This window comes from Megasphaera hexanoica (assembly GCF_043520715.1).
Classification (GTDB): Bacteria; Bacillota; Negativicutes; order Veillonellales; family Megasphaeraceae; genus Megasphaera; species Megasphaera hexanoica.
The window spans coordinates 1841702-2072387 of the sequence record NZ_CP171361.1 but is presented as its reverse complement, the minus strand read 5'-3'; the positions used below and the strand labels follow the sequence as shown (position 1 = coordinate 2072387).

218 protein-coding genes, 2 tRNA genes, 1 pseudogene, 3 riboswitches and 2 other annotated features (2 of these 226 cut by a window edge) are annotated in these 230686 nt (G+C 49.8%); of the genes and pseudogenes, 189 read left to right on the top strand and 32 right to left on the bottom strand.

Features of this window, described 5'->3' with window-relative positions:
• The 19 genes and pseudogenes from ACGTIC_RS10230 to ACGTIC_RS10140 form a co-directional block, all read left to right on the top strand.
• Positions 1 to 1902: the 3' portion of a polyribonucleotide nucleotidyltransferase gene (locus ACGTIC_RS10230; RefSeq protein WP_113855730.1), read on the top strand. It extends 255 nt beyond the left edge of the window; 1902 of the gene's 2157 nt are visible here — the last part of the coding sequence; the start codon falls outside the window, past its left edge; its stop codon occupies positions 1900 to 1902.
• Positions 1902 to 2348, top strand: coding sequence for a dUTP diphosphatase (gene dut, locus ACGTIC_RS10225; protein ID WP_059075272.1), 447 nt, complete (start codon positions 1902 to 1904; stop codon positions 2346 to 2348). Before ACGTIC_RS10230 ends, dut begins: the two co-directional genes overlap by 1 nt.
• Before the next feature lie 131 nt (positions 2349 to 2479).
• Positions 2480 to 3034, top strand: a complete 555-nt coding sequence (locus tag ACGTIC_RS10220; RefSeq protein WP_113855731.1) for an NUDIX hydrolase — start codon at positions 2480 to 2482, stop codon at positions 3032 to 3034.
• Between the two features lie 81 nt (positions 3035 to 3115).
• A complete protein-coding gene (locus ACGTIC_RS10215; RefSeq protein ID WP_113855732.1) occupies positions 3116 to 4288 on the top strand; it encodes a phosphopentomutase in 1173 nt (390 codons plus the stop codon).
• Positions 4289 to 4293: 5 nt separating this feature from the next.
• The gene (locus ACGTIC_RS10210) at positions 4294 to 5598 is read left to right on the top strand and encodes a thymidine phosphorylase (protein WP_113855733.1); all 1305 of its coding nucleotides are present in this window, start codon (positions 4294 to 4296) and stop codon (positions 5596 to 5598) included.
• A gap of 75 nt (positions 5599 to 5673) precedes the next feature.
• Entirely contained in the window at positions 5674 to 7059 is a 1386-nt protein-coding gene (rlmD, locus tag ACGTIC_RS10205; protein ID WP_113855734.1) for a 23S rRNA (uracil(1939)-C(5))-methyltransferase RlmD, read from the top strand.
• Positions 7060 to 7416: 357 nt separating this feature from the next.
• Complete coding sequence (locus ACGTIC_RS10200; protein WP_113855735.1) at positions 7417 to 8112, top strand: DUF542 domain-containing protein; 696 nt, start codon at positions 7417 to 7419, stop codon at positions 8110 to 8112.
• A 337-nt stretch (positions 8113 to 8449) separates the two neighbouring features.
• A complete protein-coding gene (locus ACGTIC_RS10195; protein ID WP_353885620.1) occupies positions 8450 to 8521 on the top strand; it encodes a Fic family protein in 72 nt (23 codons plus the stop codon).
• Positions 8522 to 9342: 821 nt separating this feature from the next.
• A pseudogene (cas1f, locus tag ACGTIC_RS10190) lies at positions 9343 to 10104 on the top strand (type I-F CRISPR-associated endonuclease Cas1f); the annotation flags it as partial.
• A gap of 95 nt (positions 10105 to 10199) precedes the next feature.
• Positions 10200 to 10913 (top strand): hypothetical protein, encoded by a 714-nt coding sequence (locus ACGTIC_RS10185; RefSeq protein ID WP_162816240.1) that lies wholly within the window; start codon positions 10200 to 10202, stop codon positions 10911 to 10913.
• Positions 10914 to 11429: 516 nt separating this feature from the next.
• Complete coding sequence (gene ylxM / locus ACGTIC_RS10180; protein WP_072235719.1) at positions 11430 to 11759, top strand: YlxM family DNA-binding protein; 330 nt, start codon at positions 11430 to 11432, stop codon at positions 11757 to 11759.
• A gap of 30 nt (positions 11760 to 11789) precedes the next feature.
• A complete protein-coding gene (gene ffh / locus ACGTIC_RS10175; RefSeq protein ID WP_113855738.1) occupies positions 11790 to 13142 on the top strand; it encodes a signal recognition particle protein in 1353 nt (450 codons plus the stop codon).
• Between the two features lie 43 nt (positions 13143 to 13185).
• Complete coding sequence (gene rpsP, locus ACGTIC_RS10170) at positions 13186 to 13452, top strand: 30S ribosomal protein S16 (RefSeq protein WP_059075947.1); 267 nt, start codon at positions 13186 to 13188, stop codon at positions 13450 to 13452.
• A gap of 15 nt (positions 13453 to 13467) precedes the next feature.
• The gene (locus ACGTIC_RS10165) at positions 13468 to 13695 is read left to right on the top strand and encodes a KH domain-containing protein (protein ID WP_059075948.1); all 228 of its coding nucleotides are present in this window, start codon (positions 13468 to 13470) and stop codon (positions 13693 to 13695) included.
• Between the two features lie 8 nt (positions 13696 to 13703).
• A complete protein-coding gene (locus ACGTIC_RS10160; protein WP_059075949.1) occupies positions 13704 to 14111 on the top strand; it encodes a YlqD family protein in 408 nt (135 codons plus the stop codon).
• Positions 14112 to 14115: 4 nt separating this feature from the next.
• Positions 14116 to 14619 carry a ribosome maturation factor RimM gene (rimM, locus tag ACGTIC_RS10155; protein WP_059076027.1) on the top strand — a complete coding sequence of 168 codons (504 nt, stop codon included), beginning with the start codon at positions 14116 to 14118 and terminating at the stop codon, positions 14617 to 14619.
• Positions 14616 to 15353 (top strand): tRNA (guanosine(37)-N1)-methyltransferase TrmD, encoded by a 738-nt coding sequence (gene trmD, locus ACGTIC_RS10150; RefSeq protein WP_059075950.1) that lies wholly within the window; start codon positions 14616 to 14618, stop codon positions 15351 to 15353. The genes rimM and trmD overlap by 4 nt, the downstream gene beginning before the upstream one ends.
• Complete coding sequence (locus ACGTIC_RS10145; protein WP_113855739.1) at positions 15350 to 15922, top strand: RNA methyltransferase; 573 nt, start codon at positions 15350 to 15352, stop codon at positions 15920 to 15922. The genes trmD and ACGTIC_RS10145 overlap by 4 nt, the downstream gene beginning before the upstream one ends.
• A 15-nt stretch (positions 15923 to 15937) precedes the next feature.
• On the top strand, positions 15938 to 16672 hold the full coding sequence (locus ACGTIC_RS10140) for a YebC/PmpR family DNA-binding transcriptional regulator (protein ID WP_113855740.1): 735 nt from the start codon (positions 15938 to 15940) through the stop codon (positions 16670 to 16672).
• A gap of 132 nt (positions 16673 to 16804) precedes the next feature.
• Here the strand turns inward: ACGTIC_RS10140 and ACGTIC_RS10135 are convergent, their stop codons facing one another.
• Both ACGTIC_RS10135 and ACGTIC_RS10130 read right to left on the bottom strand, forming a co-directional pair.
• Positions 16805 to 17413, bottom strand: coding sequence for a hypothetical protein (locus ACGTIC_RS10135; RefSeq protein WP_162816241.1), 609 nt, complete (start codon positions 17411 to 17413; stop codon positions 16805 to 16807).
• Entirely contained in the window at positions 17394 to 17921 is a 528-nt protein-coding gene (locus tag ACGTIC_RS10130; protein WP_113855742.1) for a GNAT family N-acetyltransferase, read from the bottom strand. The genes ACGTIC_RS10135 and ACGTIC_RS10130 overlap by 20 nt, the downstream gene beginning before the upstream one ends.
• 185 nt (positions 17922 to 18106) lie before the next feature.
• Between ACGTIC_RS10130 and ACGTIC_RS10125 the strand changes: the two genes are divergently transcribed.
• The 4 genes from ACGTIC_RS10125 (at position 18107) to ACGTIC_RS10110 (ending at position 21395) form a co-directional block, all read left to right on the top strand.
• Positions 18107 to 18739: a GTP pyrophosphokinase family protein gene (locus ACGTIC_RS10125; protein ID WP_113855743.1), complete on the top strand. Its 633-nt coding sequence runs from the start codon at positions 18107 to 18109 to the stop codon at positions 18737 to 18739.
• Positions 18739 to 19407: a response regulator transcription factor gene (locus ACGTIC_RS10120; RefSeq protein WP_113855744.1), complete on the top strand. Its 669-nt coding sequence runs from the start codon at positions 18739 to 18741 to the stop codon at positions 19405 to 19407. The genes ACGTIC_RS10125 and ACGTIC_RS10120 overlap by 1 nt, the downstream gene beginning before the upstream one ends.
• A gap of 1 nt (position 19408) precedes the next feature.
• On the top strand, positions 19409 to 20692 hold the full coding sequence (locus ACGTIC_RS10115) for a HAMP domain-containing sensor histidine kinase (RefSeq protein ID WP_075581156.1): 1284 nt from the start codon (positions 19409 to 19411) through the stop codon (positions 20690 to 20692).
• A gap of 67 nt (positions 20693 to 20759) precedes the next feature.
• A complete protein-coding gene (locus ACGTIC_RS10110; RefSeq protein WP_113855745.1) occupies positions 20760 to 21395 on the top strand; it encodes a class II aldolase/adducin family protein in 636 nt (211 codons plus the stop codon).
• Between the two features lie 69 nt (positions 21396 to 21464).
• Here the strand turns inward: ACGTIC_RS10110 and ACGTIC_RS10105 are convergent, their stop codons facing one another.
• The 3 genes from ACGTIC_RS10105 to ACGTIC_RS10095 all read right to left on the bottom strand — a co-directional run bounded on the left by ACGTIC_RS10105 (position 21465) and on the right by ACGTIC_RS10095 (position 23578).
• Positions 21465 to 22469: an inorganic phosphate transporter gene (locus tag ACGTIC_RS10105; protein ID WP_113855746.1), complete on the bottom strand. Its 1005-nt coding sequence runs from the start codon at positions 22467 to 22469 to the stop codon at positions 21465 to 21467.
• On the bottom strand, positions 22462 to 23088 hold the full coding sequence (locus tag ACGTIC_RS10100; protein WP_059075960.1) for a DUF47 domain-containing protein: 627 nt from the start codon (positions 23086 to 23088) through the stop codon (positions 22462 to 22464). Before ACGTIC_RS10100 ends, ACGTIC_RS10105 begins: the two co-directional genes overlap by 8 nt.
• A gap of 214 nt (positions 23089 to 23302) precedes the next feature.
• Complete coding sequence (locus ACGTIC_RS10095) at positions 23303 to 23578, bottom strand: hypothetical protein (RefSeq protein ID WP_059075961.1); 276 nt, start codon at positions 23576 to 23578, stop codon at positions 23303 to 23305.
• 188 nt (positions 23579 to 23766) lie between these two features.
• Here ACGTIC_RS10095 and ACGTIC_RS10090 point away from each other — a divergent pair, with 188 nt between their 5' ends.
• From ACGTIC_RS10090 to upp, 11 genes are all read left to right on the top strand, one after another.
• The gene (locus ACGTIC_RS10090; protein ID WP_113855747.1) at positions 23767 to 24897 is read left to right on the top strand and encodes a hypothetical protein; all 1131 of its coding nucleotides are present in this window, start codon (positions 23767 to 23769) and stop codon (positions 24895 to 24897) included.
• The gene (locus ACGTIC_RS10085; protein WP_059075963.1) at positions 24887 to 25126 is read left to right on the top strand and encodes a hypothetical protein; all 240 of its coding nucleotides are present in this window, start codon (positions 24887 to 24889) and stop codon (positions 25124 to 25126) included. The genes ACGTIC_RS10090 and ACGTIC_RS10085 overlap by 11 nt, the downstream gene beginning before the upstream one ends.
• 1 nt (position 25127) lies before the next feature.
• Positions 25128 to 25673 (top strand): NUDIX domain-containing protein, encoded by a 546-nt coding sequence (locus ACGTIC_RS10080; protein WP_113855748.1) that lies wholly within the window; start codon positions 25128 to 25130, stop codon positions 25671 to 25673.
• A gap of 88 nt (positions 25674 to 25761) precedes the next feature.
• Entirely contained in the window at positions 25762 to 26322 is a 561-nt protein-coding gene (locus tag ACGTIC_RS10075) for a phosphoribosyltransferase family protein (protein ID WP_059075965.1), read from the top strand.
• Between the two features lie 101 nt (positions 26323 to 26423).
• Positions 26424 to 26636 carry a 50S ribosomal protein L31 gene (gene rpmE / locus ACGTIC_RS10070; protein WP_059075966.1) on the top strand — a complete coding sequence of 71 codons (213 nt, stop codon included), beginning with the start codon at positions 26424 to 26426 and terminating at the stop codon, positions 26634 to 26636.
• 69 nt (positions 26637 to 26705) lie between these two features.
• Positions 26706 to 27659: a DUF1385 domain-containing protein gene (locus tag ACGTIC_RS10065; RefSeq protein WP_113855749.1), complete on the top strand. Its 954-nt coding sequence runs from the start codon at positions 26706 to 26708 to the stop codon at positions 27657 to 27659.
• Positions 27660 to 27693: 34 nt separating this feature from the next.
• Positions 27694 to 28779: a peptide chain release factor 1 gene (gene prfA / locus ACGTIC_RS10060; protein WP_113855750.1), complete on the top strand. Its 1086-nt coding sequence runs from the start codon at positions 27694 to 27696 to the stop codon at positions 28777 to 28779.
• Positions 28772 to 29632: a peptide chain release factor N(5)-glutamine methyltransferase gene (gene prmC / locus ACGTIC_RS10055; RefSeq protein ID WP_113855751.1), complete on the top strand. Its 861-nt coding sequence runs from the start codon at positions 28772 to 28774 to the stop codon at positions 29630 to 29632. The genes prfA and prmC overlap by 8 nt, the downstream gene beginning before the upstream one ends.
• A 6-nt stretch (positions 29633 to 29638) precedes the next feature.
• Positions 29639 to 30694 (top strand): L-threonylcarbamoyladenylate synthase, encoded by a 1056-nt coding sequence (locus ACGTIC_RS10050; RefSeq protein ID WP_113855752.1) that lies wholly within the window; start codon positions 29639 to 29641, stop codon positions 30692 to 30694.
• 107 nt (positions 30695 to 30801) lie between these two features.
• Positions 30802 to 31239, top strand: coding sequence for a ribose 5-phosphate isomerase B (gene rpiB, locus ACGTIC_RS10045; protein WP_059075970.1), 438 nt, complete (start codon positions 30802 to 30804; stop codon positions 31237 to 31239).
• 42 nt (positions 31240 to 31281) lie between these two features.
• A complete protein-coding gene (gene upp, locus ACGTIC_RS10040; protein WP_059075971.1) occupies positions 31282 to 31905 on the top strand; it encodes a uracil phosphoribosyltransferase in 624 nt (207 codons plus the stop codon).
• An 88-nt stretch (positions 31906 to 31993) separates the two neighbouring features.
• On the opposite strand, the gene metA is transcribed toward upp, so the two are convergent.
• The gene (gene metA, locus ACGTIC_RS10035; RefSeq protein WP_113855753.1) at positions 31994 to 32926 is read right to left on the bottom strand and encodes a homoserine O-succinyltransferase; all 933 of its coding nucleotides are present in this window, start codon (positions 32924 to 32926) and stop codon (positions 31994 to 31996) included.
• A gap of 81 nt (positions 32927 to 33007) precedes the next feature.
• Positions 33008 to 33252 (bottom strand) — a binding site (T-box leader).
• Between the two features lie 193 nt (positions 33253 to 33445).
• On the opposite strand from metA, the gene rplM reads away from it, so the two are divergent.
• The 5 genes from rplM (at position 33446) to ACGTIC_RS10010 (ending at position 38958) form a co-directional block, all read left to right on the top strand.
• On the top strand, positions 33446 to 33886 hold the full coding sequence (gene rplM / locus ACGTIC_RS10030; RefSeq protein ID WP_059075973.1) for a 50S ribosomal protein L13: 441 nt from the start codon (positions 33446 to 33448) through the stop codon (positions 33884 to 33886).
• Positions 33887 to 33907: 21 nt separating this feature from the next.
• Positions 33908 to 34300 carry a 30S ribosomal protein S9 gene (rpsI, locus tag ACGTIC_RS10025; RefSeq protein WP_059075974.1) on the top strand — a complete coding sequence of 131 codons (393 nt, stop codon included), beginning with the start codon at positions 33908 to 33910 and terminating at the stop codon, positions 34298 to 34300.
• Between the two features lie 321 nt (positions 34301 to 34621).
• On the top strand, positions 34622 to 37129 hold the full coding sequence (locus ACGTIC_RS10020) for an autotransporter outer membrane beta-barrel domain-containing protein (protein WP_162816242.1): 2508 nt from the start codon (positions 34622 to 34624) through the stop codon (positions 37127 to 37129).
• A gap of 203 nt (positions 37130 to 37332) precedes the next feature.
• Positions 37333 to 37986 (top strand): TetR/AcrR family transcriptional regulator, encoded by a 654-nt coding sequence (locus ACGTIC_RS10015; protein ID WP_113855755.1) that lies wholly within the window; start codon positions 37333 to 37335, stop codon positions 37984 to 37986.
• Between the two features lie 201 nt (positions 37987 to 38187).
• Entirely contained in the window at positions 38188 to 38958 is a 771-nt protein-coding gene (locus tag ACGTIC_RS10010) for an EFR1 family ferrodoxin (RefSeq protein WP_113855756.1), read from the top strand.
• A gap of 84 nt (positions 38959 to 39042) precedes the next feature.
• Here ACGTIC_RS10010 and ACGTIC_RS10005 read toward each other — a convergent pair whose 3' ends face one another.
• Positions 39043 to 39456 (bottom strand): flavodoxin, encoded by a 414-nt coding sequence (locus ACGTIC_RS10005; RefSeq protein WP_059075978.1) that lies wholly within the window; start codon positions 39454 to 39456, stop codon positions 39043 to 39045.
• A 13-nt stretch (positions 39457 to 39469) separates the two neighbouring features.
• On the bottom strand, positions 39470 to 40027 hold the full coding sequence (locus tag ACGTIC_RS10000) for a DUF3793 family protein (RefSeq protein WP_113855757.1): 558 nt from the start codon (positions 40025 to 40027) through the stop codon (positions 39470 to 39472).
• Positions 40028 to 40580: 553 nt separating this feature from the next.
• On the opposite strand from ACGTIC_RS10000, the gene ACGTIC_RS09995 reads away from it, so the two are divergent.
• On the top strand, positions 40581 to 40790 hold the full coding sequence (locus ACGTIC_RS09995; protein ID WP_059075980.1) for a hypothetical protein: 210 nt from the start codon (positions 40581 to 40583) through the stop codon (positions 40788 to 40790).
• Positions 40791 to 40873: 83 nt separating this feature from the next.
• Positions 40874 to 41389: an HMA2 domain-containing protein gene (locus ACGTIC_RS09990; RefSeq protein WP_059075981.1), complete on the top strand. Its 516-nt coding sequence runs from the start codon at positions 40874 to 40876 to the stop codon at positions 41387 to 41389.
• Between the two features lie 113 nt (positions 41390 to 41502).
• Here the strand turns inward: ACGTIC_RS09990 and ACGTIC_RS09985 are convergent, their stop codons facing one another.
• Positions 41503 to 43605 carry a heavy metal translocating P-type ATPase gene (locus ACGTIC_RS09985; protein ID WP_113855758.1) on the bottom strand — a complete coding sequence of 701 codons (2103 nt, stop codon included), beginning with the start codon at positions 43603 to 43605 and terminating at the stop codon, positions 41503 to 41505.
• 459 nt (positions 43606 to 44064) lie between these two features.
• Here ACGTIC_RS09985 and ACGTIC_RS09980 point away from each other — a divergent pair, with 459 nt between their 5' ends.
• The 11 genes from ACGTIC_RS09980 (at position 44065) to gatB (ending at position 54458) form a co-directional block, all read left to right on the top strand.
• On the top strand, positions 44065 to 44283 hold the full coding sequence (locus ACGTIC_RS09980; protein WP_059075984.1) for a hypothetical protein: 219 nt from the start codon (positions 44065 to 44067) through the stop codon (positions 44281 to 44283).
• Positions 44284 to 44365: 82 nt separating this feature from the next.
• Positions 44366 to 44644, top strand: coding sequence for an HMA2 domain-containing protein (locus tag ACGTIC_RS09975; RefSeq protein ID WP_059076028.1), 279 nt, complete (start codon positions 44366 to 44368; stop codon positions 44642 to 44644).
• 4 nt (positions 44645 to 44648) lie between these two features.
• Entirely contained in the window at positions 44649 to 45272 is a 624-nt protein-coding gene (locus tag ACGTIC_RS09970) for an HMA2 domain-containing protein (RefSeq protein ID WP_075581143.1), read from the top strand.
• 5 nt (positions 45273 to 45277) lie between these two features.
• Entirely contained in the window at positions 45278 to 47365 is a 2088-nt protein-coding gene (locus ACGTIC_RS09965; RefSeq protein ID WP_113855759.1) for a cation-translocating P-type ATPase, read from the top strand.
• A gap of 325 nt (positions 47366 to 47690) precedes the next feature.
• Positions 47691 to 47984, top strand: a complete 294-nt coding sequence (locus ACGTIC_RS09960; protein WP_059075987.1) for a DUF2325 domain-containing protein — start codon at positions 47691 to 47693, stop codon at positions 47982 to 47984.
• Positions 47985 to 48066: 82 nt separating this feature from the next.
• Positions 48067 to 48309 carry a ferrous iron transport protein A gene (locus ACGTIC_RS09955; RefSeq protein WP_075581141.1) on the top strand — a complete coding sequence of 81 codons (243 nt, stop codon included), beginning with the start codon at positions 48067 to 48069 and terminating at the stop codon, positions 48307 to 48309.
• Positions 48310 to 48314: 5 nt separating this feature from the next.
• On the top strand, positions 48315 to 50756 hold the full coding sequence (gene feoB / locus ACGTIC_RS09950; protein ID WP_075581140.1) for a ferrous iron transport protein B: 2442 nt from the start codon (positions 48315 to 48317) through the stop codon (positions 50754 to 50756).
• Between the two features lie 144 nt (positions 50757 to 50900).
• Positions 50901 to 51080 carry a FeoB-associated Cys-rich membrane protein gene (locus ACGTIC_RS09945; protein ID WP_113855760.1) on the top strand — a complete coding sequence of 60 codons (180 nt, stop codon included), beginning with the start codon at positions 50901 to 50903 and terminating at the stop codon, positions 51078 to 51080.
• A gap of 173 nt (positions 51081 to 51253) precedes the next feature.
• Positions 51254 to 51544 carry an Asp-tRNA(Asn)/Glu-tRNA(Gln) amidotransferase subunit GatC gene (gatC, locus tag ACGTIC_RS09940; RefSeq protein ID WP_059075991.1) on the top strand — a complete coding sequence of 97 codons (291 nt, stop codon included), beginning with the start codon at positions 51254 to 51256 and terminating at the stop codon, positions 51542 to 51544.
• An 11-nt stretch (positions 51545 to 51555) separates the two neighbouring features.
• A complete protein-coding gene (gatA, locus tag ACGTIC_RS09935; RefSeq protein WP_059075992.1) occupies positions 51556 to 53019 on the top strand; it encodes an Asp-tRNA(Asn)/Glu-tRNA(Gln) amidotransferase subunit GatA in 1464 nt (487 codons plus the stop codon).
• Positions 53019 to 54458 (top strand): Asp-tRNA(Asn)/Glu-tRNA(Gln) amidotransferase subunit GatB, encoded by a 1440-nt coding sequence (gatB, locus tag ACGTIC_RS09930; protein ID WP_059075993.1) that lies wholly within the window; start codon positions 53019 to 53021, stop codon positions 54456 to 54458. The genes gatA and gatB overlap by 1 nt, the downstream gene beginning before the upstream one ends.
• 101 nt (positions 54459 to 54559) lie before the next feature.
• Here gatB and tadA read toward each other — a convergent pair whose 3' ends face one another.
• On the bottom strand, positions 54560 to 55033 hold the full coding sequence (gene tadA, locus ACGTIC_RS09925; RefSeq protein ID WP_059075994.1) for a tRNA adenosine(34) deaminase TadA: 474 nt from the start codon (positions 55031 to 55033) through the stop codon (positions 54560 to 54562).
• 83 nt (positions 55034 to 55116) lie between these two features.
• Here tadA and ACGTIC_RS09920 point away from each other — a divergent pair, with 83 nt between their 5' ends.
• A complete protein-coding gene (locus ACGTIC_RS09920) occupies positions 55117 to 55782 on the top strand; it encodes a trimeric intracellular cation channel family protein (protein ID WP_059075995.1) in 666 nt (221 codons plus the stop codon).
• A gap of 82 nt (positions 55783 to 55864) precedes the next feature.
• Positions 55865 to 57703, top strand: coding sequence for a DUF4127 family protein (locus ACGTIC_RS09915; protein WP_394542131.1), 1839 nt, complete (start codon positions 55865 to 55867; stop codon positions 57701 to 57703).
• Between the two features lie 133 nt (positions 57704 to 57836).
• Here the strand turns inward: ACGTIC_RS09915 and ACGTIC_RS09910 are convergent, their stop codons facing one another.
• Complete coding sequence (locus ACGTIC_RS09910) at positions 57837 to 58475, bottom strand: YigZ family protein (protein WP_113855762.1); 639 nt, start codon at positions 58473 to 58475, stop codon at positions 57837 to 57839.
• A 69-nt stretch (positions 58476 to 58544) separates the two neighbouring features.
• A tRNA-Val gene (locus ACGTIC_RS09905) sits at positions 58545 to 58621 on the bottom strand.
• Positions 58622 to 58814: 193 nt separating this feature from the next.
• Here ACGTIC_RS09905 and cobU point away from each other — a divergent pair.
• The 31 genes from cobU (at position 58815) to bioB (ending at position 87312) form a co-directional block, all read left to right on the top strand.
• Positions 58815 to 59393 (top strand): bifunctional adenosylcobinamide kinase/adenosylcobinamide-phosphate guanylyltransferase, encoded by a 579-nt coding sequence (cobU, locus tag ACGTIC_RS09900; RefSeq protein ID WP_113855763.1) that lies wholly within the window; start codon positions 58815 to 58817, stop codon positions 59391 to 59393.
• Entirely contained in the window at positions 59390 to 60121 is a 732-nt protein-coding gene (gene cobS, locus ACGTIC_RS09895; RefSeq protein WP_059075999.1) for an adenosylcobinamide-GDP ribazoletransferase, read from the top strand. Before cobU ends, cobS begins: the two co-directional genes overlap by 4 nt.
• A 70-nt stretch (positions 60122 to 60191) precedes the next feature.
• Positions 60192 to 60857: a histidine phosphatase family protein gene (locus ACGTIC_RS09890; RefSeq protein ID WP_257536498.1), complete on the top strand. Its 666-nt coding sequence runs from the start codon at positions 60192 to 60194 to the stop codon at positions 60855 to 60857.
• A gap of 9 nt (positions 60858 to 60866) precedes the next feature.
• Positions 60867 to 61592: a pseudouridine synthase gene (locus ACGTIC_RS09885; protein ID WP_113855764.1), complete on the top strand. Its 726-nt coding sequence runs from the start codon at positions 60867 to 60869 to the stop codon at positions 61590 to 61592.
• Between the two features lie 74 nt (positions 61593 to 61666).
• Positions 61667 to 62731, top strand: coding sequence for a Xaa-Pro peptidase family protein (locus ACGTIC_RS09880; protein WP_059076001.1), 1065 nt, complete (start codon positions 61667 to 61669; stop codon positions 62729 to 62731).
• A gap of 16 nt (positions 62732 to 62747) precedes the next feature.
• Positions 62748 to 63305 carry an elongation factor P gene (gene efp, locus ACGTIC_RS09875; RefSeq protein ID WP_059076002.1) on the top strand — a complete coding sequence of 186 codons (558 nt, stop codon included), beginning with the start codon at positions 62748 to 62750 and terminating at the stop codon, positions 63303 to 63305.
• Between the two features lie 77 nt (positions 63306 to 63382).
• The gene (locus tag ACGTIC_RS09870; protein WP_059076003.1) at positions 63383 to 63754 is read left to right on the top strand and encodes an Asp23/Gls24 family envelope stress response protein; all 372 of its coding nucleotides are present in this window, start codon (positions 63383 to 63385) and stop codon (positions 63752 to 63754) included.
• Positions 63751 to 64056 (top strand): Asp23/Gls24 family envelope stress response protein, encoded by a 306-nt coding sequence (locus ACGTIC_RS09865; RefSeq protein ID WP_075581134.1) that lies wholly within the window; start codon positions 63751 to 63753, stop codon positions 64054 to 64056. Before ACGTIC_RS09870 ends, ACGTIC_RS09865 begins: the two co-directional genes overlap by 4 nt.
• Positions 64057 to 64068: 12 nt before the next feature.
• Entirely contained in the window at positions 64069 to 64503 is a 435-nt protein-coding gene (gene nusB, locus ACGTIC_RS09860) for a transcription antitermination factor NusB (RefSeq protein ID WP_059076005.1), read from the top strand.
• Positions 64504 to 64509: 6 nt separating this feature from the next.
• Complete coding sequence (locus ACGTIC_RS09855) at positions 64510 to 65463, top strand: peptidase (RefSeq protein ID WP_113855765.1); 954 nt, start codon at positions 64510 to 64512, stop codon at positions 65461 to 65463.
• The gene (gene xseA, locus ACGTIC_RS09850; protein ID WP_113855766.1) at positions 65460 to 66686 is read left to right on the top strand and encodes an exodeoxyribonuclease VII large subunit; all 1227 of its coding nucleotides are present in this window, start codon (positions 65460 to 65462) and stop codon (positions 66684 to 66686) included. The genes ACGTIC_RS09855 and xseA overlap by 4 nt, the downstream gene beginning before the upstream one ends.
• Positions 66652 to 66903, top strand: coding sequence for an exodeoxyribonuclease VII small subunit (gene xseB, locus ACGTIC_RS09845; protein WP_059076008.1), 252 nt, complete (start codon positions 66652 to 66654; stop codon positions 66901 to 66903). Before xseA ends, xseB begins: the two co-directional genes overlap by 35 nt.
• Positions 66900 to 67784, top strand: coding sequence for a polyprenyl synthetase family protein (locus ACGTIC_RS09840; protein ID WP_059076009.1), 885 nt, complete (start codon positions 66900 to 66902; stop codon positions 67782 to 67784). The genes xseB and ACGTIC_RS09840 overlap by 4 nt, the downstream gene beginning before the upstream one ends.
• A 12-nt stretch (positions 67785 to 67796) precedes the next feature.
• Entirely contained in the window at positions 67797 to 68600 is an 804-nt protein-coding gene (locus ACGTIC_RS09835; RefSeq protein WP_113855767.1) for a TlyA family RNA methyltransferase, read from the top strand.
• An 8-nt stretch (positions 68601 to 68608) separates the two neighbouring features.
• The gene (locus ACGTIC_RS09830) at positions 68609 to 69481 is read left to right on the top strand and encodes an NAD(+)/NADH kinase (protein WP_059076011.1); all 873 of its coding nucleotides are present in this window, start codon (positions 68609 to 68611) and stop codon (positions 69479 to 69481) included.
• Positions 69474 to 70058, top strand: coding sequence for a class I SAM-dependent methyltransferase (locus ACGTIC_RS09825; protein ID WP_059076012.1), 585 nt, complete (start codon positions 69474 to 69476; stop codon positions 70056 to 70058). The genes ACGTIC_RS09830 and ACGTIC_RS09825 overlap by 8 nt, the downstream gene beginning before the upstream one ends.
• A gap of 2 nt (positions 70059 to 70060) precedes the next feature.
• Complete coding sequence (argR, locus tag ACGTIC_RS09820; protein WP_059076013.1) at positions 70061 to 70516, top strand: arginine repressor; 456 nt, start codon at positions 70061 to 70063, stop codon at positions 70514 to 70516.
• 3 nt (positions 70517 to 70519) lie between these two features.
• A complete protein-coding gene (recN, locus tag ACGTIC_RS09815) occupies positions 70520 to 72223 on the top strand; it encodes a DNA repair protein RecN (RefSeq protein ID WP_307788652.1) in 1704 nt (567 codons plus the stop codon).
• A gap of 177 nt (positions 72224 to 72400) precedes the next feature.
• Entirely contained in the window at positions 72401 to 73198 is a 798-nt protein-coding gene (dapB, locus tag ACGTIC_RS09810) for a 4-hydroxy-tetrahydrodipicolinate reductase (RefSeq protein ID WP_394522417.1), read from the top strand.
• A 36-nt stretch (positions 73199 to 73234) separates the two neighbouring features.
• Positions 73235 to 74272 (top strand): aspartate-semialdehyde dehydrogenase, encoded by a 1038-nt coding sequence (locus ACGTIC_RS09805; protein WP_113855770.1) that lies wholly within the window; start codon positions 73235 to 73237, stop codon positions 74270 to 74272.
• 25 nt (positions 74273 to 74297) lie between these two features.
• Positions 74298 to 75179 carry a 4-hydroxy-tetrahydrodipicolinate synthase gene (gene dapA / locus ACGTIC_RS09800; RefSeq protein WP_113855771.1) on the top strand — a complete coding sequence of 294 codons (882 nt, stop codon included), beginning with the start codon at positions 74298 to 74300 and terminating at the stop codon, positions 75177 to 75179.
• Between the two features lie 195 nt (positions 75180 to 75374).
• A complete protein-coding gene (locus tag ACGTIC_RS09795; protein WP_113855772.1) occupies positions 75375 to 76142 on the top strand; it encodes a glycosyltransferase family 2 protein in 768 nt (255 codons plus the stop codon).
• A complete protein-coding gene (locus ACGTIC_RS09790) occupies positions 76139 to 77071 on the top strand; it encodes a glycosyltransferase family 8 protein (protein ID WP_075581126.1) in 933 nt (310 codons plus the stop codon). The genes ACGTIC_RS09795 and ACGTIC_RS09790 overlap by 4 nt, the downstream gene beginning before the upstream one ends.
• A 14-nt stretch (positions 77072 to 77085) precedes the next feature.
• A complete protein-coding gene (locus ACGTIC_RS09785; protein ID WP_113855773.1) occupies positions 77086 to 78306 on the top strand; it encodes an O-antigen ligase in 1221 nt (406 codons plus the stop codon).
• Positions 78307 to 78476: 170 nt separating this feature from the next.
• Positions 78477 to 79541, top strand: a complete 1065-nt coding sequence (locus tag ACGTIC_RS09780; RefSeq protein ID WP_113855774.1) for a glycosyltransferase family 9 protein — start codon at positions 78477 to 78479, stop codon at positions 79539 to 79541.
• Complete coding sequence (locus ACGTIC_RS09775) at positions 79542 to 80546, top strand: glycosyltransferase family 8 protein (protein ID WP_075581124.1); 1005 nt, start codon at positions 79542 to 79544, stop codon at positions 80544 to 80546.
• Between the two features lie 86 nt (positions 80547 to 80632).
• On the top strand, positions 80633 to 81799 hold the full coding sequence (locus ACGTIC_RS09770; RefSeq protein ID WP_113855775.1) for a nucleotide sugar dehydrogenase: 1167 nt from the start codon (positions 80633 to 80635) through the stop codon (positions 81797 to 81799).
• 14 nt (positions 81800 to 81813) lie between these two features.
• Positions 81814 to 82722 carry a glycosyltransferase family 8 protein gene (locus ACGTIC_RS09765; RefSeq protein ID WP_113855776.1) on the top strand — a complete coding sequence of 303 codons (909 nt, stop codon included), beginning with the start codon at positions 81814 to 81816 and terminating at the stop codon, positions 82720 to 82722.
• 155 nt (positions 82723 to 82877) lie between these two features.
• A complete protein-coding gene (locus ACGTIC_RS09760; RefSeq protein WP_113855778.1) occupies positions 82878 to 83885 on the top strand; it encodes an NAD-dependent epimerase in 1008 nt (335 codons plus the stop codon).
• Between the two features lie 63 nt (positions 83886 to 83948).
• Complete coding sequence (locus tag ACGTIC_RS09755) at positions 83949 to 85991, top strand: LTA synthase family protein (protein ID WP_113855779.1); 2043 nt, start codon at positions 83949 to 83951, stop codon at positions 85989 to 85991.
• A gap of 307 nt (positions 85992 to 86298) precedes the next feature.
• Positions 86299 to 87312 carry a biotin synthase BioB gene (bioB, locus tag ACGTIC_RS09750; protein ID WP_113855780.1) on the top strand — a complete coding sequence of 338 codons (1014 nt, stop codon included), beginning with the start codon at positions 86299 to 86301 and terminating at the stop codon, positions 87310 to 87312.
• 91 nt (positions 87313 to 87403) lie between these two features.
• On the opposite strand, the gene ACGTIC_RS09745 is transcribed toward bioB, so the two are convergent.
• Positions 87404 to 88669 carry a DEAD/DEAH box helicase gene (locus ACGTIC_RS09745; protein WP_113855781.1) on the bottom strand — a complete coding sequence of 422 codons (1266 nt, stop codon included), beginning with the start codon at positions 88667 to 88669 and terminating at the stop codon, positions 87404 to 87406.
• A 256-nt stretch (positions 88670 to 88925) separates the two neighbouring features.
• The gene (locus tag ACGTIC_RS09740; RefSeq protein WP_113855782.1) at positions 88926 to 90119 is read right to left on the bottom strand and encodes a MalY/PatB family protein; all 1194 of its coding nucleotides are present in this window, start codon (positions 90117 to 90119) and stop codon (positions 88926 to 88928) included.
• A gap of 217 nt (positions 90120 to 90336) precedes the next feature.
• Between ACGTIC_RS09740 and ACGTIC_RS09735 the strand changes: the two genes are divergently transcribed.
• The 3 genes from ACGTIC_RS09735 (at position 90337) to ACGTIC_RS09725 (ending at position 92266) form a co-directional block, all read left to right on the top strand.
• The gene (locus ACGTIC_RS09735; protein ID WP_113855783.1) at positions 90337 to 90885 is read left to right on the top strand and encodes a helix-turn-helix domain-containing protein; all 549 of its coding nucleotides are present in this window, start codon (positions 90337 to 90339) and stop codon (positions 90883 to 90885) included.
• 94 nt (positions 90886 to 90979) lie between these two features.
• Positions 90980 to 91405 (top strand): hypothetical protein, encoded by a 426-nt coding sequence (locus ACGTIC_RS09730; protein ID WP_113855784.1) that lies wholly within the window; start codon positions 90980 to 90982, stop codon positions 91403 to 91405.
• Complete coding sequence (locus tag ACGTIC_RS09725) at positions 91406 to 92266, top strand: hypothetical protein (protein WP_113855785.1); 861 nt, start codon at positions 91406 to 91408, stop codon at positions 92264 to 92266.
• 88 nt (positions 92267 to 92354) lie between these two features.
• Here the strand turns inward: ACGTIC_RS09725 and potE are convergent, their stop codons facing one another.
• The 6 genes from potE to ACGTIC_RS09695 form a co-directional block, all read right to left on the bottom strand.
• The gene (potE, locus tag ACGTIC_RS09720) at positions 92355 to 93692 is read right to left on the bottom strand and encodes a putrescine-ornithine antiporter (RefSeq protein WP_113855786.1); all 1338 of its coding nucleotides are present in this window, start codon (positions 93690 to 93692) and stop codon (positions 92355 to 92357) included.
• Positions 93693 to 93962: 270 nt separating this feature from the next.
• Entirely contained in the window at positions 93963 to 95156 is a 1194-nt protein-coding gene (locus tag ACGTIC_RS09715) for an acetyl-CoA C-acetyltransferase (RefSeq protein ID WP_059075873.1), read from the bottom strand.
• 384 nt (positions 95157 to 95540) lie between these two features.
• The gene (locus ACGTIC_RS09710) at positions 95541 to 96959 is read right to left on the bottom strand and encodes a VWA-like domain-containing protein (RefSeq protein ID WP_257536499.1); all 1419 of its coding nucleotides are present in this window, start codon (positions 96957 to 96959) and stop codon (positions 95541 to 95543) included.
• Complete coding sequence (locus ACGTIC_RS09705) at positions 96956 to 98032, bottom strand: AAA family ATPase (protein ID WP_059075874.1); 1077 nt, start codon at positions 98030 to 98032, stop codon at positions 96956 to 96958. The genes ACGTIC_RS09710 and ACGTIC_RS09705 overlap by 4 nt, the downstream gene beginning before the upstream one ends.
• 168 nt (positions 98033 to 98200) lie before the next feature.
• Positions 98201 to 99049, bottom strand: a complete 849-nt coding sequence (locus ACGTIC_RS09700) for a DUF4116 domain-containing protein (RefSeq protein WP_236699635.1) — start codon at positions 99047 to 99049, stop codon at positions 98201 to 98203.
• 805 nt (positions 99050 to 99854) lie between these two features.
• Positions 99855 to 99929, bottom strand: a tRNA-Arg gene (locus ACGTIC_RS09695).
• A 143-nt stretch (positions 99930 to 100072) separates the two neighbouring features.
• On the opposite strand from ACGTIC_RS09695, the gene ACGTIC_RS09690 reads away from it, so the two are divergent.
• From ACGTIC_RS09690 to ribE, 17 genes are all read left to right on the top strand, one after another.
• On the top strand, positions 100073 to 101227 hold the full coding sequence (locus ACGTIC_RS09690; RefSeq protein ID WP_257536500.1) for a cysteine desulfurase family protein: 1155 nt from the start codon (positions 100073 to 100075) through the stop codon (positions 101225 to 101227).
• Positions 101224 to 102309 carry a tRNA 2-thiouridine(34) synthase MnmA gene (gene mnmA, locus ACGTIC_RS09685; protein WP_059075875.1) on the top strand — a complete coding sequence of 362 codons (1086 nt, stop codon included), beginning with the start codon at positions 101224 to 101226 and terminating at the stop codon, positions 102307 to 102309. Before ACGTIC_RS09690 ends, mnmA begins: the two co-directional genes overlap by 4 nt.
• Positions 102310 to 102328: 19 nt before the next feature.
• Complete coding sequence (gene lepA, locus ACGTIC_RS09680; protein WP_059075876.1) at positions 102329 to 104131, top strand: translation elongation factor 4; 1803 nt, start codon at positions 102329 to 102331, stop codon at positions 104129 to 104131.
• Positions 104131 to 105252, top strand: a complete 1122-nt coding sequence (gene hemW, locus ACGTIC_RS09675) for a radical SAM family heme chaperone HemW (RefSeq protein ID WP_257536501.1) — start codon at positions 104131 to 104133, stop codon at positions 105250 to 105252. The genes lepA and hemW overlap by 1 nt, the downstream gene beginning before the upstream one ends.
• A 40-nt stretch (positions 105253 to 105292) precedes the next feature.
• A complete protein-coding gene (priA, locus tag ACGTIC_RS09670; protein WP_113855788.1) occupies positions 105293 to 107653 on the top strand; it encodes a primosomal protein N' in 2361 nt (786 codons plus the stop codon).
• Between the two features lie 97 nt (positions 107654 to 107750).
• The gene (gene def, locus ACGTIC_RS09665) at positions 107751 to 108212 is read left to right on the top strand and encodes a peptide deformylase (RefSeq protein WP_059075879.1); all 462 of its coding nucleotides are present in this window, start codon (positions 107751 to 107753) and stop codon (positions 108210 to 108212) included.
• Positions 108212 to 109144 (top strand): methionyl-tRNA formyltransferase, encoded by a 933-nt coding sequence (fmt, locus tag ACGTIC_RS09660; RefSeq protein ID WP_113855789.1) that lies wholly within the window; start codon positions 108212 to 108214, stop codon positions 109142 to 109144. The genes def and fmt overlap by 1 nt, the downstream gene beginning before the upstream one ends.
• Positions 109145 to 109159: 15 nt before the next feature.
• Positions 109160 to 109957, top strand: a complete 798-nt coding sequence (locus ACGTIC_RS09655; protein ID WP_113855790.1) for a DUF116 domain-containing protein — start codon at positions 109160 to 109162, stop codon at positions 109955 to 109957.
• Positions 109905 to 111242, top strand: a complete 1338-nt coding sequence (gene rsmB / locus ACGTIC_RS09650; RefSeq protein ID WP_113855791.1) for a 16S rRNA (cytosine(967)-C(5))-methyltransferase RsmB — start codon at positions 109905 to 109907, stop codon at positions 111240 to 111242. The genes ACGTIC_RS09655 and rsmB overlap by 53 nt, the downstream gene beginning before the upstream one ends.
• The gene (gene rlmN, locus ACGTIC_RS09645) at positions 111235 to 112260 is read left to right on the top strand and encodes a 23S rRNA (adenine(2503)-C(2))-methyltransferase RlmN (RefSeq protein ID WP_113855792.1); all 1026 of its coding nucleotides are present in this window, start codon (positions 111235 to 111237) and stop codon (positions 112258 to 112260) included. The genes rsmB and rlmN overlap by 8 nt, the downstream gene beginning before the upstream one ends.
• Positions 112261 to 112341: 81 nt before the next feature.
• Entirely contained in the window at positions 112342 to 113052 is a 711-nt protein-coding gene (locus ACGTIC_RS09640; protein ID WP_113855793.1) for a Stp1/IreP family PP2C-type Ser/Thr phosphatase, read from the top strand.
• A gap of 35 nt (positions 113053 to 113087) precedes the next feature.
• Positions 113088 to 115010 carry a Stk1 family PASTA domain-containing Ser/Thr kinase gene (pknB, locus tag ACGTIC_RS09635; RefSeq protein ID WP_059075885.1) on the top strand — a complete coding sequence of 641 codons (1923 nt, stop codon included), beginning with the start codon at positions 113088 to 113090 and terminating at the stop codon, positions 115008 to 115010.
• A 24-nt stretch (positions 115011 to 115034) separates the two neighbouring features.
• On the top strand, positions 115035 to 115901 hold the full coding sequence (gene rsgA / locus ACGTIC_RS09630) for a ribosome small subunit-dependent GTPase A (RefSeq protein WP_059075886.1): 867 nt from the start codon (positions 115035 to 115037) through the stop codon (positions 115899 to 115901).
• Positions 115895 to 116539, top strand: a complete 645-nt coding sequence (gene rpe, locus ACGTIC_RS09625; RefSeq protein WP_113855794.1) for a ribulose-phosphate 3-epimerase — start codon at positions 115895 to 115897, stop codon at positions 116537 to 116539. The genes rsgA and rpe overlap by 7 nt, the downstream gene beginning before the upstream one ends.
• 69 nt (positions 116540 to 116608) lie before the next feature.
• Positions 116609 to 116742: riboswitch (FMN riboswitch) on the top strand.
• A gap of 94 nt (positions 116743 to 116836) precedes the next feature.
• Entirely contained in the window at positions 116837 to 117973 is a 1137-nt protein-coding gene (ribD, locus tag ACGTIC_RS09620) for a bifunctional diaminohydroxyphosphoribosylaminopyrimidine deaminase/5-amino-6-(5-phosphoribosylamino)uracil reductase RibD (RefSeq protein WP_059075888.1), read from the top strand.
• Positions 117954 to 118598 (top strand): riboflavin synthase, encoded by a 645-nt coding sequence (locus tag ACGTIC_RS09615; protein ID WP_113855795.1) that lies wholly within the window; start codon positions 117954 to 117956, stop codon positions 118596 to 118598. Before ribD ends, ACGTIC_RS09615 begins: the two co-directional genes overlap by 20 nt.
• 44 nt (positions 118599 to 118642) lie before the next feature.
• Positions 118643 to 119107 carry a 6,7-dimethyl-8-ribityllumazine synthase gene (gene ribE, locus ACGTIC_RS09610; RefSeq protein ID WP_059075890.1) on the top strand — a complete coding sequence of 155 codons (465 nt, stop codon included), beginning with the start codon at positions 118643 to 118645 and terminating at the stop codon, positions 119105 to 119107.
• A 76-nt stretch (positions 119108 to 119183) separates the two neighbouring features.
• On the opposite strand, the gene ACGTIC_RS09605 is transcribed toward ribE, so the two are convergent.
• Entirely contained in the window at positions 119184 to 119654 is a 471-nt protein-coding gene (locus tag ACGTIC_RS09605; RefSeq protein WP_240937093.1) for a DUF6173 family protein, read from the bottom strand.
• Positions 119655 to 119798: 144 nt separating this feature from the next.
• Here ACGTIC_RS09605 and hslO point away from each other — a divergent pair, with 144 nt between their 5' ends.
• The 15 genes from hslO (at position 119799) to ACGTIC_RS09530 (ending at position 137257) form a co-directional block, all read left to right on the top strand.
• Positions 119799 to 120680, top strand: coding sequence for an Hsp33 family molecular chaperone HslO (hslO, locus tag ACGTIC_RS09600; RefSeq protein ID WP_075581107.1), 882 nt, complete (start codon positions 119799 to 119801; stop codon positions 120678 to 120680).
• A 6-nt stretch (positions 120681 to 120686) separates the two neighbouring features.
• Complete coding sequence (mtnP, locus tag ACGTIC_RS09595) at positions 120687 to 121481, top strand: S-methyl-5'-thioadenosine phosphorylase (RefSeq protein ID WP_059075892.1); 795 nt, start codon at positions 120687 to 120689, stop codon at positions 121479 to 121481.
• Positions 121481 to 122539 (top strand): S-methyl-5-thioribose-1-phosphate isomerase, encoded by a 1059-nt coding sequence (mtnA, locus tag ACGTIC_RS09590; RefSeq protein ID WP_113855796.1) that lies wholly within the window; start codon positions 121481 to 121483, stop codon positions 122537 to 122539. Before mtnP ends, mtnA begins: the two co-directional genes overlap by 1 nt.
• A gap of 5 nt (positions 122540 to 122544) precedes the next feature.
• The gene (locus ACGTIC_RS09585; protein WP_059075935.1) at positions 122545 to 123786 is read left to right on the top strand and encodes an adenosylhomocysteinase; all 1242 of its coding nucleotides are present in this window, start codon (positions 122545 to 122547) and stop codon (positions 123784 to 123786) included.
• A gap of 16 nt (positions 123787 to 123802) precedes the next feature.
• Positions 123803 to 125092 carry an amidohydrolase gene (locus ACGTIC_RS09580; RefSeq protein WP_059075894.1) on the top strand — a complete coding sequence of 430 codons (1290 nt, stop codon included), beginning with the start codon at positions 123803 to 123805 and terminating at the stop codon, positions 125090 to 125092.
• Between the two features lie 239 nt (positions 125093 to 125331).
• On the top strand, positions 125332 to 126372 hold the full coding sequence (locus tag ACGTIC_RS09575) for a rod shape-determining protein (protein WP_059075895.1): 1041 nt from the start codon (positions 125332 to 125334) through the stop codon (positions 126370 to 126372).
• Positions 126373 to 126374: 2 nt separating this feature from the next.
• Positions 126375 to 127295, top strand: a complete 921-nt coding sequence (mreC, locus tag ACGTIC_RS09570; protein ID WP_113855797.1) for a rod shape-determining protein MreC — start codon at positions 126375 to 126377, stop codon at positions 127293 to 127295.
• Positions 127292 to 127798 carry a rod shape-determining protein MreD gene (gene mreD / locus ACGTIC_RS09565; RefSeq protein ID WP_059075897.1) on the top strand — a complete coding sequence of 169 codons (507 nt, stop codon included), beginning with the start codon at positions 127292 to 127294 and terminating at the stop codon, positions 127796 to 127798. The genes mreC and mreD overlap by 4 nt, the downstream gene beginning before the upstream one ends.
• Positions 127799 to 127826: 28 nt before the next feature.
• Entirely contained in the window at positions 127827 to 129662 is a 1836-nt protein-coding gene (gene mrdA / locus ACGTIC_RS09560; protein ID WP_059075898.1) for a penicillin-binding protein 2, read from the top strand.
• 21 nt (positions 129663 to 129683) lie between these two features.
• A complete protein-coding gene (locus tag ACGTIC_RS09555; protein ID WP_113855798.1) occupies positions 129684 to 130757 on the top strand; it encodes an AAA family ATPase in 1074 nt (357 codons plus the stop codon).
• A gap of 12 nt (positions 130758 to 130769) precedes the next feature.
• Positions 130770 to 131870 carry a rod shape-determining protein RodA gene (gene rodA / locus ACGTIC_RS09550; protein WP_059075899.1) on the top strand — a complete coding sequence of 367 codons (1101 nt, stop codon included), beginning with the start codon at positions 130770 to 130772 and terminating at the stop codon, positions 131868 to 131870.
• A 31-nt stretch (positions 131871 to 131901) separates the two neighbouring features.
• Positions 131902 to 133791, top strand: a complete 1890-nt coding sequence (locus ACGTIC_RS09545; RefSeq protein ID WP_113855799.1) for a TIGR03960 family B12-binding radical SAM protein — start codon at positions 131902 to 131904, stop codon at positions 133789 to 133791.
• A complete protein-coding gene (locus tag ACGTIC_RS09540; protein WP_113855800.1) occupies positions 133766 to 134476 on the top strand; it encodes a TIGR03936 family radical SAM-associated protein in 711 nt (236 codons plus the stop codon). Before ACGTIC_RS09545 ends, ACGTIC_RS09540 begins: the two co-directional genes overlap by 26 nt.
• A 51-nt stretch (positions 134477 to 134527) precedes the next feature.
• The gene (locus ACGTIC_RS09535) at positions 134528 to 135964 is read left to right on the top strand and encodes an Rne/Rng family ribonuclease (RefSeq protein ID WP_075581100.1); all 1437 of its coding nucleotides are present in this window, start codon (positions 134528 to 134530) and stop codon (positions 135962 to 135964) included.
• Between the two features lie 15 nt (positions 135965 to 135979).
• Positions 135980 to 137257 (top strand): hypothetical protein, encoded by a 1278-nt coding sequence (locus ACGTIC_RS09530; protein WP_113855801.1) that lies wholly within the window; start codon positions 135980 to 135982, stop codon positions 137255 to 137257.
• Between the two features lie 220 nt (positions 137258 to 137477).
• On the opposite strand, the gene ACGTIC_RS09525 is transcribed toward ACGTIC_RS09530, so the two are convergent.
• On the bottom strand, positions 137478 to 138200 hold the full coding sequence (locus ACGTIC_RS09525; protein ID WP_059075904.1) for an SIMPL domain-containing protein: 723 nt from the start codon (positions 138198 to 138200) through the stop codon (positions 137478 to 137480).
• 236 nt (positions 138201 to 138436) lie between these two features.
• Positions 138437 to 138524: riboswitch (TPP riboswitch) on the top strand.
• Positions 138525 to 138590: 66 nt separating this feature from the next.
• On the opposite strand from ACGTIC_RS09525, the gene thiC reads away from it, so the two are divergent.
• The gene (gene thiC, locus ACGTIC_RS09520) at positions 138591 to 139901 is read left to right on the top strand and encodes a phosphomethylpyrimidine synthase ThiC (RefSeq protein ID WP_059075905.1); all 1311 of its coding nucleotides are present in this window, start codon (positions 138591 to 138593) and stop codon (positions 139899 to 139901) included.
• A 186-nt stretch (positions 139902 to 140087) separates the two neighbouring features.
• On the opposite strand, the gene ACGTIC_RS09515 is transcribed toward thiC, so the two are convergent.
• Positions 140088 to 141617, bottom strand: coding sequence for a Ppx/GppA phosphatase family protein (locus tag ACGTIC_RS09515; protein ID WP_113855802.1), 1530 nt, complete (start codon positions 141615 to 141617; stop codon positions 140088 to 140090).
• A 211-nt stretch (positions 141618 to 141828) separates the two neighbouring features.
• On the opposite strand from ACGTIC_RS09515, the gene ACGTIC_RS09510 reads away from it, so the two are divergent.
• The 3 genes from ACGTIC_RS09510 (at position 141829) to ACGTIC_RS09500 (ending at position 146579) form a co-directional block, all read left to right on the top strand.
• Complete coding sequence (locus ACGTIC_RS09510) at positions 141829 to 143382, top strand: HD domain-containing protein (RefSeq protein ID WP_113855803.1); 1554 nt, start codon at positions 141829 to 141831, stop codon at positions 143380 to 143382.
• 3 nt (positions 143383 to 143385) lie between these two features.
• The gene (gene ppk1 / locus ACGTIC_RS09505) at positions 143386 to 145506 is read left to right on the top strand and encodes a polyphosphate kinase 1 (protein WP_394522426.1); all 2121 of its coding nucleotides are present in this window, start codon (positions 143386 to 143388) and stop codon (positions 145504 to 145506) included.
• 95 nt (positions 145507 to 145601) lie between these two features.
• Positions 145602 to 146579, top strand: coding sequence for a ubiquitin-like domain-containing protein (locus tag ACGTIC_RS09500; RefSeq protein WP_113855805.1), 978 nt, complete (start codon positions 145602 to 145604; stop codon positions 146577 to 146579).
• Between the two features lie 106 nt (positions 146580 to 146685).
• Here ACGTIC_RS09500 and ACGTIC_RS09495 read toward each other — a convergent pair whose 3' ends face one another.
• A complete protein-coding gene (locus tag ACGTIC_RS09495; RefSeq protein WP_075581094.1) occupies positions 146686 to 147363 on the bottom strand; it encodes a molybdenum cofactor guanylyltransferase in 678 nt (225 codons plus the stop codon).
• Between the two features lie 306 nt (positions 147364 to 147669).
• On the opposite strand from ACGTIC_RS09495, the gene rpsB reads away from it, so the two are divergent.
• The 15 genes from rpsB (at position 147670) to leuB (ending at position 161815) form a co-directional block, all read left to right on the top strand.
• Positions 147670 to 148422, top strand: a complete 753-nt coding sequence (gene rpsB / locus ACGTIC_RS09490) for a 30S ribosomal protein S2 (protein ID WP_059075911.1) — start codon at positions 147670 to 147672, stop codon at positions 148420 to 148422.
• Between the two features lie 144 nt (positions 148423 to 148566).
• On the top strand, positions 148567 to 149214 hold the full coding sequence (tsf, locus tag ACGTIC_RS09485; protein ID WP_059075912.1) for a translation elongation factor Ts: 648 nt from the start codon (positions 148567 to 148569) through the stop codon (positions 149212 to 149214).
• Between the two features lie 70 nt (positions 149215 to 149284).
• On the top strand, positions 149285 to 150007 hold the full coding sequence (pyrH, locus tag ACGTIC_RS09480) for a UMP kinase (protein ID WP_072235718.1): 723 nt from the start codon (positions 149285 to 149287) through the stop codon (positions 150005 to 150007).
• A 76-nt stretch (positions 150008 to 150083) separates the two neighbouring features.
• Positions 150084 to 150644, top strand: a complete 561-nt coding sequence (frr, locus tag ACGTIC_RS09475; RefSeq protein ID WP_059075913.1) for a ribosome recycling factor — start codon at positions 150084 to 150086, stop codon at positions 150642 to 150644.
• Positions 150641 to 150880 carry a hypothetical protein gene (locus ACGTIC_RS09470; protein WP_083237030.1) on the top strand — a complete coding sequence of 80 codons (240 nt, stop codon included), beginning with the start codon at positions 150641 to 150643 and terminating at the stop codon, positions 150878 to 150880. Before frr ends, ACGTIC_RS09470 begins: the two co-directional genes overlap by 4 nt.
• Positions 150881 to 150883: 3 nt before the next feature.
• Positions 150884 to 151666 (top strand): isoprenyl transferase, encoded by a 783-nt coding sequence (locus ACGTIC_RS09465; RefSeq protein WP_083237029.1) that lies wholly within the window; start codon positions 150884 to 150886, stop codon positions 151664 to 151666.
• Positions 151667 to 151682: 16 nt separating this feature from the next.
• A complete protein-coding gene (locus tag ACGTIC_RS09460; RefSeq protein ID WP_113855806.1) occupies positions 151683 to 152510 on the top strand; it encodes a phosphatidate cytidylyltransferase in 828 nt (275 codons plus the stop codon).
• A 44-nt stretch (positions 152511 to 152554) separates the two neighbouring features.
• The gene (rseP, locus tag ACGTIC_RS09455) at positions 152555 to 153583 is read left to right on the top strand and encodes an RIP metalloprotease RseP (protein ID WP_059075915.1); all 1029 of its coding nucleotides are present in this window, start codon (positions 152555 to 152557) and stop codon (positions 153581 to 153583) included.
• Between the two features lie 9 nt (positions 153584 to 153592).
• Positions 153593 to 154657, top strand: a complete 1065-nt coding sequence (gene ispG / locus ACGTIC_RS09450) for a flavodoxin-dependent (E)-4-hydroxy-3-methylbut-2-enyl-diphosphate synthase (protein ID WP_172793331.1) — start codon at positions 153593 to 153595, stop codon at positions 154655 to 154657.
• Between the two features lie 207 nt (positions 154658 to 154864).
• On the top strand, positions 154865 to 156238 hold the full coding sequence (locus tag ACGTIC_RS09445) for a hypothetical protein (RefSeq protein WP_113855807.1): 1374 nt from the start codon (positions 154865 to 154867) through the stop codon (positions 156236 to 156238).
• 107 nt (positions 156239 to 156345) lie between these two features.
• Positions 156346 to 156765, top strand: a complete 420-nt coding sequence (locus ACGTIC_RS09440; protein ID WP_059075917.1) for a CGGC domain-containing protein — start codon at positions 156346 to 156348, stop codon at positions 156763 to 156765.
• A 137-nt stretch (positions 156766 to 156902) separates the two neighbouring features.
• Positions 156903 to 157155, top strand: a binding site (T-box leader).
• A gap of 60 nt (positions 157156 to 157215) precedes the next feature.
• The gene (locus tag ACGTIC_RS09435) at positions 157216 to 158958 is read left to right on the top strand and encodes a 2-isopropylmalate synthase (protein WP_113855808.1); all 1743 of its coding nucleotides are present in this window, start codon (positions 157216 to 157218) and stop codon (positions 158956 to 158958) included.
• A gap of 39 nt (positions 158959 to 158997) precedes the next feature.
• On the top strand, positions 158998 to 160257 hold the full coding sequence (gene leuC, locus ACGTIC_RS09430; protein ID WP_113855809.1) for a 3-isopropylmalate dehydratase large subunit: 1260 nt from the start codon (positions 158998 to 159000) through the stop codon (positions 160255 to 160257).
• Between the two features lie 2 nt (positions 160258 to 160259).
• Positions 160260 to 160745 (top strand): 3-isopropylmalate dehydratase small subunit, encoded by a 486-nt coding sequence (locus ACGTIC_RS09425; RefSeq protein ID WP_113855810.1) that lies wholly within the window; start codon positions 160260 to 160262, stop codon positions 160743 to 160745.
• A gap of 2 nt (positions 160746 to 160747) precedes the next feature.
• Complete coding sequence (gene leuB, locus ACGTIC_RS09420) at positions 160748 to 161815, top strand: 3-isopropylmalate dehydrogenase (protein ID WP_113855811.1); 1068 nt, start codon at positions 160748 to 160750, stop codon at positions 161813 to 161815.
• Between the two features lie 120 nt (positions 161816 to 161935).
• On the opposite strand, the gene lexA is transcribed toward leuB, so the two are convergent.
• Positions 161936 to 162553, bottom strand: coding sequence for a transcriptional repressor LexA (gene lexA / locus ACGTIC_RS09415; protein WP_059075922.1), 618 nt, complete (start codon positions 162551 to 162553; stop codon positions 161936 to 161938).
• 189 nt (positions 162554 to 162742) lie between these two features.
• On the opposite strand from lexA, the gene ACGTIC_RS09410 reads away from it, so the two are divergent.
• Positions 162743 to 163084 (top strand): LysM peptidoglycan-binding domain-containing protein, encoded by a 342-nt coding sequence (locus tag ACGTIC_RS09410; protein WP_083237028.1) that lies wholly within the window; start codon positions 162743 to 162745, stop codon positions 163082 to 163084.
• Positions 163085 to 163093: 9 nt separating this feature from the next.
• Here the strand turns inward: ACGTIC_RS09410 and ACGTIC_RS09405 are convergent, their stop codons facing one another.
• Complete coding sequence (locus tag ACGTIC_RS09405) at positions 163094 to 164083, bottom strand: site-specific integrase (RefSeq protein WP_059075924.1); 990 nt, start codon at positions 164081 to 164083, stop codon at positions 163094 to 163096.
• 338 nt (positions 164084 to 164421) lie between these two features.
• On the opposite strand from ACGTIC_RS09405, the gene ACGTIC_RS09400 reads away from it, so the two are divergent.
• From ACGTIC_RS09400 to ACGTIC_RS09335, 14 genes are all read left to right on the top strand, one after another.
• Positions 164422 to 164964 carry a flavodoxin family protein gene (locus ACGTIC_RS09400; RefSeq protein WP_113855812.1) on the top strand — a complete coding sequence of 181 codons (543 nt, stop codon included), beginning with the start codon at positions 164422 to 164424 and terminating at the stop codon, positions 164962 to 164964.
• A gap of 166 nt (positions 164965 to 165130) precedes the next feature.
• Complete coding sequence (locus ACGTIC_RS09395; protein ID WP_113855813.1) at positions 165131 to 166054, top strand: Rpn family recombination-promoting nuclease/putative transposase; 924 nt, start codon at positions 165131 to 165133, stop codon at positions 166052 to 166054.
• Between the two features lie 194 nt (positions 166055 to 166248).
• Complete coding sequence (gene mltG / locus ACGTIC_RS09390; RefSeq protein ID WP_113855814.1) at positions 166249 to 167337, top strand: endolytic transglycosylase MltG; 1089 nt, start codon at positions 166249 to 166251, stop codon at positions 167335 to 167337.
• Positions 167334 to 167924: an O-methyltransferase gene (locus ACGTIC_RS09385; RefSeq protein ID WP_113855815.1), complete on the top strand. Its 591-nt coding sequence runs from the start codon at positions 167334 to 167336 to the stop codon at positions 167922 to 167924. The genes mltG and ACGTIC_RS09385 overlap by 4 nt, the downstream gene beginning before the upstream one ends.
• 11 nt (positions 167925 to 167935) lie before the next feature.
• Entirely contained in the window at positions 167936 to 169162 is a 1227-nt protein-coding gene (locus tag ACGTIC_RS09380) for a U32 family peptidase (RefSeq protein ID WP_059075941.1), read from the top strand.
• A complete protein-coding gene (locus tag ACGTIC_RS09375) occupies positions 169152 to 169394 on the top strand; it encodes a DUF4911 domain-containing protein (protein ID WP_307788659.1) in 243 nt (80 codons plus the stop codon). The genes ACGTIC_RS09380 and ACGTIC_RS09375 overlap by 11 nt, the downstream gene beginning before the upstream one ends.
• 308 nt (positions 169395 to 169702) lie before the next feature.
• Positions 169703 to 170860, top strand: coding sequence for a glucose-1-phosphate adenylyltransferase (locus tag ACGTIC_RS09370; protein WP_059075926.1), 1158 nt, complete (start codon positions 169703 to 169705; stop codon positions 170858 to 170860).
• Between the two features lie 2 nt (positions 170861 to 170862).
• A complete protein-coding gene (gene glgD / locus ACGTIC_RS09365) occupies positions 170863 to 171975 on the top strand; it encodes a glucose-1-phosphate adenylyltransferase subunit GlgD (protein WP_236699638.1) in 1113 nt (370 codons plus the stop codon).
• An 18-nt stretch (positions 171976 to 171993) separates the two neighbouring features.
• Complete coding sequence (locus ACGTIC_RS09360) at positions 171994 to 174426, top strand: glycogen/starch/alpha-glucan phosphorylase (protein ID WP_113855816.1); 2433 nt, start codon at positions 171994 to 171996, stop codon at positions 174424 to 174426.
• A 23-nt stretch (positions 174427 to 174449) separates the two neighbouring features.
• Positions 174450 to 176471, top strand: coding sequence for a 1,4-alpha-glucan branching protein GlgB (gene glgB / locus ACGTIC_RS09355; protein ID WP_113855817.1), 2022 nt, complete (start codon positions 174450 to 174452; stop codon positions 176469 to 176471).
• 61 nt (positions 176472 to 176532) lie between these two features.
• Positions 176533 to 177972, top strand: coding sequence for a glycogen synthase GlgA (gene glgA, locus ACGTIC_RS09350; protein WP_059075929.1), 1440 nt, complete (start codon positions 176533 to 176535; stop codon positions 177970 to 177972).
• Positions 177973 to 178036: 64 nt separating this feature from the next.
• Positions 178037 to 181426 (top strand): 4-alpha-glucanotransferase, encoded by a 3390-nt coding sequence (gene malQ / locus ACGTIC_RS09345; RefSeq protein ID WP_113855818.1) that lies wholly within the window; start codon positions 178037 to 178039, stop codon positions 181424 to 181426.
• A gap of 279 nt (positions 181427 to 181705) precedes the next feature.
• Positions 181706 to 182128: a hypothetical protein gene (locus ACGTIC_RS09340; protein WP_059076082.1), complete on the top strand. Its 423-nt coding sequence runs from the start codon at positions 181706 to 181708 to the stop codon at positions 182126 to 182128.
• Positions 182118 to 184163 (top strand): AAA family ATPase, encoded by a 2046-nt coding sequence (locus ACGTIC_RS09335; RefSeq protein ID WP_113855819.1) that lies wholly within the window; start codon positions 182118 to 182120, stop codon positions 184161 to 184163. The genes ACGTIC_RS09340 and ACGTIC_RS09335 overlap by 11 nt, the downstream gene beginning before the upstream one ends.
• A 455-nt stretch (positions 184164 to 184618) precedes the next feature.
• Here the strand turns inward: ACGTIC_RS09335 and ACGTIC_RS09330 are convergent, their stop codons facing one another.
• On the bottom strand, positions 184619 to 184783 hold the full coding sequence (locus ACGTIC_RS09330; protein WP_162816243.1) for a hypothetical protein: 165 nt from the start codon (positions 184781 to 184783) through the stop codon (positions 184619 to 184621).
• Between ACGTIC_RS09330 and ACGTIC_RS09325 the strand changes: the two genes are divergently transcribed.
• From ACGTIC_RS09325 to drmB, 11 genes are all read left to right on the top strand, one after another.
• Positions 184772 to 185260 carry a hypothetical protein gene (locus ACGTIC_RS09325; protein WP_113855821.1) on the top strand — a complete coding sequence of 163 codons (489 nt, stop codon included), beginning with the start codon at positions 184772 to 184774 and terminating at the stop codon, positions 185258 to 185260. The two genes, ACGTIC_RS09330 and ACGTIC_RS09325, sit on opposite strands and share 12 nt — an antisense overlap.
• Positions 185261 to 185668: 408 nt before the next feature.
• The gene (locus ACGTIC_RS09320; RefSeq protein ID WP_059076623.1) at positions 185669 to 185944 is read left to right on the top strand and encodes a hypothetical protein; all 276 of its coding nucleotides are present in this window, start codon (positions 185669 to 185671) and stop codon (positions 185942 to 185944) included.
• Positions 185916 to 186452, top strand: coding sequence for an N-acetylmuramoyl-L-alanine amidase (locus ACGTIC_RS09315; RefSeq protein ID WP_113855822.1), 537 nt, complete (start codon positions 185916 to 185918; stop codon positions 186450 to 186452). The genes ACGTIC_RS09320 and ACGTIC_RS09315 overlap by 29 nt, the downstream gene beginning before the upstream one ends.
• A 306-nt stretch (positions 186453 to 186758) precedes the next feature.
• Entirely contained in the window at positions 186759 to 186974 is a 216-nt protein-coding gene (locus ACGTIC_RS09310) for a DUF1659 domain-containing protein (protein WP_059075785.1), read from the top strand.
• A 381-nt stretch (positions 186975 to 187355) separates the two neighbouring features.
• A complete protein-coding gene (locus tag ACGTIC_RS09305) occupies positions 187356 to 187580 on the top strand; it encodes a DUF2922 domain-containing protein (RefSeq protein ID WP_059076626.1) in 225 nt (74 codons plus the stop codon).
• Between the two features lie 92 nt (positions 187581 to 187672).
• Entirely contained in the window at positions 187673 to 188293 is a 621-nt protein-coding gene (locus tag ACGTIC_RS09300; RefSeq protein ID WP_113855824.1) for a sigma-70 family RNA polymerase sigma factor, read from the top strand.
• 16 nt (positions 188294 to 188309) lie between these two features.
• Positions 188310 to 188564, top strand: coding sequence for a hypothetical protein (locus ACGTIC_RS09295; RefSeq protein ID WP_059075787.1), 255 nt, complete (start codon positions 188310 to 188312; stop codon positions 188562 to 188564).
• A gap of 344 nt (positions 188565 to 188908) precedes the next feature.
• A complete protein-coding gene (locus ACGTIC_RS09290) occupies positions 188909 to 190342 on the top strand; it encodes a Sau3AI family type II restriction endonuclease (protein WP_113855825.1) in 1434 nt (477 codons plus the stop codon).
• Positions 190343 to 190373: 31 nt separating this feature from the next.
• Entirely contained in the window at positions 190374 to 192911 is a 2538-nt protein-coding gene (locus ACGTIC_RS09285; RefSeq protein ID WP_113855826.1) for a DrmE family protein, read from the top strand.
• Positions 192904 to 196632, top strand: a complete 3729-nt coding sequence (locus tag ACGTIC_RS09280; protein ID WP_394522439.1) for a helicase-related protein — start codon at positions 192904 to 192906, stop codon at positions 196630 to 196632. The genes ACGTIC_RS09285 and ACGTIC_RS09280 overlap by 8 nt, the downstream gene beginning before the upstream one ends.
• Positions 196629 to 198557, top strand: a complete 1929-nt coding sequence (drmB, locus tag ACGTIC_RS09275; RefSeq protein WP_113855829.1) for a DUF1998 domain-containing protein — start codon at positions 196629 to 196631, stop codon at positions 198555 to 198557. The genes ACGTIC_RS09280 and drmB overlap by 4 nt, the downstream gene beginning before the upstream one ends.
• A gap of 53 nt (positions 198558 to 198610) precedes the next feature.
• Here drmB and dcm read toward each other — a convergent pair whose 3' ends face one another.
• Both dcm and ACGTIC_RS09265 read right to left on the bottom strand, forming a co-directional pair.
• Positions 198611 to 199852, bottom strand: a complete 1242-nt coding sequence (dcm, locus tag ACGTIC_RS09270; RefSeq protein ID WP_394522440.1) for a DNA (cytosine-5-)-methyltransferase — start codon at positions 199850 to 199852, stop codon at positions 198611 to 198613.
• Positions 199853 to 199957: 105 nt separating this feature from the next.
• Complete coding sequence (locus ACGTIC_RS09265; protein ID WP_113855831.1) at positions 199958 to 200389, bottom strand: very short patch repair endonuclease; 432 nt, start codon at positions 200387 to 200389, stop codon at positions 199958 to 199960.
• Positions 200390 to 200613: 224 nt separating this feature from the next.
• Here ACGTIC_RS09265 and ACGTIC_RS09260 point away from each other — a divergent pair, with 224 nt between their 5' ends.
• Both ACGTIC_RS09260 and ACGTIC_RS09255 read left to right on the top strand, forming a co-directional pair.
• On the top strand, positions 200614 to 201276 hold the full coding sequence (locus ACGTIC_RS09260) for an HNH endonuclease (RefSeq protein ID WP_162816244.1): 663 nt from the start codon (positions 200614 to 200616) through the stop codon (positions 201274 to 201276).
• A 208-nt stretch (positions 201277 to 201484) separates the two neighbouring features.
• Positions 201485 to 202450, top strand: a complete 966-nt coding sequence (locus ACGTIC_RS09255; RefSeq protein ID WP_113855833.1) for a hypothetical protein — start codon at positions 201485 to 201487, stop codon at positions 202448 to 202450.
• Between the two features lie 173 nt (positions 202451 to 202623).
• Here the strand turns inward: ACGTIC_RS09255 and ACGTIC_RS09250 are convergent, their stop codons facing one another.
• Positions 202624 to 203277, bottom strand: a complete 654-nt coding sequence (locus tag ACGTIC_RS09250; protein ID WP_113855834.1) for a Crp/Fnr family transcriptional regulator — start codon at positions 203275 to 203277, stop codon at positions 202624 to 202626.
• 104 nt (positions 203278 to 203381) lie between these two features.
• Between ACGTIC_RS09250 and ACGTIC_RS09245 the strand changes: the two genes are divergently transcribed.
• The 6 genes from ACGTIC_RS09245 to ACGTIC_RS09220 all read left to right on the top strand — a co-directional run bounded on the left by ACGTIC_RS09245 (position 203382) and on the right by ACGTIC_RS09220 (position 210414).
• Positions 203382 to 204152, top strand: a complete 771-nt coding sequence (locus ACGTIC_RS09245; protein WP_113855835.1) for a creatininase family protein — start codon at positions 203382 to 203384, stop codon at positions 204150 to 204152.
• A 22-nt stretch (positions 204153 to 204174) separates the two neighbouring features.
• A complete protein-coding gene (locus ACGTIC_RS09240) occupies positions 204175 to 204408 on the top strand; it encodes a hypothetical protein (RefSeq protein ID WP_113855836.1) in 234 nt (77 codons plus the stop codon).
• Positions 204409 to 204430: 22 nt separating this feature from the next.
• Positions 204431 to 205903, top strand: a complete 1473-nt coding sequence (locus ACGTIC_RS09235) for a sodium:solute symporter family protein (protein WP_113855837.1) — start codon at positions 204431 to 204433, stop codon at positions 205901 to 205903.
• Positions 205904 to 206064: 161 nt separating this feature from the next.
• Positions 206065 to 206676 carry a hypothetical protein gene (locus ACGTIC_RS09230; protein ID WP_162816245.1) on the top strand — a complete coding sequence of 204 codons (612 nt, stop codon included), beginning with the start codon at positions 206065 to 206067 and terminating at the stop codon, positions 206674 to 206676.
• A 3-nt stretch (positions 206677 to 206679) separates the two neighbouring features.
• Positions 206680 to 208665 (top strand): dynamin family protein, encoded by a 1986-nt coding sequence (locus ACGTIC_RS09225; RefSeq protein WP_113855839.1) that lies wholly within the window; start codon positions 206680 to 206682, stop codon positions 208663 to 208665.
• A 9-nt stretch (positions 208666 to 208674) separates the two neighbouring features.
• Positions 208675 to 210414, top strand: a complete 1740-nt coding sequence (locus ACGTIC_RS09220; protein WP_113855840.1) for a dynamin family protein — start codon at positions 208675 to 208677, stop codon at positions 210412 to 210414.
• Between the two features lie 53 nt (positions 210415 to 210467).
• Here ACGTIC_RS09220 and putP read toward each other — a convergent pair whose 3' ends face one another.
• Positions 210468 to 211973: a sodium/proline symporter PutP gene (gene putP / locus ACGTIC_RS09215; RefSeq protein WP_072235716.1), complete on the bottom strand. Its 1506-nt coding sequence runs from the start codon at positions 211971 to 211973 to the stop codon at positions 210468 to 210470.
• 224 nt (positions 211974 to 212197) lie between these two features.
• Here putP and ACGTIC_RS09210 point away from each other — a divergent pair, with 224 nt between their 5' ends.
• Positions 212198 to 214075, top strand: coding sequence for an ABC-F family ATP-binding cassette domain-containing protein (locus ACGTIC_RS09210; RefSeq protein ID WP_059075792.1), 1878 nt, complete (start codon positions 212198 to 212200; stop codon positions 214073 to 214075).
• 65 nt (positions 214076 to 214140) lie between these two features.
• On the opposite strand, the gene ACGTIC_RS09205 is transcribed toward ACGTIC_RS09210, so the two are convergent.
• Complete coding sequence (locus ACGTIC_RS09205) at positions 214141 to 215850, bottom strand: NFACT family protein (protein WP_113855841.1); 1710 nt, start codon at positions 215848 to 215850, stop codon at positions 214141 to 214143.
• A 559-nt stretch (positions 215851 to 216409) separates the two neighbouring features.
• On the opposite strand from ACGTIC_RS09205, the gene ACGTIC_RS09200 reads away from it, so the two are divergent.
• The 15 genes from ACGTIC_RS09200 to ACGTIC_RS09130 all read left to right on the top strand — a co-directional run.
• Positions 216410 to 216916 carry a type II toxin-antitoxin system antitoxin SocA domain-containing protein gene (locus tag ACGTIC_RS09200; protein ID WP_113855842.1) on the top strand — a complete coding sequence of 169 codons (507 nt, stop codon included), beginning with the start codon at positions 216410 to 216412 and terminating at the stop codon, positions 216914 to 216916.
• A gap of 22 nt (positions 216917 to 216938) precedes the next feature.
• Positions 216939 to 217334, top strand: a complete 396-nt coding sequence (locus tag ACGTIC_RS09195) for a hypothetical protein (RefSeq protein WP_162816246.1) — start codon at positions 216939 to 216941, stop codon at positions 217332 to 217334.
• Between the two features lie 1093 nt (positions 217335 to 218427).
• A complete protein-coding gene (locus ACGTIC_RS09190) occupies positions 218428 to 219882 on the top strand; it encodes a M17 family metallopeptidase (protein ID WP_113855845.1) in 1455 nt (484 codons plus the stop codon).
• Positions 219879 to 220679: a PHP domain-containing protein gene (locus ACGTIC_RS09185; RefSeq protein ID WP_075582393.1), complete on the top strand. Its 801-nt coding sequence runs from the start codon at positions 219879 to 219881 to the stop codon at positions 220677 to 220679. Before ACGTIC_RS09190 ends, ACGTIC_RS09185 begins: the two co-directional genes overlap by 4 nt.
• A gap of 56 nt (positions 220680 to 220735) precedes the next feature.
• On the top strand, positions 220736 to 221566 hold the full coding sequence (locus ACGTIC_RS09180; RefSeq protein WP_307788662.1) for an Asp23/Gls24 family envelope stress response protein: 831 nt from the start codon (positions 220736 to 220738) through the stop codon (positions 221564 to 221566).
• A gap of 34 nt (positions 221567 to 221600) precedes the next feature.
• Positions 221601 to 221778, top strand: a riboswitch (cobalamin riboswitch).
• Between the two features lie 118 nt (positions 221779 to 221896).
• Positions 221897 to 222511 (top strand): MotA/TolQ/ExbB proton channel family protein, encoded by a 615-nt coding sequence (locus ACGTIC_RS09175; protein WP_113855847.1) that lies wholly within the window; start codon positions 221897 to 221899, stop codon positions 222509 to 222511.
• A gap of 3 nt (positions 222512 to 222514) precedes the next feature.
• Positions 222515 to 222928 carry a biopolymer transporter ExbD gene (locus ACGTIC_RS09170; RefSeq protein ID WP_075582391.1) on the top strand — a complete coding sequence of 138 codons (414 nt, stop codon included), beginning with the start codon at positions 222515 to 222517 and terminating at the stop codon, positions 222926 to 222928.
• Complete coding sequence (locus tag ACGTIC_RS09165) at positions 222925 to 225234, top strand: TonB-dependent siderophore receptor (protein WP_113855848.1); 2310 nt, start codon at positions 222925 to 222927, stop codon at positions 225232 to 225234. Before ACGTIC_RS09170 ends, ACGTIC_RS09165 begins: the two co-directional genes overlap by 4 nt.
• A 12-nt stretch (positions 225235 to 225246) precedes the next feature.
• A complete protein-coding gene (locus tag ACGTIC_RS09160) occupies positions 225247 to 226215 on the top strand; it encodes an ABC transporter substrate-binding protein (protein ID WP_113855849.1) in 969 nt (322 codons plus the stop codon).
• The gene (locus ACGTIC_RS09155) at positions 226215 to 227198 is read left to right on the top strand and encodes an iron ABC transporter permease (protein ID WP_075582388.1); all 984 of its coding nucleotides are present in this window, start codon (positions 226215 to 226217) and stop codon (positions 227196 to 227198) included. Before ACGTIC_RS09160 ends, ACGTIC_RS09155 begins: the two co-directional genes overlap by 1 nt.
• Positions 227198 to 227974 carry an ABC transporter ATP-binding protein gene (locus ACGTIC_RS09150; protein WP_059075804.1) on the top strand — a complete coding sequence of 259 codons (777 nt, stop codon included), beginning with the start codon at positions 227198 to 227200 and terminating at the stop codon, positions 227972 to 227974. Before ACGTIC_RS09155 ends, ACGTIC_RS09150 begins: the two co-directional genes overlap by 1 nt.
• 78 nt (positions 227975 to 228052) lie before the next feature.
• Positions 228053 to 229189 carry a cobalt-precorrin-5B (C(1))-methyltransferase CbiD gene (gene cbiD / locus ACGTIC_RS09145; RefSeq protein ID WP_059075805.1) on the top strand — a complete coding sequence of 379 codons (1137 nt, stop codon included), beginning with the start codon at positions 228053 to 228055 and terminating at the stop codon, positions 229187 to 229189.
• Positions 229186 to 229902, top strand: coding sequence for a precorrin-2 C(20)-methyltransferase (cobI, locus tag ACGTIC_RS09140; protein WP_113855850.1), 717 nt, complete (start codon positions 229186 to 229188; stop codon positions 229900 to 229902). Before cbiD ends, cobI begins: the two co-directional genes overlap by 4 nt.
• The gene (gene cobM / locus ACGTIC_RS09135) at positions 229899 to 230654 is read left to right on the top strand and encodes a precorrin-4 C(11)-methyltransferase (RefSeq protein WP_113855851.1); all 756 of its coding nucleotides are present in this window, start codon (positions 229899 to 229901) and stop codon (positions 230652 to 230654) included. Before cobI ends, cobM begins: the two co-directional genes overlap by 4 nt.
• 23 nt (positions 230655 to 230677) lie before the next feature.
• Positions 230678 to 230686 carry the start of a cobalt-precorrin 5A hydrolase gene (locus tag ACGTIC_RS09130; RefSeq protein WP_113855852.1) on the top strand. 1047 nt of this gene lie beyond the right edge of the window, so 9 of the gene's 1056 nt are visible here — the first part of the coding sequence; the start codon lies at positions 230678 to 230680; its stop codon lies beyond the right edge, outside the window.

The window sequence follows — 230686 nt, the reverse complement described above, 5'->3', positions numbered from 1 at the left end:
TCGGCGACGCTCTTTGCCCGCCTGATCGACCGCCCGATCCGCCCGCTGTTCCCCAAGACATACCGTCATGACGTCCACGTCGTAGCCTATGACTTCTGCGTAGATCACGACAACGCACCGGAAATCGCTGCCATGATCGGCGCTTCCGTATCGCTGTGCATGTCCCATATTCCCTTTGCCGGCCCAATCGCCGGTGTCCGCGTAGGCCGCGTCGATGGCCAGTTTGTCGTCAATCCGACGGTGGCACAGAGCGAAGCCAGCGATATGGATATCGTCGTCGCCGGGACCAAAGACGCCATCCTTATGGTTGAAGGGGGCGCCAAACAGGTACCGGAAGCAGATATCCTCGATGCCATCATGTTTGCTCATGAAGAAATCAAAAAAGTCGTCGAATTCCAGCTGGGATTCCTGCCGCAGATCAGCGTGCCCAAACAGGAATTCGTCGAAAAAGAACCGCCGGCCGATATTGTAGAAGCCGTTCATGCCTATGGCGAAGCCAGCATGAAAGAAGCTATCTGCAACGCCGATAAAATTTCCCGCGAAGAAAAGATGAATGCCGTAGAAACGGACATTTATGAACATTTCGCCGATATTTATCCCGACAACCAGGACGACGTCGCCGAAATCACCCAGAAGATGATCAAGGAAATCGTCCGCCATATGATCGCCGTCGATAAAATCCGTCCCGATGGCCGCCGCGTCAATGAAGTCCGCCCGGTCAGCTGCGAAGTCGGCCTGTTCAAGCGCACCCACGGCACGGGCCTCTTTACCCGCGGCCAGACCCAGGTACTGAGCTTCTGCACCCTGGCACCGCTTTCCGAATGCCAGCACATCGATGGCGTCGGCCTGGAAACGGACCGCCGCTACATGCATCATTACAATTTCCCGAGCTTCTGCGTCGGCGAAACCAAATCGTCCCGTGGCCCCGGCCGCCGCGAAATCGGTCATGGCAAACTGGCTGAACGGGCACTGACCCAGGTCATGCCGAGTGAGGAAGAATTCCCCTATGCCATCCGTGTCGTATCAGAAGTCCTCGAATCGAACGGCTCCAGCTCCATGGGCAGTACCTGTGGCAGCACCCTGGCCCTGATGGATGCCGGCGTACCTATCAAGGCACCTGTGGCCGGCGTGGCTATGGGCCTGGTAACAAAAGGCGATGACTTTACGATCCTGACCGATATCCAGGGAATGGAAGATGCCCTCGGCGACATGGACTTCAAAGTAGCCGGTACCATGAAAGGCGTCACGGCCATCCAGATGGATATCAAGATCAAGGGACTGAGCCGGGAAATCCTCGACAAGGCCCTGAAACAGGCTCATGAAGGCCGTATCTTCATCATGGGCAAGATGCTGGAATGCATCAGCGAACCGCGCAAGGAATTGTCTCCTTATGCACCGCGCATCATCACCATGCACATCGACCCCGATAAAATCCGCGATGTCATCGGGCCGGGCGGCAAAGTAATCAAACAGATTACGGAAGAAACGGGAGCTAAAATCGACATCGATGACTCCGGCCTGGTCTATATCGCCTCTGTCGATGCCGCCGGCGGCGAAAAGGCAAAAGAATGGATTGAAAACCTGACGAAAGACGTGGAAGTAGGGGAAACCTACCTCGGCAAAGTCACGCGCATCATGAACTTCGGCGCCTTTGTGGAAATCCTGCCGGGCAAAGAAGGCCTGGTCCACATTTCCCAGCTGGCCAAAGAACGGGTAGAAAAAGTAGAAGACGTCGTCAATATCGGCGATGAAATCATGGTCAAATGCGTAGAAATCGATGACAAGGGCCGTATCAACCTGTCGCGCAAGGCACTGCTTGCCGGCGGGGACGCACCGGCACACCACAATCACGGCCTGCGCAATAACCGCGGCCGCCAGAATGACCGCAAGAAGGTGCAGTAATGAGACACCGGGGATTTGAAGTCGTTACGGCATATGAAGGAAAGGATATTCACGTGCCGCAGCGGAAAACAGCAAAAAGCGCCGGATATGACCTGGAAGCCGCAGCCGACACCGTCTTGGCTCCCCATGCCGTGACGGTCGTGCCGACGGGCCTCAAAGCGTATATGGAACTGAACGAATATCTTTCTATTTTCATCCGTTCCAGCCTGGCCTTCAAAAAGGGCCTCATGCTGGCCAACAGCACGGGAATCATTGACTGCGATTATTACAACAATCCCGATAACGAAGGCCATATCATGATTGCCTATTACAATACAAAAGACGTTCCCTATACCATAAAAAAAGGGGAACGCATTGCCCAGGGGATTTTTATGAAATACCTGACCACCGATAATGACGATGCATCAGGCATCCGCATGGGCGGTATAGGCAGTACGGGCCAATAATGACTAATCTTTGATGTCAGATATAACGAGAGGCTGTCGCAAGAAGGGTTCCGCCATCATGCGACAGCCTTTTTGGTGTAAAATTGACCAGCCACTAACCACCAGCCACTAAAAAAGAGGAGGAAATACACATGAGTATCAGTACAGAACGCATGATTGCGAGAAAAGAAATTTTACATGGCCGGGTCCTCCATGTCACTGTCGATACGGTAGAAATCGACGACGGACAGGGCGGCAAACCGAAGACGGCCACCCGGGAAGCCGTATGGCATTTTGGCGCCTGCGCGATTTTACCGGTGACCGATGATGGCAAAATCATCCTCGTCCGCCAGTACCGCTATGCTGCTGCCCAGCCCATGCTGGAAGTCCCGGCCGGCAAAATCGAACACGACGGGGAAAATCCGGCAGAATGCGCACACCGGGAACTGGAAGAAGAAACGGGCTTTTCTTCCGACGATATCCAGCCCCTGGGCTACGTGTATACGTCGCCGGGATTCTGCAACGAACGGATATACCTCTATCTGGCCAAAAACCTGAAAAAAGGCCATCAGCACCTCGATGAAGACGAATTCATGAACCTGGAATATTATACGCCGGATGAAGTGGAACAATTAATCGACAAAAATGAAATTGTCGATGCCAAGACCATCGCCAATTTCCAGAAAGCCAGAAAATATCTTTTCTGAGACACTCTCTTTTTCCGCACGTCCGGAACAACCCTATGGTATAATAAAAGGTAGAACATATTTCCCAAAGGGGTGAATCATATGAAATTTAAACGAATCATTGTCATCGTCATGGATAGTGTCGGTGCCGGCGATGCCCCCGATGCGGCAGCCTTTGGAGATGCCGGGGCCGATACGGTCGGACATATCGATGCCCGGGTGCCGCTGCGCGTACCTAATCTGCGCCGTCTCGGCTGGGGAAACATTGCCCATATTCACCGGGAACCTACGGAAGTTATCGGATCCTATGGCCTGATGGAAGAACAATCGGCCGGCAAAGACACGACCAGCGGCCACTGGGAATTTATGGGGAATATCGTGGAAACGCCCTTCCCCACATTCCCCCATGCCTTTCCCCCGGACCTGCTGCAAGCCTTTACGGAAAAGACAGGATACGGCTACATCGGTAACGAAATTGCATCGGGTACGGAAATCATCGAACGGCTGGGACCGGATCATTTCCGCACGGGCCTTCCCATCATCTACACATCGGCCGACAGCGTATTTCAGATTGCCGCCCACAACGATGTCATTCCTCTTGACGAACTGTACCGCATCTGCGAAATCACGCGGAAGGAAGTCTGCGTCGGTCCCTATGAAGTAGGGCGCATCATCGCCCGTCCCTTTATCGGGACACAGGGCCATTTCATCCGTACGGGCGACCGCCGGGATTACAGCCGTCTTCCCAAGAAAAAGATGGTCTTTTCCTATCTTTCCGAATCGGGACGCTTTGTCGCCGGCGTAGGGAAAATCGGCGATATATACGCACACATCGGCCTCACCGAATCGTACCATACGGGGGATAATCCGGCAGACATGAAAGCCCTGACGGAACAATTGCTGGCCCACCGGGACCGGGAAGGCCTGCTCATGGCCAACTTCGTCGATTTCGACAGCCAGTATGGCCATCGCCGTAACGTCGAAGGCTATGCCGCCTGCATCGAAGCCTTTGATAATATGCTCGGTCATTTCCTGCCCCTGGTCCAGCCTGATGAACTGCTCATGATCACGGCAGATCACGGCAATGACCCGACCTGGAAAGGGACAGACCATACGCGGGAACGGGTGCCCCTCGTCGTTTACAGTCCGGCCCTTACGGAAGCGGTCGATCTGGGCATCCGCAAGACCTATGCCGACCTGGGACAGACCATCATGGATAACTTCTCCCTGGGGCAGCTTCCGTCCGGTACGGGATTTCTTTCTGAACTGAGGTGACGCCTATGTGGCCTATCGACTGCATTGCCCATAAACGGGATGGCCTGGTGCTGACGGACGAAGAAATTGCCCGTTTCATCAGGGATTATACGGCAGGCCGGATCGCCGACTATCAGGCCGCTGCCTGGTGCATGGCCGTGTACCTGAAGGGCATGGATGCAACGGAAACGACAGCCCTGACAAAGGCCATGGCAGAAAGCGGCGACCCCGTCGATCTGTCCTCTATCCCGGGAATCAAAGTAGATAAACACAGTACGGGCGGCATCGCCGATACGACGACGCTCATCGTGGCGCCCCTGGTTGCTGCCGCCGGTGTACCCGTGGCCAAGATGAGCGGCCGGGGCCTGGGATTTACGGGCGGGACCATTGATAAACTCCAGTCCATTCCCGGCTTTCAGACAGAACTTTCAGAAGACGCCTTCCTCCGGCAGATGCAGGACATGGGAATGGCCGTTATCAGCCAGTCCGGTGAAATCGCCCCGGCAGACAAACTGCTCTATGCCCTGCGCGATGCGACGGCGACCGTCGAAAGCATCCCTCTCATTGCCAGTTCCATCATGAGCAAGAAGATCGCTTCCGGTGCCGACGCCATCGTCCTTGATGTCAAATACGGCGACGGGGCTTTCATGAAGACGAAAGAACGGGCCCGTCAGCTGGCACGGACTATGGTCGATATCGGCCGTCTGGCCGGCCGTCCGACGCGGGCCGTCCTGACCTCCATGGAAGCCCCCCTGGGGACGGCCATCGGCAACAGCCTGGAAGTGGATGAAGCTGTAGAAGCCCTGTCGGGAAAAGGCGGCCGCCGGCTGATGGAAGTCGTAGAAGCCATCGGCAGCCAGATGCTCATCCTGGGCGGCAAAGTGCCAGATGAAGCACAAGGCAGGGCCTGTATCCGCCGGCTGGTAGAGAACGGGGAAGGCCTGAAAAAATTCCGCCAGTTCGTCCGGGCCCAGCACGGCAGTGCGTCCTGGATCGGGAAGCAGCCCCTTACCAGGGCCCCGCAGATGTACACCGCCGTATCGGCCGAAACGGGCTATATCACGGCCGTCCATGGAAGGGCACTGGGAGAACTGGCCATGCGCATGGGCGCCGGCCGGGCCCGCAAGGAAGACGCCATCGACCCGATGGTCGGCATACGCCTGTTCAAAGAATTGTATGACCCGGTCCGGGCCGGGGAACCGTTATTCACGCTCTACGGCAATTCTCAGGCGCCAATGGAAGAACTGGCACGGCAGGCGGCAGAACAGATTACCATATCAGACGGCCCGGCTCCCGTACAGGAACCGGTCGTTTCAGAAATTATTATGTAACCAAAGCCTCTCCGGCAAGGATAGAGCATACCGTTACCTGCGGAGAGGCTTTCGTATATCCGGGAAAGGATCTATATGAAGGAAAAACATGCGATTCCCGTACAAAAAGGGAAAATCTACGAAGTCCCCGTTCTCCGGCTGGGCACCAGCGGGGAAGGTGTCGGGCGATATGAGAATTTCACCATATTCATACCCCGGGCGCTGCCGGGAGAAACCGTCCGGGCACGGATCCAGCTGATCAAAAAGAACTATGCCATAGCGGAACTGACCGGAATCGTCACGGCTTCACCGGACCGTATCAAGCCGCACTGTCCCGTCTATGATCAGTGTGGCGGCTGTCAGCTGCAGCACATGAGTTATGAAGGAGAACTAAAGGAAAAACGCCAGCAGGTAGAAGACGCCATCGTCCGTATCGGCCATCTCAGCCATGTCCCCGTACTTCCCGTACTGGGTGCGCCGTCTCCCTGGCACTACCGCAATAAAATGCAGTTTCCTGTCGCGGCAGCCGGCAGGGGAAAAGTCGCCATCGGCTGCTTTGCCGCTTCTACCCACAAAGTCATCGACGTGGCCGACTGTGCCATCCAGAAGGAAGACAACAACGCCATCATCCGTGTCGTCCGCCAATGGATGAAAGACTTCAAGATACCGGCCTACGACGAAGATGCCCGGACGGGCATTGTCCGCCACATCATGGGCCGGGTCGGCGTCCATACGGGAGAAATCATGGTCTGCCTGGTCACGGCCGGCGATATGGTGCCCCACATGAAAGACCTGGTACAGCGCCTGCGCCGTGACATCCCGGACATTACCAGCATCGTCCAGAACGTCAACACCCGTCATACCAACGTCATACTGGGACCTAAGACCCGCACCATATACGGCAGCGATACGATTCACGATTCCATCGGGACGCTGACCTTCCACATTTCAGCCCAGTCCTTTTTCCAGGTCAACAGCGAACAGGCCCAGCGGCTTTACGAACAGGCCCTGGACTTTGCCAACCTGAAGGGAAATGAAACCGTAGCCGACGTGTACTGCGGCACCGGGACGATTACCCTGTTCCTGGCCCGGAAAGCCAGACAGGTCTACGGCATCGAAATCGTCGCCCCGGCCATCCGCGACGCCGTCCGCAACGCCCGGGACAATCACGTGAAAAATGCCGAATTCATCCTCGGTGACGCCGTCTATAAACTGCCGGAACTCATCCGGGAAGGCGTCCGTCCCGGCGTCATCGTCCTCGACCCGCCCCGGGCCGGCTGCGGTGAACCGGTCCTCAAAGCCATCGCCCAGAGCAAACCCAAACGCGTCGTCTACGTCTCCTGCAACCCGGCTACCCTGGCCCGCGACCTGGCCTACCTGGACCAGCACGGCTACCAGACCGTCAAAGTACAGCCCGTGGACATGTTCCCCAGGACTCATCACGTCGAGTGCGTGGCTTTGCTGACGAGAGCTCACTCATAACTTCAAACTTAAAAGGCGCTGTCTTCATGCGACAGCGCCTTTTTCGGACTCAAATGCGGCGTTTTGTGCGCCGTTCGTCATAAATTTCAGCTGTGCATAGGATTCACGCGGGACGCCCGCCGCTGCTGTCCATTCTGATAACCGCTCTGCACCTGGCGGGCCGAAAGGCTTTGGGCGTCCCCCTGCGAAATCTCATACAGGCGATGGAAAAGGATGGAGACCGCAAAAAAAGCAGCCATATAAGAATATTTCTATGTTGCAAATACGACGGATACCCCTGCCGCTATCTGTTATACTCAAGATGTTCCAAGAAACCAATGCATGAAAATAGATTATGCGAGAAAAGGAAGCGATACTATGATTACGAAAGACATGACCTTAGCTGACGTTGTAAAAGCCCATCCGAATACGATTGGATTCCTTAATGGCTTGCATCTTGATTACTGCTGTGGCGGCCATGACCCCATTGCCATGGCTGTCCGCGAAAAGGGCCTGGACGTGGATAAATTCCTGGCCGAACTCAATCAGGTAGCTGCCAAAAAAGCGACACAGCGGGACGTCCATGACGATATCGAAGCGTTCAAGACGCTTAAAGTCACGGAGATGCTTGACGATTTGGAAGCGACGCATCACGTTACAGACCGCAGACTCATGGCTGAAACAGAAGAACTCCTCAACAAGATCCTTATCGTCCATTATCAGCATCATGGTAAAATGCTCACGCGCCTTCATCATCTCTATGCCGGCCTGAAAGCAGAACTGGAAGAACATTTTGCCAAGGAAGAACAGCTCGTGTTCCCGCTGATGCGCCAGCATCCGCATCCGGACAGCCAGACGCTGGCACTTATCCAGGATCTGGAAACGGAGCATACCGGTGCCGGCGACGTCATCAAAGAAATCCAGGAACTGACGGATAACTTCACGCCGCCAGCAGATGCTTGCCCGACCTTCCGCCACACGTATGTTGTCATGGAACAGCTCTTTGACGACATCTTCATCCATATCTTCAAGGAAAACTCCATCGCCTTCCCTGAATACGCCGAACAAGTCTAACGATAAGAAAAAAATCACCTGTTTCAAAGGTCTGATTCGGATCTTTGAGACAGGTGATTTAAAATACAAAAATAGTCGCTCAATAATTTAATGACAAATTTTGATGAGGTTTTTCCAAGTCGGGGTAAATCCCATAGTAAGCATTACACCTTTTCAGCTTCAAGGAGAAATTTTATGAAAACATTTCTTAAGTTACGATTATTATTTGTTTACGAAAGATTCGCGTCTAGAGGAAAGACAGAAAACTTCTTGACATTAACTTCAGAAATAAAAATATTGAAGGGCAACGCTTTTATTGAAGGGTAACGCTTTTGTGATGTATAAATAAAATTGTTATATTAATGCAGGGAAGATTGAAATGACGATACCTGATAAGCCGAACAGTAGAAATCAGAAATATAAAAAGTGAACATTAAAGATTGAAAAGCGGGACATTGGAGACGAAAATCGTGTATTGAAAAGAGAAAGCCGAACATTCAATATACAATTTTGATTGCAACAATAGATATGTCAGGACGATGGGACTTCGGACATATTCCCTCAGAGCGAAGCCTTGAAAAAAAGGTGGTTTTCAGACAAAAACACACATTGACCAATTCCCGCGGACGAACGCAAATCTGGCTATACACTCGACATCAAGATGAACCAATCGAGCCGTGTCGAGAACGTAGCATTGCTGACGAGGGCGCATTAATTGAATCAACAATCGAAAGAGTGAGGTATAGATTACTACTTGACTCCAGCCTTGGAGCTGGGAATTATTGAGATGACCATTCCGGAAAACCGAAAAGCCGTAACCAGAAGTACAGGAAAAAATAACTTGGTCGCTAACCAACCAAGAAAAGCGACTAAGATAACGACTAATTTATGAAAGTTTTTACCATCGCCTTTACCACTAAAGATACCGTTGACATTGCCGAGTACTTTGGCGTGGAAATGGAGAACAACGTAAATAAGAGTAACCTGCCGCACAGGCAGCTTAGAGAAACAGAAACGACATGGTCTGCTTATGCTTTAGTAAAAATATTTTCCGTCATCTTGGGATACGAATGTAATAGTTATGATGACTATATGGCCCCGCTGTGGTGTGCCTGCTATGACTATGTGGAAATACACCAGAACGTGTCCCCTGGGACAGCCACTACACACAAGCACACAGGCAGTGTGTTATTTTTATTGCACTTTTGAAAACGTGATTAACGGATTGTACACTATGATAAAGGTGATGTCATGATAAGAACAGAAATTGAAGCATCGAATTTAAAAGTCATCTTGCATTCCAAGAGAGCGAATATCTATTACTTGGAAAAGTGCCGGGTCATGCAGAAGGATGGACGCGTGCTTTATCTGACGGAAGGTAAACGCGAAAATCAATATTGGAATATACCGATTGCCAATACGACGGTGCTGCTGTTGGGAACAGGTACATCCATCACGCAGGCAGCCATACGGATGCTGTCTATGGCTGGCGTCATGGTCGGATTTTGCGGTAGTGGTGGAACACCGTTGCTCTCTGGTGTCGAAATTGAATGGCTCAGTCCTCAGAGCGAATACCGGCCAACAGAATATGTGCAGGGATGGCTTTCTTTTTGGTTTCAGGAAGACAAGCGGTTGGCAGCGGCAAAAGAATTCCAACTAAAGAGATGCCAGTTCATCGAGCAGGTCTGGCAGAAAGATCGAGACTTGCAAAGCTGGGGATTCTATGCAGATGACGATGATATTCAGTCGGCTATGCATCGTTTCCAGCGGGTCATCCGGCAAGCCGTGGATATCAAACAATTGTTGGCCGGTGAGGCAATCTTTACGAAATCGCTTTATAAATATGCGAGCGAACACGTTGATATGCCAGATTTTGTTCGCCTTCATGATGCTCCTGCGGGAGATAAGGCCAATATCTTCTTGAATCACGGCAATTACCTGGCCTATGGTCTGGCTGCGGTCACCCTCTGGATTTTAGGGATACCGCATGGCTTTGCCGTCATGCATGGAAAAGCACGGCGGTGTCCTGCCGCTGGATTCGCTCTCGTAATCGCAGCCAACTCCTCTGGGTGGTGGGAAACCGCGACAAATTCAATGAAGAAGGCCTGGTGCCGGTCAATACAACGCGAAAAAATATCCTGCATAATGAATGGAAAGGTGGTTGGCCGTATCTGTCCCTGCTCAAAGCAGTGGTAGCTGTTGCAGCCCTTTTTCATGATTGGGGAAAATCATCCGATCACTTCCAGAAAAAACTGCGGTTATCATCGTTGGAAAAAGACCCATATCGCCATGAGTGGGTCTCTTGTCAATTGTTGGCGGCTGTAGCGGATATCAGTGGTGACACACAGGATGATGATGCTTGGATGCATCTCTTCTTGGAAGGAATGTTGAAAAAGACAACCTTGAAGAACGAGATGAAGAAGCATAGTGATCAGGCAGATGCATTGCCGAAGATGCCGCCAATCATGTGTTTTTCTTTTTCAAAAGGGTTCCTGTTGGATGATGACGACTGGAATAAGGCTGTTAAAAAATGGATGGCCCGTCTGCTCCGGGAAAAAGCACAGCTGCAGCAGCTCTGTACTAATTCAAGCCTGGCTTTGCGTACGCTCCTTCTATATGCGCGGGAAGCCTTGATGCTGGCAGACCATTTCGTCTCTTCATGTGTTATCACAGCCGTCAGGTTTTGCTGCTCCGCCATGAGCAGGAAGCGTATCTCGATTATGTTCTGCGCCGTAAGCAAGAGAAGGGAGAGCGAGTCGTTTTTCAAGATAACGTTCTTCGTACTCATTTGGATAGGGGTCAAAAGCAGCGGTGTATCATAGGGCTTAGAAAAGAGAGTTTTATAATTTTTATAGTATTAATATTACAACATGAGTCGTGATATTTCCGTTGATGTATGATGTTTTTGAGCGGCAATATACCGTTCAAAGGAGGCTCGTTTCCACGGATGGCTCATGGTCTAAGGCAAAGATGGATTCTCCTTAGGAATCCTCATCAATCGATGGGGATTTTTTGCATTGATAGGTGAACACAGTACGCCTATCGGTAAAGATTTCATGTTGCATTCGTTTCTTTTTTGCTTTGGTTGCTTTGGGAGACAGGATGTACCGGTTTCATTCATGGATAGTTCTACCTTTCTGATAGGAATCCCTCCCCTTATATTTATAATGATAAAGAAGAGAGATTATATCATAAATTGGGGACATTTTCATCTGTGGTCTATTGAGACAATATCATATGTGGTTTATATTATGCTAACTGCCAAGTAAAAGTACTTGACAGTTAGCGTTGCTTACGGTATACTAGCAAAGTACGAATTCACACGGGGCGGTGAGGCGATGATTGAAGATGTTGTACGCAAGGGCAGACTTCTTGATATTTACGGGCCGCTTTTGACAGAACGGCAGCGCCGTTGCATGGAGATGTATTTTAATCTGGACCTGTCCCTCAGTGAAATCGGAGAAGAGCTTCATATTTCGCGGCAGGGGGCCTACGATATGCTCAACCGGGCGTCCCGGTCGCTGGAAGGATATGAATCGAGACTGGGCCTGCTTGCCCGTACAGATGCCATCCGGGAGAAAATCGATACGGCTGTATCGCTGTTGGAGTCTGGCACAGAGTCGGCGCAGGAACAGGCAGAACATATATTGAAAGACATTGAATTGTAATGTGCGTAAATCAGAAAGGGAGGTCCATCAATGGCATTTGAGAGTTTGTCCGAACGGTTTCAGGCTGCATTCAAAAAACTACGCGGCAAGGGAAAGCTTTCTGAAGAAGATGTCAGTGAAGCGCTAAAAGAGATGCGCCGTGCCCTCCTGGAAGCGGATGTCAATTTCGCCGTTACCAAGGACTTCATCAAGCGGGTCCGGGAAAAGGCAGTCGGCGAAGAAGTATTTGGCAGTCTGAATGCATCGCAGACGGTCATTAAGATTGTCCGTGATGAACTGGCCGAACTCCTCGGTGGCACGCAGAGCCGTATCGCCATGGCCAGTAAACCACCTACCATTATTATGCTGGTAGGGCTGCAGGGCGCCGGCAAGACGACGACGGCGGCCAAACTGGCCAGAAAGCTGCATGGCCAGGGCAAGAACCCGCTTTTGGTCGCGGCAGACGTATACCGTCCGGCGGCTATTACACAGTTACAGGTGCTGGGTCAGGATCTGGATATTCCCGTCTATACGGAAGAAGGGAGCAAAGATCCCGTTGCTATTTCCCAGCATGCCATACCATATGCCCTGAGTCATCTGAAAGATGTGGTCATCATCGATACGGCAGGGCGGCTTCATGTCAATGAAACGCTCATGGATGAACTGGTCCATATCAAGGAACAGGTCAAGCCCCATGAAATCCTGCTCGTCGTCGATGCCATGACAGGCCAGGACGCTGTGACGGCAGCATCTGCCTTCGATCAGGCGCTGGGCATTGATGGCATCATCATGACCAAGCTCGACGGTGACGCCCGTGGTGGTGCGGCCCTTTCCATCAAGGCCGTGACGGGTAAACCCATCAAGTTCATTGGCGTCAGCGAAAAGTTGGACGGCCTGGAAGAATTCCATCCCGACCGGTATGCATCGCGTATCCTCGACCTGGGCGATGTGGAAACGATCATCGAAAAGGCGCAGGCTGCTTTTGACGAAGAGTCGATGGCCAATATGAAAAAGGCCATGAAGAGCAATAGCTTTACCTTTGATGATTTCCTGGCCCAGCTGAACATGGTCAAGAAGATGGGGAACATGAGCAGTCTGGTCAGCTTGATCCCCGGGATTGGCAAATATAAGAAAGAAATTGATAAAATCGATATGGATGGCAAGGAATTCAAGCGGATTGAAGCCATCATCCAGTCTATGACAGCCCAGGAACGGGCCAGTGCCAATCCGAAACTGCTCATCAAAGACAGCCGCAAACGCCGTATTGCCAAAGGAAGCGGCACGCGGGTGCAGGATGTAAACCGCCTCATCAAGCAGTTTACGGATATGCAGAAGATGATGAAGCAGGCCAAGAAAATGCAGAAGAACAAACGACGGGGCTTCTTGCCACGTCTTCCCTTTTAGAGGCTTCTCATGAAGCGACAGTCCATATAAGGAGGTGATTTTCATGATTAAAATTCGTTTAGCTCGTTTAGGCGCAAAGAAAAAACCGATCTACCGCGTCGTTGTAGCTGATTCCCACGATGCCCGTAAAAACGGTCGTCCTGTTGCTACTCTGGGCATGTACGATCCGGCCAAAGGCGCTGACTGCCTGACTGTAGACGCAGAAGCAGCTCTGTCCTGGCTCGGCAAAGGCGCACAGCCGACTGATACCATTCGTTCTCTCTTCAAAAAAGCCGGTATCATGGCTCAGTTTGAAGCATCCAAAAAGTAAGTGAGGCTGGATACGATGGAAGAATTGATTGCTTGTATTGCCCGGTCTCTGGTAAAGAAACCGGAAGCAGTAACAGTTACAAAGATTCAAAAGAAAGGCCTCGAAGTCTATCAGCTTCATGTAGCCCCGGAAGATATGGGCAAGGTCATTGGCAAACAAGGCAAGATTGCCAAGGCCCTGCGCCTTGTCGTCAAGGCGGCTGCAGTGAAGGCTAACAAAAAAGTATCAGTGGATATCGTATAGGAGGAACCATGGATCAGATTACGTTGCGTGTACCGGTGACTGTCAAGTCCAAAGTTACACAGGCACTGAAAGACAAAATCATCAGAAATGCTGATCAGGCGTTGAGCGATATCGATCGTGAAGCTCAGAACCTGGAATTCCAGGCTAAGCGCATGATGACCGAACAGGCCAAAATCGACGCACAGGGTTTGATATCTCTTCGTGCACAAGTGGAAGAACAGAAGCAGCACATTGCCGCTGCCAAAGCGAAAGCCCAGCACGAACGCGAACAGGCGGAACAGCTCGAAATCGGCTCCGAAATCCGGCAGGGAACGCTCGAACAGACGGTCGTTGTCAAAGTCGGAGACGATCTGGGCAAACTCATGGGCACGGAAATCTTGCTCGAAGACGACAAGATCATTGCCTTCCGCCAGTAATACGATGACGGGTATGGATCTCTATACTATCGGTCAAATAGTTGCCCCGCACGGTGTGCGGGGTGATGTTCGTATTTATCCCGATACGGATTTTCCCGAACGATTCCTGCATATGAAATACGGGTACATCGACGGCAAGCGCTATGAAGTCAAGGCGGCACGGTTCCATAAACATGTCGTCCTGATGAAGTTTGCCGGTGTCGATGACCGTAATGCAGCGGAACTTCTGGTACACAAGGAATTGCAGGTGCCAAGGGAAGATCTGATGCCGCTGAAAGAAGGGCAGTACTATGTCTTTGATATCATCGGCATAGCTGTCTACAACCTGGAAGGCAGGCTGCTGGGGAAAGTGACGGACGTTCTGAAGACAGGAAGCAATGACGTTTACGTGGTAAACGATGACGCCGGCAATGAGCTTCTATTAGCTGTCATTCCTGAAGTAATACGCTCTGTGGATATCAAAGCGAAGAAGATGGTGGTAAATCCGCCAGAATGGATTGACGAATGAGAATCGATATAATTTCCTTATTTCCTGAATTTATAGAGGCTTTCTATCAGCATAGCATCATCGGCCGCGCACGGGCACAGGGACTCCTGGAGCTCGATGTGACTAATCCCAGGAGTTTTGTCTATGACCGGCACCGCATGGTGGATGACACCATTTATGGCGGTGGCTGTGGCATGCTGATGAAGGCAGGCCCGTTGTTTGCAGCCGTAGAATCGGTGCGCAGAGATGTGCCCCGGCGGCGTGTCATCCTCATGGGACCGGCCGGCTCGACCTTTAATCAGGCCAAGGCGCGTGAGCTGGCTGCTTATGACCAGCTCATTTTGTTGTGCGGTCATTATGAGGGTGTCGATTACCGGGTAGAGCAGTATCTGGCTGATGAAACGATTTCCATCGGCGATTTCGTCGTGACAGGCGGTGAAATGCCGGCTATGATCATCACCGATGCCGTAGCCCGCATGATTCCCGGTGTCCTGGGGTCAGCTGGCAGTGCTTCGGATGATTCGTTTTATCATTCCCTGCTGGAATACCCGCAATACACGAAGCCGGCCGTATTTCGCGGCCATGCCGTTCCAGAAGTGCTGCGCAATGGCAATCATGCTAAAATTGCAGCCTGGCGCCGTGAACAGTCACTGCGCCGTACGGTGGCCAAAAGACCGGATCTTCTACAGGGTTGCTCTCTTTCGGATACAGACCGCATGATACTGGAACGCATACAGAAGGAAACGGAATTATGAAATCATCACTGTATATCGGGCTCGTTCACTACCCGATTTATGATAAAAACTTCAACGTCATTGCTACGGCCATTACGAATTATGATCTCCATGATATTTCCCGGTCGGCCCGCACTTATGGCGTAAAAAAATATTTCATTATCCACCATGTCGAAGCACAACTGGACATGGTGCGTAAGATTATCGATTTCTGGCGCAGCCCTGTAGGAAAGAATTATAATTCGTATCGTACGGAAGCCCTTGACATTCTCGACATCCGTCCTTCCATCGGGGCGGCTGTCCAGGCTGTCACCGATGCAGAAGGAAAAAAGCCTTATGTTGTGACGACCGATGCCAGGACGTACGCCAATACGATTTCCTACAAGGACCTCCGACGCAAGAGAGAAGAAGAAGATACTCCTGTCCTGCTGCTCCTTGGTACGGGATATGGCATGACAAAAGAAACGATGGAACAATTTGATTTTATCCTGGAACCAATTTATGGTGCAGGGGATTACAATCATCTCTCCGTTCGTTCGGCTGCGGCGATTATTCTGGATCGTCTTGCCGGCGAGGACTGGTGGAACTAAAGAGGAGGAACTAAGATGTCCGGACATTCAAAATGGGCGAATATTAAACGTAAAAAAGGTAAAAACGATGCGATCCGTGGCAAGATTACGACAAAAATCAGCCGCGAAATCACGATTGCCGTCCGTATGGGCGGAGCAGACCCGACGGGTAATATGCGCCTGAAACTGGCTCTGCAGAAGGCAAAAGAAAACAATATTCCGAAGGATAATATCAAACGGGCTATCCAGAAGGGCGCCGGCGCAACGGAAGGCCAGAATTATGAAGAAATCACCTATGAAGGCTATGGCCCGGCTGGCGTTGCCGTTACGGTCAATGTCCTCACAGATAACCGCAACCGTGCAGCAGCCGCTGTCCGTCATGAATTCAGCAAACACGGTGGAAACCTCGGTGAAACCGGGTGTGTATCGTGGATGTTCAAAAATGAAGGTATTTTCATCGTGTCCAAGGAAAACGCGACGGAAGACCAGCTGATGGAAGTCGCTCTCGATGCCGGTGCCGATGATGTTAAGACCGGTGATGAAGAATTTGAAATCATTACCTCGCCGGAAGCCTTTGATAATGTAGAAAAGGCGCTGGCAGACAGCGGTATCGAAACAGAACATGCCCAGATCACGATGGTTCCGGATAATACCATTGCTCTCGGCGCTGAAGATGCCAAGAAACTGGAAAACCTCATCGATGCCCTCGATGAAATCGATGACGTCCAGGACGTATACCATAACGGGGAACTTCCCGACGAAGAAGAATAATAAAAAATTACAGCTTGCAGACCATATCTGCAAGCTGTTTTGCATGACAGGGGGATGCTGTGTGAAACACGGCATCCTTTATTTATCGAGGCTTATTCATACATAGCTGAAAACGCATCCTGCATCGGGAAGCTAATACGTTGTAAACGTTTGCAGACACTGGCGCATAGCCGGAAGATATGGTTCTTTCGTTTGGGCATCGGCCGTCAGTGTCAGGATATACAGGCTGTTTCCCCATAAAAGAAGGTAGCGTTCGGTGTACAGGTCGATGATCTGATCCCCCAGGTAGAACCGTTGTGTATAGGTCAGACGGGATGCCTGATGGGTGCCGATATGAGTCATACCCGTGTGGATGTCCTGGACGGTATGATCCGTTTTCAATACGCGCCGGTAGGCTTCCCAGCTTTGTTTCAGATAGGCTTTTTGCTTGCCCGGGGATATGGGCTGACTTCGCTTTTCTTCCGAAATCTGGATGCAGAGCCGGCCCTCTGGCTGTACGGCTGCCAAGTGTATTTCCGGACGGGGCGGCGTAGTCAGGGCAAAGCCAGCGGGAAGCTGCAGGGAGATGCCCAGCCCGTCATCCTTCCATTCCCGGGCAGCCGGAGAGGACGGCATGCCCTGAGTCACTGCCGGCTGATGTGCGGTGGCAGCGGCTGGCCAGACTGTCAGGACAGCGATACAAAGGCAAAGGGCCAACAGCCATGATCCGATGAGATGCACCTTAATCCAGTTTCTTTTCATAATAGCGTAACGTAACAGGCAATATTCCATTTAGCATAGCCTTTCCTGTGCTGACTAGTTCAAATCCCATATTTTCATAGAGGTGGCTTGCGGGAATATTATCAATATTCGTATCGAGGCGCATGACCGTACATCCCTGGGAACGGGCCTGGTCCAGGGCAAACTGTACCATCTGCCGTCCGATGCCGTGGCGGCTGTGACCGGGAAGGACGCAGAGCGTATGCAGTACCAGTACGTGTGCGGAATCTGCCGGATATCGCCAGGGCTGGGAAGCAAATTCGTCGTCCTGATGGTGATTGAGGAGCATACTGGCCAGGAGCGTGCCCTCTTCATCGCGCAGTACGTACAGCCAGCCTTCAGCAACTCCCCGTTCAGCTACGGCACGGGTTGGATACGTTCCCCGCAGCCAGTGTGTCCTGTCGCGATGGGAATCGAAATAATCGAACAAGGCTTCATAGCTCCGGGCTACGTCATCGATGTCACTGGCTGCGGCTTTTTTTATCGTCATAGGTCTTCATCCTTTCTGTTAGTAGATACTTTCAGCATAGGGGCTTTCCCGGCAGATGTCAAGCAGATGTGGTACAATAGAAAGAGAAAACGTTGTAACTGTGACGAAATTGTGATGGCCGGCACATGGCATTTCACGGTTCGGTCTGGTATACTAAATCATTATAGTGATAAAAGGGTGAGTACATGGGAACAGATATATACGGCATATACAGGACTTCGCTGGAACAGGTCATGGAAACACTGGTCCGGGAAATCCGGGCGTATAGTGAACGGGAAAAGGCCCGCACGGGTTCGACGATTTATGAACACTTGCTGTACCGCATAAAAACAGACAGTAGTATGCGCGGCAAATGTGACCGGAAAGGACTGCCGCAGACAGAACGCTCGGCATTATATGACATTCACGACGCTATCGGGCTGCGGATCGTCTGCCGGTTTATCGACGATATTTATACCAATATTAATTACTTACGCCAGTTGCCTCAGGTAGAGGTAGTAGAGGAGAAGGATTATGTCCGCCATGCCAAGCCCAACGGATATCGCAGCTATCATCTGATCCTGGCCGTGACGACACCGTTTACCGATGTGCTGGGACACAACCCGGGGCGCTACTTTGCGGAAATACAGCTTCGCACACTGGCGATGGATTCCTGGGCCAGCCTGGAACATGAAATGAAATATAAAAAACATATCCAGAATCCGGAAATGATCAGTCGCGAGTTGAAACGCTGTGCCGATGAACTGGCTTCGTGTGATTTATCCATGCAGACCATACGGAATCTGATTCGTGCAGATAACACAGGAGGGAAATCGTAATGAAAATCTTACTGGCAGAAGACGAAAAAGATATGTCGGCTGCACTGGTTGCCATACTGACCCATTCGGGGTATGAAGTCGATCCTGTCTATGATGGAGAGGCGGCAGTCCGCATGGCACAGAGCCATTCCTATGATTGTATGGTGTTTGACATTATGATGCCCAAACTGGACGGGGTACAGGCGCTGCAGCAGATCCGTGATGGCGGCGATGTGACGCCGGTTATTATGCTGACTGCCAAATCAGAAGTATCGGACCGTATCAACGGACTGGATGCCGGAGCGGACGATTATCTGACCAAGCCTTTTGCCATGGCTGAATTACTGGCCCGTCTGCGGGCCATGACACGGCGTTCGACGGCATTTACACCACAGAAACTGCAGACTGGTTCCGTGTCTCTGGACGTGGCGGAACAGGAATTGTGCAGTACCAATGCAGTCCGCCTTTCGGCCAAAGAAACGAAACTCATGCAGTTATTGATGATGAATGCCCATAAGGATCTGACAACTAGTGATATCCTCAGCCGCGTCTGGCCTGATGAGGACGAAGATGAAAAAATTGTCTGGATTTACATTTCCTATCTTAAAGAAAAATTAGCGGCTATCGATGCCGATATTACGATCCGGGGCGATGAAGGAGGTCCCTTCTGCCTCATGCAGGAGTCCTGATATGAGTATGATTAAAAAGATGCACCGGAAGTTTATCCTGGCCGGTACTGCCGCTGTCATCATCATCGTAGTCGGAGCACTGGCCGTCCTCAATGCTATCGTGTATATGCATGAAATAAGGGAGATCGACTGGATTATAACTTCTATTGCTGAAAATGACGGAACGCTGCCGGATGGACGGCAGATTCATCGTGATGCAGGCTGGTCAGCCGTCGATAAAGTACTGCTGGACGGTGATGACTGGATTTCCAGTACACCCGATTTTCTCTACCAGGTACGATATTTTTCTGTCTACTGGGATGCAGACCAGACTGTGTCCCGTGTCGATATCAGTCATACCGCTGCTTTTGATGCTTCTTCAGCAATTGTCTATGCTGACATGGCATCCCGCCTTTCCAGTGATAAAGGTTTCCTCAATAAAGATAAGGCCGTTTATGCCTATCTCAGGAAGGACTATCCCGATGGGTCCCGGCTGCTCATTGTACTGGACAGCACGAAAAATATCATGTCCATCAATCATATGCTGCGCTATTCCTTCTGGTTTGGTCTGATTGTCATTGTTCTGTATGTAATCATTCTGGCGGCTTTGTCCAGCCTGGCCGTCCGGCCTTTTGTCCGCAATATGGAAAACCAGAAACGGTTTATTACCAATGCCGGCCACGAATTAAAAACACCGATTGCCATCATTTCGGCCAATGCTGAGACTATTGAGATGCTCAACGGCAAGAGTCAGTGGACGGACAATATTTTAAAACAGGTCCGGCGCCAGTCACAGCTGATCAATGATTTGATCATGCTGGCAAAAAGGGGCGAACGTTCCCGGGCAGATATAACGCTGCAGGATATAGATATTTCTCATGAAATCCAGTCGGCTGTCCAATCTTTCGATGCTCTGGCCAAAGACCAGGGAAAGATGCTCGTGCCACGCATAAAAGAGGGAATCCATGTCGTGGCGGATCAGCGCTGTGTCTATGAAATCGCCAGTATCCTTCTCGATAATGCCGTTAAGTATTGCGATGAAGCAGGAACGATTACCGTGACTCTGACGACGAAGAAAATCGGCAAGGGGGCTGTACTGACCGTCTCTAATGATTTTGCCGGTGGAAAGGGCGTCGATTATACGAGGTTTTTCGAACGTTTCTATCGGGGGGATGAATCGCACAGCAGTGCCAAAGCCGGATACGGTATCGGCCTGTCTATGGCGGAAGAACTGGTACGGCTGTTGAAAGGCTCTATCAATGTTTCGTATAAGAATGGCGTCATCACCTTTACGGTGACACTTTGATTTTTTACTATCATACGGACTTTGTGATATGATTGAGATATCTTTTAGGAAAGAACAGGTGAATGGTATGGATACAAAGGATACAAAAAAACAACTATGCCGCATCGGCTGGAAGATGAAGGAAGGCGGGCTGGTCGTAGCCTGCGATGGTAATATCAGTTATCGCCGCGATGACGGCCTGATTGTCATCACGCCTTCCGGTGTGCCAAAGGGAGAACTCAGGCCGTCCGATCTGCTGCTCATCGACATGCAGGGGCATATCGTAAAAGGAAAAGGCAAGGCGTCGTCCGAAACGAGCCTTCATCTGGAAATCTATAAGGCTCGTCCTGATGTGAAAGCCATCGTCCACTGCCATCCTGTGACGGCTACGGCTGTATCAGTGGCAGGATTGGAATTTCCCAGTCAGGTCGTAACGGAAGGGCGGGATTTCCTCGGACCGGTCATAACCGTGCCTTTTGCCGAACCGGGATCAATGGATCTGGCCGTCAAGTGTGCCCAGGGATTGAAGAAAGTCAATGTCATCCTCATGGCAAGTCATGGGGCTTGTGCCGTAGGTACGAACCTCAACCAGGCATTTTATCGAATGGAAACGCTGGAATCAGTGGCTAAAATATACCGCAATGCCATGACTTTCCATGCAGCCTATCGCGTAATCCATGAAGAAGGACAGGTACATAGCCTGGCTGATGTATTTACCTTATAAGACATAAAAAAACAGGGACCGTCCCATGATATGCGTTCATGGAACAGTTCCTGTTTTTTGTTTGAGGTTTTAGACGACGGCAAAGAAGACATAACGGATGATGAGGAAGGCGAGTGCTCCCATGACGGCCGTGCAGGGGATGGTAAGGACCCAGGCAGAAACCATCTGGCGCGCTACGTTCCAGTGAACGGCTTTAACGCGCTGGGCAGCGCCCACACCCATGATAGATCCGGATACGACATGGGTCGTCGATACGGGCAGGTGAAGCAGCGTGGCCGTAAAGATAACAACTGCCGAGTTGAGATCGGCAGCAAATCCGTGGATGGGATGCATCTTGAAAATTTTGCCGCCTACCGTACGGATGATTTTCCAGCCGCCTACACTGGTTCCCAGGGCCATGGCGGCAGCGCAGAGCAGTTTGACGATAGTAGGAACTTCCAGTGTTTCGATGAATCCGCCAGAAAGCAGGGCCAGTGTAATGATCCCCATCGATTTCTGGGCATCATTGGATCCGTGGGAAAAGGCCATGAGAGCAGCGGACAGGATCTGCAGCCTGTTGGCCGTCAGGTTGACGACGGCCGGACGGTAATTATGGCAGAAGGCAAAGAGGAGATTCATAATAATATAACCGACGACGATGGCGGTTATAGGAGACAGGATAAGGGAGAGGAAAATCTTCAATATGCCCCAACCGTTGAGGGCACCGAAACCGACAGAAATGGCAACGGCGCCAATCATGCCGCCTATAAGAGCGTGAGAAGAGCTGGACGGCATGCCGACGTACCAGGTCAGGAGATTCCATATGATGGCTCCTGTCAGGCCGGACACGATAATCAGTTCATTGATCATACTGGCCGATATGACGATATCGCCGCCAATCGTTTTGGCAACGCCTGTAGAAATCATGGCACCGATAAAGTTCAGGATAGCCGTACCGATGATAGCCAGGCCGGGCCGGATTGCCCGTGTCGATACGCAGGTAGCGATGGCATTGGCTGTATCGTGGAAGCCGTTGATGAAATCAAAAATCAGGGCCAGAACGACGACGAGGATAATCATGTACGTATCAAGCATACTTCATAACCACTCCTTTGATCAGGTTACCCAGTGCTTCTACTTTATCCGCTGTTTCTTCGATGGACGCCATCGTATCTTTCCAGCGGATGACATCCAGAAGCGGCATTTCCCCGCTGAAAATACGGGACATTTCTGCCCGGTAGATATGGTCTACTTCTGTTTCCATCTTGTTGAGCTTTTCCGTATGGTAAATGAGTTCTGCCTGGTGTTTGTCGATATTCTTTAACAATTCAAAGGTGCTGGCCAGTTCATTTCCCATATCGATGAGGACTTCCGTACCACGCACGGCAGCCGGCGTCGATTGGGTAATATGGTACATATCGACGCGCATGATAAAGCCGTGGAGGTTGTCGATACAGTCTTCCAGCCGGCAGGACAGATTGTAAAAATCTTCTCTGTCGATCGGCGTGATAAATACGCGGGCCAATTGTTTGATGACATCAAAATTGACTTTGTCTGCCCCGTGTTCCAGATTGGTAATTTCTTCCATATGATCCGGCAGGAGTGACAGGTCTTTCATGACTTCGTTGGCGATGACGGCGCCGCGCCGGAATTTCTCGGCATTTTCGATGAGATAGTCAAAAAATTCTTCGTGTTTATTGCTGATGCTGAACATGTAAGGTACGCCTCCTAATATACTCTTTTCAAAGTATACGTATACTTTGTCAGTCCTGTGTAAATACTTTGTAAAAATCATGTAAATTTAAAGGAAGTATTTACTACTTATTTACTACTATTTTACCATGCTTTACCAGCTCTTGACATGTATACAAGGAGAAAAATAGAAAAAAATAACTGACAACCGGAAAAATTCCAGCTGTCAGTTATTATTAGTGAATCATAGTCGTTACGAGGAGGGCCAGATGATTGATTCCCTGGGGAACGCAGGCCGGGACATAGGTTACGATGAGTGCCGTAGAGGCCAGACCTACAACCGTCAGCCAGGCTTCGCAGTCGCTGCCCCAGATATATTCGCCAAGTTTGACGCAAGCGCCGCCGATAGCTACCAAAGCAGTAAGCATGGCTAACGTTGCCACGGGACTGCCGGGATAGAGATGGCTCAGTACAAGAAGTACGAACAGACCTATTACAATCAGATTTTTCATCAAATATTTCCCCCTCAATATTTATAATGGCTATATTATAGCTATGAGATTGGGTGCAGTCAATTACTAATGATTATTTCTTCGTATCAATACTGCAAGTATAAAATGTGTTATGTGACTAGTTCAAATCTCTATGATTTGCTATAATTAAAAACTGGGAATGAATCAGGGGAGAAGGTTGAACATCGATGAGCTGGCTGAAAAAACAATTAGGAAAAGTAAAGACCAGTTTAACCCAGAAGGCACGTCCGGATACAGATCATGTTCTGGATGACATACGGGCGTATACGGCTGAACCGGCCGATGGCCTGCCTGAATACGACCGCCTGCTGACGGTATTACGGAACAGTGCGTCTGAATTGGTAGTGTACTCCCGCTTTGAGGCTGATGCGAAATCCTTATGGAATTTGTCTTATGGAGGGTCGTTGGCTGAAGCCGATAAGATTAGCTTTATTTATACGCAGATTCCTATTATTTGTGACAGCATAGAACGTCATCTGTATATGGTACGGACAGCCCGGCAGGCGAAAGCCTCGTATTTTGAAAACCATGAGAGTACCCGGAAGAAAATAGAAAAGCGCAATCTCGCTCTGTACAGTGTCCGAAAGGCCCTTAAAGAGGCTGTGTCGTATGTCCGGGACAGGGAAAATGAATACGACCGCGACTGGGCCGGCAGGAAGTATGTGCCCCTGGATGATATGACGGAAACGGAAGATTTTTACCAGCGCCTCCTGAAGGGTATCCGTAATTTTACGACGTGGCAGCCCGTGTTTGCCAAACTGGATGACGCTGCCAGCTTTGCCCATACCTTGGCCGGATATGAAGAGTCGGCACAAAAAGCCGAATCTTTCTGGCTGGACTGGCGGGAACGATGCCGGTCTTACTTTACGGAACGGGCAGATCTGTCCCGGGAACGCCGGCAGTTCATGAAGGACGAAGAAGAGTACGAACATTCCGGCCTGTGGGGGCGCAAGCCTGTCTTTGATTTCAGCCGCCGCGGTCATCATCTGGAACAGCACCGGGAAGAGCTGGAAGACTGGGAAGACCGCCTGGAAGAGGACTGGTATGACCTGCAGAAAGACTATAAGGGCTATTGCAACCGGATACTCGATATCTGTGATGAGCTTTGTGAGTATGTCGTCGTTCTGGAAGATTGTCTGGAAGAGGAAAAGGAATCCAATATCCGCAGTGGTGAGAAACTGGAAGCCGATTATGAAACCGGCCATGAAGACATATGCCGCCTCGACGAGGAATATGAACGGGTAAAGGTCGTATTAAATACATTAGAAACGCTGGGAGGAACAGCTTATGGAGTTTGAGGAAATACCAAAACGGCGGAAAATACAGGATTTCTTTCCTGAAGAACCACCCCGCCCCAGGCGCAGGACACGGATAGAGGAAACAAAGCAGAAGCGGCATAAAGTCGATACGTATCTCGACGATGCGGATTGGCAGTCTCTGCAGCGCTATTGTGAAGAAGCGGATGAAAAACCATCGGTATTACTGCGCCGCCTGTTACGGCAATTTTTGAAAGAAGAGAAGGGATAAAATGGAACGTCTGGATATTTATGACTACCGTGGCGTGTCTACGGGAAGGACTATCGACCGCAGCCAGGAAGATACACTGTCTGACGGGGAATACTTCCTCATTGTCCACGTCTGTATTTTCGATCATGCCGGGCGTCTTCTCATCCAGCAGCGGCGGAAGCCGGGAGATCCGCTGGATGGATGTTGGGATCTGACTGTTGCTGGGCATGTACACAGTGGCGAATCGAGCCAGGCAGCGGCCATGAGGGAGGTGCGCGAGGAGATAGGACTTTCTGTTGATCTTACCGGGCAGGCACCGCTCATGCGGCTCCGGTTCCATCACGGGTTTGACGATATTTATGTCGTCATAGCCGATGTTCCCTTGTCGTCCCTGCACCTGCAGGATGCAGAAGTCCGGGCTGCCCGCTATGCTGCCTGTGACGAGGTGCTCCATATGATTCACCGGCAGCAGTTCCTGCCTTATATGGACAGCTTTATTGAAGCATTGTACGATATGCGCTGTTCCAATGGTTTCATCCGCAGCGATGCACCGTCCGATTTACAGTGAACGGGTAATCTGGCGGAATCACTCTGGCCACCAGAATGAAGAAAGGGTATAATGAAAATATAAGAACTCTAAAAATGAGGTGTGTAATATGGCAAAGAACTATTATGAATTGCACGTAGCCGGCTGTACACGGCAGCTTCCCATCATCAAATTAAATGACGACCTGGCTATTGCCGGTTTTGTTATCCTGGGAGATGTAGATATCGTATCGGCTACGGCAAGGGAACTGGTTAAAAAAATGCCTGCCGATACAGACGTCATCATGACTGCCGAAACAAAGGGAATTCCCCTGGCCCATGAAATGGCGCGTCTGAGCGGCATGAAACAATATGTCGTGGCCCGGAAATCGGTTAAAGCATATATGGATGATCCCATCTGGGTAGAAGATGAATCCATAACGACAGCAGGCAAACAGCGCCTGTACCTTTCGGCTGCTGACGTGGCGCTCATGCGCGGTAAAAAGGTCCTCCTCGTCGATGATGTCATCAGCACGGGCGGATCGATGAAAGCTCTGAAGGCGCTGGCTGAAAAAGCCGGGGCTCATATTGCCGGACAGGCGGCTATCCTGGCTGAAGGGGATGCGGCAAAACGGGAAGATATCATTTATCTGGCACCGCTTCCCCTTTTGAAACCGGAGGATGCAGAATAATTCTATGGGAATAACGGATATTTTCCCTTGCATTTCCCGGGCCTTTATGCTAAACTAGTCTAGCATAGGTTTTGTATGATAGATGAGAAGAGGTGTAAATTTTGAAAGAAGGAATTCATCCGAAATACTACAGCAACGCCAAAGTAACGTGTGCTTGTGGTAATACATTCGAAACAGGTTCAACTAAACCGGAACTGCGTGTTGAAATTTGCTCTAAATGCCATCCGTTCTTTACGGGCCAGCAGCGTGCTCAGCAGGCTCGTGGCCGTATCGAACAGTTCAATAAACGTTATGGTAAAAAAGCTAGTAAATAAGCAGTACAAGTGTGCAGCAGAGCAGAAATGCTCTGCTCTATTTGTTTGTGTGGAAATGGGGTGTGCCTTTTGAATAAACCCACTACGTATGTAGGAGGCCAGGCTGTCATAGAGGGGGTCATGATGCGGGGGCCGAAATATATTGCTACAGCAGTGCGGACGCCGTCCGGCCAGATTACGGTCAAAAAAGATGAAGTACATTCATTGTGTGAACGGTACCCGATTTTGAAGAAACCCCTGCTGCGCGGTACGATTGCCTTGTATGAATCTCTGGTATATGGCATGAAATGCCTGTCCTATTCTGCCCAGGCTGCCGGCGAAGAAGAAGAGGAACTGTCCCGCCCGCAGATGATGGCAACGATGGCTTTTTCGATTGTATTGGCCATTGTCATTTTTCTCCTCATTCCGACGTATGGCGCCAAATTCATACCGGGTGTCATGGACAGCGCCGTCCGCCTGAACATTGTGGAAGGCGTATTACGGCTGCTTATCTTCTTATTGTATATATGGGGCATTTCCCTTACGAGCGATATCCGCCGTGTCTATGAATATCACGGCGCTGAACATAAAACTATCTGGACCTACGAAGCAGGAGAAGAACTGACCGTTGATAATGTCAAAAAACACAGCCGTCTTCATCCGCGCTGCGGTACTAATTTTCTGCTCATCGTCATGGTCGTCTCTATTTTTGTCTTTGCCTTCCTGGGGTGGCCAAATCTGGCCGAACGGGTGGTATCACGGATTCTTTTAATGCCTGTCGTGGCTGGTATCAGTTATGAAATGATCCGCATAGCAGCGCGGACGGAAAATCCGCTTGTCCAGGCAATTTTTAAGCCGGGCCTGTATCTCCAGTATCTGACGACGCGGGAACCTCATGCGGATCAGATTGAAGTGGCTATTGAAGCGATGAATGCTGCCAAGCCGGAAGATCATACGGAAACGCCGGATGGTGAAACTGCCACCGTAACGATTACGCCGGCTGAACCCGGCGAAGGAGAAACGTCCCGGGCCGAATCAGCGTAACTCCGGGATGTGGTAACGAAAGAGAGGAATTTACGTGTTTATTGATAAAGTGCAGGCTGTTGAAAATAAATTTATGGATCTGGAACAACGCATCAGTGACCCGTCGGTCATTGCCCGCCAGGAAGAATGGCAGAAGCTGACACGGGAACATGCGTCGCTGTCCCCGATAGTAGAGGCATACCGTCAGTACAAACAGGTGACGGAACAAATCCGGGACGACCGGGAATTATTGAAAGATCCGGAAAGTGATGCCGAAATCATCGCCATGGCCAAAGAGGAAGTAGCGGATTTGGAAAAGAAGCAGGCCGGACTGGAAGAAGAGCTGCATGTCCTCATGCTGCCCAAAGACCCGCGGGACGATAAAAACGTCATCATGGAAATCCGTGGCGGAGCCGGCGGTGACGAAGCAGCCCTGTTTGCGGGAGATTTGTTCCGCATGTATATGAAATACATCGAAAAACAGCCTGGCTGGAAGGCGAGTATCATCAGTTCCAATGCTCCTGAACTGGGCGGTTTCAAAGAAGTTATTTTTTCCGTTGAAGGCCATGGCGTATATGGCAAACTGAAATATGAATCAGGTGTACACCGTGTGCAGCGTGTACCTGTTACGGAAGCCGGCGGCCGCATTCATACGTCTACCGCTACGGTAGCCGTACTGCCGGAAGCGGAAGATGTGGAAATCGATCTGAATATGGATGATGTCCGCGTCGATTATTTCCGATCCAGCGGGGCCGGCGGTCAGCACGTCAATAAGACGAGTTCGGCTGTCCGCATGACCCATATGCCGACGGGAATTGTTGTCGAATGCCAGGACGAACGGTCCCAACTGGAAAACCGGGCCAAGGCCATGCGCGTACTGAAGGCGCGCCTGTTGGACAAAGCCCAGCAGGAAGCCGATGCAGAAGTGACGGAAGCACGGCGCAGCCAGGTCGGTACGGGCGACCGGAGCGAACGGATCCGGACATATAATTTCCCGCAGGGGCGGGTAACGGATCACCGCATCAATCTGACGTTGTACAAGCTGGAAAACGTCCTCAACGGGGACCTGGATGAATTCATTCAGGCTCTGGCGGAAGCGCACCGGGCAGAACTGATGAAAGAAGAATCAGAAAATGAGTAAGTTGTGGACCATAGGGGCACTTCTCACCTGGACGACGCAGTTTTTTTCATCGAAGGGCATTGATTCGCCGCGGCTGGATGCGGAAATCCTCCTCTCCCACGTATTGAAGAAGGAACGGATTTATCTCTATGCACACTACGATGAACCGATGACAACAGAAGAACTGGCTTCCTACCGGGAACTGGTCAAAAAACGGGCTGACCGGTTGTCCGTGGCACATATTTTGGGAGAAAGGTCTTTTATGGGACTGGATTTCCTGGTCAATGAAAACGTGCTGATTCCCCGTCCGGAAACAGAAATGCTCGTCGAAACCGTATGGGAGCAGCTGGAACCGGAAGCGGAGGCACGGATCCTCGACATAGGCACGGGAAGCGGGGCCATCTTGTTGAGTCTGCTCCACGAAAGGCCACAGTGCCAGGGGCTGGGTGTCGATATTTCAGAAAAGGCGCTGGCTGTTGCCCGGAAAAATGGGGAACGGCTGGGGCTTTCAGACAGGGTAAGCTGGCAGGTAAGCAATCTGTTTGCATCGGTACCGCCGTCTGTCTATGACTGGGTCGTATCCAATCCCCCTTATCTGACGGCAGATGATATGAACCATTTGCAGCCGGAAGTGCGCCATGACCCCCGGCAGGCCTTGTTTGGAGGCAAAGACGGGCTTGACTATTACCGCCGTATAGCCCGCGATGCCATGCCGTATGTGAAAGTAGACGGGTTTTGTGCCGTCGAATGTGGGGCCGGACAGAGCCGGGATGTTGCCTCGATTTTTACGGCGTCAGGTCATTTCGTATTACAAAAAATAGTAAAGGATTACGGCGGCATCGAACGGGTCGTCGTATTCCAGCGAAAAGAGTAGATCAGTGTGAAACAGACAAAAATAGTCCGCATAACAGACGTAGAAAAAGATAAGGATATATTGGAAGAAGCTGGCCGCATCATCCGGGATGGCGGCATCGTCGTATTCCCGACAGAAACGGTTTATGGTATCGGAGCCAACGGTCTCAATGCCGACTGCTGCCGCAGTATTTACGCCGCCAAAGGGCGTCCCAGCGACAACCCGCTCATCCTGACCGTTCCGGACCAGGAGGCAGCTCATGAGGTAGCCGCGTACGTTTCGCCGACGGCTCAGAAGCTGCTCGATGCGTTCTGGCCGGGGCCTCTCACCATTATCTTCCCACGTAAATCCTGTGTGCCCGATGCCGCCACGGGAGGACTGGATACCGTCGCTTTACGTTGCCCGGACCATGATATTGCCCATGCGTTCCTCAAGGCGGCCGGTGTACCTGTCGCGGCTCCCAGCGCCAACCGGTCCGGCCGGCCCAGCCCGACGACAGCCGAAGAAGTCGCCCACGATATGGATGGACGGGTCGATATGATCATCGATGGAGGTCCCTGTCATATCGGTGTCGAATCGACTATTGTCGAATGCCACGATGATGATACGGTTACAATTCTTCGTCCCGGCGGAGTGACCCTGCCGATGCTGGAAGAAGTCGTGGGAAAAGGAAAGGTCGATGTAGACCGTCACATCATTACAGGGAAAGGCGTACCTAAAGCACCGGGCATGAAATACCGCCATTATGCGCCGTCGGCTCCGGTAACGGTTTACGTGGGCTCTGTAGAACACGTACGGAAGGCTATGGAACAACAGGCGTTGGAACTTACGGCCCAGGGAAAGAAAGTAGGCTTTCTGGTGAGCCGGCAGACGGCCGAAGCATTTCCCAAAGATGCCATGTACATCTGGGGAGACCATGATGACAAGGCAGCCCTGGCAGCCCAGCTGTATACGGGCCTTTTGTTCTTTGACAGTGTCCATGTAGATCATATCCTGGCCGAAGGTACTGATGAAGAAGGCCTGGGAATGGCTATTATGAACCGCATGAAGAAATCTGCCGGCGGAGATGTCCGTTCCGTTTAAGGAAGAACGCTTTATTTTTCTGTCCTGTCAGAGTATAATAAATAAGAAAAGCAAAGGTGTCTGTCGCATCGGTGTTTATTTTATTTATGTACAGGAGGAAATAGTCTATGAAATTAGTAATTGGTGCAGACCACGGTGGTTTCGATTTGAAGGAAAACATCAAACAATACTTGGACGAACAGGGAATTGCCTACACTGATTATGGTACACATACGCCGGAACGGTGTGACTATCCGGTCATTGCCAAAAAGGTAGCTGAAGCCGTTGCCGATGGTACATTTGACAGAGGTATCCTCGTCTGCGGTACCGGTATTGGTATTGGTATTGCTGCCAACAAGGTCCATGGCATCCGGGCTGCTTTGTGCCACGATATGTTCTCTGCCGAATACTGCCGCCGCCACAATGATGCCAATATTCTCACTATGGGCGGCCGGGTCATCGGTCCGGGCCTTGCCAGAGAAATCGTCCGCATTTTCCTTTCTACGGGGTTTGATGGCGGCCGTCATGAAGTCCGTGTCAACATGATTAAGGAAATGGATAAATAAGCCGCAAGGCAGCTATATGTCATAAAGAAAGGAATATACCACATGCAGATCGAAGTATTAAATCACCCGCTGATTCAGCACAAAGTGACGCTGATGCGGAAAAAAGAAACAGATTCCAAAGATTTCCGGGAACTATTAGAAGAAATTACCATGCTCATGGCCTATGAAATCACCAGAGACCTTCCCCTGGAAGACATAGAAATTGAAACGCCGCTGCAGAAAATGACGGGCAAGCAGATCAGCGGCAAGAAGCTGGTCATTGTCCCTATCCTGCGCGCCGGCCTGGGAATGGTTCAGGGCATGCTCAATCTCATGCCAATGGCAAAGGTAGGTCATATCGGACTGTACCGCGATCCGGAAACGAAGAAGCCGGTCGAATATTATTGCAAGATGCCTGATATCGAAGGCCGTGATTTCATTATCGTCGATCCCATGCTTGCTACAGGCGGCAGTGCTTCGGCGGCTATTACACTGCTCAAGCAGCGGGGAATCAAGAATATCAAGTTCATCTGCCTGGTCGCAGCTCCTGAAGGGGTACAGTGCCTGAACCGTGAACATCCCGATGTAAAGATTTATGCAGCGGCACTCGATGACCGCCTGAACGAAAACTGCTACATCCTTCCCGGTCTGGGTGATGCCGGTGACCGTATTTTTGGTACGAAATAACGGACAATAGGAAACGATTCCACCGATAGAAAATGGACTGTAACGAAATGGGAATATCGCCTGTTTTCGTTACAGTCCATTTTAGTTATCAGTGAGCGCAGGCGACATGACCAATTTCTTCCGGTATATACGGTGTTTCCTGGTAGACCAGGTTGAGCCAGTTATGATAGAAGATATGGGCATAGCTGCACCAGGTAAAGGCCGGCGTCTTGCGGTCATCATTATCAGGATAATAATTGGCCGGCGGAGCGATGGGAAGGCCTTTATTCTTGTCGCGTGTATATTCCTTGGCCAGTGTATCCCGGTCATATTCGAAATGGCCGAGAATAAAGAACTGGCGGTTGTCCGGCGTGCCGATGATATTGATGCCGTTTTTGGTATTGCGTGAAAGGATTTCCAGTTCTGGTGTATTGTAGACGGCGACATCATCGATAGCCGTATGACGTGACTGGGGAATAAAATAACGGTCATCGAATCCACGCAGCAGAGGATGGTGGCGACGTGTAAGCTGATATTCATAAATGCCGAACAGCTTCTGGGGCAGGAGCTGTTTTTTGATATGGTAGAAGTGATACAGTGCAGCTTGGGCACCCCAGCAGAACGACAGAGTAGAGTAGACATGGGTACGGGACCAGTCCAGGTATTTTACTAATTCCGGCCAATAATCTACTTCTTCAAAAGGCAGTGTTTCTACGGGAGCGCCGGTGATAATGAATCCGTCATAGTAGGTGTCCTTGATTTCGTCGTACGTGCGATAGTTGGCATCGAGGTAGGATGCATCAGTATTGCTGCTGATATGGGTAACCGTGTGACAGAAATCGACTTCTATCTGCAGGGGCGAGTCGCCGAGGAGGCGGAGATACTGGAGTTCTGTAATTTTTTTGAGCGGCATGAGGTTCAGAATCAGGATGCGCAGGGGACGGATGTCCTGGTGTAGTGCCTTGCGGCGGTCGATAGTGGCGATTCCTTCTTCGTGTAATTTTTCTTTTGCGGATAATCCGTCAATGATTTTGATTGGCATGATACGATTCCTCTTTTCTTTTGATGTACGTTGTAGTTACTTGACGGTTGCCGGCACTACGCAAAAAAAGCTTCCGCCCCAGTAAGGGACGGAAGCACCGTGATACCACCCAATTTCACTGTTTCCTCACGAAAACAGCCTCTTCAGGTACGCAGGCCCTAAGGCCCTCAATACCATAGTACGATAACGGGTACAACCGGACGGCCTGACTATTCGGCACGTCTGCTCAGAGTCCATCTTCTGCAGCGCTTTCTGTGCTCCATTGCACCGGACAGGAGCTCTCTGTGACAGTCCCTGCTGCATACTCTTCTCGTCTTAGCAACGCTATCAAGTTGATGGGCTCATTCTAACATGCTTATACCAGATTGTCAAATAGAAATTGTCAGAAAAATAGCTTGACAAAGACTGCCGGGACGGGTAATATATATAGGTAAGCTTTTCACTTGGACTCCACCAGCCCCGGAGAAAAAGATCCTAAAGCTTAGGCTTAAGATAGTTATTCAGGGAGGATTATACAGCATGAAAACTACATTTATGGCCAACGCCAGCAACATTGAACGTAAATGGTATGTTGTTGACGCTGAAGGTCAGACATTAGGTCGTCTTGCTGCCGAAGTCGCAAAAGTTCTTCGGGGAAAACATAAACCGACATTTACCCCGCATGTAGATACAGGCGATTATGTAATCGTTGTAAACGCAGCAAAAGTAAAACTCACAGGTAAAAAACTCATTCAGAAGACGTATTTCCGTCATTCCGGCTATCCCGGTGGTTCTTCGTTTACACAGGCAGGCCACATGCTTGAAAAACGTCCGGAACGCGTTGTTGAAATGGCTGTTCGCGGCATGCTGCCGAAGAACAAACTGGGCGAACAGATGTATCGCAAACTGAACGTATATGCTGGTGCTGAACATCCGCATCAGGCACAGCAGCCAGAAGAATTAAAGTTGAACATTCGTTAATATAACCGGGAGGAAGATTTCATGGCAGTAGCACAGTACTACGGCACTGGCCGTAGAAAAACCTCCGTTGCCAGAGTTCGTCTGGTTCCGGGTCAGGGTAATATCACAGTAAACAAAAAAGGATTGACCGAATATTTTGGCCGTAAAACGCTGGAACTCGTTATTAAGCAGCCTCTCGTACTGACCGGTGTTACCGAACAGTATGATGTCATCGCTGACGTTAAGGGTGGTGGCCCGTCCGGTCAGGCTGGCGCTATCCGTCACGGTATCAGCCGTGCACTTCTCGAAGTCGATGCTGATTTCCGTCAACCCCTCAAAAAGGCTGGTCTTCTTACACGTGATCCGCGTGAAAAAGAACGCCGTAAATATGGTCTTAAGAAAGCTCGTAAAGCTTCCCAGTTCAGCAAACGTTAATCACGCTGTATATTGTTACAATTCCATAATACAGGTAAACCGCATGAATAAGCCATTCATGCGGTTTTATTTATGTCTAATTTTTTTAAAATTGACTGACTCTGAATAAATTCAAATACGTGAGAGCATGAAATACACGTACAATATACGTACAATATACAAATTATAAGTGGTTCACAACTTGATGTCATTACATTACTATATATTTAAATTTACCATGCTTAATTATAATGCAGGCGATGCTACATTGAAATAATTAAAATAAGATATATAATATTAACATATAGTACATAAAAAATATAAAAACATGGAGGTATGCATATGAAGAACGGACGGAATTTGCGACGACTTATCTTATTCAGTTTGGTTGCTGGTTGTACACTGGGAGGATTGGTTAGCGGAGATGTGTACGCTGATGGATATCCACCTTATGAACAGATTTTGTATATCAATGAAAATAATACGGTAACTCAGCATGATACAGACCCTCATCTTCAAGTGGATACGAGCGGATTACTCAAGGATGGGAATTTTACGTATGATACAGGAGATAGGCTTTCAAAAGAAAAACGGGGCCTTATCATCATGAATTCCAAGAAAGACCTGAATTCATATACTGTTCGTGCCACACTTGGAGCCGATTCGTCTAAGACCATGGCCGATTACCAAAAGAGTGATTATCAGACTGTTTTATTAGAACCGAAATACAATGGTGCTACGATTCGCGATGTGAATCTTCAGGTCGATGGATTGCTAGCCCATAAGTATGGCGGTGGTGTTGGCGTTTATGGCATTTATAGCTCAGGTGCTATGAGTCTTGATAATCTGACGATAAAATCGGATTTAACAAATGCCATTAAAGACAGCGGTATCGTCAATACCAATGCCTATTTCATCGGAAAAGGGACCACAAATATCGGAAATTTGTACATTGATACCAAACTGGATCCCAATTGTACGACGGGACGCAGTATTGCGCATAATGGCTTATATGCTGACCAGGGGGCTGTCATCAATGTCACGGGGAATACCTATATTAACGACCAGATTGCAACGGGAACTCATGAAGGCTACGACAATGAGTATGAAATCGATACCAAGGGAAATGTTAATACCATTAGCAAAAACGATGCCGTATCAGCTAAGCACGGTGGTGGCTCAACGGTCAATATCAATGCTAACGAAGATGGAACCATCCTGAATCCGGAGAATACCGTCCAAATTTACGGTAACCTTGATGCAAAAAAAGGAACTATCCGCGTCGGATTTTCTGGTAAAGATTCCTATTGGTATGGTGCCGGTGTCGGCCTGATTAACTATGATGAAGCGACACAAACGTATGGTGATGTCCGCGGTGACAGCCGGCTGCAGGTTACGTTGGCCGATGGTGCCAAGTGGGTTCCCGACATTATGCTGCGCGGAAAAGATGAACAGGGGCTGGATACACGGAGCAATTATCTGAGTGCCATTACCCTCGATAAAGGTGGCATCATTGATACGCATGCCTATAATGTCCATACTGAGGATAAGGATACAGTCAATAATCTGGTCCTGTATAACTTGAAATCCAATGAAGGGACTTTCGTCATGGATGCCAGTGGGGCTAAAGTAAATAATGCTTATCGCAACGCGGGTACCGATTTCTTCACCATTAAAGATGGCTCGGGCCTGGTCTATGTCCAGCCAGCGGATATTTCTGCATTAAAAGGCGTCAGCACTGATAACCCGGTCCGCTTTGCCGATGCCGCTGCTGGCATTACTTTTAAAGCGATTACTAAAACTTCGGATATTTCAGATGGGGCCCTGTTTGATTATACGCCGGCCATTGATAAGAATATTGTGTCTGAACGGTTTGGGACTAACGGCAATGACTGGTATTTTGTCGATTATTCTGAAAATCCGACGGATAATATCAAGATTCCTGTAGCCTCTGCCTCTGCCGTACATGGTGATTTGTTATCGCACCGGAACATCGACACATTGAACCAGCGTCTTGGTGAATTGCGGGACTATAGTGACACGGAAGATGGTGTCTGGTTCCGCATGAAATCTGGGGAAACGGAATCGGATAAATATGGTCATTACAACTATCGTTGGAACTTCTATCAATTAGGCTACGACCGGACTGTGGCCGATAATCAGAATGGTAAATGGCACATCGGCGGAGCTTTTCACAGTGCCATGGGCGATGTAGACTATCATCATGGAGATGGCGATATGCGTAATTATGGGGGCTCCTTGTATGCTGGCTGGGCTGGCAGCAAAGGCCATTATATGGATTATGTCTTGTCCTACAGCCATTATAACAACAAATACAATGTTTACCATGATGGCATGAAAGCGGCAGATGCGGACTATTCGGATCATGCCTGGATGGTTAGTGCCGAATATGGCCGTAAGTTCGACATGGGCGGTAAATGGTTCATCGAGCCGCAATCTCAGCTGGTATATGGCAAATCTGGTGGAAGTGACTATACGTTATCGAATGGTGTTAAAGTACATGATGATGGAGAAGACAGCCTGATTGGCAGACTGGGGTTCCGCCTGGGCAAATCTTTTGCTACAGCAAAAGGACAGGAACCCAACCAGATTTACTTAAAATTCAATGCTCTCCATGAATTTTCCGGAGATTGGGACATGGCCCTTTGGGGAACCGATGCCTCCTATTATCAGCATTGTGATGGCGGAGATACGTGGTATACCTTTGGAATTGGTGGTAAAGTTTCCCTGACGGACAATACTGTTTTTTATGGAGACGTTGAAAAGTCTTTTGGTGGGGATGTAACAACCAAATGGCAATTCAATGCAGGACTTCGTTTCTTATGGTAAAGAAGCAATAAAGAAGAGACTGCTCCATCGCATAGGTAGGAAAAAAGAATAGGTTTATCAAAAAAGGCCCCGCATGGTGATTCTTTTTAGCGGGGCTTTTTGAGACCTGTTCAATTTTTTAACGGCAGGCCTTTTTTCTTGACAACTTTCCTGTTTCATTTTACACTATATTTGTAATATTGAACGCGTTCAAGGCGGTGAGAATGACGAAAAAAAATAAAGAGAATATGAGTGGCGTGCGGCAGCGCATCCTGGCGACGGCAAAGGACTTATTTGTCCATCAGGGATATAAGAAGACGACCATCCGTCAGATTGTTGAAGAGTCAGGCGTATTGACGGGCAGTATTTATTATTTTTTTAAGAATAAGGAAGATATTTTTCAGTCTCTTGTATTATCTTTGTTCTGCCAATGTAATTATCTCATTGGTGAGCATTTTCATGATGAATCGTCAGCTTTCCGTTACGCGGCCCTGTGTCAGGTCGAATTTGAAGCAGTACGCATGAATGAACTGGTACGGGAAACGTATTATGAAGGCTATACCTCACCGGTCATTTTTGAAAAAATAACGAACCATCTGACGGAAATGACCATACAGATTTTCGGTGACAGCCTGACTCTTTCCCGCGAGGACGTATTTCTCCGGTCCCTCCTGATTAAGGGGGCTATGCGGAGTTATGTCATCCAGTTCGGCTTTTCCACTTCCGTCGATGCCGGCCGGTACAGCGAAATCTGTCTGCGTACGGCACTGGAACTATTGGGGGTAGGCTGCAATGAAACCGACGCCGTCCTGGAACGGCTGCGGGAGCGGTTGCCGGAAATCAGGGATATTGTCAATACGATAATCCATCAGCAATGAAGTTGCGTATCCGGACCCTGCCGCCGCATGAAAAACGGAGCAGAAAAATAAAAAAATCATGGTAATCACCACGATTACATGACCATATGTATTAAAATATATGGAATTTTGTATTCATATGTGTTATAGTGATATTATAGTTAAGAAAAAGTAACACTAAGACAGAACGTGACAAAATCAAATGTAATGAGGTGAAGGAAAATGATACTTTATTTTTCCGGCACAGGTAATTCATTGAGCGCTGCGCGGTTTTTGGCCAGAGAGACGGGGGATACGGCTGTTCATGTGGTAGATCTGACGGCTCACTGTGGCACGTGCAGGGGAATTCAGGATAAAGTCATCGGTTTCGTATTTCCCGTTTATTTTGGTGATCTGCCTGATCCCGTACGGGAATTTGCAGAATATACACGGTTTGCACCTTCGACCTATTTTTATGCGGTAGCTACTTGTGGCAGTACACCCGGCAATGCCTTGTACAATCTGCAGGAAATTCTGGAACGGAAACGCTGCCACCTGTCGTATGGGCGGGCAGTGCCTATGATTGCCAATAGTACAGCTACATGGAAAAAGGGCGTGACGTATGATTTGAGCCGTCTTGAAACAGCCCGGAAAAAATTAGTATCTATTGCTACAGCCGTACGGGCCAGAACGGTCAATACGGACGAAGTAAAGCGCTCTCTGACGGGATCGCTTATGGCCATGCAGCTTGTCCGGCACATGGGAAAACGGCGCTTTGCCATCAGCGTGGATATAGAGGCCTGTACCGGGTGCGGGATATGTGAGCGTCTTTGCCCTATGCATAATATCACTATAAAGAATGGGAAAGCCCGTGCAGGTGATCAGTGTGTATCGTGCATGGCCTGTGCCCATTGGTGTCCATCGGGAGGTATCCTGGTTCATGGACACGCTATTTCCCGGGAAGACCAGTATCATCATCCCGATATAGAAGTCAAAGACCTTTTCTTGCGCTGATAAAAACGGGACTGATGCAGAATCGTATTCTGTGTCAGTCCCGTTTCTATATGAGAAAAAAAGGAGTCGGCCCGGTGAATCTTGTTATTGAGCGGCTGCTGCTTTGCCGAGAGCAGCGCATTCTTCTGAATTATCGGGTGTTTCATTGACGATAGCCGTACCAAATACGACAGCGCCGGCGTCCTGGGCGCGCTGTTTCCATGTGTCCATCCATTCGCCGGTTCCCCAGCCATAGGAACCGAAGAGGCCCACTTTTTTACCATTTAATTTGGGAGCGATGGCCGTAAAGAATGGTTCGACCACACTGTCTTCCAATTCTTCTGAACCCATAGCAGGGCAACCCAGGAGAATGACGTCATGCTGAGCGACGGCATCGGGGGTCGTATCTTCCATCAGAACACTTTCTACATCAGCACCGGCGGCTTTAACAGCGGCGGCGATTTCCTGTGCCATAGCTTCTGTGTTTCCTGTACCACTCCAATATGCGATTTCTACCATAATTGAGTCCTCCTTATGCTACGATGAGCTTTTCTAATGTCGTGCCGATGGCAAAGCGGTCCATATAATCTTTGCGGCAGCACGTATAGGCATGAAATAAGGCGGCGGCCTGACGAACATCGCCATATACTTTCCATTCACCGCACAGCTTGGCATGATTGCCTTTGTTTGTAATGAACCCCAGCACATCGGCGAGAGGGTACCCCAGGAATATTCCTGATTCGTGTGGAAAACAGCCGTCTTCCTGGAAGCGCTGGGAAAGGTGATCTAAAAGCTGTGATATGCTGCTGTACGGATGATATCCATATGACTGGAGAAACCGTGCAATATAAGATTTCCGGGTATAAGCTTCTACCATTTCCGGACGAAAGACGTATAATAGTGTCCGCTGGGGGCACTGATAGAGAATGCGGAAATATAGCCCTTTACTATTATATTGACGGTTATACTGGGCGACGCTGGTTTCATATTCTTCCGCCGTACCTTCCCGGTGAAGACAGAGCAGTGCACCCATTTTCAGACGGGCCAGTGTCGGCGCGCAGTATGTGACAAGTAAATGATCGATGTTCATGTCAGTCCTCCTTCCTGTATTTTTCTGCCATAGTTACTATACCAATTATGATAACTAATGTCAATAGTTATTTGAGATAAAATATCAAAATAACATGATATAATGTGGATTAAAGCCGTAAAAAAATAATTTTACGATATTAATTATCATAAACAAACATATAAATCAATCGGATGCGGGCTTTATTTTGATATATATATCCATAAACTAGAGGCAGATTATACGCAGAGATCGGAGCGTCTGTCTACTGCATTAAATAAATGTTTATGATAATCATTTATTTAATTTAACATAAAATATATTTTTACACTGTGTATACTATTCAATAATAAATGATAATTATGCAAACTTAACTATAAAAATCCGCTATAATAAATATTTAAATATATAAATTAATAAATATATAAAACAACAACAAAAAGATTTATGAAAAAATAAGGCGTATTTTGTTATTGACATTCATTTACTTGCGTGACTATAATAAAGAAGATAAGGGGATTTGTGTATTCCTGTTATTTTTATATGTTGTATCTGTAGTTAGGAGAGGATTTTTATGTTTCAGAATACGAATTTTTGGATTGGCTTAGGTATTGGCGTCGTAGCAGGTATCTTTGGGTATAAGCTCATGCAGCAGAGACAGCAGCAGCTTCTTGCCCTGCAGCAGCCGGCACCGGCAGCCGCTGGTACACCGTCCCTGGAAGAACTGCAGCGTCAGAAAGAAGCTTTGGAAGACATGATTGCCGCACAGGAAGCGCAGCAGTAATATTTTAGTCTATATAACCGGTGTCAGCCTGGCTGCACCGGTTATTTTGCTAGCTGGCATAAAGGCCAGCAAGGAGGGATACGATGAAACGGATATCATTGGGACTGCCTCTGACCATTTCTCTTGCCGGTACGATTGGATCCCTTGTTGCCGGATCCAAACAGGCACATATTGCCTTTGGTATGGCACTGACAGGTCTTTCACTAATTCACGCATTTCAGAACCGGAAAGCGATGCTTGGGGCATGGGCCTGTAAACCGGTTCTGCCGGTCAGAAAACCGGTGTTGCCGCGGCCAGATGTATTGGACAGACTGCCCTGTGTAAGAAACCCCTTTCCCGGACATGGAGAAGTCGTTTTTTACATACCGGGACGCATACGCCTGTATATCCGGGAACTAAAAGGACAGGAAGGATACAAGAAGGTTTTGTGGGAAACATTAGAAGCCTTCCGTCAGATTGGTCATCTGGACATGAATTCCCGGACCGGTTCTCTGCTGATCGTGTATGATCCGGAAAAAGGAGCGGCATTGGAACCGCTTCGACCTTATATCCGCTATGCGGCATCCCACGCCCGCCACAAAGGGTTCCCTGCCGGATAAACGCTTACAGGCCGGCTGTCTGCCGGCCTGTAGCTGCACGTATTAATACGGAGCTGTCTCCTGAAACGAACTCGTCAGGATCCAGCTCCGTATTTTGTGCTTCAATGTATTATTTATGCCCGCAGGGCTCTCATGGAATTGAGTACTGCCAGAATCATGACGCCTACGTCGCCAAATACAGCTTCCCACATAGTGGCCATACCCAGCGCGCCCAGAATGAGGAGCAATCCCTTGATACCCAGTGCCAGGACGATATTCTGCCAGGCAATGCCTTTAGTTGCTCTTGCTACGCGGATAGCTGTCACCAGCTTGGAGGGTTCATCGGTCATGAGGACGACATCGGCCGCTTCAATAGCTGCGTCGGATCCGAGACCGCCCATGGCAATGCCTACATCCGCTCTGGCAAGTACGGGCGCATCATTGATGCCGTCGCCGACAAAGGCTAATTTCTTTCCAATCTGCTTGTGGGCATCCAGCTCTTCCAGCCGATCTACTTTATCTTGTGGCAGCAGTTGGGCATAATAGGTATCCAGTCCCAGTTTTTGGGAAACGGTCCGGCCAATGTCTTCTGCATCTCCTGTAAGCATAACCGTCTGGGAGACGCCGGCATCTTTGAGTCCCTGGATAGCCTGCCGGCTGTCTTCTTTGATTTCGTCGGTGATATGCAGACATCCGGCGTACGATCCGCCATAGGCGATGTACACTTTGGTTCCAGCTGCCGGACTGGGAGTAAACGTGATGTGCTTTTGATGGAGCAGCGTTTCATTGCCGGCCAGAATTTCTTTTCCTCTGTAGACGACGCAGATTCCCAGACCGGATAATTCCTGATAATCTGATAAAGTCGTCGTATCAATCGGATTTTTCCAGGCCTGGCGGATAGACTGGGCAATGGGATGGCGGGATTGAGATTCCGCCAGTGCTGCAAGATGAAGGACCGTGTCTTTGGAAAAATTGTCAGTGGAATCGATTGCCGTGACGCGGAATACGCCTTTGGTGAGTGTGCCAGTTTTATCGAAAACAACCGTACCGAGCTGGGTCAGGGCTTCCAGATAATTGCTGCCTTTGACCAGAATGCCCTTGCGGGAAGCCGCACCAATGCCACTGAAAAAGGTGAGAGGAATAGAGATGACTAAGGCGCAGGGGCAGGAAATGACGAGGAATATAAAGGAACGGATCAGCCAGTCGGCCCAGAGACCACCGAAGAAGAGGGGAGGGACCAAACCGAGGAGCAGCGCACTGAAAACGACGAACGGCGTGTAATACCGGCAGAACCGGGTAATGAACCGTTCCGTTGGCGCTTTGCGACTGGCAGCATTCTGTACGAGGTCAATGATTTTGCTGGCCGTCGATTCCCCAAAAGTACGGCTGACTTTGATTTCGATGACTCCATCTTTGGCAATACATCCGGAAAGGGCTGTATCTCCGCTGTGAACACGGCGGGGAACCGATTCTCCTGTCAGTGCCCGCGTATCGAGAAGTGAACTGCCGCTGATGACCTGGCCATCCAGGGGAATCCGTTCTCCCGGATGAACGATGATCGTCGAACCGATGGCGATGGTATCAGGAGCTACGGTGATTTCTTTGCCGTCCTGCCTGATGTGGGCAACGTCGGGACGGATATCCATGAGACCAGAAATGGAACGACGGGACCGGTCTACTGCCATGTCCTGGAACCATTCGCCAATCTGGTAGAACAGCATGACGGCAACCGCTTCCGGATATTCGCCGATGCCAAAGGCTCCGATGGTGGAAATGCTCATGAGGAAATGTTCATCGAAAATCCGGCCATGGGTGATATTGCGCAATGCCTGCCAGAGAACGTCATAGCCCAGGATAAAATAGGCGGCTATGAGTCCTGCCAGGTAAGTAATACCGGTAAAAGAGTAAAAGGAATGAAGGACCATGATGATGGCATACAGGATGGCGCCGGCGGCCAGGCGGATGATGCGGTTTCGCGTATTTTCATTCTCCTCACTGCAGCCCGGAGATGCTTCTGACTGTTCCTGCACCTCTACATCAGGTTCGTGTGTATGTACGATTGATTCGATGATGGGAGTTATCGTACGGGCCCGGTCCTCATCCAGCGTAATCGTCAGAGTCTGTTTCATGAGATTTACCGTAGAGGAAGTAATGCCTTCCAATTCGCCTACCTCTTTTTCAATCTTAGCGGAGCAGTTCGGGCAGTCCAGCCCTTTTAAAACAAATACTTTTTCCATCTCAAGCACCTTCTTTGATTAGTATAGTATATAAACTTCATTTCTAACATTTAAACATATGAACATATCTTCATTTGTTTTATGCTATTAGCATACGCTGTCTGATGGCAGATGTCAAGATGATATTTTTATTATAATAATATTATTCAGTAAACTGGATTCAGTAAACTGGGCAGGTATTTATTAAGGTTCATATAAAACCTTCAAGCTAGAAGATATTGATAAATAAATCTAAAATTATATAATGCATAATAAGGCACATAAACGTATCTCCGAAGACAAGGCGATAAAATACATGTATATCAAGGGCGTTCAAAAAATTTAAAAACATAATATCACAATATTGACAGTAATTACCGATTTCATATATAATAATTAATGTAAAAAGTTATCAATTTCACAACAGAAGCTTCGTACTTCTGATGAAGGACGGAGCCGGATAAAAAGGAGATGTCCCGTATGTTTCAGAATCAGGATTTTTGGATTGGCTTAGGCGTGGGTGTACTGGCAGGTATTTTCGGATATAAACTGATGGTCGAAAGAGAACAGCAGCTACTGGCTCTGCAGCAGCCGGCTGCTACAGCAGCATCGGCTACAGTTCCTGTTGCTGAATTACAGCGTCAAAAAGAAGAACTCGAAGATATGATTGCCGCACAGGAAGCAGCACAGGCTAAATAATCAGAAGAAAAGAGACTGTCTCGCCCTCCTGGGACAGTCTCTTTTTCTTGTGATATCAGAATTTGTGAAAGGTAAACAGAATATGCTGCCATTTTCAAAATGGGATATTATTATGCGGTCTGTGCAGATATCTTCTTATATTCCAGGCCGTATCCGGCTCTACAGCAAGCGGTTGATAGGTAATGCCGGATTGTGCCGGCAGGTATATGCGTATATTTCCAGCTATCATGAAATAGATTCGGTTGAAGTCAATATGGTGACCGGTTCCGTATTAATCAAATATCAGCCTGGCCTGCTCCGGACAAATCACGAATTGGCGAAAGTGGAACAATACGTCGTCAAGCGCATAGAAAGGAGATAACAACGTGTCTTATGTATCAGGATTCATGATTGGTGCCTCTATTGGTAAGTCGATTCACCAATTTTTTAGTAACTCCGGCCATTCAGGCGTCGCCCACAACACTATACCAGATTCCCGGCCTGTTCCTGTTTTACCGTTTTTTAGCCGGGCATCCCAAAGTCCGGGACGACGCCGTTATTATGCCAGAAGCCTCGTACGCAATCAGGCCCTGGCCGGCCTCCTGGCACAATGTCTGTATAAAATGTCGGGCATCCGCCGTGTTGAAATCAATCCCCGAACGGGCAGTATCCTCCTCCTGGGGGATGAAAAAACGCTCGATACGGTCGAAAAGGTGTTGAGTGAACAGGTTTTTTCTGTTCCCTTACCGGGGGAAGAGCTGATGAAAGAACTGGACGAAGCTAAAACGATGGAACAGAAAGTCGAATCAGACTTCCGTCATACCGCTGCTGATGTCTGCCGTATGTTCAATCAGGGAGTATCGGACAGTACAGGTCATCTGCTTGACTTGAAAGCGCTGGTTTCCCTCATATTCATTATACGGGGACTGCGCCGGACTATCGCGATGAATGAACGGGCGTCTGGTCCGCAGCTCTTATGGTGGGCGTACAGCCTTTTGAGAGGAAAGTGATTGTTATGTATATGTGTACCAAGTTACGGCTCCATGCAGAAATCCCTGCCCGGATCCGTCCTCTGCTGGGAGTGCGGCTGCGCCAGCTGCGAGGTGTCGTAGCGGCCTCGACTGACGGCCGGCTGGTTACTCTGTATTATAGACGGCCGTTTGATCCCCGCTCGGCTCTGCCTTTGCTGTACAGCTTTGAAAAAACGTATGGTGCAAAACGGGAAGAACGAAAAGATTTGGATATTGCTTCCTATAAACGGGAAGCAATCCTGTCTGTTGGTGGATTTATTGCCATGAATATCCTGCGCAAAACCAATCCGGCATTTTACGATAGCATTCTTTTGTTCCGCCGGCTCTTTACCCTGTTCATTGCCCGCCGGTTCATTAAAAACGGTGTTCTTGGTGTCGTCCGCGAACATCAGGCCAATGCCGATACGTTGACGGCGACAGCTGTCGTTGCATCGGTTCTGGCAGGGAAGCCCGAATCCAGCCTGACTCTTCTGGCTTTATCCAACGGGGCAGAAATGCTGACAGAATATGCGGCAGAACGGGCACGCAAACAGATTTCAGGCTTGTTACGGCTGGATCAGCGTGATGTATGGCTTATCGAACAGGGAAAAGAAAAGAAAGTCCCCGTAGAATCGTTAAAACCAGGTGATCACATCGCAGTTCACCTCGGCGAAAAGATATGTGTTGACGGGCGTGTCGTAAGTGGCAATGCCGCGGTAAACCAGGCCTCCATTACCGGCGAATCGAATCCGGCAATCAAGCAGAAGGGCTCTTTCGTCTACGCGGGCAGTGTCATTGAAGCGGGAAGTCTGGTCATTCACGTGGAAAAGGTCGGCAACGATACATCCCTGGCCCAGATTATCCATCTCGTAGAAGAAGCTCAGACGAGACGTGCTCCGGTACAGAACTTTGCCGATAAGATGGCAAATATGCTGGTACCTATTTCATTCATCGGTGCGGCAATCGTCTATGGTGCGACCAAAGACTGGCAGCGTGTTTTGAACCTGTTGTTCATTGATTTTTCCTGCGGCCTGAAGCTTTCTACGGCTACGGCTATCTCTGCGGCTATTGGTGTGGCTGCCCGCAAGGGTATTCTGATCAAAGGCGGCAACTACATCGAAAATCTTGCTGATATCGATACTATTGTTCTCGATAAGACCGGCACCATTACGATGGGGGTTCCGCAGGTACAGCAGATTCAGACGGCACCTGGCGTCGATGAAAAAGAAATGATCCTGCTGGCTGCTTCAGCGGAAATGCATTCAGTTCATCCACTGGCTGTCGCCATCCAGAAATACGTCAAAAATCATAAATGGACGACGCCGTCCCATGATACATCGGAAACGATTGTGGCACGGGGAATGCGTGCCGTCGTGCCTGACTTTGAAACGTATAAAGGCGGTACGATTCTCGTCGGCAGCCGCCGTTTCATGAACGAAGAAGGTGTCACGGGCCTGCCGGAAGCTATGGGAAAGACCGTTGGCAAGAGCCTTCTCTATGTAGCACGTGATGGGGCGTTTATCGGTTTCATGGCCATTCAGGATCCGATACGGCCAGCTATGAAGAAGACGCTGAATCAGATGCGCCGTCTTGGCATCGATGAAGTTGTTATGCTGACTGGCGATTCGAAAGAAGTGGCTGCAGAAGTAGCCCGCGATATGGATATTGATTCCTACCATGCAGAAATCCTGCCGGAAGACAAGGCAAATTATGTCATGAAGCTTCAGAAACGGGGGAACGTCATGATGGTCGGCGATGGGATTAATGATGCGCCGGCCCTTGCATTTGCTGATATCGGTGTCAGCCTGGGTGGCAATAAGACGGATATTGCTGCAGAATCGGCAGCCATTACTATCCGTTCGGAAGATCCGTCCAAATTGTATGATGCCCTGGTCATTGGCCGCAAAACGATGAAAATCATTAATCAGAACTTTACGGCGACCATTGTCGTCAACTCGGCAGCTATGCTGCTGGGGGCTCTGGGAAGGATCAGTCCGCTTTGGGCCGCTGTGATTCACAATACGGCTACACTCGCAGTCGTCATGAACAGTGTCCGCATCCTGGGTCCGGCACGAAGTGTGAAACGATTTTAATTTTCAAAGATATTAGAAATAGATTCATGATATAGTACGAAATAAAAAAGCGAAAGGTATCATATGTAACATATTGTTACGATATCTTTCGCTTTTTATTTATATTAATTATCGATTATATTATCATTATTACATAATATGTTATAAAATTATGCCTATATAAAGGAATTTACAGATAGATTGCTTAATAAATTTATGAAAATGAAAACAAGTATTGACAACCAGTACGTGATTTTATATACTATATATCGTAATGAATAATGTTATCAATAAAGAGAGGATGTGTGAGTATTATTTACGGAGCCTGAGAAGGGAAGCGATGTAAATGAGTGTTGTCATTGTAGGTGGAAATGATTGTATGGTTTGCCAGTACAAAAGTATTTGTAAAAAGTTTGATTATAAGGCAAAAGTATTTACCCAGGTACCAAGCGATTTCAAATCAAAAATCGGTTCGCCCGATCTGGTAGTACTGTTTACGAGTACCGTGTCCCATAGAATGGTACATTGTGCTGTGAAGGAAGCTCAGCGCAAGAACGTAGAAGTCGTTCGTTCCCATACGAGCAGTTCAAGCGCTTTAAAGTCTATATTACAGGCTCGTGCTGAGCGATGTGCATTGTAAATCTCCATTACAGGCCTGAACGGCATCCGCCGTCCGGGCCTGTAATATGGGCAATGGACAGTGGTAAAGGAGGTGTCAGATCATGAACATTGTCAAACTGGCGGATATGAAACCCGGTGTCAGCGGTGTAGTAGAAGCACTGAAAGGACATGGGAATATTCAGCATCGTCTCGTTGATATGGGCGTCGTCAAGGGATCCCATATCACAGTAGTAAAAGTTGCGCCTTTGGGCGACCCCGTTGAAGTCAAGGTCAAAGGGACCGCGCTGGCACTGAGAAAGAATGAAGCAGCTATGATCAGTGTAGCTGTCGGAGGAGGTCATTAGTAGTCATGGATAATGCAGGAACTATCAAGGTTGCCCTCGCCGGCAATCCGAACTGCGGAAAGACGACAATTTTTAATAATATTACTGGTGCAAAACAGCATGTCGGCAATTACCCCGGTGTTACGGTAGAAAAGAAGGAAGGCCGTTGCAATTATGACAATCATAGCCTTTTGTTCGTCGATCTTCCCGGTACGTACAGCTTGACAGCCCGTTCTCTGGATGAAGTCGTTGCAAGAAATGTTATTATTAATGAAAAACCGGACATCATCGTAAACGTCTTGGACGCTTCTAACCTGGAACGGAATCTGTATCTGGCAGCCCAAATCATTGAATTGGGGCGGCCTGTCGTCATCGGTCTGAACATGATGGATATTGCCGAACGCATGGGTGCCCAGATCGATTTGAAAAAACTGGGTGAACAGCTGGGAGCTACAGTGGTTCCTCTCGTAGGCAGTAAAAATAAAGGGACCCAGGAATTATTGCAAGCCGTCATGAATGTAGCCCAGAAAGAAGAAACAGTAAAGAACGCAAACGTCGATTACGGCCCCGACTTGGAACCAGCCATCACCAGCCTGGAAGATATGATCCAGAAGACAGGCATTATCCAATATCCTGTACGCTGGCTGGCAATCAAACTTTTGGAAAATGACAGTGATGTCGTCAGCAAGGTAAAGGCCATCGATGGAACGGAAGGCATCCTGGCCATGGCCCATACGCTGCGGGATTCCCTGAAGAATAAAGTAGATCTGGAATTCTGCTTTGCTGAATACCGCCACCGTTTTGCTGTACAGGCTTATAATAATGCCGTTATTAAACCGGGTACGACGGACTCCCTGTCGGATAAAATCGATAGTGTCCTGACAAACCGCTTCCTGGGCATTCCTATTTTCCTCGGCCTCATGTGGCTCATGTTCGTTGTCGTCATCAATCTTGGCGCATATCCTCAGGACTGGCTGGATACAGGCTTTGGCATGCTCGGCGACTGGTGCAATGATGTGATTGAAGACGAACAGCTTCGTTCCCTCGTCGTTGATGGTGTTATTGGCGGTGTCGGTTCTGTACTTTCGTTTGTACCGCTTATTGTACTGTTGTATTTATTCATCAGTCTGCTGGAAGACACGGGATATATGGCCCGTGCAGCTTTCCTTATTGACCGGGCTATGCGTGCCCTGGGCCTCCATGGGAAATCGTTCATACCGATGATCCTTGGCTTTGGCTGCAACGTTCCTGGTATTATGGCCGCCCGTACACTGGACAATGAAAAAGACCGTCTGGTCACCATTATGGCCTGCCCCTTTATGAGCTGTGGTGCCCGCCTGCCTGTGTATACACTTTTGATTGCGGCTTTCTTCGGTGCTTCCGGCCACGGCGGTACGGTCCTCTTCGGCATATATCTGCTGGGGATTATCGTTTCCGTATGCGTCGCGCTGGTACTCCGCCATACAGCGTTTAAGGGCGAACAGGAACCGTTTGTCATGGAATTGCCGCCTTATCATATCCCGACGCTCAAAGGCGTTCTGACCCATATGTGGGAACGCACCGTATTGTACCTCAAAAAAGCCGGTACATTCATTCTTGGCGCTTCCATTCTGGTATGGTTCCTCACGGCCTATCCGATGGATGTAGAATACAGCCAGGATTACGATGCGGCCAAAGAAGCCGTAACGGCCCAGATGGAAGAAACTCAAGCCAGCATCCTGACCGGGTATGGCCTTTCTGACATAGAAGATAATGCTGAATTGAACGATATGTATGAAGCCATGGTAGCAGCAGCTGACGAAGCAGCCGATGAAGCCGACGAAGACGAAGCGGATACAGGTAACTCCCTGAATCCGGCTGCGGCTCTGAGTTCTGTTGAAGATCAGGTCAAGAATTCGGAAGAAGCAGAAAATACGCTGTTCATGGGTAAATACCCAGACAGCTTTGCCGATCTCCAGGAACAGAACCCGACTGTATTTGCACAGGCCCTGCCTTTGTTTGATGCCAAAGCAGAAGCCGATGATGCAACAGCCAAACTCGAAGACCAGCAGAATGCCGAAAAACTGGAACAGTCCTATGCGGCCCGCATCGGCCATTTCGTCGAACCGGTTATCCAGCCCCTTGGCTTTGACTGGAAAATCGGCGTAGGCCTCATTGCCTGCACGGCTGCCAAGGAAGTTATGGTTTCGACACTGGGTACGATTTACAGCGTCGGTGGTGATGATACGCATGAATCGGGCATCGTCGCTTACCTGAGAGACGACCCGGACTTCAATCCGGCCGTAGCCCTCTCATTGATGGTATTTTGCCTGCTGTACATGCCCTGCGTTGCAGCAATGGCCGTCATCAAACGTGAAACCGGTTCCTGGAAAATGCTCCTCGCCGTCGATGGCATGTGCCTCGTATTTGCTTATATTGGTGGTTTTATTACCTATCATCTGGCACTCTTTGCCGGACTGGGTGTATAATACGAATGCGATTCACCATTCTCGTTTTTGAAATTAACTATTGATTTTATAATGGGAATAATGATATACTTAGGGCGCCGGAAGGCGTCCTAAGTGTCTATTATCATTTCAGAATTGAACGATACAGAAAGGTTGTGATCTTGTATGAGCATTGCAACGATTATTGTGGCACTTGTAGTATTGGCAGCTGCGTTTTACATCGGCCGTCATATCCGGGGGCTGTTCAAGGGAACGACCAGCTGTTGTGGCAGCAGTGGTTCCTGCAGTGGCAGCTGCCCGTCCTGCTGCACCCATCCTGAAAAAACAAGTTGGGAAAAGAAATAAGAATTGCATTTTCGAGCATTCTGAGAACATTTTCTCAAAATAGAACCGTAAAAAATCAGGAGTTCGTTTATTATAAGCGGCTCCTGATTTTTTTGTCCTGCAGATGACAAGAGGCACAATATGGGGTATAATCTAGATTGTTGAATATTATTATTAGTACAAGGAGTGTCCGTATGAAAATCAGTGCTGAAGAAATAAAGAAAATCGCACTGCTTTCCCGTCTTAATATCGAAGACGATCAGATTGAAGAAGTCGGGAAACAGCTGAATGACATTTTGGCTTATATGGACCTGTTAAATCAGGTTGATATCACGGATGTAGCGCCTACGGCTCACGCTGTATCTATGCGCAATGTCATGCGCGACGATGTGCCCCAGCCGTCCTTATCCAATGAAAAAGCGCTTTCTAATGCGCCGGAACCGGAAAATGGCTATTTTAAAGTTCCCAAAGTCATTCAGGATTGAGGAGGGATATTGTGGAAGCATTAACCATACATGCACTGCATGATAAACTCGTAAATAAAGAAATATCTGCTGTGGAGCTGACAGAAAAGTTTATTGCCCGTAAAGACACGGTGGAACCGGATATCAAAGCCTTTTTATCTGACAACCGGAAAAATGCACTGGAAGCAGCCGCCGCAGTCGATAAGAAAATCGCTGCCGGGGAAGCTATTGCGGATATGGCCGGTGTACCGGGAGCTATTAAGGATGTCATCTGCGTTGCCGGACAAAATACGACCTGTGGCTCGAAAATTCTGGAACATTTTAAATCGCCCTATAATGCGACGGTCATTGAAAAACTGAATGCCCTCGATTATATCAGCCTTGGCAAGACCAATATGGATGAATTTGCCATGGGCAGTTCAACGGAAAATTCGGCTTATCAGATTACCCATAATCCCTGGAATCTGGATTATGTACCAGGCGGATCGTCCGGCGGTTCGGCCGCTGCCGTAGCAGCTGGGGAAGCCGTCTGGTCACTTGGTTCGGATACGGGCGGATCGATTCGTCAGCCTGCTGCCTACTGTGGCCTCGTTGGCCTCAAACCGACATATGGTCTCGTTTCCCGTTATGGTCTGGTTGCTTACGGCTCGTCTCTTGACCAGATTGGGCCATTTACCAATGACGTAGAAGACTGCGCCATCGTCCTCAATGCCATTGCAGGGCACGATGCGAAGGACTCGACGTCTATCCCACAGGAAAAGAAAGATTATAAAAAAGCACTGATCAATGATGTCAAAGGCATGAAAATCGGCGTTCCGGAAGAATTCTTTGTAGAAGGCCTGGATGACCAGTGCCGCAAAGCCCTGGAAGAAGCCATTGATACCTATAAGAAGCTCGGTGCTGAAATCGTGCCGGTCAAAATGCCGCATATGAAATATGGTCTGGCTGCCTACTATATCATCGCTCCGGCAGAAGCCAGTTCCAATCTGGCACGGTACGACGGTGTTGGATTCGGATTCCGGGCAGATGGCACGGACATTGTCGATATGTACCGCAAGACCCGTACCGAAGGGTTTGGACCGGAAGTAAAACGCCGCATTATGCTGGGGACGTATGTCCTCAGTTCCGGTTACTATGATGCGTATTATCTGCGGGCTATGAAAGTACGTACTCTGGTAAAACAGGATTTCGACAATGCCCTTCGCACCTGTGATGTCCTGCTTACGCCGACCGCGCCGGATACGGCATTTAAAATCGGTCAGAATGACAATAATCCCCTGGCCATGTATTTAGGTGATGTCTGCACAGTTACACTGAATCTGGCCGGCCTTCCGGGTATCAGCATTCCCTGTGGCTTCAAGAACGGTCTTCCCATTGGCATGCAGCTCATTGGCAAGGCTCTTGATGAAGAAACACTGCTGCGCGTTGCCTATACATTTGAACAAAACCGCACGGACCTGAAGAAGCCGCTGCCCATGGGGGAGGTTGAACTCTGATGAAATATGAATCCGTTATTGGCCTGGAAGTCCATGTCGAACTAAAAACAAAAACAAAAATTTTCTGCGGCTGCTCCACTGAATTCGGTGCCCAGCCCAATACGCACGTATGCCCGGTCTGCCTGGGCCTTCCGGGAAGCATGCCTGTTCTCAATAAGGAAGTTCTCCATTATGCCGTAAAGGCCGGATTGGCACTTCACTGCGATATCCTGCCGTTCAGCAAATTCGACCGTAAGAATTATTACTATCCCGATTTGCCAAAGAATTTCCAGACATCCCAGTATGATCTGCCTATCTGCCTCAATGGCTATATCGATATCGAAGTCGGAGGCAAGACACGCCGCGTTCATCTGACCCGTATCCATATGGAAGAAGATGCAGGTAAACTGGTCCATAGCGGCGCTTCTATCGACACATCGGATACGACCTTCGTCGATTACAACCGTACCGGCGTGCCCCTGCTGGAAATCGTATCCGAACCGGATCTGCGCAGTGGGGAAGAAGCCCGGGCTTATCTGGAAAAACTCCGTTCTATCATGCAGTATCTCGGCGTATCTGACTGCCGTATGGAAGAAGGCAGCATGCGCTGTGATGCCAATATTTCCGTACGCCCCGTCGGCAGTGATAAACTGGGGACGAAGACGGAAATTAAAAATATCAATTCCTTCAGTGGTGTCCAGAAGGGGATTGAATACGAAGCGGTCCGTCAGGCCCAGATCCTCGATGAAGGCGGCACAATCCAGCAAGCGACCCGCGGCTGGGAAGAAGCCAAGGGTATTACGGTCCTGCAGCGTGTCAAAGAAGGCGATGCCGATTACCGTTATTTCCCGGAACCGGATCTGATTCCTATCGAAGTATCGAAGGAATATATTGAAAAAGTACGGGCTGAATTACCGGAAATGCCGGACGCACGGCGCCAGCGCTTCCAGGATGAACTGGGACTTCCCGAATACGATGCCAATCTCCTGACACTGGAAAAACAGACAGCCGACTATTTTGAAGATGTCGTCAAAGAAGGAATCGACGCCAAGACGGCTTCCAACTGGATGCTCGGCGAGTTTGCCAAAAAACTCAATGAAGAAGGTGTAACAGCCGATCAGGCTCCGGTCCGTCCGGCGGCGCTGGCAGGTCTCCTCAAACTCATTGCCAAAGGTACGATTTCCGGTAAGATTGCCAAGAAAGTCCTGCCGGAAATGTGGTCCAGCGGCAAGTCTGCCGACGATGTCGTCAAAGAACAGGGCTTGGTACAGATTACCGATACTGGTGCTATTGAAGAAATCGTCAAATCGGTCATTGCGGCCAATCCGCAGTCTGTCGCCGATTATAAAGCAGGTAAGAAGAAAGCTATCGGCTTCCTCGTCGGACAGGTCATGAAACAGACTAAGGGGCGGGCTAACCCGGGAGTTGTCAACCAGCTGCTCACGAAAAATCTGGAATAAGAAGCAGCGTTCATAGTACATACAATAAAGGACCATGCATGAAGTCTTCGGCTATCATGCATGGTCCTTTGCCTTATGTTTCGTCTGTTATGACGATTATCTCAGGGCTGTCCAGAATCACTTTTTTTTCGTTTTTTTCGGAAGAAATCTTTGAGGAGTGCGGCGCATTCATCGGCGCGGACGCCGGCTGTAATGGAAGCCCGGTGATTGAGAAGCGGACTGTCTGCCAGCTGGAACAGGGACCGTACGGCACCTGCCTTAGGGTCGGCGCAGCCGTAGACTACCCGGTCCAGACGGCTGTTGACGATGGCTCCGGCGCACATGGGACAGGGCTCACAGGTGACATAGAGCGTACAGCCCGATAAGCGCCACCGGCCGAGGGCGCGGCAGGCTTTTTCGATAGCCAGCAGTTCTGCATGGGCGGTGGCACAGGGCAGGCTTTCCCGCAGATTGTAGGCCCGGGCAATAGCTTTCTTCTGATAAATAATGACGGCGCCAATCGGGATTTCACCGACGGCATAGGCTGTTTTGGCTTCTTCCAGGGCTTTCCCCATATAAAATTCATCTTTTGTCATAATGATATCCTTGATTCTTTTTTGCATTCATGGTAGGTTACTATCAGATACACTGATTTTATTGTACAGGATGGTGGAATATAATGCAATCACTCTGGTGGCAGCTTTTCGATATTCTGGGGACCGTGGCCTTTGCCCTGTCGGGTGCACTGGTTGCCGTTTTGCGGCGCATGGACATATTTGGTATTTTCGTACTGGCCGCAGCGACTGCTGTCGGTGGCGGAATCGTACGTGACCTCATACTGGGACGCATTCCCCCGGCTTTTTTCCAGAATAGTATGTATTTCTGGCTGATCATTGCGACTATGGGAGTAACTATCTTTTTCCTGCGCTATATGGATACGCACCGCCGTCACCGCCTCATGCATGCATCTATCAACCTGTACCTTTTCTGTGATGCCATTGGACTCGGTTCGTTTACTGTCACGGGGACATTGCTGGGCTGTTATATGTTTCCCCATTATTGGGTTTTGTGCATTTCTCTGGGGCTGATTACGGCTGTCGGTGGTGGTATCATCCGTGATGTCCTGGCAGGCCGCATCCCGGCAACGCTGATTCAGGATGTCTATGCTACGGCTTCGTTTATCGGTGCCGTCGTCCTCTATGTCCTGTATATCCCCCTGGGCCAGGCAGCTGATGTGGCATCCATTATTTGTTTTGCTGTGACCGTTGGCGTCCGTCTCCTGGCCATCCGCTATCACTGGAATCTGCCAAGAGTCAAGCGGCGCAAGAGAGGACAGCGTTTTTGAAAGTATTTGCATGGAAGAGTATAAATCTGGTATAATGAACTGATAATTTTTTCTATTTCTGTGTATGTCAGAGGTGATAGTGTTGAATGGTTTTCGTAAGGTCTTAGGAGCTGTCGTCGTATCTTTGTGTTTGTGTTCAGGCCCGGCAGCGCTGGCCAAAACGATTTTATACGTGCCGCAGGACAACCGTCCCGTTGACTTTGCCTATACGGTCAGTACGGCAGAAGATGCCGGATATACGGTGATAACTCCGCCAGACCGGTATTTATCGGGGTCTAATTTCCAGGGTTCTCCCGATAAGCTTATGGAATGGGTAGAAGAAAATGCCGGCAAAGCCGATGCTATGGTACTGTCGGTGGATTCCCTGGTCTATGGGGGACTTGTCGATTCGCGCAAACATAACCTTTCTATGGATACTCTGCTGGCCCGTCTGGAAAAGGTAGAAAACCTGCACAGCAAGTTTGGCAAAGTGCCGATTTATGCTTTCAGTACAGTCATGCGCAGTCCCTGGGCCGGTGGCAAGGGCGTCGAACCGGATTACTATCTCAAATCCGGCAGTGACATTTATGAGCTGGCATCACTCCAGGCAAAGATGGATGAAGAAGGATTGACTCCGCAGGAACGGAATGACTGGTTCAGCATCATGCGCCGCGTCCCGGCCGAATATCTGCAGGACTGGTTCAGCTGCCGTAAGAAGAATATGGCCATCAACTATCGCCTCATTAGTGATGCCCGAAAAGGCATCTTTACCTATTACAGTCTCGGTCATGATGATAATTCTGTCCGTACCCAGTCGTCACTGGAATCGAAATATCTTGAACAAGCAGGAGCCGATATCCCGAAGACCAGTTTCGGGTCGTTCCCGGGCGCTGATCAGCTGGGGTTGCTGCTCATTACGCGGGCTAATAATGATTTTAATAATTATCATCCTAAAGTAACGGTCATCTATCCTCTCGGCGGGGGAGAAAAAACTGTGCCGAGTTACGACGGACAAGCTATAGGGAAGACGATTGCCGAACATATTGAAGCTATCGGCGGTACGATAACGGACAAGGAAAAGCCGGACCTGCTGCTGGCCGTCAATACGCCTCTTACGACATCGACGCGTGAATCGGGGAATTTTGAAAATTTCCCCATCATGCTGGACTCGACGCGGACATTCCTCACACAGATAGAAAAGGCTATGGCCCAGAATATACCAGTCAGCCTCGTCGATATGGCCTTTTCCAACGGGTCAGATAATACGCTGATATATGGTTTATATAAGGATAAGATGATGTATCAGCTGGCGGCATATAATGGATGGAATACAGCCAGCAATTCTGTCGGATATGGTATATCTCAGGGGATTCTGGCCCGGTATATGTCTCCCGATGCCCATCAGCGCATGCTGACGACCCAGTATCTGGACAACTGGGCGTATCAGGCCAATGTCCGGGATTATATTTACCGGATACAGCAGAAGGTAGAGGCCAATACAGAGCAGAAGTATTATCCGACGGTGATGAGCGAAATGCAGAGCCGTACGAAAGAACAGCTCCAGCGGTATGCCCAGACATATCTGGGCATCGATCCCCGTACTGTCAATGTCACATTCCCGTGGAACCGGCTGTTTGAAGTCTACGTCGATGTTCATTCTCAGCCGGATGTAAGTCTGGAAAGTGATGTCCGGCAGGGACTGCGCCAGAAAGAACTGGACCGTCTGGCGGCCCAGCAGGAAGCAGCCCGCAAGGCTCTGGAAGCAGAAAAACAGAAAACGGTTAAAGATAAAAATGCCAAGATAGATCCGAAAGTAAAAGAAGAACTGGAACAGGCTGAACAGGCTGCGCGGGAACAGTACGAAGCAGAGTTGCAATCCCAACAGCTGGCCCGGGAAGAAGAACAGGCCCAGAATAACCGGACCTGGGTTCCCAAAGACTAGGACAGAAGAAGGTAGTTTACAGATTGTAGTTTTTGAAAAAACGGGTGCAGAAGGGACAATATGAACCAGCAAAAAGCCCATGGATGTGTACGATGAAAGGTGTACATATCCATGGGCTTTTTTGCTGGCTTTGTTAAGTTCGTGCGATGGGGATGACTTTCGTTTTTTCGGTCTTGCAGATAGCGTTGCCATTAGTCGCATTTGTAATGGCCTGGATTGCCGGACCGGCCTGCTCTTCCGGAATTTCCAGAGTAAATGTGACGTCAGAGGCAAAGGAACGGTCTGCAATGCGAACGGCATACGATGGGACCAGACGTTCTATGACGCTCACAAAGGAATAGGGGAAGGAAACATTTACGACCTGATAAGGGAGATAGTCGGCAATTTCCGCTGCTTCCAGACCGAGGGTTACACAATGGCTGTAAGCCCGTATCAGGCCGCTGGCACCGAGCTTGATGCCGCCGAAATAGCGGGTGACGACAACAACGGTGTTGGTGATGCTGTTTTTTTTCAGTACTTCCAGCATCGGGCGGCCAGCTGTTCCCGACGGTTCTCCGTCGTCACTGGATTTCTGGATGGCGCCGGCAGGACCAATCTGATAGGCATAACAATTGTGCCGGGCATCCCAGAATTCCTTGCGCCGGGCTTCGATGAAAGCAGATGCTTCCTCTTCGCAGGTCACTTCTCTGAGATGGACGAGAAAACGGGATTTTTTTATGGTATATTCTGTTTCGGCACTGCCATAAACGGACGTAATATGCGGACTGGTCATAATCGGATTTCCTCGCAAATTATAAATGTGTATAAAAAAGCCGCCGGAATCCGGCGGCCTTAGTTTCATTGGTGGGAATAGTTGAATTCGAATCAACGACCTTCACGATGTCAACGTGACGCTCTAACCAACTGAGCTATACCCCCATGCGACTTGTTTAGTATACTCAATTTCACACGTATTGTCAAGTATCTTTGAAGAAAAAATAAAATTTTTTTTCAAAGATACTTACAGTCTGTACACGGCAAATCCTGCGGCTATGGCAGCGAGAAAACGTGTTGGCAGAGGTATCCTATCAGTAGTATAATATGTCTATCGTGCTGGAAAGGGGGAGAAAAAATGGCCCGCATTGTATTGGTTACAGGAGGCGCCCGCAGTGGCAAGAGTCAGTTTGCCGAGCAATATCTGGAGGCGTGTCCCGGACGGCATGGGTATATTGCAACGGCCCGGGTCCTGGATGATGAAATGGCAGACCGGGTGGCCCGTCACCGCAGCCGTCGTCCGGCGTCGTGGCAGACCTTTGAAGTACCGTCTGGACTGGGAAATCAGATTGACCATATTTTACAGCAGACTGATAACATCCTGCTTGATTGTCTGACCCTGTATTTTTCTAATTTCCTGCTGCAGCGTGACGGAGATGATTTCTCCCATATCCTGAAAGAAGCAGAGAACGAATGGGACGGGGTGCTGCGGGCCGTGCGTCAGAGCGGGGATGGTGTCTTCGTCGTTGTTACCAATGAACTGGGATCGGGCATCGTCCCCATGGCAAAAGTGAGCCGCCAGTACCGTGATCTCATCGGTTTCCTGAATCAGCATACCGCTGCGGAAGCAGATGAGGTGTATCTGAGTGTATGTGGCATTACTATGGAAATTAAAAGCCGGCAGGTCCATCTTCCATTGCGGGAGGAACGGCCATGACGAGTTTTCTCATTGCCCTCCAGTTCCTGACGCGGATACAGCTGGCCCGGCATCTGACCTGGACGAATGAGGCCTTTGGCGCGTCACTGCGATGTTTTCCGCTGGTGGGAGGCTGTATCGGCCTGTTCCTGTGCCTGTGCTGGTTTGCTGCAGGTCTGGCCCTGACTGGGTTTTACCGGGCCGTGTGTGTCATTATTGCCTGGTTCCTGATTACGGGAGGCCTTCACGCCGACGGATTCATGGACACGGCTGACGGTCTGTTTTCCGGACGAAGCCGGGAACGGATGCTGGAAATCCTGAAAGACAGCCGGGTCGGATCCAATGGCGTCATGGCTTTCTTTTTTCTGGCATTGCTGAAAATTTGCTTTCTGGCAAACATTGAAGGACCGGCAGTCTATGCGGCACTCCTCGGCATCCCCGTGGCAGCACGCTATGGCACGCTCGTGAGTGTGCTGGAATTCCCCTATGCCCGTCCGGAGGGGTTGGGAAAGGCCTTTGCCGCCTATGCACCGCCGCGTACCCTGGCTTTGGGATTTCTGGCAGCTCTGCCGCCAGTTCTAATGGGAGGTTTTTTGTACCTGACTCTCTTAGGGACAGCTATAGCGGCCAGCCTGATACTCAATACCTACATCGTGAAGCATCTCGGCGGCGTCACGGGAGATACGTATGGCGCCGTTACCGAAAGCAGTGAATTGTTGTTACTTGGCCTCTGTGCCGCTATATATTAACCATTTTCTCCAGAATCTCCCGCTTTTATAAGCAGGAAAGGATTCATCATAGATTACAGGAAAGGACCGAATGGACATGATCAAGCTTTATCTCGTTCGTCATGGTGAAACCGATGGTAATTCCCAACAGTGGTTCCAGGGCGCATCAGACGTACCGCTCAATGCCACAGGGATAGAACAGGCCCGGCGCCTGAGCCGCTTTATGAAGGATATTCATTTTGATGCCATCTATACCAGCACGCTGTCGCGGGCTTATACGACAGCCCAAATCATTGCAGAGCCACACCAGCTGCCGGTACAGCAATATCCGGAACTGAGGGAAATCAGTTTTGGTGTATGGGAACGCCATACCTATGATGAAATCACCAAACAATGGCCGGGAGAAATTGAAGCTTTTTATGCATCTGAAGGTAAAATGCGGGCCCGGGGCGGTGAATCGTTCCTCGAAGTGCGGGACCGTATTACGGCCAAGACGAAAGAGTTACTTAGTCACCATGCAGACGGGGATTCCATTATGATCGTCTCACATGGTGCAGCTATCCGCTGTTTGTTGTTTGGCCTGCTGGAACTGGATTTCCGCAAGCTCTGGTGTTTTCAGCAGTATAATACGGCTTTTACGATTATTGAATATTATGGCAGCCGCAGTGTCATGACTCTCATGAATTGTACCCAGCATCTGGAAGGGATGAAAGGGTATGAACCACAATGGTATGGGCGGCAGCATAATGTCATGTAGGAGAAGGTCATGGCAAATACGATACGTCTTGATAAATTACTGGGCCATACGGGATGGGGAACCAGAAAAGAAATAAAGGAATTGTGCCGGTCTGGCGCCGTAGCCGTAAATGGTATATCCTGCAGAGACAGCAGCCGGAAGGTCCAGCCGGGCCGTGATGCGGTAACGGTCAAGGGACGGGCTGTATCTTACGAAGAATTTTATTATCTCATGCTCTATAAGCCAGAAGGTGTCCTGTCGGCGACAGAAGATCCCCGTGCACAGACGGTCATCGACCTGCTGCCCCAGCAGTTTTCTGGTGCCGGCCTGTTTCCCGTCGGGCGTCTGGACAAAGACACGACGGGGCTGCTGCTTCTCACCAATGATGGACAGTGGGCTCATCGCATCACATCTCCCAAAAAGCATGTTCCCAAAGTATATATAGCCCGCGTAGCCGGATGTATCCCTGAGGATATAGGGGAACGCTTCGCCGCAGGACTGGTCCTGGACGATGGATTAGTCTGTCTGCCGGCAAAAGCGGTCCGGTCGGGAGAACAGGAGTTGACCATCACTGTGCAGGAGGGAAAATTCCATCAGGTCAAACGTATGTGTGCTGCTGTAGGACTTACAGTAGAAGCATTGTATCGTATGCGCATCGGTAAAGTCATTCTTGACAGGGCATTGACGCCCGGTGCATGGCGTCCTCTCACGGAAACAGAGCGGGAAGCTGTATTCGCATCGTCCGGAACGGATTGAGTGAGAATTTTTCCTTTTCAACGTCTCTGTTATATGATATGATAAGGTGTAGACTGAAAAAATCAGGTGATAGCATGATTGGAGAAAGAATAGACCGGCTGCGCCAGTTCCTCCGTGAACACGTGGCAGACGGCGTCATCATTATGCAGCCAGAAAATCTTCGCTACTTCAGCGGCTTTACCGGCGGGGAGGGAGCACTTGTCGTGACTGGCGCAACAGCCGTTCTCTGGACTGACTCGCGTTATACGGAACAGGCTGCTGGTCAGTCTGGTACGTGGTATACCATTGGCAACCATCAGGGCCGGCTGGCAGAATGCATAGCCCGGAGCCTGCGCGAAGGCGGTGCCCAGGCTGTTGTATATGAAAGCAATTTCCTGACTCATATGATGTTTGAACAGATTGCAGATCAGACAGAATGTGGTTTTGAAGGGTATAACCTCAACGTCCTGCGCGCTGTCAAGGAACCGTTCGAACTGACGGCTACGCGGAAAGCCAGTGCCATTGCCGATCAGGCGTTTGCCGATCTTCTGCCGTACATCAAACCGGGAGTGACAGAAAAAGAACTGGCAGCCCGGCTGGAAAGCAATATGCTCCTTTCCGGGTCAGAAGAAAAATCGTTTACGACCATAGTCGCATCCGGTGTCCGCTCGTCTATGCCCCATGGCACGGCTAGTCCCAAGGTCATCGAAAAAGGAGATTTTGTCACTTTCGACTTTGGAGCAGTCTGGGAAGGGTATCATTCCGATATTACGAGGACCGTCGTTGTCGGTAACGCAAGCCGGGAACAGCGTGATTTCTACAATATGATCCTGGAAGCACAGAAAGAAGGCGTTGCCGCTGTCCGGGCCGGTGTCAGCCGGAAAGATGTCGATTTCATCGTCCGCAATTATTTTGCTGCCCGTCATGTATCACAGTATTTCACCCACTCCCTGGGGCATGGGACAGGGCTGGAAATTCATGAAGAACCGGTCTTGTCACCGCGCAGTACGGGTGTCCTGAAAGAAAATATGATAGTCACGGTAGAACCGGGGCTGTACATAGAAGGCAAATACGGGGTCCGCATTGAAGATTCCGTTGCCGTGACAGCCAATGGCTGTGAAATCTTAACCAAAACGCCAAAAGATTTGATGGAGTTATAGTAGGAGGAGTTAACAGATGATTACAAGTAATGATTTCAGACCAGGTGTAACGATTGAAATTGATGGCCAGGTATGGCAGGTTGTTGAATTCCAGCATGTAAAACCCGGCAAGGGCGCTGCTTTTGTCCGTGCCAAAATCAAAAACCTGGAAACCGGTTCTGTCGTTGAACGTACGTGGAATGCCGGTGAAAAAGTACAGGAAGGCCATGTAGACCGCCGTCAGATGCAGTACCTTTATGAAAACGAAGGCATGTACTGTTTCATGGATAATGAAACATACGAACAGCTTGAACTGAATAAAGATAGCCTCGGTGATGCTGTTAATTTCCTGAAAGAAGAAATGAACGTTTCTGTCATGATGTTCAAAGGAAAAGTCATTGGTATTGATCTTCCGGCTGCCGTCGAACTGAAGGTCATCCAGACAGATCCGGGCCTGCGTGGTGATACAGCTACAGGTGGCAGCAAACCGGCTACCCTTGAAACCGGCTATGTCGTCAAAGTACCTCTCTTCATCAACGAAGGCGAAGTTCTCCAGATCGATACCCGTACAGGGAACTATATCGGCAGAGCATAAGTTGTCATGGCAAGGGGCTGTCGTGAGAAGTGAAAGGCTTCTTGCGCCAGCCTCTTTTTTGTAGTCAGGTGACGCGTATGGAAACGACGAATCAAAATGACCTGGGCAGTATTCATATCAGTGATAAAGCTATCTCATCCATTGCTGCCAGGACGGCGGCCCTCGTGCCCCACGTCCATGCCCTGGATGCGACGCTGGCTGAATCGGCGGCCCGCCGCCTTGGGAGGGGCAGTCTGTCCCAGGGAGCCGTAACCCGTATCAGCGGCAATGCGGCAGAAATCACACTGCGGCTGATCGTGGAAAGCGGATACCGTATCCCCGATATAGCCCTCAAGGTGCAAAAAGCGGTCAAAGATGCGGTAGAACGCGATACGGGCTGCCAGGTCGACGCCGTCCATATTCTGGTTGCAGGTATCGTCTTCCCGGAAGATAAGGAGGCAGGGCAATGACTGGCGAAACAAAAGACATTGAATTTTTCGTCAACGATTCCGTATATGTCCAGGTCGTGTCATTGGCACTGCAAGAATTTTCTGACCTGATTCCTGCCAAAGGCCGAAATGTGAATGTGCACCAGCAGGAAGGAACGCTGACTGCTGATATCCACATCTATGGATACTACGGCGATAATTTGTGTGTACTGGCCAGGACTGTCCAGGAGCATGTGGCGGCAGCGCTGCAGGAAATGGCAGACCCGCAGACTCTGGAAGTCCATGTGACAGTCGATGATGTTGTATTGAAGGAACAATCCTGATAGGAGGTCCGCGTGAGCAGACATAGAGCACGCCAGAAGGCGTTAGAAATATTATTTTCCAGAGAATTCCATGGAAAAGATGACATTCAGTATCAAGAAGATGAAATCCTGAATTCTGTAAATGGAACAGATGATGAAGATACGCCGGTCGTACAGGATGAAGAAAATTATTGTGATTACCTGGTTACGACGACGACAGAGCATATGAATGAATTTGACCAGATTATCCAGTCTCTGGCAAAAGGGTGGGATGTATCCCAGATGAACCGGGCGGATAAGAACGTCATGCGTATGGCGTTATGTGAACTCCTATACCCGAAAGATGTGGATATGGCCGATGCGGTCATCCTCAACGAAGCCATTGAGCTGGCCAAAGAATTCAGTGGCCATAAGTCGTCCCGGTTCGTCAATGGCATTTTAGGGACGTACGTTCGTCAAAGGAAGTAAGAGGATATGAATCTCTATCTGGGAATCGACACAAGCTGCTATACTACATCAGTATGTCTTCTCGGAGAAGATGGACGTGTCGTACGGGATGAACGGCGTATCCTGACTGTACCCAGCGGTGGTCGTGGAATCTCCCAGTCTCAAATGGTCTATCAGCATACGCGGAATCTGCCGGAACTCATAGAACGGCTCCGCCCGGCGCTGGAAGGCAGCCGAATCGGGGCCATCGGGGTGACTCATCAGCCACGGCGCAGGGAAGATAGTTATATGCCGGCTTTTCTGGCCGGATGGGGTTGTGCACGCAGTCTGGCGGCTATGCTTCAGGTGCCGTTATACTGCATCAGTCATCAGGAAAATCATCTCCTGGCAGCCCTGAGGCCATTGGGAACGGTACCGGCGGATCCGTTTACGGGTCTTCATTTATCTGGCGGGACGACGGACCTTCTGTATGCCGTTGCTGATGAGGAGGGACTGTCCATTTCCCGCATTGGCGGGACCAGCGACATCAGTGCCGGACAGTTTATCGACCGCGTTGGTGTCGCCCTGGGATTTCCTTTCCCCGCAGGCGTGCATCTCGATGCCATGGCCCGGAAGGGAGATATGGACATCAAAGGGAGCCGCGTCTTTTGCCGCGATGGGGAAATCAGCTATTCCGGCCCGGAATCGCAGGCCCAGCGCCAGATAGCCGGTGGCACGGCCGATAGCTGTGCCATGAGCTGCTGGACGCTGAAGACCGTTTGGAACGGCCTTCAGGAACTGCTCGATGCAGGACTTGCCGGTGGCATGGATAAACTGGTTGCCGTAGGCGGCGTCATGAGCAACGGATTCCTCCGCAGCCAGCTGCTGCGTTATGCCGGCCGGCACCATGTCCGGGTCATCCTGGCCCCCGACGGATACAGCGCCGACAATGCCTCTGGCGCCGCATTCTGGGCATTCTGGAAGGAGAGGGGCCATTTATGAAATATGTATCGGTAACAGAGGTCGTACGGCGCATTAAAGATGATTTGCAGAGCGATTACCGCCTGCAGAGCATTGCCATGGAAGGCAGTATCATCGGCCTGAAGCGGGCGTCGAACGGCCATTATTATATGAATCTCCATGACGAAACGTGTTCTATCCGGGCCATTTTGTTCCGCAGTCGCGTAGGCCATTCTATGGATGGCGTGCGTGAAGGGGACCAGGTCGTAGTTATAGGGGCTATCAATGTCTATGAAAAAGGCGGCACTGTGTCCTTTATTATTGAAAAACTCTTTGCCCGTGGCGTAGGTACGCTGCAACAACAATATGAAAAGATCAAGAAAGAGTTATATGAGAAAGGATATTTTGCACCAGAGCACAAAAAAAATATCCCCCGGTTTCCCTGGACTGTCGGTGTCCTTACGTCGGCGACGGGGGCCGTCCTGCACGATATCCATAAAATAGCAGCTGAACGCAATCCCTACGTGGAGATTCGCTTGTTTCCTGTTCCCGTGCAGGGGGCAGGTGCCGAAACGGTCATTGCCAGGACTCTGGAAAAGGCCGGTAAGGATCGGAACCTCGACGTGCTCATTCTGGCCCGCGGCGGCGGTTCCATGGAAGACTTGTGGTGCTTTAATAGCCCACAGGTCGTACAGGCCATCTATGACGCTCAGGTACCGGTCATTACGGCTATCGGTCATGAGACCGATACGACACTGGCCGATTACGCTGCGGATGTGCGGGCTGCGACACCGACCCATGCGGCCGAACTGGCATTTCCCGACTTTGAAGAAATCCAGATGGACCTGGCAGCTATGGCAGACCAGGCGTATCAGTCTGTCATTCTGCACCTCGATCGTCTGGAACGGGAATTGGGGCGGACCGTAGCAGCGCTGCAGACCCGCCGCTATGATGCATTCCTTTCTATGAAGGATGAATCTGTATCCCAGCTGGTCCGTCTGGCCCGGCAGCATCTGGACCTGAAACTGACACGGGAAGCGGGGCGCCTGCAGGCTCTGAAAGCATCGCTCAGCGCTATGAATCCGGCCCTTCTGGTACGAAAAGGGTATGGGCAGCTGGAGCAGGGCGGTCATGTCCTCAAGGATATCCGTTCACTTGAGCAGAATCAGCTCTTGACGATACAACTCCTGGAAGGAACAATTTTAACGGAAATAAAAGAGGTAACAATCCATGGCAGCGACAAACGCAAAACTAAAAAACTTTGAATCGAATTATGCGACACTGGAAAAACTGGTGCAGGATTTGGAATCTCCGGATCTGACGCTGGCCCAGTCACTGGACTTGTTTGAAAAAGCTATCAAAGTATCCCAGTCCTGCGAAAGCGCGCTGGAATATGCCCGGCAGCGGGCCCAAGTCCTGGCAGATATGCAGAAAGGGCCGGATACAGATACGCTGACAGAGGAGGGAACGCTCGATTTATGACGATACAGGAGTATTTACAGGATAAAAAACAAATGGTCGATCAGCGTCTGGCAACACTGCTTCAGACGGATGTACCCCAGTTTTCCCGTTTATATGAATCCATGAATTACAGCCTCCTTGCCGGGGGCAAACGGCTGCGTCCCGTTTTATTCCTGGCGACGCTGGAAGCATTGGGAAAGAATCCGGCAGAGTATCTCGATGTGGCCTGTGCTCTCGAATGCGTCCATACGTATTCTCTAATCCACGACGACCTGCCCTGCATGGATAATGACGACCTGCGACGGGGCAAACCGACGAATCACGTCGTATATGGGGCGGGCCTGGCAACTCTGGCCGGGGACGGGCTTCTGACTTTTGCCTTTGAACTCATGGCACGCCAGACCCGGCTTGATGCAGATAAGCTGCGCCAGTGCATCGCTGTCTTTGCCAGAGCAGCCGGACCGGCCGGGATGGTCGGCGGTCAGGCCTTTGACCTGGAAAGCGAAGGAAATAAGTCTATTGGCCTTAAAGGACTGCAGCTTCTGCACCGGATGAAAACGGGCGTTATTTTTGAAGCCGCCATTGATCTGGCGGCCATTCTGGGTGACGCGACGGAAGAACAGCGGCGCATTTTCGATGCCTATGCCCTTCATATGGGACTGACATTCCAAATTACCGATGATATACTGGATTTCACAGGTGATGAAAAAACACTGGGCAAGCCGGTCGGCAGTGATGCCAGAAACAATAAGGCAACGTATGTTACGATTTTCTCTCTGCCGGAAGCCCGGCGCATGGCAGAACAGGCTGCTGCCAAAGCCGTCGGAGCCATACAGCCGCTGGGGGATGGCGCCTGGTTCCTGCGCGATCTGGTAACGTATATGCTGACACGGGTCAGCTGAGGAGGCGGGAGCATGCAGCATAAGGAACGACTGGATGTCCTGCTCGTAGAACGGGGCTTGTCGGAAAGCAGAGAAAAAGCGAAAGCGACCATAATGGCCGGCCTGGTATTCGTCGATGGTCAGCGTCTGGATAAGGCCGGGACCAAACTGTCTCCCGATGTAGACATAGTGGTCAAAGGAAATCCCATCCCCTATGTCGGCCGGGGCGGATTGAAATTGGAAAAAGCCATGGCTGTGTTCCCGATTGACCTTGCCGGCGTGACGATGATGGATATCGGTGCCTCGACAGGCGGTTTTACCGATTGTGCTCTCCAGAATGGCGCTGCCCGCGTCTACGCCGTCGATGTGGGCTATGGTCAGCTGGCATGGAAGCTGCGTACCGATGACCGGGTCATCAATATGGAACGGACCAATATCCGCAATGTGACCGTTGCCGATATCGGAGCTCCCGTCGATTTTATTTCTGTCGATGTATCATTCATTTCCCTGCTTAAAATCATGCCGGCGGCTTCTCAGCTGCTGCGTATGGGCGGCAACATGGTTACACTGATAAAACCGCAGTTTGAAGCCGGACGGGAGCATGTCGGAAAAGGTGGAATCGTCCGCGACGTCGCCGTGCATCGCGCGGTGCTCCGCCAGGTCATCAGTGGCATTGCCGGTTTTGGCATATCGCCGCTCATGCTGACTTTTTCTCCTATCAAGGGTGCCGACGGTAATATTGAATACTTGTTATACAGCCGTAAGGACGAACCATGCCACGATGATATTACGGACGACATCATTGATGATGTGGTCCGCCAGTCTCATGAAATGTAGGTGATACTATGCGCATCGGTATTTTTCCGAATCTGGTCAAAAAAGAGAGCACCCATGTGGTGCGCAAACTCATCGGATTATGTGAACATCATGAACTGCCCTATTTTCTGCCGGCTTATGTAGCACAGAGTACACAGGATTTTTATCATCATATCGATGCCGGCCACTTGCGCCCCCGTATGACCCTCTTTGATAATATTGACATCGCTATGGTGCTGGGCGGCGATGGCACGATTCTCAAACTGGCCAATCAATTTGCAGACAGGGGAATCCCTATCTGTGGTGTCAATCTGGGGTCGCTGGGGTTTCTCTATGAAGTAGAAACGCGGAATCTGGAACAGCGCTTCCATGACATACTGGAAGGACATTATTTTCTGGAAGAACGGATGATGCTCCATTCCGAACTGGATTATGAAGACGGGACGGTCCAGGTATTGCCCGATGCCCTCAACGATATCGTCATCGGCCATGGCAATGTAGGAAAGCTCATCCGCGTCGATATGAGCATCAACGACCATTTCGTACAGCAGTTCCCCGGTGACGGACTCATCGTATCGACACCGACGGGATCGACGGGGTATACATTTTCAGCCGGCGGCCCTATCGTATCGCCGGAAGTACGCTGCCTCATGGTGACGCCTATATGCCCGCATCTGCTCCTCAAAGTACCGCTGGTGCTGCATCATGAGGACCGGATTTCCCTGTCTGTTGCCAATAGCCGCAACGGCATCCGCATATCCGTCGATGGCATGATGGACCAGGAATTCACCAGGCATATGACCCTGCAGATTTACGAATCGGATAAAACGCTGAAGATGGTGCGATTCAGCAAAAACTATTTTTATAAAAATCTGTTTACAAAAATGATGGGAAATGATTGAAATGGAAGAGTATCTGTTAAAAAACGCTGTCAATGTGTCGCATATGTTGCTGGATCCGTTTATACCACGAGCCAGAGTACTCGTCGATATGACCTGTGGCAACGGGCACGATACGGCGTTTCTGGCAGCCCGTATGGCCCAGGATGCATCTCTATATGCATTTGACATCCAGGATAAGGCCATTGCATCGACACGGAAGCGTCTCTGTGATGAACGGCTTTTTTCAGACCGGGTACATTTGCTGCAGGGATCGCATGACCAGCTCCTGGAACAGATACCAGGTGTAGTGGATCTGATTGTGTTTAATTTAGGTTATCTGCCTTCTGGTGACCATTCTCTTCATACGACCAGTGAAATAACTGTAAAAGCTATAAAAATAGGCTTGCATAAAATTGCGAAAAATGGGATAATTATGTTAGCAGCGTATCCCGGAACTGATGCGGGAGCCGTAGAAGCAAATGCCGTCCGCGCCTATTTGCAGACGGTGCCCCAGAAAGACTATGATGTCTCTATGTGGCAGCCGCTGAACCAGATACATTGTCCACCGCAACTATATATTGTACAGAAAAGAGGGTAATTATGAAGAGATTCCGTTATACGAAGATAAAAGAAATTGTGCAGTCCCGTCCGATTGAAACACAGGAGGAACTGGCCAAAGCCCTTCAGGAAGAAGGCATTGAAGTAACGCAGGCCACGGTATCCCGGGATATTAAAGAGCTGATGCTCATCAAGGTTCCGACCAGTGACGGCCATTACCGCTATGCCCTGAGCCAGGAACAGAACATGCTCATGTCCAAAAACCGCATGGCCCGCCTGTTTCAGGATTCTATCGTCCGTGTCGATTCGGCACTGAACCAGATTGTCATCCATACCATGCCGGGTTCGGCTAATATGGTAGCAGCAGCCATTGACCTGGCAAAGTGGGAAAATGTCATCGGCACGATTGCTGGCGACGATACCATATTGATTATAACCAATAGTACAGAAAGCGTTCCCAAGATTACGAAAGTCATCGTGACGCTTATGAAGGAATGATGGATGATGCTCCAATCACTGCATATCCATAATTTCGCCTTGATTGAAGACCTGCACATCAGTTTTGCCGATGGTGTGACCATCCTGACAGGGGAGACAGGGGCCGGGAAGTCTATTCTTCTCGATGCCATCGGCATGCTCTGTGGCAAACGGGCTTCTGCGTCCTTTGTCCGCCAGGGGACAGACGCATTCCTCGTCGAGGGTGCGTTCTTTTTTTTAGATAAAACAGGTGCCCTGGGTAAGGTGTTAGAGGCGAATCATATTGAATGGGAAGACGGGCAGCTCATTATTTCCCGTAAATTCCACAAAAGCGGCCGCGGGTCTATCCTGGTCAATGGCACACTGGCGCCTACCAGTGTCGTACGGGCGATTTCGGCTTTTCTCCTCGATATCCACGGCCAGTTTGACAATCAGCTCATTTTTGATCCGGCCTATCATGTGACGATTCTCGATTCTTTGACACCGGAATTGAAAAAAGTACGCCGGGAATATGACAATATGTATTTAAACTGGCGCGATTTGTGCCGGGAAGCGCAGAAGCTGCAGAAAGACGAGGGGGAAAAAGCACGTCTCCTGAGTATCCTCGATTTCCAGATTAAGGAAATCGAAGGGGCCCAGCTCAAGGAAAAGGAAGATGAAGAGCTGGAAGAAGCTATCAACAAAGCCTCGCATTCGGAGCATATCAAGGAAACTCTCCGGACGGCTCTCTATGCCTTTGAGGGCGGAGAGCGGCAGAAAGGTATGACAGAACAACTCGATGAAGTCCACCGGAGTCTGGAAAAGGCTTCTGCGTACGAACCGTCCTTTGCCGGACTGGCTGCGCGTGTCGAGACACTCTCGTATGAACTGGAAGATATCCATGATAGTGTAGTCCGTTATGCCGATAGTTTCACCTTTGATGAAAATGCACTGGACCGGATGCAGTCCCGTCTGGCTTCTATTGAAAAATTGAAACGCAAGTATGGGTTTACTATATCCGACATCATGGAATTCCTGAAAAAAGCCAAAGCCGATTTCAGCCGTCTGGACCAGTCGGAAAGTACGCTGGCTGAACTGGAAAAGCAGATACAGCAGGAAAGCCGTGCTCTCCGTCAGAAAGCAGGAGAACTCATGGAACTTCGTACGGCAGCAGACAAGGTGTTCCGGAAGAAAATGGAAGACACCTTGTTCCGCCTGGGCCTTATCAACAGCCGTATTGCCTTTCATCTGGAACCTATGCAGGATATTACAGCGGAAGGGGCAGCAGCAATTGAGCTGTATTTTTCTGCCAATAAAGGAGAAGCTATGCAGCCATTGGCCAAAATTGCCTCTGGTGGGGAAGTATCCCGTATTGCTCTGGCATTAAAAGCTAATGGCCCTGATTCTGTTGAAGGACGGACGATGATTTTCGATGAAATCGACGTCGGAATCAGCGGACAGACGGGCCTGCAGGTAGCAGCAGAAATACACAAACTCAGCCGCCGCGGCCAGGTGTTCTGTATTACTCATCTGCCACAGACGGCGGCCAGTGCAGACCACCATTACTTCATTTACAAGAAAGAAAAAGACGGGCGGACCGTTACCCAGGTACGGAAACTGAGTGAAGAAGACCATATCCGGGAAATCGCCCGCATGTTTGCCGGTGACGATACGAGTCCTGCCAGTATCACGGCGGCCCGGCAGCTCATCTGTCAGGTACGGGGAAACATATCGGATTGTAAGAAGTAACCCTTTTTGATATAGGTTCATGCTATGGCAAATGGGATGATTTACGTATAAATAAGATGTTATGTATACAGGCGTTTGCCTTGACTAAGAAGAATATAAGGTATATTATTTTTATATATTAGCAGGGTGAGGGAGTAAACAATTTCTTGCCGGAACTGCAGTAGGGAGTGTGATAGTATGCTGAAGGTACTCGTAAACGGTGCAGATGGCCGCATGGGTAGCCAGGCAGTAAAAGCCGTGTATGAAGATAAAGATCTGGAACTGGCAGGCGGTGTCAGCATTACACATATCGGGGAAGACCTGGGTGAGATTGCTGGCATTGGCACGCTGCATATGCCTGTCCGTGACAATCTGGGAAAGACGATTGATGACGTAAAGCCCGATGTTGTCGTTGATTTTACATCGCCGCGGGCTATATTTGATAATGCTAAAACGGTCATTGAACATGGTGTCAATATGGTTGTCGGAACGACCGGTCTTACGGCTGAACAGCGGGACGAACTGGGAAAAATGGCCCTGGCTGAAGGGACATGCATTTTTATTGCCCCTAATTTTGGTCTCGGCGCCGTTCTCATGATGAAGATTTCTACGGAAGTAGCCAAATATCTGCCTGACGTAGAAATCATTGAAATGCACCATAACAATAAACTGGATGCACCATCTGGCACATCTATCATGACGGCCAATATGATTGCCGCAGCCCGCAAAGAAGCTGGTATCGAACCGGCTCCGGACAAGACCCATGAAAGCCTTGAAGGTGCCCGTGGTACTAAAGTAGATGGCATTCCCATCCACAGCGTACGCCTGCCCGGATATGTGGCTCATCAGCAGGTACTCTTTGGCGGATATGGTGAATATCTGACCATCCGTCATGACTCAATCGACCGCAAATCGTTTATGCCGGGCGTTATCCTGGCTGTAAAGAAAGTCGGTTCTCATCCGGGCCTGACATTCGGTCTGGAAAATTTCTTATAAAACATGCGGGAACCGGCATAATAGGGGGAATTCAGAATGACAAAGAAACCGGTAGTAGCTATTTTGGGTGCCACAGGTGCCGTAGGACAGGAATTTATCCGTCTCATTGAAGAACGGAACTTTCCATACAGTCAGCTGAAATTGCTGGCTTCGTACCGTTCAGCAGGTAAAAAAATGACCGTAAATGGTCAGGAATATACGATAGAAGAAGCCAGGCCGGAATCTTTTGACGGTGTTGATATCGGTTTATTTGCCGGTGGCTCCATTAGTAAAGAACTGGGACCGGAAGCGGCAAAACGGGGATGTGTCGTCATTGACAACTCCAGCACGTTCCGCATGGATCCCGAAGTACCTCTCGTAGTACCGGAAGTCAATCCGGAAGATATTGCCTGGCATAAAAACATTATTGCCAACCCGAACTGCTCGACGATTATCATGCTCATGGCGCTGAAACCGATTCATGACTTGTCACCCATTAAAAAAATCGTGGTCAGCACCTATCAGGCTGTTTCCGGGGCTGGCAAGGAAGGCATTGATGAACTCAAAGAAGAAACGGAAGCATATCTTAAAGGGGAAGAAATGCAGCCGAAGATTCTGCCGAGCAAGAGCCTGCCCAAGCACTATCCTATCGCCTTCAATCTGATTCCGCAGATTGATAAGTTCTTGGACAACGATTACACCAAAGAAGAAATGAAAATGGTCAACGAAACCCACAAGATGCTCCACGATGACAGCATTGCTATTACGGCGACGACCGTCCGCGTACCGGTATTCCGCAGCCATGCCGAATCCATCATGGTCGAAACGGCAGACGAACTGGATGTAGAAGCTGTGCGTAAAGCCATCGACGCTTTCCCCGGTGCACAGGTACAGGATAATCCGGCGGAAATGGAATATCCCATGCCTCTCTATACGTCGGAAAAATATGACTGCTATGTCGGTCGTATCCGCAAAGACCTGTACAATCCGAAAGCAATCAATCTCTGGGTTTCCGGTGACCAGATCCGTAAAGGGGCCGCACTCAATGCCTTACAAATTGCCGAATACATGCTGGCCCATGATATGATTAAGTAACTGACTAACTAGGAGATGAATGTATATGTTAACTTTTCCTAATATTATTACGGCGATGATTACGCCATTTCATGAAGATGGTTCTGTCAATTATGAAGCCTTTGTCAATTTGGCAAAAAAATATGCTGATGAAGGCACCGGTATCCTCGTAGCTGCGACAACTGGCGAAGGGGCCGTCATGACAGAAGACGAAAAACTGAAACTCTTCAAAATGACGGCTGATGCCCTGAAAGACAAGACACTGGTCATGGGCAATGTAGGAACGAATAATACGGCCCAGTCTATTGCTCTTGCTAAAAAAGCAGAAGAAACGGGCGTTGATGCCATTCTCTGTATCGTACCATATTATAACAAGCCAAATCAGGAAGGCTGTTATGCCCATTTTGCGGCCATTGCTAAAGCGACAAAGCTGCCTATTTTCATCTACAACGTACCTGGCCGTACAGGTGGCAAAATCGAACCGCCGACAGTGTGCAAACTAGCCCACGATTTCCCCAATATCATTGGCCTGAAAGATGCCAGCGGTGACCTTGATTATGCCGGGTATGTAGCAGCCAATGCACCGGAAGGGTTCCATCTCTATAGCGGCGATGACAACCTGACACTGCCTATCGTTGCTGTAGGCGGCGAAGGCGTCGTATCCGTCGCCGCCCATGTCATCGGCAAGGAAATGGATGAAATGATTCAGGCCCATAAAGATGGTGATGTCCAGAAAGCAGCCAAACTGCATCAGAAATACCTGCCGTTCATGAAAGGGATTTTCTGCACCGTAAGCCCCGTTCCCATCAAGACGATGATGAACATGCTCGGCTATCCGGCCGGTCCGTTCCGCCTGCCCCTCGTCGATGCCACACCGGAAGTACGGGCAAAATGCGAACAACTGTTGAAAGACATTGGTAAAATGTAAACTTCCATACAAATGAAAGAGAGACTGTCTCTTGAACTGACCCCCAATTGTTATACCTAACATCTAACGATTGGGGATCAGTACATCCATGGCAGTCTCTCTTTTTTCTGTCAGGCCATGACTTTAAGAGCGCAATATGGTACAATATTATGTGATTATATGCCCATTTATACATGTTGCAGAAAGGAATTCATTGTGAATTCATTAGCTATATTAATCCTGACTAAAAACGAAGAAATAAATATTGTCGATGTCGTCCGCAATGCTAAAAAGTGTACAGACGAGGTGGTCGTCATTGATTCAGGCAGTACGGACCGTACGGTAGAGCTGGCTAAAGCAGAAGGAGCACATGTCGCCTTCCGTGCCTGGGATGACGATTTTGCCGCACAGCGCAATTTTGCACTGGAACAGACAACAGCGGACTGGGTTCTCTATCTTGATGCAGATGAACGGCTTAACAATGACCTCATTGCCGCTATCCATCAGGTCCTGGAGGATAGTGATATGGGGGCACAATACGGAATAAAAAGAAATATGGTATTTAATGGATACCATTTTCATCATGGTATTTTTGCACCGGATACTGTATATCGAATGTTTCCACGTACTAAGGTAAAATGGATAAGTAAAGTACATGAACATCCCGAATGCCCGTTAAGTAGAAAAACTTTACAGGGAAATATTGAACATTATACATATAATAGTTGGCATCAATGGTTAATGAAGGCCGATTATTATACAACCATTTGGGCTGAAGAAAAGTATAAACAAGGAAAGAGAGTGACTTTGGGAACTGCTTTTTTACATGCAAGTTTAGGGACTTTGCGTGCTTTACTTATCAAATGTGCTTTTTTAGATGGCTGGATGGGGATTATTTCATGTGTACAACATGGATTTTATACTATGCTGAAATACGTCAAATTATACGAATTACAAATGCAAAATAAAGGAAAGAAAAAATGAATAGAATTTCTATTGTATTTGCATCAGATGATAATTACGCACAACATTTGGCGGTAGCCTGTGCATCAATTTTAAAAAATGCAGCACATCCAGAAAAAATCTGTTTTTATATTTTGAGCGATAATATTTTCCCGGAAAATCAAAATAGAATTGTACAGACTGTTCATGATTTAAAGGGAGGAGTACAGTTTATCTCTGTAAATAGTGATGATATTAAAGGCTTTACGAGTGATCATATTAGTAAAGCTGCATATTTGCGGCTTACTATTGATCAAGTGCTTCCGGAAACGATCACAAAAGTTATTTATTTTGATACAGATTTAGTTGTTCTGGATGATGTGGAAAAGCTATGGAATCTATCCTTAGATGGAAAACCACTTGGTGCAGCCTGTGATTTTGGTATTATGAAATCTAAACGGATGAGACAACAAAAATTTGAGTCTTTAGGATTGCCAGAAGGAACCCCTTATTTTAATTCGGGGGTTCTTGTCATGGATTTGCATCAGTGGCGGCAAAAAAAATATGGGAATTTAGTTATTGATAATGTAACTAAGCATGCTTTTCGTCATCACGATCAAGATGGATTGAATAAAGTGTTTATGAACAATTGGAAAAATATTCCACTTAGATGGAATGTTATTCCACCTGTATTTATGATGTCTTTAAAAGTATTATGTCGCACCTCATTAAGAATAAAGGCTTTGGAGGCAATAAAGAGTCCGGCTGTTTTTCACTGGGCTGGAAGATATAAACCTTGGGAATTTTCTTTGAATGGACCTTTTAATCAGCTCTATTATGATTATTTGCATTGGACCTCTTTTAAAAATAGTCCAATGCCAAAGCCAAGTGCAGATATGCAAGGAAAGTCCATTATGAGACAGAATTTGCGCATGGAATGGGCGGCTTTTTGGCAAAATATATTAGGGTGAAAGAGTGAAGATTAATGGAATTAAATAATTTAGCATTTGTAATTTGGATGAAGAAGGTAGTCGGCCCTATAAATAAAATAAAATTCAACCACTTATGCCTTATCATGTTGACATTGGCAATATGCGTACAGCGTCTTACTATTGCTGTTGGAAATATGTTTTATGCATTTGCTATCATATTTTTTACTATTGACACTTATCGGAGATATCGTTCTGGTGAACATTTGGTTTTATCGAAACAGATTAAAAGATATTTTTTAGTTTATATATTTTTCGCACTGATGATATTGCCATCAGCAATTTTTAGCTTAAATTCTGGATATTCATTTTCTAAATATATTGATTATTTTGTGCTACGGTTCATTGTATTAATCATGTTAATCTTTTTGAAAATTGATAACGAGGCTATCAAGAAGGCATTGTTTTTCTTTATTGCTTTTATGGCTATTGATGGGCTTGTAACACTTGCTGAACGGTTAATTACACAGGCGCCCCGGGCACAAGGACTTGGAGATGGTTGGCTTCGCCATGCCAGCATAGTTGCCACCATTTTCCCAGCTAGTATTATTTTATGGATTTCACAGAGAAAATATTTCCTGTCTAAAAACTGGATGTTACTTTGTTCTGTCTGTATTGTCCTAGGGGCAATTGCCAGTGGGACGAGAAGTTCCTGGGTGGGAATTTTATCTGTCATGCCTTTTGTGCTCTATCAAGGTGCGAAATGGAGCCCTAAAAAATGTTTTGCCTTACTGGCGATTCTTATTTGTATTGCTGGTGTAATAGTAATGACTCCTCCATTGCACCAACGTGCAGCTTCCATAGTGAATATAACAACAGACCGATCAAATGGCGACCGTGTTGAGGCTTGGAAGAGCGCGGCAGTCATGGTACAGGATAAACCTGTTATCGGTTATGGAATATTACAAGGCGGAAAGGTCTATCTCCAGAACTATCGAACTGCAGCGGATACGCAGGGACTCGGGCATTTCCATAATATCTATGTCCAGACGGCTGTAGACAGCGGCCTTTTGGGTTTTATTGGTTTAATGACATTCATAGTTTATTCACTATGGATGTTTAGGAGGTGGAATTACCCGTATATCTTAATAGGATTTTGTGCCTGGATTGGTTTTATTATTGTAGGTTTTTTTGATTATACATGGGGAATGTCCGCAGCAGTAAAAACTCTTTGGTTTGTTACAGGTTGCAGTTTGCGTCTACATGATGATGCCTGATGCGTTGTCAATGTATCTCCTATAAAATGTTTGATGAGGTATTTATTATTCTGCTTATTTATTTTTGCATAAATGAAATTATTTTAAATGTGGTGTTTACTACAATTGGGAGTAGAATATCATCTTAATGAGTTTAACTGCTTGAAGAGATATACTGAGGGGCTGTTGTTATGACACATAAAAAAATATTTATTGACGGTATTATGCATTTAGGAGATATGATTATGTCTTCTTCTGTTATACCTGTACTAAAAAAAGCATATCCAGATTCGGAAATTGTATATTTGGCGACAGCTAATTTAGCTTATGTAGTCTCTTTTTTTAAAGGAATAGATCAGGTGATTCCCTATACTTATCAAAGCAAAGGTGGGTATATGGATGTATACCGTATGGGTAAAATGCTTCGTAAATATAATTTCGATATAGGGATTTCTCTAGATCCCCGTGAAAGAGTTACCTTAATGAAATGGTTTGCGCATATCCCCATCCGGATTAGTATGGAGCAAGCTTTAGGTTGGAAGCTTGGCTGGGAAAAATGGTTTTATACTTATGATTTATCATTCTCGGATGGTTGGAATTATCGAGAACATAGAATGTCTGAAAGTTTTCAACATTTGATGCGTTTATATATGAATGACTCGGAAATAAAGTTTATTCCCCCTGCTTTTTGTCCTTCCGATGATTCCGATATAAAAAAAGCAATTGAATTATTAAAACCAGCTGGTATAGGCAAGAAAAAAATCGCTTTTTGTGTATCAACAACCGATGAATTTAAAGATTGGCCAGCAGATCGATTTTCTATTATTGCCGATTGGTTAATAGAAAAATATAATAGTGTTATTATCATGACAGGAGTTCCGAAGCATTCTAAAAAAGTATCTGAGGTTATTACTCGTATGGTTCATAAAGATTCATGTATTGATGCTGTAGGAAAAACGTCTTTTTCAGAGCTAATTGCTCTGTTTCGCCATGTTGATTTAGTTCTGACTTTAGATACAGGAACTTCTCATATTGCGGGTGCAGCCGGTTGTCCCGTTGTTACTATTTTTACCCATAATACTCCGGAAATATACAGAGCAGCTGGTAAATATACGGGAGCTGTCAGTGCCAATCTGCCATGTTCTGGAAAACATATATGTATTGGCCCAGGCAAATGTAAAAAAAATGATTGTGTAGAAGCGGTATCTGTGTCTATGGTTCAAAAAGAAATATCTCGTATAATGGAGATGGTATGAGTGAAAACTTTTATCGATGAATTTTTCAATAAAGAAAATTTTCTCGTTACTCAATACGATTACAATTATTTGGAAAACTCTCAGCCAAGTTACCATATTTGTTATAATGTTAATAATCAATATATACATATTATGGGTGTTTCTATTGTGTCTGTCTTAGAGAACAATAAAGAGATGCATTTTACATTCCATATTTTTACTGATGGTTGTGATGAGGAAAATCGCAATAAGGTTAAAATTTTAGCTCAAAAATGGAAATGTAGATGTATTATATATATTTTGAACATGAAACCATTTCAAGATTTTCATATTAAGGTTTCTCGCTTTTCAAGAATTACGTATGCACGCCTGTATATGCCCAAAGTATTAAAGAAAAAAGTAAAGCGGTATATTTATCTTGATGCAGATACGATGTGCATTAAATCTATCCGAGCTTTATCTTCATTAAATATGAATGGGGCGCCAATGGGGGCAGTATCAGAACGAGCTTCGGCAATTAAATATCGGGCTGATTTTTTAAAATTAAAAAGTGAAAAGTATTTTAATGATGGTGTTATGCTTATAGACGTAAATTCATGGGAAAATGCTTCTATAACAGAAAAGGCTTTTTCATATCAGAAAGAACCACGTGAACGTTTTTTAGGGCAAAGCCAGGATGTTTTAAATCTCGTTTTTGATGGTAAAAATTATCAATTACCTGCCTGCTATAATGTATACGATGGTGGTGCATATGATGAAGGTAATAGTGTGATTATTCATTGGACGGGGCGCCGGAAACCATGGCAGATGGTATTGACGGATTTCGATGCTCAGTGGCGTACATATAATGCACTATCCCCTTGGAAAACGATTACTAATATATTGCCTGTCAAAAAGCCTGAGAATTATCATGATTTCCAGCAATGGGGCAGGTATCAGAAAGCTCGTGGTAATATATCGGGATATATCAAGGGAATGTTCTGGTATTCGTGGCTAAGAATTCGTTATAAAATTGGAATCCAATAGTGAATATGTCAATTGTTTTTTAAACTGTATAATATGCTTAATATTATGCGACTGAAGGTGTTGCAATGAAGAGAGCAGGGAGACTAATGAAAATAGCGATTGCCGGGACGGGATATGTGGGGCTTTCCAATAGTATGCTTTTGGCACAGCATAATGAGGTAGTAGCACTGGATATTGTTCCTGAAAAAGTAGATATGTTGAACCAGGGAATATCGCCTATCATCGATGATGATATTTCCAGGTTTTTACAGCGCAGTGATATTCATTTCAAGGCGACACTACTCCCTGAAGAGGCTTTTTCCGGAGCTAGTTTTGTCATTATTTCGACGCCAACCAACTATGATCCGGATAAAAATTTCTTTGATACTTCATCGGTTGAAGCCGTCATTGAAGAAGTACTGGAGATTAATCCGGAAGCGGTCATGGTCATTAAATCGACAGTTCCTGTCGGATATACGCAGCACATCAAGGAAGTTTACCATACGGACAATATCATGTTTTCTCCGGAATTTCTGCGGGAAGGCAAGGCCCTGTACGATAATCTCCATCCATCTCGTATCGTCGTCGGTGAACGGTCTGAACGAGCTAAAACCTTTGCACATCTCCTGGCTGAAGGAGCCGTGAAGCAGAATATTCCTATGCTTTTTACGGGTTCGACTGAAGCAGAAGCTATCAAACTCTTTGCCAATACCTATCTGGCTCTGCGCGTGGCCTATTTCAATGAACTTGATTCCTATGCTGAAATGCGTGGCCTGAGCACGAAGGAAATCATTCAGGGGGTCTGCCTCGACCCACGCATCGGTGATTTCTATAATAATCCGTCCTTTGGCTACGGCGGCTATTGCCTGCCGAAGGATACAAAGCAGCTTCTGGCTAATTATCAGGACGTGCCACAGAATCTGATATCGGCGATTGTTGCAGCCAACCGGACGCGGAAAGACCATATTGCCGACATGATCATTGCCAAGAATCCGGCTGTGGTCGGTGTCTATCGCCTGACGATGAAAAGTAATTCCGACAACTTCCGGGCTTCTGCCATTCAGGGCGTCATGAAACGCATCAAAGCCAAGGGCATTGAAGTCGTCGTCTATGAACCGACGCTGAATGCAGACGAATTTTTCCATTCCCGTGTCATCCGGGATTTAACACAGTTCAAACAGATGAGTGATGTCATCATCACCAATCGTTGGTCTGACAAATTAGCTGATGTAAAGAATAAAGTGTATACGAGAGACTTATTTGACCGAGACTGAACGGAGTGAAGTGGATGTCATTACTAAAAGATAGAAAAATTTTAGGAAATATTACAGCAGATAATTTTAATGAGCGAGCTAATATTTTATTATGTAGTGATAAAAATGTTATTCGAGGTTTGGGAGTGACTATTGTTTCAGTTTTAGAAAACATCTCTATTCCTTGTACAATACATATTGCTTTTAATGGTGAATTTCCTGCTGAAGAAGATCAACGATTTCTTGAACTTTCAGAAAAGTATCAGGTTCCTATTTATATTTATTGGATTGATGATAGTGCTGTTCGTCAATTAGTTAGTAATCCTTATATTACAATTACGGCGTATTATCGGCTTTTAATGCCCTATATTATGAAAGAATATCATATAAATAAATGCCTTTATCTAGATACGGATATCCTGTGTGTTCATGATATTGCTAAATGGTATGCTCAACCACTAAATGACGTTATTGCCGCTGTTACGAAAGATGCTACTTCACAACCAAAGCTTCGAGAAACCAAGACATGTCGTCAATTGGGCATGAAAGGTTTAAAATATTTTAATTCTGGTATTTTACTTATTAATATTGAAGAATACGTTAAATATGATATTGGCAATAAAGCGATACAACTCTGTTCTAAAGAAAAGTTTGGCGAGATGGATCAGGATGTATTGAATATTCTTTTGGAAGGACATGTAAATTTTGATTCATCCTATGCATACAATTGTGGCATGTCTGTTCGTAATTCAGAAGTACCACAAAATATTTATTTGATTCATTTTACAGGGGCTAAGAAACCTTGGAAATTATGCACATCGGAGCTAAAAGGCAGCATGATTTCCCTATTTGATAGTCATTCATGGAAGTATCCCTATTATGAAGCGTGGAGAAAATATGCTAAAATGTCTCCATGGGGGGGGACTATCTTTCGATTTACCTAAAAATTATCGTGAATGGAGATATTTAGCTAATATGTATTTTAAAATAGGTAAATTCCTGTTAGGTTTAAAAGCTTACCTAAAATATTTATCTACCAAAAGTAATCAGTGAAGGCTGGTGCTTATACTTTATTACTAAGTTAGAGAAGCAAATTACAATGGCAGAATTTAATCCATTTGATCCATTAAAAAGAGTATTGATTACAGGGGCCGCTGGCTTCATCGGTTTTCATTTGTCTAAGCGGCTGCTGAGTCTGGGGGCGACGGTATTAGGCCTTGATAATCTCAATGATTATTATGATGTGTCGCTGAAAGAAAGCCGTCTGGATATTCTGAAACAGTATCCGGCATTTACCTTTGTCAAAGGTGACCTGGCCGATGCTGCGACTGTGAATGCACAATTTGAGGCTTTTAAGCCGGACATCGTCGTTAATCTGGCAGCACAGGCTGGTGTTCGCTACAGCATCGACCATCCCCGGTCCTATATTGATTCCAATATCATTGGATTTTTTAATATTCTTGAAGCCTGTCGTCATCATCCGGTTGAGCATTTGCTGTTTGCCTCCAGTTCTTCTGTATATGGTAATCAGCAGAAAACGCCTTTTTCTACAAGTGATAATGTGGATCATCCTATCAGTCTCTATGCGGCAACTAAGAAATCGGATGAGCTCATGGCCTATACGTACAGTCACCTCTACGGTATTCCGGCGACGGGACTCCGCTTTTTTACTGTGTATGGTCCCTATGGACGGCCGGACATGGCTTATTTCAAATTTGCTAATAAGATCCGGAAGGGTGAACCTATCCAGATTTACAATCATGGCGATATGTACCGGGATTTCACCTATGTCGATGATATCGTAACAGGTATTGAGCACATGCTTTGTAATCCACCTAAGGCGAATGAATTGGGAGACTTGTACAAAGTATATAATATTGGCAACCATAAACCGGAACAACTTATGCATTTTATCGAAGTACTGGAACAAGCACTGGGACAGAAAGCAGAAAAAGAATACCTGCCCATGCAGCCGGGAGATGTATACCAGACCTATGCAGATGTCACGGATTTGCAGAAAGACTTTGATTTTAAACCAGAAACGACAATTGAAGAAGGATTGGGAAAATTTGCTGTTTGGTATAAAAAGTATTATGATATAAACTGATAAATAAAATTTATCTTTTTTGTATACACTAACTCTATGTTTCACAATATATGAGGTGTCATTGTGTTTGAACAATTCTTTCTATCGATGCAACAGGATATCAAATTATTTTTAGTTTTTCCTATTTTATGTGCCATATTCCGAGCCATTTTTATAAAGGTATATTCTCCCTATCCCAGCTTAAAAGGTCGTTGGAAGGTAGTATGGCATTGTTTCCGGTATGGATTCTGGTGGGGTATGGATTTTAATGCCTACGTTTTTTTGCTGCCCCTGGTTCTGGTTTCTATTCCAGGATTGTTCATCACTTCTTACCATGCGTTAGAGAATGATATCTTATTATATGCAGGATTAGTGTATGCACTGGTATTGTATGCTGCCTTTGTGGGGAAAATGATATTTTATAATCATTTTCATGATACATATAATCAGATAGTCCGTTTAGGTGCTAAAGCGGAAAAGCATAATCTTGTGGATGTTTTCTTTCATCAGGATCATGGACTACTGTTTATACTGGCAGGGATTCCGTACGGGTGGATTGTTAAGTACTGGATAATGAGTTTTTTAGCCTTGCCAAGTATTCCATATCCTGCTTTTACATCTTCTATAGGTATGTATATATTTAATATACTGATATGTGTGGGTATTATCCTTGGATTTTACTGGTTTCGATATGGCGGTACGTTTTGGCATGATAACAAGCCAGAATGGGATACTATACCGAGTATTGTAAAAAAAGATATTTTTTTTGCTAAAGCAACTGTCGATGATTTAGTTGCTTTGGAACAAGTCAAGAAACATAAACTGAATGATGCATATACCCATAGTGATGAAGAAGATTTAGAATCATTAAAAGCTGTATTGCCTGTAGAAGCAAATGATATTGCCTCATATCCTAATCCTGTGTATGCATTCAGACATATTGCAAAGGGCCCGAGAATTAAAAAACCATCCCATATTTTTTTAATCGTTGGCGAAAGTTATTTACAACAGTTATTTGATCCGGCATATGATTCTTTGAACCTGACATCAGGCGGCAAAAGATTAATGAATGATGTCCATACGGCTGTTTTGTCTAATTCTCTTTCATCAGGGATTATTTCCAGACCTTCTATTGTAAGTCTTATGTCGGGGATTTTTGACGCAGGTTTGGAACTCAACGAAAAAGAAACATTTTGGAAGGGAACAGTTCCTACAGCATTTCCTTTGCAGTTAAAGAAATTAGGGTATACTTCTACCTATTGGTATGGTGGAAATGTGACGTATGGTAATTTTAATCAGTTTGCACCAGCTTGTGGTTTTGACAGGGTAATGACAGCTACTGATTTTTGTGGTCCGAAGGCTCCTAAAACGTGGGTAGGAGTCTATGATAATGTATTTTTAGATAAAGCAGCTGAACTGATTCAGCAGACCAATTCCGGGAAGCCTGAATTTCATTTTGTATATACGACATCGTATCATGGACCGTTTAAAATCAATCTGAAAAAGTATGGATATAATACAGAAAGTGTTATGCCTGATGCTCCTGACGATATCAAACATAATAAGAGTTTGCAGGAAAATTTAGGTACGTTCTGGCTTTCTGATCAGGCCATCGGTACTTTTATTGATCGTATGCGTGCTGCCTATCCGGATAGTCTTTTTATTGTTACAGCCGATCATGCTATTAATATGACGCCACTGCAACATACCTCTATTATGAATCGGGATTGTTCCATACGGGAGCAGCATTGTCCGGTTTTCATGGTGTATCATAAAGACTTGGATCAGCATATTTTTGCCGGAAACACTATTGGTGGTCATATGAATATCATGCCTACGGTTATTGAACTGATTGCACCAAAAGGCTTTACATATTATTCTTTATTTTCTTCGCTTACTGAACCTATCGACCATTTAGTTACGCCATATCATTGGCTCAGACCGGATGCATATGGAACTTTTGAAAATGAATTTTATCAGCCATTGGGGAAGCATCATAAAGAAGATGAACTCTGTGAAGGACCGATTCCCTATGTAGATGAATGTACGGCGTGGAAAAATTTGACAGGATATATGGTACGTCATCCGGAACTGTTGCAGAAAAAAGAAGACATTCTTCAGCAATAGAAAGGTAGCTTAGCAGCCGCCTCTCCTATGTGTTCATTTGTCATTAGCAAAGCTCCATCCAATGTAAGTGTACCTATCACCTTGGATGGAGCTTTGTTGTATGTATCACGCAGGATGCAGCAATGTCTGATGTTTTGTCGTGGAAACGGATAATTTTCTGTATATATGGCAACGGATAGCAAAAAGTGACAGCATTCTATATATTGTTAACCTTAAAACTTCGTATTAAAAGTTGACGTATGGGACTCAAGGGGGTATAATAAAAGCTGTCATATCAGTATGATAATAATGGGAGGAAAGGCAGACAATGGAGTATAGTATTGCAGAGATAACAGAAAAGGTATTAGCTGGTTATCGGTTCAAGCGGGGCGATGATTTACAAGTATTTCTTCAGGCACCTCTTGAAGAATTGCAGCACGGGGCCGGTGTATTGCAGAAGTATTTTTGTGGGAATCATATCGATTTCTGTACGATTATCAACGGCCGCAGCGGTCGTTGTGGAGAAGATTGCAAGTATTGTGCCCAGTCGGCTTGTCATCATACCGATTGTGAGGAATATGGGTTTCTCCCTAAAGAAGAAATCATTGCGAATGCCAAAGCCAATCAGGATGCCGGTGCTAACCGGTTCGCCATTGTGACATCAGGCCGGGCACTGGCAGGTGATGATTTTGAACGGGCCCTTGATGTGTACCGCACGATGCATAGCACTCTTCATATCGGTTTGTGCGCATCGCACGGGCTGCTCTCGGCTGAGCAGCTGCACCGGCTCCATGAAACAGGGGTTACAAGCTATCACCATAATATCGAAACATCACGGCGGTTCTTTCCACAGATTTGTACGACGCATACGTATGATGATCGCATCCGGACGATACGGTTGGCTCAGAAAGAAGGATTGTGTGTTTGTTCCGGTGGAATTATCGGTATGGGAGAAACATGGGAAGACCGTCTGGATATGGCCATCAGTCTTGCTGAATTAGGAATCCAGTCTATTCCGATTAATGCATTGATGCCGATTCCGGGAACGCCACTGGAAAACCGGCCCCAGCTGGATGGGAAAGATGTGTTGCGCACGATTGCATTTTTCCGGTTTATCAACCCGGAAGCGAATATCCGTCTGGCGGCTGGCAGAAAACTATTGCCTGAAAACGGAGCAACGGCTCTCTTGAGCGGCGCCTCTGCATCGATTACGGGAAATATGCTTACTACATCGGGTACGACGATTGCCGAAGATATGGTAATGCTCAGACGACTGGGGCTCACGAATGATGAGAGTGCCGGAACGTGTGGAACAAATTGTGCCGCCGGCTGTCATCATTAAACAGGGCATTTACAAAGAAGAGGATTGCAAAAAGGGAAGCATTTCTGCAGGTTTGATATGATGCAGAAATGCTTCCCTTTTACTGTTTTTCTTATTGTTTCTTCCGACGGCGCCGGTTATCTCCGCCTTTATGCAATGTTTTATGGTGTTTTTCTTTCGTGGTCTGATAGGTGCTGGCCGGAAGCTTGTCTTTGTATACTTTCTTTTTCTTTGGTGCCGCGTTTTTTGCTTTGACCCGTATCTGACCATTGGCGGCATATTTGGTAATTGTCGCTTCAATCGTGTGTTCGATACGGCGTACCCAGTTTTCATCGGCAGCGGTAGCAAACATGATGGCCAATCCTTCACTGCCGGCACGGCCCGTGCGGCCTATGCGATGGATATAGTAATCGACGTCGTGGGGGACATCATAGCTGAAAACGTGAGTAATGCCTTCGATATCGATGCCCCGGGCTGCAATATCGGTTGCGACCAGAATCTGGGTACGGGCTCTGGAAAAATCACGCAATACCTGGCTGCGGCGACCCTGACTCATATCGCCGTGGAGTTCACCGATGTTGAACCCGCGGGCAATGAGTTCTCCCGCCAGCCAGGACGTGCGCTCTTTCGTGTTGCAGAACACAATAGCCAGATAGGGATTCATATCGGCCAGCATCTGGCAGAGAAGATCCAGTTTTTTTTCTTCCTGGACCATGTAAATCCGCTGTTCAATCGTATCCAGAGCAATGGTATCGCCTTCAAGGATATTGAGGACTAACGGATGAGTCATATGCTTTTTAGCCAGACTGCGGATTTTATCGGGGATGGTGGCAGAGAAGAAAAGCAGCTGTCTGTTGGACGGCGTCATGGCAATGAGTGTGTCAATGTCTTCCAGGAATCCCGACTGCAGCATCTGGTCGGCTTCATCGACGATGATCCGCCGTACATGGGATAAATCGAGGGAATTACGGCCACAGTGGTCGAGAAGCCGGCCGGGGGTACCAATGATGACGTGGGGGTGGCGATGGAGCTTCTGGAGCTGATTTTCGATGGTTTTGCCGCCAATCAGGCTGAGCACATCGACAGAAAGCGATGGCGCCAGAGTCAATGCCACGTCGGCAATCTGTTTGGCCAGTTCACGCGTAGGTGCGACAATCAGCACCTGTTCGCGCGATAAATCGGTACGGATCTGCTGCAGGGCTGGCAGTAGAAAAGCCAGCGTTTTGCCTGTACCGGTCTGTGCCTGGGCCAGGACATCCCGTCCTTTGAATATGGCGGGAATAGACTGGGCCTGAACGGCAGTCGGTTCATTGATGCCCTGTGTATGCAATAGATTGGTTAATTCCGGCGTAACGCCGAGTGTCTGGAATGTTTTCATGGGTATACCTTTCTCTATTCAAAAAAAATAATATATGTCTCTTTTACATGTGTTTATTTATTATACCATAAATAGCTTAGTGTAAAATAGTTTCCTGTAAGGCTTGCCAAAAAAAGAGCCCCAGGCTTGCGGAGAAGGTACTACACTCATTTCAGCAAGCTGGGGGCTTTCACGAAAACGCTTATAGTAAAAGTATGAAAAGACAAAAAATCCAGATACAGTAGGGAAGTGAACGGGAGTGGGTAAAAAGCTGTTGTTAGTTAGTCATTTCCTGCAGGTCATTTACGGCAGCAACAATTTTATCAAGACCTTCTTTTAAGAAGGCTCTTGGGCAGGCAACAGTCATACGAAAATATCCCGTTCCGCCATGACCAAAGACGCGTCCATTTTCAATAAGAACTTTATGTTTCTTAATCATCAGTTCGAATAATTTTTCAGAATCACCATAGGCACCTAAATGAATCCATGCCAGAAACGTTCCTTCCGGTTTTTTATACTTGGTGAGAGGAAGATGCTCCTGAAGATATTGGACGAGGAAATCAAAGTTTCCTTCGATGTATTCCATCACTTCGTCAACCCAGGTCTCACATGTCTGGTACGCAGTTTCACACAAGACTATATCCAGAGGAGGTGCAAAACTAATATAGTGTTTGAGCCGTGTTTCATGATACCAAAGTTTTCGCAACTGTTCATTGCGGATAATGATTTGAGAAATAGGAATTCCGCCTACATTGAATGTTTTACCTGGGGCAACGGCTGTAATAACATTTTGATAGTCTGTAACGGTCATCGTTGGATGATGGATGACGTTCTTTCTGGTAGCGTCGCAATGAAGTTCGTCAGAAAAAAGCAGAACATTATTTTCACGGCAAAGATTTGCCACTTTCCTGATTTCTTCTGTTGTCCACACTCGTCCAACCGGATTGTGGGGTGAACAAAGAATCATCATGGTATTGTGAAGATTTTTGACTTTTTCGGCAAGATCATCAAAGTTCATGCTATACTGTTCATTCTGATTGATGAGTTGATTATTGATAATTTTCCGGTCATTTCCTTCAATCAGTTCGGCAAAGGGGTAGAAAACCGGTTCCTGGATGATGATACCGTCTCCTTTTTTCGTAAAGGCACGGATAGCAAAGCCCAGGGCGGGAAGCGTTCCGGGAGAATAAAAAATAGATTCCTTTTCTATATTCCAGTTAAAACGCCGTTGATACCATCCCTGAACAGCTTCAAAATACTGATTGCTGGGCATGGAATGACCAATAAATCCTTGTTGAATTCGATGAATCAGTGCATCCTGGATGTTCGTTGCTATAGGAAATTCCATATCGGACAGCCACAGAGGCTGTGCGTCCTTTGGCACACGAGAATCGACGAAATTCATAAAGTCCCACTTGACACATTCGGTTCCTCTTCTGTCATGCATAACATCAAGATTTAACTTACTCATGCTTTTCCCCCCTTGATTATATGTCTGCAATACATGTTTTGCTTATGATAGACGTCTTTGCCAACTTTTTCATAAATATGGTTGTTGAAAAAAATCAATAGATAAGATATCCTGTTATGAGATTACTAAATCAATATAGTTAGTTCTGCAGTGATATGTCATATGACAATATAATAATACGATACATACCAATATATTGTCAAGGAGGAGCTTTTTATTGGATACGATTCATTTTATTGTTTCACAAAATATCCGAAAAATCCGTAGTGAAAAAAATATTAGTCTGGAAGAACTGGCGAAAATCAGTGGTGTCAGTAAATCCATGTTAGCGCAGATTGAGAAGGGAAAGGGAAATCCGTCTCTTTCTACTCTCTGGAAAATTGCTAATGGACTCATGATTCCTTTTGATGCACTGGTTGCACGTCCACAATCACCATACGAAATCGTTAGATTATCGAACCTGGATCCGATTATAGGCGTCAAGGGTGTACGAAATTATGTTCTTTTTCCGGGAAATGAGTTGCAAAAGTTCAGCATTTATTATATGGATGTCGAACTAGGCGTTACGTGGGAATCCGACAGGCATATGAGAGGGACCATTGAATTCATAACCGTTTTTAGCGGAGTTTTGGAACTTACAATCGAAGACAAACTATTCCGCCTTTCAGAAAAGGATAGCATCCGTTTTAAAGCTGATGTTCATCATGTCTATAAAAATGCAGGAGAGGGGCGTCTCATTTTCCATAATATCCTGTATAACCCATAATTGCGACGTTGCTCATGCGATTCCACTCTAGGCATTCTTTTTGAAATTTGGTATACTAAACTGTAAATGACTTTTCTTTCAGGAGGCAGATAGCATGAGCTGGTGGCGTGATATTTTCCGTCAATGCGTATTTATGAGCTTTTTCATTATTCCCATTCCCATTGGATCCTATACGATTCATAGTGGCTCCAGTGCGGCTGTGGCGCTCATATCCCATCTGGCTCTGTCTTTTCTGATCCCTCTGGCCTATGTGGGCACGAAGGAAGCGGCGTTTGGCCCGAAACATGCCCGTATCAGCCGTATAAGCTTTGTCATTGCCTGGCTGGTACTGGCAGCTATTGGCGGTGCATTCAGCGCCTTTATGGGGCAGATATGGAAGACATCTTCCTTCTGGGAATGGCCTACAGTTGGCCGTGATATTGTTTTTATCGGTATTATGTATGGTGAACTATGTGCGACTATGTTGGGAGCCTATGTCCTGAGCCGGTTTCATGATACCTGCAGAAAAGAGCGTGTGTAAATGAATAACCCATCGTGGCGTCCCTATGGGCTTCATCTGGCCTGGCAGTGCGTCTGGCTGATCCCTGTTCCTTTTGGGGCGTTTGTTTCTGATAAAGGATTTCTTACCGTTTTGTCTTTTCTTGTATTTTCCCTGGGTTCTTTGACGGTGCCATTGCTGCAGCGTCATCGGCAGGTGAGAAATCAAGGATATACCTTGTATGCTTCACCGGGAATGTATTTCTATGGCGCCTTGACTGGTCTTATGCTGGTGACGGGCTTTTTTGACAGCCTGATAGGTACGAGTCTATGGCAGAATTATTATAGCCGGGTCATTCTGTATGCGTGCTGGATGATTGTAACGATCCTTGTACAAAATCTGCTGGCCTGGGTCTTTGATTTCTGGAAAAAACGGCGCAGGAAATATGCCTGGTCGGAATTTTTCGACCCGGTGCTGTATGCGTTGCCTATCCCCCTTTCGTTTATGACGATGTGCTTCTTTCCCGTACTGGACACGACGAGTCTGGATGGGCCGCTCATTGGCGTCTTTATTCTCCTGGGGCTTTGCGTTTTTCTGCTCATCGCTTTTGTTCTGGCTTCGTTCGCGCTATACTTTTACCCTGCAAAAGAACGGTTTCCCCAAACGGGCGACCGTATCGTTCAGCTCATACGGATTCTTTGCATGAGTCTGGCCTGGCTGGCCCTCAATATGCCGGCATCTCCGTATATCCGGTTCGTCGTAGGTCATACGCCGCTATCGGAAAATAGTATTCTGACGCTGCTTGTTCCTCTTGCTGGAGAGACTATTTCTATCATAGCTGCCGTAGCTGGCAGCAATCTCATTCCACTTATCTGGAACAGGCTGCACCGGAGTCAGGCATAGGGACTGATTTCATTGCCAATCATATATTACAGACAGATACAAAAAAGCTGTCCTTTGCAGGACAGCTTTTTTTTGTACATACAGATATTCAGCTTTTTGCACGCTGTTCCTGCATAAATGGCTGTTTCATGATGACGAAACGCACTACATAAGTCATCCAGCCAATGAAGACAGCGGTACAGCCACCGAGGAAGGTGGGCAGATCCAGTGTCGTCATAGCATAGAAACAATAGATGATGGAAACACCGGCAAAGAAATAAGCCGTATTCCGGTTGCACTGGGTATTGGAAATCCCTTCCGTATCGAGAATGGATTTGAGGGCTGCTGAACAGAGAATATAAGGAATTACGTTAGTAACGACAGCCAGGTTTGCGAGGTTTTCAAATTGTTCGGCCAGAGTCGGGCTGATGGTCATGAGGGATAAAAAGCTCTGCATGACCAGGATGAGCATCATGCCTTTAAGAGGAACATCGGCATCGGTAACTTTGGCAAATACCTTCGGGAACAGACCGCGCTGAGCACTTGTTTTAAAGACCCGGGCCAGCGTAAACTGCCAGGAAAGAAGAGAGCCGGCACAGGAGAAGACCATGAGTCCCATGACCGCTTTGCCTGCTGTAGAACCGAGCATGGTGGCGAAAGCCAGGCCGAACGGAGCACTTGAATTGAGGATATCGTTGTTGGGAACGACACCGGCAATGACGTTGGTCGATGCTACGTAGATGATGGCAACGGCAACGGTGCTGACGAAGGTCGCAATGGGGACGGCACGCTGCGGGTTTTCTACGGCATCCATATTGACAGCTGCCGATTCAAATCCCAGGAAGGACCAGAGCGTGAGGGCGATAGAATTGCCAATAGCGTCCCCCAGACCAAAATGGTTCGGATTCCATGAGCTGACCCACAGCTGGGGATCGAACCAGTACCAGCCGATGAGGGAAATACCCAGAACAGGGATAATGGCTCCCCAGATAGTTATCGTGCTTAGTTTGCCGGAGTAACGTGAACCGCTGAAGTTAAGTGCAGCAGCAATCCAAAGAAGTGCTATAGTATATAGACATGTCTGCAACGGCGTCAGTTCAGTGCCAAAGAAGCCAGCACCATAACCGACGGCTGAAATAGCAATAGCTACGTTTGCAATGACAATAGAGACGGAATAGGAATAACTTGTCATGAAATGTCCAAGACATCCGAACCGATACTCAGCATAACCTCCCATGCCACCCGGCTTGGTAGAGAACATACCACATCGGGCGAACGTCAGTGCCAGGGCTAAAGAGCCGAGAGAAGTAATAATCCAGGAAATAATCGAAATCGTGCCTACTTCGGCAAGTTTCGTCGGCAGCATGATGATGCCGGCACCGAGCATGTTGGCCGCTGCTACAAAGGTCAGCTGAACCAAAGACATTTTACGACGTGAAGTTTTCATTATCAGTCCTTCTTTCTTAGGGCCGGAGACGTGTCGTATCAGGCCGTCTCCCTTGTCATAGTATGGTAAAAATATAGCCCGTTTTTATAGCTAGTACATTGTAGCATGTTTACTATGAAAATTAAATGGTTTTTCGATAAAAAAATAAAATAGTATGATAATTTTTTAAAATCGATAGCCTGGGTATTTTTGGCAGTGTTATTGAAAAAATTTCAAAAAAAAGACAGCCACTATAAAGTGACTGTCTTTTTTAAGACCATCTAGTCGGAATTAGTCGCACATTTTAATTGCTACGGCTGTACCCTGGCCACCGCCGATGCACAGGGAAGCGAGGCCATAACGGGAACCATTGCGGCCCGGTTCTGCCAATGCATAGAGCAGAGTCGTGAGGATACGGGCACCGGAGCAGCCTACGGGGTGACCGAGGGAGATACCGGAACCATAGATGTTTGTTTTGCTCATGTCAGCGCCGAGCTGCTGGCAGCAATATACAGCCTGAGCTGCGAAAGCTTCGTTCAATTCAACCAGTTCGAAGTCTTCCATTTTGAGGCCGGTTTTCTTGAACAGTTTATGGCAGGCCGGGATAGGACCAGTACCCATGATAGCCGGTTCAACACCTGCTGAAGCCCAGTCGAGGATTTCAGCAATCGGTTTGATACCGAGTTCTTCGGCTTTTTTCTTGCTCATGAGAACCAGTGCGCAAGCAGCATCGTTGATACCGGAAGCGTTACCAGCTGTAACTGTGCCGTCTTTTGTGAAAGCCGGTTTTAATTTAGCGAGGCCTTCCAGTGTGGTTTCCGGACGGATATGTTCATCCTTCGTAATGACGATATCGCCTTTTTTGCGGTTGTGGATCGTTACAGGAGCGATCTGAGCATCGAATTTGCCTTCAGCCTGGGCTTTGGCAGCACGCATCTGGGAATTGTAAGCGCATTCATCCTGCTGCTGACGGGTTACGCCAAAGCGGGATGCGATGTTTTCTGCCGTTACGCCCATGTGGTAGCCATTTTCTGTGCAAACCAGGCCATCACGGAGCATCGTATCTTCGAGGACACCATTGCCCATACGATAGCCACGGCGTGCTTTTGCGATAACATACGGAGCGTTGGACATGGATTCCATACCGCCGACGATTACGCAGTCAGCATCGCCGAGTTCAATCTGCTGAGCGCCGAGGGATACAGCACGAAGGCCGGACCCGCACAGTTTATTGATAGTAAATGCAGGAACTTCCTGAGGAATACCGGAATGGAGAGCTACCTGGCGGGCTGTGTTTTCGCCGCAGCCAGCTGTCAGAACATGACCCATGATAACTTCATCAATCTGATCTACAGGAACTTTAGCACGTTCGATCGCAGCTTTAACAGCAACGATACCGAGCTGGACAGCTGTTACGTCTTTGAACTGGCCGTTGAAGCTGCCGATAGGAGTACGAGCTGCACTTACGATGACTACATTTTTCATTGAAAAACCACCCTTTCTGAGTACAAATAAAATAGTATATCTGTTAGTAGATGTAATATCTGCCACATAGACACTATTTATATCCTGGTGCTTGGGGATTGTGATGGAGCTCTCTTTCTGAATGAAAAAGCTGAGTTCTAAATTTCACAATCTCTATGTGTATATAGTACATTTTTTCACATGGATTTGCAAGTAAAAATTGAAGGAATTCTATACCAAATACTCATATTTATTCTCCAATATTTCCTAAACAGAATACACAATTACCTATCACATTTAAAATATGTATTTACGAACGCGTTCGAGAATACATTGTATAATAAACGATATATGTCAATATGTACTAATTGAGATAAATTTCACAAACTCTGCAAAGGTCTGCATTTAGAAATTCAGGCTGATTCCTTCCTGATTATTCATGGAATATCCGCCTTTTTCGACGAAGAAAAATTCTGCAGCCGAGTTTTCTTCTTCCAGCGGATGAAGCCGTTTGACAATGCCATAGGGGTTGTCGAGAGACAATTCATCCCCGTTGCCGCCAATGAGCCAGAGTATCTTGTAGCCTGATGGAATGGTACGCAGCTTGTCTTCTCCTTTTCCATCGGTGAAATAGAGAAGAAGGTCTATTTTATGTTTATTAGCGTATTCGATGACCGGTGCATAACAGGTGCCACCCCGCCCGGCAGGACGGGCCTGCAGGTCTTTGATTGTCCGGACGGTATATACTTTGCGGATGTGGTCGTCACATTGTATGATAGTGATTTCCGTTTTATATTCCCGTACAATCTGGAAGACTTCTTCCATAGCCTGTTTGAACTCGTCATCACTAATGCTGCCGCTGATATCGAGAGCAATATATATTTTGGCCTTGTAGTTGCGCAGCTGTCCCCGCAGGTCCAGCCGTTCGGGCTGGCGGCGGTTGCGGCGGGCCGTCGTTTTTTTGTTGCCGCTGGCTACAGTACCGGCCAGCTTTTTCAGATAGAAATGCCAGGGAAGGGTATGGTTGCTGTCCTTGATTTGGGCTATGGCATTGGCAATATGATCCGACAATTTGCCCCGGCTTGCGGAATCGACATATTTTTCTGTGAATCGTCCCAGAAGCTGGGCATCGATCGTGTCTGATTCATTCCAGACATCATGAGTGCGCAGAGGGTCGAATTTGGTCAGGATATCTGTATCAGCCGTATTATCCTCATCGGTGATAGTCGTCGTCTTTTCCCGTTTATCAATGGCTTCCTGTATTTCCTGTACATAATCTTCCAGAGTTCCGAACGGCGTAAGATAGAGGTGGTACTGCAGATTGACCCAGTCGAGCGTTGCCGCATCATCGGGAAGGGGACGCAGGTAGGTGTTGACGACGATATCCATGGCCAGATTCAGGGCCAGCTTGCTGTAATGATCCTGAAGGTCTTTGGCACGTTGCAGGTGTTGGAAGACGATGTGCAGGATTTCATGGCGGATGCAGTTTCCCATCTGGTCAATCGTCAGGGGAAGGAAGATGAAGGGATTGAAATACATGACGTACTTTGCTCCCTTGAAATTCGTCGCCGTGGCCGAACCGATATTGAGGCGGATTTCTTTTCCCATCTGGAAAAAGAAGTATCCATAGAAATTATCTTTGTCATCGAGCAGTTTCAAACTGATTTTGCTGACAAATTCGAAGAATTCCCGCACAAAGTCTGCCGGTAAGTCTTTTGCCCGGCAGGCCTTATCGGAAAGGCGCATTTCATTATCGGCCCATTGGTTCAGTTTTTGGTCGAGGAGTATGGCCTCGGTACGGAGTTGTTTATCCAATACAATCACCCGATTGCTTCATAGGTTTTAAAATAAGCATCAATAAAATGGTCATTCTTCAGGGCGTATTTTCCGACTTCTTTCGTGTTATTGCGGATATCTTTCATTACGCCTATCATGAGATCGACCGGATAATAGTGCAGGAATGTCACCAGCCGTTCGATTGCCTGATTGGGATCGATGGCACCTTCTATGAGCTTGCTGTCAAGCTGGCGCAGGATATTTTTGGCTGCCAGATACAGCCGGGTGTGGGATTCGTTCTCGATCTTTTTGATTGTTTCTGCGGTCATGGACGGACTGGAAAACACATCGGCGTATGACACGAGCGGCTGGGCGTCGGATTCGATGAAGTTGACGAATTCTTCGGCAATGACCTTTCCTACATTACCGCGGATTACATTGAAAAATACGTTCCTTGTATAGGATTCAGGATGTTTGGCATAAATACGGTAAATATCGGAAATCCGTTCGTAACTGCGCGGTGTCGCATTGATATCGTCTTCATTGCGCTGTGACAGATAGTCGGGGAAGGTGGAAATAAATTCCATGACCCGCGGTTCGATTCCCTTAGTGGCAGCCCAGTCCAGCCACTGCATGTAATCCGGTTCCATATACAGCCAGACAAAACGGTTTTTCTGGGCATCATCCATTTCTACAGTCTGATAATCATAGGTATCCGTGGGGTTCATGGCGGCGATGATACGTACGCTTTCGTCAAGGTGGTATCCATTGATTTCATGATTGAGTATGAGGTTCATCAGTTCCTGTTGTACGGCGTGTTCGCAGCGGTTGATTTCGTCGATGAAGAGGAGAACTGTTTTTCCTTCAGCCAGAGCTTCATCGATTTCTTTCAGTTTGTGATGAATGGCATAGACGGTCGTACGGTTTTCTACGGTAGGCAGGCCGCCGATTTCGCCTTCCTTTAAAATATTGCCATCAATATCGATGAGTGTCCATCCGTTTTCTGCCGCCAGATCCGTAGCCAGGGCTGTCTTGCCAATCCCTGTTTCCCCGATGAGAAGTGGAACCGCCTGAGCGGCTAAAACGAGTTTTACACTTTGCAGTGTGTCATTATAATTCATGAATATTCCATCCTATCTCTGTAAAATCTAATAAAAATCTAATAAAACAATATTATACGATATAAAAATTATATCTTAATACTACTATATAATAATACAATAATAAATGATGACCAGCAAATGGTAAAGAAGAAATAGCTGATTTTCCTGTGGCACGTGGGGAATCTTTTATTGAATCTTTAATTTTTCATCGACCGTAACCTGTTTGGCTTTCCGGCTCCCATATTGGTAGACGAATAATAATTTATCGATCGGACTCCAGCCATAGTCTGTTTCGATGCGCCGGCAGCCAATGAAATCCCGTACATATTTTTCCGGCACATCTTCCTGGGATAATGTTTCTTTCAGGACACTTTTCAGGTCGTCATTGCTGATGAGCCGGTTGCGGGGCAGATAGCGGATGACCAGAATATTGATTTTTAAAAATGTAAGCAGTGTTTCTTTATCCGTATCGACAAATAAACGGATTGCCTGTTCATTATTGGCAATGGCAATGCACTGCGCTTCGAAGGAAGGTTTGTCTATATAACGCAGGGCGGTGTAGTTAATGGCGGCCGCCGCTGCCTGGACGTGAGGCGTCGGATGTTTGATGTAGCGGATGGCATCGTAATTTTGCCGTATGGCAGCGAGTTGCAATTCTTCACTGGGGTTTTCTGCATACTGGATAGCCCATCCTGACTGCTGGATGGCTTCCATGATGAGCCATTCCGGCGGATGTTTGATGTATGCCAGGTTTGTCCAGCTTTTGTGCACGGCTTGTTTCAATAATTCTTTAGGGGCATTGGGAATGAACTGGATGGCTTTTGCTGTGTTTTTTAAAGCAGTCAGTTGCATTTCTTTTGTCGGATTGTCAATAAACTCCAGAACCAGTCCGTTTTCGCGCAGAGCGGTCAATTTCATTTCTTCTGTAGGATTGGGAATGTGCTGCAGGGAAAATGGATTGATCTTGATCATTCGCATGTAGTCTTCTGCACTTTTTGTATTTGGCGGTGGAACCGATACGTTAGTATTGTACACGGCTTCAGGCACCTCCTTTACGATAAACGTTTTTCTACATCTTTTATTTTACGTTTTTTGCGGCTGTTTTACAACTGCTAAATCTCTTTACGTTTCAGCAACGTGTTCTGTTTATCGTTGGGAAATCCTGTTAGGTTATATTTATAAGTTTACACTTATTTTATAAAATTACGGTTATGTTCACGGATTAGGCTTATACTTAAAAAAATAAAGGCAAAGTAAAAATAGGTGATAAAGCAGATAAATAAGGTGATTTATGGTAAATTTCTACTAGAAAAGAGAAGGTGTAAGACCGGTATTTCCCTCTTGATTTTAAAAAATGAAAGCAGTATTATAATGGCAGATAGGGAATGGAACACCTTATCGAGATATGTTATTATTTATATATAATGGTAATTTATTCAAGATTATTCAGGAGGATGACCATCATGAGTGCAAATGTAAAATTGCTGATTGCTGTTGGAGCACTGATGTCTTTTAGTTTTGTTGCTAATCTTCTTTAATATATAATTGCCTTGATTGTCGTGTCCTTTAGGATGGTGAAACAGATGAATACGAACGTAAAACTGCTGATTGCCGTAGCTGCATTGATGTCTTTCAGCTTCATTGCCAATCTGATCTGATTGTATAAAGTAAAAAACCGCTGTTGCCTGACGGGACAGCGGTTTTTTTGTGCGCCCGGTATAGGTGTACGCCGGGCAGGACGGAGTTACTTTTAGACTCACAGTATATATTATGGAAAATAATAAGCGGCAAAGTAACAAGTAAGCGGTTCCTCATCATTGAGAAACCGCTTACTTGTTAGTGGTGCGCCTAGAAGGATTCGAACCTTCGCACCCGGTTCCGGAGACCGGTGCTCTATCCCCTGAGCTATAGGCGCATGTCATATAACGTACTTTCATATAATATCACGAACTAAAAATTATTTCAAGACCGGAAACGCAGGTTCTTGCTATATTTTTACTGGCAACACGTATCTATATATGGTATTATATAAAATAGGCTTAAAATGGAGTTGACGCAATGATGGAACGTATTTATCTGGATCATGCAGCGGCTACCCCTCTGGATCGGAGGGTGCTGGAGGCCATGATGCCGTATCTGACAAACCAATATGGGAATCCGTCTAGTCTGCATTATTTTGGGCAGCAGGCCCGTGCGGCTGTACAACAGGCGCGGCAGCAGCTTGCCCATTGTCTGGGAGTGGCCTCCGGTGATGTTGTATTTACTAGTGGCGGTACGGAAGCGGATAATCTGGCCATACGGGGCTATCTGCGGGCCAATTATCCCCAGGGCGGGCACCTGATTACATCAGCTGTGGAGCACCAGGCCGTTTTGAATACGTTCAGGGCGCTGGAACGTGAAGGATATGCACTGACGATACTTCCGGTGGATTGCGACGGCCGTGTCTCTCCTGAAACGTTACGGCAGGCAATCCGTCCCGATACGGTCCTCATTTCTATCATGTACGCCAACAATGAGACAGGCACGATTCAGCCTGTACAGGAACTGGGAGCCATAGCCAGAGAACGCGGAATCGCATTTCATGTCGATGCCGTACAGGCCTTTGGTTACCTTCCCGTACATCCTATAGAAGACGGCGTCGATCTGCTAACCGTCTGCAGCCATAAAATATACGGTCCTAAAGGCATAGGAGCTCTATATATCCGCAAAGGGCTGCAGCTGGCCTCGGAGGCTTATGGAGGACCACAGGAACATCGTCTGCGTGCAGGGACGGAAAATGTAGCCGGAATCGTCGGATTTGGCATGGCGGCGGCTCTTCTGGAAAAGGAACGGCCGGAACGGATTCAAAAAGTCCGTATAGTGAAAGATCTGGTTTACCACGGCCTTATCGAAGGCAATGACTTGTTGCACCTGAATGGCAATTTGTCCCAGTCTTTGCCCAATATTATAGATTTTAGTGTAGACGGCATGGAAAGCCCGGTTCTTCTGATTGCCCTGGACCGGCAGGGCATTGCTGTGTCAGCAGGATCAGCATGTGAAGCCGGGGCAGTCGAACCTTCCCATGTACTGATGGCTATGGGCGTCGGTGAGAAATGGCTCCGCAGCAGTATCCGCATGTCCTTTGGTCCGGAAAATACAACAGAAGAGATTTATACGGTGATACAAGCGATTCAGGATATTACCAGATCTCTTAGAAAAGGAGAAAGATTATGACGAAATGTGTCGCCGTTGCTATGAGCGGTGGAGTAGATAGTTCTGTAACGGCAGCGCTCTTAAAGGAACAGGGCTATGATGTCATTGGCATTACGCTGCGTTTATGGGAAGAGGATCCGTCCTGTCCGGCAGTCGAAAATGTCCATTCCTGCTGTTCTTTATCTGCCGTTGATGATGCCAAAGCAGTGGCTTCTGTCATTGGCATTCCCCATTATACCTTGGATTACAGGAAGTTATTCCGCGACGATGTCATTGATTATTTTGTCCAGTCCTATGTAAAAGGGCAGACTCCCAATCCCTGCATTGCCTGTAATAAATTCATTAAATTTGGCCTGTTATGGCAGCAGGCTCAGCAATTTGGCGCCCAGTATCTGGCGACGGGCCATTATGCCCGTATCAGGCATAATGAACAACGCGGCGTCTATGAACTGCTGCGGGGGACGGACCGGCGGAAAGACCAGTCATACGTCCTGTATCAGCTGACACAGGATTTGCTGCCCCATATTTTATTTCCCATGGCGGAACTGGAAAAAGTACAGACACGGGAACTGGCAAAAAAATTTGGCCTGCCTGTTTTTAATAAACCGGAAAGTCAGGATATATGTTTTATCCCTGATAATGATTATAAAGGTTTCTTAAAAAAACGGGTCCCAAAATGTTTTAAACCCGGAAATTTTGTCGATGTCCGCGGTCAAGTCATCGGCCGTCATCAGGGAATTCCTTGTTATACCATCGGCCAGCGCCGCGGCCTGCATCTCGGTGGCCCCGGAGGTCCGTATTATGTTGTCGCACTCGATGTGAAACGCAATCAGGTCATCGTCGGTTCGGAAGCAGATTTATTCCGTACAGAAGTGATGGCCCGGGACCTCTCATGGGTGGAAGGACGGCCGGAAGGGCCGTTTGCAGCATTAGGAAAGATACGTTACGCGGCCAAGGAATCTCCTTGCATGGTGTACCCCGGCAAGGATGCTATGCGCGTCGTATTTGACACGCCGCAGCGGGCTGTAACGGCTGGACAGGCACTAGTATTGTATGACCGGGAATCGGGGGAACGGGTTCTTGGCGGTGGTGTCATTATTTAATGCTAGAGGAGTAATGAACGTGGCAACTAAATATATCCGTAATTTTTCTATTATTGCACATATTGACCATGGTAAATCGACGCTGGCAGACCGGCTGCTGGAAATGACCGGTACAGTATCCAAAAGGGAAATGGAAGACCAGCTCCTCGATACGATGGACCTGGAACGGGAACGGGGCATAACCATCAAGGCCCAGTCGGCCCGGCTGATTTATGATGCCCAAGATGGCCATCAGTATACCCTGAATCTCATTGACACACCGGGGCATGTCGATTTCAATTATGAAGTATCCCGCAGTCTGGCGGCGTGCGACGGGGCTCTCCTGATTGTCGATGCGACGCAGGGCGTAGAAGCGCAGACTCTGGCTAACGTGTATCTGGCTCTGGAACATGACCTGGAAATCATCCCAATCATCAATAAAATCGACCTTCCCAGTGCAGATCCTGAACGGGTTCGAAAGGAAATAGAAGATGTCATCGGCCTCGATGCCAGTGATGCTATCGAAGTCAGTGCCAAGACTGGATTCGGGGTCGATAAGGTGCTGGAAGCTATCGTACAGCGGATTCCCGCACCGGAAGATGCACCGGACAAGCCGCTGCGGGCCCTGATTTTCGATTCTCATTTCGATTCCTATAAAGGAGCCATTGCCAACATCCGCATTATGGAAGGCAGTCTCAAGACTGGGGACCGGATCCGCATGATGTCCAGCGGCATGGAATTTGAAGTGACAGAAACGGGTGTCTTCATTCCCCAGATGCACCCCGTGGCCTCTCTTGAATGTGGCAGCGTCGGCTATCTGGCGGCGAGCATGAAAAATGTCCGCGACTGTCGTGTCGGTGATACGGTCACGCTGGCAGATTGTCCGGCATCGGAACCGCTGCCGGGATACCGCAAGGCGACACCTATGGTGTATTGCGGCCTCTATCCGGTGGAAACCAATGATTATGACAATCTGCGCGATGCATTGGAAAAGCTGCACCTCAATGATGCGGCCCTGTTATTTGAACCGGAAACATCGACGGCTCTGGGCTTTGGCTTCCGCTGTGGCTTCCTGGGACTCCTCCACATGGATGTCGTCAAGGAACGGCTGGAACGGGAATACGGATTATCTCTGATTACGACAGCTCCGTCTGTTATCTATCATGTGTACTGCACAGATGGCACGATGGTCGCTGTCGATAATCCGTCCCTTATGCCGGATATGACGAAAATCGATCATATTGAAGAACCCTTTGTCAAGACGACCATCATCATCCCGAAAGATATGGTAGGGACGGTCATGGAAATTTCCCAGAACCGGCGGGGTCAGTATCTGACCATGGATTACCTCGATGAAACACGGGTTTCCGTTGTGTACAATCTGCCGTTGTGTGAAATATTGTATGACTATTTTGACACCCTGAAGTCTTCGACACGGGGATATGCTTCGCTGGATTATGAACTCAATGGCTATCAGGCATCGCCCATGGTCAAAATGGATATCCTGATCAACGGGGAAGTAGTCGATGCACTGAGTGTCATCGTGCATAAAGAATTTGCAGCCCGCCGTGGCCGGGCTCTGGTAGAAAAGCTCCGCAGTCTCATACCGCGGCAGCTCTTCCAGATTCCTATCCAGGCGGCTATCGGCAATAAGATCATTGCCCGGGAAAACGTGGCGGCTCTGCGCAAAGACGTACTGGCCAAATGCTATGGCGGGGACATTTCCCGTAAGCGCAAACTTCTGGAAAAACAGAAAGAAGGGAAGAAGCGCATGAAGCAGGTTGGCAGTGTAGAAATCCCTCAGGAAGCCTTTATGGCCGTATTACAGGTAGATGAAAAATAATGATTGGTCTGTATATCCATATTCCGTTCTGCCGTCATAAGTGCCGGTATTGCGATTTTCCTTCTTATGGCGGCGTAGAATCGTATATACCGGCTTATACGGAGGCCCTCTGCCGGGAAATCAGCACTTCCCCCCGGGAGGGCCTTGCTGTCGATACGATTTATTTTGGCGGTGGCACACCGTCACTTTTGAAAATACCCCAGATTGCATCAATTCTGCAGGCTGTGACACAGCATTTTGCCGTCGATTCCCATGCAGAGATTACCTTGGAGGGCAATCCGGATAGTCTCGGCAGAGAGTACTTGAAAAGCCTTCATGAGTTGGGCATTAACCGGCTGAGCATCGGTGTCCAGAGTTTTCAGCCACAGCTTTTGCGCTCTCTGGGACGGATCCACTCATCCCGCCAGGCCGTCGAAGCGGTGGAGAATGCGGCCTGGGCGGGATTTGATAATCTGTCTGCCGATTTGATGTATGGCCTTCCCGGACAGACTGTGCAGATGGCAGCCGATGACCTGTCACAGCTTTTACGGCTTCCTCTATGCCATGCTTCCGTATACAGTCTCATTCTGGAACCCGGGACGTGTCTCTATCATGATGTAACCACCGGTATGGTATCATTACCACCGGATGATCAGGTGGAGAAAATGGCATCCGTGGTACATCAGGTTTTTAAAAGATACGGCTTCGATCATTATGAGATTTCCAGTTATGCCCGTCCGGGACGGCGGTCCCGGCATAATGTCAAGTACTGGACGTATGTGCCGTACCTGGGATTCGGCGTTTCGGCCCATTCCTTTGATGGACATGTGCGGTCTGCCCATATATCCAACATTCCTCAGTATATCCGCTATGCCGGAAGACAGTCTGTCCTGGCGGAATCCGTCGTTATAGATGTGAATCGGGCCCAGGAAGACTACTGTTTCCTCGCACTGCGTATGCGCGATGGCATTGCATACGATGACTTTGCCCGCCGGTTTGGTGTCCCAATGGAATCCGTCTTTGGCAAGGTTGTTGATAAACTGGTGAAACAGGGATTGTTGGAACGGAAAGAAGGCGGCTGCCGTCTCACTAGTCTGGGGCTGGCTTATGGAAATTATGTGTTCAGCCAGTTTATCCGCTGATTCTGGAAAGATGGGCAGATATGGAAAGGAGTGTACCCATATGGTAGCCGATATTATTATCAATATAACGGCCAAACAAGTACAACAGACTTTTTCCTATACGATTCCCGATGGTCTTTCCGTACGTATCGGTTCCCGTGTCCTCGTCCCGTTCGGCCCACGGCGGGAAGAGGGAATCGTGCTGGCTGTACGGGAAGAACGGGACAGTGACCGGCAGTATCAGCTGAAACCCATCCTGGCCCTGTTGTCATCGCAGGCCGGGTTCCAGGAAGAAATGATTCAGACGGCCGTATGGATCAGCCAGTATTACTTATGTGGACTGGCTGATGCGCTGCGGCTTTTCATGATAGAAAAAAAGGGAATTATCCGGCGCGTATACCTTAAGACTGGTCCTGTGCTCCCTGTAACAGAAGAAGAAAGAGCCGTAGCGGCCTATGTGGACGTACGCGGAAAGGCGGAAAAAAAGCAGGTGTGCCGTCAATTTTCCGCCGATTGCGTCGAGGAGATGGTCAGACAGCATCAGCTGGACCAGGAGGATTATCTCCAGAATCAGATTGCCGATAAGATGGAAAAATGGCTGGTTTTCCAGTCCGATGATACGACGGGTATCCTGAAGCGGCGTCCCCGTCAGGCCGCTTTACTGGCGCAGCTGAAACAAATCCGGTCTGCCCCTTTCTCGTACTGGATCGGGAAGGGCTATTCGCGGGACGTTCTGCTGCATCTGTGTCAGAGCGGTTGTGCTACGATGGAAGAAAAGCTGAGCCATACGGTGGACCTGACGCATCCACTCGAAGGAGATGTTCCTTTCAGGCTCACAGAAGAACAGCAGCGGGCCGTTGATGCCGTGCGGAATGATGCAGGCGGCCGCACCTATGTCCTTCACGGCGTTACAGGCAGTGGTAAGACGGAAGTGTACATGCAGCTGACCGAAGACGTGCTGCAAAAAGGAGGACAGGTTCTCGTCCTCGTTCCGGAAATCGCCCTGACCGGACAGATTGTACGCCGTTTCATCCGCCGCTTCGGCAATGATGTCGTCGTTATGCACAGTCAGCTGTCCAAGGGGGAGCGGCGGAATAACTGGCTGCGTATGGCAAATGGGGAAAGTCATATCTGTATCGGCGCCCGTTCGGCTGTCTTTACGGCAGTCCGTTCTCTGGGACTGGTCATCGTCGATGAAGAGCACGACAGCTCTTACAAACAGGAAGAGGCTCCCCGTTATCATGCCGTAGAAGTGGCACGCAGACGGGCTTCTTATTACGGCTGTCCTGTCCTCTTAGGCAGCGCGACGCCGTCTATTGCCGATTATTATCGGACACAGACTGGTCAGTACGTCCTTCTGGAATTAACGCAGCGTGTGCTTAACCGGCCTCTGCCGTCTGTACAGGTCGTCGATATGCGGGAAGAATTGGCCCGTGGAAACCGCCATGTGCTATCAGATGCCATGACAGATCTTTTGCAGGAAACACTACAGCAGAAGCAGCAGGCGATCATCTTGTTGAACCGCCGTGGCTTTTCTACTTTCGTCATGTGCCGTAAATGCGGCTATGTTGTCAAATGTGACACCTGTGATGTCGCTATGGTGTATCACAAACAACAAGATCAGCTGCGATGCCATTATTGTGATGCGGAAAAGCCGGTTCCTCTGCGGTGTCCGGAATGTGGCAGCAAATATATCAAATTTTTTGGGACGGGGACGGAAAAAGTAGAAGAACAGCTTCGTGAACAATTTCCTCATGCCCGGATCGTCCGCCTGGATCAGGATACGACGACACGCAAAAACAGTGGTGATCACATCATCGAGGCATTCCGCCGTCATGAATACGATATTTTACTGGGGACCCAGATGGTCGCCAAGGGGCATGACTTTGCCGATGTCAGCGCCGTGGGGATACTGGCTGCGGACAGCCTGCTCAACCTGCCGGCTTACTGGGCTGGGGAACGGACCTTCCAGCTGCTGACCCAGGCTGCCGGCCGTGCCGGGCGCGGTACGATTCCCGGACGGGTCGTCATGCAGACCTACGCACCGGAACATTACGTTATCCAATGTGCAGAGCGGCAGGATTATGCAGCCTTTTATGCACAGGAAATACAATACCGGAAGGAACTGTTGTATCCGCCATTTCATCAGATATTGAAAATCGTCATTACTGATGAAAATGAAAAGGCCCTATGGGATACAGGCAATACGCTGGCTCTTTTGCTGCAGAACTGGCATACGGAAAGCGGCAGTGATACGGCCGTCATCGGGCCCTTCGTCGATATAATCAAGAAAGTACGGAATAAGTACCGCATTGTTATTTTATTGAAAGGCCCGGATCTGACGGCCGTCAAAGACTTTATCCGCGCGCAGCGGGAATTCTGGCGTCCCGGAGTCATTCTCGATGTAGACAGCATGGGCTGAAAAGCCTGTTCCTTTCAAAAGAAAACTGTTATAATGAATACGAATGTTTTTTATCAGCAACATACTTGCATTTTTATTATCTATTGAGGTGGGTATTATGGCACTATTAAAAATTGTCAAAGCGGGTGCTCCGATTTTAAAAGAAACGGCATCTCCGGTCAAGACTATTACTAAAAATACAAAACGGTTACTCAATGACATGGCGGAAACCATGTATGAAGCAGAAGGCGTAGGGCTGGCGGCTCCACAGATTGGCAAGTCTTTGCAGATGATTGTTCTCGACGACGGGAACGGCCTCATCGAACTCATCAACCCGGAATTACTGGAAGCATCAGAAGAATTGCAGGATGGCCCCGAAGGCTGCCTCAGCGTTCCCGGGTATTATGGCGATGTAAAGCGTAGCCAGCGCATCAAGGTGAGGGCCCTGAATCGCCATGGCAAAGTCATCGTGTATGAACCGGAAGGATTCCTGGCCCGGATTTTCCAGCATGAAATGGATCATCTCGTAGGAACACTGTTTATTGAAAAAGCAACGAATTTGCGGAAAGTAGAAGAATAATGAAATCATTACGTATTGTTTTTATGGGTACACCCGATTTTTCTGTCCCGTCGCTGAAAGCGATTCACGCTGCCGGGTTTACCATCCAGGCTGTCTACACACAGCCGGACAAGCAGCGGGGACGTGGTAAGAAAGTATCGTCTTCGCCTGTCAAAGAATGCGCTGAAAAACTGGGGATTCCCGTGTTTCAGCCGCAGTCCCTGAAGAATCCCGATGTCATTGCGGCGCTGGCAGATCTTCAGCCCGATGTCATCGTCGTCATTGCGTATGGCAAAATCCTTCCCAAGGCGATTCTCGACATTCCCCGGTATGGCTGTCTGAACGTGCATGGTTCTCTGCTGCCGGCATATAGAGGAGCAGCGCCTATCCAGTATGCTATTAAAGATGGCGTCCGGACCAGCGGCGTTACGATCATGATGCTCGATGAAGGCATGGATACGGGGAAGGTGTTGAAAAAATCAGAAATAGTCCTCGATGCCAAGGAAACGACCGGTACTCTGTTTGATAAACTGTCTGTTATCGGTGCGGAAACGCTGATTCCGGTACTAAAAGACCTGCCCGCCTATGAAGCGGCGGCACAGAGCCAGGACGAATCTAAGGCGACCTATACCGCCAAGATTACGAAAGAAATGACTCAGATTGATTTTTCCCAGCCGGCCGTCGTCATTGAACGGCTCATACGGACGCTGGATCCCCATCCTGGCGCCTATGTCCTTCACGAAGGACACCGCCTGAAAATATGGGCAGCCGACGTCGTACCGGGGACGGAAGCGGAACCGGGCACGATCATTGAGGTCACAAAGACATCTATTACCGTGCAGACCGGACGCGATGCCCTGTGCATACGGGAAGTGCAGCCGGAAAGCCGTAAACGGATGGCGACGGCCCAGTTCCTGCAAGGCTGCCATCTGACTGCTGGCACCATGTTGTAAGGAGATATGCGTTATATGGACAAGGGGACGACTTTTTTTCTAGTCTATGCCGCATTGGCAGCCGTCGCGACAGCCCTCTGTTTATGGCTGCTATGGACGGTGATGAGGCCTGGACTGGCTTATTATTTGCCGGCCATGGCAGTAAATCTCGTCTTTGGACTCCTCGTATGGGGATTTTTACTGCCGTTCCCGCTGCTTCTGCTTCTGGTCTTTACGTCGTGGAAACAGCCGGCACCGGTTCGGCGGACCGTCATGCAATATATTAGATTTCTGTATCCCATGATGCGCCATCTGGCCGGGACGAAACAGCGGAAACATGTTCTGGCCCGCTCGTATATACAGTTTCTGAACGGACTTGTGTTGAAACAAAATCTGCATATCCCGGCAGAACGTATATTGGTTCTGGCGCCTCATTGTCTGCAATGGGATCAATGTCCCCACAAAATAACGCGCCGTGTAGATAATTGCCGGCAATGCGGCCATTGTACGATTGGGAGTCTGCTTGACCTTTCCCGCAGATCTGGCGCCCATCTGGCCGTTGCCTCAGGCGGTACGCAGGCCAGACAGCTCGTCTGTGCACTGCGCCCAAAGGCCATCGTGGCTATTGCCTGCGAACGGGACCTCATCAGCGGTATGGAAGATGTCCTTCCCTTACCTGTTTTAGGCCTCTTAAATGAAAGGCCTTATGGACCATGTTTTAATACCCATGTAGATGTATCGGCATTGTGCCGGTTTTTAGAACGACTGACAGGAGAGAATTATGAACGTACGCGAAACAGCTTTTCACAGTTTACTCACTATATGCAAAGATGACGGATATAGTAATATCGTCGTCTCCCGCACGATTCAGAAAGGAGATATGAATGACAGGGACCGCCGCTTTTATACGGAACTGGTCTATGGGACCGTCCGCTGTCTGAATTATCTGGACTGGATCATTGGAAAACTGAGTTCCCGTACGATCAATAAGCTCGACCCGGTTTGCCTGGTTATCCTGCGCATGGGGTTGTATCAGATTTTCCGTATGTCAAAGATTCCCGAATCGGCGGCCTGCAACGAAGCCGTCAAGATGGCACGGCGCTTTGGCAACCGCGGCATGGCCGGCTTTGTCAATGCCCTGTTACGGAACAGCATACGCCGCCGCTTAGAATTCCAGATTCCGGATTTTTCTGAAAATGCACCGCTTCATCTGTCTCTGACCTATCATCAGCCCGTATGGCTGGTAAAGAAATGGATTCATGATTATGGTACAGATGACACGGTACGTATTTGTCAGTACTTCGATTCCATTCCTGACCTGTGTCTGCGGACGAATACACAGCGTATCAGCCGTGATGAACTGCTGCAGCAGCTTTCGAAGCGGGGATTGCAGGCCGTGGCGGCTTCGTTTTCACCGGAAGGCATTTATCTCAAGGATAATCCGGGCATACAGTCTTTGCAGGAAATCCACGATGGACTGGCTTTGATACAGGACGAGCCGTCCCAGCTCGTCGCCCACGCACTGGATCCGCAGCCCCATGAAGTCATTTTTGATGTCTGTGCGGCGCCCGGTGGCAAGACGACCCATATAGCAGCTCTTGCCGGCCCCGATACGACCGTCTATGGCTGTGATATTTACGAACATAAGCTGAAACTCATCGAAAGCAATGCACGCGCACTGCATCTTACGAATGTGCGGACATTGCTGCAGGATGCCTGTACCATTGGAGACAAGTATAGGGAAAAAGCGGACCGGGTACTGGTAGATGCTCCCTGTTCCGGTCTGGGTGTCCTGCGCCGCAAGCTGGATTTGCGCTGGCGGAAACGGGCAGAGGATTTACAAAAACTGCCTGTACTTCAGAGCCGCATTCTGGAAAGTGCCGCTGCCTGTGTCCGCCCCGGTGGTGTTCTCGTATACAGTACCTGTACGATGAACGATGGGGAAAACAGTCAGGTCATCCAGCAGTTTCTGCAGGCTCATCAGGAGTTTAAGACCGAGAATTTGGGAAACCTCTGCGGACTCAGCCAGCCTGGCCCTTTTATCCAGCTCCTGCCACAGAAGGATGAACTCGATGGATTCTTTATTGCCCGTCTGAGAAAGGAAGGACATCGTGACTGATATTTTGAGTATGACTGAACAAGAATTGCGTCATTTTTTGGAAGATAATGGCATGAAGCCGTTCCGGGCCAGCCAGATTTTTCATTATCTGTATAAGGAAAATATATGGAAGTGGCAGGATATGCGCCTGCTTCCGCAAAAAGACCGGGACTATCTTCAGGAGAAAGCACCGCTCTATATTCCGGAAGTCGTATCCCGGCTGGAAGCACCGGATGGAACGGTCAAACTGCTGCTGCGCCTTTTTGATGGCCATACAGTAGAAACCGTGCTCATGCGTCATCCCTATGGGAATTCCATCTGTCTGTCATCCCAGGTGGGGTGTGCCGTAAACTGTGCTTTCTGTGCCTCGGCCAAAAACGGATTTGTCCGGAATCTGACGACTGGGGAAATGATATCCCAGCTCCTGGCATTCCGGAAATATGTAACGTCAGATCTCCATTCCATCGTACTCATGGGAACCGGTGAGCCCCTTCTCAACTATGATGCCGTCATTAAATTCATGCGCCTCATTCATGAAAAAAATACGTTCTATCTGGGATACCGCAATATGACTCTTTCGACATCGGGCATCGTTCCCCGTATGTACGACCTGGCAGCCGAAGAGATGCCGATTACTCTGGCCGTGTCTCTCCATGCGCCGACGGATGAACTTCGCCGGAAAATCATGCCTATTGCAGAAAGATACCCCTTGAAACAGGTACTGGAGGCAGCGGATCATTATTTCCAGGAAACAGGACGGAAGGTTACTTTTGAATATATCCTGATCAAAGACGTCAATTGTAATCCAAACTGTGCCCGGAAACTGATTGAGCTCCTGGGCGGGAAAAATATATTGATTAATGCAATCCCTATCAATGATAATTATGATGTAGGATTATACCGGCCGGGTCAGAAGGCCATGCGGGATTTTGTAGAAACGCTGCAGCATCATGGCTTGTCAGTTACGCTGCGCCATGAAATGGGCAGTAAAATCCAGGCGGCCTGCGGGCAGCTGCGCATAAAACATCTGAATACGTAAGAAGCGATTGACAGTATTCTTCAGATATGCTATGTATTATAGGAGCATAGTCTATACGCACCGTCGAGAGGACGTGAGAGTTTGGGAACATATGGTGAATCTAAAATAGGCCTGGTGCGCAAAGTGAATGAAGATTCATACTATATCAGTGCTGATCAGGATGTATTGGCCGTTGCCGATGGCATGGGCGGGTACGTAGGTGGTGAGATAGCCAGTAAAACGGCTGTTAAAGCGATTGCCTATTATTTTGAAAATTACACATTTACAGCTCCCGTACAATTGGAAAAAGCCGTTCAATATGCTAATTCCTGCATTCTTAGCAAGACCATGATTGATCCGTCGCTGAAAGGAATGGGGACGACCGTATCGTTAGTGACCTTATCGGGTGAACGGGCTTTCTGGGCACATGTCGGCGACAGCCGGATTTATCTGTACCATGATCATAAATTACAGCAGATTTCCAAAGACCATACGATTGTACAGGTCTTGTTGGAAAAAGGAAAGATTACCGAAGAAGAAGCTGAAAGTCATCCGAAACGGCATGTCCTTACCCGTGCCGTCGGCGTTGACCGTAATTTGTTAGTTGACAGCGGTATTTTCCAGATACATCATGGGGACCGCCTGCTCCTTTGTTCCGACGGATTAACCTCTTTTGTCAGTCAGGAAGAATTATGCGAGGCACTGGGAAATACAGCACTCAGTGAACGGGAAATCATTAATACGTTATTTGACCGTGTTTATGAAAACGGTGCAAAAGATAATGTGACAGCTGTACTTAAAACCGTTGAATGAACAGATACCTGCTATGAAAGTGGTGGAAATCAGAAATGATTGGTCATATCTTAGACAATCGATATAAGATATTGGAAAAAGTGGGTAGCGGCGGCATGGCCAGCGTGTACAAGGCACAGGATATTCTCCTGGACCGGATTGTTGCGGTCAAAGTCCTGCATAGCAAATATGCCAGCGACCATGATTTCGTCGTGCGCTTCCGTCAGGAAGCCCAGGCGGCAGCTAAATTATCCCATCCCAATATTGTAAATATATACGACGTCGGCTACGACGAAAACGCGCATTATATTGTCATGGAATACGTGCGCGGTGAAACACTGAAAGAATATATTGAAAAGCACGGCCATCTGCCAATCAATACGTCAATCCAGATTACCTTCGACATTGGTGAAGCATTGGAGCATGCCCATGCGAACGGAATTGTCCACTGTGATATCAAACCGCACAATATCCTGGTGACAGAAACGGGACGAATCAAAGTGGCCGATTTTGGCATTGCCAGAGCGATTAATTCCAGTGCGACCAACAAAGGGGATAACTCGGTTCTGGGATCGGTCCATTATTTTTCACCTGAACAGGCCAGTGGTGGAAAAATCGATGAACGGACGGATATTTATTCTCTTGGCGTCGTCATGTATGAAATGATGACCGGTGTCGTTCCTTTTGAAGGAGACACGGCAATCAGTGTGGCTCTGCAGCATGTGCAGGATGATATCCCGCTGCCAAGTAAATACAACCGCCGGATTCCCCAGCTGGTAGAACGATGCATTCTGAAGGCCATGGCCAAAAATCCTGACGACCGGTTTCAGTCCGTAACGGAAATGATGTCGGAACTGCGCATGGCCCAGGGATTTGTCAATACGAATAAAGCCAAAGGCGCACCGCCTATTATTAAAAACAATTTCAATACGCAGAAAATACAGCCGATGAAGGACCGGCAGGAACCCAAAAGAAAAGGCTTTTTTGCCCGGTTCGTCGATTCTATCAGCAATCATTCCAAAAAATCTATCGTCATTGGAATGATGATTGTATTTGTAGCGACTTTCGCCTGGGCCTTTTTCTCCTTCGGTAATTTCTGGAGTACAGAAAATATCACCGTTCCTGATGTGACAGGGAAACAGGTAGAAATTGCCAAGAATATATTGAAGAAGAAAAATCTCGATGTGTCTGTCAAGGAAGTCGAAAGTTCAGATGTGCCGATTGGTGAGGTCATCAGCCAGACGCCGTCAGGCGGTGCTGTCGTCAAAGCCCAGCGGACAATCCATCTGACGGTCAGCAAGGGCAATAAGGGAGAAGAAGTCCTGATTCCGGACCTGAAAGGGCTGACGATGGATGAGGCAGAAAAGATTCTGAAAGAAATCGGTCTTTCCATCGGCAAGGTCAAGTATGAATCCAGTGATTCTGTCGAAAACGGCCATATCATCAGCCAGAATCCCAAATCACCTGATAAAGTAGAAAAGGGAACGAAAATCAACCTCGTGATCTGCCGCAAGAACAGTGATGAAACAAAACCGTCCAAGGCACTGCCCGATACGTCTGGCATGAGTCTCGATGCGGCCATCAAAGCCTTGCAGGATGCCGGTTATAATGTAGGTAATATTTCTAATCTCGACAGCTCGAAAGACCAGAGCCAGGCTAAAGTCACCAGTCAGTCCCAGCAGGGGGATTCTGTCGATTTGTCTGTCGAATATCCGTCGGCGGCACCGGCAGCTGATCCCAATGCCAACAATCAGGAACAGGCCGGAACGACTCATACGGGCATGGTCAATATCAGCGTTCCATCCGGTGCTTCCAGTCAGCATGTCCAGATTGTCGTCAGTGATGACAACGGATCCCGTGTCGTCTATGACCGGAACCAGTCTGGCGGGGATAGTATCAGTAAGAGCGTCAGCGGTACAGGCCGGACGAGAGTTAAGGTATATATCAATAATTCACTGGTTCAGGACCAGTACATTTAAAGCGCCACAGGGCAGAGGAGGATTATGACAACAGGCCGGGTCATCAAAAATTACAATGGTTTTTATTACGTCGATACAGGAGACCAGGAATTGGTGGAATGCCGGCGCAGAGGGAAGCTGAAAGCGAAGATACTCGTAGGAGACCGGCTGTCTCTGACTATGGTCGATGACCACAAAGGGGTCATCGAAGCCGTCCTGCCGCGGTCTAATGCACTCCGGCGCCCGGCTGTGGCCAATATAGACCAGATGTTCATCATCATGGCAGCCCAGTCACCGGATCCGAACCAGTTCCTGGTGGATAAGATGCTCATGACGTGTGAGTACGCCGGCATCCATCCCAAGCTCTGCTTTAATAAGTGCGATTTGGACCGGGAAAAGGCAGAACAGTATCAGTCTTTTTATCAGGACTGCGGGTACGACGTGTACCTCGTATCGGCCCGGACAGGGGAAGGCATCGACGCGCTTCTCCGGCTCCTGCCCCAGAAGATAACGGCTTTTGGCGGCCCGTCCGGTGTAGGGAAATCCAGCCTGTTATCGCGGATCCTCGGACGGGATTTGTCTGTCGGTCAGGTAAGTGAAAAGATCAAGCGAGGCCGCCATACGACACGTCACTCAGAGATACTCTGCATGGATGACCATACGTATGTCGTCGATACGCCGGGATTCAGTTCTCTGGAATTTGAAAATCTGGAACCCCGGGAACTGATACAGCTGTTCCCTGATATGATGCCATACACCGGTACCTGCCGGTTCAATTCATGCCTCCATTATCATGAACCGGATTGCTGCGTCAAACATGCCGTAGCAGAGGGAAAGATAAGAAAAGAACGATATGAAACGTATTGCAAGATTTTAGAGTCCATTCTGGAAAGGAAACGATTTGCATGGTAGCTATTTGTCCGTCCATTTTATCTGCCGATTTTGCCCGCCTGGCCGATGAAGTCAAAGACGTTGAAAAAGGCGGCGCCGATTATATTCATCTCGATTTGATGGATGGGCATTTTGTGCCCAACCTGACCTTCGGTGTCCCCGTGATTTCCAGCCTGCGCAAGTATACGTCGACGCCCTTTGATGCCCATCTCATGGTAGAACATCCGGAAACGTATATTGATGGCCTGAAGAAAGCGGGCGTCACGTATGTTACGGTCCATCAGGAAGCCTGTATCCATCTGGACCGGGTCATCCAGCAGATTCACGAAGCCGGTATGAAGGCCGGTGCAGCACTCAATCCGGCGACCCCCGTCTCTTCTCTGGAATGCGTGGCCGGAATGGTCGATATGATCCTTATCATGAGTGTCAATCCCGGTTTTGGCGGGCAGAAATTTATCCCGTATACGCTGGATAAAATCCGGGCGGCCCGATCGCTCCTGACGAAGAGCGGCAATACGACAGCCGTCATTGAAGTCGATGGTGGTGTCAATAGCAAGACCGTTCAGGCTGTCAGGGAAGCGGGGGCTGATTTCCTCGTAGCCGGCAGCGCTGTCTTTGGTGCCAAAGACCGGACGGCAGCTATTGCGGCCCTGCGCTGAACGCAGGCAGTGCTTGTATTTCGCATTTTATTATGGTAAAATGTCTTTTGTATGAAAGAACTGAATAGAAATAGTCTTTGGGGCAAGGTGAGAAAGCGACGCTTTCAATTCCTGACCGGCGGTAGAGTCCGCTAACTCCTTATGGGAGCTGAACCGATGGGATTTCGGTACCGACAGTATAGTCTGGATGGGAAAAGACAGCACGGACGTGTTTATTTAGTGTGCTCAAAAAGGCTATTGGTATGTATGTGTACCGATGGCCTTTTTTGTTTCTGTGACAGGAAAGGAAGGACAATCTTGGAACCGATAGAATATATGCAGGAAGCCCTGTCTCTGGCCAGACTGGCACTGGGGTATACATCCCCAAACCCGGCTGTAGGCTGTGTGATTGTCAAAGACGGTAAAATCGTAGGACGGGGCTATCACCACAAGGCCGGTACACCTCACGCAGAAGTATGGGCACTGCGGGAAGCGGGAGATCAGGCTGAAGGAGCTACGGTGTACGTCACGTTGGAACCGTGTGCTCATTATGGACGGACGCCTCCCTGCGCCCGGACGCTGGTAGAAAGAAAGGTGGGAAAGGTCGTCATGGCCATGCTGGATCCCAATCCTCTCGTCGCCGGAAAAGGTGCTGCGATTTTACGGCAGGCCGGTATTCCCGTGGAGGTAGGACTTCTTTCCCGCGAAGCCGCCCAGCTCAATGAAGTATTTATCAAGAATATGATGGTTGAAAAGCCATTTATCGCATCCAAACTGGCCCAGAGCCTGGATGGCCGTATTGCTTCGCGGACAGGTAAATCCCAGTGGATTACCAATGAAGAAGCGCGGCGGGAGGGCCATTATCTGCGCTCTATCTATGATGGAATCCTGGTAGGCATTAATACCATCCTGGCGGACAATCCTCTTTTGACCTGCCGCATACAGCGTAAAGAGCAGGAGGCGCCTCACCAGCCCGTGCGCATTGTCCTGGATACTCACGGCCGTATACCGGAAACGGCACTGGTCATAACGGATAAGACTACCGATACGATCGTTGTCACGACGACATTGTGTCATACAGATAAAATGCGCCGCCTGAAAGAACTGGGCGTCCGCGTTATTCTGGCCCCGCTGACAGGAGAAGGACATATTGACCTGGTACAGGCAGTGAATCTGTTGTGGAAAGAGGGCATACGCAGTATTCTCGTAGAAGGCGGCAGCACCGTACAGGGGAGTTTTTTTGATTACAAACTGGTCGATAAGATATATGCTTTTGTTGGAAATAAGGTTATTGGCGGTTCACAGTCGCTCCCCTCTGTCGGTGGGAAAGGTGTTGACGATCTGGCTGAATGCATGCCTCTTTCCTATGACAGTGTCAAAATGTTAGATACTAATATATTGATTACAGCTTATAATACAGAAAGGGAGGGTGCCTATGTTCACTGGCATCATTGAGGAATTGGGGATAATCCGTGCCATGGACCGCCGCACTGACTCCATCGTCCTTACGATAGAAGCCCACACGGTGCTGGAAGGTACACGCATCGGCGACAGCATTGCCGTCAATGGTGTCTGCCTGACTGTGACATCCCTGAACGATACTTCGTTTACGGCGGATGTCATGCACGAAACGATGCGGCGGACGTCCTTCTGTGAACTGCGTACCGGTTCTCCTGTCAATCTGGAACGGGCGATGCAGGTCGGCGGCCGCCTGGGAGGTCATATCGTCAGCGGCCATATCGATGGAACGGGCCATGTGTCGCGTATAGAAAACGACGGGATTGCCCGGGTTATCACCATTTCCATTCCTAAGGACATGGCACCCTTTATCGTAGAAAAAGGTTCCATTACCATTGATGGAATCAGCCTGACTGTCGTTTCTGCCGGAAGCAGCCAGTTTTCCGTATCCATCATTCCCCATACAATGAGTCATACGACACTGATGGGTAAACATCCCGGTGCTATTGTCAATCTGGAAACGGATATCGTCGGCAAATACATTCATCGCTTTATGGAAACAGGCCCCGTAGAAAGCTCGAAAGGCGTTACGATGGAAATGTTGTTGGAAAATGGATTTTAATCCGCTAAATAGAATATTACATACATATTAGGAGAGTGGTACAAATGGTACAAGTAAAAGAAGGTAAATTAATCGGTTCTGGTATTAAAGTGGGTATTGTCGTCGCTCGTTTTAATGAATTCATCTGCAGCCGTCTTCTCGGCGGGGCCTATGATGCGCTGAAACGTCATGGTGTATCCGATGATGACATTACGACAGCCTGGGTTCCCGGTTCTTTTGAAATTCCCCTCATAGCCCAGAAAATGGCTGAATCGGGCAAATACGATGCCGTCATCTGCCTGGGAGCCGTTATCCGCGGAGCCACCAGCCATTATGATCTGGTATGCAACGAAGCTGCCAAAGGGATTGCCCAGGCCAGCCTCAAGACGGGCGTCCCTGTCCTGTTCGGCGTCATTACGACGGAAAATATCGAACAGGCCATCGAACGGGCCGGTACAAAAGCTGGTAATAAAGGCTTTGACGTGGCAACCAGCGCTATTGAAATGGTCAATCTCATTAAAGAATTATAAGAGTAAAACGCTGCACACGACTATCCATCGTGTGCAGCGTTTTTAACTATTTATGGAAATGATTGGCCAGCCGGACTCAGTGGTCATCTTCTTCGATATCCGGCTCCGGACTTGTCGTAAAACCGATGACCCGGCGCGGTTCTTCCGGGTTGGTACGCTTGACGGCCACGAGCAGCAGGTTCAGCTGGGACAAGTGCTGGACCAGTTCAACGCGGGACCCGTCTTCCAGTTCTCCGTAGAACACAATCATGTTCGGGTCCCAATAGCCGACATCCTGGATAGAAAAGGTGATGTTGCCGGCTGATACGAGACGGCCGCCAGCCTGCAGATCATCTGGCAGGTCTTCCTCGAATTTATTGATTAACGTCACTACCCGTTTGTACATATCTGAAGCCAGATAAGGAGTTTCCGGATCTTCTTCCTCATCAGAAGCCCCGGCAGGATTGACCAGCACCAGCTTTGTCTCTTCGTCTTCTTTCTTTGTGGTCTGCTTCAGGACCGGATTGGTTTCCACCGGTTTGGCAGCGGTTTTCGTTTCTTCTGTCATATAAAGTCCTCCTCTCTGCATCTCCTGTATATATTTTATTCGACAATGTACAGGAGGATTCCTGCTTCGCGAGATGACTAGTAATTTCCGCACCGGAATAGTATAATATAAAGTACCTTATTACGGAGAAAGGATACGTTACTTATGCAAATGGAAGATAAAATTATACATTATACGTCAGACGAACTGATTCGCGTTTCTGTCGCCGTGACGCGCACGATTACCCAGAAAGCCCGGACCTGCCACAATCTGTCCCCCGTAGCATCTGCTGCCCTGGGGCGGGCTATGACTGGTGCGGTCCTTCTTGCGGGAGATTATAAGAATCATGAAGGTGTATCACTGAAATTCAATGGTGACGGTCCTCTGGGAGCCGTCCATGCCGATTGTTTTGATTCTCATTATGTCAGAGGATACGTCGATCATCCGCAGCTGGATATCCCGCTTAAAGCGAATGGCAAACTCGATGTCAGCGGAGCCGTGGGCCAGCATGGGCAGCTTTCGGTGACGCGCTTTACGCCTGAAAAGATGACTTATACCAGTCAGGCCGAACTCGTATCGGGGGAAATTGCCGAAGATCTGGCCTATTATCTCCTCACATCGGAACAGGTCCCTTCGACGATCAGCCTGGGCGTACTTGTAGCCAGAGATTATTCCATTGCGGCATCGGGTGGATTCCTGGTTCAGGCTCTGCCGGGAGCCAGAGATGAGGATTTGGCACGGGTAGAAGCGAATATTACCTGTATCGGCCCGATTACATCGTATCTCAGCGGCCATCCTGATGGAGAAGAGCTGGCCGGTATCATCCTGAGTGGCATGCATTATAAGGAATTATATCGCCAGCCGTTATCCTGGCGTTGCACGTGTTCACGGGACCGCATAAAAAACGTACTCATGTCATTGCGGCCGGCTGATAAGGAAGAGTTATTGAACGATCCGCAGGTGGAGATGACCTGTCAGTACTGCGGTGCCAGATATGTCATCAGCCACGATGAACTGGTGGCGCTGTTTGAACAGAAAGAGACGTGATATTGTATGGGACATATTGCTATTATCGGAGGAACGGGACTTTGTGACCCGACAATGCTGGACCATGTGACGTCGGGGCAGATGGAAAATTATTACGGGACCATCCGTTACACGCGGGGAACGTATAAAGGAAAAGAAATCATTTTTCTGGCACGCCATGGCAAATACCATTCCATCCCGCCCCATCTCATTAATTACCGGGCCAATATCCTGGGGCTGAAGAAACTGGGCGTTACGGCGATTTTATCCACGACTGCCGTCGGGGCCATCAACAGGGACTATAAACCAGATGATTTTGTCCTTCCTGACCAGTTTATCGATTTTACCAGTCATTCCCGCCACGGTTCGTTTTTTGATGGCGGCAGCAACGGCGTCGTTCACGTCGATATGACCGAGCCGTATTGTCCGTCCCTGAGAGAAACAGTAGTACAGGCAGCCCAGGAACTGTCTTACCCGCTCCATGCATCAGGGACCTATGTCTGTACGGAAGGACCGCGGTTTGAAACGCCAGCAGAAATCAAGATGTTTGATAAACTGGGCGGCGATATCGTGGGGATGACCAACGTGCCGGAAGTGTGCCTGGCCCGGGAAGCAGAAATGTGCTATGCGACGATTTCGATGGTCACCAATTACGCTGCCGGCATTTCACCCGTTCCGCTGACCCATGCAGAGGTGGTCGAAAAAATGGTGCAGAATTCAAAACGCCTGCGCAGACTGGTCATGCGTGCAGTGGATTTGTATGATGACCGCGATTGTTCATGCCGTCATACACTGAAAGATTATGGAGGTTTTTCTGTCTGATGAAAACATTAGCCTGGGAACATCACGCCCTGCAGCTGCTTGATCAGACGCGGCTGCCGGGAGAAGAACGATATCTCTGCTGTACACGCTGGCAGGAAGTACGCGATGCCATCCGCATATTGGCCGTCCGGGGAGCTCCTGCTATCGGGGTAGCAGCTGCTTATGCCATGGTTCTGGCCGCCCGGGATATTGCAGCCGATGAGCCGGATAAAACACAATTTGAAATCCGGCTGGCTGAAGCCGGAAGGGGACTGGACGGGGCCAGGCCTACGGCAGTCAATCTCCACTGGGCCGTACAACAGCAGATGAATCTGGCGAGAAGGGCTTTGTCCTCTCATACGGTGGCAGAAACGGTGGAGTTACTGGAACAAGGTGCTTGTACTATTGAACGGGATGATGCGGAAATGGACCGTCGTATAGGCCGTTACGGTGCCGGCGAGTTGGGAAAATCCCGGCAGCCATTGACGATCCTGACTCATTGCAATGCCGGGGCATTGGCTACAGCCGGAATCGGTACGGCCCTGGGGGTTATCCGTACTCTGCACAGTCAGGGGCTTGTCCGCCAGGTCTATGCCGATGAAACGAGACCATTATTGCAGGGAGCACGCCTGACTGTGACCGAACTCATGGACGACCATATCCCGGTTACACTGATTACTGATAACATGGCAGCCTGGGTCATGAAGACAAAGGGAATCGACGCCGTCGTCGTCGGGGCGGACCGCATTGCCGCCAACGGCGATACGGCCAATAAGATCGGCACGTATGGCGTCGCTGTCCTGGCCCGTGCCCACAATGTTCCTTTTTATGTAGCAGCGCCTGCTTCTACTTTCGATCTGACCATACCCGACGGGGCGGCTATCCCTATAGAAGAACGGAATCATGATGAAGTGCGCAGCCTGGGCGGCATCGTGGCGACACGTCCTGACGTAGACGTGTTCAACCCCGCCTTTGACGTTACGCCTCATGACTATATTACAGGTATTATCACAGAAAAAGGCGTCATCCACCATCCGGATGACGCTATCCTGGCGACATTTTTTAGAAAAGAGGGTTAATGATTATGGAATCTGTTATTCGCGACATCTCACTTGCTAAAAGTGGTCATGAAAAAATCAGCTGGGTAGACCGGCATATGCCGGCATTAAATGCCATTGGCAATCAATTGAAGAAAGACCAGACCTTTAAGGGGAAGACAATATGCGTCAGTGTCCATCTGGAAGCCAAGACGGCTTACCTGGCCGAAGTATTGCACCGGGCCGGAGCTAATGTCATCGTTACGGGCAGCAATCCCCTGTCTACACAGGATGATGTTGCGGCGGCGCTCGTAGAAGACGGGCTGACTGTCTATGCCTGGTACGGTGCGACGGATGAAGAATATTTCGGCTTCCTCAATAAATCTCTGGATCACCATCCAGACATCATCATCGATGATGGCGGCGATCAGGTACATCTCCTGCATACGACCCGGGCCGATGCGATGGAACATCTTCTCGGCGGCACGGAAGAAACGACGACGGGGGTCAACCGCCTCCACGGTCTGGATAAAGCGGGGGCATTAAAATTCCCTATGATTGCGGCTAACGATTCGTACTGCAAATATTTGTTTGACAACCGTTATGGCACAGGTCAGTCTACGTGGGACGGCATCATGCGCACGACCAATCTGACCGTCGTCGGCAAGCGCGTCGTCGTCGCCGGCTATGGCTGGTGCGGCAAAGGCTGCGCCATGCGTGCCAAGGGACTGGGCGCCCATGTCATTGTTACGGAAGTCGATCCCATTAAAGCGATTGAAGCCGTTTTTGACGGGTTTGAAGTTATGCCTATGGCTGAAGCGGCAAAAGTCGGGGATATTTTTGTTACCCTCACGGGTGATAAGGATGTCATCCGCGGAGAACATATGAAGAACATGAAAGACGGTGTCGTTCTGGCCAATGCCGGTCACTTTGATGTAGAAATCAACAAGCCGGAACTGGAAGCGTTAGCGGTACGTCATTTTGAAGCCCGCCACAATATTGAAGGATATGAACTTCCCAATGGCCATGTTATCAACCTTCTGGCTGAAGGACGTCTGGTCAACCTGGCTGCCGGTGACGGACATCCGGCAGAAATCATGGATTTATCCTTTGCCGTCCAGGCTCTGGCTGCCAAATATATCCTGGAACATCATGGCGAACTGGGAAATCACGTATATGTCCTGCCTCATGAAATTGATACGGAAATTGCCAAGATTAAGTTAGCTTCTATGGGATATGCCATCGATACGTTGTCGGAAGAACAGCGGAAATACCTCAATCTGGACTAAGGGGGCTGTGACAGGGATGAAAAAGACACTGATTAAAAATGTCGGCATATATCAGAATCATACGGTCAGCGAACACCAGAACATCGAAATCACCGATGACAAAATCACAGGTTTCCCAAAGGATAAAGACGTATTATTCTGTGCCTATGACGAAGTAATCGATGGTCACAATATGCTGGCTCTGCCAGGATTTGTCAATGCTCATAATCATATTGCCATGACGGTGTTCCGCAGCTATGCCGACGACATGGATCTCATGGACTGGCTGCAACATAAAATATGGCCAGCTGAAGACCACCTCGACGGCGATGTCGTCTATGCTCAGACCATGCTGGGGATTGCCGAAATGATCCGCTGTGGCACGACGAGTTTTGCAGATATGTATTTCTTCATGGACGATACGGCACGGGCCGTTGAAGAATCGGGCATCCGGGCCTGCCTGTCCCGGGGGATGACGGGCATCACGCCCAGCGCGGAAACGGCGCTTAAAGAAAGTAAACAATTATTCCTGGACTGGCATAAAAAAGGAGATGGCCGCATCACGGTCATGCTCGGCCCTCATGCGCCATACACGAACACGCCGGACTATCTGCACCGGGTCGTTGATCTGGCCCATGAACTGGGAGCAGAAATCCACACCCACCTTTCAGAAACGAAAGGGGAAGTGGAAAATATCAAAAAGCAGTACGGCAAATCGCCTATTGCCTGGTTTGACGAACTGGGGTTGTTCGATACGGGATGCTTGGCGGCTCATTGTGTCTGGGTGGACGATGATGACCTGGATATCATGGCCAGGAAGCACGTCCGTGTTGCCCATAATCCGGGCAGCAACTTGAAACTGGCCAGTGGTTTTGCCCCGATTCACAAGATGCTGGATAAAGGCATTGTCGTCGGTCTCGGGACCGATGGCGCCTCAAGCAATAATAATCTGGATATTATGGAAGAAATGCGTCTGGCTGTACTGGTACATAAGGCCAATACGCTGGATCCACTGGTCATTCCTGCGGAAACAGCTGTCCAGATGCTAACCGAAGGTGGAGCGAGAGCACTGGGCTATCGTGATATAGGCCGGCTGGAAACGGGGTATAAGGCTGATATTACCCTCATAGACCGCAGCGGCCTTCACTGGTATCCGCGTCATGATATGCTGTCGCTTCTGGCATATGCGGCTAACAGCATGGATGTCGATACGGTCCTGGTCAATGGCAAAGTTTTGTTGCGGAACAAAGAATTTACGACTATTGATATTGAAAAAGTCAAATCCGAGGCAGAACGGACAAAAATTAAACTATTTGCTTCCTTGTAATACTGTAAAGGACATTCTGCAGCTGTGACTGCAGGGTGTTTCAGGATATATGGCTTCGTTGCGGATTATCGGATGTATCTTCGCAACGGAGACAGGAAAAGTGAGCGGCCCGGAAAATTCCCGGCCGCTTTTTTCTGTATGACACTGGTTCATAAGCAGGGTTTGTGATAAAATATATGGATGACTGTAGCAATGAAATATAATACATACCGGTAAGGTGTGCAGCGAAAGGAAATGACATGGGGTCGATGTTTTCACCATTAACGAAAAATATTGGGATAGATTTGGGAACCTGTACGACACAGGTATTCGTAGAAGGACGGGGCATTGTCATGTCGGAACCGTCCATTTTGGCGACAGACGAACGCAACCGCAAGACGATTGCCGTCGGTCATGCAGCAGAACAGCTGCTTGCCAAGTCACCAGAAACGGTTAAGATCCACAGGCCCCTTTTAAACGGCGTCATAGCCGATTATAATGTGACGCGCACCATGCTGGGGTACCTGCTCAGCAAGTGTGTCCGCAGTGTGCAGCGTCTGCGCATCATGGTGGGTGTACCGGCGGCTGCATCCAATGTAGAAAAAAGAGCTGTCATGGAAGCTATTTTCCAGGCCGGTGCCAAAGAAGCGTATCTGATTGAAACGGCGGCTGCTGCAGCAATCGGTGCCGGTCTGCCTGTCTATGATCCCGTGGGGAATATGGTCATCGATATCGGTGGAGGAACGACGAATATAGCCATCATTTCCCTGGGAGGCATTGTCCTGTCCCGTTCTATTCATCTGGGCAGCCTCGATTTCGATGATGCCATTAAAGAATATATACGCCAGCAGTATGCCATTGTCACAGAAGATTCGACACTGGAAGAAATGAAGATACATAATGGCTCGGCCGTTCTGCCACTGGAAGACCGGGGGTACTACTTTACAGGCCGTGGCATAGACGACGGCCTGCAGCAGGAAGTGGGCGTCAAATCCAGTGAAATCTACCGGGTCATGGGAAAACCGCTGGTCAAGATACTGGATCTGGCCCAGGATGTCCTGAGAGAAACGCCGCCGGAACTGGCAGCAGATATTATGGAACGCGGTATCGTCCTGACCGGGGGAGGCTCTATGCTTCACGGCATGGATCAGCTCTTTTCCCAGGAACTGGGGGTGCCCGTAGTATTGGCGGCTGAACCTGAGCTGGCCGTCGCCCGCGGAACCGGCAAGGCTCTCCATGACAGAGAAAAATTAGGTGCTCTCATCGAAGGGGCAGAACGTATTTACAGAAGGAGATTTTAACATTGTATTCGTTCGGTAAAAAGAGTATCATCGTCGTACTCGTATTATTCATTATCATAGCTGTTGTCGGCTGGGCCTGGCGCCAACGGGATTCCCTGCCTTTTATTACCAAACCGCTGCAGATTGTGGCTGCGCCGTTTGAGTACGGTGCCAGCCGCATCATGGATACTCTGTCTTCTACGTTCCACATCGTAGATATCAGCCTGAAAAACCGCATTGAATGGGAATCTCTGGAAAAAGAAAATGCTGAATTAAAGGAACGCAGCGTCGATTATGATGAAATCCTGGCCGAAAATAAACGGTATCGCGAGCTTCTGGATTTTAAAGCTGCCCACCGTCAGTTCAATGTGCGGGCCGGTTCGGTCATTTCCCGTGATTATGGGACGTGGAGCAATACGATGGTCATCGATATCGGCAGTGAAGACGGCATTGAAGAAAATATGGCCGTCGTGACCCCGGCTGGCGTCGTAGGATTCATCAGCGACGTGTATCCCCATTCGTCGCGGGTACAGCTCCTGACTGATCCCAGAACGAGCATCGGGGCTATTGTACAGCGCCCGGAATCCCGCGTTTCATCCGTAGTCCGCGGGAATGGCAACGTCCCGACAGAACCACAGTTTGTCAATATTGCCAAAGACGCTGACATTCTCGAAGGCGATACGCTCGTAACGTCCGGTTTCGGATCCATTTATCCAAAGGGATTGTATATTGGCACCATCGTGTCCATTCACCAGGATGACAATGATTTCGTCAAATATGCCGTCATCCGTCCCGACGTCGATTTTTCGAAACTGGAAGAGGTGTTTGTCATTACTCATTCGACAGACAATTCCTCTTATGAAAAACCCGATGTTTCACCGAAGCTCGTGCCGCAGACACAACGCGATAAAGTAGAAGGAGTCAAAGGAGCTGCTACACTATGAGAAAATTAGCCTGTCTGGTTACGGCCTTCGTCGTATTCATACTGCAGGGATCGGTGCTTCCCTTCCTTTTCGGCGGCGTGACCCAGCCCAATCTGATTTTTCTATTTGTGGTGCTCATGTCGCTCCATCACGGAAAAAAAGTGGCAATCTATACGGCGCTCTTAGGCGGATTTGCCCAGGATGTCGTCCTTGGCAATTTCTTTGGCATCCACTTGCTGCCGTATCTGATTATCGCCTGCATAGCCAGCTACATCGGCCAGTACATAGAAGAAGAACAATGGCTGCTTACCTTGCTGGTTGTGCTGGCAGCGACTTTCCTGGACCTGGTCCTGACCTGCCTTGTCCTGCTCGTTTCCGGGCAGTATATCAATATCATCGCATATCTTGTTGAATTCAGTGTGCCCATGCTTATCTATCACGGAATCCTGGCGCTGCCGGTGAACCATCTGGTCTGGAAGCTGCGCCGTAAGGAAATGTATTATAGTTTTGCCGATTTCCGCTGACAGGCCTGAAGCACGAGGAGTGTAATACATGCTAGAAGCTTTAATGAAAAAAAAGAACCAGGACGGGCGGTTCCGCTATCTGTACTGGATTGTCATTTTTATCTTTGCGGCCCTGATCTGCCGACTAGTGTACCTGCAGTTGTTTGAAGGCAGCTATTATCATGGACTGGCAGACGGCAACCGCCTGCGGGCTATCCCCATAGCCGCCATGCGTGGTGTCATGTATGACCGCAATGGTCAGATCCTCGTCGGTTCCCGACCCAGTTTCATGGTTACTTACGTCCCGACAAAAAAGGGAATATCGGACGCTGAACTGGATTCTCTGTCCAAACTGCTCAATGTTCCCAAAGATAAGCTGCAGGAAAAGATTGCCAAGGGGAAAAACTCCTTTGAACCGACAATCCTGGCCCAGGACCTGACACAGGATATCGTCACCCGGGTGGAAGAACGGCGCAATGACCTGCCGGGCGTATCTGTCGATGTCCAGCCAATCCGCTATTATCCGTACAATTCCATGGCGGCGCAGGTATTCGGCTATGTCGGGCAGATCGACGAAGAAGATATGAAACGGCTCAAGGGACAGGAAGGCGTTTCCAGCATCACCCAGATTGGCCGGGCCGGTCTGGAAGCGTACTATGATGACCTGCTGCGCGGCAAGGATGGCGGCCGTCAGGTCGAGGTCGATGCCAGCGGTACGCCGGTCAAGGAAATGGAACGCAAAAACCCTGTACCGGGGCATAATTTTCATCTGACTATTGATCTCAATTTACAGAAAGCAACAGAAGATGCCCTGGACCGGCAGGTTGCCAACGGTATCGGTACGCATGGGATTGCCGCCGTGGCTATCGACCCCAATACGGGAGCTGTCCTGGCTATGGCCAGCCGTCCCTCCTATAATCCGAACTGGTTTACCCGGGGAATTACAGAAAAGGAATGGGCCCAGATCAATAATAATCCGGCTCATCCCATGGAAAACCGTGTCATCGCCGGCGAATATCCTCCCGGTTCAACCTTCAAACTGATTACCGGTACGGCCGCTCTGGAATTGAAGAAGGTCACGCCTGATGAATTGATTTTCGATAGTGGCCGTCACTGGCTGGTCGATATGCGCAACGCCGGCGGCGAAGCGCTGGGCTGGCTGAATTTTACGGAAGCACTGGCCAAATCGGATAACGTCTATTTCTATGAATTAGGGCGTCGTGTCGGCATCGATAAACTGGCCGAATATGCCCGCATGTTCGGCATGGGTAAAAAAACGGGTATTGCCCTGCGCGGTGAAGCGACAGGGCTGGTTGCCAGTGAAGAATATAAGAAGAAGAATTTCAATCAGGACTGGTATCTCGGCGATACATTCAACTCGGCAATCGGACAGGGGTTCCAGCTGGTTACCCCCCTGCAGGCTGCCATGATTGTCAGTGAAGTCGCCAATGGCGGCATCCAGTACAAACCATTCCTGGTCAGCCGCATCGACAATCTCGATGGCACGCCCTATAAGATTTTTGCACCTGAACAGGTGGGAACGCTGCCTGTTTCCAAATCCACCCTGGACCTGGTCCGGGAAGGGATGCGCAACGTTGCGGAAGAATCGGGGACAGCCGGTTCCTTGTTTGCCGGATTCCCCATCCAGGTAGCCGGCAAGACCGGGACGGCAGAAAATTTTGGCGGTGCCGATCATGCCTGGTTTGTCGCCTATGCCCCCTTTGATCATCCCCGCATCGTCATAGCCGTCCTGACGGAACAAGGCGGTTTTGGTGCCCTGGCTTCCGGCCCGGTCGCCAAGAGCATGCTGGAAGAATTTTTCCAGGTAGGCGCTTATGCTGATGGCAAGAGCCCTGCTCATGATGGGAAAGATAAAAAGAATTGATAGAGAAAGGAGCTATTTCCCATGTCCTATATAATCGCTGTTGCCTCAGGTAAAGGCGGCGTCGGCAAGACTCTGGTCACGGCCGCTCTGGCTGTCTCATTAGCCAAAAAGGGATATACGGTGCTGGCAGCCGATGCTGATATGGGTCTGCGTGACCTCGATTTGCTTTTTGGCGTACAGGATGAGGTCCTGTATGATGCCGTCGATGTCATGAAGCAGCGCTGCAAAGCAGAAGACGCTATTATACCGGTCATGCCGCACCTTGATTTCCTGGCGGCCAGTCAGAAACATACATGGGAAAAAGTAGATGCCCCGACCTTTCAATATACATTGGAGTCACTGGCTCCGGATTATGACTATATCCTCATTGATTGTCCGCCAGGGCGCGGGAAAGCTTACAAATATGCCGTAGCGATCGCCGACAAAATCCTCTTTGTCGTCGAACCGTCCTGGTCTTCCATCCGTGATGCATCCCGGGTCATGCAGTTCTGTAATAAGCATAAACAGTTCCATTATGCGGCGCTGCTCAATAATTTTTACGGCCATTCCGATGGTTTTGTCTCTGCTGATGAAGCATTGGAATCATTGCCGGCAGAGCATGTTGCCGGTATCCTTCCCCATGACCGTGCAATCAACCGGCTGGCCCAGGAAGGGGATATGATCCATATGGATGAAGGCCTTCCTTTTTACCAGGCCATGGAGCGGACCACAGCCTATCTTACGGAAAACGAACCTGTCCCTGTCGCGGAGCTCATAGCCGGCCTGCCTCATGAAGAAAAGACAATGCCTGCAGCAGGGGAAGGGAAGACAGGAGAAATTGCAATATGCGGTGAGAGCACAGGCGTGGACGAAGCTATTCCTGCCGGCGCAGTGGAAGAACTGGCAAAGGCCGCGGCCCACGTTATCCCCGGATGCAGAAACATGGCGGGTGGACTGGAAACAGTCCCACAGGAACAGGATGATAGGGAGTCTGGAAGCGGCTGTCCCGGGACAGAGACGGCCATTGACAAGAATCAGCCTGTTCCTTCCCCGATGCGCATATCATTGAAGCAGCGGCGCAGCCAGTCCCGCATGTGGCGTCAGTACCGCCGATAGGAGTCAGTAAGAATGTTTAAAAGAGAATGGAAAAATTTAGATAAAGTCATGTTATTTTCGACAATCCTGATTGTCTGCTGCAGTCTGTGTATCATTGGCAGTGCAACTCACATAAACAAAGGGGTCATCAATTACGATTTCGTGGCCAAGCAGGGCGGGGCATTCGTGCTGAATCTCCTGATAGTCCTGTTTTTCAGCCGCTTTGATTACACACGGCTGAAGCTTTTTGCCAAGCCTCTCTATGTGCTGAATCTGCTCATCCTGCTGGCGGTCATGTTCGTCGGTACATCGGCCCTGGGGGCGCAGCGCTGGATCCAGGTCGGCCCGATTACCATCCAGCCGTCGGAATTTTCCAAGCTGATTATGATCATCTGCACGGCAGCCTTGTTATCCAATAAAGTAGATAAACTGAATTCTTTTAAAAGCCTGCTTCCTATCGGTCTGTTTGTCGGGATTCCCTTCCTGCTGGTACTGAAACAGCCAGACCTGGGGACCAGCCTGGTATTTCTGGCTATTACTTTTGGCATGCTCTTTGTTTCCAATGTCAAAATGTCCCTGCTGCGGAATATCTTTGCCGCCGGCGTCGTTCTGGCGCCGATAGGATGGCATTTCATGAAAGATTATCAGAAATCCCGTATTCTCGTCTTCCTCGATCCCAATGCCGATCCGTTTGGTGCCGGATATCATATCATCCAGTCCAAAATCGCCATTGGTTCCGGTGAATTATTTGGCAAAGGCCTCTTCCAGGGGACCCAGAGCCAGCTGAATTTCCTGCCGGAAAACCACACGGACTTTATCTTTTCAGTCATTGGGGAAGAACTGGGCTTTATGGGCTGTATTGTCATTTTATTCTTATATTTCCTGCTCGTCTACCGGGGACTTGTCACGGCTAAAGAGTGCAAAGACCCCTTTGGCATGCTTCTGGCAACGGGGATTGTTTCCATGTGGGCCTTCCAGATACTGGTCAATGTAGGTATGACCTGCGGTATCATGCCTGTCACGGGGATTCCGCTGCCATTCATGAGTTATGGTGTCAGTGCCCTGACGACGAACATGCTGGCTATGGGCCTGTTGATGAGTATTTACATGCGGCAGCAGACGATGATTTTCTGATGCCGGTCTGCACCTGATAGGAGGTTTCTCTTTGTCACGAACTGTTGTAATCGATCCTGTCCTGCTGAGCAAAGTCAGTAAACCCGCCCGCTACGTGGGAGGAGAATGGAATAGTGTCGTAAAAAATCATGAAGACGTCAAACTGACGGTAGCCTATTGTTTCCCCGATGTGTATGAAGTGGCCATGAGCCATCTGGGACTGCGCATCCTCTATGCCCTGCTCAACGAACGGCAGGACGTGGCGGCTGAACGGGTCTATGCCCCCTGGCCGGATATGGAAGAGCTCATGCGCAGTAAAGGATATCCGCTTTTTTCACTGGAAACGAAGACGCCGGTCATTGATTTTGACTTCGTAGGATTTACACTGCAATATGAAATGAGCTTTACCAATATCCTCAATATGATGGATCTGGCAGGAATCCCACTGTTTTCCCGGGACCGGGGAGAAGACATGCCTCTCGTCGTTGCCGGAGGCCCTTGTGCCTATAACGCCGAACCACTGGCTGATTACATTGATTTGTTCTGCCTGGGCGAATCGGAAGAATCGGTACAGCTCCTGGCCGATACGATCATCGCCTGGAAAGAAGCGGGGAAACCGGGTGGCAAGAAGGGACTGTTGAAGCAGCTGGCTGGCCAGCAGGGAAATTATGTTCCCGCCTTTTATGAACCAAAGTATGGTAGTGACGGCCAATATCAGGGTCTTACAGTCGTGGAAGAAGGCGTACCGGCCCAGATTGAGAAATGTGTCGTATCGGATGTAGAACACGTGTATTTTCCGACGAAACCTATTGTGCCCAACATTGATATTGTCCATAACCGGGCCGTGCTGGAGCTGTTCCGTGGCTGCAGCCGTGGCTGCCGCTTCTGCCAGGCCGGGATGCTCTATCGCCCGGTGCGGGAGAAATCGCCGCAGCGGCTGGTGCAACTGGCGAAGGACATCATAAAAAATTCCGGCTACAACGAAATATCCCTTATGAGTCTCAGTTCAGCGGATTATTCCTGTCTTCCTGAACTGGTAGATCAACTGCTGGACGCTTTTAAAGACCAGAAAGTCAGTGTCAGCCTGCCATCTTTGCGCATTGACAGTTTTTCCATCGATATTGCCAAAAAGGTACAGCAGGTCCGTAAAAGCGGCCTGACACTGGCACCGGAAGCGGGGACGCAGCGGCTGCGCGATGTCATCAATAAAGGCGTCACTGAAGAAAACCTCATGCAGGCCTGCGAAAATGCGTTTAAGAATGGCTGGTCTACGGTCAAGTTATATTTCATGATGGGCCTTCCTACGGAAACCGATGAAGACCTGGCCGGCATTGCCGACCTGGCCTATAAAGTATTGAATCTATACCGCCAGATTACCCATAAAAATAATGGGAAAGTGACCGTTTCCGTATCCAGTTTTGTACCCAAATCGCATACGGCCTTCCAGTGGTATGGCCAGCTGCCGGTTGAAGAAATCCAGCGCCGTCAGCAATATCTCAAAGGGCTGATCCGGGACAAACATATATCCTATCACTACCATGATGCCAAAACGGGCCGTATGGAAGCCACCTTTGCCCGGGGAGACCGCCGCATGGGCCGCGTGCTCTATGAAGCGTGGAAACTGGGCTGTAAATTTGATGGCTGGACAGAATTGTTTGACTATGATAAATGGATGCAGGCCTTTAAGAATGCCGATGTCGATCCCGATTATTATGCCGCCCGTACGCGGTCTACGGAAGAACCACTTCCCTGGGATCATCTCTCCGATGGGGCGGGTAAAGCCTTTCTCAAGAAAGAATGGCAGAAAGCTGTCGAAGGCAGCCTGACTCATGACTGCCGCCATCTGAGCTGTACTGGCTGTGGCGTCTGTCCTTCGCTCGGTGTCCATGTCAAAGACTATAAGGAAGGAGACAGCCATGGAAAGATTACGTTTAGCTGTTAAAAAAGAAGGGGCACTGCAATTTCTTTCTCATTTGGATTTTGCCCGCTGTGTGCGCTACATCATCATCCGTGCCGGACTGCCTGTTTTGTATTCCGAAGGGTTCAACCCCCATATGAAACTGAGCTTTGCTTCGGCTCTGGGCGTCGGCGTCGGTGCCGATGTGGAATACCTCGATATGGAACTGGCAGAACCCGTACCCGTCACCGATGTCATAGAACGGATGAACGCTGCTTCGCCCGACGGTTTTTCCGTCCGGGACGGAAAGTACATCGATGCCAAAGCTCCCAAACTCATGGCAGTTGCCAACTATGCCGTGTATGATATCAAAGGACCCGCTGCGCGCCCGGTAAGTCAGGATGAACTGGACGGTATTCTCCAGGCATTCAATGAAGCGTCCGATGTGACCTATGAAAAGGTATCAGTCAAGAAAGGCCACAAAGTACGCCTTATAGCCGTGAAAAACCATATCGTCGAACCGGTGTCTGGCATAGTAGAAAAGGATGGCATCTGCCTTCGTGCGGGAATTCTGGAGACGGAAGACGGGGCTATCAAGCCGCAGCAGTTATGGGACGTGCTGATGGCACAGTTCGGTCTGCCTGTACAGGCAGATCTCGTTCTGGCCTGGCGGCGAGGCATCTATGTCCGCAAAAATGGAACGAATTATTCGCTGTTTGATGGTGTATAGCATATAGTAAAAGACGGAAGGCAGCGTCATTGCAAAGGCAGGTGAAGACGGATGAAGACAATTATTGGCAATATCATGCCGGAGGAAACGAGGATAGCCATTCTGGAAGAAGGGATGCTGCGTGACTTTTCCGTAGAGCGGAATGATGAAAATCACATTGTCAATCATATATACAGAGGGACGATACAGAATATCCTGCCGGCTATGCAGGCCGCCTTTGTCAATATAGGACGCAGGAAAAATGCCTTTCTCTTCCTTGGCGACCTATTCCCGCGGGCAGCGACGAAGGAACAGATCCAGCAGACCCGCATTTCTGTCGGTCAGAGTGTTCTCGTCCAGGTCGTAAAGGAAGAACAGGGCAGCAAGGGCCCGAAAGTGACGGCCAATATCAGCCTGGCCGGCCGCTATGCCGTGCTGATGCCGACAGTGGATTATATCGGCGTTTCCAAGAAAATCCGCGATGAAAAGGAACGGGACCGCCTGCGTGCCATAGCCAGCCAGTTGAAACCGGAAGGCATGGGCATCATTATCCGGACCGTCGCCAGAGATATAGCAGAAAAGGACCTCACGGCGGATATTACGTATCTCCTGCATACGTGGCAAAGCGTACTGCGCCGGTACGAACTGGCACGCAAGCCCAAATTGCTGTACCGCGAAGCCGACCTGGTCATGAGGACAATCCGTGACTATTGTACGGATGATGTAAAAAAAATCATTGTCGATGACAAAGAAGCCTATGACAGGATATGTCAGGTCCTGCCCGATGACGGCTGGAGACAACGGGTCAGTCTGTATCAGGGTGATGAGCCCGTATTTGAATTGTACCATCTGGAAGAACAACTCCGCTGCCTGATGGCCCGGGAAGTGCCTCTTCCTTCCGGCGGCAATCTCATATTTGACAGGACCGAAGCATTGACTGTCATTGATGTCAACAGCAGCCGGTATACGGGGAGCAGCACTCTTCAGGATACGATTTTTCACGTCAATAAAGAGGCTGCCGTGGAAATTGCGCGCCAGCTGCGTCTCCGTGATATTGGAGGCATCATCATCATTGATTTCATCGATATGGCCCAGTCGAACCGGAGAAAGGAAATCCTGGACATCCTCGAACGGGAAACCGCCCAGGATTGTACCAAAACCCATGTCATGGGCATGACCGCATTGAATCTGGTAGAAATTACGCGGAAGAAATCACGCCAGGGACTTCATCAGGTCCAGTTCAGTCCGTGTAACGTCTGCGGTGGTTCGGGATATCTCTATTCTCCTGAAACGGTAGCTATCCAGATTATCCGGCGCCTTCGCCATATGGTACAGGTGCGTCACGTAAAAGGAGATTTCCTGATTAGTGCCCACCAGGACGTGGTGGATTTTCTGAAGGAACGGAAACGGCGGGAAAGACTGGAACAAGAATTATCGCGGACCCTCCACTTCGAAGTGTCCGATCATCCGAACCGGGAAGTCTTTTCTATCTTATCGTGGCATCCATAAAAGGAGGCGTCTCATATGAATCCAATCGTAAAGGCAGTGACGAGCTGCCTTTTTTTTGCAGGTATGTGCTCCAGTGTGCTGGCGGCAGATGGGCAAAACGCATATCTCCAGTCTAAAGTCCGGTATGAAGCGGCTATGGCATCGCTGGCATCGTACGACGATAAGCCGGGACAACTGGCAAAGTCGGAATACCGGGATGAAGGATGGCAGCTGGAGAGCGTTACCCGTATCAATAAGTCCTCACAGGTTGAATTTATCGTCTTACACAAAAAAGCCGTAGAAGAACACCCGGCCCGCTATATCCTGGCTATATCGGGAACAGTAGACAAAAAAGATATCAAAAGTGATTTGCGAACCCACTCAGTTCCCTTTCACCGGGAAGACGGACTGGAGTCCGGACGGGAAATCCCGTCAGTACACAAAGGCTTCGATGACTACGCCCGGACAATCCTCGATGCGGATCTCGGGGGAAAAAAAGTAGCAGATACATTGTCTTCCCTCATCGCCAACAGGCAAGCTGAACTGCTTGTGACGGGTCACAGCCTGGGTGGTGCTGCCGCCGCGCTCATCGGTGCCCGTATGGCAGATCGTGGTTATTCACCGGGAGATATACACGTTATCTCCTTTGGTGCGCCTGCTGTAGGAAACCAGGCCTTTGCAGATGCCTATGGACAGGCCATGAATCTGGAACGCGTTGTCATAGAAGGAGATCCGGTCCAGCATATCCTGCAGGCGCTGCATACACCGTATGATCAGTTTGGAACGAAAATTGTCTGGAAGGATAGTCCTGATTCGTATCATTTCCGCCATCGCATGATCGTCTATGCCGATGCAGCACTCCGTAACTATTATGATAGTTTGTGGGCGTATGAACAGCAGACCGGCAGCCCGGTTTTCATTGAACGACACCCTGTCGTCCATTCTGATATATACGTGGCGCCGCCTGTGTTCACCCTTGATGAAGATATCCAGGATGATATGCCGTATATGCGGGCCGTCATTCATCATACCTTGTATCGTTCTATCAATGGAGCGGCTTTTTCACCGGCCTTTGGCGAGTCTATGGCTGAATCGTGCCGGGCCGCAGCACGGCTGCACAAGCCGTATATCATGCAGGAATATATTACGGTACAAAAGCAGAAAGAAGAAGAACATACATACCGCATCAGCGTATCCCGGCATATATACGATCAGCAGGGGAGATTCCTGTCGGCAGAGGAGTACACCACCGATACGAGCCTGTTTACTCCGATTCTGGCAGTTCTATATTGTCAGAAGCAAATAAGAATATAGAGTTATAAAGAGTTAAAAACGGTTATTTACTATTTATAACTGTTATGTAAATGCCTGTGCGCTGGAATGGAGACATCCGTGTTTTCCATAAACGAAAAGAGGCGGCGACGAAATGAACGATTGGGTTCATTTTGTCGCCGCCTCTTACGGATATCCCTGTCAGGGGATGCATAGATCCGCCTCTATCAGTCCGCCTCTATCAGGAAGACTATATAGTCTCTTACTGGATATAGAAGGTCATGCTGACGGTTTCACTCAGCGTGTTTGTACCGGCTTCGACCGGTGCCATATCGGCCGATTCGGCTTTCATCAGGCGGGCATTCATAGCTCCGGCGTAAACGCTGGAATAAGATGGCGTACGGCCGCTGATATTGATTTCTTTTACTTTTCCGAGCTGTCCGCCTGCAGCCGTAGCGGCAGCTTCAGCGGCACTGCGGCCGTTATGGACAGCTTCCTTTATCAGGTTGTTTTTAATGGTATCGGCGTGCTCATTGGTAAACGTCATTCCCATGACGCGGTTGGCACCGGCCTGGCCTGCTTTTTCGATGATGCGCGGGATAAGATCAAAATCAGAAACGCGGATGCGCAGATTGTTTGTCACGGTGTAAGAGACAATCTTCCTGCCATTCGTATCATAATTCGGGGTCATATTGAAGTTTGTCGTCTTCAGATCATCCTTAGTGACCCCCAGAGCCTTGACGGCATTGGCAACCTGGTTCATGACCAGGTTATTGTCACTGCGGGCCTTCTGGGCATTGCTGGCCGTGCTTTCCATGCCAATGGTGATGTAGGCTGTATCCGGGGCGACCTGTTGTTCTGCGTATCCCGTCACATTAATGACTGATGGGGCCTGTTCGGCTGCTTCTGTAACGGCAGGAGCAGCAGCGCTGGCTGTTGCCAGCAGGACTGTCAGGGTCAGAGCTTTTAAGAAACGATATTTCATATGTAGAGTACCTCCTTACTTTATTGTATCCTCATATTGGATTTCTGATAAGAATATTATACAGTAAAATGTCTCTTCTGAAAATACGACAAACGATATATAGAGCAATTAGTTTCAAATTGTGAAGAAACTGTGATATTCGTCCTGCATAGCCTCTCTGCTGCCACGGCGATTTACTGGTCTGCATAAAAATATGACTTGTAATTATGAACAGGGTGTACTATAATAAGCGAAGGATAAAAAGCTAGGGGCGCCGCAAGGCTGAGAATGACCCTTTAACCTGATTCGGGTAATGCCGACGTAGGGAAGCTGTTACCGGATATGATAGCTCACCCTGCGGGGGTGGGCTTTTTTGTTATGTATTTTTGGATATGTTTAGGAGGATGTGTCATGAACTACACCACACAGATGGATGCAGCACGTAAAGGTATCGTTACGCCGCAAATGGAAATCGTTGCTAAAAAGGAACAGATGCCTGTTGAAAAACTGATGGAACTCGTTGCCAGCGGCAAGGTAGCTATCCCTGCCAACAAACTGCATACGGCACTCAGCCCGGAAGGCATTGGCAAGAACTGCCGCACCAAAATCAACGTCAATCTCGGTGTATCGCCGGAACATAATAACCATGAAGAAGAACTGCAGAAAGTCCAGAGTGCTATCGATATGAAAGCCGAAGCCATCATGGATTTGTCCAACTTCGGCAAGACCCGTGATTTCCGCCGCAAACTGGTTGGCATGTCTACAGCTATGATCGGTACGGTACCGATGTACGATGCCGTCGGTATGCTCGATAAAGACCTGAAAGATATCACGGTCGACGAATTTTTCTCAGTCGTCGAACAACATGCTGAAGATGGTGTAGATTTCATGACTATCCACTGTGGCATGAACCAGAAAACAGCAGAACGGATTAAACGCAATCCGCGTCTGACGAACGTCGTTTCCCGTGGCGGTTCACTGCTCTTTGCCTGGATGGAAATGAATAAGAAAGAAAATCCGTTCTATGAATATTACGATCGTCTCCTCGACATCTGTGAAAAATATGACGTTACCCTGAGCCTGGGCGATGCCTGCCGTCCTGGCTGTACACACGATTCGACCGATGCCGCTCAGATTGAAGAACTGATTACGCTCGGCGAACTGACCAAACGCGCCTGGGATCACAACGTACAGGTCATGATCGAAGGCCCGGGCCACATGGTTCTCACAGAAATCGCTGCCAATATGAAGATTGAAAAGCGGCTCTGTCACGAAGCGCCTTTCTATGTATTGGGGCCATTGGTTACCGATATCGCACCGGGCTATGACCACATTACCAGTGCCATCGGCGGTGCCATTGCTGGTTCCTGCGGCGCTGACTTCCTCTGCTATGTCACACCGGCTGAACATCTGCGCCTGCCGTCCGTAGAAGACGTCAAGGAAGGGATCATCGCTACCCGTCTGGCTGCTCATGCGGCAGATCTTGCTAAAGGTATCCCGGGTGCTCAGGAATGGGACGACGCCATGAGCAAGGCTCGTGTCGATGTTGACTTCGAAAAGATGATTTCCCTGGCCATTGACCCGGTCAAAGCCAGAAAATATTATGAATCGAGCAAACCAGAATGTGAAGGAACTTGCTCCATGTGCGGCCGTATGTGCCCGGCACGGACGATGAAGAAAATCCTGGCCGGAGAAGACGTATCTCTTCTCGATGAATGCTGATAGCAGCAGATAGTATTTCTCATAGATAAAGAAAACGGGATTGCCTGTGAAGGTTTGTACCAGCACAGGCAGTCCCGTTTTCCTTAGAGTATGATAGGGAAAGTTTGATGTATCATGAATGGTGCATTTTGTATATTATTTAATTTTTGACAAACGTCAAACGAACTATGAAAGGAGCTTTGCCTTTTATTTCCATACCAGCAGCAGAGATGCTCCGAATTCTTTCTTGAATTGACTGAGAAGCTGCTTCATTTCATAATCGGCCGCGTTGTAGGTAGCTCCCGGTGTGACCGTCAGGATGAGGACGATGACGTTTTCTGCATGAGCTACTTCGATATTATCCACGAGCTGTTCGTAGGTCAGGTCCGACGCTTCAGCCAGGGCCAGCAGGGTAGAGAGGCGACGGATCATCGTCCATTCTTCTTCCGATGGCATATGGGCATACCGATAGGACCGCATGATTTTACGGCTGATACCATGATGGAATCCGGCGATGAACGAGGCGTCGATTTGTTCCATCTGAGTCAGGCCGTAAATCGGTGCATGGCCGATGATGAAAGCCGAATGACGGGCATGATCGTAATAGTTGATGATTTTTCCCACATCGTGCAGGCGGGCTGCCGTGACCAAAAGCCGCCGTTCCTTGGGACCGTAGCCGTGCAGGGGCTGCAGCTGGTCGAAGAGCATTGCCGCTACCCGTTCTACCTGCTGGATATGCTGGTAGTTCGTGTTGGGCAGGGCCTTGAGGAAATTAGAAATGCTTTGTTCCAGGATATCGTCGAAGCGTGGTTTTTCCATATTGGCATAAGCGGCGTAGTATTCGAAGAACAAGCCTTCACGCAGGCCGCAGCCGCTGACGATGAGTTCCTGACTGCGCGTGAGAGAAAATAAGGTATCGATGACCAGGGCCCCGGCGATGATTAAATCAGAACGATCGGAAGAAAGACCGGGTATCTTTTTCCGATTTACTGCCGTACGGGTCGTAATTTCGATGAATAAATTTTCGAAGTTGTCATATGATAGAATATAATTATGGATTTTGGATAAATCATAGCCTGTGATGCGCTGGTCCATCTTGGCAAAATTACGGGCCGTCCCGCCTATACCGATGAGAGGCAGGCCTGCATCAGTGATAAAGGAGACTTCTTCCAACTGGTTGCCGACGTATTTCTGACAGGCTTCCAGGGCATCCGGGTCGGGGTCACCGGAGGTATTGAATTTTTCCGTCAGCGTTACGGCTCCAATGGGCACGGATACGGATTTTTTAATTTCTCCATTGCGGACGAGAGTTAATTCAACACTGGCGCCGCCCAGGTCGAAGAGAACAAAATCACGGACGTTGATCGTATTGATGACACCCAGATAACCCAGGTAGGCTTCCCGTTCACCAGTGATGACATTCATGGTAATGCCTGTTTCTTTATTGATCCGCTTTAGAAAATCATCGCCGTTGGAAGCATTGCGGACAGCCGCTGTGGCTACGGCAATACAATGTTCGATATGACCGACATCCATCATGTGTTTGTAGACTTTAAGACAGGTCATGGCTCGTTCCATGCCTTTTTCACTCAGCATCTGCGTTTCGCTCAGACCGTGGCCGAGACGGATGGCTTCTTTTTCCTGATACATAAACGAATACGCACCATTATCTGCTATCTGCAGGGCTACGAATCGGATGGAGTTCGATCCCAGATCAATGATGGCTATTTTTTCCATAACATACCTCTCTTTATATTCAATCAGACAGACGAAGGGCAATACCAACTTGTCGCTAAATACATATTATATCAGAAAAAAAGTGGGGCCGGAAATTTTTTATAGTAAAATAGGGAAATCTTTTACAAAGATTATACAGAAAATAGGTAAATGACCTCTTGAAATCATGTATAATATAGATATTAAAACTAAATACGAGTGAGGGTTGACTATGGAGAACAGGGTAAGGCAGTATGCCGGTATCATTCATATCGGTACTGTAAATATGGCAATGAAAATCATATCGTACACGGCGATGGATGATATGACAATCATAGAAAATGTATCCCAGGAAGTGGAATACGGTGAAGAAGTATTTAAGACACATCACGTCAGTTTCCGTTCCTTAAATGAAATCTGCCGCATTCTGAACGGCTTCAAACAATTGCTGCGTGACTATGATATACAGGACGTACGGGTCATTACGACGACAGCCATACGGGAAGCCGACAATATGCTGAATGCGCTCGACCAGATTAAAGTACGCACGGGCTTTAAAGTCGAAGTCGTTCACATGGCCAAAGAAATTTACTACAAGTTTTTTGGCCTCTATTATCATGTCCTGAAAGGGACCTTTAATTTTGCTGGTCATGCTGTGCTGCTGGTAGACATTACCTCTGGCGGTATGGGCCTGACCTGCTGGCAGGATGACCATCTTCTGTTCCAGCAGAATGTCTATCTTGGTTCACTGCGGATTATGGAAAACTTTACACAGCGTCAGCGCGAAGACATTTCGTTTCCGACAGCAGCGCGGGAATTCATTCATGGCAGTCTGGCACCGCTCTGGGCTAATGTGCACGAACATGACATCCGCTATATCGTCCTTTCCGGCAAAAGCGCCGTCCTCCTGGGCAAGCTGATGCACATCGAGCCACAGAATGGGGCCACGCTGATCCGGCCGCAGATGTTCCGCGATTTTGTCGAATCCTTCCACGGCCTGACGCCGCTTAAGCTCATGCAGCGCTTCAAATTATCCGAAGGCCTGGCCAATGTGCTCATGCCGACGTTTATGCTGTACTATGAACTGTTCCGGACTATTGAAATCGACATGATCGTATTGATGAGTACGACCTTTACGGAAGGCTATTCCCTGTATTACGTAGCCGAACAGACAGCAGATCCCTATGTGAATCACCAGCGGGGACTGCTGCTTGACCTGGCCCGGACCATCGCTGGCCGCTACCTGTATAATCCGGATCATTCGGCTCGCGTCGAATCGTATGCTGCAAAAATTTTCCAGGCTCTGTATCAACGCTGTGGCCTTGCGTATCATACGGGCTATCTGCTGCGGCTGGCTGCTATTTTGCACGAAACCGGTAAATTCATCAACATGCGCAAGCATCGTGTCTGTTCGTACGAATTGATCCGGCAGACTGATTTATTCAGTATTACAGACGAAGAAAAAGAAATCGTCGCCAGTGTCGCTTCCTATATTGACCCGTACATGCCTTCAGAACATGCGGACTGGGTTGACCGGAATCCAACGCCGGGACTGGAAGTATTGATTTCTAAACTGCAGGCTATCTTTTCCCTGGCAGATGCTATCGATAAGAGTCATACGGGAAAAATCAAGCAGATTCGCGCCGTTTTAGGCGACAAGGAACTCAGATTGTATTATCAGTCGGAACTGGATATTTCTCTCGAACGGTGGTCGTTTATTCAGGCCAGCCGGAATTTTGAAGAAATATTCGGTATTACTCCCCGATTGCTGAAAGGGCAGGTGTGATGAGTGGATACGTTAGATCCTCATAATTTTTTAAACCGTGAATGTACATGGATTAAGTTCAATGAACGAGTGCTGCGGGAGTCGGCTGTTCCCTCCAATCCGCTGCTGGAACAACTGAATTTTGTCGCTATCAGCGCATCGAATCTCGATGAATTTTTCATGATTCGCGTGGCCGGCGTCAAGCATCTCATCGAAAGCGGCGTGCCGCACCACGATATTGCTGGCATGACACCGCAGGAACAGTTTTCAGCTATCGAACAGATGGTACACGAACAGGTACGGCAGCAGTATGCCTATCTGAATGACCTGCGCGACCGCTTGCGTGGCGAAGGCCTGTATTTCATCAAGCCGTCTGAATTGGATGAAAAGCAGCAGTTATGGCTGGAAAATTTCTTTGAACGGGAAATCTACCCGGTCGTCACGCCGATGGCCGTCGATTCGAGCCACCCGTTCCCCTTCCTTTCCAGTCTGAGCCTCAACCTGGCTGTCCTCCTGCGCCGCCGCGAAGGGGATAGCAGCGTCAAGACAGCTATCCTGCCCGTACCGTCGTCAGTCATCAATCGGATTATCAAAGTGCCGGGCGAAACGGGACCACAGCAGTTCCTCTTCCTGGAAGACGTGCTCAGTACCTTTGCTGAACGTTTCTTCCTGGGCTGTGAAATCCTGGAAGTCACGCCATTCCGCGTGACCCGCGATGCCGACCTGGACATCGATGATGATGCGGAAGATCTCCTGGCAGAAGTCGTCAAATCGCTGAAAAAGCGTAAAAAAGGTGCTGCCGTCCGTCTGGAACTGGCTGATTCGGCAAGCCGTATGGTGAAGACCCTGCTTATGACCGAACTGTCTCTGGAAGAACGCGATGTGTACATGATCCCCGGACCGTTGGACTGCAAGGTGTTTTTCTCCTTCACGGGTATCGAAGGCTACGACTATCTGCGCTATGCACCGGCTTTCCCGCAGCCGGCGTACGAATTAGAAAACCTCCATGCTCCGGATATGTGGACCGCTATTTCGCAGCGCGATATCATGGTCCATCACCCGTATGAAACCTTTGAAACTATCGAAAACTTCGTCCGCCTGGCCGCCACTGACCCGGACGTACTGGCCATCAAACAGACGCTGTACCGCGTGAGCAGCAAGTCGCCCATTATCGCGGCCCTGGCCCAGGCTGCGGAAAATGGCAAGCAGGTCACGGTGCTCATGGAAGTTAAGGCCCGGTTTGATGAAGAAAATAATATCCACATGGCGGCGAAGCTGGAAAAGGCCGGCTGCCACGTCATTTACGGCATCATGGGCCTCAAGACCCATTCCAAGATTACCCTCGTCGTGCGCCGCGAAGAAGACGGCATCAAACGCTATGTCCATCTGGCGACGGGGAACTACAACGGCAAGACGGCCCGCATCTATACGGATGTCGGTATTCTGACTTCCGACCCGCTGATCGGCGTCGATGCTTCGGCCTCCTTCAACCTCCTGTCCGGTTATTCCGATCCTCCATATTGGAACAAACTGGCCGTAGCTCCGCTCAATCTGCGTCAGCGGATTTATGAAGAAATCGATCAGGAAACGGCCTGGGCCCGGCAAGGGAAGAAAGCTTTGATCATCGCCAAGATGAACTCGCTCCTTGATAAGAAAGTCATCGCCCGCCTCTATGAAGCGTCGCAGGCTGGCGTCAAAATCAAGCTCATCGTCCGTGGTATCTGCGTGCTCCGTCCGGAAGTACCCGGCCTCAGTGATAATATCGAAGTCCACAGCATCGTAGGACGATATCTGGAACACAGCCGCCTCTTTTATTTCTATAATAATGGCCGGGAAGATGTATTCATTTCCTCCGCCGACTGGATGCCGCGGAATCTGAACGAACGGGTAGAACTGATGATTCCCGTCGAATATCAGCCCCATAAAGAACGGATCAAAGGAATCTTGAACCTGTATTTCCATGATAACGTCAAAGCCTATGCCATGAACGGCGACGGGACATACCGCTATCTGGCTGATACGCGTAAAGGAGAACCCGTTCATGCCCAGGCGATGCTGCAGAAAGAAGCGGAAGACCATACGCGGCAGCTGCAGAAAAAAGATATCAAGACCAGGGTGCTCCGGCGGACTTCTGGGGATAAATGACACATTTTAGTTACAAATCCGGCCTTATTTTGACATATGCCCCCACTTTCTGATAAAATCAAGAGAATGGTGTATTTGAAATAAGGAGGATATGGATGAGAAAACGTATTTCCCAGCGCATTACGCGCATGTATGTGACTCTGATTGCTTTGCTGGTACTGGTATCTCTGACGGGATTCGTGGACCGGGGCAGGGCAGTGACCATAGAAGCAGATGGCCGGACGCATACCGTCTATACCCATGCGATCAATGCGGAAGCGCTCCTGCGGGAAAACAATATTTCCCTCGGTCATCATGACGAAGTAGAGCTTTCGACCGATACGCTGAAAGAAGGGACGACGGCGACTGTGCGCCGGGCCGTACCGGTGACGATAGAATATAAGAATCAGAAAAAGACCATCCGCACTGCGAAAAAGACGGTGCAGGAAGCAGTCGAACAGGCCGGGTACGATAGTGAGAACTACCGGGCATATGGAGATGTATCGGCTCCTGTCAAAGAAAACATGACCATCAGGGTGGGCGTATTATCCCGCAAGGAAATCACGGAAGACGAAGTGGTCCCCTATGCCATCGAAAGCATTCCCGATGAAACACTGGGCCAGGGGGAAGAACAGGTCCTGCAGCAGGGTGTCAATGGCCGCAAGACAGTCAAGAATTATCTGGTCAGCCTCGATGGTCAGGTCGTCGGCAAAGAGCACATTTCTACGACACTGGTGGCAGAGATGCAGCCGCTCATCCGCCATGTAGGCACGAAGGAAACGGTAGAAATCAATACGGGCACCATATCCAAGTACAAAGCTGTCTATACGATGGTTGCCACGGCCTATCTGCCAACCGATGGCAACGGCGAAGGCATCACCAAGATGGGGACGCGTGCCCGCTACGGTGAGATTGCCGTCGATCCCAACGTCATTCCCTTAGGCACGACAGTCTACATCCCCGGCTACGGTATTGCCCGGGCGGAAGATACGGGCAGTGATATCCTGGGGAACCGGGTGGACCTGTGCATGCTCGATTATAACCAGTGCATGCAGTTCGGCCGCCGGACTGTGCTGGTCTACATATTGGAATAACGCTGTTCCCGCACCGGCGGGACAAAAAACAGGCGCTGCAAGATCGTAACAAGAGATCCTGCAGCGCCTGTCTGCATCCGCTTATAGGGCGCGTATATTTTTATGATCAGTCTTTTTTGAGAGCTATGGGATCTGTTTCCAGAAGGGGCTGGAATGCTTCCGGTTCCGTTTCCTTGATTGATTCGTACTGTTCTTCGGCCATCTTGAGGTCCATCGGTGTGTGGACATCGAAGAATATGGCATCTTCCTGCTTATCCTTGCGGACCGGGATCTGTACCAGGTCGATCTGGGGGAAGAACGAGTGGAGAAGGTGATTGCCTTCGACGATTTTCTTCCGCATGAGAGGCATGAGCCGGCGGTTATACACGGCATGGAGACAGATGTCGGTTCCATCCTGGACGGGAACGACGGCATCGGCCGCCTGGATGTGGAAGGACATCTTTTCAATCATGGGAACGGAAACGAAAGGCATGTTGACGCCGATGACGAAGATATTTTCCGCATCGGTATACTGGAAGGCCGTTGCTACAGCCCCCAGTGTCTGGGCGCCTTTATACACGTCTTCTACGATGAGGGCATCTTTCAGACAGTCGATGTCCTTGAAAATAGCCTTGTCGTTGGTTACGACCATAGGAGATTTGTCAAAGACGAAATCGAGCAGGGTGTAAATCGTTTCAATCAGTGTCGTCCCTTCAAACGAAGCCAGGGCCTTGTTGTATCCCATACGGGAATCATCGCCGCCAGCTAAGATGACAGGTTGCAGGGTTTCCATTTGTTCAAACATGAGCCGTACCTCCTTAAAATAGTCCTTTCTGTGGCCTTACTATTATGTCTTCACGGCAAGGGTACTGCTCCGTCCGGGACATCTGCACCCAGAAGACAATATAACATTATTCTACCATATTGTCATATATTTATCCATAAAAACTTGAAAGACGAAGTCGCAAAAAAAGCTTGTGGCCCTATACGTCTTGTGATATAATATGAAAGGTTCAAAATACACACGCACCGTCGAGCTTGTAACTGTGCCGTTTGCGCGGTTTTCACAAGTGATGACCGGGCGGAGGAAAAAACAGGAGGAATCACAATTATGGCAGTAGTATCAATGAAACAATTATTAGAAGCAGGTGTACATTTCGGTCATCAGACCCGCCGTTGGAACCCTAAGATGGCACGGTTCATCTTCACGGAACGCAATGGCATCTACATCATCGACCTGCAGAAGACCGTTAAGAAAATGGATGAAGCTTACAATTTCGTCCGCGACCTCGCTGCTGAAGGCGGCAAAGTCCTGTTCGTAGGCACGAAGAAACAGGCTCAGGAATCCATTAAAAACGAAGCAGAACGCTGCAACCAGTTCTATGTCAACGAACGCTGGCTCGGCGGTATGCTCACCAACTTCCAGACGATTGAAAAACGGGTAAAACGCCTGAAATCCCTGGAAAAGATGGCTGAAGACGGCACATTCGAAGTATTGCCGAAAAAAGAAGTTACCCTGCTCAAACATGAAATGGATAAACTTCAGAAATACCTCGGCGGCATCAAAGATATGAAGAAGCTGCCTGATGCTCTGTTCATCATCGATCCGAAGAAAGAAGAAATCGCTGTCAAAGAAGCGCGCAAACTGAATATCCCCATTATCGCAACGGTAGACACGAACTGCGATCCCGATGTCATCGATTATCCGATCCCGGCCAACGATGATGCAATCCGTGCCGTCAAACTCCTGACAGGCAAAGTTGCTGATGCTGTTCTCGAAGGCAACCAGGGTGAACAGACCGAAGAAGGCGCTGAAGCAGAAGCTCCGGCAGAAGAAGCAGAAGAAACAGCTGAAGAAAACTAATACCCAGGACAGTCCTGCGTGGTATGCAAAGAGGAGCTGTCGCACAAAGGCAGCTCCTTTTTAGACCGCATGACAGGCTGTCCCGGTAGTATACCGCACTATATTTGACTATATTATTACATTTCACGCTTAGGAGGAATACTCATGGCTATTACAGCAGCAATGGTAAAAGAATTAAGAACAAAAACGGGTGCAGGCATGATGGACTGCAAAAAGGCACTGACCGAAAGCAACGGTGATATGGAAAAAGCAATCGATCTGCTTCGTGAACATGGCCTGGCTGCAGCAGCTAAAAAAGCAAGCCGTATCGCTGCTGAAGGGTTGGTTTATTCTTATATCCATGGCAATGGCCGCATCGGCGTCCTCGTCGAAGTAAACTGCGAAACAGACTTTGTTGCCCAGACAGACAACTTCAAATCCCTCTGCAAAGATATTGCCATGCAGATTGCCGCTGCCAAACCGGCTTACCTCAAGAGAGAAGAAGTACCGGCAGATGTCCTCGAACATGAAAAAGAAGTTCTCCGTCAGCAGGCTCTGAACGAAGGCAAACCGGAAAAGATCGTTGAAAAGATGATCGTCGGCCGGATTGAAAAATTCTACAAAGAAAACTGCCTCCTCGATCAGGAATTCATCAAAGATTCCGACAAGACGGTTCAGCAGGTCGTCAATGAAGCCATCGCTAAGATTGGTGAAAAAATCGATATCCGCCGCTATACACGTTATGAACTCGGTGAAGGCCTCCAGAAGCGCAGTGATGATTTCGTTTCTGAAGTAATGGCACAGGTTAAATAAGTTTAATACGATCCCTATAAGAGAACACCGGCTTTCAGTGTTCTCTTATTTTCTAACAGGAGGAGCCATTATGAACAGAAAATACAAACGCGTTGTACTGAAATTGAGCGGTGAAGCTCTTGCCGGATCACAGGGATACGGCATTGATCCCGTTACGGTCGATGTCATTTCCAAACAGGTCGTTGAAGTTGCCAACAAAGGTATCCAGGTAGCCATCGTCGTAGGCGGCGGCAATATCTGGCGCGGCCTTTCTGGCAAAGCCAAAGGCATGGACCGCGTATCGGCCGACTATATGGGCATGCTGGCAACGGTCATGAATGCCCTGGCCCTGCAGGATGCCATCGAAAAGAACGGCGTTGTCACCCGCGTCCAGACGGCCATTACTATGCAGCAGGTAGCAGAACCGTATATCCGCCGCCGGGCTATCCGCCATATGGAAAAGGGCCGTGTCGTCATCTTCGGTGCCGGTACGGGAAATCCCTATTTTTCGACAGATACGACGGCCGCTCTGCGTGCAGCTGAAATCGATGCCGATGCCATCCTCATGGCGAAAAATGGCGTCGATGGCGTATACGACAGCGATCCCAAGGTTAATCCCGACGCTAAAATGTACACCCACCTTTCTTTCCTCGATGTCATCCAGAAACAGCTGGGCGTCATGGATGCGACGGCGACGACGCTGTGCATGAACAACAACATTCCCATCGTCGTATTCAACATTGACACGAAGGGAAATATCGTCGCTGCCTGCAGCGGGGAAGAAATCGGGACCCTTGTCGATAAAGAAGGATAATCGTTCCTGCGTAGACAAAAAGACATAAAAGCTGTATGATATAGTTAACTAAAAATATGATGAGGAAGTGATTTTCATGGATGTACAGAATACATTGACACAACACGAAGAAAAGATGAACAAATGCATAGAAGCCCTGAAGCGTGATCTGGCTTCTATCCGTACGGGCCGTGCCAGCACGTCTCTCCTGGACCGGGTCATGGTCGATTACTACGGTTCGCAGACGCCGGTCAAACAGGTGGCCAACGTATCGGCTCCGGAACCGCGGCTGATTACCATCGTTCCCTGGGAACGGAACATGCTGAAAGAAATCGAAAAAGCTATCCTGAAATCCGACCTGGGTCTCAACCCGAATAACGACGGAACGATGATCCGCCTGGAAATCCCGCAGCTGACGGAAGAACGGCGTAAAGAGTTTGGCAAAAAGGTAAGCAAACACGCCGAAGAAGCTAAAGTCGCTATCCGCAATCTGCGCCGGGACTGCAATGATCTGTTCAAAAAAGCAGAAAAGAAAAAAGAAATAACGGAAGATGAAAGTAAGGAAGCTCAGACCAAAATCCAGAAAATGACAGATCAGAAAATCAAAGATATCGACGCTTTGAAAGATAAAAAGACTAAAGAAGTCATGGAAGTATGATGGATATACGGATTCTCATTGGCATGCCGTTATGGTATGCCAAATCTGTATTAGAGGGTAAAAATATCCCCTATGTCCTGGAGCAGACTGTCTCGCGGAGTCATTATTTCTCTTGTGACGACCAGGAAATCTATGTCATCCGGGCTGTAGAAAGAGACGGCGTCGTCCATCTGGTGTACAATTACAGCCTGAAAGCGAGTGACAGTGTGCAGCAGGCTCTTCACGATGGAGGATAGGATATGTTTGATACATTTTTTAAAAATAGTGGCCGCCAGGCTGGTGCAGGAGAGTCGTCTTCTCTGGAAGCTCAGCTGGACCGCCAGAATATTCCTCACCATGTGGCCATCATCATGGATGGCAATGGCCGCTGGGCAAAACGACAGGGAAAACCCCGCACGTACGGCCATCATGCCGGCGCTGATACGCTCAAGCGCATCGTCATCGCCGCGGGGGAATTGGGAATCCAGGTCCTGACGGTATATGCCTTTTCGACGGAAAACTGGAAGCGCCCGGAAACGGAAGTTTCGTATATTATGAAGCTCATGAACGAATATCTGAGCAAAAACCTCCTGGAACTGGACGAACACAACGTACGCCTTCATTTCCTTGGCGATATGAGCCGCCTCCATCCAATCCTCCAGGAGTCATTCCGCAAGGCCGAAGAAGAAATGAAAGATAATACGGGCCTTAAACTCAATGTAGCCGTCAACTACGGCGGGCGCATGGAACTGGCCCGGGCAGCGCGCCTTTTGGCAGAAGATGTCCAGAAAGGCCTTCTCAGCCCGGCCGATATTACGGAGGATACGCTGGCTGATTACCTGTATACGGCTCCGGAAAATGATGTGGATCTCCTGATCCGCCCCGGTTCGGACAAGCGGGTCAGCAATTTCCTGCTCTGGCAGATGGCCTATGCCGAATTCTGGTATACGGACCTGTGCTGGCCTGATTTTACGAAGGACACTCTCATAGAAGCCATCTTATCTTTCCAGGGCCGGGAACGCCGGTTTGGCGGCTTGAAATAAGGAAGGTAGACAGACAATGTTGGCTAAACGAATCATTACGGGTATCGTAGGCGGAGGCCTGACGATATTTATTATTTACGAAGGGAACTGGCTCTTCTTTATCATGATGACCTTGCTGGCTCTCCTGGGCTGGCGTGAATACGTGCGCATGCTCCACGCCGTCAAAGCTAATCTGACAGAATATGCCGGCTACGTATGGCTCGCCGCCGTATTTGGGTCCTGGTGGTTTGCCGGGATTAAACTGCTTTTTTTACTGTGCGTCGTCATGATGAGCTGGATTCTCCTGCGCACGGTGGTCTGCCACAAGAGGGTATCCCTTTCGGACAGTGCTTATTCGCTGTACGGACTGCTCTATATAGGAGGCGGATTCCTGGCTATGCTGGCTCTCCGGAACGGTATGCTGGCATCGTATCTGACCAGTATGTTCCAGAATGTCATGCTCGAACCGGCCCGCTTTTTCGTCTTTCTCCTCGTCTTTTCCACCTGGGCGAGCGATACCTTTGCCTTTGCGGCCGGAAAAGCCGTGGGAAAGAATAAGCTCTGCCCATCCATCAGTCCGGGAAAGACCCGGGAAGGCGCACTGGGCGGGTGTATCGGCACAATCGTCGTAGCACTGATTTTCTCTTTGATTTTTAAATTTTCACTTCTTCACGGCCTGGCTATCGGATTGATTGTTGCCATCATGGCTCCTCTGGGAGATCTGGTAGAATCGGTCCTCAAACGGACCTGCGGCATCAAAGATTCGGGGAATATCATCCCCGGTCATGGCGGCATCCTAGACCGTTTTGACAGTCTGCTCTTTGCCGCACCGGCTGTGTATGCATATCTTATGCTCGTAGCATAAGCGTCAGGACAGAGTTCCTGCCGTGAACGAAAGGTGAATGAAGTTTGGGTATTACAATCGCAGCAACGATTTTTGTCTTCAGCCTTATCGTGTTTGTCCACGAATTCGGCCATTTCATTACGGCGAAATTGTCGGGCATGCAGGTAGATGAATTTGCTATCGGCTTTGGTCCCAAAATCTATAGCTATCAATATGGATCTACGTTGTATTCATTACGGGCAATCCCCCTGGGCGGGTTCAACCGTATCCAGGGAATGACAGAACAGGAAGAATTGAATGAAAAATCCTTCCTGAATAAAAAAGTCCGTTACCGTCTCATCGTCATCGCTGCCGGGGCATTCATGAATTTCGTCCTGGCCGTCGTCATCATATGGGGCGTCATGTTTACCGTGGGTACGCACGACGTTTCGAAAGAACCGGTCGTTGGATCGATCGTGGAAAATTCGGCGGCAGCCCAGGGCGGCATGAAACCGGGCGACCGTATCGTCAGCATCAGCGGCGTGCCAATCGGAGAATGGAAGGATATTTCCCGTACTGTCAATGACCACAGCCGGGACGTCCTCACGGTCGTCGTCAACCGGGACGGGGAAGATGTGAATCTGACCATGGTCCCTACGTATGATACCCAGTCGAAGCGGGCACTCATCGGCGTCGTTCCCGTCGTTACGCGCAGGCAGCATGGCTTTTTTGAATCGTCGTACATGGCCATAGAACGGACAGGGCAGATCTGCTATACGATGACCATGGGGATGTATGGTATGATCCGCGGCACCGAAAAGGCTGACCTGGCAGGTCCCCTGGGAGTAGCCCAGCTGGCAGGACAGGTAGCCTCCGTCGGCTTTGTCAATCTGCTCATGTTTACGGCATTTCTCAGCATCAATCTGGGTATCCTCAATCTCCTTCCCATTCCGCTTCTGGATGGGGGATACATCATCATGCTGATCATCGAAGGCATTACGGGACGCCGGCTGCCCAAGCGGGCCCTGTATTATATCCAGATTGCCGGTATCATCATACTGGGATCGCTGTTTTTATTTGCCATGATACAGGACATCAGTCGTTTTAGTATTTAGAGGTAGTATATGATTACACGAAGAACATCGCGTCCGGTGACGCTGGGAACGGTGACGGTCGGCGGTACGGCGCCTGTTTCGGTGCAGACCATGTCTACGGTCAATCCGGCCGATACGGACCGGGCTATTGCCGACGTACAGCGTCTTTCCCGCCTGGGAGCAGAAATCATACGCTTTGCCGTACCGGACAAGGCGGCGGCCCTGGCCCTGAAAGACATCGTAGCGTCATCGCCCGTTCCCCTTGTGGCGGACATTCATTTCGATTATCGCCTGGCACTCCTGTCGGTAGAAAGCGGCGTGCAGGCATTGCGGATCAACCCCGGCAATATCGGTGCCGATGAACACGTCGTCAAAGTCGTGGAAAAGGTGCGCCCCTCGGGTATTCCCATCCGCATCGGCATCAACAGCGGCTCTCTTCCAGAAGATATATTACAGGAGTATGGCGGTCATCCTACTGCCGACGGCATGGTAGAAGGGGCGCTGCGCCATATACGCATCCTGGAAAAGATGGATTACCGGAATATGGTGATTTCTCTCAAATCCTCCCAGGTGCCGCTCATGATCGAAGCTTATGAAAAGCTGGCAGAAAAGGTTCCCTATGCGTTTCACCTTGGCGTTACCGAAGCGGGGCTGGCCCGCGTCGGTACGATTAAATCGGCCATCGGCATCGGGACTCTTCTTTATAAAGGGATCGGAGATACGATACGCGTTTCCCTCACGGACGATCCGGCTGAAGAAATTAAGGTGGGCCAGGATATCCTGAGCGCCCTCGGCCTGCGCCAGTTCGGACCGGTCCTCATTTCCTGCCCGACGTGTGGCCGGACCCAGGTCCACCTCATCGAACTGGCAAAAGAGGTCGAAGCGGCTCTGACAGGGATTACGGTCCCTCTGAAAATCGCCGTCATGGGCTGTGTCGTCAACGGCCCCGGCGAGGCGCGTGAGGCTGATTTCGGCATTGCCGGCGGAAACGGAAAGGGAATCATCTTTTCCCACGGACAGGTACTAAGGACTGTGCCAGAAGATAAACTGGTAGATGCCCTGCTGGAAGAAATTAACAAATCTATATCGTCGTAACAAGAGAAGCACTGACAGACAGATTATAGCTGATTGACAGTGCTTTTTTTGTGTCATCAATAATAATTACAGATTATGTAACTTTTTTAATATATTTTTAATCACATTCTTACTGTATTTTAAGACTACTTTAATATTGTTTTAATCTTTCCCCTCCATACTATTAGGTATGAATCAGACAGACCTGATACAAGGGAGGATTGAGACGTGAAAGAGAAAAAAGAAATCATCCATCAACTCGATACGGCAAAGTCACACAAAACATGGGAATTGACCCTGGCGGCGATGGAAGCGCGGAACAGTATCCCAGAAGTATTGCTCGACTCACCGGAACGGTTGTGCCAGTTGGCAGAGATTTACGTCATGGCAGCTATTCAGGGGCCTTGTTATGACTGGTATATGTATATGGCGGGCTATGCGCTGGATACGGCACAACGGCTGGCAGGATGTCGTACATCGGTGATGGTCCTGCGCGGCCGGGCGTTTAAGGCTCATATGGAATATATCTTGTATGGCCCGGTGGGAAAGAAAGGCTTTGCCTGTCACCGGCCGGACAAATTGAGCCTGGTCATTCAGGCCATTTCGTACTATGAAAAACTGATGCAGGCAGACTATACGGTGTCTGATATGTATCATTATGCTACGATTTTGTTTAAATCAGCAGGCGATATCTATCTTCCCATTGTCAGGACACGGCGGCAGATGCAGCTGAAAAAGGCCTGTGCACTGTACAAAAGGATCCTGGATCACAGTGCTCATGATGAATTGACCGGGGAAGGAAAGCAGATGCGCTTAAAGGCGGGATATTATTTCTGCCGTGCCAGCCTGTCTTTGATTAAGTCCCATTCCCGGCTGGGCCAGGAGGCGTTCCTCTTGTTCGGTATCACGCTGCCCCAATCCTGCCGCGTGGAAAAGCTGGGACGATTCCATACGCTCCAGCGCATGGCTAACCGCATTTGCCGGCACTGCGGCTTAGACGGGGATGTCCCGCTCATCGAGGAACTGGCCCGGCGGCCGAGAACGGAATTTCCCTATGCCTGTGACTGGTTTTATCTGATGGGGCAGTTGTATGAATGCGCCTATGAACAGCAGCTATGTCCCTGGCCGGAAGATGCGCTGCGCCGGGCGGAACGATACTATACCTATGCCTGTGATATTGATTACCGGCGCCGGCAGCTGCACCTGTCCGTTTCCGGCTATATGCATATGTATGCAGCATTGTTCCGCCTCTATCATCATTCGTCCCGCCATCGTCCAGGCGTGCCGCCATGGCTTGCGTATCTGCGCAAGTTGTCTTTCCCGCCGGGGCTTAAAACGCTCATCCTCATCCGCCAGGCGATTACACAAGGGCGTTACGAAGAAGCGGCCAGCCAGTTGAAGCAGGTGATGCGATCCCGCCAGTACGACTCGTTCATGACAGAAAAGAAAGTACGGGTCCTCCGCGATATTGCACAGGTCCTGCAGAACGGCCATACCAGGCGGCTGTGTAACCGGTATGCGAAATGGGAAATCGTATATTTTGAGCGGATCCTGCAGACTATGCGCAGGCAGAACGGCTTTGCGAAGGCCCGGACCGGTTAGGCCTATCCGTAGATAGAGAGAATTTCTCTATAGTATTTCCCCGCTCCCCTGTGGTATAGTAATGATGAGCATCGTAATGATGAGCAGTAAAAAGGGGGAGTGATCCTATGTCTCGTTTAGTAGTTATTATTCAATGTGATATTGTTTCCAAACGCTGTGCCGGATACGGCTGCATGAAATCGTTCTATGACCGGACGGGCCCGTTTGCCGGGTATGACGACCAGACACGCTACATGACGCTGACCTGTGGCGGCTGCTGTGGGGCGGGCATTGCGGCAAAATTGGAAGACCTGAACCACAAACTGAAACGCTATGGAGAAGAAAAAGGCGACGTGGTCGTCCATCTGGCATCGTGCATCTGTTCAGACAATTACCACCGCCCGCCCTGTCCCTTCCGCAATTACATCAAGTCTATTGTCGAACGAAAGGGATTTCCCGTCGTCCTCGGATCGTATCTGTCCAAGGGAGCCGAAAAAAAGCGCCACGAAGGTGTGTATCAGGAATGGGATAAGGGAATGAAAGCATAAATGTTTAACTTATAAAGAACAATCCGTATATATTTCAGCAAGTAAAAGGTTTAACTTTATATTTTTCCAAATTCTTTTAAAATTTCTCTTGCATTTCTGAGATGACTATGGTATTATCTCAATCAACAAGTCAAAATAAAAATGCGTTGAAGGGAAACAGTAGGTTCCAGAAAGCTTTCAGAGAGCTGCCGGCAGGTGCGAGGCAGCAGCGGAATGGAAGTGAACTCGTCTCTAAGCAGCCAGCTGAAATGCCATGGGCAGAGTAGGCGGGGCCGGGGCCTGGCCGTTAACAGACAGGAGGGTATCGACACGAGTCCGTACCTGTAAAGAGCATATCCTTTGGGATATGAATAAGAGTGGTAACGCGCGAGTAAATCTTTCGTCTCTTCTGAGGCGGAAGATTTTTTTTATTTTGATTGTGTTAAAAATACATGATCAGGAGTGATTCGGATGAAAAACGTTGAAAAGTACAAAAAAGGATATTTTATGCCGCCCCAGGTGGATATGAGCTGGACAAGCAAAGAGTACCCCGATAAGGCGCCAATCTGGTGCAGTGTCGATCTGCGCGATGGCAATCAGGCACTGGTCATCCCCATGAGCCTTGAAGAAAAACTGGAATTCTACAAAATGCTGATCCGCATGGGATTTAAAGAAATCGAAGTAGGGTTTCCGGCGGCATCGGAAACAGAGTTCGAATTTCTCCGCACACTGGTAGAACGGGATATGATTCCCGATGATGTGACCGTACAGGTCCTGACACAGGCGCGGGAACACATCATCCAGAAGACCTTCAAAGCATTGGAAGGGGTCAAACATGCCATTGTCCATTTGTACAATTCCACGTCGTATGCACAGCGGCAGCAGGTATTCCGCAAATCGAAGGAAGAGATTAAACAGATCGCCGTCGATGGCGCGAAATTGTTGCAGCGTCTGACCGAAGAAGCCGGAGCGAATTACCGCTTCGAATATTCACCGGAAAGCTTCACCGGGACGGAACCGGAATTTGCCCTCGATGTCTGCAATGCCGTCCTCGACGTATGGAAGCCCACCGCCGACCGTAAGGCAATCATCAATCTGCCTTCGACGGTGCAGATGTCCATGCCTCATGTGTACGCCTCCCAGATCGCCTACATGTCCCGGAATCTGAAGTACCGCGATAACGTCGTTTTGTCTCTGCACCCGCACAACGACCGGGGAACGGGCGTTGCCGATGCCGAAATGGGATTGCTGGCCGGGGCCGACCGCATCGAAGGGACACTCTTTGGCAACGGCGAACGGACGGGCAACGTCGATGTCATTACCATCGGCATGAACATGTATGCCATGGGTATCGATCCGGGCATCGATTTCTCTTATATGCCGGAAGTCGTCGAAATGTATGAACGGGTGACGCGGATGCATGTCCATGAACGGCAGCCCTATGCAGGGAAGCTGGTGTTCGCTGCCTTTTCCGGTTCCCATCAGGATGCCATCGCCAAGGGCATGCAGTTCCGGGAAGATCATCGTGAACCGTACTGGACCGTTCCGTATCTGCTCATCGATCCGAAAGATGTAGGCCGCGAATACGAAGCCGATGTCATCCGCATCAACAGCCAGTCCGGCAAGGGCGGTGTAGGCTTTATCATGGAACACAATTACGGCATCCGCATGCCGAAGAAGATGCGGGAAAATTTCAGCTATTTTGTCAAAAGCGTATCGGATCACCGCCATCAGGAATTGAAGCCCGACGAAATCTACCGTCTCTTTACAGACCATTATCTCGACGTCACGAAACCGCTCGAAATGGAAGATTTCATGATTAAAAAGCAGCATGGGCACTGGAAAGGCCAGATTCTCATGCGGGTGGGTGGCAAAGACATCATTTTCCAGGGAGAAGGAAATGGACAGCTGGCAGCCGTGGCCCATGCCATCTGTGATGCCTACGGCATTACGGTCAGCCATCTGGAATACAGTGAACACGATCTGGACCGTGATCCCAGTTCCCGGGGCATTGCCTATTTCGGTCTCACTGACGAAAAAGGCCAGACAACATGGGGAGCCGGCATCGACACCGATACGATGACCGCATCTGTCCGGGCCTTCGTTTCAGCTATCAACCGCATGCCGGGCATGGCAGAACGGATTACCTTCCGCAATCTGAGCAGCAGTTATGACCAGATTCACAATTTCCGCCGTTCAGCTAGTCATCATTAATAACTATAAGATATGTTGTAAAACTGGAGGATATATATTATGGGAATGACAATGTCACAGAAAATTTTGGCCGCCCACGCCGGCGTCGCATTCGTCAAGGCGGGGGACCTCATCAACTGCCGCCTCGATATGGTACTGGCCAACGATATTACAGCACCGCCGGCCATCGCCGCTTTTGAAAAAATCGGCAAGCCTGTATTCGATAAAGACCGGATTTCTCTGATTCCGGACCATTTCACGCCGAATAAAGATATCAAATCGGCAGGCCTGGCAAAGATTGTCCGCGATTTTGCCAGAAAGCACCACATCACCCACTATTATGAAGTAGGCCGCGTCGGCATCGAACACGTTCTCCTGCCGGAGCAGGGAATCGTCGCGCCGGGCATGCTCACCATAGGTGCCGATTCCCACACCTGCACCTACGGGGCGCTGGGAGGATTCTCGACAGGAGTCGGCTCTACCGACCTGGGAGCGGCCATGGCGACGGGCGAAGCGTGGTTCAAAGTCCCCGATGCCATTAAGGTCGAGCTTACCGGGGAAAAGGCGGAAGACATTACGGGAAAGGATGTCATGCTGACCCTGATAGGCATGATCGGTGTCGATGGCGCTTTATACCAGTCACTGGAATTTACCGGTCCCGGCGTGGCGTCCCTGTCCATGACAGACCGCTTCACCATCGCCAATATGGCTATCGAAGCCGGCGCCAAGAACGGGATTTTCCCCGTCGATGAACAGACGGCAGCCTACGAAAAGGGCCGGATTTCCCATCCCTATACGGTGTACGAAGCCGATCCTGATGCCTCGTACAGCCGGGTCGTCTCCATCGATTTGTCCCAAATCCGGCCCGTCGTCGCCTTCCCGCATCTGCCGGGCAATACTAAAGCCGTCGGGACCTTCGGTGATATCGAAATCGACCAGGTCGTCATCGGTTCCTGCACCAATGGACGGTTGGAAGATCTGCGCATTGCCGCAGACATTTTGAAAGGCCATAAGGTCCATCCCCGTGTACGCTGCATCATCATTCCGGGAAGCCAGCAGGTCTATCAGGATGCCATGCATGCCGGTTATATTGATACGTTCATCGAAGCCGGTGCCGCTGTATCGACACCGACCTGCGGCCCCTGCCTGGGAGGCTATATGGGAATCCTGGCAGCCGGTGAACGGTGCGTTTCGACGACGAACCGCAATTTCCGCGGCCGCATGGGCCACGTAGACAGTGAAGTATATCTGGCAGGGCCCCAGGTGGCGGCAGCCAGTGCCATTCTCGGCAAAATCGCAGAACCTAAGGAGGTCCGGTAATCATGATATTAGAAGGAAACGTATGGCGCTACGGCGACAATATTGATACAGATGTCATCATCCCTGCACGGTATCTCAACAGTTTTGACCCAAAAGAACTGGCATCTCATTGTATGGTCGATATTGACGAATCCTTTGCACCCAACGTACAGGATGGCGATATCATGGTCGGCGGCCGTAATTTCGGCTGCGGATCGTCCCGGGAACACGCGCCGGTTGCTATCAAGGCATCGGGCGTCCCCGTCGTCATCGCTGCCAGTTTTGCCCGTATCTTTTATCGCAATGCCATCAACGTGGGCCTGCCCGTACTGGAAATCGGCGATGCTGTCGAACATATCCATGGAGGAGACCGCCTGCGCGTCGATATAGCCAGTGGCACCATTGTCAATGAAACGACTGGCGATACCTTCCAGGCTCCGCCTCTGCCAGGGTTTATCCAGGATATTGCCAAAGCAGGCGGATTAATCGAATACGTAAAGGGGAAATAACCATGTCAAACCATATTGTAGTCATTCCCGGAGACGGAATCGGCGAAGAAATTACGGCTGCCGCCGTACGGGTTCTCCAAAAAATAGATGAAAAATTCCACATCGGCATGACCTATGAAAAGCAGGAAGCCGGCGGGACTGCCTACGACCACACGGGCACGCCGCTGCCGGATAAGACCGTCGACGCTGCCCGCCATGCCGACGCCATCCTGTTTGGCGCTGTCGGCGGGGACAAATGGGATCATGTCGAACCGTCCCTGCGGCCGGAACGGGCACTCCTGGGACTGCGCAAGGCCCTGGGGCTGTATGCCAATCTGCGGCCGGTTACGGTGCCCGATGTCCTGGCAGAGTATTCTCCTCTTAAACCCGATATCGTAACCGGGACGGACATCCTCATCGTGCGGGAACTCATCGGCGGCATTTACTTTGGTGATAAATGTGAATCGGAAATCCACAACGGGGCAGAACGGGCCTGGGATCTGGAAAATTACAGCGTCCCCGAAGTCAGGCGCATAACCCGCTTTGCCATGGAAGCGGCGCAGAAACGGCGTCACAAGGTGACTTCTGTCGATAAAGCCAATGTCCTGGCGACATCCCGCCTCTGGCGGCGGACGGTCATTGATACGGCTTCCCATTATCCCGATGTGACCCTCAATCACTATTATGTCGATAACTGTGCTATGCAGCTGGCTATCAATCCCCGGCAGTTCGACGTCATCGTCACGGGAAATCTCTTCGGCGATATCCTCAGCGATGAAGCGGCCGTTCTCGGAGGATCCATCGGCATGATGCCGTCAGCCAGCATCGGGGAAGAGACCAGCTTCTACGAACCCATCCATGGGTCGGCGCCGGATATTGCCGGAAAAGGGATTGCCAATCCGTCGGCAACGATCCTCTCAGCGGCCATGATGCTGCGCTATTCCTTTGGAGAAGAAGAAGCGGCCCGTGCCATAGAAGAGGCGGTTGACCAGACACTGGCCGATGGCTGGCGTACGCCCGATCTCTATAAAGACGGTTTCAAAAAAGCCGATACGGAAACGATGACACAGGAAATCCTGTCCCACATTTGATGAAAACGCATCTTTCTGCGTTTTTCATATATCCCTTGGTATAACAGCAAAAAGAGGATGTCTCATGAAACCATTTTTTCATGGGGCATCCTCTTTTTCTGGCTGTACGTATGACAATCATCAATAGCGGCGGAACAGGTTGGTGACTTTTCCCAGGATTTTGCAATTGCGCGTGTAAATCGGTTCATAATCGGGATTTTCCGGCTGCAGACGTACCCGGTCCTTTTCCAGGAAATACCGCTTGACCGTCGCTTCATCGTCGATCATCGCGACGACGATATCCCCGTTTTCTGCCGTATCCTGACGGCGGACGATAAGATAATCCCCGTCGAAGATACCGGCCTGGATCATGCTGTCGCCGCGGACGGTCAGCATAAAGCAGTCGTCATTTCCGATAATATCAGCCGGAAAGGGATAGACATCTTCGATGTATTCTTCGGCAAATACCGGCTGGCCGGCCCGGACCTGGCCGATCAGTGGCAGGGGAACGATTTTTTTGGACCGCCAGGATCCTTCATCCAGGAGTTCTATCGTCCGGTTCTTTGCCGGGTCGCGGCGGATAAATCCCAGTTCTTCCAGGCGGTGCAGATAGCCGTGGACCGTCGAAGTAGAGCTGAGGCCGACGGACTGGCAGATTTCCCGGACCGATGGGGGATACCCATATTTATGCACGCAGTCACGGATGTATTCAAGGATTTGTTTTTGCCGGGTTGTAAGCATTTTTTCACTGTTCATCATTCGGTATCACTCCCAAGTAAATATACACTTCTATTATACGGTACTATGGAAAAAAATTCAAACGTTTGTTCATCGAAAATTTGTTCTCTCACCCTATTGACAGAACGGACGTTCGCCGATATAATAAAACCATCAGACAAACATGTGTTCTCAAAACATTCGTTCTAAACGGCTATGGGGTGACAGAGTATGAAACGCACGATGGCTATGAAAAGAAAAAGAAACTATACCTGGATAATCCGGCTGATTGCAGCGCTGGTTGTCGTCATCGCCGCATGTACCCAGATGGGGATGGTATATCATACGGATGAAACGTATATCTCTGTCAAGATACACAGCGGGGATACGGTATGGCGCATCGCGTCCGCTGCTGCCGCTCCCGGGACGGATGTCCGCGACGTCGTCGATGAAATCATGGATATCAATCATATCCGCCATTCCGATGACATTTATCCGGGGCAGGTCCTTCAGGTGCCCGTTGAAACGGGGCGGGCCGATACGGTAAAAGAAGTCCTGCACGTACAGAAATAAAGGAACGGGTCATTTTTTCCGGGCGATCTTTAAGATAGGATTATCGATGAGGCGGTCTGCTTCGTCGATGTACTTGCGGACGACCGCTGTAGACCGGTGACGCGTCTGGCGCATGATTTCCCGTTCTTCCACGTGTTCCATTGCAGCCGAAGTGGCAAAGCCGTGGCGCAGGCTGTGGGCGCCGAATTCAGCCGGATCCATTCCCATGAGTCCGACATACCGTTTGACGATGAGGGCGATAGTCTTGTCGGAAATACGGGTCTTGCGGATATGGTGGCCTTTGGTGAAACTGCGAAAGACCGGTCCTGTAGTAATTCCGCTGAGATCCAGCCAGTGTTGGAGTGCACGGACGGCACAGAGGTCCTTATCTTCAATATAAGGGATGGCGACGGTCTGCCCCTGATCGAACTGGTCGGTCTTGGATTTGCGCAATGTGATGAGCAGCCCCAGGCGGTTGAAGTTCAGGTCTTCCACATCCAGCCCGGCAATTTCCGAACGGCGCATGGCACCGTAAAAGCCGACGAGAAGGACGGCTTTATCGCGGGCCTGGCGGAGTTCGTCCCCGTCGAGGTAGTGGAGCATTTCCCGGATGTCATCGAAGAGGATGGGGGCTTTACCGTGCTGCTGGGTCCCTTTCATGCGTTTGATGCCGCGGACGGCGTCTTTTACGATAGGGAAGCGGCAGGGGTTGTCTTTGATGCCGGCAGCGGCAAAGTTTTCCGTCAGGGCAGAGATGCGCCGGGCAATCGTATTGGCCTTGGCATTGTCTGCCAGGTCGTTGATATAGTTGACGATCGTTTCCGGCGATGCCGGAAAGGCTGTTTCATCATGATAGGCACACCAGTCGCAGAAATCCTTCCAGTCGGACCGGTATGCGTCAATGGTGTTGTCGGCCCGTGATACATAGATACTCTGCCGGGCCTTGTCTGTTAATTTTTCATTATTTGCCAATACGTCGGCGTTGCCGAGATAAAAATGATCTGCCGGTTCAGAAGCCATGACAATCCTCCTGGAATAGGTGCTATTTTACCGCATGAGACGGTACGGTCATACCGCATGTATTTCCTTTATCATATCATATCATATACGATACCCTGTATAATGTATTGTATCATATAAAAAGACAAATACCAAACATTTGTATCATTGTCCCGGGGATACACGTCTACCGGGGATACACGAAAGAAAAAAGTCTGGTTCCTCTGACAGGGTTCTTTTCTGTATACGCCTTGCGGTATTGCGGATCCAGATGCGGACTAGGCTTGGCCTTTGGAATGGAGTACAATAAGGACAGAAGCTGATCATGCGATTCTCTGGAAAAAGGGAGGTACTCTGTCATGAGAAAAAAAGTCCTTATCATTTCATCGAGCCTGCGCCATCACAGCAATTCGGAAATCCTGGCGCGGGAAACGGCACGGGGCGTCCGGGCCGCAGGCAATGAAGTCCAATACGTCAGTTTAAAGGATAAGGAAATCCGCTACTGTCTGGGCTGCATGAGCTGCATTAAAACGGAACAGTGCGTACAGAAAGACGATGTGGCGCCTATCCTGGCCGACATGAAAGAAGCCTATGCTATCGTCTTCGTATCGCCCATTTATTACTATTCTATAAGCGGACAGCTGAAGACGCTCCTCGACCGGACGCTGCCATTTTACGAACGACCCTATTCCTTCCGTGATATCTATCTCATTACCGTTTCTGCCGATGCAGCAGAAGATACGGCAAAACGGGCTGTCGTGACACTGGAAGGGTGGATTGACTGTTTTGACAAGGCCCGGTTTGCCGGTGGTTTCAATGCCGGTGGCCTCAATGATGCCAACGCCATAGAGGAACACACTGAATGGCTGCCCAAGGCCTTTGCGCTGGGAAAACAGATCTGAATCCTATCAGGACGGACTGCAGCTGCCATGGAAACAAGCCGTCTTGACTGGATATATATAAGAGCTAGTATGCTGTGATTTATTGTATTAATAATTTGTCGTTGGAAATAAGCCCAGATTGACGTTCCAATAGGCTAATGATAGAATAAATTAAGAGGTGATTGCGATGTCAATGCAGGATATTCCTGACATTACTCATTTGAACCGCCTTAACGATGTATTTTTTAAGGCCTTGTTAGGCTCTGAAGAGCGGAAAACACTGACGTTGAATTTCATCAATGCCATCTTGAACCGGGAAGGCAGCAATGCTTTTACGTCCGTTACATTTTCAGATAAGGAAATCGTTCCTCCACGGATTGATGGAAAATTATCATTTCTTGATGTTCTGGTGAAAATGGATGACGGGACGCGGGTGCATGTAGAAGTACAGGTGCTCATGGATGAATACATGGTCAATCGGTCCTTGTACTACTGGGGACGTATATACAGTCGTGAGCTGGAAAAGGGGAATTTATATGGAGACCTTAGTCCGGTCATCACCATCAATCTGTTAGATTTCAACCAATTCCCGCAATACCAGACGTATATTAATACGTATCATATCACGAATGACGATACTCATGATATTTTGACGAATCATTTGGAAATGCATTTCATCGAACTCAAGAAAATCCATATCAGCGACATTAAAAAACTGAAACGGTCGGAACGGTGGATTGCATATTTCTCACCTAATTTTACAGACCAGGAAAGGAGGTCGCTTGCAATGAGTGATACGGCTATCCAGGAAGCGATGGATTATGAAAAACAATTTGCCACCAATAATGAGCTGAAATCGGCCTATTGGGAGCATGAACGTACCATGCGCGATATTGCTTCGGCCCTTTACAGCCGGGAAAAGGCAGGTCAGGAACGCGGTGAAAGAATTGGCCAGGAACGGGGCGAAAAGATTGGTGATAAAACAGGGAGGCAGGCGCTGAGTACCTTGATACAAAAGCTGTTGCAGGAAGGCAGGAAAGAAGATGTCGACCGCGTCTTGCAAGATAATGAGTATCAGGAGAAATTACTGCGGGAATATCATTTGAAATAGGTCTTTGTGAAGGCTCCGGGAATGATCTCTGGGGCCTTTTTTGTTTTACAAGCGTTGGCCGTATATTTCATACCTGGATTCTGCTATAACGGTAAAGAAAGGTAACGAATGTAAACTCCTCACAACTTCATCTATAAGAGCCTGCTGTGTCGTGCCTATTGCGTCAGGACCGGTTCTTGCCGTATAATAGACGGATGAACAAGAAAAAAATAGAAGAGACAATTGAACATGTAGAACAGGAAGTCGTGCAGGATGCCCGGGAAATACGGCAGTCGGCGGCAAGGCACCGCAGGCGCTTCTGGGGCATAGCGGCCGCGGCGTGTCTTTTCATAGCCGGCGCAGCGGGCATTGCATCATATTACCTGCCAAATTATTTCCTTCCCGAAAGGGAAGCATACGTCCATGTGCGGGAACAGATGACTGCTACCGATATTGCCGATCAGCTCTACGACGACGGACTCATCGTCAATCCCGGCTGGTTCCGCCTGGTGGCACGCGTCACTGGCCAGGCCGATGATCTCAAACAGGGGGAATATACCATCCGGTCCGACATGAGTCTCCAGCAGATCCTGGCAAAACTAAAAAGCGGCAAATCAGAAGCAGCCCGGCTGGTCGTACCCGAAGGCTATACGGTGCGTCAGACGGCTCAGGCCCTGGATAAGCTGGGAATCGTCAAAGAAGAGGATTTTCTCCGTGCAGCCAACGATACGAGCCTGCTGTATCCATATATGAAAGGGAACCGCAAGGTGACCCTTGTGACGGAAGGCTTCCTCTTTCCCGATACGTACCTCATCGGGAAGGATGCGACGGCAGAGAATGTCGTCACCATGATGCTGAAAAATTTCGACCGTCACCTGACAGACGACATGCGCCAGCAGATTGCAGAGCGGAATATGTCTATCTACCAGTTCGTCACCCTGGCATCACTCATAGAAAAGGAAGCAAAATACGATAAAGACCGGCCGCTCATCGCGTCGGTATTCCTGAACCGCCTGTCCCGGCACATGAAACTCCAGTCTGATGCCAGCATTTCCTATGCCATGGGAACCCACAAGGCGGCGTACAGTATCAGCGAAACGGAATACGACTCGCCCTATAATACATATCGCTATGAAGGACTGCCGCCGGGACCAATTGCCAATCCGGGGATGGACTGCATGAAAGCCATCCTGGAAGCGCCCGATACGTCCTATCTCTATTTTGTTGCTGATAAAGACGGACATAACTATTTTGCCACAACCTACGAGGACCATATGAAGAATGTAAAGGAACATATGCCATGACGGACCTTCTGGAAGAAATACGCAGTCAGGCTGCGCGGGAACAGCTGCCTATCCTGCGGGATCCGGAACTGCCACTATTGACCCGGATCCTCCAGCAGGCGAAACCGGCCCGGCTGCTGGAAATCGGCACCTGTATCGGCTATTCTGCCCTGATCATGGCTCCCTTTCTGGCAGAGGGAGGGAAGCTGACGACAATCGAGCTCGACAAAGAGCGGTACCGGACGGCCAAGGAGTATTTTTCACGCTCTCCCTACGCGAGGGTCATCACGGCTCTTCAGGGAGATGCGGCCCAGTGGCTGAGCCGCCTGGAAGGGCCGTGGGATTTTGTCTTCCTCGACGGCCCAAAGGGACAGTATGTGCGCTATCTGCAGCTGCTGATGCCACACCTCTTGCCCGGTGCGCTCATCGTAGCAGATAACCTGCGCTATCACGATATGATTTATATAAAGGGGACGCTGCCGCACAAACACCGGACGGCCGTGACGCGGCTGCGCCAGTTCCTGTCGCTCATCGACGATAGGCGGTATTTTGATTCTGTGTTTTTTGAAAATGGGGATGGCCTGACCGTATCCCGTTGGAAAGGATAAGTATGCAAAAGATGGAATTGCTGGCTCCGGCCGGCAATATGGATAAAATGAAGATGGCATTTCTCTATGGTGCCGATGCAGTATATCTCGGCGGGAAATTATTCGGTCTCCGCGCCTTCAGTGACAATTTCTCCCGGGATGAGCTGAAAGAAGCCGTGGCCTATGCCCATGAACGGGGAAAACGGATTCATGTGACGGTCAATATTTTCCCTCACAATGAAGACCTCACGGCTCTGCCGGATTACCTGCGCTTTTTGCGGGATATAGGCGTAGACGCCCTGCTCATCGCCGATCCGGGGATTTTCAGTCTGGCCCGCAAGCTCGTGCCGGAACTGCCCATCCACATTTCGACCCAGGCCAATACGACCAACTGGGCCAGTGTCCAGTTCTGGCATGACCTCGGTGCCAGCCGCGTCGTCATGGCCCGGGAAGTGAGCCTGGCCGATGTCAGGGAAATCCACCGCCGCGTCCCTGTCGAACTGGAAGGATTCGTCCACGGTGCCATGTGTATTTCCTATTCCGGCCGCTGCCTGTTGAGCAATTACTTCACCCAGAACCGCGACTCCAACCGGGGCCAGTGCGTCCAGTGCTGCCGGTTTAAATATAACGTAGTCGAAGAAAAGCGGCCGGGCCAGTATTTCCCCGTCGTAGAGGACGAACGGGGGACATATATCTTCAACTCCAAAGACCTCTGCCTCCTGCCGTACCTGCCGGATCTGTACGATGCCGGCCTGTGCAGTCTGAAAATCGAAGGCCGCATGAAGAGCGTCCATTACGTGGCTACGGTCGTCAAGGTATACCGCCAGGCTATCGATGCTTACGAACGTGACCCGGAACATTTCCACGTGCGCCCCGAATGGCTGCAGGAGCTGGAAAAGATTTCCCACCGGCCCTATACGCGGGGCTTCTCCGTGTCCCGTCCGACCGAAGCCGATCAGGTATACAGCCATTCCAGCAATACCCAGACTCACGAATTCATCGGCCTCGTCCGTTCCTATGACCGGGAAAAGCACATCGTCTGGGTCGAACAGCGGAATCATTTCAAGACCGGTCAGACCGTAGAATTTCTCCAGCCGAAAGGACCGCTGGTCACCCTTACCCTGCCGGCCATGACCGATGGTGACGGCAACACCATCACGGCGGCCCCCCATGCCCAGCAGCTCGTAGGCATCCCCTGCGATACGCCGCTGGAAGAGTACAGTATGATGCGCCGCGAGGTGATTCGTCATGATGCTTGATGCCGACTGGGTGTATTTCAAGATCGATCCCGGCAATATGACCTTCGTCACCCGTATCATGGAAGGATTTGAATACGTCGGCGTCGTCACGGCCCTCGATGGGAAAAAGGGCATCGGCTTCGTGCGCACTACGGCGGACACGGCCGATGCGGCACGGCGCATCCTTCTGGCCCTGCCCTTTATGGTGACGCTCCTGACGAGGGAAGAAGCACTGAAAGAAACAGAAAAATAGAATAAACAGCCGGCGGCCTGTATGGTACGGACTGCCATTGCGGACACACCTTTCATCTTTGTCAACTACCAGATGAAGGTGTGTTTTTTTGTGGTATTCTATATTTAGTACGTTTTTCGTGAAATTTCCGTAAATAGGGATAACAAACCCTTAAAAAAATATTTTAAGTAGTGTATAATATTTGCATACAAGGATTTTGTTAATCTGCCAAAGCTTAGATAGGAAGACAAATAGAGGAACGGCTGTCCCGGTACGATGGGAGCAGACCGGTATCGATGCAGCTGTTTCCTGCGTGAGGAGGAAATCGTATGAGAAAATCGAATTGTCTGGCCATGATACTGGCAGGCGGCAAAGGCAGCCGTCTCGGTGTCCTGACAAAAGATCAAGCCAAGCCTGGGCTGCTCTTTGGCGGCAAATACCGTATCATTGATTTTACCCTGAGCAACTGCCGCCATTCCGGCATCGGGACGGTCGGCATCCTGACCCAGTACCAGCCGTTGGAACTGAATTGGTACGTCGGCAACGGCAGCTCCTGGGACCTCGACAATGACACGGGGGGAACTTTTGTGCTGCCGCCGTATACCAATGGCAATGGTACGAACTGGTACCGCGGGACGGCCGATGCCATTTATCAGAATCTGAACTTCGTCGAAATGATAGGGGATGACTACGTGCTCATCCTGTCGGGCGACCACATTTATTCCATGGATTATTCCAAAATGCTGGATTTCCATAAGAAACATCAGGCGAAAGTCACCATCGGCACCATCCGCGTGCCCTGGGATGAAGCGAGCCGCTTTGGCATCATGGTAGCCGATGACAACATGCGCATCACGAAATTCCAGGAAAAACCGAAGCAGCCCGAAAGCAACCTGGCCTCCATGGGCATCTATATTTTTGACCGGCCGGTGCTGGAACGGTATCTCCGGGCCGATGCCAAGGATGAAACGTCGGAACACGATTTTGGCAAGAACGTCATCCCGGCCATGTTACGTGATCAGCTGGCTCTCTATGCCTATCCCTTTGAAGGGTACTGGAAAGATGTCGGTACCATTGACAGCCTCTGGCAGGCCAACATGGACCTTCTGGCCGACGAACCGCCTCTGGACCTGAGCGATCCCGACTGGCGCATCTATGCCGGCAACCAGTCCATGCCGCCTCATTTCATCGGGCCGAAAGGCAGCGCCAAGAGTGCCCTCATCGCAGAAGGCGCGGCCATCCTGGGCCAGGTATCCGATTCGGTCATATTCTATAATGTCACCGTCGAAGAAGGCGCCCGGGTCACCAATTCGGTCATCATGCCGGGAACCGTCGTCGAAGCCGGCGCTGTCGTAGACAAGGCCATCATCGGCGAAGACTGCATCATCCACAGCGGTGCGGTCGTACACAAAAAAGACGGGTCCGTCGCCGTACTGGGCCGTCATGGCGAAGTGACCGCCGCAGCAACCAGCAAAGGAGATGCATAAGTATGGGCAGCGAAATGATGGGTCTTATCAATTTACAGGACAGCAAGACACTCCCTGAACTCAATGAACACCGCCCGCTGGCGACCGTGCCTATGGGAGGCAAGTTCCGCCTCATTGATTTCACTCTTTCCAATATGGTAAACGCCGGGATCGGCAACGTAGGTATCCTCCTGTCGTCCCAGTCCCGCTCCGTACTGGACCACATCCGCTCGGGGAAGGAATGGGGACTGGCCCGCAAACGGGACGGCCTGTTCTATCTGCCGGCTGACGTGGAAGATATCATCCATCCCGTAGAAGGGGATATCCATTCTTTTTACAAGAATCTGCTTTTCGTCAAGCGCGGCCACAGCCCGTACATCCTGGCGACCAGCTGCGATCTGGTGCAGAACATCGATTACGAGGAAGTGCTCCATTTCCACCGCCGTCATAATGCCGACGTGACTATGATTTATACGCAGGTGCCGAAAGGCAAGGAAAAAGAAGGCTACGTCCTGGAAATCAACGACAAGGACCGGATCACGGGCATCAATTCCAAGGCGGAAATCCAGGCCGGGGACAACCTGTACCAGCGCCAGATTCTCATCGACACGGAAATCTATCAGCACTGCGTCCGCCGGGCCTACGCCAAAGGCTATAAAGATTTTATCACCGACGTCCTCAAGCGCAATGTAGACCGCCTGCGGATTTTTGGCTATAATTATAAGGGGTACGTAAAACGCGTCGATTCCATCCAGTCTTATTTTGAAACCAATATGGACTTCCTCGACGTCCATACCTGGCGGGACATATTCCTCCAGAACCAGCGCCACATCTATACGAAAATCAAGGACGAAGCGCCGGCAAAATACATGGAAGAATCGCACGTCACCAATTCCCTTGTGGCCAACGGCTGCATCATCGAAGGCAAAGTCGAAAATTCGATTCTCTTCCGCAAAGTGCGGGTAGGGAAGAATGCCGTTATCCGCAATAGTATTGTCATGCAGCACTCCGTCGTTGGTGCCGATGCCAATCTGGATTATGTCGTATGCGATAAAAACGCCGTCATCCAGCCGGAGGCTGAACTTTCGGGAACACGAGAAACACCGCTTTGCATCGGCAAATGTTCCGTCATCTAAAAAAGGAGTCCTGAAATAGTGAACACGTGGCAGGATAAAGAAGAATTCAAAAGTGAATTTACCAAAAAAGCACACATCTTGTGGGAAAAGGATCTGCCCGATCTGACACCGAACGAAGTATATCAGACCGTAGCCTTCATGGTCCGTGATTTGGTAAGTGAAGACTGGATCCGCACGAATGAAACCTATGCCGAAGAAAAGGCGAAACAGGTCTACTATTTTTCCATCGAGTTCCTCCTGGGGCGGCTGCTCGATTCCAACCTCATCGGCCTGGGCATGGAAGATGTCTGCCGGGCCGGGCTCAAGGACCTGGGCTGGGACCTGGACCGGATCATCCCGGAAGAACGGGACCCGGGACTGGGAAACGGGGGCCTGGGCAGACTGGCTGCCTGCTTCATCGATTCCCTGGCAGCGCTCCAGCTTCCTGGCCATGGCTGCAGTATCCGCTATCAGTACGGACTCTTCAATCAGCGCATCATCGACGATCAGCAGGTCGAACTGCCTGACAGCTGGCTGGCCGACGGGTTCCCCTGGGAAGTCAAGAAAGTCGATAAGGCCGTCAACGTACGCTTCGGCGGCAATGCCTACATGCGCCCTTCCGAAGACGGCGGCCTGGAATGTGTCTACGAAAAATATTCTTCTGTCCGTGCCGTGCCCTACGATGTCCCCATCGTAGGCTATCACAACCATACGGTGAACACCCTGCGCCTGTGGCGGGCCGAATATTCCCGGGAAGATATGTACCGCGAATTGTCCCTGGGCGACCGGCACCGGGCCTTCCACTACAAGAACAGCGTGCAGCTCATTTCCCGCTTCCTCTATCCCGAAGACAGCACGGAAGAAGGGCGCAAGCTGCGGCTCATGCAGGAATACTTCATGGTATCGGCGGGCCTGCAGTCCATCGTGCGCTATTACAAGAAAAAAATCAAAGAAAGCCTGTATAAATTCGATCAGTACATCGCTATCCATATCAACGATACCCATCCGGCCCTGGTCATCCCCGAACTCATGCGCATCCTCATGGATGAAGAAGGACTTTCGTGGGATGCGGCCTGGAATGTGACCGTCCGCACCGTGGCCTATACGAACCACACCATCCTGCCGGAAGCGATGGAACGCTGGTCCATTCCCATGTTCAAGTCCCTGCTGCCGCGGATCTATCTCATCGTGGAAGAACTGAACCGGCGCTGGCTGGCCGAAGTCCGCAAGCGCTTCCCCGGCGACGAAGACAAGGCCCGCGATGTGGCCGTCCTCTGGGATGGACAGGTCCACATGGCCCATCTGGCTGTCCTCGGCAGCCACAGTGTCAACGGGGTTGCGGAAATCCACTCCCAGATCCTGAAGGACTCGACGCTGCACCAGTTCTACACCTGTTTCCCGTCGCGTTTTTCCAATAAGACCAATGGCGTCTCCCACCGGCGCTGGCTCATCCAGTCCAATCCGCAGCTGGCAGGACTGCTCGATGACACCATCGGGCCGGACTGGCGGCTGGAAGCCAAACGCCTCATAGACGTGGAAAAATTTTCCAAAGACCCGGCCTTCCTCGAACGGCTGGCCCAGGTGAAACAGACCCGCAAATATATCCTGGCCGATTATATCCAACAGAAGTATGAAGTAAAGGTAGACCCGGCATCGATCTTTGATATCCAGATCAAGCGGATCCATCTCTACAAACGGCAGCTCCTCAATATTCTCCACGTCCTGCACCTGTATTACGTCCTCAAGGCCAATCCCCGGATGCAGATTACGCCGAGGACCTTCCTCTTTGGCGGCAAGGCAGCTGCCGGCTATGGGGAAGCCAAGCAGACCATCAAGCTCATCAACGTCGTGGCCCGGCTGGTCAACAACGACCGCCGTATCCGCAAGCAGATGCGCGTCCTCTTCCTGGAAAACTACAACGTCTCCCTGGGCCAGCTCCTGTTTCCGGCCGCCGATGTGAGCGAACAGATCTCTACGGCCGGAAAAGAAGCGTCTGGTACGGGGAATATGAAATTCATGATGAACGGGGCCATCACCCTGGGCACCATGGACGGGGCCAACGTGGAAATCCACCGCGAAGTGGGTGATGACAACTGCGTCATCTTCGGCCTCCGGGCCAACGAAGTCATGGATTATTATATCCACGGCGGCTATTCCTCGTGGAATATGTACAGCGAAGATGCGGATATCCGCCAGATCATGAACAGCCTCGTCGATGGATCCCTGGGAAATGGCGAATCCTTCGGCATGCTCTACGATTCACTCCTGGACCGCAACGATGAATTCTTCGTCTTAAAAGATTTCAAACCCTACTGTCAGGCACAGCAGGAAATCGAACGGCGTTACAACAAGCGCCTCCAATGGCTCCATTCCAGCGCCGTCAATATCGCCCATTCGGGCTATTTTTCCAGCGACCGGACCATCCGCCAGTACGCATCGGGAATCTGGCACCTGAAACCGGTCAAGAGTTGATGTAATAAAGGAGGTGTGCACGGATGAAACTCAGTGCCATCGATGATTATAGTACCTATCTGTATCATCAGGGAACGAACGACAGCAGTTACCGCCTCTTTGGCGCGCATTTTACGGCGTACCGGCGCAAAGCCTGCGTGCGCTTTGCCGTGTGGGCACCTCATGCACAGGCCGTCAGCGTCGTCGGCGATTTCAATGAATGGGATGAAACGGCCGACCCCATGACGCGCAGCGACAAGGGAAACGGCATCTGGACCTGCTATATTTCCGGTCTTTCCGAAGGGGATAACTACAAATACGCCATCACGACGGCTTCGGGCGATGTCATCCTCAAAAGCGACCCCTATGCCTTCTGGTCGGAAGTCCGGCCCGATACGGCATCGAAGCTGACCAAGCTCCATTATACGTGGAAAGACAAGAAATGGATGGCCAGCCGCAAAGACTACGATTCATACGCCCAGCCCATGCTGACCTATGAAGTCCACCTGGGCTCGTGGCGGCGCAGAGAAAACGGCGATATGCTGACCTACCGGGAACTGGCAGACCAGCTGGTAGACTACGTGAAAGATATGCATTATACCCATATCGAGCTCATGCCGCTGTGCGAATATCCTTTTGACGGCTCCTGGGGCTATCAGGGGACGGGCTATTTCTCCGTGACCAGCCGCTACGGCAGGCCGGAAGACTTCATGTATTTCGTCGATCACTGCCACCAAAACGGCATCGGCGTCATCGTAGACTGGGTACCGGGCCATTTCTGCCGCGATGCCCACGGCCTGCGATATTTTGATGGCGAACCGTGCTACGAATCGGGCAATCCCATCCTGGCGGAAAACAAGGAATGGGACACCATGAATTTCGATTATGGCCGCACGGAAGTGCAGTCCTTCCTCATTTCCAGCGCCCTCTTTTTCCTGAAGGAGTTCCACGTCGATGGCCTGCGCATCGATGCCGTGGCCAACATGCTGTACCTCGACTACGGCCACAGCGACGGCCAGTGGCAGCCCAATAAATACGGCGGCCGGGAAAACCTGGAAGCCATCGATTTCATCCGCCGCCTCAATAAAGCCGTCTTCGCCGAAGTCCCCCAGGCCCTGATGATCGCCGAAGAATCGTCGGCCTGGCCGCTGGTGACGAAACCCATCGAAGTGGGCGGACTGGGATTCAATTATAAATGGAATATGGGCTGGATGAACGACATGCTGCGCTATATGTCCATGGATCCCTTGTTCCGCAAAGACCATCAGAACCTCATTACCTTTTCCCTGTGCTATGCCTTTTCGGAAAATTTCGTCCTGCCCCTGTCCCACGATGAAGTCGTCCACGGCAAACGGTCGCTCCTGGATAAGATGCCCGGCGATTACTGGAAGAAATTTGCCGGCCTGCGGGCCTTTTACGGCTACTGGATGTCTCATCCGGGCAAGAAGCTCCTGTTCATGGGCGGCGATTTCGGCCAGTTCATCGAATGGAAATACGATGACAGCCTGGACTGGCATCTCCTCGATTACGACATGCACCGCAAACTGCACGACTACGTACGGGAACTGAACGGATTCTATGCATCCCATTGCGAATTCTGGCAGGAAGACTTCGACTGGTCCGGCTTTTCCTGGATCAGCTGTGATGACCGGGACAACAGCGTCATCGCCTTCTTCCGCAAGGGGATCCACAAGGAAGACCTGACCATCGTCGTCTGCAATTTCACGCCTGTCGTGCGCCACGATTACCGCTTCGGCGTGCCCCAGCCCGGCACCTATGTGGAAGTCTTAAACAGCGATGACAGCCGCTTTGGCGGATCCGGCGTGGTCAATGAAGGAAAATTTACGGCAGAAGACATCTCCATGCACGGCATGGACCAGTCCCTGTCCCTGACGCTGCCACCGCTGGCAGCCATATACATCGAACTCGATTCGGCGGCAGAAGCTCACCGCACCGTATCGGCTGCTATGAGCGGCACCGTACAGAAACGGCGCGCCCCGGCCCGGGGAAAATCCCGGACAGGCAAGGCTTCCCCTAAGAAGAGAGCCAGGAAAAAACAGAGTTGAATGACATAATCATCATACGATGGGATCATAATTTTAAGAGTGTACTAAGAAGGTGATACAGATGGTAAAAGTATTGTTTGCGGCTTCCGAGGCCGTTCCTTTTATCAAGACCGGAGGCCTGGCAGATGTCATGGGAGCGCTGCCGAAGGCACTGGCATCCAAAGGGATGGATGTGCGTCTGGTCATTCCCAAATACAGCCAGATTGCCGAATCGTTCCGGGCACAGATGAAACCGGTCACCCACGGCATCGTCAACCTGGCCTGGCGCCAGCTCTACTATGGCGTAGAAGAAATCGACTGGAACGGCGTCACGGTCTACTTCATCGATAACGAATGGTATTTCAAGCGGGACCGCCTCTACGGGTTTGATGACGACGACGAACGGTTCGCCTATTTCTGCCGCGCCGTCCTGACCATGCTCCCCAAAGTGGGATTCCAGCCGGACATCATCCACTGCAACGACTGGCATACGGGCCTCATGGGCGTCTTCCTGAAAGAAGATTTCTATCATGACCCGTTCTACCAGCACATGAAGATTATCTATACCATCCACAATCTCAAATACCAGGGGATTTACCCGCCATCCATCATGCGCGACATCATCGGCCTGCCGCAGGAACTCTTTGACAACGGCAACCTGGAATGTGATGGCTGCGTCAACTACATGAAATCAGGCATGGTCTATGCCGACTACATTACGACTGTGAGCAAGACCTATGCCCAGGAAATCACCTATCCCTATTTCGGGGAACGTCTGGATGGCTATATCCGCTCGGCCCGGGACCGCATCACGGGCATCATCAACGGCCTCGATGAAGATGAATACAACCCGGCGGCGGATAGGCATATCGCCGCGACTTATACGGCCGATACCTTCCCGGCCAGGAAGCATATCAACAAGGAAGCCCTGCAGCGGGAACTGGGCCTTCCTGTCAACCGCAATATCCCCGTCGTCGCCATGGTGACCCGCCTGGTAGCGGATAAGGGACTGGATCTGGTGACCTGCATCATGGATGAACTCATCGAAGAAGATATCCAGCTGGTCATCGTCGGCACCGGCGACTGGGCCTACGAAGATGCCTTCCGCAATCTGGCCCGGCGCTATCCGACCAAGGTGTCGGCCAACATCCTCTTCAACGAAGGCCTGGCCCATCAGGTATATGCTGCCGCCGACATCTTCATGATGCCGTCCCGCTACGAACCATGCGGCCTGAGCCAGCTCATCGCTCTCAAATACGGGGCCGTGCCGGTCGTCCGGGAAACGGGGGGACTCAAGGATACGGTCATCCCCTTCGATAAGTATACGAATCAGGGCAACGGCCTGACATTCATGAACTTCAATGCCCATGAACTGCTGTTTACCGTCAAGAGAGCCCTCAGCTACTACGCCGATCCCGTCGTCTGGGAACACCTCGTCCGCAATGCCATGGAAAGCGATTACGGATGGGACCGCTCGGCCCAGGCCTATGCGGATCTGTATCACACCGTATTAGACAGATAATGACACCAAGGACCCCTGCCCGGCATGCTGCGGCAGGGGTTTTGCGATAAAGAAAGGAACGACTATGGAACTACGCCTATATCATGATTCCCACGACAGCCACTACCGGTCCCGCTTTGGCGCCGTACCGTCCGGGTCAGAGCTGACCCTGCGCCTGTCCGTCAGCGGCCGGCCGGCCTCTTCTTGTAAGGCCACCGTACGGCTCTGGCAGAGCAATGCCGGGGAATCGCTCGTCCCCATGACAGCCGCAGGGGATACCTTTGCCGCGACCTGGCAGGTACCGCAGAAGGGCTGCCTCTTGTGGTATTATTTCATCGTCGAATGGGACGGCAAGCGCCTGTACTACGGCAATAACCAGGACCACCTCGGCGGCGTGGGAGCCCTCTATGACACGGTGCCGCCGGCGTTCCAGATTACCGTCTACGACAAGAACGCCCATACGCCGGACTGGTTCAAACACGCCATCGTCTACCAGATTTTCCCCGACCGCTTCTGCCGCGGCCGCATGGACTGGCAGCACCTGGCGGGCAAACCCGGTGCCGTCATCCACAGCTCCTGGGACGACCGGCCCTATTACTGCAAGAATACGGAAACAGGTGATGTGGTCCAGTACGATTTCTTTGGCGGCGACCTGGCCGGCATCGGAAAGAAACTCGACTACCTCGCAGATTTAGGCGTTACGGCCATCTATCTCAACCCGGTCTTTGAAAGCTGCAGCAACCACCGCTATGGCACGGGAGACTATCACCGCATCGACCCCTTCCTGGGGACTAATGACGAATTTTCTGCCCTGTGCGAAAAAGCGCGCAAGCGGGGCATCCGCATCATCCTCGACGGCGTATTCAGCCATACCGGCGCCGACAGCATCTATTTTAACCGCTTCGGCCATTATCCGTCCCTGGGCGCCTATCAGTCCAAAGAATCGCCGTACTATGAATGGTACCGCTTTACGGACTATCCCGACGACTATGAATCGTGGTGGGGTGTCAAGGACCTGCCGGACGTAGAAGAAACGACGCCGTCCTATATGGATTTCATCATCCGCAGTGAAAACAGTGTCCTCAAATACTGGCTGGGCCAGGGCATCAGCGGCTGGCGCCTCGACGTCATCGACGAACTGCCCGTGCCGTTTTTGCGCAGTTTCTATCATACGCTCAAAGAAGAAAATCCCGATGCCGTCCTCATCGGCGAAGTCTGGGAAGACGCCTCCAATAAGATTGCTTACAGCGAGCAGCGGGAATACCTCTGCGGCTACGATATAGACAGTGCCATGAATTACGCCCTCCGAGCCATGGCCGTGGCCTTCGTGCTGGGCCAGAAAGACGGCGGCCGCCTGGGACGGGAACTCATGCAGCTGGTGGAGAACTATCCGCCGGAAAACTGGTATGCCATGCTCAACCTCATCAGCAGCCACGACATCGAACGGATCCTCACGGTCTGCCAGAGCAGTGATGCCGATGTGCGCGGCGAATCCGTCGCCATGGGCCGGGTGAAGCTGCTCATGGCCTGGCAGATGACCATGCCGGGCGCGCCTTGTATCTACTATGGCGACGAAGCCGGCCTCACTGGGGGAAAAGACCCAGATAACCGCCGTACCTATCCCTGGGGCCACGAAAACATGAGCCTCCTGCGCTGGGTGAAACGGCTGACAGCCCTGCGGCGCAAACACGATGCCCTGCAGACGGGGCGGTTCATCCCCCTGTACAGCAAGGGCGACGTCTACGTATATTGCCGGTCCATCGAAGGCGGCCGCGATGTCTTTGATAAGCCCGCCCGGGACGGACTGTTTGTCATCGCCATCAACCGCAGCACGACGGCCGTCCATTCCATCAGCCTCTATACGGACGGACTGCTGTACGGTAAATTGTACAACGCCCTCATCCCCAACATGGAACCGCTGGAAACGACGGGCAGCCGCCTCGATCTGACCCTGCCGCCACTCAGCATCGTCGTCCTGGCCGGACAAGAAGGGGGAAAACGGCGGGCCGGCATCCTCCTGCATCCCACGTCCCTGCCGTCGCCGTGGGGCTGTGGCGACCTGGGGGAACAAGCCTATCATTTCATCGATTTCCTCAAGACCGCCGGCCAGAGCCTGTGGCAGGTCCTGCCGCTGACACCGCCTCTCGACGGCGATTCGCCGTATTACTCGCGGTCGGCCTTTGCCATGAACGAACGGCTCATTTCCCTCGATTTCCTGTACCGGGCAGGCTGGCTCAAAAGAGAACGCTATGACCAGTACCGCCAGGAAGCGGCGGGGACCTCGTCCTGGGACGAAGCCTGGCAGTGCAAGGAACGCGCCCTCTGGGATATGTCCCACGACCCGGACCTGGTCATTCCCTGGCAGCCTTTTGACACATTCTGCAGAAAAAATAAGAGCTGGCTCGATGACTACGCCCTGTTTTGTGCCGTCCGTGACTTCTTCAAAGGAAAGGCCTGGACCGAATGGCCGGAAGACATTGCCCGCCACGAAGATGCGGCCTGTGCCCGCTACCGGAAGGAACTGGCCGGTGCGGTCGATCATTACCGCTTCCTCCAGTACATCGTACACCGTCAGTGGCAGGACGTGTGCACCTATGCCCATGACAACGGCGTCTCTATCCTGGGGGATATCCCCATGTTCGTCGCCCACGACAGCGCCGACTGCTGGTCCCATCAGGACCTGTTCGACCTCGATGAGGCAGGAAATCCCAGGAGTGTGGCCGGCGTGCCGCCTGACTATTTCAGTGCCGAAGGCCAGCTCTGGGGCAACCCCCTCTACGATTACCAGGCCATGGCAAAAGACGGATACGACTGGTGGGTCCAGCGCTTCCGCCACACCCTGTCCCTGGTCGATGAAGTGCGGATCGACCATTTCCGCGGATTTTCCGCATACTGGTCTATCCCGGCCGGAGCCAGGACGGCCCGGGAAGGGCAGTGGAAACCGGCACCGGGAGAAGACATCCTGCGCCGGGTCTATCAGGAACTGGGGCCGGTGCGGCTCATCGCCGAAGACCTGGGCATCATCACCGACGACGTATGCCGCCTGCGCAGCCATTTCTCCCTGCCGGGGATGCGGGTCCTGCCGTTCCATCTGAAAGAACGGTCTGACGGCCGGCTGTCCTTCGATACGGAACCGTGTTCCATCGCCTATACGGGGACTCACGACAATGACACTACCCGGGGCTGGTACGAATCCCTGCCGGAAGAACAGCAGCAGCGCCTGTGCCTCATGCTGCACCTGTCTAATGATGCCACGGCCAGCGAAGTGACGGCGGCCCTCATCGCATACGTCTACAGCCGCCGGGCGGAAACGGCCATCGTGCCCTTCCAGGACCTGCTGTTCCTGCCGTCATCGGGCCGGATGAACACGCCGGGGACCGTAGAAGGCAACTGGCACTGGCAGCTGAAAGACGGCCAGATGCGCCTGGACCTGGCCCGCTGGCTCTCCAGCCTCTGTCATACGTACCACCGCTGAGAAGGGAACGGGCCATGATCATCAGTGCCAGCCGCCCCGTACGAAGAAACTAGTTCATTTTACAAGTAAGCATTATCATACATACTCCCTTCAGGATAATCGTTCCTGAGGGGAGTTTTTCTATATAAACTGCCTGCAGATTAAAATTTTCTCCCTATTTTCTAATCTGCATTTTTTTGACATATGCTGGATTTTGTGCTAGGCTCAAATCAGTTCGTTTGCAGGAAGTGCAAATGCATCATGCAAAAAAATTTACATCTTGAAAGGAGAATCTGTGACATGGAAAGCAAGGAAGTCTTTTCCTGGGATGACGAGATCGAAATCGTCAAACAGGACTATATCGAACTGGAGCCGGGAGAATATCCCTTTACGGTACAGAATATCACCCGGTCCTATTTTGACGGCAGTGACAAAATCCCTGCCTGTCATGAAATGGATGTGGAACTCCTCGTAGAGACGCCGGACGGTGATGCCATCGTCCACGACCGGTTTTATTTCTGCCGGAAAATGCTGTTCAAGATATCGAGTTTCGCCATGACGTTGGGACTGGCCCGGGTGGGGGACCGCCTGAAAATCGACTGGCCGGCCTTGCGCGGCCGCAGCGGACGGGCGCGGATTTCGACACGGGAATACAAGAACCGCCTGTATAATCAGATAGACCGGTATATCATCCCCGAAGAGGACGAGTGCCGTGCCTTCTGACCGGCAGGACCTTCTGGAGGCCCTGTCGTGGATCGACCCGGCATCCTGTACGTATCAGGAATGGTGCGACGTCGGTATGGCCCTCAAATACGAGGGCTGTACGGCCGGCGACTGGGACAGCTGGAGCCGCCGCGACATGGCCCGCTATCACAGCGGGGAATGCGAACGGAAATGGCAGACCTTTTCCAATACGAGGACGCCCTGCGTGACCGGCGGCACCATCATGCAGATGGCCATGGACCGGGGATACGGCAGGGAAATGGGCGGTAATCTCCCTATTTCCCTTGACGAAGCCATCTACATCGACCCGGGGCCGCAGGCAATCCGCATCGCCCCGGCGGCCGCATGTCCTCGGGAAAGCCGGCGGCCTCTCACGGAGCCGCCGCCCCAATGGGACCCCTGTCAGGATATACGGGACTTTCTGGAACGGCTTTTTTCGCCTGATGATTACGTGGGATACGTCATGAAGTCCATGGAACAGAAAGACCGCTGCGTGCCGGCAGGACGGGGCGTATATGGCCGGAAACAGCGCCACATCATCAAAGCCCTCGAAGCCAGCCACGACGTGGGCTATGCCTTGGGGGACTACGACTACCGCGGCGGGGCCTGGGTGCGCATCAACCCGCTGGATGGAAAAGGAGTGCGCAACAGCAACGTGCGGGAATTTACCTATGTACTGGCCGAAGCAGATGACCAGACTTTACAGCAGCAGCTCGATCGGATATGCAGCCTGAAGTTGCCCGTGGCTGCGCTCGTTTACAGTGGAGGGAAGAGTCTGCACGCCGTCGTACATATCGATGCCGGTACGGATTATGACCTGTACCGCCAGCGCGTCGATTTCCTGTACAAGACCTGTCATGAACACGGCTATCACGTCGATGTGTCCAACCGCAACCCCGCGCGGCTCATGCGCCTGCCCGGTATCCGCCGCGGCGAAAGCTGGCAGTACCTCATACCCTATGACAGTCCCTTTCAGTCCTACACGGAATGGCTGGCTGCGCTGGACGATGAAAAAGAGGGGGAAACGCCCATTGAAAACCTGTCCCGCCTGCGCCGCAACCCGCCGCCTCTTGATCCGGTACTCATCGACGGACTCCTGCGGCAGGGCCATAAAATGATGCTTGCCGGGCCCAGCAAGGCGGGGAAATCCTTTGCCCTCATCGAACTGTGCATCGCCATAGCCGAAGGGACCTCCTGGCTGGGACAATTTCCCTGCCACCGGGGCAATGTTTTATATATCAATCTGGAATTAAATAGAGCGTCCTGTATTGACCGGTTCTGCCGGATCTACAATGCCCTCGGCCTTGCCGGGGACCATGACGACGCCATCGACCTGTGGAACTGCCGCGGTCATGCCCGCCCCATGGAACAACTGGTCCGCGATATCGTCCGCCGGACAGCCGGGAAAGACTACATGGCCATCGTCCTCGACCCTATATACAAAATCACCAATGGCGACGAAAACAGTGCCTTTGACATGGGGCAGTTCTGCAACCAGCTGGACAAACTGGCGGCAGTGAAACAGTGCGCTGTCATCTATTGCCATCACTACAGCAAAGGCAGCCAGACCGTCAAAAAAGCACAGGACCGGGCATCGGGCTCAGGCGTATTCAGTCGTGACGCCGACGCCATCCTCGACATGCTCGACGTCAAAAGCCCTATCGGAGCTCCGCCGGCCTTCCGGATTGAGGCCATCCTGCGCGAATTCGCCCCGCCGCTGCCCTTTTACATCACCTTTGATTATCCCATCCACCACATCGACTACACAGGCCTCATCGCCTCGTATAACGAAGACCTGGACAACCTGGGCCGGGGACGGGAAGACATGCTGGCTGGAAAAAAACAAAAATGCCTCAGCAACCAGCAGCTCATGCGGGAAGTATTTGATGAAATTATGGAGGAAAAGGAGGAAGTCTATATAGGTGACCTGATGAAAAAAATGGGCATGAGCCGCAGTTCCATTAAACGGTACATAGACGAAAGCACGGATTTAGAAAGAAATAAAAAAGGAAACGTATATATAAGAAAAAGATAAATCGAAACGTAATAAATGCCTGCCCAAAACACCTGCCCACATTGGCATATATATAGATATGGACAGTATCACCCTCAAAATTGGCAGCCAGTCCCGGACGGGAAGAGCGGGGAGCTGGAGACTCCCCCGCTCAAACCCGGTCACGGGAACTGGCCCGCGCGGGAAGAGCCGCCGTTAGCGGCTGGTGGTTAGTGGGAAGAGATAGTTTGATGTTTGATGTTTGATGAAGCCGGTTCGACGGACCGACTATTTTTACACAAAAATCAGCATTAGGCCGCACGACAGGAGACGCTTTCTATCCTGAATCGCACGAGATGGTACCAGATGCAAGGCGGAAGAAGGAGGCGTAGTGGAGCTACGAAGGGCCGTTGGTCGTTCATCGAAGCCGGTTTGACGGACCGACTATTTTTACACAAAAATCAGCAAGATAGTGCCGCGACGGCCGGCGTTTTACGTCAGGCATCGCCGACGGGGCCGTCAGATGCAAGGAGGATGGAAGGAGTCATAGCGGCGCTATGGCGACTGACGACGACGCGGCAGATGATGGTTCCGGCGGTGAGGCATAGTAAATAAGCCGGGCGCCGCGGCACGTTAGGAGTAGCATTATTATGGATCTGCAACAGCGGGCCCGGTCGGCATTTGCCATCGTACTGGAGGCCATGACCCGGCGCCAGTCCCGGCTGCGTGCCGACAGGGATATCCGCACATTGACAATAAAACTTATCGAGAAAGTCGAAGCCGTGGCAGAGCCGGAGGACTGGCCGGTCAGCGAATATACGGACGATTTCCGGCAATACCACCCCGGAGACTCGGCCATCTGGGAACGGTTCTTCTTCCACGCCATGTTCGTCAGTACGGACCTGGCGGACTGCCTGTGCTTTTTGCGGGCCGGCGGTGCCATCCTCATCCCCGATGCCGCCTATGGCTACATCATCCGCCCCGTCATCGGCGGGCACGGCTACCGCAGCCAGAGCGAGTACGACCGGATGAAACAGCCTCTCCGGAAATGGCAGGCCGACATCATCCGCATCCTGCGCCTGCTCCATTACGAGCAGCGGCGCTATGCACGGTACGAGGAAGGAAGGCTGGAGTTGTGATGGACCGCGGTCAGTGATTAGTGGTTAGTGGGAAGAAAAGGCAGTTTGAAGTTTGATGTTTGATGTTTGACGAAGCCGGTTCGACGGACAGGGTATCTTTGCCGTCCCTGAGAAGCGGTCCTTCGCAGGGGTAGCTTGCTACACTGCCGGTTCGTCGAACCAACTATCTTTACAAAAAATAGCATTACAGGCCACACGACGGGAAACGCTTTCTATCCTGAATCGCACGAGATGGCATCAGCTGCAAGGAGGATGGAGGGAGCCATAGCGGGGCTATGGTGACCGACGACGACGCGGCAGATGGTGCCAGATTGGGTGAGGCAGGGGAAAGAAGTTTCCTGCCGTGTGGCCGATTGGTTGCCAAGTGACGAAATCCGTCCCCCTTATAGAGTGAAAGGAGACATGCTTATGAATCCATTTATCCGACATTTTCCCAAAGAACGCATCGTCTATTTCGTGCGTCAGGCTATCGAGATGCTGGTATCGCTCAGGCCCTATGCGGCCTGTCGTACCAGTGCCACCTGTCCCTGTCCGGCGGCTTCATCCCGGCCGGTGACGGGCATCGCCATCGGCGATGAAGTGACACTCAATATGCGTTCCCGCAAGCCTGCTGAGCGCAGGCGCGTCGAATTTCCCCAAAGAAAGGAGAGCGAATATGTTTGTTTACCTCAATCCCGGCCATGATATGTTCCGTGACCCGGGAGCCGTCAATGACCATCTGGCTCTGACAGAAGCCCAGCTGGCCCGGGACCTGGCCTGGCTCATCTCGAAACGCCTCGACCAGCACCGGATCCGCAATATCGTCGAGCAGAACGACGACCTCTTTGGCGTCATCTGCAATGCCAACCGCTGGCAGGCCGACCTTTTCGTGTCCATCCATTTCAACGCCTTCAACAGGCACGCCACGGGCACGGAGACCTTTGTGAGCTATACCCCGCACAGCGTCATGGCAGGCCATGCCATACAGCAGAACCTCTGTGCCGCTCTGGAATTGCCTGACCGGGGCATCAAGGAAAACATGAACCTCCTGGTCATCAACAGCACATCCATGCCGGCAGTACTCGTAGAAGTCTGCTTCATCGACAACGATGACGACATACAGCGTTATCAGGCCAGGAAAGGCCAGACAGCCGACGCCATCGCAACGGGCATCATCCAGTACATGGGACAGCTGGAAGGAAAAGCGGCGTAGGAAGGGCCGCCGTTAGCGGCTGGTGGTTAGTGGGAAGGGAGAGAAAAGGCAGTTTGAAGTTTGATGTTTGAAGTTTGACGAAGCCGGATCGTCGAACCGACTAATTTATACAAATAAAATCAGCAATTAGGACCCACGACCGAGGGCGGTTTCCCGCCTGAATCGTCGGCGGGGCCGTCAGATGCAAGGAGGATGGAAGGAGGCGTAGCAGGGCTACGCTGACTGACGACGACGCCGCAGATGATGGTTCCGCCGGCGAGGCAGCGGAAACAAGACATCGGCCGTGCGGCCGGAAAGGAGGCAAAAATGGCAGAACGTAGTAACTTATCCAATAAGTTGAAACTCGTCGTATCCTACCGGGATGCCGACGACAACGAAAAGACCCGTCAGATCACCTTCAAGAATCTGAAGGGCAATGCCGATGCTACCGCCGTCTACGGCGCAGCAGAAGCACTGGCCGGACTGCAGGAAGATGCGCTCATCCGCATCTCCGAAGTTACCGAAAACGTCATTGAGGGATAAAGGCCGTAAATCGTAGGCCGTAGGTCGTTCGTCGAAGCCGGTTCGTCGAACCGATTATTTTCACAAATAAAATCAGCATATAGGACCCACGACCGATGGCGGTTTCCTGTCTGAATCGTCAGAGGAGCCGTAGTTCGTAGTTCGTTCATCGAAGCCGGTTCATCGAATCGACTATTTATACAAAAAAAAATTAGCATATAGGCCACACGACGGGCGGCGTTTTCTAACCTGAATCGCACGAGATGGTATCAGCTGCAAGGAGGATGGAGGGAGTCATAGCGGCGCTATGGCGACTGACGACGACGCGGCAGATGGTGCCAGATTGGGTGAGGCAGGTGAAAGAAGCCGCCAGCCGTGGGTCCGGCGGAAAGGAGAAAAGAAATGGCTAAAAAAGAAACGCGGACGCTTAGTCTGGTACTGATCGACCCGAAAGGCAAGACTGTATCGTACAGCATCCGCAACCCGAAACCGGGCCTTGATAAAGAGGCCGTAGAAAACGCAGTCAAAGCCGTCATCGACGGCAAGATATTTGCTACTGCCAACGGGGACCTGATGGCGCTCAAGAGCTCCCAGGTAGTCACCCGCCAGGTAGAAACCCTGGAATAAGCGCAAGCATAAGGGACGGTAATACAATAGGCGCAGTTATATTGTGTTACCGCCCTGTTTTTTGCCGGTGAAAGGAGAGAGTTTTTTGTAGAATGACAAATGAAAATAAGGTACAATGGAAATGGACTTTAGACGTATTATCCCGCGCCAAGGACGGTGACACGGCGGCCTTTTCCCAGCTGGCAGAGCAGTACGGGCCGCTCATGGGCGCGGTCAGCTCCCGGTATGTATCGTATTATACGGACCTCTCCGAAGCTCGGCAGGCCGCTCTGCGCGGACTTCATGAAGCTGTCTGCCGGTGGGATGGCACTCATTTTTCCAGCCTGCAGCAGCTTCACTATTTCCTAAAAAAGGAAATCCATCGGTACGTGCGCAACGAAACGGCACGCATGGCCTACGATCGCCGTCATTATGGCCAGAGCATCGACAGCGGCGGCCAATGGACCGACCTGCCAGATGCGATGGCTGATGATGCGCCCGGCCCGGCTGAAGCAGCTATCGAGACCGAACGGAATCAGATCCTGCAGAAAGCCTTGCAGAACCTGCCACCGAGAGAACGGCAGATTGTCACCGGCCGGATCTACGAAAACAAGACCGTCCGTGAACTGGGCGCCCATTTCGGCGTGACCCATCAATACATCTCCAAAATCTACGGCAAAGCCATCCAGAAATTACGCGACTGGCTGACGCCGTATGATATACAGCCTACGTAGAAAGGAGGAGAAACCGATGATACAATCTCTGATTGAACTCACCCATCCCCTGTGGAAGCATCTGGATAAAAAAGTGCAGTTGAAATTTTATGCCGAATGCATCTTAGATACGAACTATCCCGATGGGACCTTTTATTTCGTAAATACGAAACGGGGACTCCGGGCAAAAGGCGTCGAAGCATGCCACCGTCCCGACATCTATATCAAGCCGGACACACCACTGGAACCGTGCACCTGGCTGGAAGAAGGTGAAGAAGAAAAAGGAGCCTGACCGTTACCCTGTCCGGCAAAAAAATCCAATTTCCCCGGACAATCAGCAAAAATCTTTTTTTAAGAAAAGAAAGGAAAAACCTAAAAATGTAACACCATAAAAGCACTGCCTTTACTAGGCAGTGCTTTTATGTATATTCGCTTATATATAGTATTCATTGATACAAACGTATCAAAAACTACAATGGTAAATGTCTAGATTAGACGAAAATTAAGATTTGGGCCATTTTCGTGAAAAAGCTTGACAAGTGAGGAAAAACGATGAGTTGGAGAATATATTTGCAATAGTGTATAATAAAGAAAAAATCCATTTAGCATGAATTTGCAGAAAGGGCTGCACATCTTATGGAACTATACGACAAAAAGGACCCCAAATCGATTGAACGATATGGAAAAGGCATGATAGGGAAGACATTCCGGCAGATTTGGAAAGAAAATGCGGAATCAGGATCGGGCAGTCAGACCTTGATGGAACGGACAGAGACCTCCCGCTATGCCGAACGTCATTCCCAGAAACGATATAAAGGCGGTATGGGCAATCTGGTCGAAGAATGTTATTTCAAATATAAGAGTAACAGCGATTCGAATCCTGATTTTCCCGAAGCTGGTGTAGAATTGAAAGTTACACCTTATAAAATGACGAAGAAAGGTATGACTGCAAAAGAACGACTGATCCTGACCATGATTAATTATGGCGAACTCGTCAAGGAGCCTTCTTTTGAAGAAAGCCATGTATGGCAGAAATCGAAGCTCATTTTACTGGTCTGGTACTTGTATCAGAGCGGCATGGTGAATCTGGATTTCCATATTGATTTTGTCAATTTATTCACTCCGCCTCCGGAAGATATAGAGATTATCAAAGAAGACTATCGGAAAATCCAGGCTAAAGTACGGGCGGGGAAAGCGCATGAATTATCGGAAGGGGACACATTGTATCTCGGTGCTGCGACAAAATCTTCCGACTCATCTAAACGTACAGAGCAGCCGTATAGCGACATAGAAGCGAAACCGCGGGCATTTTCCTATAAAAATTCGTATATGAACCATATCCTGAATTGCTATATTTCTCAGGGTATAGAGACGTATGAACCTATCGTCCAGAAAGGCGAACATTTCGATGATTTTGAAGGATTGGTCATTTCAAAAATCGATGCCTACCGGGGCAAGAGCGTTCCTGAACTTTGCCAGATCTTCAATATCGATATCACTAAGAAAAAGCCGAAGAACCTCGAATCGATGCTGGCATTCCGCATGTTGGGCGTCAAAGGCAATCAGGCTGAAGAATTCGTCAAAGCGGGCATTGTAGTCAAGGCGATACGGATTGAAGCTAATGGCAAAATCAAAGAAAGTATGTCATTTCCTACCTTTAAGTTCAAGGAATTGGTACAACAGACCTGGGATGACTGCGATTTTGGCAATTATCTACGGAGAACGCGCTTTTTATTTGTTGTGTATCGATTCGATGAGGCGGGCCGATTGAATTTACAGGGAGGCGTATTCTGGAACATCCCGTACAAAGACCTGGAAGGTGACGTGAGGAAAGTCTGGGAAACGACGAAACAGGTATTGTGTGCAGGACTCGTAGTTGAAATCGATAATAAAGGGCGATTCCATAATAATTTCCCTAAGAAGACGGATAATCCTGTTTCCCACGTACGTCCTCATGCGCGGGACCAGCAAGATACGGATGAATTGCCAGATGGACGCATATATCCGAAACAATGTTTCTGGCTGAACAATGATTATATACTCAAACAATTGAAACTATATGGATTCTGAAACGGTTATGATTGATGTTAGGCGGTGACTTATGTCTATGTACGATTGGCAATTATTAGATACGGCACTCGAAAAATGCGAAATATATTTAGGCAATACAAAAATAGATAAAACCGATTTGAGAGAATTTAAACGGCTTATTGCTGATAACTTCTTTTCAGAAAAGAAGTTAATTTATAGCTCTATTCCTGCTAGTGATATATTTTTAGGATATCTTTTTGTAATTGCCGGCCTGCTTACGTATATTAACAACAAACAATCTGTTGACGATTATATACATATATTGATTGATACGGCAAAAGATGATTGTAATTTTAAAGTGACCTATGGAAGACTTATATACAAGATAAATCCAGAATTTTCCAACGAAAATGAAATATGCTTAGTGAGTGATAGGAATAGATTGACGAATTATGTGCCACGCGAACGTTGGAACCAAATATCCGACTATGCAGGCAATGCGGAGAACAGGGTGAAACATTATCAGACATTGAAGGACAGAGTGGCTTTTTATGACAAAATTTTTGGTGATGATGGCAAAACCAGACCTATTGCACTCGATGCTATTTCTTATATTGTCGTTAATAAGAAAAGAGCTGACCAAATTTTATCTAAATTATATATCGGAGTTCGAGGGATGGAGAAGAAAAAATTCAGGGAGTTGTTTACGGTAGGGTATCGGAGCAGAGAGAGAGAGGAATTTATCAAATATCCTGGGAGTTTGGGAGAACAGTTCCCCTCGATTGGTATTTGCAATGATTTGGCAACCATAAAAGACTGGATTGAAGACTATGGGGACAGTTATCCCATTACGATGTTATACGTAGCCGATTGGACCATTATCCAAAGAGATAAGGGATTCATTCAGCAGATATTCGCCAATAAGACAATCCCGTTACAGATGTATAACTTCTCTTTCCGGTTCGGTTTGATGAAAGAAATAAGACGGTTACAGGAAGCTGATGTCTATTGGGGATTGACGCCTCTCTATTTAGAATATAATCCTGAACTGATTGATATCGTCAATACAAATCTTTCGGGAACGGTCATTGGAAGATATCTCAGTAGTGCCATTACCTTTGCGGAATATCAGCATGTAGTACAAAAACTTAGAAAATTACAGAAACGAAAAGATGATTCTCAAGATATATTTGCATTCATGTGTCGTTCCATAGGACTTATGCGACGTTTACGGACAGATTGCTTCGGTATTGAAGAAGGCCTCCTTAGTCCTTATATGGAGGACATCCAGCGCTTAGAGGAAATACAAGAATCGATTTATGACTCTGCTATCAAAAAAACATGCTCAGAAATTCTTGCATTTGTAAAACGCTCATACGAAGATATCGAGAAAAATCAATATAAGTATATGGAATTGAACAAGCTTTTAGTGGATAATCCTTATGGAAGGAAATTGTTAATTGTTCCTTATCAACACCAGTGCAACGCTATTAGTCCTTCAGTAAAGAAAATATACAATCTTGATATTGCGACCCCTCTTAAAATTAATGATTATAAAAATTATGATTTGATTCTTGTAAGTGGAACATTTTCTTTGAAGGATTTCCCTGTTTTTTTACATCTCCGGGCGAGACGTACGATTTTCCTTCTATATGAATTTGAAACTCTCGATTATACAAAAATGTCTTCCGATGCGGACAAACAATTACATGATTTTGATGTATTGGCAGGTCTGGAACCAGATGATGGAAGCGTGCCGGACGCAGGTGAACCCATTGAAACCGTTTGGGACGAAAATCTTGATCATATTGATTTTTCTGAGCTCATCAGCCGGTTCCATTCCAGCGATGCAGAAAGCGATGTCAACCAAAGTCAAAAAATAGGAGTAGTCCGTATGGGTCTGTTAGATGACGGTCGGCAGTTTTTATTTTCTAAGAAAAATGTCGAATATCTTGATCAGGAATCCAATGCGGTGCGGACTTTGTCTGTAGAGAACCTGACGAGAGGTATGAGCTTCTTGTACTGTCGGGATTTTGGCAACCGTCAGGATGTTATCCGGGCCATTTTGAAAGAAGAAAAGGAAAAGTCTGACGATTTTAATCAGTCTGTTGCACTAGTGAAACAATGGAAATCGTGTCTGGCTGAATATATGAAGGAACATTCTAAAAACTGGAATGAGTTAAGCCGGCTAATCGGACTCATGGGATATCCGAACTCTGGAGGAGCAACTGTCCGTTCCTGGACTCTGCCAGAAAGCTCTGTCATTGGTCCACGTGACAATAAAGCCTATCAGGCAATCAAGAAAATCATTGCCCCCTACGATGATGATACTACGGCGGAAGCCTATCAGAAAGCGACAGAAACTGTCCGTTATATCCATAATGTCAGTACGAAGAAAATAACGAAAATCCTGCCCCGAGTGTATGAGGAAACGCAACAGGGAATAATAGCGGATACGCCGATAAAACAGATGTTGCAAAATAATCTGAATGAATTTGTAGAAGTACTGACTCTATCTGATATACAAAGTTTGGATCATGAAATAATGATTCCTGGCAATTATGTAAACAAACCCCTGGAAAACGAGGAGTTGACAGACTTTGAATAAAACAGACATCATAAAAGAATGCCTTGAAGCAAGGAAAACAATCATCACAAAATTAAAAATGCAATTGGAAGGTCCGGGAGCGGATGGGAGTATCCCAAATGCGGAACATGAAATCATCACAGATATACCGTCAAGAAGATATAGTTGTGGTATCTTGTATCCACAACGGGTAACTCTCGAAACAGAAGATACAGACGATGAAGACAAGGTTTTAGATGAGGGAAATCTGCCTGTAACAGATGGGGATGAAGCATCTGTCGCAGAACGTGAAGAGACGAGAAAACTAGATAGCAATGTCAAAATCGTTGGAGACAATAAGAGCGAGGATGAAGACGACACTATCAATCTGACGAATCAGTGGTGCCCTTCTTCGATGGGGATTACCTTCTTTGTTACAGGGGACATCCGGTCTTTGCATATCCGATTGACATTTGGAACCTATAGAGTCAGTGGACTGGAAGACTATTGCTATCCTTGTGATGTCAGCTTTGACTATGACATATTGCCCTCTGATATAAAAAATCACATCGGATTGACTGAGGATAAACGGTTCTTCATAGTCAAGGAACCATTTGATGAAAAATGGGTCAGAAATACTTTAAATGTTAAAGAAGCGAGTCCGGGTACTTGTAATTTATGGATCCCGCTCATGGCATTAGCCCAGCAATGTAACAATACCTATCACAAAAGCTATGTGCGTATTCCCCACGCTCTTGATTTCCAGTTTGAAAATAGAGAAGAAGGGTTTATCGATTTAGGTGATTCATTAGATGATACAGATTGCCACTTGACGGCATTTTGCAAATTGATGGATGAGGATAAGCAAATCTGGTCGATTACCCTGATGGTGAGTAATGAATTTAAAGATTACAAGTTGAAAGAATATGAGAAATTCATTTTTCAACCGCATCTTAAAGTCACTATCGATGAACAAGATGATGCGAGATTCTTTGACCGGAACCAGGTGAAAAATGGCTTTTCTATTGATGACGAAGAAGAACGACTGGATTTATTGTATCGCAATCAGAAAAACTATGGTTCCGGATTGGGCACATCCCTTCAATGGGATATTGATGAAAATGGGAAAGGACATCTTTTCAATGATTTCCTGCCTCAAAAAGAATTACCGGGCATGGATTTTCGTCTGCCAACTGATGAATTTACCAAAGAAGAGTCGGAACAAATCCTTTCCATGAAGGTCCATTCTGATTTGGATGGTACGAGTAAGGAAAAGAAATTAGCTTACCTGTCCCGATTGGTAGATTCGTATAGACGTTGGATTGCGGATTTGGAAATAAAAGAAAAAAAATTGCCTGATAAATATCATCGTGCCGCATCTATGAATCTGGCAGATTGTAAAGAAGCAGCTGGACGGATGGCTGACGGGCTGGATTTGTTGCGGGACAACGAACAAGTATATACGGCTTTTTCTTTAGCTAACCGGGCGATGCTAATGCAACGGGTCCATTTGGGTATCATTGCAGATGAAAAATATGGAAAGGAACGGTATGGAAATGAAGATGTCCAAGAATCACCTCTGGGACAGATGTTAACGGACTTAAACGAAATCGAGAACTATTGTAAGTATGGAGATACTTGTTTTTGGAGGCCTTTTCAGTTAGCCTTCATTCTCATGAGCCTGAAAGGAATTGTCGATGAGGATTCAACGGACAGAGAATTGGTCGATTTAATCTGGTTCCCAACTGGTGGCGGTAAGACAGAAGCCTATTTAGGATTATCTGCCTTTGTCATTTTTTACCGGAGATTGGTCTATGGCAAAAAAGCGGGCGGAACGAATATCATCATGCGTTATACCTTGCGATTATTGACATCTCAGCAATTCAGCAGAGCGGCTACCTTGATTTGTGCTTGTGAGATTATCCGGAAGACTTATGGCGTCAAGGAATCTGGCAAACAGAACCGGTATAGCAAAAAGAAAAAAAAGGAAAGTCCGGTTCTCGGGGATGAGCCGATTACCATTGGCTTGTGGATTGGGCACGACCATACACCAAACACATTAGCTGATGCAAAAGAGAAACTACATAAGTTGAAAAGTGGATATGGATCTGAAAATAATAATTTCCAGCTGTTGAAATGTCCGTGGTGCGGAACGCAGCTGACAGTAGAACATGGAAAGGGGAACTGGGGGTATTTCTATGAAAGCCACCCTAAGCATTTTTATTATCAATGTCCTCAGGATGGCTGCCGGTTCCATTCATCGGAAATCCCGGTAATGGTCATCGATGAAGAACTCTATAAGAATCCGCCGACGTTGCTCATCGGCACTGTCGATAAGTTTGCCATGATGACCTGGAAAGAGGACGTGAATAAATTCTTTGGTGCCGATGGACAGCACCGGGGACCAGAATTAATCATACAGGATGAGTTGCATCTGATTTCAGGACCTCTGGGGTCTATCGTGGGCTTGTATGAAACGGCCGTCGATTATATATGCAACCACTATGGGAATGTGAAGCCTAAAATCATTGCTTCCACGGCAACTATCCGACGGGCTAAGTCACAGTGCGCCGCTCTTTATAATCGGGATACACGCCAATTCCCGCCGCCGGGTATCGATGCGGAAGATTCTTATTTTGCACGAAATGATGTCATTGACCATGGGAAAGGAAAATATGGCCGATGCTACGTAGGTATAATGGCTTCCGGTAAAAATCAGGTTTCTACTGAAGTTACGACCATTTCCGATTTGTTACAACTGATTAAAATCTTGAAAACTTTGGATGAAGTGAAAGATACGTATTGGACCTTGACGGGGTACTTCAATAGTCTGAAAGATTTAGGACAATGTGAATCATTAGTAGCCGATGATATCAAAAATAATCTTATTCAATTTTCCCATCGGTTGCAAACGGAACCACGCTACATTTATAAATTGAGGGAATTGACCAGCCGTGTCAAGACGGATGAACTGAATCGGATTTTCAAAGAACTGGAGGATATCAAGTATCACTCTGGTGAGGGAGAGAAGACCTATCCTGTCGATATAGTCCTTAGCAGTAATATGTTGTCTGTGGGCGTTGATATTGCGCGCCTGAACATCCTGCTGATGGTCAATCAGCCAAAATTGAACAGTGAATATATTCAGGCTACCAGCCGCGTCGGTCGTTCGTACCCTGGTCTCGTCCTGACACTGTATAATCAGGGACGTAATCGGGATCAGTCGTACTATGAACAATTCAAGACCTTCCATGAATCCTATTACCGGTTCGTTGAACCGACGGGCGCGACGCCGTTTTCAAAACCAGCCCGGGATAGGGCGTTACATGCCGTGTTAGTTGCTATCATGCGGAATATCCCAGAACTGGCTGAAGAAAAGGACGCCGGTAAATTCAGAAAAGATACGTACCGTGATGATATAAAAAAAATCAGTGACTTCATATTACAACGGGTCCGCGAAATACGGAATCGTGGTAGTCATGTGCATGATGACATCCCAGATGTACGAAGGGAAATCGATAACTTCTTCACTGATTGGGATAACAAGGCCCGGATTATGGAATCAGAATCCAAGGAATTGGTATATGGTAACAGCCGACTCATAGAACGCGGATATACTCAAGATATACCTTGCCGGTTATTGAAGCCATATCATCAAAAAGCGAAAGATGAGATGCGCCCATGGGAAACATTGACTTCCATGCGGAATATTGATAGCGAAGTATCGGGACGAGTATTGATTTGGAAAGAGGGTCAAAAATGAATATGCCTGATGAGAGTGCGATTTTAAATAAAGTTACCCATTCGGTCAGAGCTAACCAGCTGATCCATCAGTTTGGCGTGGGGGCGATGATTCATTTTCCGGATCAGGTTCTCATGAGTGCTGCGCCGGAATTCTGGGAATCTGACGTTACTCCTATCTATGATGAACGGCTGGCAAACAGGCTGGGAGTCAGATATTTTGGTTTGCCGATTAGTGTAGAAGGGGACAATGGAAAACATAGGATGGCTTATGTCCGTTTCCCTCAATGGTACTATTGTCCGAAATGCAAACGATTGAAACCTATGGACGAATGGGTAAAAGAATATAGGATTAAAGCCTCTGATGCGGAGAAGGATAATGATCCGTATATGGTCAAAGACCCGCATTGTCCGTCCTGTGGAAAACATTGGAAATTAGTGGTGTCACGTTTGGTTACCATTTGCGAGCATGGACATATCAATGATTTCCCCTGGATTGCCTGGGCACATAAGCGGGGTAAAGATAAAATCTGCGACCATCCGCAATTGAAGATATATACGATGGGGACTGGGCGATATGGCTTTGACAATATACTGGTAAAATGCGAGACTTGTGGTTCATTAGCTAATTTAAGCGGTATCATGGATAAAGAGCTGTTTGAAAAATTGGACAATGAAGAGGAACAGCGGTTTAAATGCCCTGGGAATCATCCATGGAAACGTATGAAAGAAGGTTGTGATTGCTATCCCCGCGTCTCCTTAAGAGGGGCTTCTTCAGTATATTTTCCGGTTGTTAAGACATCACTGGTGATTCCACCATTTACGACAGATTTTAATGAATTGATTCAACTAACGGATGCATACGACCGGGGATTCCAAAACTACTGTAAAGCGATGGAAAAGAATCGTGGAGAGGATAGGATACAAGAAATTATAGAAGATACAACCGAAGAGATTGTAAAAGAACTGGCTAATTCTAATATTAAGGAAGATGCTATAAAGGAACAATTAAAGAAAAGCTGGATGAATCAGGATGAAAATGCAGAGGAAGATATGGATGAAGACCAGCGTTTCCGTGAAGAGGAATATGATGCGTTAGATGGCGAAGCGCCAAACGCTGACGCGTCTAATTTCTTCAAACGGGAAGAGCAAAAGATAGAGCCCTATCAGGAAACGATTCCCAGCCTGAAACAAGTGGTATTGATTCATAAGATGAGGGAAGTACAGGCTTTGATTGGTTTTTCCCGTATCAATCCGGTTTCTGGACCAGACGATAAAGACCATTTTGTTTGCATAAAAGAACTAACCACGGATTGGTATCCGGGGTATCAAGTACTTGGAGAAGGCATCTTTATCCGATTTGATGAACTCCAGATTGAAAAATGGATCAGCCAGTATAAAGAAAAATTATCTGCTCGTGCAAATACTATCAAGGATAACTATGCAAAATCTTTTTATACTATAAATGGAAAGCAGACGATTACTGTTAAATTTTTGTTTCTCCATTCCTTGGCCCATGCGCTAATCCGTCAGTTGAGTTTTGAATGTGGGTATAATATCGCTTCTCTGCGGGAACGTATTTATTGTGATAAAGGCGATGGCACGGGAAAAGTCATGACGGGCATTTTTATCTACACAGCGAATGGCGATTCTGAAGGCACCCTTGGCGGATTAGTGCGTCAGGGATATAAGGAAACGTTTCCGGATATTATCAAAAAGGCAATAGAAAAAGCGAGATATTGCACGAATGATCCCGTTTGTAGTTTGAGCAAAGGGCAGGGCATCTATTCGATGAATTTAGCCGCTTGCCATTCCTGCTTATTGTTGCCAGAAACAAGTTGTGAAAATTTCAATGCCTTTCTTGACAGAGGTGTTCTGATAGGAACGATGGATGATACAGAGATAGGTTTTTTCAGTAAGGGCTTCGATACCTATAAAAATAAATGAAGAACAAAACCTCCCTGCACGCGATACATGCAGGGAGGTTTTTATACATACAGTTAAGGTTCTTTTTCGATGATAGTATCTAGGACACGGCCCATCCGGGTGATCATCGGCACGACGAGGGCATTGCCCATGCAGAAGTAACGCATGCGGCGTGGCATTTCCTTGCCATTCGCTGTCGTGATACCGGTCCAGCCGGAGGGGAATCCTTGCAGTTTTTCTGCCTCTTCTGGCAGGAGGAGCCGCAATTTCCCCGTATGGGGATCGTTGACCACATGGGTACTGCGGTTCAGTGTACTTTCACTGGTCAGCATGGTGCGGGCCGGTTTATCCCAGGTATCCGGGAAGGCGACGGGGCCTTCAGAAAAGACGTATTTGTGGCCATTGGCGGCGACACGGGGGATTTTCTTTGCGCCCTTGAGGTAGGTCCATTTTTTCAGGCGTTCCACATCCAGATAGAGATCTTCATTTTCTTCCGGACAGGGTTCTAAAATCTTTCCTAAGACGATGGGTGGTTCCCCTTTTTCTGTGACTTCCGTCGTATAAATCTTCCCACCGGTCATGTATCCTGCCTTTTTGAAGGGGAAAGAAAAGGTATCGGATACGGTATACAGGTCTTCCGGAAGTTCCGCTTCTGTAAGAGAAGCAATGTCCGATACAGGGAACGCTTGTGGCATGAGCCCTTTTTCCAGGATAACCGATCCGGCAGTTTCTTCCGCTATGGATTGGGCATATTGGGTCGTGTCCTTGTAGGCAAAAATAAAGATACGCCGTCTCCGTTGGGCTCCCCCATATTCGGCTGCATTGACGACCCTCCATTCGGCAGAATAACCGAGGTTTGCCAGACAGGCGAGAATCATGCCGAAATCGCGGCCCCGTTGTTTGGCCGGGGATTTGAGGAGTCGGTCTACATTTTCAAACAGGCAGAAAGGTGGATGCTTGGCGATGATAGTATCACGGATTTGCCACCATAAGACGCCTTTCCGGCCTTCGATGCCCTGTGATGAAGACAGCGAGTGGGCAACGGAATAGTCCTGACAAGGGAATCCGCCGACCAGCAAGGTGTGGTCCGGGATGGTGGTTTTATTCACCTCAGCAATATCTTCCCCAGTATGGTATTCCCCGTTCGTGTCGGGGCTGTCTCCGAAATGGCTGACATAGCAGTCATGGGCCCATTGTATTTTCTTTCCCGGTTCCCACTGAGAAAACCATACCGTATTCCAGCCGGAAGCGAGAGCGTCGAATCCCAGACGGAATCCACCGACGCCGGCAAATAATTCACAAATCGTTTTTTCCATAATTCTAAGTCCTCCTTGGTTTGTACAACCATCCCACTTGTGTTTGCCGGAATATAGATAGACTGGTAGCACTGTCTGGCGACAGATCGGTTTACCGGCAAATGGTTATGGATTTTTTTTATGACAGGGAATATTAGACAGGATTTCTTCCACACACCCGTCTAAATCCTTGTTGATCTGGTGTTCCCAGAAATGCATAGGGAGCCAGCCCATATGGATGAGCTGCTCATCATAATCTTTATCCCGTTCGATGTTCTGCTCGATTTTCTGGAGCCAGTAGGCCCGGTTCGATTTTATTTTGCATTTCTTGGCATCCCATTGATACCCATGCCAGAAATCACTGTCACAAAAGATAGCGATGTGATATTTGGTCAGAGCGATATCGGGACTGCCGGGCAGGGCCTTATAATTTTTCCGGTAACGGATGCCGCGATGCCATAAGGCTTTGCGCAGCTTTATTTCTATTTTTGTATCCTTGCCACGGATTTTTCCCATGATAGCGGAACGCTCTTTGGTTGTCTTGAATGTATATTTCATAATGCAAGACCTCCACTGGTACCAATATCATATATAGTATCACGATTTACGGAAAAGATCAAGAGTATAAGAGGACTCTATGTGATATAATAAAAAAATAATGTACTTTATATATTTTCAAGAAGATGATTGCCATGCGTACGGACAGACAACATATACAAACGGGTTCTTGTAACACCGTGCTCAAAGAGTATTATGCACGATATCTTCAGGATGTCAGGAAATTGAGCCGGTCTACAGTCCATCATTATTGGGATGCGTTGAATAATATATCCCGCCGGTTGAAGGACATGGGATTGGTCCAGGATGATATTTATGAAATAGGGGATTTAGCCCGGTTACAGGAAGTCAGGGAAATATTGTTTTGTGATGCGGATTTCAAGGCGTTGAATTCCCGGGGAAATCAGATGTATAGTGCCGCTTTTAATAATTATTTCCGGTTCGCGAGTGGAGAAGATATTACGAAGTTCAAGGCCAGAGCGGATGTACTGGATATGCCTGTCGATGTGCCACCATCTCATGTTTCAGAACGTCAGATAGTGTACCGTTCCGGTATCATACGTCTGCAAGTGATGGAGTTTGCCCATTACACGTGTGAGTTACATCCGGAACACAGGAGCTTTATTGCCGAAAAGACGCACAAACCGTACATGGAAGGACATCATGCGATTTCACTGCATAACCAGCCGGCGTTTTCCCATAGTCTTGATGTCTATGCAAACATTGTCTGCCTCTGTCCCGTTTGTCACCGACAGATTCATTATGGATTGATTGAAGATAAAACGGAGATGTTGCGTCAGATTTATCATTTCAGGGCAGAACGGCTGGCAAAAAGCGGATTGCCGGTCAGTGAGAATGAATTTTTAGAACTGGCTATGCGTCAGTAAAATTTGTGACTACTGTGGGAAATGGAAATAAGCCAGATGTCTGATAAAGTCTAGTCCAAGTAATTTCCCATATAAACTTTATTCTTACAGCCGTCTGATGTTGATATTTTGATCGGATTGGTACAGCCATAATAGAGAACGGTGCGAGTCCGTGGCCGTATGGAATAGGAATGGCGTGAGGTATGACACCATAACAAGGGAGGAAGGAATGGAAGAAAAGAAAATATATGATATTGATTGGGATTTAGTTTCTTTTTGCGACAGTGACATAGAGCTGCCAGATCATAAGGAGCTGGAACAGCAGGTCACCCATAGTATTTGCGGCGGAAACTATTCTCTTATCCTCGATTTGGTACAGGTTTTGAATCGTGATAGAGATGTGGAGTTTTTTCAGGATATGGTACAGATTATCTTTTCTCGCCATGATACAGAATGGATTGAGCATATCGATTCTTATTTTTTTAAATTTGTGTCAGAAGAACTGGAGGTAACCCAGGTTTTCTTATCTGTTGCCTTAGGCTGCGACATACCACGGATACAGCGGGCCATGTTGCTCAATTTGTATCTTAATCAGCGAATGTATATACGGTGTCTTTCTATAGAACACTGTCGTACATATATCCGTTGGATACGAAGGGGTGGGTTAGAGCCATACAATCTTCATCAGCAGAACCGCCGTTTTTCCATGTTAACGGACAAGATGTTCCAAACTATTCTTCAGGCAGCAGAGAAAGGAGATGAGCAGACCTATACATACTATTTATGTTATGCCTCTGATATAGAAAATATTCCTGATACAGATATGGTGCTGGAATCGGTACTGACCTCGGTTTTGTATCAGATAAATGATCTGCATGATCCAGTGCTTCTTCATTATATTTTGCATAAACTGCAAAATCCTATCAGAACTTTTCTCATGTATATAGAAGAAGAAAATATGGACGCACTCTGCCACTATGCGTTAGACTGCATACGTCTGGATTTGCTGTTCATGATACTCTGGTTCTTGACACCTAAGTCACGTCAAGTTCTGGAAGCGGATCGTTGGTTAAAAGAGAACGCAGAGCATTTGCAAAATCTTCATTTACAATCACTATACGAGCAATGGAGTCAGGAGATACAGGACTTTGCTCTTGTACCTGATAATGCGGGACAGATAGAGTGTATTTTTTGATAAGGTGAAATAGGAGATTTAGCTAATATCGATTCATTATAAAAAAGAACAATTCAATACAGCCTGCAGGAAATAGCCTTGATAAGATAGATGGAAAGTTGTTATACGATTATTACCGAATATAAAGTGAAGCACGAATATGATGCGCATGAGTATCATATTCGTGCTTCCTTTTATTTACAGTGCATAACGATGATGTGCCGGTGGACTTTGCAAATTTTACCTTCTTTTTCCAGTTTTGATAGTTCCCTTGTGATGGTACTGCGGGTAGAGCCCAACATTTGTGAAAAATCTTCATGAGTAAACGGATATTTTATGCGTATGCCAGAAGGTACGGAAGTCCCATGTTGATGTGCCAGCCGAAGTAGTAAATTATATAGACGCTGTGAGATATTACAGTATGCAGTATCTTTTATTTGAGCCATCAAAATCCGGATTTTTGTAGAATGCAGTTGCATAATAGCCTTTGTATATGCTGGATTTATTTTTAAAATATCAAAAAATTCGATTTTGTTGATTCGTTTTAAAATGACGGGGGTAATGGCAGTTGTGATTACCTTATCCTCATCTTCTTGCAATAATGTGATTTCACCGAATACATCACCCGTTGATAACAAGAGAAGAATCCGGACGTTTCCATTTTCATCAACAAAACTATGTGAAATACATCCGGAACATATCAAGTATACATAATTATTCGTTCCTTCGTCACATGAAATCAATGCCCCTTTGGGTAGAGTGAATTTGGCCCCTGATTGGGAAAAAGCCTTTAATAATACGGGCCTATATGAGTTATAAATAGCTTTACTTGGAAAAAACGTATTCATCTTGTCTCCTAATAATAGAAAAATGTGTTCTACAACACATACACTTTTTAATTTTTACTATATAATATAGCATATTCACAAAATAAACAAGGAGGAACTCAAAGATGAATACCTGGTTACAGACAAAAACATGGAAAGAAGCAAAAGAAGCGATTGAACAAAGTAAGGGCGTAGCAGTATTATCCATTGGCAGTGTAGAACAGCATAGTTATCATCTTCCTGTGGGAACAGATAGTTATGTTGCTATTGCACTGGCTGAAGAAGCTTGTCAAAAAACAAATGCCTTGTTAGTGCCTCCTATCTGGTTTGGCTGGAGCCCCCATCACATGGTGCTTCCAGGTACGATTACGATTAAAGCAGAAACGATGATTGCTCTGACCTATGATGTCATTGCGTCTCTAAAACATCATGGAATAACAAAATTTGTGTTAATCAATGGACATCGTATTGTTAATGTGATTTGGATGCAATTGCTAGGCGAAAAAGTACAGCGGGAATTAGATGTTACCGTTAAAATTTTTGACCCAGCCTATATGTCTAAAGATATTGCAGCATCCTTAGGCTTTGGACCTGTAGGACATGCTGAAGAAGCAGAAACTTCACATATGTTGTATATTCATCCCGAACTGGTACATATGGAACTGGCTAAAGATAATCCGATCAAGGAGGTTCCGCTATATTCCGTAGATCCTGCTTATACTCATGACACACTATGTTACGTTCCCAGTAAATATCAAAGTGCTGAGAAAAATGCGAAGATAGCCGGTGGTACGACAGGGGAACCGACAAAAGCCAGTGCAGAAAAAGGAAAGATATATCATGAACACCTGATGAAGCATTTAATTACTGTCATTGAAGAATTGCAGGGGCAGTAAGGACGGGAAGGGGGAAATTGTTATGAAAAATTTTTCCTGTTCAAAACTCATATATGGTGTATTTATTCTCGTATTGATTATGGTAAATCCACCTGTTGTCTATTATGTCAGCGATTATGCGAAACTTCATCCGTTTGTTTTTGGTTGGCCAACCTTACTTGTATGGCTCGATTTCTGGTATGTTACTGGCATTCTTGCGTTTATAGCTGGTGCATTTACCATCGAAAGTTGGAAACGGGTGTATAAAGATTATTGATGAGAGAAAGGATGTGATTGTAATGAATATTGGTTTAATCATATTAGCGTTATATACGCTTACTCTTTTAGGGATTGCCTGGTATGCTTCCCGAAAGAGTGAAAAAAATATTAAGGATTTTACAACTGCCAGTAGTTCATTGGGAATATTCGTCCTGACTCTTACTTTTAGTGCGACGTATCATAGTGCGTACGCGTTTCTCGGTGCCGGTGGATTTATCTATCAAAACGGCGTAGGTTGGTGGGAAAACGGCATCTGGACTGTTTTTCCCGGTATCCTTTTCTGGGTCATTGGCAGGCGTTTTTGGCTTCTTGGTAAAACACGCGGATATTTATCTATGGCGCAGTACATGACAGATGTTTATCAGACAAAGTGGCTGGGCGTCATCGTTACGGTCATTACTCTGGTTTTCACCGTACCCTATGTTGCCATGCAGGCTATTGGATCCGGGTATATTTTTCAGACGATTAGTGGAGGGATGTTAAGTTACTCTGTAGGGACCTTTATTTTCTTCGGGTTAATGATCATCCTCGTGTGGCTTGGTGGTATGAAAGGTGTCGCATGGACAGATGCTGCACAAGGTGTATTTATGTGGATTGGTATGGTCATCGGCTCGTATTGGATCATATCTGTAACATACGGGAGCCTGGATCAGGCATATCAGGCGGTTTGGGAATCTATGCCGGCGTTATTTACACTTCCTGGTCCTAAAGGAGTAGTAACTCCAGCTGACTGGGTATCACGATGGACGGTTATTACGATTGGTATGATGATGTTTCCTCACATTACTTTACGATTCTTCTCAGGAAAATCATTACGCGTCCTGAAATGGTCATCCATTTTTTCTTCTATTTATCTGACTTCTATTTATGTGTTTTTGCCAGCTGTCGGCATGGCAGGGAATTTGCTCCTTCCTGGATTAAAAACTCCGGATACAGTTTTCCCGGAATTACTGTTGCAATATACTCCGATTGTTTTTGCTGCACTGGTCATAGCCGGTGCACTGGCGGCATCTATGTCTACAGGAGAATCGCAGCTGCATGCTGTCAGTACGATGATTTCTACAGATGTATATAAGCCATACATCAATAAAAACGCCTCGGATTATCAGCAATACAAAGTAGCAAAAATGGCAATTCTGTTTTTCGGTTTATTATCCGTCATCGTCGCATTAAGCCGTCCAGGCATTTTGGCAAATATTTTGGCTTTGTCTAATGGCGGCGTAGCGGCGCTGGCACCTGCCATGCTCGGTGGCGTTTTCTGGAAAAAGTCAACGAAAGAAGCAGCTTTAAGCAGTATCCTGATTGGTGAAACAATCATGGTTATCACGACGTTCTTCATAAAAAGCCCATTAGGCATTATGGGTGGTTTATGGGGACTGATTGCAGCTTTCATTATTTTTGTAGTTGTTAGTTCATGTACCAAGGCACAGAAAAACACCGTAGAAATTGTGACGTCTGTCAGTGAATTTTTTGCAGACCGTCAGCAAAAATAATATAAAAATTCTGTATGTAAGCCCGTGGATGTGCAATACACACGTATGATTGTATATCCATGGGCTTTTTGCGATATAAATTACAGGCTTCATCATTACAGCAGTCTGATGTATAATATGGATATATATTACCCGGCCGCTGCGTGCCGGGGTGAAGAAAGGTGATAGTCGTGTCCAAAGAGCTGGAACAGGAGTTTACGAAGGTCATTTCATCGGTGACGAAGGAGATAACGGAGTCGGTGGTGCGCGATTCGGCACTGGCTTCTGTAAAAGAGCTGAACGAGTCGCTGCAGGCGCTGAAGAAGGATTCGCCCAGGCTGGTGAAGGATATAGAAAAGGCAGAGGCGATGTATGCTGATGTTTCCCAGCATGCTCTGGATAATATGCAGCGTTTTGCTGATTTTATCAGTTCCTGGCAGGAACAGCAGTCAGAGCTGCTGAAAGAGATAGGGAACCGCAATGATATGGTTTCCCGATGGCTGCAGCAGTCAGAGAAACGGCGCATAGAAAACGTGAAGTCTTTGCAGCATCAGGGCGAGGAACAGAAGAAAGAACTGGATGATATCCTGCAGGGTGTAAAGCTGGTACTCCAGCATTCGCTTGACATGGAGAAAAAGATCAATGCAGAGCATCTGGAACAGGTGAAAACGCTGGCGGCATATGATGCGGCCCTTTCTTCTAAGTTGACGACACTCAAGGTGCTGGCCGGCATCAATTTCGTCATACTGGCGGCTCTGGCCGGGTATACCATAAAAGGCATCATAGGGGGATAAGTGATGATTTCTAAGGATACGTTTGCCGCGGTGCAGTCCCTCTATGATGATGTGGAAGACGGGTATAATCAGCGTATCCGCCGGCATGTCCAGCAGCAGATGCTGGCTCATCTCGACGATATCACCCGCGAGCTGGAGGCCATCCATACGGCTTGTGGCGCAAAGACTGTCCGGCTCCACGATTATATCCAGGTCATAGAGGAAACGTGTACGGCCATTCATCAGCTGGCGGAACGGCTGAATGAGAATTTTATGCTTTTTGTCATGGGAAGTGGCAAGAACGGGAAATCGACGCTGATCAATGCCCTGTTGGGCCAGCAGGCGGCGGCAGAGGATTTCCTGCCGAAGACGTGGAAAATCGATGTGTTCCATGATGCGGACTTGGATGCCTCTTGTACGCTCACCTTCAAAGACGGGTCCTGCCGGTCGATGACCGCCGGCGAAGCCCAGGCATATATCGAAGGGGAAGAACAGAAGCGGAAAGATTCGGAACGGGCGATCCGTCAGGAACTGCGGGAGTTCAAGAAGAAAAAAGTGCCCCTCGAAGTACTGGAAGAAAAGCAGCGGGAACTGCGCAAGTACGGCCTGTACCAGTCGCAGGTCATCGAAGCGTCCTGGCCGGTCGGCCACAGTGATATCCTGAGCCATTACCGCCTCGTCGATACGCCGGGCCTCAGGCAGGAACTGGACGATATGATCGTTGCCAGCGCGGAAGAATATTTCTCCAAGGCCGATGGCGTCATCTGGATCCTGCCGGGGGATAAGATTGCCAGTGCCGGCGACCATACGGAGCTGCGCCGGCTTTGTGAGAAATATGAGAAGCATCCCGATAACATCATTGCCGTCGTCAACCGCATGGATATCGTGCGGCAGAACGGCCAGGATCCAGACGATGTGCTGGCGGAAGCACGGCGGTTCTATGGGGACTTGTTCACGGAAATCGTCCCTATTTCGGCCAGGGAAGCCCGGCAGGCGGAAGATATGCTGCATCAGGACGGTATCAGCAAAACAGAGCGGCAGGAAGCGGAAGCCCTGCTGGAACGAAGCAATCTGCCGGCTCTCCTGCAGTTGTTGAACCGGACGCTCTTTGCCGACGCCCTGGACATCCAGATCCGCAGCAAGCTCCGCGGCTGCCGCGATTTGTTGGATCACATCCGCCAGGAGGCGGGGCAGGCCTCTTTGCTCCTCGCCGAAGTGAGCGGTCAGCGGGAGGCGAAGATCGCTGCCTGGAACAAGGATTCGTCGGAAATCCTGGACCGGCTGAAGCAGGATCTGGAGACGTTCCAGGACCAGGAAGCGAAGCGCATCCATCGGGAAGCGGGCCGTGTGGAAGATGAGCTCTGGGATATGGAGACGGATTACCGCAACGAGTATATCCTGGAACAGATCATCTGCCCGGAATCGCTGGAACGGCGCCTCCATGAGTTGGTAGAGGCCCATAGCCGCCAGCTCATGGACCTCTACCGCCGTCATCTGCAAAAAGCGCCTTTCAAGGAATTTCCCTCTCTGAAGGAGGATGAAATGACCGTCTGCCTCAATCAGCAGGGCGTCATCGGCAGGGCCAATCTGTCCGATGATCTGAGCGGTCAGGGCAGTGCCCAGCTGGCCCTGGGAGGAGCCCTGGCCATCGGGGCGGCGGCACTGCTCGGCCCCGTAGGGCTTATCTTTGCCGGACTGGCAGCGACGGATATTGGCAAAAGCGTGGCCAAATTCCTGTCCCGTACGTTTGGTTCCAGTATGGCCGATAAGATACAGAGGCGGTTTGAAGACCAGATGGCCGATGTCCGGAAGAAGCTGGAAAGGGAGTACCAGGATTATATCGAAAAGTCGGGAGGTTCCATCGATTCTCTGCGGGAATCGACGTATGCCGAGCTCTACGGGCCGTCAGATCAGACACAGACCGTCATGGAGCATCTCCAGAAACTGGACGGCCTGGGCCGGCTGCAGGTGATACCGCTCCGGGTCCAGGACATTATTTTTTCTCATTAGGAGGATTTCATGGACGTTAGAACTTATATAGACGGGCTGCTGGCCCGGGCTGAGCAGTCGCCCCTGTTCGGTGACGAAGCTTTTCCCGGCCTGTACCCGGTGTACCGCGACCTGCAGCTGCTGCGGGCCAAAGTCGAACAGCCGCTCCATGCCGCCATCATCGGCGAGGTCAAAGCGGGGAAATCGACGTTGATCAACGCTTTTGCCGGGGGTGACATTTCCCCGACGGATGCGACGGAAACGACGGCGTGCATCATGAAGATTGCCTATTCGCCGGAAGAAAAGGCCGTCCTGCATTTCCGGGACGGGACAGAACGGGAAGGGTCTGTGAGCGACATATACGGCCTGTTAGAAGAGCATCACAACGATCAGGATTTCTTCGGTCACTGCGATTACGTGGAAGTCGGCCGGAACCTGCAGGGCCTGCGCCATATCTGCCTCATCGACACGCCGGGGCTGGAAACGATTACGACGGCCAATGAATCGCGCACGACTGACTATTTCCAGTCCGTCGATGTGGTCCTCTGGGTATTCAATGGCAATTATCTGGGCCAGAGCGATGTCAATGAACGGGTACGCCAGGTGGCCCAGATGGGCAAGCCTATCGTGGCGGTCATCAACCGCATCGATCAGGTGGACGGCGACCCGCAGGATCTGGTCGATTATCTCGATGACTCGCTGGGAATCTATCTGGAAGAGATTTTCCCCCTGTCGGCCCGCAAGGCCTACGAAGGGGTCATGCAGGCCGACCAGCAGCTCCAGGACGAATCGGGGTTTACCGATCTGTATACGTATCTGGACGAGCACATCGAACGCCATGTCGATGATGTGCAGCTGGACAGTATCATGAAATCGGCACGGGTACTGGAGGATAAGATGAAACTCCTGCACCGCCAGGCATTGGATCAGATTGAACGGAAGCTCCACACGTATATGGAACTGGATGAGCAGATCCAGTACAACGGGAAGATGCTGTCCGAAAAGGCGCTGAGCCAGACGAGAGAGTGGCTGCAGCATACGTTCCTGAGCCGGGCGGAAGGGGCCCTGTACAGCCAGATCGGGTCGGGCAATGCCTTCAGCAGTTCGTCCCAGGACGAGTTCCAGCAGACGCTGCGTCAGGTCCTGTCCCAGGAACGGATCCGCAGTGAAATAGAGGGGTATCTGCAGCAGTTGTCGGAAACGATACGATCGGACTGGCAGGGACGGCTTTCGGGGATTGATGCCGAATTGTCGCGCATGTATGAACAGGAGCAGGAAAAGAACCAGATGGAAATGGCGCGGCTTTCCCTTTCGATGCAGGAAAATACCGGCATGGAATCGGTGAAAAATTCCGTCCTGGCCGCCGGGGCTGCCGGAGGTGCCCTGTCCATCTATTCGGCTGTCGTCGCGCCGGCTGCGGCCCACGTCACATTGGGAGCGGCCGTGAGCACTATCATGCCGCCGGTCCTCCTGGCAGGGGCCGCCGTCGGGCTGGTCACGGGCTATGCCAGGAGCAGGAAGGTAAAGACACAGCAGCGCCAGCAGGTACGGGAAGTACTGGGCATGGTACGGGACAAGACGGGAGCGACGCTGCTTCCAGCCTTGAAAACGTATCTGGAAGAAATTTGCCAGGCTACCCAGACAGAAGCCAAACGGGATTTCGTCGAAAAGAACTTCGCCGGCCGGAGCGTGCAGGATTTGCAGCAGCTGGTGGAACAGTTGAAACAAATCGTCCGTCAGGACGAAGCGGACCTGCGCGTACTGGATTGAATCAGCCACTAAAAAAAGGACTGTCTTCATGCGACAGTCCTTTTTGCTACCTATTATTCGTCTTCATTTTTGAGTACGGTGATTTTCTGTTTCAGGCTGACGGCCCGGTCGAATTCAGCCTGGATTTCGGCACTGGGCGGTGCGTCCCATTTGCTGACCAGATAGATGGCCACCAGGGAGAAGATGAAGCCCGGCACGATTTCATAGAGGCCGAACCAGGCGAACTGTTTCCAGATGAGGACCGTGAGGCCGCCGACGATGATGCCGGCCAGGGCCCCGTTTTTGGTCATCCGTTTCCAGAACAGAGACAGGAGGATGCAGGGACCGAAAGCTGCCCCGAATCCGGCCCAGGCGTAGGCTACCATGGTCAGGATATAGTTATTGGGGTCGAGGGCCAGGTAGATAGCCAGTGCCGCCACGACGAGGACGGTGAAACGGCTGACGTAGATCAGTTCTTTGTCACTGGCTTTGGTGTTGATGAACGTGTGGTACATGTCTTTGGAAATAGCCGATGCCGTGACCAGAAGCTGGGACGAGGCCGTGCTCATGATGGCGGCCAGGACGGCAGACCAGATGAGGCCCGACAGGAAAGGCGGGAAGAGTTCCTGACTCATGATGAGGAAGACTTTTTCCGAATCGGCTCCGACAAGCGGCGTCTGCAGGACGACTTTGCCGACGAGGCCGACGAATACGGCTGCGGCTAGGGAAATGATGACCCAGGTCATGGCGATGTGTTTGGCTTTTTTCAGTTCCATGGGGTCTCCGATGGCCATGAAGCGCACCAGGATGTGGGGCTGGCCGAAGTAGCCGACGCCCCAGCCGATGGCCGAGATGATGGCGATGATGCCGGTCATGCTGGTGTCCGGTACGAGCTGGAGCAGCTGTGGCGAATCAGTAGCGACCCGGTCCAGTACGGGCCCCAGGCCGCCGTAGCTGATGACGCCTACGACGGGGACCAGGACGATGGCCAGGAACATCATGCAGCCCTGGATGAAGTCCGTCCAGCAGACGGCCATGAAACCGCCCAGGAAGGTATAGACGACGACTACGCCGGCCCCAATCAGCAGGGCGTGGAAGTAGTCCAGGCCAAAGACAGTCTGGAACAGCTTGCCGCCGGCGACGAATCCCGATGACGTGTAGATCAGGAAGAAGATGAGGATGAAGATGGCAGAAATGAGGCGGATGATATTCTTTTCATCATGGAACCGGTTTTTCAGGTAGTCCGGCATGGTGAGGCTGTTGTTGGCCACTTCTGTATAATTACGCAGTCTGCGCGATACGAAGTGCCAGTTGAGGAAGGTCCCCAGACAGAGACCAAAGGCCGTCCAGAATGCGGAAATACCGATGGCATAGGCAAAACCGGGCAGGCCCATGAGCATCCAGCCGCTCATATCCGAGGCTTCGGCACTCATGGAAGTAATCCACGGGCCGAGACTGCGTCCGCCCAGAATATAGTCACTGAGGCGCTGCTGGGACCGGGAGTAGTAGACACCGATGGACAGCATGGCCAGGAGATAGAGGGCAAAGGCGCTCAAAACGACAATATTTGTCTGAAACATGAATGAAAACTCCTTTGTAAAAAAATGCAATACCATAGATTATTTTATTTTACCGCATATGTCAACATATGGCAATACTTTTCAGGAAGGGAAAGGATGATGGGGAGTGGCGAGTGGGAAGGGAGAGAAAAGGCAGTTTGAAGTTTGATGTTTGAAGAAGTCTGGCTTTTTCTTTTCCAGCCCTTTATAATGGAGAAGAAACTGAAATAAAAGGATGACTGACGATGAATATATTAACCGTAGAAGGCGTGGCCAAATCGTATGGCACGCGCGTGTTATTTGATGATGTGACTTTTTCCATCGATGGCGGGCAGAAACTGGGCCTCATCGGCCTGAACGGGGCAGGCAAGACGACGCTGCTCAAGATCATTGCCGGCCTGGCCGAGGCGGATACAGGGGAAATCTGGCGCAATCCCAAGGCGCGCATCCATTATCTTCCCCAGGAGCCGCAGTTCCAGCCGGGCCGCAGCGTACTGGAAAGCGTTCTTGACGGCGACCTGCCAGTCATGGATGTCCTGCGCCGTTACGAAGCGGCCGTCGAAGAAGACGATGATGAAGCCGTGCTGAAACTGACCGGGGAAATGGACGAAAAGCAGGCCTGGGAGCTGGAGCAGCATGCCAAAGTGGTACTCCAGAAACTGGGGATTTCCGATTTGTCCCAGTCCGTCGATACCTTGTCCGGCGGGCAGCGGAAACGGCTCGGCCTGGCCCGGGCGCTGATCCTGCCCTGTGACCTGCTCATCATGGATGAACCGACGAACCATCTGGACGACCGGACTATCTGCTGGCTGGAAGACTACCTTCACGACAGTAAGTCCGCCCTGCTCCTGAGTACCCATGACCGTTATTTCCTCGACCGCGTCGCCGGATCGATGCTGGAACTCGACCGGGGAAAAGTCTATACGTATAGTGGCAATTATGCAGCCTACCTCGAACAGCGCCAGGCCCGGCTGGAACGGGAGGAAGCGGAAGCGGCCAAGCGGCGCAACCTCATCCGCCGGGAAACGGCCTGGATCCGCCGCGGCGCCCAGGCACGCTCGACCAAGCAGAAGGCACGGCGTGACCGCTATGAAGCCTTGTGCGCCATGGAAAACGGCAAGCCCATCGATAATGTGGAAATCTTCGATACGTCGGTCCGTCTGGGCAAGACCATTATCGACATGGATGACGTGGCCTTTTCTTATCCGGGCAAGGCGCCCCTTTTTTCCCACGTGACCTATCACGTCGTCAAACACGACCGCATCGGCATCATCGGGGAAAACGGCGTCGGCAAATCGACGCTGCTCCGGGTCATCGCCGGCCAGCTGCCGCCCGTTTCGGGTACGATTACCATCGGCCAGACCGTCCGCTTCGGATTTTTTACACAGCAGCTCCCGGAATTTGACGAATCCCAGCGGGTCATCGATTACGTCCAGGAACACGGCCATTACGTAGTCAATCAGTTCGGCGAACACATTTCGGCATCGCGCCTGCTGGAACAGTTCCTGTTCACGGAAGACATGCAGTATACCTATATTTATAAGCTCAGCGGCGGTGAACGGCGCCGTCTCTATCTGCTGCGCCTGCTCATGGACCAGCCCAATGTGCTCCTCCTGGATGAACCGACGAATGACCTGGACATCCCGACCCTGACCGTACTGGAGCAGTACCTCGATACGTATCAGGGCGTCGTCCTCGTCGTATCCCATGACCGCTATTTCCTCGACCGCGTGGCCGACAAGCTGTTTGTCCTCAAAGACGGTACGTGGAGCCGCTATTACGGCGATTACAGCGAATATCTGGAAGAGATGCTCCGTCAGAAAGAGCCGAAAAAAGATGCTCTTTCCCGCGATAGTGGGGACAGCCGGGGCAAAGAAGCGCCGCCAGAGCCGGCACCAGTCAGAAAAGGTCTGACGTCACGGCAGGAACAGGAGCTGGAGCAGATCACCCAGGACCTGCCCCGTTATGAAGGGCTGCTCAAAGGGCTCAACGCCGCTATTGCAGCCGCTGGCAGCGATTATGAAACGGTAGAGAGCCTGTTGAAGGAACAGGAAGAGACAAAGGCCAAAGTGGATGAACTGACGGAACGCTGGTGCGAACTGGAAGAGTTGAAAGAATCATAAGAATCATAAAGAAAGGGCGCTGCCTCACGGTCAGCGCCTTTTTCATTGGTACGGGTATGCCGGGATTATTCCCATTTTTTCGGTTGTACGTTATAGGTCGTCTGCCCTTCGAATACGACGTAGCCCGGTACGGCGTGGGCCGGTTTCTTTACATTGCGGACGAGGGTGCAGTCTACTTCGACCTTGCTGTCCTGACGGGCTTTGCTGTACCAGGCGGCCAGTTCGGCTGCGGCGGTCAGCTGGGTATTGGTCGGCTGTGCGTTGTGGCAGGCCAGGATGACGTGGGAGCCGGGACGGTTCTTTACGTGGAACCACAGGTCGTAGGGATGGGCTTTTTTGAGGGTCAGGAAATCGTTCTGCCGGTTGTTGCGGCCAATCCAGATGTCGAGGCCGTCTACGCGGACGGTGAGGATATCCTGGGAAAATTCGCGGCGCAGCTTGTCCTTGGAAGAGGACTTGATGAGTCCCATCTGGCGCATTTCTACTTTAATATCGGTGATTTCCGATTTCGTACTGGCATTTTCCAGGGCGTATTCCAGGGAGTAGAGATAATTGAGATAGCGGGCGTTTTCTTCGTGCAGTTCCCCCGATTTCTGGATGCGGTTGCGCATCTTGGTATAGCGCTTGTAGTAGCGGTTGGCGTTGTCCGTCATGGAGTAGGCCGGATCGAGGGGAATGGTGACCGGAGCCTGCTCCGGTGTCAGGATGTCCGGCAGGGTCACGGATTTTTCGTGGTCGTGTTTTTCGTAGGCGTAGATCATGAGCAGGTCGCCGTAGTGTTTGTACGTGTCCATCTTGGATGTTTCTTTCATTTCGGCGGCGATGCGCTTGATTTTCCGCTTCTGTTTTTCAATGAGTTTGCCTACTTTTTTCTGGAGTTGTTCCTGTTCCCCGCTCAGGCTGCGGTGGGCCGTCTGATAGTCGCTCAGGTATTCTTCGATGAGGTCGAAGTGGCGGCGCGGATACTGGGCCAGGCTACGGAGGAGGATGGGAAAGAGGATTTCCTTGCCCCGGACGGTGTAGACGTAGGCGCCGCTTACGCCCTGAAGTTCATTTCCAAAGGAGACGATAGCATTGCACCAGGCGTCTTTCTGTGTTCCCGTCAGGTCCGATACGGGGGTGTTTTTGTCGATGTCTGTGCGGAAGGCCAGTTCGTCGAGGACGATGGTGCTCATGCCGTTGAAGCGTTTGAGCATCCACTGGTACAGGGGTTCGCTGCTTTCCATGTCGAGCATTTCCCGGAGTTCGGCCGGCGTAAAGGCGAAAGGGTCCATGCGCTGGAAATTGGGCGGGAATTCGTACGGTTCTTTGGGGGCAATGGTGCGGACGGCGTTTTTTCCTTTGCCGGTCTTGATGAGGGCTTCGATGATGATGCCGTTTTCCGTAAAGATGACGTTGCTGTATTTGCCCATGAGTTCGACGTGGATTTTGCGGGTCACCAGGCGGCCGGAGATGTCCAGGACATCGACGTCGATGTCGATGAGGCGGTCCAGGTGGAGCTGGCTGATGGAGGCGATGCGGCCGTTTTCATAGTATTTGCGCAGGAACATGCACAGTCCTGTCGGGGTGTCCGGCGTCGGCGGCATGGTCTGGGATATATAGAGGCGCGGTGCGTCGTCGAGGGTGATGACCAGGTGGTGGATGCCTTTGTCGTTGAAGACGCGGAAATACAGGGACCGGGCGTCGAGCTGGTAAATTTTGGATATGGCACCTCCCTGAAGGAGGGAGACGAGTTCGTTTGTGATGCTATGCAGGGTAATACCGTCTAGATTCATGTTCAGGCTCCTATCGATTCTTTTCGTTTTTTTCGTTTCTCTCTATTCTATCATGTTCTATCGGGCCCTGCCAGTACAAATGCAGACGAGGCCTGCTGGGTTGCAGCTGCTGGATAAGAGCCTGCCAGCCGCCGGACCCCTGTCAGGTTCGGAAGCTCCACGGCCCTTGCCGTGCGTGCCCGTTGCTGGCGCGCTGAAACTCGCTTCGCTCAGACAAAACAGCGCGCCGGACGCAACAGGTACGCCCAGCATCCGTCACGGTCCATGATGACCGCATCGGAACGGAGCCGTTCCCGCAATGTCACCAGCCAGGGGCCCGGTGGCTGGTTGGGTTCGTGCTAGTTAAAGTGTTATGTTAATAGCAGTGTTTACGGGTTGGCTCCACGAATTGGCGGAGGACCCGGTGAAAACGCAGCATTGTTTTATCGGTATTTGACATTTGTATTTTAAACTGTATAATGGAATTAAAGAGTGCACCGGATTTTGCGAATGCGAAGGTACCAACATGCCAGATATGTAGCAATCGCGCCGGGGCTTTTTTATAAGGAGGGGAATAGCTATGAGAGCAAGAGATGTTGCGTTATTCTTCTTATTGAAAGATACGGATAATACTGTATTTACGCAGAATTTAGTGAATAAGAATGATAGAACTTTCTACGATGGCAATGCACGATTGAATAAATTTTTGCATCTGGCCCAAAATATTTATTTAGCTAAGTATGGCGAGTTGTTGTATGATGACGATTTGCTGGCTTATGACAATGGAGGCGTTGTTCAGGAAGTTCAAAAGGGATATGGTTTCTTACTTCACAACAAGCAGAAACTTTCAAGTTCTATCTGTATTACGGAGCAGGCAAAGTCATTTCTAAATGTGTTTTATGATGTTTTTAAAAATGCATCTCTTGATGAACTGATTCAGTTGTCCCATGAGGATGAATCCTGGGTTGACAAGCACAAATATGGAACGGATTTAAAGTTAATCAAAATGGATACTGCCAAGTACGCTGAGCAGTACAAGAAACAATATAGTGATATATTGCAGGTAATGGACGGATTGGGAGCGTAGAATGGTAGAAATAGGAGAGATTTTGTGGTTAAGGATGCGGTTCAATAATGATCCGGGCACTATATCAAAAACAAAACACCCCTATGTCGTAATTCGAAAAAGTGAATTGGGCTTTATCGAGGTCGGACAACTGGACTCGTTACAAGGAAAGGAATACAAGGTTGCCTTTAAATCCAATCATCTTGTCAGGTGTGAAGGGCAAAGTGCAATAACCAAAGATGGATATATACAGATGGATAACTGCTTCATGATTGACGACTATGATAAGCTGTCAAAATACAGCAGGGGAAAGCTTACAGATGACCTTACGAAAGATATTGTTTCTCATTACAACGAGTACCAATCCAATAATGAAATCAGCGAAAATAAGACCGTATATCTCCCTAAAGAGGAAGTAGATGCACTCAATGATACGTAGTCGTTGCCGGTATCGTTTTGTCCCGTATGGCTTGTGCCGTGCGGGATATTTTTTATTAACGACCCGAGCATGAAGGAACTATAGAAAAAGTAATTGGAAAGAAATTTAGCCAGATTTATAAAAAAAGAAGTATCGAGTGAATATAGAGAAGGATTTGATTCTTCTACATCTACTACCGATACGCCTACACAAACGCGTCGTATCAGAGCCGATACTTCTTCTATTTCCATTATATTCTTAAAGGCAGAAAAAGGGAATGAGTCAGATGCAGTACGTAATGGACATACCTGCCATACGGGCCTGCTGGGTAAGAGCCTGCCTGCCGCCGGACCCCTGTCAGGTTCGGAAGCTCCACGGCTCTTGCCGTGCGTGCCCGTTGCTGGCGCGCTGAAACTCGCTTAGCTCAGACAAAACAGCGCGCCGGACGCAACAGGTACGCACGCCATCCGTCACGGTCCATGATGACCGCGCCGGACCGGAGCCGTTCCCGCAATGTCACCAGCCAGGGGCCCGGTGGCTGGTTGGGTTGTAGCTGCTAGATTAAGATTCCTGCCGCCGGGCCCCTGTCAGGTTCGGAAGCTCCACGGCCCTTGCCGTGCGTGCCCGTTGCTGGCGCGCTGAAACTCGCTTAGCTCAGACAAAACAGCGCGCCGGACGCAACAGGTACGCACGCCATCCGTCACGGTCCATGATGACCGCATCGGAACGGAGCCGTTCCCGCAATGTCACCCGCCAGGGGCCCGGTGGCTGTCTGAGTTGTAGCTGCTAGATTAAGATTCCTGCCGCCGGACCCCTGTCAGGTTCGGAAGCTCCACGGCCCTTGCCGTGCGTGCCCGTTGCTGGCGCGCTGAAACTCGCTTTGCTCAGACAAAACAGCGCGCCGGACGCAACAGGTACGCCCATCATCCGTCACGGTCCATGATGACCGCATCGGAACGGAGCCGTTCCCGCAATGTCACCAGCCAGGGGCCCGGCGGCCGTCCGGGTTCGTGTTGCCGGGCTTTCTATAGAACTTATTAAAATAAGAGACAATTTTAGTCTTTTCTGATATACTAAAATTGTATGAAAAGAGTTTGGAAGTGAGGGGACACAGATGATTACTTGCAACGGCAACGGCAGCTTTGACATGCTGGTCATTGGCGTCGATAAGAAGATGAAAGCCCTGCAGCGGGTACCCAAGGAGGATGTAAAGGCCCTGAAGGTATTTGTTGAGGAGCGGCCTGATATATTGGATTATACTTCGCTTTATGTGTATCATTGTGCCAGTGGCAGCAAGGTACATACGTATCTCCTGGTAGGGCTGGACAATAAACCGGTACAGTATGCGACGTATGAGGATTTCCGGGTAGGCCGCCAGATTTTGCAGGCTGCGCGGAAGGAGAAGGTCCGGGAGCTGGCTCTTTTGATCGATACGCTGGAAATGGATATTCCATCGCTCATCGACGGACTGTTGTACCAGAATTATGAGTTTATCCAGTACAAGACCCAGGCGTCGCCCAATCTGGTCAAGAATATCAATCTCATCACGGCGAGCCTGCAGATTAAGGAATTGAATACGCTCTGCTATGTGTATTCGTCGGTTTATGAAGGGATTTATCTGGCCCGGGATCTGACGAATATGCCGTCTAATGACCTGACGCCGCGGAAGTTTGCCGATTCGGTGCAGGAGTTGTGCAAGGGCGAAAATATCCACGTCGAATCGCTCAACAAGTGGAATCTGGAAAAGCGCCATATGGGCGGCATCGTAGCGGTCGGCAAGGGCAGTATGAATCCGCCGCAGCTGGTGTCGGTTCTGTACCAGGGCGATCCGGACAGTAAGGATGTACTGGGGCTGGTCGGAAAGGGCATTCTCTATGACAGCGGCGGCCTGTCTCTCAAGTCCCACGCCAATCTGGAGTTCATGAAAGACGATATGGCAGGAGCCGCAGTGGTCCTGGGCGTTATCCGGGCGCTGATGCTCCTCAAGTATCCCGTCAATGTGCTGGCCGTCATGCCTCTGGCGGAAAATATCCCGTCGGGCATGTCCTACCGCGTCGATGATGTCATTACCATGTACAATGGCAAGACCGTGGAAGTCAAGAATACCGATGCCGAAGGCCGGCTGGTCCTGGCCGATGCCGTAGCCTATGCCCAGGATAAAGGGGCGACGCGGATCATCGATTTCGCTACGTTGACGGGAGCCTGTGTGACGGCTCTTGGTACGGTGCGCAGCGGCATGATCGGCAACGACCAGGAATGGATGAACCGCATTTTCACTATGGCGGAACGGGTCCATGAAAAGGTATGGCAGTTCCCGGCGGACCGGGAATATGAAAAGCAGCTCCAGAGCGATATTGCCGATTTGAAGAACGTCGGCGGTCCCGAAGCCGGAGCCATTACGGCCGGCCTGTTTATCCGTCAGTTCATCAGGGAAGGGACGCCGTGGATCCATTTCGATATCGCCGGGACGGCATTCCTGGAAAAGAAAGATGATCTGGGCTATATGGGCGCGACCGGGACGGGCATCAAGACGGTCCTGGAATGGCTCAAAGGGGGCCAGTCGTCATGAATGTAGATCTGCATATGCATACGACCTGTTCTGACGGCCTGTATACGCCGGAACAGCTGACGAAGATGGCAGCAGAGGCCGGCCTTTCGGTCATGGCCATTTCCGACCACGATACGGTGGCTGCTTACTCCGGTCATTCTTTTGCACCGGGCATACGGGTCATCCCGGCTATTGAAATGAGCAGTGATTATGATGGGGAAGATGTCCATGTCCTGGGCTACTATATCCGGCCGGATCAGAAAGAGCTGACGGAGTATTGCCGGCAATTCAAACAGCGCCGTCTGAACCGGGCTCTGGAGATCGCCGACCGGTGTGTATCCCTCGGCTATGACATCGACCGCGGCCAGATAGAAGGGATGCTGGCCAAAGGGGGGACCGTAGGCCGGCCGCATATTGCCCGCATGCTCGTCGCCAAAGGGTATTTCCCCGATGTGAAAGCCGTATTCGATACGATACTGTACCGCGGCGGACCGGCCTATGTGCCGTATCACCGCCTGACCGTCGATGCCTGTATCGACCTGATCCATACGGCAGGAGGGCTGGCTTTCCTGGCCCATCCGGGACTGTTGAAGCGGACCTTGTCCCGGGTCCTGGCCTTTCCCTTTGACGGACTGGAAGTCTATCACCCCAATAACCGCGGCCGCTGTGACGAATTCCTGCGCATCGCCCGGGAGCATCACTGGCTGGTGAGCGGCGGTTCCGATTTCCATGGCGTACCGGGCCGGTTCCCGGAAACGGTCGGGTCCTATGCTGTAGATGAATCGTACGTGCACGGGCTGCTGGCCTATCGGCCGTAAGACCGGGAAGCGGCAGGGCAGTCTATGTCATGGCAGGCAGAAAGAAAGGATGAGGAATGATGCATATTACCGGCTTTATCGGTGCCAGCGGGACAGGGAAGAGTTATCATGCCCTGGTCGTGGCGCACGAAAGGAATATCGACTGTATCATCGATGACGGCCTGCTCATTTATCAGAACCGCATCGTCGCCGGCCAGTCTGCCAAGGAGGAAACGAACCGCATGCAGGCCGTGCGCCGGGCTATTTTCCTCGACCCGGCCCATGCTGAAGCCGTCCGCAAGGCACTCTTTACGATCCAGCCGCCGCGGCTTCTCATCCTGGGTACGTCGAAGCATATGATATGCCGCATCTGCCAAGCCCTGCACCTTCCTCATGCCGATGATTATATCCATATCGAAGAGGTATCCTCGGCAGCGGAAATCGCCAAAGCCAGGGATATCCGCCTGAAAGAAGGCAAGCATATCATCCCCGTGCCGACGATGGAGCTGAAATCTCATTTCCACGGTTATCTCCTCGATCCCATCCGTTCGTTCCTGTCCGGCCGGGGTGGCAGGAAATCCGGCGTGGAGCAGTCTGTCGTCCGTCCCGTATTCAGCTATTATGGCAAGCTGGTCTTTTCCGATGATGTCCTCTTTGCCCTCGTCCGCCATACGCTCAAAGGGATGAGCGGTATTGCCCGGGTGAACCGTGTCAAGGTGGCCAAGAACTACCTGTCCCATGCCAACGGCCTGGCCATTATCCTGACGCTGACCATTTATTACGGGGAAAATATCCGCCAGCTCCTGCGCCGCGTCAAGGACGAGGTACAGCAGTCTGTCGAATACACTACAGGAATGTCTGTGGATGTTATGAAAATTACCATTCGTGGCATTGCGCCCCGTTCTTGACAGGCTGCAAGAGGCCATGCTACCATTAAATACAACTGCATAGGAGCTGTCAGGTGTCGCAAGACTCAATAGAAAAGCCGGTATAAGCCGGCGCGGTCCCGCCGCTGTAAGGAGGAGCACTGCTGCAGAAACGCCACTGTATATCTGTATGGGAAGGCGCAGCAGGGTCATGAATCCGAGCCAGAAGAACTGCCTGACAAAGAATCACCGGCAGACCTGCGAGCGATGGGGATGGGGATTAGGACTCTGTTCTGTTATAAACCGTAAGGATGACGTATCCCTGCGGTTTTTTTCTGTTTCAGTTGTTTCAGTATGTATAGGAGCGGTAGTATGGAAGCGATTACTAGTGGATTTTTGTTGTTCCGGCAGGGTGGGATTGTCATGTACATCCTCCTGTTGTGTTCATTGTTTGTCGTCTATATCGGTATGGAACGGGCTATTTTTTATACCCACATGGATGCCGGGGCAGCCTTTGCCCAAAGGTTTTACACGTATATGAAACTGGGACAGTACGATAAAGCGCGGACGCTGGCCGATGAAAGCCAGGGAGGGCTGGCCTATATCCTGCGCGACGTCTTTGCCGGCCGTACGGGCAGGGATGTCCGGGCTTATATCGAACTGCAGTCGGGCATTCTCATGGCAAAGCTGCGCAGCCGCCTGTATTATCTCAGTGTCATCGTGACCCTGGGGCCGATCCTGGGCCTGCTCGGAACCATCAGCGGTATGATCCGGGCCTTTAGTATTTTCAACGTACAGACTGGCCAGTCGGCCGCTATCACCGGCGGCGTCGGCGAAGCGCTCATTGCTACGGCTTTCGGCCTATGCGTGGCTATCCTGGCCCTGCTGATCCATTCGTATTTCACGCAGCGTCTGGACCGGATCATCACCGATATGGAGCTGTGTTTTTCGGCTCTCGAAACGATGCCCCGGGAAAAGGAGGACTGAGCCATGCGTTTACGGGATCCACGGTATTTCAAGCAGCCGTCGATCATGATAATCCCCATGATCGATGTCATGTTCTTTCTCCTCGTCTTTTTCATGATGACCTCGTTGTCCATGGTCGATCTGCGTACCATGGGGGTCGATCTTCCCTTTGCCTCCCAGGCAGAGCAGCAGCCGGCGGCACAGTACGTCGTCACCCTGCGCCGCGATGGCTCGCTATGGCTGGACGATGCGCCCGTCGATAAGGAGCGCCTGCTGGCGTCGGCACGGGAACAGCAGCAGAAAGACAGCCGCTTCAACGTCGTCGTCCGTGCCGATAAAGGACTCGATTACGGAACGGTCATGGGCCTCCTCGACGACTTCAAGCGCGTGGGCATCGTCCGCATTGGCCTGGCTGCAGAAAGCGGGGCTGAGCCGTGACATGGGAGAAGAAGAAAGGGCGCGTCGCCGCCGGTCTGTCCGTGTCTCTCCATGCGGCGGTTTATCTGGCCCTGGCAGCAGGCGGCTTTTTTACCATAGCCTACAACTACACACGGCAGGAGCCCGGCACCGTTACGGTCTATAATGCCAACGATCTGTCCGGTGCCGGCGGCCGGGATGCGGCAGGGACGGACGGCAATAGCGGAAGTCCCCTGGCTTCAGAACGTCAGGAAGGCGGCCGCATAAGAACGGACGCCGCACAAGCGCCTTCCATGGCGGCCACGGTGACAAATACCTATCATACGGGACCGGTGCATACCGCCGCGACGGCAGGAGAACCGTCCCGGTCTGGCCGGGCAGAAACGGCCGGTCCTGGAATGGCTCATGGCGACGGCGGCAGCGGACGGGCAGCCGGTCCCGGGACGGACGAAAGCGCGGCACCGTCCGGCTCGATTCATGTCGCCGGTGCCCTGGCGGATATGCTCGATGCCGTGCGGGACAGGCTCCCCGATATAGGGAAACGGGCAGATAAGGAACGGCCTGTTCCCTCTGTTCCGGCCCGTCAGTCCAATACGACCATCATCACCCGGGAAGATATCCAGACCCACCGGGACCAGACCGTCCAGGAAGCATTGCAGCGCGTGACCGGCGTTACCGTCAACGAACAGGTACCGGGTATTTCTTCCTTCGTCAAGCTCAACGGTGATGACCGGGTGCTCATCCTCGTCGATGGGCAGAGCCTGGCCAACGCCCAGGGCAGTGGCTACGGCAGGGGAAGCGTGGATCTGACCAGTCTGCCCGGCGTAGCGGCCATCGACCATATAGAAGTGACGAAAGGCAGCGGATCCGTCCGCTATGGCAGCGGTGCTGTCGGCGGTGTCATCAACATCGTCACGAAGAAAGCCGATCACGACGAATCGACTCTTTCGGCCTATACCGGCTCGTGGGGCATGCATGGCTATACGCTTACGAACAGCGGGAAGCGGGACCGTACGTCCTGGCTGGTCAGCGGCAGTATGGAACGGCGCCAGTATTATGCCTTTCCCCATGGTATCAATACGAATCGTTCCCGCGGCGATATTTTCCGCCAGTCCTTCGACCTGAGACTGGATCAGGAACTGACCAGGGATAGTTCGCTTACGTTCAAGGCTTATCATCAGGATTACCATGGCCATGGATCGACGTTCCTGCCATCCTATTCCCGCTCCCTGCCCCGGAATCTGCGCAAAGAGCGCCTGCCGGGCTGGTACCTCAGTACTAATAAGGTAATCGAACGACTGATCAACGATTACAGCCTGACATATAATTTCCATACCCGTTCGTCCCAGCCGGGATTCTTCCGCTATTTCAATGATTACCAGCGCACGTTCTGGACCAATCATTTCCTGACCCGGACGCAGGGACTGGAATGGCAGAATAACTGGCAGCTGGGCCCCCATCAGCATGTGACGGCCGGAGCCGAATGGACGGAAGATATGGGGACCAACTATGAGGCCCATTATATAGACAAAAAAAGGCACAACCGGGCTGTATATGCCGAGGATGCCCTCAACTTCGGCAAGTGGACCGTGACGCCGGGATTGCGGATCGACGACAACAGTACCTTTGGCCTGCACCGTACACCGCGCCTGGCCATGAATTATAAGGCCAATGACGCCTTTAACGTCTATGCGTCCTGGGGGCGCGTCTTTTCTCCGCCGCGTCTCAACGACCAGTTTTACGTGACATCATCCTCGCGGGGAAGAGAAGATCTGCAGCCGGAAGAAGGCTATACGCAGACGCTGGGATTCCAGTATCAGATACACCCCAAATCGTACCTGGAAGGCAGTATTTTCCACAGTCATCTGCGCCATGTCATCCGCTGGAACCGCAGCGTCACGCCCCACGAAGCGGAAAACCTCGATGAGGAGGATAAACGGGGGCTGGAACTGACGTGGAAGCAGAAGGTCAATGATCATTGGGAATGGAATGCCGGTTACTCCTATATCCATACCCGGACGGACAGCGGAGACGGACTCGTCTTTGATGAGACCTACAACCAGCCCAACGGCTATCGTGCCGGCGTGGCCTATCACAGCAAGAAATGGCAGGCCTCTGTCGATATGACGGCGGGCACGGGCCGGAATGACACGTATTACAGCAACAATTCCTACGTCGTGTGGAACGGCAGTGTCAGTTATGCCGCCAGCAAAGATACGACCATTTATGGTAAAATCAATAATATCAATGATGAAAGCTATGATTTGTATCACAATTATCCTGCCAGCGGCCGGAACTGGCAGATCGGGATCCAAAAGAAATTCTAGGAGGTGTCGGGAATGAAGAAATGCATGACTGCCGTCTTTGTTTGTATGGGACTGATGCTGGCCTGTCTGGGCCTTGTCGGATGCGGACCGGAAACACAGGCGCCGTCATCGGACGGTCCGGCCTTTGCCCAGGTGACCGACGATGCTGGCCGTACGGTGACAATCAAAGAAAAACCGCAGCGCATCGTCGTCCTTTCCACGTCGCTGCTGAATTTTGCCGATGCCGTCGATGGAAATCTTGCCGGACGGGCTTCGGTCCAATCGGATGCGGCGGCTCTGCCGGAACGATATAGCAACGTACCGGAAGTCGGGCCCGTCTACAATGTAAGCGTAGAAAAAATCATGGCCTGCCAGCCCGACCTGGTACTGGCCAATAAAAATCAGCATGAGAAACTCATCCCCCTGCTGGAACAGAACGGCGTGACCGTTCTTGCTCTGACGACGAAGACCTATGACGATGTAAAACGGAATCTGACACTGGTGGGAAAACTCTACGGAAAAGAAGACATGGCACAGGAAAAAATCGCTGCCATGGATAAGGAAATACAGGCTGTCAAAGAGAAAATCCCTGACAATCATCTGACTGTCGCCATTTTGCATGCTACGCCCAGCCATGTCAGTCTGGAACTGGATAAGAGCATTGCCGGCGATGCCGCCCGCATCCTCGGCTTTACCAATGTAGCTCAGGACGGGGCGGACAAGGTGGGAAACAGTGCCGAAAAGGTGCCGTACAGTATGGAAGCACTCGTAGAAAAGGACCCTGATGTCATTTTCATCACCTCTATGGGCCGGAGTGACAAAATCGAAGAAAGGCTCCGTCAGGATGTGGAAAGCAGCCCGGCCTGGCAGACCCTCACGGCGGTGCGGCAGAAGCGGGTCTATGTGCTGCCGGAAAATCTGTTTCTACTCAATCCGGGGCTGGATTATCCGCAGGCCGTCGCTTATATGGCCAAAACCGTCTATCCGGAGGTGTTTCACTGATGGGGCGGCGCTGGCTGAAGCGGCTGATCCTGCTTATGCTGTTTGCCCTGCTGGCCATTACGGGTATCGTCCTGTCGGTCACCCAGGGGGCGGCATCTCTTACGGCGTCGGCAGCCCTGCAGTTTCTCCTCGTTCCCGATAGCAGCACCATGAGTCAGATCATCTGGAATATCCGCCTGCCACGGGCCGTGACCGGCGCTATGGTCGGCATGAATCTGGCCCTTTCCGGGGCGATCCTTCAGGCGGTCATGCGCAATCCTCTGGCAGATCCTCATATCATCGGCATTTCGTCCGGGGCCGGTCTTACGGGTATTGCCATCCTCATCCTGTTTCCTGCCTATACGTATCTCATGCCGGCCGCTGCCTTTACGGGTGCCATGGTGGCAGCTGTCATGATTTACATCCTGGCCTGGAAAAATGGCATCAAGCCCGTGCGCGTCATCCTGGCCGGCGTCGCCGTGTCGGCCTTTCTGGGCGCTGCCATTTCCAGTCTGCTCATCTTTTACAGTGACCGCGTACACGGCGCCCTGCTGTGGATGGTAGGAGGGCTGGCTGCCCGCAGCTGGAATGACGTGACCCTCATCGTGCCGTACACCCTGACGGGGCTGGCTTTGTCCCTGTTTGGAGCTTCCTATCTCAATCTCCTGCAGCTCGGCGATGACATGGCCCGCGGCCTGGGGCTATCGGTCGAACGGGCACGGCTGGGACTGACCGCCATTGCCGCGCTTTTGGCGGCCAGTGCCGTCAGCGTGGCCGGGCTCCTGGGATTTGTCGGCCTCATCGTGCCCCATATGGTCCGCCTCCTGGGAGGGACGGATTACCGCTATATCATACCGGGGTCGGCCCTTCTGGGCATGGCTGTCGTGACCTGGTGTGATACGGTGGCCCGGATCATCCTGGCGCCGGTGGAACTGCCCGTCGGCATTATCATGGCGCTTTTGGGCGCACCGTTTTTTCTGTATCTTCTTAGGAGGGACGTGTGATGGATACACCGCAGGCTCTGAGTCTGGACCATATATCGGTAACGCTGGGACATGTACCGGTCCTGCATGATATCAGTCTGAGCGTGGTACCGGGAGAGTTTCTCTCCATCATCGGACCGAATGGATGCGGCAAAAGCACGCTCCTCAAAGTGCTCTGTCATATGATCCGGCCCCAGTCCGGACAGGCTTTTCTCGAGGGACGGCCTCTTTCGTCATACAGCCGCCGCCAGCTGGCACGCCGCATGGCAATCCTGACACAGAAACACGATATCCCGGAAGACATGACCGTGTACGAACTGGTCAGTCTGGGCCGGTTTCCCTACCGGACGTTTTACCGCCGTCCTTCCATGCAGGAACGGGATATTATCGAAAAAGCCATGGCCGATGCCGGCATCCGATCCTGCCGGGACCGCCTGGTACATACTTTATCGGGCGGCGAACAGCAGCGGGCCTTTCTGGCCATGACCCTGGCCCAGGAGCCGCAGATCCTGCTCCTTGATGAACCGACGACGTACCTCGATATCCGCCACCAGCTGGATATCTTGGAACTCTTGCAGCAGCTCAACGAAACGCTCCATCTGACCATTGTCCTCGTCCTGCACGATATGAATCAGGCCCTCCGCTACAGCCGGCGCACGTTGGTCATGAAAGAGGGCCGCATCGTCGCCCAGGGCCGTCCGCAGGATGTCATCACGCCGGAGATGATACACGACGTGTTTTCCGTGTCCGGTGAAGCGGCCGTCACGGCTTCGGGCCGCCGGGTCCTCGTCTTTTGAGGGTAGCAGGCCGGCATAGTTCATGTTATAATTGAGAAAAATAGTATATACTATACAGAAATCTATATACAGAAAACAATGGATACTTACAAAATCGTACAAGGAAAAAAATTACGCTGCGGCTATACGACCGGCAGTTGTGCTGCCGCTGCCGCCAAGGCTGCCGCCCGCATGCTCTTTACGGGAATGCCCGTTGCCATCGTGCGCCTCATGACGCCCCGGGGTATCGGGCTGGAACTGGAGCCGGAAGAGGTGTCTATCGGCCCGGACCGGGTGACCTGTGCCATCCGCAAGGACAGCGGCGATGACCCGGATATTACCGACGGCATGCTCGTCTTCGCAACGGTAGAAAAGACCGGAGAGGGCATCCGCCTCTGCGGCGGTCCCGGTGTGGGCCGTGTGACCCGTGACGGCCTTTCCTGTCCCAAGGGAGGTCCTGCCATCAATCCGACGCCGCGGCGCATGATAGAAGAAGCGGTGCGTAGGGAAGCACAAAGGGCCGGTTATACGGGCGGACTGGTCGTCACCATTTCCATTCCCGGAGGAGAGACCCTGGCAGCCCGTACGTTCAATCCCCGCCTGGGCATTGAAGGGGGACTGTCGGTCCTGGGGACATCGGGCATTGTCGATCCCATGAGCGAGCAGGCTCTGATCGATACGATCCATACGGAAATGAACTCCCGCAAGGCTGACGGCGTCCGCCACCTCCTTGCTTTTTTTGGCAACTATGGCGTCGATTTCAGCCGCGATGTGCTGCATCTCGATGTCTCCCAGCGTGTCACCTGCAGCAATTACGTCGGCGAACTCCTCGACTATGCCGTCTATAAAGGATTTGAAGATGTCCTGCTCATCGGCCATACGGGAAAACTCATCAAACTGGCGATGGGCATCATGAACACCCATTCCCTTTATGCAGACGGGCGCATGGAATTCATGGCTCTCCAGGCCATGCTGTGCGGTGCCGGCCGTGATACGGGCCGCCGCATATATGAATGTACGACGACCGATACGGCCATAGAGATACTGATAGAAGCGCAGCTGCTCGGACCGGTCATGACGGCGGCAGCCGGAAAAATCCAATATTACATGGACCAGCGGGTCCACGGCGAAATCCGCTGCGGTGCCATGATGTTTTCTAATCGTTACGGTGTGCTGGCCCAGACTCCCCGCGCAGAGGAACTGCTGGCCTTTCACCAGAAGGAGAAGGCTGAATGAAACAAGGAACGTTATACTGCGTCGGCATGGGGCCGGGAGATCCGGAACTAGTGACTTTTAAAGCCTGGCATGCCCTGTGCCGCTGCCCGGTGCTGGCATTGCCCGAAGACCAGAGCGGCCGTCAGACTGCTGCCGCCATCCTGAAAGAAGCCGCGGCCCGGCAGGAAGGGCTGCATCTGGAAGAAAAGGATATCCTGTCCCTGACCTTTCCCATGACCCGCGATGCCGGCCGGCTCAGAAAAGCGCACAGCGATGCATCAGACAAGGTGGCTGCCGTCCTCGACGGGGGATGCGATATCGCCCTCATTACTCTCGGCTGCCCGACGGTTTACGCATCGTGCATGTATATCCAGAAAGAAATCCGCCGCCGCGGTTATGAAACCGTCGTCATTCCGGGCATTACCAGCTTCTCGGCGGCTGCCGCCCGTCTGGGCCAGCCCTTGTGTGAAAAGGATGAACCCCTTCTCATCGTACCGGCCGGACGGGACGATCTGCCGGACCTTCTCGCCGTACGGGGGAGCAAGGTCCTCATGAAAGTACCCCGCCATATGGGCGCCCTCAAGGAACAACTGCAGGATGCAGGACTTTTGCGGCACGCTTCCCTGGTAGAACGCTGTGGCCTTCCGGGGGAACGGGTATGCACGGATTTACGACAGGCAGACGATACGGGGTATTTTTCTGTGATTCTCGTAAGACAGGAGGAGAACCTATGATATATTTTGTCGGAGCCGGCCCGGGAGCCGTCGATCTCATTACCGTACGGGGCCAGAAACTGCTTGAAAAAGCAGACCTCATCATCTATGCCGGATCGCTGGTCAATCCAGAGCTGCTCCAGTTTGCCAAAGAAGGATGCCGCATCTGCAACAGCGCCTCCATGACGTTGGAAGACGTCCTGCAGGAAATGGAACAGGCCGAAGCAGCGGGCAGGATGACGGTCCGCCTGCATACGGGCGATCCCAGCCTGTACGGGGCTATCCGCGAACAGATGGATGCCCTGGACCAGCGGCACATCGCCTATACGTACGTGCCCGGCGTCAGTTCCTTTTCTGCCGCCGCCGCTGCCGTCCGCAAGGAATACACCCTGCCCGGCATCAGCCAGTCGGTCATCATCACCCGCATGGAAGGCCGGACTCCCGTGCCAGACGGTCAGCGCATTGCCGACTATGCCGCCCATCATGCGACGATGGTCATTTTCCTCAGTACAGGTCTTCTGGACAAGCTGCAGGACGAGCTCATCCATGGCGGCTATGCAGAGGACACGCCGGCGGCTATCGTCTACAAGGCATCCTGGCCGGATGAACGGGTCTGTCCCTGCACGGTGGCGACCCTGGCGGAAACGGCGGCAGCTGCCGGTATTACCCGGACCGCGCTCATCCTGGTCGGCGATTTCCTCGATGGTTCCTACGACCGGAGTAAGTTGTATGATCCATCCTTTACTCATGGATTCCGCAAAGCGTCCCAATAGTTCGTGTAAGAGGTGAAGAAACGATGAAGGCA

Excerpts from the sequence above, each read along its gene's own strand:
- dut (WP_059075272.1), top strand. The coding sequence starts at position 1,902 with ATGAGACACCGGGGATTTGAAGTCGTTACGGCATATGAAGGAAAGGAT.
- ACGTIC_RS10220 (WP_113855731.1), top strand. The coding sequence starts at position 2,480 with ATGAGTATCAGTACAGAACGCATGATTGCGAGAAAAGAAATTTTACAT.
- ACGTIC_RS10215 (WP_113855732.1), top strand. The coding sequence starts at position 3,116 with ATGAAATTTAAACGAATCATTGTCATCGTCATGGATAGTGTCGGTGCC.
- ACGTIC_RS10210 (WP_113855733.1), top strand. The coding sequence starts at position 4,294 with ATGTGGCCTATCGACTGCATTGCCCATAAACGGGATGGCCTGGTGCTG.
- rlmD (WP_113855734.1), top strand. The coding sequence starts at position 5,674 with ATGAAGGAAAAACATGCGATTCCCGTACAAAAAGGGAAAATCTACGAA.
- ACGTIC_RS10200 (WP_113855735.1), top strand. The coding sequence starts at position 7,417 with ATGATTACGAAAGACATGACCTTAGCTGACGTTGTAAAAGCCCATCCG.
- ylxM (WP_072235719.1), top strand. The coding sequence starts at position 11,430 with ATGATTGAAGATGTTGTACGCAAGGGCAGACTTCTTGATATTTACGGG.
- ffh (WP_113855738.1), top strand. The coding sequence starts at position 11,790 with ATGGCATTTGAGAGTTTGTCCGAACGGTTTCAGGCTGCATTCAAAAAA.
- rpsP (WP_059075947.1), top strand. The coding sequence starts at position 13,186 with ATGATTAAAATTCGTTTAGCTCGTTTAGGCGCAAAGAAAAAACCGATC.
- ACGTIC_RS10165 (WP_059075948.1), top strand. The coding sequence starts at position 13,468 with ATGGAAGAATTGATTGCTTGTATTGCCCGGTCTCTGGTAAAGAAACCG.
- ACGTIC_RS10160 (WP_059075949.1), top strand. The coding sequence starts at position 13,704 with ATGGATCAGATTACGTTGCGTGTACCGGTGACTGTCAAGTCCAAAGTT.
- rimM (WP_059076027.1), top strand. The coding sequence starts at position 14,116 with ATGACGGGTATGGATCTCTATACTATCGGTCAAATAGTTGCCCCGCAC.
- trmD (WP_059075950.1), top strand. The coding sequence starts at position 14,616 with ATGAGAATCGATATAATTTCCTTATTTCCTGAATTTATAGAGGCTTTC.
- ACGTIC_RS10145 (WP_113855739.1), top strand. The coding sequence starts at position 15,350 with ATGAAATCATCACTGTATATCGGGCTCGTTCACTACCCGATTTATGAT.
- ACGTIC_RS10140 (WP_113855740.1), top strand. The coding sequence starts at position 15,938 with ATGTCCGGACATTCAAAATGGGCGAATATTAAACGTAAAAAAGGTAAA.
- ACGTIC_RS10135 (WP_162816241.1), bottom strand. The coding sequence starts at position 17,413 with ATGAAAAGAAACTGGATTAAGGTGCATCTCATCGGATCATGGCTGTTG.
- ACGTIC_RS10130 (WP_113855742.1), bottom strand. The coding sequence starts at position 17,921 with ATGACGATAAAAAAAGCCGCAGCCAGTGACATCGATGACGTAGCCCGG.
- ACGTIC_RS10125 (WP_113855743.1), top strand. The coding sequence starts at position 18,107 with ATGGGAACAGATATATACGGCATATACAGGACTTCGCTGGAACAGGTC.
- ACGTIC_RS10120 (WP_113855744.1), top strand. The coding sequence starts at position 18,739 with ATGAAAATCTTACTGGCAGAAGACGAAAAAGATATGTCGGCTGCACTG.
- ACGTIC_RS10115 (WP_075581156.1), top strand. The coding sequence starts at position 19,409 with ATGAGTATGATTAAAAAGATGCACCGGAAGTTTATCCTGGCCGGTACT.
- ACGTIC_RS10110 (WP_113855745.1), top strand. The coding sequence starts at position 20,760 with ATGGATACAAAGGATACAAAAAAACAACTATGCCGCATCGGCTGGAAG.
- ACGTIC_RS10105 (WP_113855746.1), bottom strand. The coding sequence starts at position 22,469 with ATGCTTGATACGTACATGATTATCCTCGTCGTCGTTCTGGCCCTGATT.
- ACGTIC_RS10100 (WP_059075960.1), bottom strand. The coding sequence starts at position 23,088 with ATGTTCAGCATCAGCAATAAACACGAAGAATTTTTTGACTATCTCATC.
- ACGTIC_RS10095 (WP_059075961.1), bottom strand. The coding sequence starts at position 23,578 with ATGAAAAATCTGATTGTAATAGGTCTGTTCGTACTTCTTGTACTGAGC.
- ACGTIC_RS10090 (WP_113855747.1), top strand. The coding sequence starts at position 23,767 with ATGAGCTGGCTGAAAAAACAATTAGGAAAAGTAAAGACCAGTTTAACC.
- ACGTIC_RS10085 (WP_059075963.1), top strand. The coding sequence starts at position 24,887 with ATGGAGTTTGAGGAAATACCAAAACGGCGGAAAATACAGGATTTCTTT.
- ACGTIC_RS10080 (WP_113855748.1), top strand. The coding sequence starts at position 25,128 with ATGGAACGTCTGGATATTTATGACTACCGTGGCGTGTCTACGGGAAGG.
- ACGTIC_RS10075 (WP_059075965.1), top strand. The coding sequence starts at position 25,762 with ATGGCAAAGAACTATTATGAATTGCACGTAGCCGGCTGTACACGGCAG.
- prmC (WP_113855751.1), top strand. The coding sequence starts at position 28,772 with ATGAGTAAGTTGTGGACCATAGGGGCACTTCTCACCTGGACGACGCAG.
- rpiB (WP_059075970.1), top strand. The coding sequence starts at position 30,802 with ATGAAATTAGTAATTGGTGCAGACCACGGTGGTTTCGATTTGAAGGAA.
- upp (WP_059075971.1), top strand. The coding sequence starts at position 31,282 with ATGCAGATCGAAGTATTAAATCACCCGCTGATTCAGCACAAAGTGACG.
- metA (WP_113855753.1), bottom strand. The coding sequence starts at position 32,926 with ATGCCAATCAAAATCATTGACGGATTATCCGCAAAAGAAAAATTACAC.
- rplM (WP_059075973.1), top strand. The coding sequence starts at position 33,446 with ATGAAAACTACATTTATGGCCAACGCCAGCAACATTGAACGTAAATGG.
- rpsI (WP_059075974.1), top strand. The coding sequence starts at position 33,908 with ATGGCAGTAGCACAGTACTACGGCACTGGCCGTAGAAAAACCTCCGTT.
- ACGTIC_RS10020 (WP_162816242.1), top strand. The coding sequence starts at position 34,622 with ATGAAGAACGGACGGAATTTGCGACGACTTATCTTATTCAGTTTGGTT.
- ACGTIC_RS10015 (WP_113855755.1), top strand. The coding sequence starts at position 37,333 with ATGACGAAAAAAAATAAAGAGAATATGAGTGGCGTGCGGCAGCGCATC.
- ACGTIC_RS10010 (WP_113855756.1), top strand. The coding sequence starts at position 38,188 with ATGATACTTTATTTTTCCGGCACAGGTAATTCATTGAGCGCTGCGCGG.
- ACGTIC_RS10005 (WP_059075978.1), bottom strand. The coding sequence starts at position 39,456 with ATGGTAGAAATCGCATATTGGAGTGGTACAGGAAACACAGAAGCTATG.
- ACGTIC_RS10000 (WP_113855757.1), bottom strand. The coding sequence starts at position 40,027 with ATGAACATCGATCATTTACTTGTCACATACTGCGCGCCGACACTGGCC.
- ACGTIC_RS09995 (WP_059075980.1), top strand. The coding sequence starts at position 40,581 with ATGTTTCAGAATACGAATTTTTGGATTGGCTTAGGTATTGGCGTCGTA.
- ACGTIC_RS09990 (WP_059075981.1), top strand. The coding sequence starts at position 40,874 with ATGAAACGGATATCATTGGGACTGCCTCTGACCATTTCTCTTGCCGGT.
- ACGTIC_RS09985 (WP_113855758.1), bottom strand. The coding sequence starts at position 43,605 with ATGGAAAAAGTATTTGTTTTAAAAGGGCTGGACTGCCCGAACTGCTCC.
- ACGTIC_RS09980 (WP_059075984.1), top strand. The coding sequence starts at position 44,065 with ATGTTTCAGAATCAGGATTTTTGGATTGGCTTAGGCGTGGGTGTACTG.
- ACGTIC_RS09975 (WP_059076028.1), top strand. The coding sequence starts at position 44,366 with ATGCTGCCATTTTCAAAATGGGATATTATTATGCGGTCTGTGCAGATA.
- ACGTIC_RS09965 (WP_113855759.1), top strand. The coding sequence starts at position 45,278 with ATGTATATGTGTACCAAGTTACGGCTCCATGCAGAAATCCCTGCCCGG.
- ACGTIC_RS09960 (WP_059075987.1), top strand. The coding sequence starts at position 47,691 with ATGAGTGTTGTCATTGTAGGTGGAAATGATTGTATGGTTTGCCAGTAC.
- ACGTIC_RS09955 (WP_075581141.1), top strand. The coding sequence starts at position 48,067 with ATGAACATTGTCAAACTGGCGGATATGAAACCCGGTGTCAGCGGTGTA.
- feoB (WP_075581140.1), top strand. The coding sequence starts at position 48,315 with ATGGATAATGCAGGAACTATCAAGGTTGCCCTCGCCGGCAATCCGAAC.
- ACGTIC_RS09945 (WP_113855760.1), top strand. The coding sequence starts at position 50,901 with ATGAGCATTGCAACGATTATTGTGGCACTTGTAGTATTGGCAGCTGCG.
- gatC (WP_059075991.1), top strand. The coding sequence starts at position 51,254 with ATGAAAATCAGTGCTGAAGAAATAAAGAAAATCGCACTGCTTTCCCGT.
- gatB (WP_059075993.1), top strand. The coding sequence starts at position 53,019 with ATGAAATATGAATCCGTTATTGGCCTGGAAGTCCATGTCGAACTAAAA.
- tadA (WP_059075994.1), bottom strand. The coding sequence starts at position 55,033 with ATGACAAAAGATGAATTTTATATGGGGAAAGCCCTGGAAGAAGCCAAA.
- ACGTIC_RS09920 (WP_059075995.1), top strand. The coding sequence starts at position 55,117 with ATGCAATCACTCTGGTGGCAGCTTTTCGATATTCTGGGGACCGTGGCC.
- ACGTIC_RS09910 (WP_113855762.1), bottom strand. The coding sequence starts at position 58,475 with ATGACCAGTCCGCATATTACGTCCGTTTATGGCAGTGCCGAAACAGAA.
- cobU (WP_113855763.1), top strand. The coding sequence starts at position 58,815 with ATGGCCCGCATTGTATTGGTTACAGGAGGCGCCCGCAGTGGCAAGAGT.
- cobS (WP_059075999.1), top strand. The coding sequence starts at position 59,390 with ATGACGAGTTTTCTCATTGCCCTCCAGTTCCTGACGCGGATACAGCTG.
- ACGTIC_RS09890 (WP_257536498.1), top strand. The coding sequence starts at position 60,192 with ATGGACATGATCAAGCTTTATCTCGTTCGTCATGGTGAAACCGATGGT.
- ACGTIC_RS09885 (WP_113855764.1), top strand. The coding sequence starts at position 60,867 with ATGGCAAATACGATACGTCTTGATAAATTACTGGGCCATACGGGATGG.
- ACGTIC_RS09880 (WP_059076001.1), top strand. The coding sequence starts at position 61,667 with ATGATTGGAGAAAGAATAGACCGGCTGCGCCAGTTCCTCCGTGAACAC.
- efp (WP_059076002.1), top strand. The coding sequence starts at position 62,748 with ATGATTACAAGTAATGATTTCAGACCAGGTGTAACGATTGAAATTGAT.
- ACGTIC_RS09870 (WP_059076003.1), top strand. The coding sequence starts at position 63,383 with ATGGAAACGACGAATCAAAATGACCTGGGCAGTATTCATATCAGTGAT.
- ACGTIC_RS09865 (WP_075581134.1), top strand. The coding sequence starts at position 63,751 with ATGACTGGCGAAACAAAAGACATTGAATTTTTCGTCAACGATTCCGTA.
- ACGTIC_RS09855 (WP_113855765.1), top strand. The coding sequence starts at position 64,510 with ATGAATCTCTATCTGGGAATCGACACAAGCTGCTATACTACATCAGTA.
- xseA (WP_113855766.1), top strand. The coding sequence starts at position 65,460 with ATGAAATATGTATCGGTAACAGAGGTCGTACGGCGCATTAAAGATGAT.
- xseB (WP_059076008.1), top strand. The coding sequence starts at position 66,652 with ATGGCAGCGACAAACGCAAAACTAAAAAACTTTGAATCGAATTATGCG.
- ACGTIC_RS09840 (WP_059076009.1), top strand. The coding sequence starts at position 66,900 with ATGACGATACAGGAGTATTTACAGGATAAAAAACAAATGGTCGATCAG.
- ACGTIC_RS09835 (WP_113855767.1), top strand. The coding sequence starts at position 67,797 with ATGCAGCATAAGGAACGACTGGATGTCCTGCTCGTAGAACGGGGCTTG.
- ACGTIC_RS09830 (WP_059076011.1), top strand. The coding sequence starts at position 68,609 with ATGCGCATCGGTATTTTTCCGAATCTGGTCAAAAAAGAGAGCACCCAT.
- ACGTIC_RS09825 (WP_059076012.1), top strand. The coding sequence starts at position 69,474 with ATGATTGAAATGGAAGAGTATCTGTTAAAAAACGCTGTCAATGTGTCG.
- argR (WP_059076013.1), top strand. The coding sequence starts at position 70,061 with ATGAAGAGATTCCGTTATACGAAGATAAAAGAAATTGTGCAGTCCCGT.
- recN (WP_307788652.1), top strand. The coding sequence starts at position 70,520 with ATGATGCTCCAATCACTGCATATCCATAATTTCGCCTTGATTGAAGAC.
- dapB (WP_394522417.1), top strand. The coding sequence starts at position 72,401 with ATGCTGAAGGTACTCGTAAACGGTGCAGATGGCCGCATGGGTAGCCAG.
- ACGTIC_RS09805 (WP_113855770.1), top strand. The coding sequence starts at position 73,235 with ATGACAAAGAAACCGGTAGTAGCTATTTTGGGTGCCACAGGTGCCGTA.
- dapA (WP_113855771.1), top strand. The coding sequence starts at position 74,298 with ATGTTAACTTTTCCTAATATTATTACGGCGATGATTACGCCATTTCAT.
- ACGTIC_RS09790 (WP_075581126.1), top strand. The coding sequence starts at position 76,139 with ATGAATAGAATTTCTATTGTATTTGCATCAGATGATAATTACGCACAA.
- ACGTIC_RS09785 (WP_113855773.1), top strand. The coding sequence starts at position 77,086 with ATGGAATTAAATAATTTAGCATTTGTAATTTGGATGAAGAAGGTAGTC.
- ACGTIC_RS09780 (WP_113855774.1), top strand. The coding sequence starts at position 78,477 with ATGACACATAAAAAAATATTTATTGACGGTATTATGCATTTAGGAGAT.
- ACGTIC_RS09770 (WP_113855775.1), top strand. The coding sequence starts at position 80,633 with ATGAAAATAGCGATTGCCGGGACGGGATATGTGGGGCTTTCCAATAGT.
- ACGTIC_RS09765 (WP_113855776.1), top strand. The coding sequence starts at position 81,814 with ATGTCATTACTAAAAGATAGAAAAATTTTAGGAAATATTACAGCAGAT.
- ACGTIC_RS09760 (WP_113855778.1), top strand. The coding sequence starts at position 82,878 with ATGGCAGAATTTAATCCATTTGATCCATTAAAAAGAGTATTGATTACA.
- bioB (WP_113855780.1), top strand. The coding sequence starts at position 86,299 with ATGGAGTATAGTATTGCAGAGATAACAGAAAAGGTATTAGCTGGTTAT.
- ACGTIC_RS09745 (WP_113855781.1), bottom strand. The coding sequence starts at position 88,669 with ATGAAAACATTCCAGACACTCGGCGTTACGCCGGAATTAACCAATCTA.
- ACGTIC_RS09740 (WP_113855782.1), bottom strand. The coding sequence starts at position 90,119 with ATGAGTAAGTTAAATCTTGATGTTATGCATGACAGAAGAGGAACCGAA.
- ACGTIC_RS09730 (WP_113855784.1), top strand. The coding sequence starts at position 90,980 with ATGAGCTGGTGGCGTGATATTTTCCGTCAATGCGTATTTATGAGCTTT.
- ACGTIC_RS09725 (WP_113855785.1), top strand. The coding sequence starts at position 91,406 with ATGAATAACCCATCGTGGCGTCCCTATGGGCTTCATCTGGCCTGGCAG.
- potE (WP_113855786.1), bottom strand. The coding sequence starts at position 93,692 with ATGAAAACTTCACGTCGTAAAATGTCTTTGGTTCAGCTGACCTTTGTA.
- ACGTIC_RS09715 (WP_059075873.1), bottom strand. The coding sequence starts at position 95,156 with ATGAAAAATGTAGTCATCGTAAGTGCAGCTCGTACTCCTATCGGCAGC.
- ACGTIC_RS09705 (WP_059075874.1), bottom strand. The coding sequence starts at position 98,032 with ATGAATTATAATGACACACTGCAAAGTGTAAAACTCGTTTTAGCCGCT.
- ACGTIC_RS09690 (WP_257536500.1), top strand. The coding sequence starts at position 100,073 with ATGATGGAACGTATTTATCTGGATCATGCAGCGGCTACCCCTCTGGAT.
- mnmA (WP_059075875.1), top strand. The coding sequence starts at position 101,224 with ATGACGAAATGTGTCGCCGTTGCTATGAGCGGTGGAGTAGATAGTTCT.
- hemW (WP_257536501.1), top strand. The coding sequence starts at position 104,131 with ATGATTGGTCTGTATATCCATATTCCGTTCTGCCGTCATAAGTGCCGG.
- priA (WP_113855788.1), top strand. The coding sequence starts at position 105,293 with ATGGTAGCCGATATTATTATCAATATAACGGCCAAACAAGTACAACAG.
- def (WP_059075879.1), top strand. The coding sequence starts at position 107,751 with ATGGCACTATTAAAAATTGTCAAAGCGGGTGCTCCGATTTTAAAAGAA.
- fmt (WP_113855789.1), top strand. The coding sequence starts at position 108,212 with ATGAAATCATTACGTATTGTTTTTATGGGTACACCCGATTTTTCTGTC.
- ACGTIC_RS09655 (WP_113855790.1), top strand. The coding sequence starts at position 109,160 with ATGGACAAGGGGACGACTTTTTTTCTAGTCTATGCCGCATTGGCAGCC.
- rsmB (WP_113855791.1), top strand. The coding sequence starts at position 109,905 with ATGAACGTACGCGAAACAGCTTTTCACAGTTTACTCACTATATGCAAA.
- pknB (WP_059075885.1), top strand. The coding sequence starts at position 113,088 with ATGATTGGTCATATCTTAGACAATCGATATAAGATATTGGAAAAAGTG.
- rsgA (WP_059075886.1), top strand. The coding sequence starts at position 115,035 with ATGACAACAGGCCGGGTCATCAAAAATTACAATGGTTTTTATTACGTC.
- rpe (WP_113855794.1), top strand. The coding sequence starts at position 115,895 with ATGGTAGCTATTTGTCCGTCCATTTTATCTGCCGATTTTGCCCGCCTG.
- ACGTIC_RS09615 (WP_113855795.1), top strand. The coding sequence starts at position 117,954 with ATGTTCACTGGCATCATTGAGGAATTGGGGATAATCCGTGCCATGGAC.
- ribE (WP_059075890.1), top strand. The coding sequence starts at position 118,643 with ATGGTACAAGTAAAAGAAGGTAAATTAATCGGTTCTGGTATTAAAGTG.
- ACGTIC_RS09605 (WP_240937093.1), bottom strand. The coding sequence starts at position 119,654 with ATGACAGAAGAAACGAAAACCGCTGCCAAACCGGTGGAAACCAATCCG.
- hslO (WP_075581107.1), top strand. The coding sequence starts at position 119,799 with ATGCAAATGGAAGATAAAATTATACATTATACGTCAGACGAACTGATT.
- mtnP (WP_059075892.1), top strand. The coding sequence starts at position 120,687 with ATGGGACATATTGCTATTATCGGAGGAACGGGACTTTGTGACCCGACA.
- mtnA (WP_113855796.1), top strand. The coding sequence starts at position 121,481 with ATGAAAACATTAGCCTGGGAACATCACGCCCTGCAGCTGCTTGATCAG.
- ACGTIC_RS09585 (WP_059075935.1), top strand. The coding sequence starts at position 122,545 with ATGGAATCTGTTATTCGCGACATCTCACTTGCTAAAAGTGGTCATGAA.
- ACGTIC_RS09580 (WP_059075894.1), top strand. The coding sequence starts at position 123,803 with ATGAAAAAGACACTGATTAAAAATGTCGGCATATATCAGAATCATACG.
- ACGTIC_RS09575 (WP_059075895.1), top strand. The coding sequence starts at position 125,332 with ATGGGGTCGATGTTTTCACCATTAACGAAAAATATTGGGATAGATTTG.
- mreD (WP_059075897.1), top strand. The coding sequence starts at position 127,292 with ATGAGAAAATTAGCCTGTCTGGTTACGGCCTTCGTCGTATTCATACTG.
- mrdA (WP_059075898.1), top strand. The coding sequence starts at position 127,827 with ATGCTAGAAGCTTTAATGAAAAAAAAGAACCAGGACGGGCGGTTCCGC.
- ACGTIC_RS09555 (WP_113855798.1), top strand. The coding sequence starts at position 129,684 with ATGTCCTATATAATCGCTGTTGCCTCAGGTAAAGGCGGCGTCGGCAAG.
- rodA (WP_059075899.1), top strand. The coding sequence starts at position 130,770 with ATGTTTAAAAGAGAATGGAAAAATTTAGATAAAGTCATGTTATTTTCG.
- ACGTIC_RS09540 (WP_113855800.1), top strand. The coding sequence starts at position 133,766 with ATGGAAAGATTACGTTTAGCTGTTAAAAAAGAAGGGGCACTGCAATTT.
- ACGTIC_RS09535 (WP_075581100.1), top strand. The coding sequence starts at position 134,528 with ATGAAGACAATTATTGGCAATATCATGCCGGAGGAAACGAGGATAGCC.
- ACGTIC_RS09530 (WP_113855801.1), top strand. The coding sequence starts at position 135,980 with ATGAATCCAATCGTAAAGGCAGTGACGAGCTGCCTTTTTTTTGCAGGT.
- ACGTIC_RS09525 (WP_059075904.1), bottom strand. The coding sequence starts at position 138,200 with ATGAAATATCGTTTCTTAAAAGCTCTGACCCTGACAGTCCTGCTGGCA.
- thiC (WP_059075905.1), top strand. The coding sequence starts at position 138,591 with ATGAACTACACCACACAGATGGATGCAGCACGTAAAGGTATCGTTACG.
- ACGTIC_RS09515 (WP_113855802.1), bottom strand. The coding sequence starts at position 141,617 with ATGGAAAAAATAGCCATCATTGATCTGGGATCGAACTCCATCCGATTC.
- ACGTIC_RS09510 (WP_113855803.1), top strand. The coding sequence starts at position 141,829 with ATGGAGAACAGGGTAAGGCAGTATGCCGGTATCATTCATATCGGTACT.
- ACGTIC_RS09500 (WP_113855805.1), top strand. The coding sequence starts at position 145,602 with ATGAGAAAACGTATTTCCCAGCGCATTACGCGCATGTATGTGACTCTG.
- ACGTIC_RS09495 (WP_075581094.1), bottom strand. The coding sequence starts at position 147,363 with ATGTTTGAACAAATGGAAACCCTGCAACCTGTCATCTTAGCTGGCGGC.
- rpsB (WP_059075911.1), top strand. The coding sequence starts at position 147,670 with ATGGCAGTAGTATCAATGAAACAATTATTAGAAGCAGGTGTACATTTC.
- tsf (WP_059075912.1), top strand. The coding sequence starts at position 148,567 with ATGGCTATTACAGCAGCAATGGTAAAAGAATTAAGAACAAAAACGGGT.
- pyrH (WP_072235718.1), top strand. The coding sequence starts at position 149,285 with ATGAACAGAAAATACAAACGCGTTGTACTGAAATTGAGCGGTGAAGCT.
- frr (WP_059075913.1), top strand. The coding sequence starts at position 150,084 with ATGGATGTACAGAATACATTGACACAACACGAAGAAAAGATGAACAAA.
- ACGTIC_RS09470 (WP_083237030.1), top strand. The coding sequence starts at position 150,641 with ATGATGGATATACGGATTCTCATTGGCATGCCGTTATGGTATGCCAAA.
- ACGTIC_RS09465 (WP_083237029.1), top strand. The coding sequence starts at position 150,884 with ATGTTTGATACATTTTTTAAAAATAGTGGCCGCCAGGCTGGTGCAGGA.
- ACGTIC_RS09460 (WP_113855806.1), top strand. The coding sequence starts at position 151,683 with ATGTTGGCTAAACGAATCATTACGGGTATCGTAGGCGGAGGCCTGACG.
- ispG (WP_172793331.1), top strand. The coding sequence starts at position 153,593 with ATGATTACACGAAGAACATCGCGTCCGGTGACGCTGGGAACGGTGACG.
- ACGTIC_RS09440 (WP_059075917.1), top strand. The coding sequence starts at position 156,346 with ATGTCTCGTTTAGTAGTTATTATTCAATGTGATATTGTTTCCAAACGC.
- ACGTIC_RS09435 (WP_113855808.1), top strand. The coding sequence starts at position 157,216 with ATGAAAAACGTTGAAAAGTACAAAAAAGGATATTTTATGCCGCCCCAG.
- leuC (WP_113855809.1), top strand. The coding sequence starts at position 158,998 with ATGGGAATGACAATGTCACAGAAAATTTTGGCCGCCCACGCCGGCGTC.
- ACGTIC_RS09425 (WP_113855810.1), top strand. The coding sequence starts at position 160,260 with ATGATATTAGAAGGAAACGTATGGCGCTACGGCGACAATATTGATACA.
- leuB (WP_113855811.1), top strand. The coding sequence starts at position 160,748 with ATGTCAAACCATATTGTAGTCATTCCCGGAGACGGAATCGGCGAAGAA.
- lexA (WP_059075922.1), bottom strand. The coding sequence starts at position 162,553 with ATGATGAACAGTGAAAAAATGCTTACAACCCGGCAAAAACAAATCCTT.
- ACGTIC_RS09410 (WP_083237028.1), top strand. The coding sequence starts at position 162,743 with ATGAAACGCACGATGGCTATGAAAAGAAAAAGAAACTATACCTGGATA.
- ACGTIC_RS09405 (WP_059075924.1), bottom strand. The coding sequence starts at position 164,083 with ATGGCTTCTGAACCGGCAGATCATTTTTATCTCGGCAACGCCGACGTA.
- ACGTIC_RS09400 (WP_113855812.1), top strand. The coding sequence starts at position 164,422 with ATGAGAAAAAAAGTCCTTATCATTTCATCGAGCCTGCGCCATCACAGC.
- ACGTIC_RS09395 (WP_113855813.1), top strand. The coding sequence starts at position 165,131 with ATGTCAATGCAGGATATTCCTGACATTACTCATTTGAACCGCCTTAAC.
- mltG (WP_113855814.1), top strand. The coding sequence starts at position 166,249 with ATGAACAAGAAAAAAATAGAAGAGACAATTGAACATGTAGAACAGGAA.
- ACGTIC_RS09385 (WP_113855815.1), top strand. The coding sequence starts at position 167,334 with ATGACGGACCTTCTGGAAGAAATACGCAGTCAGGCTGCGCGGGAACAG.
- ACGTIC_RS09380 (WP_059075941.1), top strand. The coding sequence starts at position 167,936 with ATGGAATTGCTGGCTCCGGCCGGCAATATGGATAAAATGAAGATGGCA.
- ACGTIC_RS09375 (WP_307788659.1), top strand. The coding sequence starts at position 169,152 with ATGATGCTTGATGCCGACTGGGTGTATTTCAAGATCGATCCCGGCAAT.
- ACGTIC_RS09370 (WP_059075926.1), top strand. The coding sequence starts at position 169,703 with ATGAGAAAATCGAATTGTCTGGCCATGATACTGGCAGGCGGCAAAGGC.
- glgD (WP_236699638.1), top strand. The coding sequence starts at position 170,863 with ATGGGCAGCGAAATGATGGGTCTTATCAATTTACAGGACAGCAAGACA.
- glgB (WP_113855817.1), top strand. The coding sequence starts at position 174,450 with ATGAAACTCAGTGCCATCGATGATTATAGTACCTATCTGTATCATCAG.
- glgA (WP_059075929.1), top strand. The coding sequence starts at position 176,533 with ATGGTAAAAGTATTGTTTGCGGCTTCCGAGGCCGTTCCTTTTATCAAG.
- malQ (WP_113855818.1), top strand. The coding sequence starts at position 178,037 with ATGGAACTACGCCTATATCATGATTCCCACGACAGCCACTACCGGTCC.
- ACGTIC_RS09340 (WP_059076082.1), top strand. The coding sequence starts at position 181,706 with ATGGAAAGCAAGGAAGTCTTTTCCTGGGATGACGAGATCGAAATCGTC.
- ACGTIC_RS09325 (WP_113855821.1), top strand. The coding sequence starts at position 184,772 with ATGGATCTGCAACAGCGGGCCCGGTCGGCATTTGCCATCGTACTGGAG.
- ACGTIC_RS09320 (WP_059076623.1), top strand. The coding sequence starts at position 185,669 with ATGAATCCATTTATCCGACATTTTCCCAAAGAACGCATCGTCTATTTC.
- ACGTIC_RS09315 (WP_113855822.1), top strand. The coding sequence starts at position 185,916 with ATGTTTGTTTACCTCAATCCCGGCCATGATATGTTCCGTGACCCGGGA.
- ACGTIC_RS09310 (WP_059075785.1), top strand. The coding sequence starts at position 186,759 with ATGGCAGAACGTAGTAACTTATCCAATAAGTTGAAACTCGTCGTATCC.
- ACGTIC_RS09305 (WP_059076626.1), top strand. The coding sequence starts at position 187,356 with ATGGCTAAAAAAGAAACGCGGACGCTTAGTCTGGTACTGATCGACCCG.
- ACGTIC_RS09300 (WP_113855824.1), top strand. The coding sequence starts at position 187,673 with ATGACAAATGAAAATAAGGTACAATGGAAATGGACTTTAGACGTATTA.
- ACGTIC_RS09295 (WP_059075787.1), top strand. The coding sequence starts at position 188,310 with ATGATACAATCTCTGATTGAACTCACCCATCCCCTGTGGAAGCATCTG.
- ACGTIC_RS09290 (WP_113855825.1), top strand. The coding sequence starts at position 188,909 with ATGGAACTATACGACAAAAAGGACCCCAAATCGATTGAACGATATGGA.
- ACGTIC_RS09285 (WP_113855826.1), top strand. The coding sequence starts at position 190,374 with ATGTCTATGTACGATTGGCAATTATTAGATACGGCACTCGAAAAATGC.
- drmB (WP_113855829.1), top strand. The coding sequence starts at position 196,629 with ATGAATATGCCTGATGAGAGTGCGATTTTAAATAAAGTTACCCATTCG.
- dcm (WP_394522440.1), bottom strand. The coding sequence starts at position 199,852 with ATGGAAAAAACGATTTGTGAATTATTTGCCGGCGTCGGTGGATTCCGT.
- ACGTIC_RS09265 (WP_113855831.1), bottom strand. The coding sequence starts at position 200,389 with ATGAAATATACATTCAAGACAACCAAAGAGCGTTCCGCTATCATGGGA.
- ACGTIC_RS09255 (WP_113855833.1), top strand. The coding sequence starts at position 201,485 with ATGGAAGAAAAGAAAATATATGATATTGATTGGGATTTAGTTTCTTTT.
- ACGTIC_RS09250 (WP_113855834.1), bottom strand. The coding sequence starts at position 203,277 with ATGAATACGTTTTTTCCAAGTAAAGCTATTTATAACTCATATAGGCCC.
- ACGTIC_RS09245 (WP_113855835.1), top strand. The coding sequence starts at position 203,382 with ATGAATACCTGGTTACAGACAAAAACATGGAAAGAAGCAAAAGAAGCG.
- ACGTIC_RS09240 (WP_113855836.1), top strand. The coding sequence starts at position 204,175 with ATGAAAAATTTTTCCTGTTCAAAACTCATATATGGTGTATTTATTCTC.
- ACGTIC_RS09235 (WP_113855837.1), top strand. The coding sequence starts at position 204,431 with ATGAATATTGGTTTAATCATATTAGCGTTATATACGCTTACTCTTTTA.
- ACGTIC_RS09225 (WP_113855839.1), top strand. The coding sequence starts at position 206,680 with ATGATTTCTAAGGATACGTTTGCCGCGGTGCAGTCCCTCTATGATGAT.
- ACGTIC_RS09220 (WP_113855840.1), top strand. The coding sequence starts at position 208,675 with ATGGACGTTAGAACTTATATAGACGGGCTGCTGGCCCGGGCTGAGCAG.
- putP (WP_072235716.1), bottom strand. The coding sequence starts at position 211,973 with ATGTTTCAGACAAATATTGTCGTTTTGAGCGCCTTTGCCCTCTATCTC.
- ACGTIC_RS09210 (WP_059075792.1), top strand. The coding sequence starts at position 212,198 with ATGAATATATTAACCGTAGAAGGCGTGGCCAAATCGTATGGCACGCGC.
- ACGTIC_RS09205 (WP_113855841.1), bottom strand. The coding sequence starts at position 215,850 with ATGAATCTAGACGGTATTACCCTGCATAGCATCACAAACGAACTCGTC.
- ACGTIC_RS09200 (WP_113855842.1), top strand. The coding sequence starts at position 216,410 with ATGAGAGCAAGAGATGTTGCGTTATTCTTCTTATTGAAAGATACGGAT.
- ACGTIC_RS09190 (WP_113855845.1), top strand. The coding sequence starts at position 218,428 with ATGATTACTTGCAACGGCAACGGCAGCTTTGACATGCTGGTCATTGGC.
- ACGTIC_RS09185 (WP_075582393.1), top strand. The coding sequence starts at position 219,879 with ATGAATGTAGATCTGCATATGCATACGACCTGTTCTGACGGCCTGTAT.
- ACGTIC_RS09180 (WP_307788662.1), top strand. The coding sequence starts at position 220,736 with ATGATGCATATTACCGGCTTTATCGGTGCCAGCGGGACAGGGAAGAGT.
- ACGTIC_RS09175 (WP_113855847.1), top strand. The coding sequence starts at position 221,897 with ATGGAAGCGATTACTAGTGGATTTTTGTTGTTCCGGCAGGGTGGGATT.
- ACGTIC_RS09170 (WP_075582391.1), top strand. The coding sequence starts at position 222,515 with ATGCGTTTACGGGATCCACGGTATTTCAAGCAGCCGTCGATCATGATA.
- ACGTIC_RS09160 (WP_113855849.1), top strand. The coding sequence starts at position 225,247 with ATGAAGAAATGCATGACTGCCGTCTTTGTTTGTATGGGACTGATGCTG.
- ACGTIC_RS09155 (WP_075582388.1), top strand. The coding sequence starts at position 226,215 with ATGGGGCGGCGCTGGCTGAAGCGGCTGATCCTGCTTATGCTGTTTGCC.
- ACGTIC_RS09150 (WP_059075804.1), top strand. The coding sequence starts at position 227,198 with ATGGATACACCGCAGGCTCTGAGTCTGGACCATATATCGGTAACGCTG.
- cbiD (WP_059075805.1), top strand. The coding sequence starts at position 228,053 with ATGGATACTTACAAAATCGTACAAGGAAAAAAATTACGCTGCGGCTAT.
- cobI (WP_113855850.1), top strand. The coding sequence starts at position 229,186 with ATGAAACAAGGAACGTTATACTGCGTCGGCATGGGGCCGGGAGATCCG.
- cobM (WP_113855851.1), top strand. The coding sequence starts at position 229,899 with ATGATATATTTTGTCGGAGCCGGCCCGGGAGCCGTCGATCTCATTACC.